This window comes from Actinoplanes solisilvae (assembly GCF_003999975.1).
GTDB lineage: Bacteria > Actinomycetota > Actinomycetes > Mycobacteriales > Micromonosporaceae > Actinoplanes > Actinoplanes solisilvae.
In genome coordinates this window covers 57,672-285,282 of record NZ_RJAC01000001.1, presented here as the reverse complement: position 1 = coordinate 285,282, position 227,611 = coordinate 57,672, and the positions used below count along the sequence as shown (strand labels likewise).

General features: G+C 70.3%; 221 protein-coding genes and 2 tRNA genes (2 of these 223 only partly in view). 150 read left to right on the top strand and 73 right to left on the bottom strand.

All coding sequences use genetic code 11. The features are described 5' to 3' along the window. From EER30_RS01365 to serA, 4 genes are all read left to right on the top strand, one after another. A protein-coding gene (locus EER30_RS01365; RefSeq protein WP_127497449.1) for an acetolactate synthase large subunit crosses the window boundary here: on the top strand, positions 1–1,638 show its 3' portion. It extends 192 nt beyond the left edge of the window; the window shows 1,638 of its 1,830 coding nt (coding positions 193–1,830); its start codon lies beyond the left edge, outside the window; its stop codon occupies positions 1,636–1,638. Positions 1,639–1,640: 2 nt separating this feature from the next. Further along, complete coding sequence (ilvN, locus tag EER30_RS01360) at positions 1,641–2,156, top strand: acetolactate synthase small subunit (RefSeq protein ID WP_127497447.1); 516 nt, start codon at positions 1,641–1,643, stop codon at positions 2,154–2,156. Positions 2,157–2,206: 50 nt separating this feature from the next. Continuing rightward, the gene (ilvC, locus tag EER30_RS01355; protein WP_127497446.1) at positions 2,207–3,220 is read left to right on the top strand and encodes a ketol-acid reductoisomerase; all 1,014 of its coding nucleotides are present in this window, start codon (positions 2,207–2,209) and stop codon (positions 3,218–3,220) included. 133 nt (positions 3,221–3,353) lie between these two features. After that, positions 3,354–5,006 carry a phosphoglycerate dehydrogenase gene (serA, locus tag EER30_RS01350; protein WP_127497444.1) on the top strand — a complete coding sequence of 551 codons (1,653 nt, stop codon included), beginning with the start codon at positions 3,354–3,356 and terminating at the stop codon, positions 5,004–5,006. Here the strand turns inward: serA and EER30_RS01345 are convergent. Next, on the bottom strand, positions 4,942–5,304 hold the full coding sequence (locus EER30_RS01345; protein WP_127497442.1) for a hypothetical protein: 363 nt from the start codon (positions 5,302–5,304) through the stop codon (positions 4,942–4,944). The two genes, serA and EER30_RS01345, sit on opposite strands and share 65 nt — an antisense overlap. Positions 5,305–5,708: 404 nt before the next feature. On the opposite strand from EER30_RS01345, the gene EER30_RS01340 reads away from it, so the two are divergent. Beyond that, on the top strand, positions 5,709–6,740 hold the full coding sequence (locus EER30_RS01340) for a 3-isopropylmalate dehydrogenase (protein ID WP_127497440.1): 1,032 nt from the start codon (positions 5,709–5,711) through the stop codon (positions 6,738–6,740). 131 nt (positions 6,741–6,871) lie between these two features. Beyond that, positions 6,872–7,969, top strand: a complete 1,098-nt coding sequence (locus EER30_RS01335; protein ID WP_127497438.1) for a branched-chain amino acid aminotransferase — start codon at positions 6,872–6,874, stop codon at positions 7,967–7,969. On the opposite strand, the gene EER30_RS01330 is transcribed toward EER30_RS01335, so the two are convergent. Next, positions 7,966–8,709, bottom strand: coding sequence for a tyrosine-protein phosphatase (locus tag EER30_RS01330; RefSeq protein WP_127497436.1), 744 nt, complete (start codon positions 8,707–8,709; stop codon positions 7,966–7,968). The two genes, EER30_RS01335 and EER30_RS01330, sit on opposite strands and share 4 nt — an antisense overlap. A gap of 339 nt (positions 8,710–9,048) precedes the next feature. On the opposite strand from EER30_RS01330, the gene cimA reads away from it, so the two are divergent. Together cimA and EER30_RS01320 are read left to right on the top strand one after the other, a co-directional pair. Then, positions 9,049–10,629, top strand: coding sequence for a citramalate synthase (cimA, locus tag EER30_RS01325; RefSeq protein WP_127497434.1), 1,581 nt, complete (start codon positions 9,049–9,051; stop codon positions 10,627–10,629). Then, entirely contained in the window at positions 10,616–10,996 is a 381-nt protein-coding gene (locus EER30_RS01320) for a RidA family protein (RefSeq protein ID WP_127497432.1), read from the top strand. The genes cimA and EER30_RS01320 overlap by 14 nt, the downstream gene beginning before the upstream one ends. Here the strand turns inward: EER30_RS01320 and thrS are convergent. The 7 genes from thrS to EER30_RS01285 form a co-directional block, all read right to left on the bottom strand. Beyond that, positions 10,974–12,155, bottom strand: coding sequence for a threonine--tRNA ligase (gene thrS, locus EER30_RS01315; RefSeq protein WP_127497430.1), 1,182 nt, complete (start codon positions 12,153–12,155; stop codon positions 10,974–10,976). The two genes, EER30_RS01320 and thrS, sit on opposite strands and share 23 nt — an antisense overlap. A 171-nt stretch (positions 12,156–12,326) precedes the next feature. Further along, positions 12,327–12,842, bottom strand: a complete 516-nt coding sequence (locus EER30_RS01310) for a GNAT family N-acetyltransferase (protein ID WP_127497429.1) — start codon at positions 12,840–12,842, stop codon at positions 12,327–12,329. Then, a complete protein-coding gene (locus EER30_RS01305; RefSeq protein ID WP_127497427.1) occupies positions 12,839–13,852 on the bottom strand; it encodes an endonuclease/exonuclease/phosphatase family protein in 1,014 nt (337 codons plus the stop codon). The genes EER30_RS01310 and EER30_RS01305 overlap by 4 nt, the downstream gene beginning before the upstream one ends. Before the next feature lie 87 nt (positions 13,853–13,939). After that, entirely contained in the window at positions 13,940–14,551 is a 612-nt protein-coding gene (locus EER30_RS01300) for a hypothetical protein (RefSeq protein ID WP_127497425.1), read from the bottom strand. A gap of 1,206 nt (positions 14,552–15,757) precedes the next feature. Continuing rightward, entirely contained in the window at positions 15,758–16,762 is a 1,005-nt protein-coding gene (locus EER30_RS01295) for an endonuclease/exonuclease/phosphatase family protein (protein WP_127497423.1), read from the bottom strand. A gap of 51 nt (positions 16,763–16,813) precedes the next feature. Further along, positions 16,814–18,160, bottom strand: a complete 1,347-nt coding sequence (locus EER30_RS01290) for a M16 family metallopeptidase (RefSeq protein ID WP_127497421.1) — start codon at positions 18,158–18,160, stop codon at positions 16,814–16,816. Next, a complete protein-coding gene (locus EER30_RS01285; protein ID WP_127497419.1) occupies positions 18,157–19,479 on the bottom strand; it encodes a M16 family metallopeptidase in 1,323 nt (440 codons plus the stop codon). The genes EER30_RS01290 and EER30_RS01285 overlap by 4 nt, the downstream gene beginning before the upstream one ends. A 131-nt stretch (positions 19,480–19,610) precedes the next feature. Here EER30_RS01285 and arfB point away from each other — a divergent pair, with 131 nt between their 5' ends. The 3 genes from arfB (at position 19,611) to EER30_RS01270 (ending at position 22,171) form a co-directional block, all read left to right on the top strand. Then, positions 19,611–20,033 carry an alternative ribosome rescue aminoacyl-tRNA hydrolase ArfB gene (gene arfB, locus EER30_RS01280; RefSeq protein ID WP_127497417.1) on the top strand — a complete coding sequence of 141 codons (423 nt, stop codon included), beginning with the start codon at positions 19,611–19,613 and terminating at the stop codon, positions 20,031–20,033. Between the two features lie 566 nt (positions 20,034–20,599). Continuing rightward, positions 20,600–21,106, top strand: a complete 507-nt coding sequence (locus EER30_RS01275) for an NUDIX domain-containing protein (protein WP_127497416.1) — start codon at positions 20,600–20,602, stop codon at positions 21,104–21,106. A gap of 213 nt (positions 21,107–21,319) precedes the next feature. Then, the gene (locus EER30_RS01270; protein WP_205650084.1) at positions 21,320–22,171 is read left to right on the top strand and encodes a C45 family autoproteolytic acyltransferase/hydrolase; all 852 of its coding nucleotides are present in this window, start codon (positions 21,320–21,322) and stop codon (positions 22,169–22,171) included. A gap of 149 nt (positions 22,172–22,320) precedes the next feature. On the opposite strand, the gene EER30_RS01265 is transcribed toward EER30_RS01270, so the two are convergent. Further along, entirely contained in the window at positions 22,321–22,734 is a 414-nt protein-coding gene (locus EER30_RS01265; protein WP_127497414.1) for a hypothetical protein, read from the bottom strand. On the opposite strand from EER30_RS01265, the gene EER30_RS01260 reads away from it, so the two are divergent. From EER30_RS01260 to EER30_RS01250, 4 genes are all read left to right on the top strand, one after another. Continuing rightward, the gene (locus EER30_RS01260; protein ID WP_240669700.1) at positions 22,709–23,068 is read left to right on the top strand and encodes an NUDIX domain-containing protein; all 360 of its coding nucleotides are present in this window, start codon (positions 22,709–22,711) and stop codon (positions 23,066–23,068) included. The genes EER30_RS01265 and EER30_RS01260 overlap by 26 nt on opposite strands. Then, positions 23,001–23,210, top strand: a complete 210-nt coding sequence (locus tag EER30_RS48350; protein ID WP_240669864.1) for an NUDIX hydrolase — start codon at positions 23,001–23,003, stop codon at positions 23,208–23,210. Before EER30_RS01260 ends, EER30_RS48350 begins: the two co-directional genes overlap by 68 nt. A 63-nt stretch (positions 23,211–23,273) precedes the next feature. Then, positions 23,274–24,029, top strand: coding sequence for an alpha/beta fold hydrolase (locus EER30_RS01255; protein ID WP_127497412.1), 756 nt, complete (start codon positions 23,274–23,276; stop codon positions 24,027–24,029). 1 nt (position 24,030) lies between these two features. Next, on the top strand, positions 24,031–24,555 hold the full coding sequence (locus tag EER30_RS01250) for a P-loop NTPase family protein (protein ID WP_127497410.1): 525 nt from the start codon (positions 24,031–24,033) through the stop codon (positions 24,553–24,555). Here the strand turns inward: EER30_RS01250 and EER30_RS01245 are convergent. Further along, a complete protein-coding gene (locus EER30_RS01245) occupies positions 24,542–25,483 on the bottom strand; it encodes a 3-methyladenine DNA glycosylase (RefSeq protein ID WP_127497408.1) in 942 nt (313 codons plus the stop codon). The two genes, EER30_RS01250 and EER30_RS01245, sit on opposite strands and share 14 nt — an antisense overlap. 191 nt (positions 25,484–25,674) lie before the next feature. Here EER30_RS01245 and EER30_RS01240 point away from each other — a divergent pair, with 191 nt between their 5' ends. The 4 genes from EER30_RS01240 to EER30_RS01225 are packed head-to-tail and all read left to right on the top strand — an operon-like array spanning position 25,675 to position 28,526. Continuing rightward, the gene (locus tag EER30_RS01240) at positions 25,675–26,601 is read left to right on the top strand and encodes an ABC transporter ATP-binding protein (RefSeq protein ID WP_127499248.1); all 927 of its coding nucleotides are present in this window, start codon (positions 25,675–25,677) and stop codon (positions 26,599–26,601) included. Then, on the top strand, positions 26,598–27,440 hold the full coding sequence (locus tag EER30_RS01235; RefSeq protein ID WP_127497406.1) for an ABC transporter permease: 843 nt from the start codon (positions 26,598–26,600) through the stop codon (positions 27,438–27,440). The genes EER30_RS01240 and EER30_RS01235 overlap by 4 nt, the downstream gene beginning before the upstream one ends. A gap of 32 nt (positions 27,441–27,472) precedes the next feature. Beyond that, a complete protein-coding gene (locus EER30_RS01230) occupies positions 27,473–27,691 on the top strand; it encodes a helix-turn-helix transcriptional regulator (RefSeq protein WP_127499246.1) in 219 nt (72 codons plus the stop codon). Between the two features lie 43 nt (positions 27,692–27,734). Continuing rightward, positions 27,735–28,526 carry a fumarylacetoacetate hydrolase family protein gene (locus EER30_RS01225; RefSeq protein ID WP_127497404.1) on the top strand — a complete coding sequence of 264 codons (792 nt, stop codon included), beginning with the start codon at positions 27,735–27,737 and terminating at the stop codon, positions 28,524–28,526. Here the strand turns inward: EER30_RS01225 and EER30_RS01220 are convergent. Next, positions 28,497–29,255 (bottom strand): TetR/AcrR family transcriptional regulator, encoded by a 759-nt coding sequence (locus EER30_RS01220; protein ID WP_127497402.1) that lies wholly within the window; start codon positions 29,253–29,255, stop codon positions 28,497–28,499. The two genes, EER30_RS01225 and EER30_RS01220, sit on opposite strands and share 30 nt — an antisense overlap. A 46-nt stretch (positions 29,256–29,301) precedes the next feature. Here EER30_RS01220 and EER30_RS01215 point away from each other — a divergent pair, with 46 nt between their 5' ends. From EER30_RS01215 to EER30_RS01205, 3 genes are all read left to right on the top strand, one after another. After that, positions 29,302–30,105, top strand: a complete 804-nt coding sequence (locus EER30_RS01215) for an SDR family oxidoreductase (RefSeq protein ID WP_127497400.1) — start codon at positions 29,302–29,304, stop codon at positions 30,103–30,105. Between the two features lie 94 nt (positions 30,106–30,199). Next, positions 30,200–30,271: transfer RNA gene (locus EER30_RS01210), tRNA-Gln, on the top strand. A gap of 98 nt (positions 30,272–30,369) precedes the next feature. Then, positions 30,370–30,442: transfer RNA gene (locus tag EER30_RS01205), tRNA-Glu, on the top strand. Positions 30,443–30,938: 496 nt separating this feature from the next. On the opposite strand, the gene EER30_RS01195 is transcribed toward EER30_RS01205, so the two are convergent. The 4 genes from EER30_RS01195 to EER30_RS01180 are packed head-to-tail and all read right to left on the bottom strand — an operon-like array spanning position 30,939 to position 35,945. After that, complete coding sequence (locus EER30_RS01195; RefSeq protein ID WP_127497398.1) at positions 30,939–31,676, bottom strand: MBL fold metallo-hydrolase; 738 nt, start codon at positions 31,674–31,676, stop codon at positions 30,939–30,941. Further along, complete coding sequence (locus EER30_RS01190; RefSeq protein WP_127497396.1) at positions 31,673–32,461, bottom strand: alpha/beta hydrolase; 789 nt, start codon at positions 32,459–32,461, stop codon at positions 31,673–31,675. Before EER30_RS01190 ends, EER30_RS01195 begins: the two co-directional genes overlap by 4 nt. A gap of 52 nt (positions 32,462–32,513) precedes the next feature. Beyond that, positions 32,514–35,204 (bottom strand): AAA family ATPase, encoded by a 2,691-nt coding sequence (locus tag EER30_RS01185; RefSeq protein ID WP_240669699.1) that lies wholly within the window; start codon positions 35,202–35,204, stop codon positions 32,514–32,516. Between the two features lie 54 nt (positions 35,205–35,258). Further along, the gene (locus tag EER30_RS01180) at positions 35,259–35,945 is read right to left on the bottom strand and encodes an IclR family transcriptional regulator (RefSeq protein WP_127497394.1); all 687 of its coding nucleotides are present in this window, start codon (positions 35,943–35,945) and stop codon (positions 35,259–35,261) included. Positions 35,946–35,994: 49 nt separating this feature from the next. Between EER30_RS01180 and leuC the strand changes: the two genes are divergently transcribed. The 4 genes from leuC to EER30_RS01160 all read left to right on the top strand — a co-directional run bounded on the left by leuC (position 35,995) and on the right by EER30_RS01160 (position 39,675). Next, complete coding sequence (leuC, locus tag EER30_RS01175; RefSeq protein ID WP_127497392.1) at positions 35,995–37,434, top strand: 3-isopropylmalate dehydratase large subunit; 1,440 nt, start codon at positions 35,995–35,997, stop codon at positions 37,432–37,434. A gap of 18 nt (positions 37,435–37,452) precedes the next feature. Next, entirely contained in the window at positions 37,453–38,040 is a 588-nt protein-coding gene (gene leuD, locus EER30_RS01170) for a 3-isopropylmalate dehydratase small subunit (RefSeq protein ID WP_127497390.1), read from the top strand. A 234-nt stretch (positions 38,041–38,274) separates the two neighbouring features. After that, entirely contained in the window at positions 38,275–39,132 is an 858-nt protein-coding gene (locus tag EER30_RS01165) for an HU family DNA-binding protein (protein WP_127497388.1), read from the top strand. Between the two features lie 105 nt (positions 39,133–39,237). Next, positions 39,238–39,675: a hypothetical protein gene (locus tag EER30_RS01160; RefSeq protein ID WP_127497386.1), complete on the top strand. Its 438-nt coding sequence runs from the start codon at positions 39,238–39,240 to the stop codon at positions 39,673–39,675. Here the strand turns inward: EER30_RS01160 and EER30_RS01155 are convergent. The 4 genes from EER30_RS01155 to cofC are packed head-to-tail and all read right to left on the bottom strand — an operon-like array spanning position 39,632 to position 43,679. Then, entirely contained in the window at positions 39,632–40,504 is an 873-nt protein-coding gene (locus EER30_RS01155) for an NUDIX hydrolase (protein ID WP_127497385.1), read from the bottom strand. The genes EER30_RS01160 and EER30_RS01155 overlap by 44 nt on opposite strands. After that, the gene (locus tag EER30_RS01150) at positions 40,501–42,762 is read right to left on the bottom strand and encodes an RNA degradosome polyphosphate kinase (RefSeq protein WP_127497383.1); all 2,262 of its coding nucleotides are present in this window, start codon (positions 42,760–42,762) and stop codon (positions 40,501–40,503) included. The genes EER30_RS01155 and EER30_RS01150 overlap by 4 nt, the downstream gene beginning before the upstream one ends. Before the next feature lie 54 nt (positions 42,763–42,816). Continuing rightward, on the bottom strand, positions 42,817–43,014 hold the full coding sequence (locus EER30_RS01145; protein ID WP_127497381.1) for a cold-shock protein: 198 nt from the start codon (positions 43,012–43,014) through the stop codon (positions 42,817–42,819). Positions 43,015–43,031: 17 nt separating this feature from the next. Beyond that, a complete protein-coding gene (gene cofC / locus EER30_RS01140; protein WP_127497379.1) occupies positions 43,032–43,679 on the bottom strand; it encodes a 2-phospho-L-lactate guanylyltransferase in 648 nt (215 codons plus the stop codon). Between the two features lie 176 nt (positions 43,680–43,855). Here cofC and EER30_RS01135 point away from each other — a divergent pair, with 176 nt between their 5' ends. The 3 genes from EER30_RS01135 to EER30_RS01125 are packed head-to-tail and all read left to right on the top strand — an operon-like array spanning position 43,856 to position 46,682. Further along, a complete protein-coding gene (locus tag EER30_RS01135) occupies positions 43,856–44,584 on the top strand; it encodes a lysophospholipid acyltransferase family protein (RefSeq protein ID WP_127497377.1) in 729 nt (242 codons plus the stop codon). Continuing rightward, positions 44,581–45,576 (top strand): NAD(P)H-dependent glycerol-3-phosphate dehydrogenase, encoded by a 996-nt coding sequence (locus tag EER30_RS01130; protein ID WP_127497375.1) that lies wholly within the window; start codon positions 44,581–44,583, stop codon positions 45,574–45,576. The genes EER30_RS01135 and EER30_RS01130 overlap by 4 nt, the downstream gene beginning before the upstream one ends. Then, positions 45,573–46,682 (top strand): cystathionine gamma-lyase, encoded by a 1,110-nt coding sequence (locus EER30_RS01125; RefSeq protein ID WP_127497373.1) that lies wholly within the window; start codon positions 45,573–45,575, stop codon positions 46,680–46,682. The genes EER30_RS01130 and EER30_RS01125 overlap by 4 nt, the downstream gene beginning before the upstream one ends. A gap of 112 nt (positions 46,683–46,794) precedes the next feature. Here the strand turns inward: EER30_RS01125 and EER30_RS01120 are convergent, their stop codons facing one another. The 7 genes from EER30_RS01120 to EER30_RS01090 all read right to left on the bottom strand — a co-directional run bounded on the left by EER30_RS01120 (position 46,795) and on the right by EER30_RS01090 (position 50,302). After that, a complete protein-coding gene (locus tag EER30_RS01120; RefSeq protein ID WP_127497372.1) occupies positions 46,795–47,079 on the bottom strand; it encodes a hypothetical protein in 285 nt (94 codons plus the stop codon). 29 nt (positions 47,080–47,108) lie between these two features. Further along, positions 47,109–47,315: a ribbon-helix-helix domain-containing protein gene (locus EER30_RS01115; RefSeq protein ID WP_127497370.1), complete on the bottom strand. Its 207-nt coding sequence runs from the start codon at positions 47,313–47,315 to the stop codon at positions 47,109–47,111. A 111-nt stretch (positions 47,316–47,426) separates the two neighbouring features. Then, the gene (locus EER30_RS01110; RefSeq protein WP_127497368.1) at positions 47,427–48,107 is read right to left on the bottom strand and encodes a hypothetical protein; all 681 of its coding nucleotides are present in this window, start codon (positions 48,105–48,107) and stop codon (positions 47,427–47,429) included. Continuing rightward, a complete protein-coding gene (locus EER30_RS01105; RefSeq protein WP_127497366.1) occupies positions 48,104–48,979 on the bottom strand; it encodes an ABC transporter ATP-binding protein in 876 nt (291 codons plus the stop codon). Before EER30_RS01105 ends, EER30_RS01110 begins: the two co-directional genes overlap by 4 nt. Further along, positions 48,979–49,329, bottom strand: a complete 351-nt coding sequence (locus EER30_RS01100; protein WP_127497364.1) for a GntR family transcriptional regulator — start codon at positions 49,327–49,329, stop codon at positions 48,979–48,981. Before EER30_RS01100 ends, EER30_RS01105 begins: the two co-directional genes overlap by 1 nt. Before the next feature lie 91 nt (positions 49,330–49,420). Beyond that, positions 49,421–49,777, bottom strand: coding sequence for a hypothetical protein (locus EER30_RS01095; RefSeq protein ID WP_240669698.1), 357 nt, complete (start codon positions 49,775–49,777; stop codon positions 49,421–49,423). 21 nt (positions 49,778–49,798) lie between these two features. Continuing rightward, on the bottom strand, positions 49,799–50,302 hold the full coding sequence (locus EER30_RS01090; protein ID WP_127497362.1) for a protein-tyrosine phosphatase family protein: 504 nt from the start codon (positions 50,300–50,302) through the stop codon (positions 49,799–49,801). Positions 50,303–50,385: 83 nt separating this feature from the next. On the opposite strand from EER30_RS01090, the gene EER30_RS01085 reads away from it, so the two are divergent. Next, positions 50,386–51,480 (top strand): D-alanine--D-alanine ligase family protein, encoded by a 1,095-nt coding sequence (locus EER30_RS01085; protein WP_127497360.1) that lies wholly within the window; start codon positions 50,386–50,388, stop codon positions 51,478–51,480. A 6-nt stretch (positions 51,481–51,486) separates the two neighbouring features. Here the strand turns inward: EER30_RS01085 and EER30_RS01080 are convergent, their stop codons facing one another. Together EER30_RS01080 and EER30_RS01075 are read right to left on the bottom strand one after the other, a co-directional pair. Further along, positions 51,487–52,122, bottom strand: a complete 636-nt coding sequence (locus EER30_RS01080; protein WP_127497358.1) for a DUF3515 family protein — start codon at positions 52,120–52,122, stop codon at positions 51,487–51,489. Position 52,123: 1 nt separating this feature from the next. Continuing rightward, a complete protein-coding gene (locus EER30_RS01075; RefSeq protein WP_127497356.1) occupies positions 52,124–52,357 on the bottom strand; it encodes an Lrp/AsnC ligand binding domain-containing protein in 234 nt (77 codons plus the stop codon). Between the two features lie 98 nt (positions 52,358–52,455). Between EER30_RS01075 and EER30_RS01070 the strand changes: the two genes are divergently transcribed. Continuing rightward, positions 52,456–53,394 carry a thiamine-phosphate kinase gene (locus tag EER30_RS01070; protein WP_127497354.1) on the top strand — a complete coding sequence of 313 codons (939 nt, stop codon included), beginning with the start codon at positions 52,456–52,458 and terminating at the stop codon, positions 53,392–53,394. A 13-nt stretch (positions 53,395–53,407) separates the two neighbouring features. Beyond that, positions 53,408–53,866, top strand: coding sequence for a GNAT family N-acetyltransferase (locus EER30_RS01065; protein ID WP_127497352.1), 459 nt, complete (start codon positions 53,408–53,410; stop codon positions 53,864–53,866). A 55-nt stretch (positions 53,867–53,921) separates the two neighbouring features. Here EER30_RS01065 and rpmB read toward each other — a convergent pair whose 3' ends face one another. Further along, positions 53,922–54,113: a 50S ribosomal protein L28 gene (rpmB, locus tag EER30_RS01060; protein WP_026207002.1), complete on the bottom strand. Its 192-nt coding sequence runs from the start codon at positions 54,111–54,113 to the stop codon at positions 53,922–53,924. Between the two features lie 179 nt (positions 54,114–54,292). Here rpmB and EER30_RS01055 point away from each other — a divergent pair, with 179 nt between their 5' ends. Genes EER30_RS01055 through EER30_RS01045 form a run of 3 tightly spaced genes read left to right on the top strand, consistent with a single transcriptional unit; the run spans position 54,293 to position 58,451 of the window. Beyond that, on the top strand, positions 54,293–55,906 hold the full coding sequence (locus tag EER30_RS01055; RefSeq protein ID WP_127497350.1) for a DAK2 domain-containing protein: 1,614 nt from the start codon (positions 54,293–54,295) through the stop codon (positions 55,904–55,906). Further along, the gene (gene recG, locus EER30_RS01050; protein ID WP_127497348.1) at positions 55,903–58,098 is read left to right on the top strand and encodes an ATP-dependent DNA helicase RecG; all 2,196 of its coding nucleotides are present in this window, start codon (positions 55,903–55,905) and stop codon (positions 58,096–58,098) included. Before EER30_RS01055 ends, recG begins: the two co-directional genes overlap by 4 nt. Next, the gene (locus EER30_RS01045) at positions 58,095–58,451 is read left to right on the top strand and encodes a DUF952 domain-containing protein (protein ID WP_127497346.1); all 357 of its coding nucleotides are present in this window, start codon (positions 58,095–58,097) and stop codon (positions 58,449–58,451) included. The genes recG and EER30_RS01045 overlap by 4 nt, the downstream gene beginning before the upstream one ends. A 70-nt stretch (positions 58,452–58,521) precedes the next feature. Here the strand turns inward: EER30_RS01045 and EER30_RS01040 are convergent, their stop codons facing one another. Beyond that, the gene (locus tag EER30_RS01040; protein WP_127497344.1) at positions 58,522–59,685 is read right to left on the bottom strand and encodes a cell wall anchor protein; all 1,164 of its coding nucleotides are present in this window, start codon (positions 59,683–59,685) and stop codon (positions 58,522–58,524) included. 347 nt (positions 59,686–60,032) lie between these two features. On the opposite strand from EER30_RS01040, the gene rsmD reads away from it, so the two are divergent. From rsmD to mutM, 9 genes are all read left to right on the top strand, one after another. Next, a complete protein-coding gene (gene rsmD, locus EER30_RS01035; protein WP_127497343.1) occupies positions 60,033–60,596 on the top strand; it encodes a 16S rRNA (guanine(966)-N(2))-methyltransferase RsmD in 564 nt (187 codons plus the stop codon). Beyond that, positions 60,593–61,072, top strand: coding sequence for a pantetheine-phosphate adenylyltransferase (coaD, locus tag EER30_RS01030; protein ID WP_127497342.1), 480 nt, complete (start codon positions 60,593–60,595; stop codon positions 61,070–61,072). Before rsmD ends, coaD begins: the two co-directional genes overlap by 4 nt. Positions 61,073–61,218: 146 nt before the next feature. Continuing rightward, on the top strand, positions 61,219–61,716 hold the full coding sequence (locus EER30_RS01025; protein WP_127497341.1) for an ATP synthase subunit B family protein: 498 nt from the start codon (positions 61,219–61,221) through the stop codon (positions 61,714–61,716). 89 nt (positions 61,717–61,805) lie between these two features. Then, positions 61,806–62,402 carry a YceD family protein gene (locus tag EER30_RS01020; protein WP_127497339.1) on the top strand — a complete coding sequence of 199 codons (597 nt, stop codon included), beginning with the start codon at positions 61,806–61,808 and terminating at the stop codon, positions 62,400–62,402. 51 nt (positions 62,403–62,453) lie between these two features. After that, positions 62,454–62,627: a 50S ribosomal protein L32 gene (gene rpmF / locus EER30_RS01015; RefSeq protein WP_097318372.1), complete on the top strand. Its 174-nt coding sequence runs from the start codon at positions 62,454–62,456 to the stop codon at positions 62,625–62,627. A 59-nt stretch (positions 62,628–62,686) separates the two neighbouring features. After that, a complete protein-coding gene (locus EER30_RS01010) occupies positions 62,687–63,649 on the top strand; it encodes a phosphate acyltransferase PlsX (protein WP_240669833.1) in 963 nt (320 codons plus the stop codon). Continuing rightward, positions 63,646–64,425 (top strand): ribonuclease III, encoded by a 780-nt coding sequence (gene rnc, locus EER30_RS01005; protein WP_127497335.1) that lies wholly within the window; start codon positions 63,646–63,648, stop codon positions 64,423–64,425. The genes EER30_RS01010 and rnc overlap by 4 nt, the downstream gene beginning before the upstream one ends. Continuing rightward, positions 64,422–65,582, top strand: coding sequence for a hypothetical protein (locus EER30_RS01000; protein ID WP_127497333.1), 1,161 nt, complete (start codon positions 64,422–64,424; stop codon positions 65,580–65,582). The genes rnc and EER30_RS01000 overlap by 4 nt, the downstream gene beginning before the upstream one ends. 9 nt (positions 65,583–65,591) lie before the next feature. After that, positions 65,592–66,446 (top strand): bifunctional DNA-formamidopyrimidine glycosylase/DNA-(apurinic or apyrimidinic site) lyase, encoded by an 855-nt coding sequence (mutM, locus tag EER30_RS00995; protein ID WP_127497331.1) that lies wholly within the window; start codon positions 65,592–65,594, stop codon positions 66,444–66,446. Here the strand turns inward: mutM and EER30_RS00990 are convergent. The 3 genes from EER30_RS00990 to EER30_RS00980 all read right to left on the bottom strand — a co-directional run bounded on the left by EER30_RS00990 (position 66,400) and on the right by EER30_RS00980 (position 69,883). Further along, positions 66,400–66,969: a spherulation-specific family 4 protein gene (locus tag EER30_RS00990; protein ID WP_127497329.1), complete on the bottom strand. Its 570-nt coding sequence runs from the start codon at positions 66,967–66,969 to the stop codon at positions 66,400–66,402. The two genes, mutM and EER30_RS00990, sit on opposite strands and share 47 nt — an antisense overlap. Continuing rightward, positions 66,966–68,249 carry a hypothetical protein gene (locus EER30_RS00985; protein WP_127497327.1) on the bottom strand — a complete coding sequence of 428 codons (1,284 nt, stop codon included), beginning with the start codon at positions 68,247–68,249 and terminating at the stop codon, positions 66,966–66,968. Before EER30_RS00985 ends, EER30_RS00990 begins: the two co-directional genes overlap by 4 nt. Positions 68,250–68,398: 149 nt before the next feature. Further along, positions 68,399–69,883, bottom strand: a complete 1,485-nt coding sequence (locus EER30_RS00980) for a DUF3492 domain-containing protein (protein WP_127497325.1) — start codon at positions 69,881–69,883, stop codon at positions 68,399–68,401. Positions 69,884–70,598: 715 nt separating this feature from the next. Here EER30_RS00980 and EER30_RS00975 point away from each other — a divergent pair. From EER30_RS00975 to EER30_RS00965, 3 genes are all read left to right on the top strand, one after another. Then, the gene (locus EER30_RS00975) at positions 70,599–70,793 is read left to right on the top strand and encodes a hypothetical protein (RefSeq protein WP_127497323.1); all 195 of its coding nucleotides are present in this window, start codon (positions 70,599–70,601) and stop codon (positions 70,791–70,793) included. A gap of 258 nt (positions 70,794–71,051) precedes the next feature. Beyond that, complete coding sequence (smc, locus tag EER30_RS00970; RefSeq protein ID WP_127497321.1) at positions 71,052–74,630, top strand: chromosome segregation protein SMC; 3,579 nt, start codon at positions 71,052–71,054, stop codon at positions 74,628–74,630. Between the two features lie 4 nt (positions 74,631–74,634). Further along, complete coding sequence (locus EER30_RS00965; RefSeq protein WP_127497319.1) at positions 74,635–75,252, top strand: HAD family hydrolase; 618 nt, start codon at positions 74,635–74,637, stop codon at positions 75,250–75,252. Positions 75,253–75,261: 9 nt separating this feature from the next. On the opposite strand, the gene EER30_RS00960 is transcribed toward EER30_RS00965, so the two are convergent. Beyond that, positions 75,262–76,164 (bottom strand): Fic family protein, encoded by a 903-nt coding sequence (locus tag EER30_RS00960; RefSeq protein WP_240669697.1) that lies wholly within the window; start codon positions 76,162–76,164, stop codon positions 75,262–75,264. A 223-nt stretch (positions 76,165–76,387) separates the two neighbouring features. Continuing rightward, complete coding sequence (locus EER30_RS00955) at positions 76,388–78,058, bottom strand: alkaline phosphatase D family protein (protein WP_240669696.1); 1,671 nt, start codon at positions 78,056–78,058, stop codon at positions 76,388–76,390. Between the two features lie 139 nt (positions 78,059–78,197). Between EER30_RS00955 and ftsY the strand changes: the two genes are divergently transcribed. From ftsY to EER30_RS00920, 7 genes are all read left to right on the top strand, one after another. Continuing rightward, complete coding sequence (gene ftsY / locus EER30_RS00950; RefSeq protein WP_127497315.1) at positions 78,198–79,400, top strand: signal recognition particle-docking protein FtsY; 1,203 nt, start codon at positions 78,198–78,200, stop codon at positions 79,398–79,400. Positions 79,401–79,448: 48 nt separating this feature from the next. Then, positions 79,449–80,240, top strand: coding sequence for an aminoglycoside phosphotransferase family protein (locus tag EER30_RS00945; protein ID WP_127497313.1), 792 nt, complete (start codon positions 79,449–79,451; stop codon positions 80,238–80,240). A 249-nt stretch (positions 80,241–80,489) separates the two neighbouring features. After that, on the top strand, positions 80,490–81,860 hold the full coding sequence (locus EER30_RS00940) for an ammonium transporter (protein WP_127497311.1): 1,371 nt from the start codon (positions 80,490–80,492) through the stop codon (positions 81,858–81,860). A 35-nt stretch (positions 81,861–81,895) separates the two neighbouring features. After that, on the top strand, positions 81,896–82,234 hold the full coding sequence (locus tag EER30_RS00935; RefSeq protein WP_205650117.1) for a P-II family nitrogen regulator: 339 nt from the start codon (positions 81,896–81,898) through the stop codon (positions 82,232–82,234). After that, positions 82,234–84,501, top strand: coding sequence for a [protein-PII] uridylyltransferase (locus EER30_RS00930; RefSeq protein ID WP_127497309.1), 2,268 nt, complete (start codon positions 82,234–82,236; stop codon positions 84,499–84,501). Before EER30_RS00935 ends, EER30_RS00930 begins: the two co-directional genes overlap by 1 nt. 43 nt (positions 84,502–84,544) lie before the next feature. Continuing rightward, the gene (locus EER30_RS00925) at positions 84,545–87,034 is read left to right on the top strand and encodes a glycosyltransferase family A protein (protein WP_127497307.1); all 2,490 of its coding nucleotides are present in this window, start codon (positions 84,545–84,547) and stop codon (positions 87,032–87,034) included. After that, positions 86,998–88,005, top strand: coding sequence for a class I SAM-dependent methyltransferase (locus EER30_RS00920; protein WP_240669695.1), 1,008 nt, complete (start codon positions 86,998–87,000; stop codon positions 88,003–88,005). The genes EER30_RS00925 and EER30_RS00920 overlap by 37 nt, the downstream gene beginning before the upstream one ends. Before the next feature lie 124 nt (positions 88,006–88,129). Here EER30_RS00920 and EER30_RS00915 read toward each other — a convergent pair whose 3' ends face one another. Then, a complete protein-coding gene (locus EER30_RS00915; protein WP_127497305.1) occupies positions 88,130–90,310 on the bottom strand; it encodes a glycosyltransferase family 2 protein in 2,181 nt (726 codons plus the stop codon). A gap of 135 nt (positions 90,311–90,445) precedes the next feature. Between EER30_RS00915 and EER30_RS00910 the strand changes: the two genes are divergently transcribed. The 4 genes from EER30_RS00910 to EER30_RS00895 are packed head-to-tail and all read left to right on the top strand — an operon-like array spanning position 90,446 to position 96,108. Next, positions 90,446–92,425, top strand: coding sequence for a glycosyltransferase (locus EER30_RS00910; RefSeq protein ID WP_127497303.1), 1,980 nt, complete (start codon positions 90,446–90,448; stop codon positions 92,423–92,425). Then, positions 92,415–93,017: a hypothetical protein gene (locus EER30_RS00905; protein WP_127497301.1), complete on the top strand. Its 603-nt coding sequence runs from the start codon at positions 92,415–92,417 to the stop codon at positions 93,015–93,017. The genes EER30_RS00910 and EER30_RS00905 overlap by 11 nt, the downstream gene beginning before the upstream one ends. Then, positions 93,014–95,290 carry a hypothetical protein gene (locus tag EER30_RS00900; RefSeq protein WP_127497299.1) on the top strand — a complete coding sequence of 759 codons (2,277 nt, stop codon included), beginning with the start codon at positions 93,014–93,016 and terminating at the stop codon, positions 95,288–95,290. The genes EER30_RS00905 and EER30_RS00900 overlap by 4 nt, the downstream gene beginning before the upstream one ends. Continuing rightward, positions 95,290–96,108, top strand: a complete 819-nt coding sequence (locus tag EER30_RS00895) for a class I SAM-dependent methyltransferase (protein WP_240669694.1) — start codon at positions 95,290–95,292, stop codon at positions 96,106–96,108. The genes EER30_RS00900 and EER30_RS00895 overlap by 1 nt, the downstream gene beginning before the upstream one ends. Here the strand turns inward: EER30_RS00895 and EER30_RS00890 are convergent. Then, positions 96,102–96,587 (bottom strand): CAP domain-containing protein, encoded by a 486-nt coding sequence (locus EER30_RS00890; RefSeq protein ID WP_127497297.1) that lies wholly within the window; start codon positions 96,585–96,587, stop codon positions 96,102–96,104. The genes EER30_RS00895 and EER30_RS00890 overlap by 7 nt on opposite strands. A 235-nt stretch (positions 96,588–96,822) precedes the next feature. Here EER30_RS00890 and EER30_RS00880 point away from each other — a divergent pair, with 235 nt between their 5' ends. From EER30_RS00880 to EER30_RS00850, 7 genes are read left to right on the top strand one after another with little or no spacing between them, the layout of a single operon-like run. Continuing rightward, positions 96,823–98,406 carry a hypothetical protein gene (locus EER30_RS00880; RefSeq protein ID WP_164842198.1) on the top strand — a complete coding sequence of 528 codons (1,584 nt, stop codon included), beginning with the start codon at positions 96,823–96,825 and terminating at the stop codon, positions 98,404–98,406. A 1-nt stretch (position 98,407) separates the two neighbouring features. Beyond that, entirely contained in the window at positions 98,408–98,974 is a 567-nt protein-coding gene (locus tag EER30_RS00875) for a hypothetical protein (RefSeq protein ID WP_127497293.1), read from the top strand. A 30-nt stretch (positions 98,975–99,004) separates the two neighbouring features. Next, a complete protein-coding gene (locus EER30_RS00870; protein WP_127497291.1) occupies positions 99,005–99,979 on the top strand; it encodes a glycosyltransferase family 2 protein in 975 nt (324 codons plus the stop codon). Between the two features lie 32 nt (positions 99,980–100,011). Then, positions 100,012–100,932 (top strand): helix-turn-helix domain-containing protein, encoded by a 921-nt coding sequence (locus EER30_RS00865; RefSeq protein ID WP_127497289.1) that lies wholly within the window; start codon positions 100,012–100,014, stop codon positions 100,930–100,932. A gap of 4 nt (positions 100,933–100,936) precedes the next feature. After that, positions 100,937–102,802, top strand: a complete 1,866-nt coding sequence (locus EER30_RS00860) for a maleylacetate reductase and hydroxyquinol 1,2-dioxygenase domain-containing protein (protein ID WP_164842197.1) — start codon at positions 100,937–100,939, stop codon at positions 102,800–102,802. Continuing rightward, complete coding sequence (locus tag EER30_RS00855; protein WP_240669693.1) at positions 102,799–104,529, top strand: FAD-dependent oxidoreductase; 1,731 nt, start codon at positions 102,799–102,801, stop codon at positions 104,527–104,529. Before EER30_RS00860 ends, EER30_RS00855 begins: the two co-directional genes overlap by 4 nt. Then, a complete protein-coding gene (locus EER30_RS00850) occupies positions 104,529–104,930 on the top strand; it encodes a VOC family protein (protein WP_127497283.1) in 402 nt (133 codons plus the stop codon). The genes EER30_RS00855 and EER30_RS00850 overlap by 1 nt, the downstream gene beginning before the upstream one ends. Before the next feature lie 43 nt (positions 104,931–104,973). Here EER30_RS00850 and EER30_RS00845 read toward each other — a convergent pair whose 3' ends face one another. Together EER30_RS00845 and EER30_RS00840 are read right to left on the bottom strand one after the other, a co-directional pair. After that, positions 104,974–106,236, bottom strand: a complete 1,263-nt coding sequence (locus EER30_RS00845) for a nucleotide sugar dehydrogenase (RefSeq protein WP_127497281.1) — start codon at positions 106,234–106,236, stop codon at positions 104,974–104,976. Beyond that, complete coding sequence (locus EER30_RS00840; RefSeq protein WP_127497279.1) at positions 106,233–107,933, bottom strand: stealth family protein; 1,701 nt, start codon at positions 107,931–107,933, stop codon at positions 106,233–106,235. The genes EER30_RS00845 and EER30_RS00840 overlap by 4 nt, the downstream gene beginning before the upstream one ends. 185 nt (positions 107,934–108,118) lie before the next feature. Between EER30_RS00840 and EER30_RS00835 the strand changes: the two genes are divergently transcribed. From EER30_RS00835 to EER30_RS00815, 5 genes are all read left to right on the top strand, one after another. Further along, positions 108,119–108,349 (top strand): hypothetical protein, encoded by a 231-nt coding sequence (locus EER30_RS00835; protein WP_127497277.1) that lies wholly within the window; start codon positions 108,119–108,121, stop codon positions 108,347–108,349. A gap of 63 nt (positions 108,350–108,412) precedes the next feature. Further along, positions 108,413–109,972, top strand: coding sequence for a signal recognition particle protein (gene ffh / locus EER30_RS00830; RefSeq protein WP_127497275.1), 1,560 nt, complete (start codon positions 108,413–108,415; stop codon positions 109,970–109,972). 64 nt (positions 109,973–110,036) lie between these two features. Further along, on the top strand, positions 110,037–110,633 hold the full coding sequence (locus EER30_RS00825; protein ID WP_127497273.1) for a Uma2 family endonuclease: 597 nt from the start codon (positions 110,037–110,039) through the stop codon (positions 110,631–110,633). 210 nt (positions 110,634–110,843) lie between these two features. Continuing rightward, a complete protein-coding gene (locus EER30_RS00820) occupies positions 110,844–111,449 on the top strand; it encodes a Uma2 family endonuclease (RefSeq protein ID WP_127497271.1) in 606 nt (201 codons plus the stop codon). Positions 111,450–111,475: 26 nt separating this feature from the next. Continuing rightward, the gene (locus EER30_RS00815) at positions 111,476–112,555 is read left to right on the top strand and encodes an amidohydrolase family protein (protein ID WP_127497270.1); all 1,080 of its coding nucleotides are present in this window, start codon (positions 111,476–111,478) and stop codon (positions 112,553–112,555) included. Positions 112,556–112,580: 25 nt separating this feature from the next. Here EER30_RS00815 and EER30_RS00810 read toward each other — a convergent pair whose 3' ends face one another. Next, the gene (locus tag EER30_RS00810) at positions 112,581–113,978 is read right to left on the bottom strand and encodes an outer membrane protein assembly factor BamB family protein (protein ID WP_127497268.1); all 1,398 of its coding nucleotides are present in this window, start codon (positions 113,976–113,978) and stop codon (positions 112,581–112,583) included. Beyond that, the gene (locus EER30_RS00805) at positions 113,968–114,483 is read right to left on the bottom strand and encodes a SigE family RNA polymerase sigma factor (protein ID WP_127497266.1); all 516 of its coding nucleotides are present in this window, start codon (positions 114,481–114,483) and stop codon (positions 113,968–113,970) included. Before EER30_RS00805 ends, EER30_RS00810 begins: the two co-directional genes overlap by 11 nt. Positions 114,484–114,560: 77 nt before the next feature. Here EER30_RS00805 and proS point away from each other — a divergent pair, with 77 nt between their 5' ends. Then, a complete protein-coding gene (proS, locus tag EER30_RS00800; RefSeq protein WP_127497264.1) occupies positions 114,561–115,967 on the top strand; it encodes a proline--tRNA ligase in 1,407 nt (468 codons plus the stop codon). Further along, on the top strand, positions 115,967–116,620 hold the full coding sequence (locus EER30_RS00795) for a ribonuclease FAU-1 family protein (RefSeq protein WP_127497262.1): 654 nt from the start codon (positions 115,967–115,969) through the stop codon (positions 116,618–116,620). Before proS ends, EER30_RS00795 begins: the two co-directional genes overlap by 1 nt. A gap of 9 nt (positions 116,621–116,629) precedes the next feature. Here EER30_RS00795 and EER30_RS00790 read toward each other — a convergent pair whose 3' ends face one another. Next, positions 116,630–117,241, bottom strand: coding sequence for a Uma2 family endonuclease (locus EER30_RS00790; RefSeq protein ID WP_127497260.1), 612 nt, complete (start codon positions 117,239–117,241; stop codon positions 116,630–116,632). Between the two features lie 314 nt (positions 117,242–117,555). Here EER30_RS00790 and rpsP point away from each other — a divergent pair, with 314 nt between their 5' ends. From rpsP to EER30_RS00735, 11 genes are all read left to right on the top strand, one after another. Continuing rightward, on the top strand, positions 117,556–118,065 hold the full coding sequence (rpsP, locus tag EER30_RS00785) for a 30S ribosomal protein S16 (RefSeq protein ID WP_127497258.1): 510 nt from the start codon (positions 117,556–117,558) through the stop codon (positions 118,063–118,065). Beyond that, the gene (locus tag EER30_RS00780; protein ID WP_127497256.1) at positions 118,043–118,300 is read left to right on the top strand and encodes an RNA-binding protein; all 258 of its coding nucleotides are present in this window, start codon (positions 118,043–118,045) and stop codon (positions 118,298–118,300) included. Before rpsP ends, EER30_RS00780 begins: the two co-directional genes overlap by 23 nt. Then, positions 118,300–118,866 carry a ribosome maturation factor RimM gene (gene rimM / locus EER30_RS00775; protein WP_127497254.1) on the top strand — a complete coding sequence of 189 codons (567 nt, stop codon included), beginning with the start codon at positions 118,300–118,302 and terminating at the stop codon, positions 118,864–118,866. The genes EER30_RS00780 and rimM overlap by 1 nt, the downstream gene beginning before the upstream one ends. Beyond that, a complete protein-coding gene (gene trmD / locus EER30_RS00770) occupies positions 118,867–119,625 on the top strand; it encodes a tRNA (guanosine(37)-N1)-methyltransferase TrmD (protein ID WP_127497253.1) in 759 nt (252 codons plus the stop codon). It begins immediately after the preceding gene. Between the two features lie 117 nt (positions 119,626–119,742). Continuing rightward, positions 119,743–120,099, top strand: coding sequence for a 50S ribosomal protein L19 (rplS, locus tag EER30_RS00765; RefSeq protein ID WP_127497251.1), 357 nt, complete (start codon positions 119,743–119,745; stop codon positions 120,097–120,099). 160 nt (positions 120,100–120,259) lie between these two features. Then, entirely contained in the window at positions 120,260–121,156 is an 897-nt protein-coding gene (gene lepB / locus EER30_RS00760; protein ID WP_127497249.1) for a signal peptidase I, read from the top strand. Then, on the top strand, positions 121,153–121,794 hold the full coding sequence (lepB, locus tag EER30_RS00755; RefSeq protein ID WP_127497247.1) for a signal peptidase I: 642 nt from the start codon (positions 121,153–121,155) through the stop codon (positions 121,792–121,794). The genes lepB (EER30_RS00760) and lepB (EER30_RS00755) overlap by 4 nt, the downstream gene beginning before the upstream one ends. Positions 121,795–121,838: 44 nt before the next feature. Continuing rightward, positions 121,839–122,285 (top strand): NUDIX hydrolase, encoded by a 447-nt coding sequence (locus EER30_RS00750; protein ID WP_127497245.1) that lies wholly within the window; start codon positions 121,839–121,841, stop codon positions 122,283–122,285. Further along, the gene (locus EER30_RS00745) at positions 122,285–123,136 is read left to right on the top strand and encodes a ribonuclease HII (RefSeq protein WP_127497243.1); all 852 of its coding nucleotides are present in this window, start codon (positions 122,285–122,287) and stop codon (positions 123,134–123,136) included. Before EER30_RS00750 ends, EER30_RS00745 begins: the two co-directional genes overlap by 1 nt. Further along, complete coding sequence (locus EER30_RS00740; RefSeq protein ID WP_127497241.1) at positions 123,133–123,456, top strand: DUF2469 domain-containing protein; 324 nt, start codon at positions 123,133–123,135, stop codon at positions 123,454–123,456. Before EER30_RS00745 ends, EER30_RS00740 begins: the two co-directional genes overlap by 4 nt. Positions 123,457–123,515: 59 nt before the next feature. Continuing rightward, the gene (locus tag EER30_RS00735) at positions 123,516–123,950 is read left to right on the top strand and encodes a murein hydrolase activator EnvC family protein (protein ID WP_127497239.1); all 435 of its coding nucleotides are present in this window, start codon (positions 123,516–123,518) and stop codon (positions 123,948–123,950) included. Between the two features lie 8 nt (positions 123,951–123,958). On the opposite strand, the gene EER30_RS00730 is transcribed toward EER30_RS00735, so the two are convergent. Continuing rightward, complete coding sequence (locus EER30_RS00730; RefSeq protein ID WP_127497238.1) at positions 123,959–125,149, bottom strand: aminotransferase class V-fold PLP-dependent enzyme; 1,191 nt, start codon at positions 125,147–125,149, stop codon at positions 123,959–123,961. Between the two features lie 17 nt (positions 125,150–125,166). Beyond that, positions 125,167–126,120 carry a tyrosine recombinase XerC gene (locus EER30_RS00725; RefSeq protein ID WP_240669692.1) on the bottom strand — a complete coding sequence of 318 codons (954 nt, stop codon included), beginning with the start codon at positions 126,118–126,120 and terminating at the stop codon, positions 125,167–125,169. A gap of 54 nt (positions 126,121–126,174) precedes the next feature. Between EER30_RS00725 and EER30_RS47845 the strand changes: the two genes are divergently transcribed. Next, a complete protein-coding gene (locus EER30_RS47845; RefSeq protein WP_205650082.1) occupies positions 126,175–126,672 on the top strand; it encodes a DUF6636 domain-containing protein in 498 nt (165 codons plus the stop codon). 132 nt (positions 126,673–126,804) lie between these two features. Further along, on the top strand, positions 126,805–127,266 hold the full coding sequence (locus EER30_RS00715) for a pyridoxamine 5'-phosphate oxidase family protein (protein WP_127497236.1): 462 nt from the start codon (positions 126,805–126,807) through the stop codon (positions 127,264–127,266). A 192-nt stretch (positions 127,267–127,458) separates the two neighbouring features. On the opposite strand, the gene EER30_RS00710 is transcribed toward EER30_RS00715, so the two are convergent. Together EER30_RS00710 and EER30_RS47840 are read right to left on the bottom strand one after the other, a co-directional pair. Further along, positions 127,459–127,863 carry a winged helix-turn-helix domain-containing protein gene (locus tag EER30_RS00710; RefSeq protein ID WP_127497235.1) on the bottom strand — a complete coding sequence of 135 codons (405 nt, stop codon included), beginning with the start codon at positions 127,861–127,863 and terminating at the stop codon, positions 127,459–127,461. A 345-nt stretch (positions 127,864–128,208) separates the two neighbouring features. Next, on the bottom strand, positions 128,209–128,643 hold the full coding sequence (locus EER30_RS47840; protein ID WP_205650081.1) for a hypothetical protein: 435 nt from the start codon (positions 128,641–128,643) through the stop codon (positions 128,209–128,211). A gap of 1,113 nt (positions 128,644–129,756) precedes the next feature. On the opposite strand from EER30_RS47840, the gene EER30_RS00700 reads away from it, so the two are divergent. Then, positions 129,757–129,942 (top strand): DNA-binding protein, encoded by a 186-nt coding sequence (locus tag EER30_RS00700; protein ID WP_127499229.1) that lies wholly within the window; start codon positions 129,757–129,759, stop codon positions 129,940–129,942. An 83-nt stretch (positions 129,943–130,025) separates the two neighbouring features. On the opposite strand, the gene EER30_RS00695 is transcribed toward EER30_RS00700, so the two are convergent. Genes EER30_RS00695 through EER30_RS00685 form a run of 3 tightly spaced genes read right to left on the bottom strand, consistent with a single transcriptional unit; the run spans position 130,026 to position 133,069 of the window. Then, on the bottom strand, positions 130,026–131,189 hold the full coding sequence (locus EER30_RS00695) for a DNA-processing protein DprA (RefSeq protein ID WP_127497233.1): 1,164 nt from the start codon (positions 131,187–131,189) through the stop codon (positions 130,026–130,028). Next, positions 131,179–132,705, bottom strand: a complete 1,527-nt coding sequence (locus tag EER30_RS00690; protein ID WP_127497231.1) for a YifB family Mg chelatase-like AAA ATPase — start codon at positions 132,703–132,705, stop codon at positions 131,179–131,181. The genes EER30_RS00695 and EER30_RS00690 overlap by 11 nt, the downstream gene beginning before the upstream one ends. A gap of 4 nt (positions 132,706–132,709) precedes the next feature. Beyond that, positions 132,710–133,069 carry a YraN family protein gene (locus EER30_RS00685; protein WP_127497229.1) on the bottom strand — a complete coding sequence of 120 codons (360 nt, stop codon included), beginning with the start codon at positions 133,067–133,069 and terminating at the stop codon, positions 132,710–132,712. A 156-nt stretch (positions 133,070–133,225) separates the two neighbouring features. Here EER30_RS00685 and EER30_RS00680 point away from each other — a divergent pair, with 156 nt between their 5' ends. From EER30_RS00680 to EER30_RS00645, 8 genes are all read left to right on the top strand, one after another. After that, entirely contained in the window at positions 133,226–133,870 is a 645-nt protein-coding gene (locus EER30_RS00680; protein ID WP_127497227.1) for a hypothetical protein, read from the top strand. A gap of 225 nt (positions 133,871–134,095) precedes the next feature. Continuing rightward, the gene (gene rpsB, locus EER30_RS00675) at positions 134,096–135,022 is read left to right on the top strand and encodes a 30S ribosomal protein S2 (protein WP_127497225.1); all 927 of its coding nucleotides are present in this window, start codon (positions 134,096–134,098) and stop codon (positions 135,020–135,022) included. Positions 135,023–135,057: 35 nt separating this feature from the next. Beyond that, positions 135,058–135,885, top strand: a complete 828-nt coding sequence (gene tsf, locus EER30_RS00670; RefSeq protein WP_127497223.1) for a translation elongation factor Ts — start codon at positions 135,058–135,060, stop codon at positions 135,883–135,885. Positions 135,886–135,987: 102 nt separating this feature from the next. After that, positions 135,988–136,749: a UMP kinase gene (gene pyrH / locus EER30_RS00665; RefSeq protein ID WP_127497221.1), complete on the top strand. Its 762-nt coding sequence runs from the start codon at positions 135,988–135,990 to the stop codon at positions 136,747–136,749. 61 nt (positions 136,750–136,810) lie between these two features. Next, positions 136,811–137,368, top strand: a complete 558-nt coding sequence (frr, locus tag EER30_RS00660; protein WP_127497219.1) for a ribosome recycling factor — start codon at positions 136,811–136,813, stop codon at positions 137,366–137,368. Next, positions 137,368–138,372 (top strand): phosphatidate cytidylyltransferase, encoded by a 1,005-nt coding sequence (locus tag EER30_RS00655; protein ID WP_127497217.1) that lies wholly within the window; start codon positions 137,368–137,370, stop codon positions 138,370–138,372. Before frr ends, EER30_RS00655 begins: the two co-directional genes overlap by 1 nt. A 40-nt stretch (positions 138,373–138,412) precedes the next feature. After that, a complete protein-coding gene (gene rlmN, locus EER30_RS00650; RefSeq protein WP_127497215.1) occupies positions 138,413–139,591 on the top strand; it encodes a dual-specificity RNA methyltransferase RlmN in 1,179 nt (392 codons plus the stop codon). Between the two features lie 37 nt (positions 139,592–139,628). Beyond that, positions 139,629–140,783, top strand: coding sequence for a DivIVA domain-containing protein (locus tag EER30_RS00645; protein ID WP_127497213.1), 1,155 nt, complete (start codon positions 139,629–139,631; stop codon positions 140,781–140,783). Positions 140,784–140,840: 57 nt separating this feature from the next. Here EER30_RS00645 and EER30_RS00640 read toward each other — a convergent pair whose 3' ends face one another. Then, the gene (locus EER30_RS00640) at positions 140,841–141,074 is read right to left on the bottom strand and encodes a DUF2631 domain-containing protein (RefSeq protein WP_127497211.1); all 234 of its coding nucleotides are present in this window, start codon (positions 141,072–141,074) and stop codon (positions 140,841–140,843) included. 128 nt (positions 141,075–141,202) lie between these two features. Between EER30_RS00640 and EER30_RS00635 the strand changes: the two genes are divergently transcribed. Beyond that, on the top strand, positions 141,203–142,762 hold the full coding sequence (locus tag EER30_RS00635; protein ID WP_127497209.1) for a Rieske 2Fe-2S domain-containing protein: 1,560 nt from the start codon (positions 141,203–141,205) through the stop codon (positions 142,760–142,762). Positions 142,763–143,102: 340 nt separating this feature from the next. On the opposite strand, the gene EER30_RS00630 is transcribed toward EER30_RS00635, so the two are convergent. Then, complete coding sequence (locus EER30_RS00630; RefSeq protein WP_127497207.1) at positions 143,103–144,707, bottom strand: phytoene desaturase family protein; 1,605 nt, start codon at positions 144,705–144,707, stop codon at positions 143,103–143,105. A gap of 65 nt (positions 144,708–144,772) precedes the next feature. Next, on the bottom strand, positions 144,773–145,594 hold the full coding sequence (locus EER30_RS00625; protein WP_127497205.1) for a YhjD/YihY/BrkB family envelope integrity protein: 822 nt from the start codon (positions 145,592–145,594) through the stop codon (positions 144,773–144,775). A 66-nt stretch (positions 145,595–145,660) separates the two neighbouring features. Between EER30_RS00625 and dxr the strand changes: the two genes are divergently transcribed. The 3 genes from dxr to ispG are packed head-to-tail and all read left to right on the top strand — an operon-like array spanning position 145,661 to position 149,315. After that, a complete protein-coding gene (gene dxr / locus EER30_RS00620) occupies positions 145,661–146,869 on the top strand; it encodes a 1-deoxy-D-xylulose-5-phosphate reductoisomerase (RefSeq protein ID WP_127497203.1) in 1,209 nt (402 codons plus the stop codon). Next, positions 146,869–148,134: a M50 family metallopeptidase gene (locus tag EER30_RS00615; RefSeq protein ID WP_127497202.1), complete on the top strand. Its 1,266-nt coding sequence runs from the start codon at positions 146,869–146,871 to the stop codon at positions 148,132–148,134. The genes dxr and EER30_RS00615 overlap by 1 nt, the downstream gene beginning before the upstream one ends. Before the next feature lie 8 nt (positions 148,135–148,142). After that, the gene (ispG, locus tag EER30_RS00610) at positions 148,143–149,315 is read left to right on the top strand and encodes a flavodoxin-dependent (E)-4-hydroxy-3-methylbut-2-enyl-diphosphate synthase (protein ID WP_127497200.1); all 1,173 of its coding nucleotides are present in this window, start codon (positions 148,143–148,145) and stop codon (positions 149,313–149,315) included. A gap of 49 nt (positions 149,316–149,364) precedes the next feature. Here the strand turns inward: ispG and EER30_RS00605 are convergent, their stop codons facing one another. Then, complete coding sequence (locus tag EER30_RS00605; protein WP_127497198.1) at positions 149,365–150,204, bottom strand: GNAT family N-acetyltransferase; 840 nt, start codon at positions 150,202–150,204, stop codon at positions 149,365–149,367. Positions 150,205–150,329: 125 nt separating this feature from the next. Here EER30_RS00605 and EER30_RS00600 point away from each other — a divergent pair, with 125 nt between their 5' ends. Next, complete coding sequence (locus EER30_RS00600) at positions 150,330–150,923, top strand: PadR family transcriptional regulator (RefSeq protein ID WP_127497197.1); 594 nt, start codon at positions 150,330–150,332, stop codon at positions 150,921–150,923. 57 nt (positions 150,924–150,980) lie between these two features. On the opposite strand, the gene EER30_RS00595 is transcribed toward EER30_RS00600, so the two are convergent. Both EER30_RS00595 and EER30_RS00590 read right to left on the bottom strand, forming a co-directional pair. Further along, complete coding sequence (locus tag EER30_RS00595; protein WP_127497195.1) at positions 150,981–151,619, bottom strand: CG0192-related protein; 639 nt, start codon at positions 151,617–151,619, stop codon at positions 150,981–150,983. A 177-nt stretch (positions 151,620–151,796) separates the two neighbouring features. Beyond that, positions 151,797–152,759, bottom strand: a complete 963-nt coding sequence (locus tag EER30_RS00590; RefSeq protein WP_127499227.1) for an LLM class F420-dependent oxidoreductase — start codon at positions 152,757–152,759, stop codon at positions 151,797–151,799. Positions 152,760–152,891: 132 nt separating this feature from the next. Between EER30_RS00590 and EER30_RS00585 the strand changes: the two genes are divergently transcribed. From EER30_RS00585 to EER30_RS00575, 3 genes are read left to right on the top strand one after another with little or no spacing between them, the layout of a single operon-like run. Next, positions 152,892–153,503, top strand: a complete 612-nt coding sequence (locus EER30_RS00585) for an ABC transporter ATP-binding protein (protein ID WP_127497193.1) — start codon at positions 152,892–152,894, stop codon at positions 153,501–153,503. Further along, the gene (locus tag EER30_RS00580; protein WP_127497191.1) at positions 153,500–155,644 is read left to right on the top strand and encodes a YhgE/Pip domain-containing protein; all 2,145 of its coding nucleotides are present in this window, start codon (positions 153,500–153,502) and stop codon (positions 155,642–155,644) included. The genes EER30_RS00585 and EER30_RS00580 overlap by 4 nt, the downstream gene beginning before the upstream one ends. Before the next feature lie 8 nt (positions 155,645–155,652). Then, entirely contained in the window at positions 155,653–156,255 is a 603-nt protein-coding gene (locus EER30_RS00575) for a TetR/AcrR family transcriptional regulator (RefSeq protein ID WP_127497189.1), read from the top strand. Between the two features lie 28 nt (positions 156,256–156,283). On the opposite strand, the gene EER30_RS00570 is transcribed toward EER30_RS00575, so the two are convergent. From EER30_RS00570 to EER30_RS00550, 5 genes are all read right to left on the bottom strand, one after another. Further along, the gene (locus EER30_RS00570; RefSeq protein ID WP_127497187.1) at positions 156,284–157,354 is read right to left on the bottom strand and encodes an ABC transporter permease; all 1,071 of its coding nucleotides are present in this window, start codon (positions 157,352–157,354) and stop codon (positions 156,284–156,286) included. After that, the gene (locus tag EER30_RS00565; protein WP_127497186.1) at positions 157,351–158,244 is read right to left on the bottom strand and encodes an ABC transporter ATP-binding protein; all 894 of its coding nucleotides are present in this window, start codon (positions 158,242–158,244) and stop codon (positions 157,351–157,353) included. Before EER30_RS00565 ends, EER30_RS00570 begins: the two co-directional genes overlap by 4 nt. A gap of 78 nt (positions 158,245–158,322) precedes the next feature. Then, a complete protein-coding gene (locus tag EER30_RS00560) occupies positions 158,323–158,982 on the bottom strand; it encodes a response regulator (protein WP_240669691.1) in 660 nt (219 codons plus the stop codon). Further along, positions 158,979–160,259 carry a sensor histidine kinase gene (locus EER30_RS00555; protein WP_127497184.1) on the bottom strand — a complete coding sequence of 427 codons (1,281 nt, stop codon included), beginning with the start codon at positions 160,257–160,259 and terminating at the stop codon, positions 158,979–158,981. The genes EER30_RS00560 and EER30_RS00555 overlap by 4 nt, the downstream gene beginning before the upstream one ends. Before the next feature lie 31 nt (positions 160,260–160,290). Further along, on the bottom strand, positions 160,291–160,662 hold the full coding sequence (locus EER30_RS00550; RefSeq protein ID WP_127497182.1) for a MerR family transcriptional regulator: 372 nt from the start codon (positions 160,660–160,662) through the stop codon (positions 160,291–160,293). Between the two features lie 705 nt (positions 160,663–161,367). Here EER30_RS00550 and EER30_RS00545 point away from each other — a divergent pair. From EER30_RS00545 to EER30_RS00515, 7 genes are all read left to right on the top strand, one after another. Then, positions 161,368–162,891, top strand: a complete 1,524-nt coding sequence (locus EER30_RS00545; RefSeq protein ID WP_127497180.1) for an amino acid permease — start codon at positions 161,368–161,370, stop codon at positions 162,889–162,891. Between the two features lie 137 nt (positions 162,892–163,028). Beyond that, a complete protein-coding gene (locus EER30_RS00540) occupies positions 163,029–164,375 on the top strand; it encodes a glutamine synthetase family protein (protein WP_127497178.1) in 1,347 nt (448 codons plus the stop codon). 195 nt (positions 164,376–164,570) lie between these two features. After that, entirely contained in the window at positions 164,571–165,932 is a 1,362-nt protein-coding gene (locus EER30_RS00535; protein ID WP_127497176.1) for an aldehyde dehydrogenase family protein, read from the top strand. A 4-nt stretch (positions 165,933–165,936) separates the two neighbouring features. After that, positions 165,937–166,701 carry a 3-oxoacyl-ACP reductase gene (locus EER30_RS00530; protein WP_127497174.1) on the top strand — a complete coding sequence of 255 codons (765 nt, stop codon included), beginning with the start codon at positions 165,937–165,939 and terminating at the stop codon, positions 166,699–166,701. Positions 166,702–166,919: 218 nt separating this feature from the next. Next, positions 166,920–167,603 carry a gamma-glutamyl-gamma-aminobutyrate hydrolase family protein gene (locus EER30_RS00525; protein ID WP_127497172.1) on the top strand — a complete coding sequence of 228 codons (684 nt, stop codon included), beginning with the start codon at positions 166,920–166,922 and terminating at the stop codon, positions 167,601–167,603. A gap of 30 nt (positions 167,604–167,633) precedes the next feature. Then, complete coding sequence (locus EER30_RS00520; RefSeq protein ID WP_127497170.1) at positions 167,634–168,383, top strand: gamma-glutamyl-gamma-aminobutyrate hydrolase family protein; 750 nt, start codon at positions 167,634–167,636, stop codon at positions 168,381–168,383. Positions 168,384–168,456: 73 nt separating this feature from the next. Beyond that, the gene (locus tag EER30_RS00515; protein WP_240669690.1) at positions 168,457–172,035 is read left to right on the top strand and encodes a SpoIIE family protein phosphatase; all 3,579 of its coding nucleotides are present in this window, start codon (positions 168,457–168,459) and stop codon (positions 172,033–172,035) included. On the opposite strand, the gene EER30_RS00510 is transcribed toward EER30_RS00515, so the two are convergent. Continuing rightward, complete coding sequence (locus EER30_RS00510) at positions 172,025–172,336, bottom strand: STAS domain-containing protein (protein WP_127497168.1); 312 nt, start codon at positions 172,334–172,336, stop codon at positions 172,025–172,027. The two genes, EER30_RS00515 and EER30_RS00510, sit on opposite strands and share 11 nt — an antisense overlap. Positions 172,337–172,445: 109 nt before the next feature. Here EER30_RS00510 and map point away from each other — a divergent pair, with 109 nt between their 5' ends. Continuing rightward, positions 172,446–173,303 carry a type I methionyl aminopeptidase gene (map, locus tag EER30_RS00505; RefSeq protein ID WP_127497166.1) on the top strand — a complete coding sequence of 286 codons (858 nt, stop codon included), beginning with the start codon at positions 172,446–172,448 and terminating at the stop codon, positions 173,301–173,303. Continuing rightward, positions 173,300–174,001 carry a VIT1/CCC1 transporter family protein gene (locus tag EER30_RS00500; protein ID WP_127497165.1) on the top strand — a complete coding sequence of 234 codons (702 nt, stop codon included), beginning with the start codon at positions 173,300–173,302 and terminating at the stop codon, positions 173,999–174,001. The genes map and EER30_RS00500 overlap by 4 nt, the downstream gene beginning before the upstream one ends. Here the strand turns inward: EER30_RS00500 and EER30_RS00495 are convergent, their stop codons facing one another. After that, entirely contained in the window at positions 174,002–174,427 is a 426-nt protein-coding gene (locus EER30_RS00495) for a ferritin-like domain-containing protein (RefSeq protein ID WP_127497163.1), read from the bottom strand. It lies immediately after the preceding gene. Next, positions 174,424–174,933 (bottom strand): hypothetical protein, encoded by a 510-nt coding sequence (locus tag EER30_RS00490; RefSeq protein WP_205650080.1) that lies wholly within the window; start codon positions 174,931–174,933, stop codon positions 174,424–174,426. Before EER30_RS00490 ends, EER30_RS00495 begins: the two co-directional genes overlap by 4 nt. A 153-nt stretch (positions 174,934–175,086) precedes the next feature. Here EER30_RS00490 and rimP point away from each other — a divergent pair, with 153 nt between their 5' ends. The 16 genes from rimP to dapB all read left to right on the top strand — a co-directional run bounded on the left by rimP (position 175,087) and on the right by dapB (position 193,501). Beyond that, a complete protein-coding gene (rimP, locus tag EER30_RS00485) occupies positions 175,087–175,707 on the top strand; it encodes a ribosome maturation factor RimP (RefSeq protein ID WP_127497161.1) in 621 nt (206 codons plus the stop codon). Continuing rightward, positions 175,704–176,732, top strand: coding sequence for a transcription termination factor NusA (nusA, locus tag EER30_RS00480; RefSeq protein ID WP_127497159.1), 1,029 nt, complete (start codon positions 175,704–175,706; stop codon positions 176,730–176,732). Before rimP ends, nusA begins: the two co-directional genes overlap by 4 nt. Beyond that, positions 176,710–177,111, top strand: coding sequence for a DUF448 domain-containing protein (locus EER30_RS00475; RefSeq protein WP_127499219.1), 402 nt, complete (start codon positions 176,710–176,712; stop codon positions 177,109–177,111). The genes nusA and EER30_RS00475 overlap by 23 nt, the downstream gene beginning before the upstream one ends. Positions 177,112–177,204: 93 nt before the next feature. Next, a complete protein-coding gene (gene infB / locus EER30_RS00470; RefSeq protein WP_127497157.1) occupies positions 177,205–180,276 on the top strand; it encodes a translation initiation factor IF-2 in 3,072 nt (1,023 codons plus the stop codon). Between the two features lie 83 nt (positions 180,277–180,359). After that, complete coding sequence (locus EER30_RS00465; RefSeq protein ID WP_127497155.1) at positions 180,360–181,382, top strand: TRM11 family SAM-dependent methyltransferase; 1,023 nt, start codon at positions 180,360–180,362, stop codon at positions 181,380–181,382. 34 nt (positions 181,383–181,416) lie between these two features. Continuing rightward, positions 181,417–181,710, top strand: a complete 294-nt coding sequence (locus tag EER30_RS00460) for a DUF503 domain-containing protein (RefSeq protein ID WP_127497153.1) — start codon at positions 181,417–181,419, stop codon at positions 181,708–181,710. Positions 181,711–181,806: 96 nt separating this feature from the next. Then, a complete protein-coding gene (gene rbfA, locus EER30_RS00455) occupies positions 181,807–182,259 on the top strand; it encodes a 30S ribosome-binding factor RbfA (RefSeq protein ID WP_127497151.1) in 453 nt (150 codons plus the stop codon). 26 nt (positions 182,260–182,285) lie between these two features. After that, positions 182,286–183,323, top strand: coding sequence for a DHH family phosphoesterase (locus tag EER30_RS00450; protein WP_127499218.1), 1,038 nt, complete (start codon positions 182,286–182,288; stop codon positions 183,321–183,323). A gap of 628 nt (positions 183,324–183,951) precedes the next feature. Further along, entirely contained in the window at positions 183,952–185,298 is a 1,347-nt protein-coding gene (locus EER30_RS00445; protein ID WP_127497149.1) for an MATE family efflux transporter, read from the top strand. Between the two features lie 17 nt (positions 185,299–185,315). Beyond that, positions 185,316–186,197, top strand: a complete 882-nt coding sequence (truB, locus tag EER30_RS00440) for a tRNA pseudouridine(55) synthase TruB (protein ID WP_127497147.1) — start codon at positions 185,316–185,318, stop codon at positions 186,195–186,197. A 338-nt stretch (positions 186,198–186,535) separates the two neighbouring features. Then, complete coding sequence (locus tag EER30_RS00435; RefSeq protein ID WP_127497146.1) at positions 186,536–187,468, top strand: bifunctional riboflavin kinase/FAD synthetase; 933 nt, start codon at positions 186,536–186,538, stop codon at positions 187,466–187,468. A gap of 116 nt (positions 187,469–187,584) precedes the next feature. Further along, the gene (gene rpsO, locus EER30_RS00430; RefSeq protein ID WP_127497144.1) at positions 187,585–187,854 is read left to right on the top strand and encodes a 30S ribosomal protein S15; all 270 of its coding nucleotides are present in this window, start codon (positions 187,585–187,587) and stop codon (positions 187,852–187,854) included. A 196-nt stretch (positions 187,855–188,050) separates the two neighbouring features. After that, positions 188,051–190,378 carry a polyribonucleotide nucleotidyltransferase gene (locus tag EER30_RS00425; RefSeq protein ID WP_127497142.1) on the top strand — a complete coding sequence of 776 codons (2,328 nt, stop codon included), beginning with the start codon at positions 188,051–188,053 and terminating at the stop codon, positions 190,376–190,378. Positions 190,379–190,474: 96 nt separating this feature from the next. Continuing rightward, positions 190,475–191,767, top strand: coding sequence for a M16 family metallopeptidase (locus EER30_RS00420; protein WP_127497141.1), 1,293 nt, complete (start codon positions 190,475–190,477; stop codon positions 191,765–191,767). Positions 191,768–191,850: 83 nt separating this feature from the next. Then, positions 191,851–192,759: a phosphatase PAP2 family protein gene (locus EER30_RS00415; protein ID WP_127499216.1), complete on the top strand. Its 909-nt coding sequence runs from the start codon at positions 191,851–191,853 to the stop codon at positions 192,757–192,759. Beyond that, positions 192,743–193,501, top strand: coding sequence for a 4-hydroxy-tetrahydrodipicolinate reductase (gene dapB, locus EER30_RS00410; RefSeq protein ID WP_127497139.1), 759 nt, complete (start codon positions 192,743–192,745; stop codon positions 193,499–193,501). The genes EER30_RS00415 and dapB overlap by 17 nt, the downstream gene beginning before the upstream one ends. Positions 193,502–193,651: 150 nt before the next feature. Here dapB and EER30_RS00405 read toward each other — a convergent pair whose 3' ends face one another. Next, entirely contained in the window at positions 193,652–195,715 is a 2,064-nt protein-coding gene (locus tag EER30_RS00405; protein ID WP_127497137.1) for a glycogen debranching N-terminal domain-containing protein, read from the bottom strand. A gap of 134 nt (positions 195,716–195,849) precedes the next feature. Here EER30_RS00405 and EER30_RS00400 point away from each other — a divergent pair, with 134 nt between their 5' ends. The 9 genes from EER30_RS00400 to EER30_RS00360 all read left to right on the top strand — a co-directional run bounded on the left by EER30_RS00400 (position 195,850) and on the right by EER30_RS00360 (position 203,613). Next, the gene (locus EER30_RS00400) at positions 195,850–196,818 is read left to right on the top strand and encodes a LacI family DNA-binding transcriptional regulator (RefSeq protein WP_240669689.1); all 969 of its coding nucleotides are present in this window, start codon (positions 195,850–195,852) and stop codon (positions 196,816–196,818) included. A 20-nt stretch (positions 196,819–196,838) separates the two neighbouring features. Beyond that, complete coding sequence (locus EER30_RS00395; protein WP_127497133.1) at positions 196,839–198,083, top strand: sugar ABC transporter substrate-binding protein; 1,245 nt, start codon at positions 196,839–196,841, stop codon at positions 198,081–198,083. A 2-nt stretch (positions 198,084–198,085) separates the two neighbouring features. Then, complete coding sequence (locus tag EER30_RS00390; RefSeq protein WP_127497131.1) at positions 198,086–199,087, top strand: carbohydrate ABC transporter permease; 1,002 nt, start codon at positions 198,086–198,088, stop codon at positions 199,085–199,087. After that, complete coding sequence (locus tag EER30_RS00385) at positions 199,088–199,921, top strand: carbohydrate ABC transporter permease (protein WP_127497129.1); 834 nt, start codon at positions 199,088–199,090, stop codon at positions 199,919–199,921. Between the two features lie 14 nt (positions 199,922–199,935). Beyond that, on the top strand, positions 199,936–200,373 hold the full coding sequence (locus tag EER30_RS00380; RefSeq protein WP_127497127.1) for a hypothetical protein: 438 nt from the start codon (positions 199,936–199,938) through the stop codon (positions 200,371–200,373). Next, on the top strand, positions 200,358–201,230 hold the full coding sequence (locus EER30_RS00375; RefSeq protein ID WP_127497125.1) for an HTTM domain-containing protein: 873 nt from the start codon (positions 200,358–200,360) through the stop codon (positions 201,228–201,230). The genes EER30_RS00380 and EER30_RS00375 overlap by 16 nt, the downstream gene beginning before the upstream one ends. Before the next feature lie 198 nt (positions 201,231–201,428). Then, positions 201,429–202,220, top strand: coding sequence for a TIGR04255 family protein (locus EER30_RS00370; RefSeq protein ID WP_127497123.1), 792 nt, complete (start codon positions 201,429–201,431; stop codon positions 202,218–202,220). Further along, positions 202,217–202,960 carry an antitoxin Xre-like helix-turn-helix domain-containing protein gene (locus EER30_RS00365; RefSeq protein WP_127497121.1) on the top strand — a complete coding sequence of 248 codons (744 nt, stop codon included), beginning with the start codon at positions 202,217–202,219 and terminating at the stop codon, positions 202,958–202,960. Before EER30_RS00370 ends, EER30_RS00365 begins: the two co-directional genes overlap by 4 nt. A 5-nt stretch (positions 202,961–202,965) precedes the next feature. Then, complete coding sequence (locus tag EER30_RS00360; RefSeq protein WP_127497120.1) at positions 202,966–203,613, top strand: Fic family protein; 648 nt, start codon at positions 202,966–202,968, stop codon at positions 203,611–203,613. Positions 203,614–203,648: 35 nt separating this feature from the next. Here EER30_RS00360 and EER30_RS00355 read toward each other — a convergent pair whose 3' ends face one another. Beyond that, positions 203,649–204,044, bottom strand: coding sequence for a thiol-disulfide oxidoreductase DCC family protein (locus EER30_RS00355; RefSeq protein WP_127497118.1), 396 nt, complete (start codon positions 204,042–204,044; stop codon positions 203,649–203,651). 4 nt (positions 204,045–204,048) lie between these two features. Then, positions 204,049–204,612: a GNAT family N-acetyltransferase gene (locus EER30_RS00350; RefSeq protein ID WP_127497116.1), complete on the bottom strand. Its 564-nt coding sequence runs from the start codon at positions 204,610–204,612 to the stop codon at positions 204,049–204,051. A 94-nt stretch (positions 204,613–204,706) separates the two neighbouring features. Here EER30_RS00350 and EER30_RS00345 point away from each other — a divergent pair, with 94 nt between their 5' ends. From EER30_RS00345 to EER30_RS00325, 5 genes are all read left to right on the top strand, one after another. After that, the gene (locus EER30_RS00345) at positions 204,707–205,921 is read left to right on the top strand and encodes a winged helix-turn-helix domain-containing protein (protein ID WP_127497115.1); all 1,215 of its coding nucleotides are present in this window, start codon (positions 204,707–204,709) and stop codon (positions 205,919–205,921) included. 75 nt (positions 205,922–205,996) lie between these two features. Next, entirely contained in the window at positions 205,997–206,551 is a 555-nt protein-coding gene (locus tag EER30_RS00340) for a DUF2752 domain-containing protein (protein ID WP_127497113.1), read from the top strand. A gap of 26 nt (positions 206,552–206,577) precedes the next feature. After that, the gene (dapA, locus tag EER30_RS00335; protein WP_127497111.1) at positions 206,578–207,471 is read left to right on the top strand and encodes a 4-hydroxy-tetrahydrodipicolinate synthase; all 894 of its coding nucleotides are present in this window, start codon (positions 206,578–206,580) and stop codon (positions 207,469–207,471) included. 21 nt (positions 207,472–207,492) lie between these two features. Next, complete coding sequence (locus EER30_RS00330) at positions 207,493–209,181, top strand: ribonuclease J (protein WP_127497109.1); 1,689 nt, start codon at positions 207,493–207,495, stop codon at positions 209,179–209,181. A 90-nt stretch (positions 209,182–209,271) separates the two neighbouring features. Continuing rightward, positions 209,272–210,792, top strand: a complete 1,521-nt coding sequence (locus tag EER30_RS00325) for a S1 family peptidase (protein ID WP_127497107.1) — start codon at positions 209,272–209,274, stop codon at positions 210,790–210,792. 83 nt (positions 210,793–210,875) lie between these two features. Here the strand turns inward: EER30_RS00325 and EER30_RS00320 are convergent, their stop codons facing one another. After that, complete coding sequence (locus EER30_RS00320; RefSeq protein ID WP_240669688.1) at positions 210,876–211,289, bottom strand: YbjN domain-containing protein; 414 nt, start codon at positions 211,287–211,289, stop codon at positions 210,876–210,878. A gap of 62 nt (positions 211,290–211,351) precedes the next feature. Here EER30_RS00320 and EER30_RS00315 point away from each other — a divergent pair, with 62 nt between their 5' ends. Beyond that, positions 211,352–213,886: a DNA translocase FtsK gene (locus EER30_RS00315; RefSeq protein WP_127497106.1), complete on the top strand. Its 2,535-nt coding sequence runs from the start codon at positions 211,352–211,354 to the stop codon at positions 213,884–213,886. A gap of 296 nt (positions 213,887–214,182) precedes the next feature. Here EER30_RS00315 and EER30_RS00310 read toward each other — a convergent pair whose 3' ends face one another. Further along, positions 214,183–215,523 carry a glycosyltransferase 87 family protein gene (locus tag EER30_RS00310; protein WP_127497104.1) on the bottom strand — a complete coding sequence of 447 codons (1,341 nt, stop codon included), beginning with the start codon at positions 215,521–215,523 and terminating at the stop codon, positions 214,183–214,185. Positions 215,524–215,605: 82 nt separating this feature from the next. Here EER30_RS00310 and rimO point away from each other — a divergent pair, with 82 nt between their 5' ends. The 6 genes from rimO (at position 215,606) to pspM (ending at position 220,724) form a co-directional block, all read left to right on the top strand. Beyond that, positions 215,606–217,066: a 30S ribosomal protein S12 methylthiotransferase RimO gene (rimO, locus tag EER30_RS00305; RefSeq protein ID WP_127497102.1), complete on the top strand. Its 1,461-nt coding sequence runs from the start codon at positions 215,606–215,608 to the stop codon at positions 217,064–217,066. 50 nt (positions 217,067–217,116) lie between these two features. Beyond that, positions 217,117–217,680: a CDP-diacylglycerol--glycerol-3-phosphate 3-phosphatidyltransferase gene (gene pgsA / locus EER30_RS00300; RefSeq protein WP_127499212.1), complete on the top strand. Its 564-nt coding sequence runs from the start codon at positions 217,117–217,119 to the stop codon at positions 217,678–217,680. Then, complete coding sequence (locus EER30_RS00295; protein ID WP_240669687.1) at positions 217,673–218,164, top strand: CinA family protein; 492 nt, start codon at positions 217,673–217,675, stop codon at positions 218,162–218,164. Before pgsA ends, EER30_RS00295 begins: the two co-directional genes overlap by 8 nt. Before the next feature lie 159 nt (positions 218,165–218,323). Then, a complete protein-coding gene (locus EER30_RS00290; protein ID WP_127497101.1) occupies positions 218,324–218,719 on the top strand; it encodes a helix-turn-helix domain-containing protein in 396 nt (131 codons plus the stop codon). Between the two features lie 312 nt (positions 218,720–219,031). Continuing rightward, positions 219,032–219,895: a PspA/IM30 family protein gene (locus EER30_RS00285; protein WP_127497099.1), complete on the top strand. Its 864-nt coding sequence runs from the start codon at positions 219,032–219,034 to the stop codon at positions 219,893–219,895. A 34-nt stretch (positions 219,896–219,929) separates the two neighbouring features. After that, positions 219,930–220,724 carry a phage shock envelope stress response protein PspM gene (gene pspM, locus EER30_RS00280; protein ID WP_127497097.1) on the top strand — a complete coding sequence of 265 codons (795 nt, stop codon included), beginning with the start codon at positions 219,930–219,932 and terminating at the stop codon, positions 220,722–220,724. Here the strand turns inward: pspM and EER30_RS00275 are convergent. Continuing rightward, a complete protein-coding gene (locus tag EER30_RS00275) occupies positions 220,666–221,475 on the bottom strand; it encodes a DNA-formamidopyrimidine glycosylase family protein (protein ID WP_127497095.1) in 810 nt (269 codons plus the stop codon). The two genes, pspM and EER30_RS00275, sit on opposite strands and share 59 nt — an antisense overlap. Positions 221,476–221,478: 3 nt before the next feature. Next, a complete protein-coding gene (locus EER30_RS00270) occupies positions 221,479–224,238 on the bottom strand; it encodes an ATP-binding protein (RefSeq protein ID WP_164842195.1) in 2,760 nt (919 codons plus the stop codon). Between the two features lie 66 nt (positions 224,239–224,304). Between EER30_RS00270 and EER30_RS00265 the strand changes: the two genes are divergently transcribed. After that, a complete protein-coding gene (locus EER30_RS00265) occupies positions 224,305–224,970 on the top strand; it encodes a hemerythrin domain-containing protein (protein WP_127497091.1) in 666 nt (221 codons plus the stop codon). Here the strand turns inward: EER30_RS00265 and EER30_RS00260 are convergent. Then, complete coding sequence (locus EER30_RS00260) at positions 224,967–225,755, bottom strand: SAM hydrolase/SAM-dependent halogenase family protein (protein ID WP_127497089.1); 789 nt, start codon at positions 225,753–225,755, stop codon at positions 224,967–224,969. The genes EER30_RS00265 and EER30_RS00260 overlap by 4 nt on opposite strands. 83 nt (positions 225,756–225,838) lie before the next feature. Here EER30_RS00260 and EER30_RS00255 point away from each other — a divergent pair, with 83 nt between their 5' ends. Beyond that, complete coding sequence (locus tag EER30_RS00255) at positions 225,839–226,762, top strand: LLM class F420-dependent oxidoreductase (protein WP_127497087.1); 924 nt, start codon at positions 225,839–225,841, stop codon at positions 226,760–226,762. 39 nt (positions 226,763–226,801) lie between these two features. Here the strand turns inward: EER30_RS00255 and EER30_RS00250 are convergent, their stop codons facing one another. Further along, on the bottom strand, positions 226,802–227,611 hold the 3' end of the coding sequence (locus EER30_RS00250) for an ATP-dependent helicase (protein ID WP_127497085.1). It continues 3,732 nt past the right edge of the window; the window shows 810 of its 4,542 coding nt (coding positions 3,733–4,542); its start codon lies off the right edge, out of view; its stop codon occupies positions 226,802–226,804.

The window sequence follows — 227,611 nt, the reverse complement described above, 5'->3', positions numbered from 1 at the left end:
GACCCGCTCTACGACTCCAAGGTCCGGCACATCCTGGTGCGCCACGAGCAGGGCGCGGGCCACGCCGCCACCGGCTACGCGCAGGCCACCGGCAAGGTCGGCGTCTGCATCGCGACCAGCGGCCCGGGCGCGACCAACCTGGTCACCCCGATCGCCGACGCCTACATGGACTCGGTCCCGATCGTCGCGATCACCGGCCAGGTGGCGCGGCCCTCGATCGGTACGGACGCCTTCCAGGAGGCCGACATCCAGGGCATCACGCTGCCGATCACGAAGCACAACTTCCTGGTGCAGTCGGCCGAGGAGGTCCCGCGCATCCTGGCCGAGGCGTTCCACCTGGCCGCCACCGGTCGTCCCGGTCCGGTCCTGGTCGACATCCCGAAGGACGTGCTGCAGGCGCAGACCACCTTCACCTGGCCGCCGGCGCTCGACCTGCCCGGTTACCGGCCCACCCTGCACCCGCACGGCAAGCAGATCCGCGAAGCGGCCCGGCTGATCGCCGCGTCCCGCCGCCCGGTCCTCTACGTCGGTGGCGGCGTGCTCAAGGCCGGCGCCACCGACGGGCTGCGCCGCCTGGCCGAGCTGACCGGCATCCCGGTGGTCACCACCCTGATGGCGCTCGGCGCGTTCCCCGATTCGCACCCGCAGCACCTGGGCATGCCCGGCATGCACGGCACCGTCCCGGCGGTCTACGCGCTGCAGAAGGCCGACCTGCTGGTCACCCTGGGCGCCCGCTTCGACGACCGGGTCACCGGCCAGCTCAACTCGTTCGCGCCGGACGCCAAGATCGTGCACGCCGACATCGACCCGGCCGAGATCGGCAAGAACCGGCACGCCGACGTCCCGATCGTCGGTGACGCGCGGCACGTGATCGACGAGCTGATCGCCGCCGTCTCCGCCGCGGCCGAGGGCGCCGGGCAGTACGAGCCGTGGTGGGCGACGCTGAACGACCTGCGCGAGCGCTACCCGCTGGGCTACGACGAGCCGACCGACGGCAGCCTGGCCCCGCAGTACGTGATCGAACGTATCGGCGAGCTGGTCGGCCCCGACGCGATCTACGTGGCCGGCGTCGGCCAGCACCAGATGTGGGCTTCGCAGTTCATCAAGTACGAGAAGCCGGGCACGTGGCTGAACTCGGGCGGCGCCGGAACCATGGGCTACGCGGTCCCGGCCGCGATGGGCGCCAAGGTCGGCAAGCCCGACACCGCGGTGTGGGCGATCGACGGCGACGGCTGCTTCCAGATGACCAATCAGGAGCTGGCCACCTGCGCGCTCGAGGGCATCCCGGTCAAGATCGCCGTCATCAACAACGGCAACCTGGGCATGGTGCGGCAGTGGCAGACCCTGTTCTACGAGGGCCGTTACTCGAACACCGAGCTGGGCACCCACAAGCACCGCATCCCCGACTTCGTGAAGCTGGCCGAGGCGCTGGGCTGCGTCGGCCTGCGCTGCGAGTCGAAGGACGACGTCGACAAGATCATCCAGCAGGCGATGGAGATCAACGACGCGCCCGTGGTCATCGACTTCACGGTCGGCAAGGACGCGATGGTCTGGCCGATGGTCGCGGCCGGCACGAGCAATGACGAGATCATGTTCGCCCGGGACGTGCGCCCGGCCTTCGAAGAGGACGACCTCTGATCATGAATAAGCACACCTTGTCCGTGCTGGTCGAGAACAAGCCGAGCGTGCTCGCGCGGGTCAGCGGCCTCTTCTCCCGGCGCGGCTTCAACATCGACTCCCTTGCGGTGGGCGAGACGGAGAACCCGGACGTCTCCCGCATCACGATCGTGGTCAACGCCGACTCCTCACCCCTGGAGCAGGTGACCAAGCAGCTCAACAAGCTGGTGAACGTCCTGAAGATCGTCGAGCTGGACCCGGGTCAGTCCGTCCAGCGCGAGCTTCTGCTGGTCAAGGTGCGTGCCGATCGTGCGCAGCGCAGCCAGGTGCTCGAGACGGTCGAGCTGTTCCGGGCGAAGGTGATCGACGTCGCACCGGACACCCTCACCATCGAGGCGACGGGCAACCCCGACAAGCTGGATGCGTTGCTGCGCGACCTCGAGCCGTACGGCATCAAGGAGATGGTCCAGTCGGGCCTCGTGGCCATCGGCCGCGGTTCTCGCTCCATCACGACAGGCCCGGCTCTCCGGGCCGCGTAAGCACGACCGGCCCGGCGCTCCGCGCCGCGTAACAAGCAGAAGAGGAAAGCATGACCGCGGAAGTTTTCTACGACGACGACGCCGACCTGTCGATCATCCAGGGCAAGAAGGTCGCCGTGATCGGCTACGGCAGCCAGGGCCACGCCCACTCGCTGTCGCTGCGTGACTCGGGCGTCCAGGTGGTCGTCGGCCTGAAGGAGGGCTCGAAGAGCCGCGCCAAGGCCGAGGAGCAGGGCCTCGAGGTCAAGACGCCGGCCGAGGCGTCCGCCTGGGCCGACGTGATCATGGTGCTGGCGCCGGACACCGCGCAGCGCAAGATCTACACCGAGTCGATCGCCCCGAACCTGACGGCCGGCAAGGCGCTGTTCTTCGGCCACGGCCTGAACATCCGGTTCGAGCTGATCAAGCCGCCGGCCGACGTGACCGTCGCGATGGTCGCCCCGAAGGGCCCGGGCCACCTGGTCCGCCGTCAGTACGTCGACGGCAAGGGCGTGCCGTGTCTGGTCGCCGTCGAGCAGGACCCGACCGGCGAGGGCCTCGCGCTCGCGCTCTCCTACGCGAAGGCGATCGGTGGCACCCGTGCGGGCGTCATCAAGACCACCTTCAAGGAGGAGACCGAGACCGACCTCTTCGGCGAGCAGGCGGTGCTCTGCGGCGGCACGGCGGCGCTGGTGCAGACCGGTTTCGAGGTGCTGACCGAGGCCGGCTACGCGCCCGAGATCGCCTACTTCGAGTGCCTGCACGAGCTCAAGCTGATCGTCGACCTCATGTACGAGGGCGGCATCTCCCGCATGCGCTACAGCGTGTCGGACACGGCCGAGTTCGGTGACTACACCCGCGGTCCGCGCGTGATCGACGGCCGGGTCAAGGAGGAGATGAAGAAGATCCTCTCCGAGATCCAGTCGGGCCAGTTCACCCGCGAGCTGATCGAGGACGACGAGAACGGCGGCCCGCTGCTGGCCAAGTACCGCGAGCAGGGCGCTCAGCACCCGATCGAGGTCACCGGCAAGAAGCTGCGCGACATGATGAGCTGGGTCGACCGTCCGATCACCGAGACGGCCTGATTTTTCCGGCGCCCCGCTTCCGCTGTTCACGGCGTGGAGCGGGGCGCCGCTGTGATTGCGGTCACGTGACTCTGGGCGACCGGGCGCTTACGATCCCATCGATCGATCCCTCGCGATCCCCGGAGGCTGCCGCGTGACGTCCGTCGTTCTGATCGCCGAGGAGCTAGCGCCCTCCGCCATCGACGTTCTTGCCTACGACTACCACGTACGCCACGTCGACGGCACCGATCGGGCGGCCCTGCTGGCCCAGGTCGCCGAGGCCGACGCGCTCATCGTGCGCAGCGCCACGAGGGTCGACGCCGAGGTGCTCGAGGCCGGCACGAGCCTGCGGGTGGTGGCCCGGGCCGGGGTCGGTCTCGACAACGTCGACGTGGCCGCCGCGACCGCGCGGGGCGTCCTGGTGGTCAACGCGCCGACCAGCAACATCGTTTCGGCCGCCGAGCAGGCGATCGCGCTGCTGCTCGCGGTCGCCCGCCACACGGCGACGGCCACCGCCTCGCTCAAGGACGGGCGATGGGAGCGGTCGCGCTTCGTCGGTGTCGAGGTGCAGGGCAAGACCGTCGGGGTGGTCGGGCTCGGCCGCATCGGGGTGCTCTTCGCCCAGCGCATGGCCGCTTTCGGCACGAGACTCATCGCGTACGACCCGTACGTGCAGCCCGCCCGAGCCGCGCAACTGGGCGTACGCCTGGTCGGCCTGGACGAGTTGCTGCGCGAGAGCGATTTCATCTCGGTGCATCTGCCCCGCACGCCCGAGACCACCGGCCTGATCGGCGAGAAGGAGCTGGCTGTGGTCAAGCCGGGCGTACGCATCGTGAACGCGGCCCGCGGCGGTCTGATCGACGAGGCGGCCCTGGCCGTGGCGTTGCGCGAGGGCCGGGTGGCCGGCGCGGGCCTCGACGTCTTCGCCACCGAACCCACCACCGAGTCGCCGCTGTTCGGGCTCGACTCCGTGGTCGTCACACCGCACCTGGGCGCGTCGACGGCCGAGGCGCAGGACAAGGCCGGTCTTTCCGTGGCCCGCAGCGTCAAGCTGGCCCTCGACGGCGAGTTCGTGCCCGACGCCGTGAACGTGCAGGCCGGCGGCGTGGTCGACGAGGACGTACGCCCCCTGCTGGCGCTGGCCGAGAAGCTGGGCAAGGTCTTCACCGCGGTGGCCGGTCAGGTGGCCGCGAGCGTGGCCGTCGAGGTGCGTGGCGAGATCGTCACGCACGACGTGGGCGTGCTGCGGCTGGCGGCCACCAAGGGGCTGTTCACGGCGGTGGTCGACGAGCGGGTGACCTATGTGAACGCTCCTCAGCTCGCCGCCGACCGCGGGGTCGAGGTCGAGCTCGTGATCAGCGACGAACCGGCCGACCACAACCTGGTCACCGTGCGCGGCGCGCTGCCCGACGGCCGGTCGGTGAGCGTCGCCGGCACGCTGACCGTGCACGGCGCCCGCGAGACGGCCAAGCTGACCGGGGTCGACGACTTCGACCTCGACCTCAACGCGGACGGCGTGCTGCTGTTCTTCCGCTACAGCGACCGGCCCGGCGTGGTCGGCACGATCGGCACCCTGCTGGGCGAGGCCGGGCTCAACATCGCCGCCATGCAGGTGGCCCGGCGCGAGGCCGGCGGCGAGGCGCTGATGACGCTGACCGTCGACTCGTCGGTCGACGCCGAACTGCTCTCCACGGTGGCCGGCGAGATCGGTGCCGAGCGCGGCAGCGCCGTCGACCTGCGACTCAACGGCTCCGCACCGGCGGCGGGTAGACCGTCCCGTCCTGCAGGTCCAGCAGGTCGAGGTTGAGCTCGCCGGCCAGCCGCTCGATCGTCTCGAGCACCTGATCGGGGCAGTTCTCGTCGAGCCGCATCTGTATGTGGTCGGCCGCGGCGTGCAGCGGCGCGTGGGCCCACGGCGAGCCGGGCGCCGAGGCACGCGGGCCGCGGTCGGGATAGTCACTGGTCAGGGCGTCATAAAAGGCGACGACGCGCGGATCGGCCGGGCGCTGCGGGTGCTCACCGCGCGCGCACCGCGCGTTGGCGGCCCGCACGGCGTCCGGCAGGTCCGACTTGTCCATCGCCCACACCACGAGGTCGAAACTCACCGGCGCATGGTGCCATCACCGGACGCGGCATGCGGCATCTGTGCCGCCGACACGCGGAACGCCGGATTTCCGGGCCGTGGCGGGCAGACACGCGGTGCGGTGTCTTGCGCGTCATAAGTCCGCATCGCTAGCGTTGTCCGTGCCGCCCGTCGTGGGTGGGCCCGTCTTCGGGTGACGGCGCCCTCTCGCTGACGCGCGCACTCTGGCGGGACCGAGCCACGCGTACTCGTCGCATCAGCCCCCGTTGCCGTTTGCCGCGGCACGGGGGCTGTTCGCGTCCGGACCTCTTTCCCGCTCTTACTCATCGGTAGCCCTCCTTAACGCTCACTTGGTGGGACCGTCGTACCGAAGATCGGGAACTAGGCGCTAGCCTGGGCCGCGAGGGTTCGACTTGAGGAGTAGACGTGAGCGTGGCGCGGATTGCGGTGGTGGCCGGCGACGGCATCGGCCCTGAGGTGACCGAGCAGGCTCGCAAGGTCATTGAGGCCGTTCTCCCCGGCACCGAGTTCGACGACTACGACCTGGGCGCCCGCTTCTACAACCGCACCGGCGAGGTGCTGCCCCAGGCCATCGAGGACGAACTGGCCGCCCACGACGCCATCCTGCTCGGCGCCATCGGCGACCCCAGCGTCCCGCCGGGCGTCCTTGAGCGCGGCCTGCTGCTCAAGCTCCGCTTCGACTTCGACCAGTACGTGAATCTGCGCCCCTCCAAGCTCTGGCCCGGCACGATCAGCCCGCTCGCCGGTCTCAAGCCCGGCGAGATCGACATGGTCGTCGTCCGCGAGGGCACCGAGGGTCTCTACGTCGGCGCCGGCGGCGTCCTGCACCGCGACACCCCCGCCGAGATCGCGACGGAAGAGAGCCTGAACACGCGTTACGGCGTCGAGCGGGTCGTGCGCGACGCGTTCGCCCGCGCCCAGCGCCGCGAGCGCCGCCATCTGACCCTGGTCCACAAGACCAACGTGCTCACCAAGGCCGGCAGCCTGTGGGCGCGCACGTTCGAGGCCGTCGCGGCCGAGTTCCCCGAGGTCACCACGGAATACCAGCATGTCGACGCGGCCAGCATGTTCCTGGTCAGCAACCCGCAGCGCTACGACGTGATCGTGACCGACAACCTCTTCGGTGACATCCTCACCGACATCGCCGCGGCCGTGACCGGCGGCATCGGCATGGCGGCCAGCGGCTCCGTCAACCCGGAGCGCAAGTTCCCGTCGACGTTCGAGCCGGTGCACGGCTCCGCGCCCGACATCGCGGGCCAGGGCATCGCCGACCCGGCGGCCACCATCCTCTCCGCTTCGCTGCTGCTCGAGCACCTGGGCCACCACGACGAGGCCCGTCGAGTATCCGAGGCGGTCGCAGCCGAGGTCGCGTCCCGCACCGTGGGCGCGCCGCTGCGTACCGCCGAAGTCGGCGACCGCGTGGCCGCCGCCCTCTGAGCCTCGCTCAGGCAGCGGTCGCTCCTCTCCCCGCGGTCATTGTTTTAACGACCGTTCGGGGTAGATTCTTGAAGCACTACGGGTGCTTCCGCATGCCTAAATCTTCGCGTCAGAAAGCAGGTCCACTTGTCATGAGCGGTGGTGACAACCTCGAGTTCGAGATCCGTCCGAACCCGGCACCCGTGGGCGACGCCGAGCGCGCAGCCCTGCTCCACAACCCCGGCTTCGGCCGCATCTTCACCGACCACATGGTCACGATCCGTTACGCCGACGGCAAAGGCTGGTATGAGCCTCGCGTCGAGGCGCGGGCCCCGATCCCGATGGATCCGGCGTCCGCGGTGCTCCACTACGCGCAAGAGATCTTCGAGGGCCTGAAGGCCTACACGCTGCCCGACGGCGGCGTGGCGATGTTCCGGCCCGACGCGAACGCGATCCGTTTCGCCCAGTCGGCCCAGCGCATGGCGATGCCGCAGCTCAGCGTCGAGACGTTCATCGAGTCCCTGCACCAGATCATCAAGATCGACCGCAGCTGGCTCCCCACCGGCGAAGACAGCAGCCTCTACCTGCGCCCCTTCGCGTACGCCAGTGAGGTCTTCCTCGGTGTGCGCCCGTCGATGGAATATCTCTACCTGGTCATCGCCTCACCCGTCGGCCCCTATTTCTCGGGCGGCGTGAAGCCGGTCTCCGTGTGGGTGACCCCCGACTACACGCGGGCCGCTCCCGGCGGCACCGGCGCGGCCAAGTGCGGCGGCAACTACGCGGCCGGTCTGTCGGCCCAGGCCGAGGCCATCGAGAACGGCTGCGACCAGGTCGTCTACCTCGACGCGCTCGAGCGTAAGTACATCGACGAGCTGGGCGGCATGAACGTCTTCTTCGTCCTCGATGACGGCACGCTGGTGACCCCACCGCTGACCGGCACGATCCTGCCCGGCATCACCCGCGACTCCATCATCAAGCTCGCGACGCGTGACGGCCGCCGGGTCGAGGAACGCCCGGTGAGCCTGGAAGAGTGGCACAAGGGCTCGGTCTCGGGCCGCATTCGCGAGGCCTTCGCCTGTGGCACCGCCGCGGTGGTCACCCCGATCGGCAAGGTGAAGAGCGCCGACGACGAATTCACCATCGCCGACGGCGGCTCGGGTGAGATCACCATGGCCCTGCACAAGCAGCTCGCCGACATCCAGCGTGGCCGCGCCGAAGACCCGTTCGGCTGGGTCCACCGGGTTCTCTAGTTCTCCAGCAGGTGGCGGCGCATCGAGGCGATCTCGGCCTCGGTGACACCCAGGTCGCGGACGAAGTTCTCGACCGAGCCGTGCAGGCGGCGCAGGTCGGCGAGGAACATGAGCATCGCCTCGGGCGGTGAGTCGAACATGTGCTCGTTGCCCTGCACCGCCTCGGGGTTGTGCTCGAGCAGATAGGCGGTGAGCCGCTGCATGGCCGAGGTGGTCAGTCCGTAATCTTCGGCGATGTCGGAATCGGAGACCCCGAGCAGCGACAACGTCAGCGCGCAGACCGTGCCGGTGCGGTCCTTGCCGGCCATGCAGTGCACGATCACCGGGGCGGTCACCGGGTCGGCGATCAGCCGCAGCGAGTCGCGCAGGCCCTCGTGCCCGTCCTCGGCGAAGTTCAGATAGCGGTCGGCCAGCCAGCGGTCGTGCCGCACGCCTTGGGGGTGCTCGACCTCCTCCCAGTCGACGTGCTTGATGACCAGGTTGTAGTAGTCGACGCCGTAGTGCTCGGCCACCCGGCCGTACCGCTGCACCTCGGAGAGCCGCCGCAGGTCGATCACCGTCTTGACGCCCAGCGCCGCGAACTCGACGGCGTCGTCCTCGCCGAGGCGGCCCAGCGCGTCCGAGCGGAACAGCCGCCGCCACCGAACCGTGCGCCCGTCGAGGCCGCGATAGCCGCCGACGTCGCGGAAGTTGTAGGTCGCCGAGAAGCCGAGATTCCGGGGAAATTGTTCGACAGCCACGATGCCCAACGTAACCCCAACGGTCGATTTCCGCTGTGACCCAGTGAGGGTTATTCAGGGCGGTGGAGACCCGCCGGTCATGTGCGGCATGTGGTGGGTCAAGGTGGGCCATGAATAACCCTCAACCTTGCGCAAAGGGCACCCGGACGGGGGATGCCGTCTCAACCAGTGGTTTTCCTGTCCCAGACAACCGTATGCGTGGCACACTTCGGGACGTGACCCGCAGTGTGCTGATTATTCGCACCTAGCGCGCCGGCTGACTCTTCGCCGACGCGCAGACCTCCCGCATCCGCGGGAGGTCTTTTTGTTGGTCTACGACTTTCTGAAGGGGATCGCGTCATGGAGTACCAGGTCTTCGACACCACGTTGCGCGACGGCGGGCAGCGGGAGGGGATCAGCTACTCGGTCGCCGACAAGCTGGCGGTCGCGAAGCTGCTCGACGAGTTCGGCGTCGGCTTCATCGAGGGCGGCTGGCCCGGCGCGATGCCCAAGGACACCGAGTTCTTCGCCCGCGCCCGCACCGAGCTGCAGCTCAAGAACGCGCTGCTGGTGGCCTTCGGCGCGACCCGCAAGGCCGGTGTCGACGTGGCCGAGGACCCGCAGGTCAAGGCGCTGCTCGACGCCGAGACGCCGGTCGTCTGCGTGGTCGCCAAGAGCGACATCCGGCACGTCGAGCGGGCGCTGCGCACGACCGGGGACGAGAACCTCGCGATGGTCCGCGACACCGTACGGCACCTGGTCGCCAACGGTCGGCGGGCCTTCGTCGACTGCGAACACTTCTTCGACGGCTTCCGCTACGACCCGGCGTACACGGCCTCGGTCGTGAAAACCGCGATCGAGGCCGGCGCCGAGCGGGTCGTCATGTGTGACACCAACGGCGGCATGCTCCCCTCGATGATCACTAAGGCGATCACCGAGGTCGTCGAGCGCACCGGCGTCACCCCCGACCTGCTCGGCATCCACTGCCAGAACGACACCTCGTGCGCGGTGGCCAACACCGTCGCCGCGGTCGAGGCCGGCGTCAAGCACTTCCAGTGCACCGCGAACGGCTACGGCGAGCGGCCCGGCAACGCCGACCTGTTCGCCACGGTCAGCAACATCCAGCTCAAGCTCCAGCGGCAGGTCCTACCGGACGGCTGCCTGGAACAGGCGACGCGGGTCTCGACCGCGCTCGCCGAGATCGCCAATATCGCCCCCGACACCCACCAGGCCTACGTCGGGGCCGCTGCCTTCGCTCACAAGGCGGGGTTGCACGCGAGTGCGATCAAGGTGGATCCGCTGCTCTACAACCACGTCGACCCGTCGGTGGTGGGCAACGACATGCGGATCCTGGTGACCGAGATGGCCGGCCGGGCCAGTATCGAGCTCAAGAGCCGCGAGCTCGGGATCGACCTGGCCGGCCATCCGGACACGCTCACCACCGTCACCCGTCGGGTCAAAGACCTGGAGGCGGGCGGCTGGTCGTTCGAGGCGGCCGACGCGTCGTTCGAACTGCTGGTGCGCGACGAGCTGAGCGACGGCGGTCTCGCCCGCCCGTTCAGCCTGGAGAGTTACCGAGTGCAGGTGGAACACCGCGAGGACGGCTCGGTGGTTTCCGAGGCCACAGTCAAAGTTCGTGTACGGGGTGAGCGCGTGATCGCCACCGCCGAGGGCAACGGCCCGGTCAACGCGCTCGACGAGGCCCTGCGCGCCGCGCTGACCCAGTACTACCCACACCTCAAGAACTTCGAGCTGACCGACTTCAAGGTACGCATCCTCGAAGGCAGCCACGGCACCAACGCGATCACCCGGGTGCTGCTCGAGACCGGCGACGGCGAACGCGACTGGACCACGGTCGGCGTGCACGAGAACATCGTCGAGGCCAGTTGGGTCGCCCTGGTCGACGCTCTTACCTATGGGCTCGACCATGAGAATCGATAGCGGTTCTCCCTTCGAGGAGCAGATCGGGTACGCCCGAGCCGTGGTCGACGGTGACCGCGTCTACGTCTCGGGCACGACGGGCTTCGACTACCTCACGATGGAGATCGCCGAGGGCGTGGTCGAGCAGGCCGAGCAGGCGCTGCGCAACATCGAGGCCGCCCTGTACCTGGCCGGCTCCAGCCTCGCCGACGTCGTGCGGGTCCGCTACCTGCTGCCCGACCGTTCCGACTTCGAGCCGTGCTGGCCGGTGTTACGCCGGGCCTTCGGCGAGGTCCGCCCGGCCGCCACCATGATGGTGTGCGGCCTGGCCGACCCCAGGATGCGCATCGAGATCGAGGTCGACGCTAGGGTCTCGCCTCCGAGCTGATCAGTTCGACGGCCTGGGCGACGGGCATCGCGGGCCATTGCCTGCCGTCACGGTGGCGCAGGGCGACCAGGCCGTCGGGCGCCTCGCGTCGGCCGATCACCCCGACGTACGGGATCTTGCGCTCGGCGGCCGACCTGATGCGGGCGCCCAGCGAACCCTCCCGGACGGCCGACGCCCTCAACCCGGCGCCGACCGCCGCTCGCACAAGCGCGTTCGCGGCCTCGTCCTGCCCGTCGGCCAGCGGCAGGACGGCGAGCTGCGACGGGGCGTACCAGAGCGGGAAAGCACCCTCGTGCACCTCGATCAGGTGCGCGAACAGCCGCTCCATCGACCCGGCGAGGCTTCGGTGCACCATCACCGGGCGCGATCGGCCGCCGGACGCGTCGGCGTATTCGAGCTCGAACGCGGCCGGCTGGTGGCGATCGATCTGAATGGTGGCGATGGACCACTCGCGTCCGGCCGCGTCGGCGACCTGCACGTCGATCTTCGGCCCGTAGAAGGCGGCCTCTCCGCGCGCCTCCACGAAGTCGATGCCACTCAGGGCTTCGCGCAGCAGCCTTTCGGAGGACGCCCAGCTCTCCTCGTCACCGCCGTACTTCTTGCCCTCGCCGCGCAGCGAGAGCTGGAACGACGACACTTTCAGGCCCAGCGCGTGATGGGCCTCGCGCATCAGCCTCAGCGCTTCGGCCACCTCGGCGGCGGCCTGCGACTCGGCGCAGAACACGTGGGCGTCGTTCAGCTGAATTTGACGTACGCGGGAAAGCCCGCCGATCACGCCGGAGCGCTCGGCCCGGAACATCGGCCCGAGTTCGGCGATGCGCAGAGGCAGGTCGCGGTAGGAGTGGGCGCGTGACTTGAAGATCAGCGCGTGGTGCGGGCACAGACTGGGGCGAAGCACGAGCTCGTCGCCGCCCATAGGCATGGCGGGAAACATGTCGTCGGCGAAATTGCGCCAGTGTCCCGACTTCTCGAAGAGCTGGCGTTTGCCGAGCGACGGCGAATAGACGTGCTGATATCCGTTGCGGCGCTCGAGATCATGCAGATACGACTCGACCGCGTGCCGGGCGGCGGCACCGGCGGGCAGCCAGAACGGCAGGCCGGCGCCGATCAGCGGGTCGGAGTCGAAAAGGTCGAGTTCGCGACCGAGTTTGTTGTGCATCTCGTTTCTCCCTGAAGAAAGGGCGAGATGTCCGGGCCGCGGGCATCTCGCCCGGGGCCGTTGTGTGCTTGGGTCAGGTCAGCACGCATCAACGCCGGGACGTTCCGGCGTCGTCGTCTGCTGCCTGCTCATGCGCCGATGCTGACACCTCGGTGGTCGCGGCGCACGCGATTAATCGTCGGCCAGCCGCTGGAACAGCACGTGGTCGCGCCACGCCCCGGCTATGCGCAGGTAGCGCGGCGCCAACCCGTACCGCTGGAAGCCGTTCTTCTCCAGGACCCGTTGCGAGGCCTTGTTGTCGACCAGGGTGCCGGCCTCGACGCGGTGCAGGCCCTCGTCGAAGGCGAGTTTGACGATCTGGTCGACCGCCGTGGTGGCGACGCCCCGGCCGTTCACCGATTGGTCCACCCAGTAGCCCAGACTGCCCGACTGGAACGGCCCCCGGACGATGTTGGTGATCGTGATCCGCCCGGCGAGGCGGCCGTCCACGATGATCGCGTGGGGGAGCGCGGTACCCGCCTCGTGCTGCCGCAGCAGGTCGGCGAGCACCTGCCGCTGCCCGTCCTCGGTGTAATAGCCGGCTGAGCGGTACGGATCGGACGAGCGCATGAACTCGCGATTCTCGCTCAGCGCCGCGGCCATCTCAGCGGCGTCGTCGACGGTCAGCAGCCGCGTGGTCGCCGTCATCGCGCGGCCGGCACGGTGAGAGCGGCGATGATCGCCCGGTGGTCGCTGCGGGGGATTCCGTGCACGCTGACCTCCCGTACGCCGAGGCGCTCGTCCACCAGCACATGATCGATCGTGACGGGCGGGATCTTGTCCCCGTCGTACGGCCCCCAGGTTCCGGTCAGCCCCTTGCCGGTCACGTCGGCCGCGTCCCGGTAGCCGGTCGAGATCACCTGACGCATCGGCGTGTGATCGAGGGTCGAGTTGAAGTCACCCAGCAGCACCCGCGGCGGCCCGCTCCTGTCCGCGCGCGGCTGGGCCAGCACATCTTCGCGCCACTGCCCCATGACCGCCCGCCCCCACGGCGCCAGCGGATGCGCCGACTCGACGAGCACCGGCCCCGCCCCGGGCACGGCGACGGTGGCGTACGCCTGACGGAAGCTCCCGCCGTTCTTCTTCGCACCCACGCCGGTCAGCGGATAACGCGAGTAGACCGCCGACCCGGACGCCCCCGGCTCATCCGCCAGGGACGAATGGGGCAGCAGCTCACCCAGCCCCGCCGCGGCCAGCGCGTCCTTGCCCTCGCTGGTGAACTCCTGCAGGGCCAGCACGGCAACATCGTGCTCCTTCACCAGCCGAACGATCGTCGCCGCGTCAGCCCCGCCGAACAGCAGATTCGACGTCATCACGGTCAGCTTCACGCCGTCGGCCGGCCCCTTGTCGCCGTTCGGGATCGCCCGCGGAAGCACGGCCGCGGCCAGCAGCAACGCGATCACGAGAGCCACCGCGCCGACACTCCACCGGCGGGCGGCCAGCGCGACGATCGCCGGAACCCACGCGGCGGCCGCGACATAGGGCGTGAACGCCACCAACTGCACGCCCAGGCTGCGTTCCCACCCACCGAGGCGAATCACCGCCCAACCCAGGAACGGCAGCACGAACACCCAGAGCAGAACGGTCACAGCGGCCTTCCGTCGTCGTCGAGGCGGAGCGGCGGCACGCCCGGCTTTCGGCGCACTGATGATCGTCATGGCGCGAGGCTAACCACCGGCCGCCAGTCCCCACCGATGCTCCTGCGCCGTCGCCCGCTCTCGCCGCTTCCGACCGCCGACACGCCGTCAGACGCTGCTGAGCTGCTCCTTCCGCTGCCTTTCGCCGGCGAACGGCAACAGCGCGGCCAGCAGGGCGAGCGCGCCGACCCCTTCCAGGAGGCGCACACCGTCGACACCGCGCCCGACCATCGACAGCACGACGGCCAGGACGACCAGTGCCGGGCTCCACGGGCTAACCCGGTGCTGGACGGCGAGGACGGTCAGCAGCGCGAACAGACCGGTGTAGAGCAGGACGGGGGCCAGCACGAACAGCGCGAGCTCCAGGCCGGGGATCTCGAAGGCGTCACGCGTACGGGCGCTCATCTCTGCTTTGTCGGCCGCGCCGAAACTGGCCCACAGATCCACGACCATCTGCCCGATCATCAGAACAGCGCCGGTGAGCGCGGTTCCCGCCGCCCCCGCCGCAATCCGCCGCCCGGCACCCGCTCCGGTGACCTCCCGCCACAGCAACAGCACCACGAGAGCGAACAACCCGAACCCGACGATCCAGACGACGTGGGCCGACTTCCAGCCGATGCCGGGCCCCTTGCTGCCGCCGAGCCGCATGATGATCCAGCCGGCCAGCCAGACCAGAGGTGCAAGTACGAAAACAGCCCGCGCGTACACATGTCGATGCATGCGTCGAGCCTGCCCCGGTGGCCTCCTGAGAAGCCATCAGGAAGTCCCCTTAAGACACTCGCGCGACGAAGGACCCGGCCCTTTCTCTTGGTCGTGTCTCGCATCAGTGGCGCCCGGCGACTCCCTCGGGGACGTGCCCAACTATGTGATGATTACCACTGGCTCAAGTCCTGCGGTGATTTAGCTCTTCGTGTTCGTGGCGTTGCGAGGAATGCCGAAGCACGCCGTGGTTCCTGGGTCGATCGCGCCGCATTTCCGCCGAGATTATTTGATCGCTCTAGGATACTGAGAAAGAGTGATTGGTTGTGGTGTCCAGTGGTGATCTTGCCGAATACGATAAGGACATGCCGCGCGTTCAGGAATATCTTGAGAAATTCGAACGTGCCGTCGCAAATGTGCGTCGAACCCACGGTGGTCGCCCCCCGAGGGGCATGACGATCTGTCGCGCTGGATGGCGGAGGGCTTAACCACGTTTCACACTTCGTAGCGGAGTGGACCAGTCACCCGAACTTTCCTCGGCCGGAGCCGGCGCCCTACTACCAGGACTGCCTGGAGCGGCTGCGGGACCTCGCGGACTGGTTCTTCCACGGCTGGCACGCCTACCGGGAACCGCGCGAATGGCGTGATCCTTGAGATCAGGCCGAAGGCTTGTGGTGAGCCTGGGCGAGAATCTGGCCGTGGTCTTGGTCCAGCGGAACGGCTGGCAGCGTTCGTTGTAGCCGTCAATGACCGCGCGGATCGCGCCGATCAGGTCGGTGAGCTGGTGAAGCCGCCCCGGCGGATGGCTTGTCGGCTGATGATCCAGAAGAAGATCTCGACCACGTTCATCCAGGACGCGCTGTTCGGAGTGTTTGGATCCAAGCCGTCGATTGTTATACCGAGGTGAAGATGGTTCTGCTGCAAGGTGATGAATGGGAAGGGTTGCGCAATCTGTCTTGGGAGGTCCCAGACGCTGACTGATCCCGCCGCCAGTAGTCAGGACGGGGTCGGATTGGTCTGTGGAGGTCAGTTGGTGAAATTCCCTGCCTTCAAGGTAGTAGGAATGGCGGCGGCAATGGGAGCGGCGGAGTTCTACTATTACAATCTCACGTACGATCAGCTTCGTCCCTGGGTGGAGGAGTGATATGGCAATAGCGGCCTGGTGATCGTGGGTGATCGGGTTGATCCAGCTGGGCGAGAGCACGTGAGCTAGTGCCAGGTTGGCGTCTATGCGGGCAGGATGAGCGACGCGATCATGGCTCGGTGGTCGCTTCCGCTTACGGGGTGCACTGCGACATCTCGCACGCCGATGCGCTTGTCCACCAGAACGTGGTCGAGCGTGATGGGTGGGATCGGCTTGCCGGCGTAGGGGCCCCACGTGCCCAGATAGCCCTTGCCCGTCGCGGCGCCCGCGTCTCGGTAGCCGTGGGAGATCACGTCTCGCAGGGCCGCATGGTCGAGAGTGGAGTTGAAGTCGCCGAGGATCAGTTTCGGGATGCCGTCGCGATCGGCTCGGGGCAGCGACGCGAGATCTTCCCGCCACGCGTCCTCGGCGGCCAGGGCGTAGGGCGCCAGCGGGTGCGCCGATTCGACGAAGACCGGGCCCGCACCGGGTGCCTGGATCGTCGCGTACGCCTGGAGGTTGCCCTCTTGCAGCCCGCCGCCGTCGCCACGCCGTGAACCTTGACCGGACATCGGATAACGCGAGTAGAGCCCTGACCCCGTCGTGCCGCCCTCGTCGGCCAACGCGTGATGCGGCAGCAGCGAGTCGAGTCCAGCCGCGCTCAGACCCGCCGCCGCCCGCGGGGTGAATTCCTGCACCGCCAGCACCGCGACGTCATGTTCACGGACGAGCCGCACCACATCCGCCGGCGAGGCCACCCCGATGAACATGTTGACCGTCATGACCGTGATCGGAACGCCGGAAGACGGCCCTCGATCCCAGAACGGCAGCGCGCGAGGCACCACCGCCACGGCCAGCAGCGCAACCGCGAGCCCCGCGATCACCGCGACAAGCCACCGCCGGGCCACCACAGCGAAGATCAACGGCACCAAGGACCACAGAGCCGCGTACGGGGTGAAGGCGATCGCCTGCACGAGCGGCCCCCGCTCCCAGCCCAGCAGCCGGACGACCGCCCACAGCAGGCCCGGCAGGGCCAGGAGCAGGAGAAGCGCAGTGCGCCCCACCCGCCGGCCCGGCCGGACCGTCGACGGCGTCCCGGTGATCGTCATGAGCGCAAAGTTAGCGGGCACTCACGGTCGATCACCTGAAAGCGGCGTGACTCACACCTGGGCGTCGACCACCTCGCCGATGTTCGCGGCGACCAGTTCGTCCCGGATGATCGCCGCGTCACCCTCGACCACCAGGGTCAGGCCGTGCGGTCGCAGGTGAGTCGCCGCGGCGGCGGACACGTCGGCGAGCGTCGTGTTCAGGTATTCGCTGCGCAGCGTCGGGTAGTAGTCGTCGGGCAGGCCGTGAACGACCAGCGTGCTCAGCGCCCCGACGATCGAGCCCGGCGTCTGCATCTCGACCGAGAGCTGCCCGGCCCGCCACGAACGGGCGACCGCCAGCTCGTCCTCGGTCACACCGAACTGCTGCGTACGGTCGATCTCGCCGAGCGTGTCGATGATCGCGGGCACCGTCACGGCGGTCTGCACCCCGGCGGCCACCTCGAAACGACCGAAGCGACGGCTCATCGCGTACGAGCCCCGGATGCCGTACGTGTAGCCCTTGACCTCGCGGATCAGGTGGTTGAGCCGCGACGTGAACGCGCCGCCCAGCACCGTCGCCGAGAGCGTCATGGCCACGTAGTCGGGCGTGGCCCGTTCGGGAGCGCGGTGCCCGAGGCGCAGCGTCGACTGCACCGAACCCGGCCGGTCGACCAGGATGATCCGTCGCTGGTCGCGCACGGGCACGCCCAGCGGTGCCTCGGCCGCGAGCGGCTCCCCGCCCGTACCGGCGAAAGCGGCCTCACCGAGCGCCTTCAGATCGATCGTGTCGAGATCGCCGGCCACCAGCAGCACGCCCGGACGGCGCAGCCACGCCCGGTGGAACGCGATCACGTCGTCGACGGTCACCTCGGCCACCGACGCCGGGTCGCCGTGCATCGGACGGCCGAACCGTTCGCCCGCCCCGAACAGATCGGCGCGCAGGGCAGCGTCGGCGCGCGGACCGGGCTGGGCCCAGTCCATGCGCAACGCGGTCACTTCGTCGTCGCGCACCCGGTTGACGTCGGCCGGGTCGAGCCGCGGCGTGCGTACCGCCTCGGCGGCCAGCCGCACCGCGCCGAGCAACTGCGGAACCGGAGCCGAGACCCCGACCCGGAACGTGTCCCAGTCGAGGCCCGGCGACAGCTCGGCGCCGAGGCTTTCCAGAGCGATGGCGTACGCCGCGGAGTCGCGCTCGGCCGTGCCCTCCTCCAGCGATTTGGCCAGGACGGTCGCCGTGCCCTCGCGTCCGCTGGTCTCGCGGGCCGCGCCGGCGTCGAGCAGCAGCAGAGCACTGGCGAGCGCCTGCCCCGGCAGATGCGCGCCGATCACCGTACCGCCCGAAACGGTCACCCGCTGCAGGTCAGGGAACGTGTATGGCCGGGCGTCACCCGGGTCGGGGCGAGTGGCGATGAGCGTCATGCGGATTCCCCGTTCGACTCGGGCAGATAGGTCAGCGTCACCCGGGACTCGGGCTTCAGGGCGTACGCGGCGGCCTCGGTCACGTCGTCGGCGGTGACCGCGAGCCACTGCGGTAGGCGGTACGCGGCGGCGCTCGGATCGCCGAACTGGGTCGTGTAACGGCTCAACGTGTCGGCCCGGCCGCCCACGGTGGACACCTGCCGCCACCACCCGGTGGTCAGCAGTGCCTTGGCCCGCGACAACTCCTCCTCGGTCACCGGCTCGGTCACCAGGCTGGCCACGACCTCGGACAGGCCCTCCTCCAGCGTCTCGACCGAGACCCCGTCCTTGGCCGTCGCCGTGATGATCAGCGGGGCCGGGGCGTGGGCCAGATCGACGCCGTACGACCCGATGTAGTCGGGCTGCGCGATGCGGGCGCCGTCGGCCAGCCGCTGATAGAGCCGGCTGCCCCGCCCGCTGCCCAGCACCGTGGCGAGCACGGTGATCGCGTCGTACCCGGCCGTGCCGAACTGGTGGGTGCGGTGCGACAGATAGATACGCGGCGCCGGGACGTCCGCGGTGACCGTCTCGCGGACCGGCGTGGTGGCCGGCCCACTCAGGTGGGCGCTGGGCGCCGGCGGGAGCGACGAGATCGGCTCGAGCAGGCCGAAGTACTTCTCGGCGAGCGCGAACACCTCGGTCGGCGACGCGTCCCCGGCGACGGTCAGAACGGCGTTGTTGGGCGCGTAATACTGCTGGTGGAACGCCTTGAACGTGTCGAGGCTGGCCGCGTTCAGGTCTTCCATCGAGCCGATCGTGGCGTGATGGTAAGGGTGGCCGACCGGGTAGAGCAGGGCCAGCAGCCGCAGCCAGGCATCGCCGTAGGGCACGTTGTCGTAGCGCTGGCGACGCTCGTTCTTGACGACCTCGCGCTGGTTGTCGAGCGTCTCCTGGGTGAGCGCCGGCACCAGACCACCCATGCGGTCAGCCTCGAGCCAGAGCGCCAGCTCGAGATGTTCGGCCGGCATCGTCTCGAAATAGTTGGTGCGGTCGGGGTTCGTGGTGGCGTTGAGCGAGCCACCGTTGCCCTGCACGAGGCGCATGTGCTCGGTCTTGGCGACGTGCGCCGACCCTTCGAACATCAGGTGCTCGAACAGATGGGCGAATCCGGTCTGACCCGCGGGTTCGTGCCGCGAGCCGACGTCGTACCAGAGGTTGACGCAGACCACCGGGGCGGTCCTGTCCTCGCTGACCACGACCCGCAGGCCGTTGTCGAGGCGCGTGGTTTGGATGGGCCACGGATAGCCGGTCTCGACGGCCGGCGCGCTTGGTGACGTCACCCGTTCATAGTGCCTTGCCCGCGTGCCATGCTGGGCGACGTGGTGGACGACGTACGGGCCAACAAGCGCCTGATCATGCCCGCGTGGCGGTTATCACGCTCCAGCGTCCCCGCTCTTGCGTGGGGGACCGCATGGCCGACGTACTGATCCGGCCCGGCCTGGCGATCCCCGAGGCCGAGCTGAGCTGGCGCTTCTCCCGTTCCAGCGGGCCGGGTGGGCAGGGTGTGAACACGACCGACTCCCGGGTCGAGCTGTCGTGGAACCTGCTCGCTTCGAATCTGCTGTCGCCCGCACTGAAAGAACGGGCGGTCGAGCGGCTCGGCAACCGGCTGGTCGACGGCGTCTTGACCATCACCGCGTCCGAGCATCGCTCACAACTGCGCAACCGCGAGGCCGCCGAGGCCCGCCTCGCCATGCGGGTCGGCGAGGCCATCGCCCCTCCGCCCCGCCAGCGCCGCGCGACGAAGCCCACCCGAGGCTCGGTCGAACGCCGCATCGGCGAGAAGAAACGCCGAGCACAGATCAAACGCAACCGCCGCGGAGACACGGACTGACCGTCTCGTCAGGCACGCAAAACCCCGCTCCGAAGCCCTCTTTCAGTTCCGCCACACGTTGGCATGGTTCATCGCCCGCCGCCTCCCGCGTTTCATGCGCCGCGACGACCCTGCCATCTACCCCGGCCGCTATGTCACCTGCGTCCACAAACATGCCACCGCCCTGTGTCGACAGCACCGGAACACCAGCGGCAAAGCCATCCCTACGCCCTCGGACTGCCGACCTCTGTCCTGCCGCCGACAACATCGACGCCTGGATCACCGAGATCGCCGAACTCGATCGTCGGTCGTCCAGTCGGACGTCGTCATCGCCGAGGCCGCCGCTTCCGCCAGACGCCCCAGCGTCCTGACGCTCGCCTTCCGCCTTGGCCTCAGCAACACCACCCTGCGCCGGCACTTTCCCGACACCGCCCGGGACATCAGCACGCGGCGGCACCATAGGGCGAACCAGGACGGCGAACCGTCGACCACGAACTACGCGCCGAACTGGAAGCGGCCACCAAGGTCACCCACATCACTACCGCGACGCGACGAACCGCTCACCACGAACGACCCGGAGGACAACCATGACCGCAGACCCCGCCGACACAGACCAGGCCGTCGCCGACTACACAGCCAGCCTGCCCGCCAAGCGCATGGCCGCAGCCGTCCTGTTCTTCGACGACACCGACCGGATCCTGCTCGTCGAACCCGCCTACACCAAAACCTATTGGGAACTGCCCGGCGGCAGCGCCGAAGCCGACGAGTCGCCCCGCGCCGCCGCCGTCCGCGAGATCCAGGAAGAACTCGGGCTGACCGTCGAGCCCGGTCGGCTACTCGCCATCGACTGGGTGCCACCCCGCCCCGGCCGCACCGAAGGCCTCATGATCGTGTTCGACGGTGGCCAGCTGTCACCCGAGCAGGTCGCGGCCATTCAGCTGCCACCCGAAGAACTGCGCAGCTGGGCCTGGTCAACATCACACGAGCAGGAACAACGACTCTCACCGTTGCTCGCACGCCGAGCCGCCGCCAGTTGCCGGGCGCGAGCCGAGGGACCGACCGCCTATCTCGAAAATGGCTACGCGGTGTCCTGAACTCTTGATCGCGCCTTGCGATCGTGGGGTGAGATGGAATGCGCCGTATTCGTGGATGAGGACAGCGCACTTAGCTAGGTCTTCCTCACCTCGTCCGATTCTTACAGGGGAGTGGCAGGCGTGCGGCAACAGCACAAGACCTTCCGGGCGATCGAGGTCGGCGACGGCGGCGACGGTCGGTGGGCCGCCCACGCCCGGGGCCTGTGGCAGTAGATGCAGGGCCTGCTGACCGAGGAGGGCCGGACTCCGGAGGGCGTGGATCGTGTTCGGGCGCTGTTCCGTGCGCACATGCCAGAACTGGTCCCGGTTCTGGACCGCCTGGCCGGTCAACTCGACCGGCCCGAGGCGGAAGTCTTCCTCACCCACGCGGCACTGCGGCCGTTCTCCCCGGCCTGCACCCAGATCGGCCAGAACGGCACTCTGCTGCGCAACTATGACCTACGGCCCGATCAGTGCGAAGGGACCATCGTCTCCTCCTGCTTCCTGCGCCCCGTGATCGGGATGCAGGACATGTTGTGGGGCTTGCTGGACGGGATGAACGACGCCGGTCTCGCGGTCTCGCTCACCTGGGGTGGGCGTTCCGCCTACGGACGCGGCTTCGCCATTCTCATTCTCGTGCGCTACCTGCTGGAGACGTGCGACACCGTCGATGAGGCGGTCGACAGGCTGCGGTCCCTGCCGGTCGCCGTCCCCCAGAACCTCACCCTTGTCGATCCCAAGAAAGCGATGACGGTGTTCGTGGGGCCGGATATGTCGCCGATGGTGGCACCGGACGCCTGCGCCGCCAATCACCAGCACCTTCCGGTGACTGACGAGCAGGAGCGGGCCTTGCGGACGCACGAGCGGCTGCGAGCCATCCGCGCAGCGGGCGCGGACGTGGCGGCAATGCTCAAGCCGCCGCTGTATCGATCCGTCGACGAGCAGGGGTCGAGAACGCTCTACACCGCCCACTACCGGCCCGTCGAGGGCCGTGTGACGTACTACTGGCCCGGTGAGTCCTGGCAACAGTCCTTCGGTGACTTCGCACCCGGAACCCGCACCGTGACCTTGGGCCGGGCCACCTGAGAGGCTTTCCGGACTCCTGCTCACCCCTGCATGAAGATCTTGCAAGAACGTGATTTCACCCGCCGTCGACAGGCCCTCGCATTCAGATCGGTTGAGACTCACGATCGCAGCATGCCAGCGCGCCGTCCAAGTCATCCTCGCACTCGCCGTCATGGTCCACTGAACCGCCGCCGAAACCATCGGGGCAGCGCGCCCCGCTTTACGAACATTCCGACATCGCTGGCAGCCGTTGCTGCGTATCCCCGTATTTCGAACCCACCCAGCACCGTCCTATCGCGCAGGGTCTGACGCAACCGACCGATCGCCTCGGCATCGACAAACCCGTGCAAGCGGGCGTGGTGACCCAACGACTGCAGGGCGTTCGCACGAGTCTGCGGGTTCCGCGACACCATCGCACGCTTGACCCTCGGCAGGACGACGTCCGGATCCTCATGGTTCAGCACCAGTGCGAGCAGAGCGATCCCCGCGTATTGGTCGTCCCGATCAAGCACTTCATCGACAATCTCCGGCCGCTCAACCACATCGACCCAGCTACCAATGGACCAGGGAGGATCTGTCGACATCCCCGGATCTTGGCACTCCCGCGCGTCGAACTGCCACAGGTTTGGCAGCAGCGGTCGAGGTCAGTGGTCAACCTCAAACCCCGGCCACAACGAGCCGACCTACAAGGACTACTGGGAAGTCCCGGGCGGTTCGGTGGAGGCCGACGAGTCGCCGTACGCCACGGTTGTTCGTGAGCTCAAGGAGGAGCTAGGGATAGCGGTGCAGCCCGGTCGGCTGCTCGTGACCGACTGGGTGCCGCCGCGGCCGGGGTCGGACCGAGGGTTTGATGATGGTGTTCGACGGCGGGGTTCTCACTTCGGAGCAGGCGGCGCAGATTCGGGTGCCGGCGGATGAGCTTCGCGGTTGGGCCTGGTGCACCGCACAGGAGGCCGCCGACCGACTGCCGGAGTTGCTGGCCCGCCGGATCACCGCGGCGGTCGGGGCTCGGGCCGAGGGCAGCGTGGCCTATCTGGAGGACGGGTTCTTCGTCGCCTGATGCTTCGGACGCCGCGATGGGAAAGGGCTCGACGGTCAGGACTCCCGATGTGACCATGCGCGGATGGGTGCACTCGTCCGCATCAACCCCGCTCTGCTGGCCGGCGGCACCGGACCGCTGGTGGTGATTCTGCACGGGCTGGCCGGCAGCGCCGCCGAGATGGCGCCGCTGGCATCCGCGCTCGTCGAAGGCGGTTATCGGGTCGTTGTGCCTGATCAGCGCGGCCAGGGCCACAACACCCGCCGGCCCGCCGACGTGTCGCGTGAGGCCTATGTGGCCGATGTGCTCGAGCTCCTCGACGAGCCCGCCTGGCTCGTGGGTCAATCGATGGGCGCGCACACCGCGATGCTGACCGCGGCCGAAACCGGCGTACGGGGTCTCGTGATGATCGAAGGAGGAGTGGGCGGCTCGACCGACGACTATCCCGAGCGGTTGCGCGCCTTTTTCGCCTCCTGGGCGGTTCCCTTCGCCGACGTCGAGGCCGCTCGTTCCTTCCTCGGTGACCGCCCAATCGCCGACGCCTGGATCGCCGATCTGGAAGAGCGTGACGACGGCCTCTGGCCCCGTTTCGACCCCGACGTGTTGAAGGCCGCGATCACCGGGGTCGCCGCCCGAGCCCGCTGGGACGTGTGGCGCGGCCTGACCGTCCCCACGCTGCTGATCCTCGGTGAGCACGGCTCGGTCCCGTCCGCCGAGGTTGCCCGGATGAACGCCGAGCACAGCGTGGTCGTCCCCGGCGCCGGGCATGACGTGCACCTCGACGCGCCGGCCGAGACCGCGCGTCTTGTGCTCGGCTTCCTCGCGGCGCAGAGTCGCTGACATGCGCCGCGTTCTTGTCGTCGGGGGTCCGGGCAGCGGCAAGACGACGTACGCCCGGAAGCTCGCCGCCGACCTCGGTGTGCTCCACCAGGAGCTCGACCGGATCGCCTACGAGCCGCCGCCCGACGCCCCGGATGCTCCGTTCTGGCAGTGGGAACGGGTTGCCGACCATCGGCGACGGGAGCGGGCCGAGTGGCTGGCCGAAACCGACGGCTGGGTGGCCGACGGCCTTTACGCCGGTTGGACAACCCCGCTGCGCGACGCCGCCGATCGGATCGTCTGGCTGGACGTGCCCGCAGCTGTCACCGTCTGGCGGGTGCTGCGCCGGGCGGTCGCCGACCGCAGCGGCGACTGGGACGTGCGTTCGGCGTTGCGGATGGCCCGCGCCGCCCGTTCCTTCCGGGTGCGCCCGCTCGGCACACCCGAGGCGCTGCGCGAGCATGACGGTGCGAACGGCCGGCGCACACTGGAGGAGTTCCTGCGCCCGGCCGCCGCGAAGGTGACGCGGGTCGTCAGCGGCGGTTGAACGGGGCGACGGCCTCGCGGTTGCGGGCCGCGTGTTCGGGGCCGAGCAGTTCTTCGCAGACGCGGATCAGCCGGGCCCGCAGACCGGCCGCTCGGCGGGCGAACTCGCGCTGACGGGCCACGTACTCGGCTTTGCCCTCGGCTGTTTCGATTTTGACCGGGGGGTGGCCGTAGGAGCTGAGGTCGTAGGGGCTGGCCTGCATGTCGAGCAGGCGGATGTCGATGGCCAGCGCGAAGCAGTCGAGGGCCAGCGCGCCCGGAACCGCGGCGCCCAGCTTGGTGGCCCACTTGTGCACGTCCATCGCGGCGTGCAGGCAGCCGGGCTGGTCGAGGTCGACCTGGGTCGCGCGGGTGGGCTGGAGCCGGTTGAGCCCGACCGCCTCGGGGCTGAAGAAGCGGAACGCGTCGAAGTGGGTGCAGCGGATCGGGTGTTGCTCGACGACCCGGTCGGTCTCGGCCTGGCCGAGGCGCAGCGGCAGCTGGTGGCGGTGCTCGGGGTCGCGGTAGACCATCGCCCACTCGTGCAGGCCGAAGCAGCCGGAGAAGACCGGGCGGGACGCGGTGGCCGTGAGCAGACCGTGGATGTAGCGCACGCTCTCGCCGCGGGCGTGCAGGAACGCGTCCTGGTCGAGCGCGACCACGCCGTCGGGGTAGGTCATGTAGAACTTCCAGCTCGACTGCTCGGCCAGCCCGTCGGGCGCGGGCGCGAGACCGGCGCCGACCCCGGGGTGCCAGCGCCGCAGCACGGCGGGCCGGGTGCTGTAGTAGTCGTAGAGGAAATCCTCTATGGCGTGTTTCTCGCCGGTGGCGCGACGGGCGCGGTGCCCCGCGGTCATCTCGTCGGCCCGTTCGGCGTGCGCTCGGGCAAGGGGAATCCAGGTGACCGAGGGCAGCGTCGTGGTGAGCACCCTCACCTGCTTGATCCCCATGGCCTCAGCGTATCCAGCCGAGGCGATCAACACGATCACCGTGAGGTGCGAATGAGGTCCGCGTCGCGTTCCGGACCGGCAAATGCGTCCAATTCGGTCAATCGGCACCGACTACTGAAGGATGACGAACACCTACTTAAGTATGTAGTACACCTACTACATCATCCGATAGCTTGTCGCCTATGGAAGGAATGGCGTTGACGGGGGTGCTCGAAGGCGGCACGGTCGTGCCGACCGACGAGCGAGTCATTGATGTCCGCGACCTGCGGATGCGGTACGGGACGAAGGATGTCCTGACCGGTGTGAGCTTCGCCGCGCGCCGGGGCGAGGTGCTGGCCCTGCTGGGCCCCAACGGCGCGGGCAAGACGACCACGATCGAGATCCTCGAGGGTTTCCGCATGCGGTCCTCGGGCGAGGTGAGCGTGCTCGGGGTCGACCCGGCGTCGGCCGGCGAGGCCTGGCGGGCCCGGGTCGGGGTGGTGCTGCAGTCGTGGCGCGACCACGGCAAGTGGCAGGTCCGTGAGCTGCTCGGTCATCTCGGCGCCTACTACCGGCGCTACGCCGGTCCCGGCCGGGATCGTCCCTGGCCGGTCGACGACCTGCTCGACGTGGTCGGTCTGACCGCCGCGGCCCGTACGAGGGTGACCCGCCTCTCGGGCGGCCAGCGTCGCCGCCTCGACGTGGCGATCGGCATCGTCGGCCGTCCCGACCTGCTCTTTCTCGACGAGCCCACGGTCGGGTTCGACCCCGAGGCCCGGCGCGAGTTCCATGACCTGGTCCACCGGCTGACCGATGTGGACGACACCACGATCCTGCTCACCACCCACGACCTCGACGAGGCCGAGAAACTCGCCGACCGCATCCTCATCCTGGCCAACGGCACGATCATCGCCGACGGCTCGGCCGACGAACTGTCGCGGCGGGTGGCCGGCGAGAGCGAGATCCGCTGGACACGGGAGGGGCAGCGGTTCGTGCACTCCGCCGAGAACCCGACGCCCTTCCTCCGCGAGCTCCTCGTTCAGTACGGCGACGCGGTCACCGATCTCGAGGTGCGGCGCAACAGCCTGGAAGACACCTACATGCGACTGGTCCACGACTTCGAAGGCGGCCGGAAATGATCGAGACGCTGAAGGTCGGCATCGCCCGGGGGCTGATCGAGTTCCGTCACACCCTGACCAACGGCCAAGACCTGTGGGGCTACTTCTTCCCGTCATTCGGGCTGCTCATCACGCTTTTCTTCATGGACGACGCCCGGGTGCCGGGCACGAACTTCTCCCTCGGCGCGAGCACCCTGCCCAGCTCGATCGGCATGCTGGTGGCCTTCGGGGGCCTGATCACCATCGCTCAATATCTGATCGTCGACCGTGAGGACGGCACGCTGCTGCGGGCGAAGGCCACGCCGAACGGCATGAACGGCTACCTGATCGGGAAGGTGGTCGCCGTCGGTGGCATGACGCTCGCCTCGGTGCTGGTCGTGCTCGTGCCGGGCGTGTTCCTGGTCGACGGGCTGCAGGTCGATCTCGGCGGCGTCATGACCCTGATCTGGCTGCTGCCGCTCGCGGTGGTGGCGACCGTGCCGATCGGCGCGGCGATCGGCTCGTTCTTCGACAACCCGCGCAGCTTCGGCCTGGTCATGCTGCCGTTGTTCGGGCTCGTCGCGATCTCCGGCATCTTCTACCCGATCGCCGCGATGCCGGGCTGGCTGCAGGGGATCGCACAGATATTTCCGATCTACTGGCTCGGGCTCGGCATGCGATCGGCGTTCCTGCCCGACGCGTTCGCGGCGGTCGAGCTGGGCGACTCCTGGCGCCATCTCGAGACGCTCGGCGTGCTCGCGGTCTGGGCGGTGGCCGGCCTGGCGCTGGCTCCGGTGCTGCTCCGCCGCATGGCGCGGCGCGAATCCGGCTCGGCGGTGGCGGCGCGGCGTGAGCGGGCGATGAACAGTATGGTCCGCTAGTGAGCAGTGAGGTCACCTTCAACCGCATCGCGATGCTGCGCGCGGAGCGCGGCATCACGCGGCGGCAACTCGCCGACGCCCTGGGCGTGCACTACCAGACGGTGGGCTACCTGGAGCGCGGCGAGTTCAGCCCCAGCCTGCACCTCGCCCTGCGGCTCAGCCGCTATTTCGAGGTCCCGGTCGAAGTGATCTTCTCGCTCGATCCTTTCCCCCGATTGGGAGCGACGGCGGTCGGCGAACGCCCGGCGTAGATTTTCAGGTGAGAGCCGCCTGCCGTACAAAGGGGATTAAGCCGTGCGATTCGCCCGTTTTGTTCATGCCGGAGGGGTTTCCTTCGGCGTCGTCGAGGGTGACGCGTCGGGCCTGACCGTCGCCGAGATCAGCTCGCTGCCGTTCGAAGAGGTCCGGTTCACCGGTCAGCGGTGGGCCCTGGCCGACGTACGCCTGCTCGCCCCGATCTTCTCCAGCAAGGTCATCGGGGTCGGCCGCAACTACGCCGACCACGCCGCCGAATTCGGCAACGAGGTGCCCAAGGAACCGCTGATCTTCATCAAGCCGTCCACCTCGGTGATCGGCCCGAACGACGCGATCCGGCTGCCCCCGCAGTCCCAGCGCGTCGAGGAGGAGGGCGAACTCGCCGTGGTGATCGGGGCCACCGGCGCCCGCCGCCTCGACCGCGCCGGTGCCGAGAAGGCGATCTTCGGCTACACCATCGGCAATGACGTCACCGCCCGCGACCTGCAGCGCAGCGACCCGCAATGGACGCGCGCCAAGGGCTTCGACTCGTTCTGCCCGATCGGCCCGTGGATCGTCACCGGCCTCGACGTCAGCGACATCGAGATCCGTGCCGAGGTCGGCCGCAACCCCGAGGCCCTGGAAACCGTGCAGCTCGGCCGCACGAAAGACATGGTCTTCGACGTGCCGACCCTGGTGTCGTACGTGTCGCACGTCATGACGCTGCTGCCCGGCGACATCATCCTGACCGGCACCCCGGCCGGGGTCAGCCAGATCACCACCGGCGACACCGTCTCGATCAGCATCCAGGGCATCGGCGAGCTACGAAACCCGGTCGTCTCGCTCGACTGACGCCGACCTCTCGATTCCTTCCAAGAGCAGGCCCAGGCCGTACGCAAATGCGTCCTGGGCCTGCTCGTCGGCGCCCCTGTCGAAGGCCCCGGCGTTCCAGATCGCGGTCATCGTCGGGTGCGCCTCGACGTCGAACCAGTCCTCCCACAGCTCGCCACGCTGCTGCCACCACTCGTCAGTGCTCAGACCGGTCGTACGCCGTAGGAGCGCGGCCTCGGCCTCGTGGTGGGCGGCCCCGGTGACCCAGGACGCGATCGCCGTCGCCGGCCGGTTGAGCCGGTCGACGGGCAGGCCCAGGGTCGCGACGGCGGCGAGCATGAACTCCTGCTCGGCGAGCATGCCCGGCCCGACCGGCGGACGCACCCGCGAGACCTCGGCCAGCCAGGGATGGGCCCGGTACATCGCGAACGTGCGGTCGGCGTAGAGCGTCACCCGCTCGCGGAAGTCGCCGTCGCTCTGCAAAGCGCGGGCCCACAGCACCTCGTCGACCATCAGATCGACCAGCTCGGGGCGGGACGGCACGTACGTGTAGAGGCTCATCGTGGCCACCGACAGCTCGGCGGCGACGCGGGCCATCGAGGCGGCCTCCAGGCCTTCGGCGTCGGCCAGGCGGATCGCCGTGGCCACCACCACGTCGACGCTGAGCCGGGGTGGGCGGCCGACCGCCTTGCGGGCCGGGACCGAGCGCCGCCAGAGCAGCGGCAAAATCCGTGGGCTGAATTCCGGCATGATTCCGTATACCCTACGGGAAGTAGTTTCCTTAGGGGGTACGGTAATGAAGATCCTGGTCACCGGGGCGACCGGCAACGTGGGTCGCCTGGTTGTGGACGAGCTCCTGGCTATCGGCACATCCGATGTGCGGGCGCTGACCGTCGACCCGGCGAAGGCTGCTCTGCCGGTCGGCGTCGAAGTGGTGCAAGGCTTCGTCGGGCGGCCCTCGACGTTGGCGCCGGCCCTGAAAGGGGTCGATGTGATGTACCTCGCACCGCACATCCCGACCGCCCACGAAGCCTGCCGCCTCGCCGCAGCGGCAGGAGTGGGCCGCATCGTCGACCTGGCCGGCGCGAAAGGCGACCACTGGCAGGCGATCGAAGACGCGGTCGAAGCCTGCGGAGTGCCGTACACGCACCTTGAACCCGGCGAATTCATGGACAACGCGACCATCTGGGCCGACCAGATCCGGGCCGGTGACGAGGTGCGCGACGGCCACGCCGACTCCGCCAACGCACCCATCGCCCAGGAAGACATCGCGGCCGTGGCGGCACGAGTGATCGTTTCGCGGGGGCACGAGGGCAAGTCATACGAGCTGACCGGCCCCGAAACGCTGACCAGGCGCGAAAGAGTCGAGACGATCGGCCGCGCCCTCGGACGAGAATTGCGCTACATCGAGCTCGCCCCCGACGAGGCCGTCCAGCAGTTGAGTCTCGTCATGGGGGAGTACGCCCAGTGGTACCTCGAAGGCCAAGCGATGCTCGTCGACCACCCCCAGCAAGCCATCACCACCGTCGCTGACCTGCTCGAACGGCCCGCCACGACGTACGAGGAATGGGCCCGCCACCACGCGAACCTCTTCCGATGACCCAACCCGATTTGGTCGGCCCATGGGCGTCGGGTAGAGTTTCTTCTCGGCACGGCAACGCGGCAACGGAAACGAAGCCAAAAGGCCGGGTCAATGGGGTATGGGGTAATTGGCAGCCCGACTGATTCTGGTTCAGTTAGTCTAGGTTCGAGTCCTGGTACCCCAGCGCAACCACTCCCGCAGAGGGGCGGCGCTGGACTTCTGATAGAGTTCGGCCCGTCGCAAACGCGAGAGCGGATGCAAAACAGCAGTACAGCAAGTCCTGGCCCCGTCGTCTAGCGGCCTAGGACGCCGCCCTCTCAAGGCGGTAGCGAGGGTTCGAATCCCTTCGGGGCTACATTCGGGTTGACCCCGTTCGCGGAAAGCGCGAACGGGGTCATTTCGCATTCTCACCTGGGGGCCGAGCCCCCAGACCCCCACGTTGCGTCCGTTGAGGGCTTTGTGGGGGGTTGCGGTTAGAGCACTCGGCCTGCGGCCATCGAAAGGCCGTTGGTTGAGCTTGGCGTTGTCTGCCTTCGCTGACAGGTCTGGTGTGCCCGGCGCCTTGGCGCTAACCCCAGCCGTCCGGGCCCTGGCCTCCGACCCCGGCCGTCCGACCCCGAGCCCTCCGGCCCGAGCCGTCCGACCCGAGCCGTCCGACCCGAGCCGTCCGGCCCGGGCCCTCCGGCTCCAGGTCCAGCTCCCCGGCCCTGGCTTCAGCCGGCGGCCGTGGAGCTGTGTTCCGGCTTCAGCCCTGGGCCTGGCGACGTGCTTGGGCGGCATGCGGGGGTGGGGGAGCAGCGGGGCTGGCTTGACCGGGTGCTCGCGTTCGACCCGAAGCAGGTGCTGTTCGGTCACGACAATGCGGTCTGGACCCCCGGTACTAGCCACGTCAGCCTGCCCTGAGGGAAAGCCGCTTCGATCTGGGCGCGGCCCTCGTGGAAGTGCGACCAGCCCTCGTAGTGGACGGGCACGATCTGGCGGGGTCTGATGCGCCGGCAGAGTTCGGCGGCGTCGCGGCCGGTCATCGTGAAACGGGCGGGGCCGGTCAGGCCGAACTGCACCTTGCCGAGGTGCAGGATCGCCGTGTCCACGTCGAAACGGTCGCCGACCTCCAACAACTCGGGGAAGATGACCGTGTCACCTGAGATCCACACCACGGTCTCCGAGTTGCGGGGGCGCAGCGCGAAGCCGGTCGTCGGGCCGACGATCGGGACGCTCCACGCCGGACCGTGCCGGGACGGGGTCGCGGTGACCTCGATGCCCTGGATCGTCACGGTCCGCCACGGGGCCAGGCCGGTCACGCCGAGACGCTTCCCGGCCTTCACCGTGCTCACCACGATCGGCGCTGACGGCAGCAGGGCCCGGCCGGCGTCGTCCAGGTTGTCGGCGTGCTGGTCGTGGCTGAGCAGGATGCCGTCCAGGCGGCCCAGGTCCTCGACCGCGATGGCCGGGCCGGCCGTCTTGACCGACGACGTTCCCCAGCCGAACGAGTAGCGCCGGCCAGGAGGGTCGAAGGTCGGGTCGACCAGCAGCCTTACGCCCTCGATCTCCAGCAGCGTGGTCGGCCCGCCGATGTGCGTGATCTTCATTTGGCGTTCGTCAGCGCCCAGTCGAGCACCTCGTCGGCGATCTGTTCCCAGCCCTTCTGGGCGGGCAGCAGGTGGGCGTAGCCCTCGTACTCGCGGCGTTCGGTGATGGTGTTCGACTTGTAGTGCTTGGCGTTCGACTCCTGGATGGCGGGCGGCATGATGTGGTCCTCGGACCCCGAGACGAACAGCAGCGGCGCGCGGTTGTCGTTGTGATAGTCGACCCACGTGTCCTGGTGGCCGGGCTGGAAGTTGGCCAGTACCCCGCCCCAGAGAATGCCGCCGCTGGCCGGGATCGCGTAACGCTCGTACAGGAAACGCGACTCCTCGTCGGTGAACGTGTTCGTGAAGGCGTACTTCCATTCGTCGAACGACAGCGGCACCGCCTTGTGCCGGTTGGCGGGGCTCTTGAGCACCGGGAACGTCGACTTGAGCTGCGAGAGCGGCACGACCCGTACGCCTTCGGTGGGCGCCGAGTTGAGCGCTACCGCCGCGGAGCCGTACCCGTGATCGATGAGGATCTGGGTGAACGCGCCGCCGGCCGAGTGCCCGATGATGATCGGCGGTTCGGGCAGGGCGCGGATCGCCGCCTCGTACTTCTCGATGATGGCCGGCACGGTGAGGTTCATGATCGGGGTCGGGTCGGCGTTGAGCGCCTCCACCTCGACCTCGAAGCCGGGATAGCCCGGCGCGATCACCTGATGTCCCTTGGCCTCGTAGTGGGTGATCCAGCTTTCCCAGCTGCGTGGCGTGACCCAGAATCCGTGGACGAGAACGATGGGCTTCATCCCCCGATCGTCGTGGGAGCGCACCCAGCGGCGAATCCCGTGTTGCGCGTAGTCAGTCGTGCAAACTCTCGCGCAACTCCCGTCGCGACCGCACGCCCAGCTTCCGATAGACCTTGCGCAGGTGGTAATCGACGGTGCTGGCACTCAGATAGAGGTGGGCCGCGATCTCGGCGTTGGTTCCCCCGTCCCGGGCCAGGCGGGCCACGGCGGCCTCCTGCGGGGTCAGAGCCGTTTCGTTCTCCCGTACGGGGTTCCGCACGCTCCCGCCCAGCGCGTCCAGTTCCCGCCCGGCCCGGTGGGCGAAGGCGCACGCCCGTTCCGCCTCGAAGATCTCCAGCGCCGCCCCGAGCTGCTCGCGGGCCTCGCGTCGTCGCCGTCGTCGCCGCAGCCATTCGCCGTAGAGGAGCCGGGCCCGCGCCGCGTCGCCGCGGGCCAGCGTGACGTCGAGCCGTTCGATCGCCCGCCGGAAGAGCGAATCGCCCCCGGCCAGCAGCGCGCCCGACCGGTGCAGCAACCCGATCGCCCAGTCGGTGCTGGCCGCACCGGCGGCCCGGGACAGCTCGGCGTGGGCCCTCGTCGCGGTCGCCCGGTCACCGGCCCGCAGCGCGCATTCGACGAGGTCGGGCAGCACCCGGGCATAGCGTCCCTCGGACGACAGCGGCAGCAGGCGGTCGCGCGCGCTCGCGTACCGGCCCGACGCGATGTCGTGGATGGCCAGGCTCTGCGACGTCAGCGACCGCATCGAGCCGAGCCCGAGCGCCTCGAAGGCGGACGGCATGGCCCGCAGCGATTCGTCGCCGTCCGGCCCGATGCGCCAGGCGGTCAGTTCCGGGTGCCGCCACACCGGCTCGCGCTCGGCGGTGATGCCGATCGCCCGGCGCAGGCGGCGGCCGGCGATGTCGTGGCGGTCGGCCTCGGTGAGACGGCCCAGCGAGGTGTCGCTCATCACCGCCATGAAATGCACCAGGTCGAGGGCCTGCAGTGCTCCGGTGCGGTGGGCGGCGGCCTCGGCCCGTTCGAGGATCAGGCGGCGGCTGCGATCGTCCCAGGCCAGGGTGCTGACGTAGACGGCGACCACGACGTGCCGCAGCAGGTCGGCGTCGGGCAGGGTGAGGTCGGTCATCGCGTCGACCGCCCGGCGCAGCACCGGCGCCGCCACCACCGGACCGTTCTCCGTCACCGACGCATAGGCCGCCAGCAGAGCGGCCGCGGGCCCGTCGCCGGCCGTCTTCCGGGCCGCCGCCGCGATCTCGCCCGCCGTGGTGTCCATGATGAGGTCTTCGACCGCGACCTCGTGCTCGATCGCGAAGAGGATGGCCGACTGGGCCCGGGCCGGACAGGCGTCGCCGAAGGCCTCGGCCGCGGTCAGACAGATCGCCGACGCGTGCCGGTTGGCCTGCAGCACCCCGGCGGTCGTCGCCGCGTTGGCCCGAACCAGCAGGGCCGTGCCCCGGTGCCGGTCGTCGAGCATCTCGGGCACGACGTCGTCCAGCATGCTCAGGGCGCGGAGCGGCGCCCCGGCCAGCAGGGCCGCCTCGGCCGCCCCGGTGCGGCGCCGGGCCTTGCGCCCGGGATCGGCGGTCAGCTCGGCGGCCCGGGCCAGAAAGGTGGCTCGCGCCGCGTGCCCGCCGCGTGCCCCGGCCCGATCGGCGCTGCGTTCCAGCTCGGCCGCGGTCGCCTCGTCGGGTCCGGCCGCCGCGGCCGCGAGGTGCCACGCGCGACGGTCCGCGTCCTCGGGTCGGCCGGTCGCCGCGGCCAGGGCGGCGTGCGCCGCGCGGCGCTCGACAGGTGTCGCGTCGCCGTAGACGGCCGAGCGCATCAGCGGATGCCGGAACGTCAGCGGGGGAGCGCCGGTCACGAGCCGGTCCGATTCGGCCGGTGCGGCGTCGAATACCCCCGCGCCGAGCGACGCCGCGGCCGCGACGACCTGTGCTTCGGGATCGCCGTCGCCGGCCGCGGCCACCAGCAACCAGGCACGGGTGGCGGCCGGATAGTCGCGCACCTGGGCCGAGTAGTGCGCCTCGAGCCGCCCCCCGATCGGGACGGGCGATGGCAAGGGGCTCGTGCCGCGAAGTTGCTCGCCGGTCAGCTCTCGCCCGAGATCGGTCAGGGCCAGGGGATTTCCGCCGGTGGCGTGGGCGATCTCGGCGGCCAGGCCCGGGTCGAGCGGGCCGTCGGCGACCTCGGCCAGCAGGGCGGTGGCGGCGTCGGGAGAGAGCCCGGACAGGTCGCGCAGCGGAACCCCGACCGGTGGCGAGGCGGCCGTGGAACGCCAGCCGAAGAGCAGCACGACCCCCTCGGCGTGCAGGCGCCGGGCCACGAAGGCCAGCGACCGCAACGATTCCTGGTCGAGCCACTGGGCGTCGTCGACGACATAGACGCCGGGCACGGCGGCGATCAGGGTCAGGGCGGCCAGACTGACCAGATAGAGGTCGGCCGGGGGTCCTTCGTCGAGCCCGCAGGCGACCTCGAGGGCGGCGCGCTGGCCGGGCGGCAGACGGTCGCGCTCGGGCAACAGCGGCACCAACAGCCGGTGCAGCGCGGCGAAGGGAAACGTCGCCTCGGACTCGACCCCGCCGATGCGGGCGGCGCGGGGAGCTTGCGTCATCGCGTACGTCAGCAGGGCGGTCTTGCCGACGCCGGGTTCGCCGCGCACCACCAGGGCAGAGCTGCGCCCGTGACGCGCGCCGGCCACCATCGCGTCCAGCGCGGCGCACTCCGCATCGCGCCCGAACAGCCGCACCCGCCGACCATATCGATCGGCGGGCGCGTTGAGCAGCGGCTATTCGTGCAAGTGTTAGAGGCCAGAGAGGCGCTGGCCGGCCCGGACGACGGCCATCGCGTGACGCTCGCCGGGGCGGCGGCCGAGACGCTCTATCGGACCGCTTATCGAGATGGCGGCGATCACCCGGCCCGTCCGGTCGCGGATCGGGGCCGAGACACTCGCCACACCGGGCTCGCGCTCGGCGACGCTCTGGGCCCAGCCGCGGCGGCGTACCTCGGCCAGCGTGCGGCCGGTGAACTTGCACCGGGGCAGCAGCGGCATGACCGCCTCGGGCGGCTCCCAGGCGAGCAGGATCTGGGCGGCGGAACCGGCCACCATCGGCAGCACCGAACCGACCGGAACCGTGTCGCGCAGACCGCTGGCCCGCTCGGCCGCGGCCACACAGATACGCTCGTCGGCGCGGCGCAGGTAAAGCTGTGCGCTTTCGCCGGTCGCGTCCCGCAATGCGGAAAGCAGGGGCTCGGCCGCGGTCAGCAGCACGTCGGGCGCGGCGTTGGCCAGCTCGCCCAGACGGGGGCCGGGGCGCCACCGTCCCTGGGTGTCGCGAACCAGCATCCGGTGGATCTCCAAGGCCTGGGCCAGGCGATGTGCAGTAGCCCGGGGCAGCTTCGTACGGTCGACGAGTTCGGCCAGGCTGGCGCCGTCGACACAGGCCGCCAGGATGACGACCGCCTTGTCGAGAACGCCGACACCGCTCATACTGTGTCCCACAAGCCGAAACATACCTCCCAGAATTTAGGATGTCCAGATGGTGGGAGTCACTCCGAGGACCCTGGCCGAAAAGGTCTGGGACGACCACGTCGTGCGTGCCGCCGAGGGTGAGCCTGATCTGCTCTACATCGACCTGCACCTGCTGCACGAGGTGACCAGCCCGCAGGCCTTCGACGGACTGCGCCTGGCCGGCCGCGGCGTACGCCGCACCGATCTCACGCTCGCGACCGAGGACCACAACACGCCGACCGGCTATGCCGACCCGGCGTTCAACACCCGGCGCGGCGAGCTGCTCACGATCGCCGACACCACGTCGCGCACGCAGATCGAGACCTTGCGCAAGAACTGTGCCGAGTTCGGTGTCCAGATCCGCCCGCTGGGCGACGTCAACCAGGGCATCGTCCACGTCATCGGCCCCCAGCTGGGCCTGACCCAGCCGGGCATGACGATCGTCTGTGGTGACTCGCACACCGCGACCCACGGCGCGTTCGGGGCCCTGGCCTTCGGCATCGGCACCAGCGAGGTCGAGCACGTGCTGGCCACCCAGACGCTGCCGCAGTCGAAGCCGAAGACGATGGCGGTCACCGTGGTCGGTGAGCTGCGTCCCGGTGTGAGCGCCAAAGACCTGATCCTCGCGCTCATCACCCAGACCGGCACCGGTGGCGGCAACGGCCACATCGTCGAATACCGCGGCGAGGCCATCCGCAAGCTCTCCATGGAGGGCCGGATGACCATCTGCAACATGAGCATCGAGTGGGGTGCCAAGGCCGGCATGATCGCGCCGGACGAGACCACGTTCGACTACCTGAAGGGCCGCGAGCACGCGCCCCAGGGTGAGCAGTGGGACGCCGCCGTGGCGTACTGGAAGACGCTCGTGACCGACGAGGGCGCCGAGTACGACACTGAAATCGTCGTCGACGCCGCCGCGATCAGTCCCTTCATCACCTGGGGCACCAACCCGGGCCAGGGTGCGCCGCTCGACAGCGTGGTGCCCGACCCCGAGGAGTTCATCGAGGAGACCGACCGCGGCGCCGCCCGCCGGGCTCTGGAATACATGGACCTCACACCGGGGACCCCGTTCAGGGACGTGCCGGTCGATGTGGTCTTCGTCGGCTCCTGCACCAACGGCCGGCTGGAGGACCTGCGGGCCGCGGCCGACGTGATCCGGGGCCACAAGGTGCACGAGGGCGTCCGCATGATGATCGTCCCGGGCTCCTACAAGGTGCGCGAGGCGGCCGAGGCCGAGGGGCTCGACAAGGTCTTCACCGAGGCGGGCGCCGAGTGGCGGTTCGCGGGCTGTTCCATGTGCCTGGGCATGAACCCCGACACCCTCAGCCCCGGCCAGCGCGCCGCCTCGACCTCCAACCGCAACTTCGAGGGCCGGCAGGGCAAGGGCGGGCGTACGCACCTGGTCTCGCCCCAGGTCGCCGCGGCCACCGCCGTGGTCGGCCGGCTGGCCGCCCCCGCCGATCTGTAGAGCCGGGAGAGACTCCTGATGGACAAGTTCGTGACCCACAGCGGCAAGGTCATGCCGCTGCGCCGTTCTGATGTGGACACCGATCAGATCATTCCGGCCGTCTATCTGAAGCGTGTCACACGCACCGGATTCGAGGACGGTTTGTTCAGCGCCTGGCGCGACGACCCCGGTTTCGTGCTCAACAATCAGGCCCACTCGGGCTCCACGATCCTGGTCGCCGGACCCAATTTCGGCACCGGATCGTCTCGCCAGCACGCCGTCTGGGCACTGCGCGACTGGGGCTTCAAGGTGGTCATCGCGGCCCGCTTCGGCGACATTTTCCGGGGCAACGCGCTCAAGGAAGGTCTGCTGCCGGTGCAGCTCGACCAGAAGGCTGTGGAGGCTCTCTGGGACCTCGCCGAAAGCGAGCCGGAAAAGCGGATCACGGTTGATCTCGAAGGCCGCCGGGTGGTCGCCGACGACGCTTCCTGGTCCTTCCCGATCGACGATTTCAGCCGTTGGCGGCTGATGGAGGGCCTGGACGACATCGGACTGACCCTGCGCCACGCGGACGCCATCACGGCCTTCGAGAAGAGCCGTCCGGCCTTCAAGCCGGTCGTTGCCTGAGGCTCGATTTCCAAGCCGGATCACGCCTTTCGCCCCCATCGGATCCCCGGTGGGGGCGAATTCGTTGCAACACAAGGGTTTTTTTGACACTAATGTTTGTGTCCGCTGGTCAGAGGGCATACGGTGCGCGCAGAATGGCTCGCAATGGGCCAGTGATGCTTGTTCGTGACGCGAAGACCCGCAGTTGAGGTAGGTCGGGATCAGGCATCAGTTCTCACGTTCGGGAGGAAAACCGTGAACAAGGCCGAGCTCATCGAGGCGCTCGCAGCCCGACTGGGGGACCGCAAGACGGCAACTGCCGCTCTGGACGCGGTCATCAGCGAGGTGGAGAACGCAGTCACCAAGGGCGACCGGGTTGCCATCACCGGCTTCGGCGTCTTCGAGAAGCGGGCACGCAACGCGCGGACCGCCCGTAATCCGCGGACAGGCGAGCCGGTGAAAGTGAAGAAAACGTCGGTGCCGGCGTTCAAGCCCGGCACTGCCTTCCGCGAGATGGTCGCGAGCGGAAAGGTCGCCAAGGCCGCCGCCCCGGCGAAGAAGACTGCTGCGACCAAGGCCACAACGGCCAAGGCCACGACCGCCACCAAGGCGACCGCGGCCAAGAAGACGACCGCGACGAAGGCCGCTCCGGCCAAGTCGACCGCGACCAAGGCCACCGCCACCAAGGCGACGGCCGCGAAGAAGACGACCGCGACGAAGGCCGCTCCGGCCAAGTCGACGGCCACCAAGGCCACCGTGTCGAAGGCGACTGCGGCGAAGAAGACGACCGCGACGAAGGCCACCGCGGCCAAGTCGACGGCCACGAAGGCGACGGCCACCAAGGCCACCGCCACCAAGGCGACGGCGGCCAAGAAGACGGCTACCAAGGCCGCCCCGGCCAAGTCGACGGCGGCCAAGGCCACCGCCACCAAGGCCACCGCGACCAAGGCGACGGCGGCCAAGAAGACGGCTGCGACCAAGGCTGCTCCGGCCAAGACCGCCACCAAGACGGCGGCCGCCAAGAAGACGACCGCCCGCAAGACGACCACAGCGGCCACGGCCGCGACCCCGGCGCGCGCCCGGGCCACGAGCACCGCGCGCAAGACCCGCTGACCCTGGCGGAACGCACCAGGCACGACGGAAAGGCGTCCACCCTAACGGTGGACGCCTTTCGTGTGTGCGGGTCGTGAGCGCGGCCTCAGGCCTACCGTCGCGGGCATGGAGCGCAGTGCATCTCCGCGAGGGCTGGTCGGCCGGTCGCTGATCGCCACGCTGGTGTTCGCCGCGGCCGTCGTGCCGGGGTGGACGCTCGGTGAGCTGGCCGAGCGGTGGACCGGCTCGCCCCTGCTCGACTGGCTGGTCACCTGTGGCTGGGCGGCCCTGGCCGTACGCCTGCTGGCGCCCTGGGCGTCCTACCGGCCCCGGGACGCCTGGCTGGGCCTCATCCCGCTCTACAACTGGTATCTCGTCTGTGTGCTCGGCTGGCGGGTCTCGTTGCTGCCGCTGCGCGACTGGGAGCCACGCGAGGACGAGCTGTGGCGGGCCCGCTGGCTCACCGAGGACCTGCAGGGCTATTGGCGGGCCGACGCGCGGCCCGCACCGCGTACGGCCGTCAGAGCGGGGTCGGAGCGAGCAGCCGCTCGCCGCACCAGGTGAGCAGCCAGCTGTCGCCCTTGGCGGTCTTGTAGGGCTCGGCGTCGTCCTCGTCGAGCAGGGTGGCCAGCAGGTGCGGGATTATCTTGCCCTGGCTGCAGATCGCCGGCACCCCGCCGCCGTCGCGCAGGTCGAGCAGGCGCTCGGCCGACAGTTTGGCCTTGGCGGGCGCCTCGTCGGCGTCGGCCGGCTCGGCGAAGGCGCCGTCGACCACGATGGGCGCCCCGCCCAGGGTGGCCGCGAGCGGCTCCAGGGTCTGCTTGCAGCGCAACGGCGTAGCGGCGAAGAGACGTTCCGGCCCGATCGGACCGCAGAGGGCGGCGAACCGCTCGGCCTCCTGCTCGCCCGTCGGGTCGATCGGGCGCAGCGCGTCGTTGCCGGTCCACTTCTTGCGCTCGCCGGCGTGCGCGTGCCGCACCAGCACCACCACCGAGGTGATCGGGGGCAGCGCGGCCGCGTGCTCGAGGACTGATCGCTCGTCGTCGTAGCTGACCCGTTCGGCCGCCTCGGCGAACGACAGCCACTCGACGCGGTCGACCTCGTCGGTGTCGTTCACCGGGCCGCCCTCGCCGGCCGCCTCCATCAGCCAGTAGTCGACGGTCTTGAGCCGGCCGTCGGGCAGCGGGTAGGAGATGGAGGGCAGAGCCAGCCGTACGCGGCCCGGCCAGCCCGTCTCCTCCAGCACCTCGCGGGCGGCGCCCACGATCGGGTGCTCGTCGTGGTGGAGGTGGCCCTTGGGCAGCGTCCAGTCGTCGTAGCGCGGGCGGTGCACGAGACAGACCTTGCCGTCGCGCACGAGCACGCCGCCGGCCGCGCGCACCGGGCCGGTCACTTGGCCGCCTTGCTGGCGACCCGGCGCAGCAGCGCCTCCTGCAGGTGGACGTGCGGGTCGGTGAGGTTGGCCGGGTGGCGGTGCCAGGTGCCGTCGCCGGCGAGGTCGAAGCCCTCGGTGCCGTCGCTCATCGACAGCTCGAGCACGTAGCGCAGCTCCTCGCGGCCGGCGGGCAGGGTGACCCGCACCAGCGCCTCGACGCGGCGGTCGAGGTTGCGGTGCATCAGGTCGGCCGAGCCGATCCAGTATTCGGCGTCGTCGCCGACCCCGAACCGGAACACCCGCGAGTGCTCCAGGAAGCGGCCGACGATCGACCGGACCCGGATGTTGTCCGACAGGCCGGGCACGCCGGGCCGCAGCGCGCACATCCCGCGGATGACGAGGTCGACCTTCACACCGTCGCGCGAGGCGCGGTAGAGGGCGTCGATCGTCTCCTCGTCGACCAGCGAGTTCACCTTGAACTGCACGAGCGCCTCGCCGCCCTCGCGGGCGATGCGGGCCTGCTCCTCGATGCGCTCGATCAGGCCGGACCGCACGCCGTGGGGCGCGACGAGCAGCCGGCGGTAGGACCGCTGGCGGCTGTAGCCGGTGAGGACGTTGAACAGGTCAGTGACGTCGGCGCCGACCTCGGGATCGGCGGTGAGCATGCCGAAGTCCTCGTAGAGCCGGGCGGTCTTGGGGTGGTAGTTGCCGGTGCCGATGTGGCAGTAGCGGCGGATCTGGTTGCCCTCCTGCCGCACCACCAGCGAGGTCTTGCAGTGCGTCTTGAGACCCACCAGGCCGTAGACGACGTGGCAGCCGGCCCGCTCGAGCGTGCGCGCCCAGGCGATGTTGGCGACCTCGTCGAAGCGCGCCTTCACCTCGACCAGCACCACCACCTGCTTGCCGGCGGCGGCCGCGTCGACCAGGGCGTCGACGATCGGGGAGTCGCCCGAGGTGCGGTAGAGCGTCTGCTTGATGGCCAGCACGTTGGGGTCGGCCGCGGCCTGCTCGATGAAGCGTTGCACGCTCGTCGAGAACGAGTGGTAGGGGTGGTGAACGAGGATGTCGCCGTCACGGAGACGGTTGAAGACGCTGCGGGGCACCTCCCCGTCCGCCAGCTGCGGATGGGTCGACGGTACGAAAGGGCGGTCCTTGAGGTCATCTCGGTCGACCTCGCCGAACACCTGCCACAGCGCCGACATATCGAGCAGGCCCGGCACCCGCTGCACATCGGAGTCGACCACGTCGAGCTCGCGGACGAGCAGGTCGAGCACGTGATCGCTGATCGAGGCGGCCACCTCGAGGCGCACCGGTGGACCGAAGCGGCGCTGCGCCAGCTCGCGCTCGAGGGCCTGCAGCAGGTCTTCGTCGCGGTCCTCGTCGACCTCGAGCTCGGCGTTGCGGGTGACCCGGAACAGGTGCCATTCCTGCAGCTGCATGCCCGGGAAGAGCTGGTCGAGGTAGGCCGCGATGAGTTCCTCGACGGGCAGGAAACGTGCGGCCCGGCTGTCGTTCTGCACGGTCACGAACCGGGGCACGTTGTTGGGGACCTTGATGCGGGCGAACAACTCGCTGCCGCTGTCATCCGGCTCCCGCAGCACGACCGCGAGGTTCAAGGAGCGGTTCGAGATGTACGGGAAGGGGTGCGCGGGGTCGACGGCCAGCGGGGTCAGCACGGGGAAGACCTGCTCGCGGAAGTAGGTGCGCAGCCGCTCGCGCTCGGGAGCGTCCAGATCGGCCCAGCGGACGATCTCGATGCCCTCGGCCGACAGCTTGGGGCGAACCTCGTCGGCGAAGCAGCCGGAGTGACGGGTCACCAGGTCGGCCGTGCGCTGCGAGATCATCTCGAGCTGGTTGCGCAGCGAGGACCGGTCGCCACCACGCATGGGCAGGCCCGCGCTCAGCCGTCTCTTCAACCCGGCCACCCGCACCATGTAGAACTCGTCCAGGTTGCTGGCGAAGATGGCCAGGAACTTGGCTCGTTCCAGCAGGGCGGTCTCCGGGTCCTCCGCCAGCGTCAGGACGCGCGCGTTGAAGTCGAGCCAGGACAGCTCGCGGTTGAGGAACCGGTCCTCGGGCAGCTCAGGCTCCAGCGGTTCGGAAAGGTCTGGGGTCTCGATGCTGGCTGTCACCACTTGCTCCGTCGTAGTCGGATCGTCCGGTGCGGCCTGCAGGATCTCGCTCGCGGGCACCGGTTCGGCCTCGGTCCTGCGGGGCACAAAGCGGCCGTTCGGTCCACGCCGACGGGTCTCCGGGGTCCGGGGCGAGATCTGCATCGCACCATCATTGCCGCTTTCCACGGAACGTGAAACGAACAAACATCCAACGTTTCAGTCGACCCCGGGCATTCTCACCTGACGGACGCTGCCGTCGGGCCCGGCGTCGACGTCGACCCGCTGGCCGAGCCGGAGTTTCCGCAGCCCCGAGCCGTCGAAGGCGGGAGCGTCGAAGGCCAGCTCAGTGCCGTCGTCGAGCAGCAGAGTGCCGCTGCGGGAGGATTGGTCGAAGGTCGCGATCGTGCCCTGCATGGCCACGACGCTACCGGTCAGGCGGCCGAGACGCAGGCCACCTTGAGTCCCAGATCACGCAGCAGGGCGCAGGTGTGCGCGCCGGCGCCCAGGCCAAGCACCGTCGCCAGGTCGGCCGGGGTGTCGACATCTTGCCGCAGGCCGGGCCAGTCGCCCTCGAGCGGGCGGGCGCCGGAGGCCGCGTGCGCCGCCGCCGAGCCCAGGCCGAACCGCGGGTCGAGGGGCTCGCCGGGGGCGACGGCGAGCAGCACCGTGCCGCTGCCGGCCGCATCGGCCACGAACGCGCGGCCCGGGCGGGCGGCGGCCAGCGCCGCGTCGAGCTGCTCGGGCCGCAGCGCGGGCAGGTCGCCGGCGAGCACCGCGCGGTAGCGGGCCGGGCCGGCCACCACGTCGGCGCCGTGGCGCATCGCGTCGTTCAGCCCCGCGTCGGGCAGGTCGGGCACCACCCGGGCACCCAGGGCCGTGACCGCCCCCGCGGCCACCGGGTCATCGGTCACGACCAGCAACTCGGCCACCGCCGAGGAGGCCAGCACCGCGGTGACGGTGTCGCGCACCATCGCCAGCGCGAGATCACGGTGATGGGCGGCCGGAACCGCGCCCCGCAGCCGGCTCTTCGCGGCACCCAGCCGCTTGACCGGCATCACCGCCACCCAGTCCCGCTCCATCCGACTGAGCCTAATAGGCCTGTCCCGGCCTCCCCCGTGTGCGGCTGTCATCGTCCGGCGCGACCGGGTTGTAAGGACCCCTACCTGGTACCGCAGGCTTCGAGCAGGCATGATTTCGTCGCAGGTAAGACGATCGGGCGGCGGGGACACGCCGCCCAGCAGGGCAGGAGGAAGCCGTGGCTCAGCGCAGGCTCGGGTTCTGGCGACGCTTCGCGGCGGTGCTGGTGATCCCCGTGCTGAAGGTCTGGACCAGGCGGACCTGGCTCAGCACGGAGAACATTCCGGCTTCCGGTGGTGTGATCATCGTCGCCAACCACGTCTCGCACTTCGATCCGCTCGTCGTGGCCCACTACATCTACGGCCTCGGCCGCTGGCCCCGCTTCCTGGGCAAGGCCAGCCTGTGGAAGGTGCCGGTGCTCGGCGGTTTTCTGCGCAAGGTCCAGCAGATCCCGGTCGAACGCGGCAGTGTCGAGGCGGTGAAGTCCCTCGACGTGCTGATCGAAGCCCTCCAGCAGGGCGGCGTCGTGGTGATCTACCCGGAGGGCACCACCACCAAGCAGCCCGACCTGTGGCCCATGCGCGGCAAGACCGGCGCGGCCCGGCTGGCCCTGGTCACCGGCGCCCCGGTGATCCCGGTGGCCAACTGGGGAGCCGAGCGGATCTTCGACCCGCGCACCGGCAAGCTCAGCCTCCGGCGTACGCCGGTGACGGTCACCTCCGGCAAGCCGGTCGACCTGAGCCGCTGGGCAGGCGCGGCCCCGTCGCGGGCGATCCTCGACCAGATGACCGAGGCGATCATGCGGGACATCAGCGGGCTCGTCGGCGAGCTGCGCGGCGAGCAGCCGCCCGCCGTCCTCTACGACCGCCCGCGCAAGCAGGTCACCAACACCGAGGACGTCAAATGAGCCGCGCCGCGGTGATCGGGTCCGGCGCCTGGGGCACGGCCTTCGCCAAGATGCTGGCCGAAGGCGGCGCCGACGTCACGATGTGGGCCCGGCGCGAGTCGGTGGTCACCTCGATCCGCGACCACCACCTCAACGAGGGCGCGCTGCCCGGTCTCAAGCTGCCCGACCGCATCACCGCCACCGGCGACGTCGCCGAGGCCGTGGCGGGCGCCGAGATCGTGGCGATCGCCGTGCCGTCCCAGACGTTGCGCGGCAACCTCGCCGAGTGGGCCGGCGCGTTCGAGCCCGGCTCGACGGTCGTCTCGCTGATGAAGGGCATCGAGCTCGGCACGACCAAGCGGATGAGCCAGGTCATCGTCGAGACCGCGCACGTCGACGCCGACCGCGTGGTGGTCGTCTCGGGCCCCAACCTGGCCCCCGAGATCGCCGGGGAGCAACCGGCCGCGACGGTGGTGGCCGGCACCGATCACGACCGCTGCCGGGCCGTGCAGCACGCGATCGCGCTGCCCTACATGCGGCCCTACACCAGCGAGGACGTCATCGGTTGCGAGCTGGGCGGCGCGGTCAAGAACGTGATCGCCCTGGCCTACGGCATGGCCGCGGCGATGGGGCTGGGCGACAACACCAAGGCGTCGCTGATCACGCGCGGCCTGGCCGAGACGGCCCGCCTGGGTGTCGCGCTGGGCGCCGACCCGCTCACCTTCGCCGGCCTGGCCGGGCTCGGCGATCTGGTCGCCACGTGCTCCTCGCCACTGTCGCGCAACCGCACGTTCGGCGAACAGCTCGGCCTGGGTAAGACGCTCGAACAGGCGCAGGCCGCGGCCCGGCAGACGGCCGAGGGCGTGAAGAGCTGCCTGGCGATCCGCGATCTGGCCCGCGCCCACGGGGTCGAGATGCCGATCACCGAGCAGGTGGAGCGGGTGTGCCACGAGGGTGTGGACCCGCGCGTGGCGGTGAAGTTGCTGATGGGTCGGGAGATGAAGCCGGAATGAGCGAGAGTTACTCCGACGGGACCCGCGTCGTGCACGCGGGCCTGCCCGAGGCGGAGGCGGGCGATCCGTTCCTGCCCGGTCCGGTCTTCGCCGCGCCCTATCACCTCGACCCGGCCGACGGGCAGGTCGGCGACTACGGCTACGGCCGCCCCGACAACCCGACCCGCCGCCGCCTCGAATCGGCGATCGGCGAGCTCGAGGGCGGCAGCACCCTGACCTTCGCGAGCGGCCAGGCGGCGATCACCGCCCTGCTGTTCTCGGTGCTGCGTACGGGCGACACGGTGATGCTGCCCTCCGACGGCTATTACACGGTCCGCAGCTTCGCCGAGAGCACCCTGCGCGACCTGGGTGTGACGACGGTTCTGGCGCCGACCGCCGGTCCGTACCCCGACTTCACCGGCGTACGTCTCGTGCTGCTCGAGACGCCCGCCAACCCCGGCCTGGACGTCTGCGACATCGCCGAGGTGGCCGCGGCCGCCCACGCGGCCGGCGCGCTGGTCGCGGTGGACAACACGACGGCCACTCCGCTCGGCCAGAACCCGCTGGCTCTCGGCGCCGACCTGGTCGTCGCCTCCGGAACGAAGGCGCTGACCGGCCACAGCGACGTCCTGCTGGGCTACGTCTCGACCAACGACGACGACCTACACGCGAAGATCGAGACCTGGCGCAAGCACACCGGCGCGATCCCCGGAGCCTTCGACGCGTGGCTGGCCCACCGCTCGATCGCCACCCTCGACCTGCGCCTGGCCCGCCAGAGCCAGAACGCGGCCGCCGTGGCCGCCCTGCTGGCCGGCCGCTCCGACGTGACCGGCGTCCGCTGGCCGGGCCTGAACTCCGACCCGTCCTACCCGGTGGCCTCGCGCCAGATGCGCCGCATCCCCGGCGTGGTCTCCTTCGACCTGGGCGACGCCCAGCGCGTGGCCCGCTTCCTCACGGCCGCCTCGCTGGTCTTCGCCGCCACGTCCTTCGGCGGAGTTCACACCACAGCCGACCGCCGCGCCCAGTGGGGCGACGACACGCCCCCCGGCTTCGTCCGCCTCTCCTGCGGCATCGAAGACACCGTGGACCTCCTGGCCGACCTGACAGCCTCCCTCGACGAGGCCTGAACGGACGCGGATCGACCGACGGAGGAGTGTGGGCCGGTCAATCCCAGATCGCTTTCATAGCGTGTTTCATTTCCGGGCCGGCGCGGGCCGAATCCGGTTATGAAACACACGCCTAGAGGCCGAGGAAGCGGCGAAGGCCGTGATCGATTTTCGCGGCGAGTGTGGCAGATATTCGACCGTGCCGATGCCCGAATGCCGCCGGGTCGGCGAACCGGATGCGAGAGAGGTCGATGGTGCCACCACCGGCCAGGTCAGCTGGCAGCGGCAGCAGGATTCCCGGAACGTCGCCGTCGGCCCTGTCGTGGATCAGGACTATTACGGGATAGGTCTGGCTGTAGGCGGTCGCGCTTACCACCAGCACTCGGATGCGCCGGCTGCCGAGGGCGTAGTCGTACACGTCGCCTCGGGCGGGCCCACTGGCTAGCGCTACCACTCGGCGTTGAACTCGGCGTAGGCGGCGGCGTCTTCGCCGGACAACGAGGCGTGCCAGGCGACAGCCGCGGCGACAGCCCGGCGGTCCAGATATTCGCGGATCGCCTCGGCCACGACGGCGGACCGGTTGCCGCCTCCGACCGCCGTGTTGAGTTCGGAGCCGAGGTCGTCTTCAAGGGTGATCGAGATGCTGACCGTCACGTCGCTGACACTATCACCGGTATTGCTGGCGCTATTAGTGCCAGCAATACCGACGCTGCTGTCCATCAGGCAGCCGCCCGTTCGTAGGGCGATCGACGGAGTCTCCATTGATCAACCAGCCGTGCGGCGGATTGCGACGTCGCGCATGATCCGGTGGATGGCCAGGCAACCCGCGAGTGTGGCACCGAGCGAGACCGTCAGGGCCAGGGTGAACGAGTAGCGGCTGAACAGGGCACCGAACTCGTCGAGGTTCAGCAGCCAGCCGGTGAGCAGCAACGGCGCCGCGCCGGGCAGGATCAGCAGAACTCCCAGCCAGGGCCGGAAACGGTAGAAGACCGCCGTGAGCAGCACGCCCGACGTCACGTAGGCGGCCGTGGCCGGCACCAGGTGGGCGAACTCGCCGGCCGCCTCGCCGAACCGGAAGGCTGGGTAGCCGGACGCCCGCAGGTCGAGCAGGCCCAGCGTGATGCTCTCGGCGGCGTGCCCGATCACCACCGCGGCCGGGAAGACGAACGTCATCGCCACCCCGACGAGGGCGAGCCCGCGCAGGAACTCGTGCCGCGTCACGCCGTTGGCCACGAAGACCTTGAAATACATGCTGACCAGCAGCACGCCGGCCACCAGCGGCCAGTATTTCGCGGCCGCCGAGGCGATGAGGAGCCAGAAGCTGAACTTCATCGGCCCGACCGAGCTGATGGCGACGACCGCGATCACCTCGACGGCCAGGATGATCGCGACGAACCAGAGGACGATCGGCCGGAAGATTCGCAACAGGGTCGTGGTGACGGTCATCGCGACGCCTCCAGCGGCTGCGAGGTGAGGTGGACGAAGAGGTCCTGAATGCCGAGCGGGCCGAACGTGAGCCCGGCGCTCTCGCCGCGGGCGATCTCGTCGGGGCCGAACCGGCCGTCGAGCGTGACCGCGCGCGTGGCTCCGAGGGTCTGCTCGCCGAGCACCGGGTGGCCGGCGGCGAAGGCGGCGACGGCCTCGACCGGCCCGGTCACCGTGACACCCCGGCCGCGTAGGGCGTCGGTCTCGTCCTGCAGCAGGATGCGGCCGCGGTCCATGATGATCACGCGCTCGAACAGCTCGGCCACCTCGCCGATCAGGTGGGTGGAGAGCACGATCGTGCGCGGGTGGGCCAGATAGTCGGCGAGAAGCTCGCGATAGAACAGGGTGCGCGCGACGGCGTCCATGCCGAGGTAGCTCTCGTCGAGAATCGTCAGCCGGGTGCGTGAGGCCAGCCCGAGGATCACCCCGAGCATCGAGCGCTGGCCGCGGGAGAGCGCCGACACGCGTTTGCGGGCGTCGAGCTCGAAGACCTCGACGAGCTTGGCCGCATAGGCGGCGTCCCAGGTCGGGCGCAGGCGGGCCGCGATGTCGAGGATGGCGCTCACGCGGTCGGAGTCGTTGAGGTCGAGGGTGTCGCGGATGAAGCTCGTCTGCCGCATGACGCGCGGGTTCTCGAAGGCCGGCTCGCCGTCGACCAGGACGGTGCCGGAGGCGGGGCGCCGGTAGGACGCGAGGGCGCTGAGCAGACTGGTCTTGCCGGAGCCGTTGCGGCCCAGCAGGCCGTAGATCTTGTTGTCGGGCAGGCTGAGATCCACCGAGTCGACCGCGACCGTGGCGCCGTATCGCACGGTCACACCCCGCATCTCGATCATCAACGGCTCCTCAGATAGTGCGTGATCTCGTCGACGCTGATGCCGACCCGTTTCGCCTCGTCGAGCATCGGCTCGACCACCTCGGCGAAGAACCGCTCGCGCCGGGCCGACCGCAGCTTCTCGCGCGCGTCGGGGCTGACGAACATGCCGATGCCTCGCCTCTTGTAGAGCACGCCCTCGTCGACCAGCTGGGCGAAGCCCTTGGCGGCGGTGGCGGGGTTGATCCGGTAGAAGGCCGCGTATTGGTTGGTCGACATGACCTGCTCGTCCTCCTTGAGGGAGCCGCCGAGGATGTCGTTCTTGATCCCGTCGGCGATCTGCAGATAGATCGGGCTCCGGTCGTTGAACACCGCGAGCCTCCCTAGTGCAGTGGTTCATTACTCATGTAACGAACCATAGAGCTGGTGAAGATCGAAGACAAGGCCTTCAGAAAGGCGGAAGTCAGGCCGCGAACGTCTGGGGGAGGGCGCCCGAGTCCCAGAGGTGGTCCAGGTGCTCCAGGAAGCCGACCAGGCTGCGTTCGAGCTCGCGTCGCTCCGCAGCCGGCAGGGAAGCCAGCGGGTCGCTGAAGACCAGCCCGTCAGGGTGCTTCGCGCGGGTGCCGACGAACTTGCGGCACGATGAGCACCAGACATAGCTGACCAGGGTGGGCCGACGGGCGTTCGAGGGCGCGGTGACGTACGCCCGAAGGCTCTTGCGGCCGCACGCGGGGCACTCGCGCTCGCCGGGGGAGGCGAAGAAGCTCTCCCCCTGGGTCATCGCCGCGACCTGATCACCGGAGAAGCTGTCCCAACTCACCGGGGCAACCTATCGCGAAGATCAGGCGGTGTCGGCCAGCCGGGAGGGGTGCGTGGCCGCGAAGTCGTAGAGCCAGTCCTGCGTGATCGGCATCTCGGTGCCGCCGGTCACCCGGCTCAGCGCCTCGCCGGGGGCGATGCCGAGCAGCACCAGCGTCGTGCAGGCCAGCAGCGTCGACCGTCCTATCCCGCCGAAGCACTGGGTCACCACGAACCGTCCCGATCGCACCTGACCGGCCAGCCGGCTCGCCAGCGCCACCACCTGGACGGCCTCGTCGCGCGGCACCCCGCCCTCGGGCACCGGGAACGAGACGAACTCGAGCCCGTACGCCGCGGCCGCCGAAGCTGTGTCGCCGAAGCCCAGCCGATGCTGCTCGGTCGCGGTCAGCGCCGAGACGACGACGTTGACCCCGGCCCGGGCCAGCGCGCCGAGATGTTCGGTCGGCCAGGCGTCGGCGCGCGGGTGCGCGATGGTCGCCAGTTGTCCGGGCCCCGGCCCGGCGATCACGTGCAGTGCTGCTCTCATGACTGTCGTTCCCCTGTCCCGGCAGTGGCTAACGCAGAGTAGGGTTCCCCCCGGCAAGCCCGCTAGCGAGAGGCCCAAAGAAAGTGACGACCCCTCGGAAAACCCGCGTCGCGATCGTCTTCGGAGGTCGCAGCACCGAGCACGCGATCTCGTGCGTGAGCGCCGGAGCCATCCTGCGGGCGCTCGACCCGGATCAGTACGAGGTTCTTCCCGTCGGCATCACCCGCGAGGGCCGCTGGGTCCTCGCCGGCGTCGACCCCTCGACGCTGGAGATCAGCGACCGGAAGCTCCCCGAGATCACCGCGGCCAGCGGCAACGCCGTCGTGCTGGCGGCCGACCCCACGGCGACCGACCTGATCGTGCGTGAGCCCGTCGACGGCGTCTCCTCGCTGGCCGGGGTCGACGTGGTCTTCCCGGTGCTCCACGGGGCGTACGGCGAGGACGGCACCATCCAGGGCCTGCTCGAGATGGCCGGCCTGCCCTACGTGGGCGCCAACGTCTTCGCGTCGGCCGCCGCGATGGACAAGGAATTCACCAAGAAGCTCGCCATCGCCGAGGGCATCCCCGTCGGGCCGTACGCGGTGCTGCGCGCCGGCGCCGAGCTCAGCGAGGCCGACAAGGACCGTCTCGGTCTCCCCGTCTTCGTCAAGCCCGCGCGGGCCGGCTCGTCGCACGGCATCACCAAGGTCACCGACTGGGCCGACCTCGACGACGCCGTCGCCACCGCCCGCCAGATCGACCCCAAGGTGCTGGTCGAGGCCGCGATCGTGGGCCGCGAGATCGAGTGCGGCGTCCTCGAGGGCGAGGCCGGCGGCGCGCCCGAGGCCTCACTGCTGGCCGAGATCCATGTCGGCGACAGCGACTGGTACGACTTCGAGACGAAGTACATCGACGGTGGCCGCTACGACGTGCCGGCCGGCCTGCCCGCCGAGGTGACCCGCCAGGTGCAGGAACTCGCCCGGCGCACCTTCACCGCGCTCGACTGCGCCGGCCTGGCCCGGGTCGACTTCTTCGTCACCGCCGACCACCAGGTCTACCTCAACGAGATCAACACGATGCCGGGCATGACGCCGACCTCGATGTTCCCGCTGATGTGGGCGGCCACCGGCCTCGAATACCCCAAGGTGGTCGACCGCCTGATCCGCACGGCCCTGCGCCGCGGATCAGGCCTGCACTAAGGGCTTCTAGCCCTTGCAGCCGCTCGGTACGCCCGTGGTCGTCGACTTCACGGTCTTGACCACGGGCAGCGAGAACTCGTTGGCCCACTGCCCGGTCTGCTGATAGCTGCCGGGCACGCTCACCTTCACGGCGACCTCGCGGTCCATCGTGGTGAACTCGTCGGTGGCCGGCCCGTCCTTGGCCCACCAGCAGACGCCGTCCATTCTCAGCATGGTGGCGTCGAGCGGCACGCAGCCCGGCTTCCCGCCGTCGACGCGCTCGCACATGACCGGCTGGGTCACACCACACGCGACGGTGATCGGCGGCTCACCCCACGCGGCGTTCTGCTCGGCCCCGGCGCTGACCTTGCGACCCGGCAGGTTTCGCAGGGTGGTCGGGAGCTGCGAGGTGACCGCGAGGCAGACCTGGGTGTCGCGCTCGTCCAATTTCGGAGCGGTCATCTGCACCGGTGTTGCCGGCACGGTGACCGGTGCGGAGGCCGCCGGCGCGGCGTCTTTGTCGGAGTTGTCTGGCACGACCTGCCAAAAGACCACGAGACCCACGATCAAAGCGACCGGGACGGCGATCAGCGTGGCCCACAGCGCCGCACCGCGCGTCGCCGAATCTGCCTTCTTCGCCGGTGGTTTCTCGAGGTCGACCATGTCAGAGGTTTACCACGGAGCAGGTGAGGGTTCGCATGATGCCCGGAACGTACTGGACTTTGCTCACAATGAGGCCGCCGAGGTCGTCGACCGTGTGCGCCTCGGCCAGAACGACCACGTCGTAGGGTCCCGTTACGGCGTCGACCCGCACGACACCAGGAATTTTGCCGATCGCGGCGGCCACGTCATGGGCCTTTCCGACCTCGGTCTGGATCAGGATGTATGCCTGGACCACGCTCCGACTCCATTCCGCGTCCGCCGTAAACCAGAACGTGAAACTACCGTAAGGATCCGCTCGACAGCGGGCCGCATCAGGAACGAAAGGCCACACTAGTGAGCATCGCCGAGGCCGGGGAGTTCGGGCTCATCGCCCGGGTGGTCGCCCGGCTCGAAAAAGGTCCCATGACCCTGCTGGGTCCGGGCGACGACGCCGCGCTCGTCGCCGCGCCCGACGGACGGGTCGTGGCCTCCACCGATGTCCTGGTCGAGGGCCGTCATTTCCGTCGCGACTGGTCGTCCGGCACCGACGTCGGGCACCGCGCGGCCGCCGCCAACCTGGCCGACATAGCGGCCATGGGCGCCACCCCGACCGCGCTGCTGGTGGGTCTTTGCGCACCCACCGATCTCGACGTCGCCTGGGCCGAGGAACTGGCCGACGGGCTCTCGGCCGAGGCCGCCCTGGTCGGCGCGAGCGTGGTGGGTGGCGACACGTCGTCCGGCCCGACCCTGATGGTCGCGGTGACCGCCCTGGGCGACCTCGGCGGGCAGCAGCCGGTGCTGCGCAGCGGCGCCCAGCCCGGCGACGTGATCGCATTGGCCGGGCGGGTCGGGTACGCCGCCGCGGGCTACACCGTGCTGTCGCGCGGCTTCCGCACGCCCAAGGCGCTCGTGGAGGCGTACCGGCGCCCGGTTGTTCCCTATGACGCCGGTCCCGCCGCCGCGCGGGCCGGGGCGACCTCGATGATCGACGTCTCCGACGGCCTGCTGCAGGATCTCGGTCACATCGCGAGGGCCAGCGTGGTCGGCGTCGACGTGCGGACCGAGGCCTTCGAGGTCACCGGTCAGATGCTCGACGCCGCGACGGCCCTGGGCGTCGACCCGCTGCAGTGGATCCTGGGTGGTGGCGACGATCACGCCCTGGCCGCGACGTTCCCGCCCGGCACGCCGATTCCCGCAGGCTGGCGCGAGATCGGCCAGATCCACGAGGGCACCGGTGTGACCGTCGACCGCAAACCGTGGAGCGGAGCGCTGGGATGGGACCACTTCCGCTGATTACGCTGCAGAAGTGCCAGAACTAAAGATCCGCCTGGCGGACTACCAGGAGCCGGCCGTGCGGGCGCTGCTCGTCGACGTGATCGCCGAGCTCTCCGAACGCTACGGCGGCTCCGGCGACGACACCCCGATCGCCGCCGACGACTTCACCCCGCCGAACGGCGCCTTCCTCGTGGCCGACGACGGCGAGCGTCTGGTGGCCTGTGCCGCCTGGCGCCGCCACGGCGACGACGCCGAACTGAAGCGCATGTTCACCGCGAAAGAGAGTCGAGGTCGGGGCCTGGGCCGCAACATGCTCACCGCGATCGAGGAATCGGCCCGCGCCGCCGGCTGCCACCGCCTGATCCTCGAGACCGGCGACCGGCAGCCCGAGGCCATCGCCCTCTACGAGAAGGCCGGCTACCGGCGCATCGAAGACTTCGGCCACTACAAGGGGCAGGAAGGCGTTCTTTCCTACGCCAAGACCCTGTAACTACGCAGCTAGCCCCTCGGCCGTGGGGCCGAGGGGCTAGCTGGAAAGCCTGAGATCAGGCGCGGACGACCTTGCCGGCCTTGATGCACGAGGTGCAGACCTTGAGCTTCTTGGTCGTGCCACCACCGGCGGGGGTGCGCACCGACTGGATGTTCGGGTTCCAACGGCGGTTGGTCCGCCGGTGCGAGTGGGAAACGTTGTGGCCGAAGCCCGGTCCCTTGCCACAGACGTCGCACACGCTAGCCACGGGTAACTCCTAGTCGAAACGAAAAACCGAAGACGCCCAGCGCACATGGAAGGCGCAGGCAACCCGGCAAGGCTACCCGATGCCCGCCCCTAACAGCCAATCGCCCCCGGGAACGCCCTTCAGCTGGGGCTCGGGCGCGCTCGCGAGAAGTTGTCAGCCGTCGTTAGTACGATTTTCGCGTGCTCGAGACGCTGGACGCCGCAGCAGTCCGCCGCTGGTGCGGCGGCGGTCTCCAGGCGCTCCGGGTCCACCAGCGCGAGATCGACGAGCTGAACGTCTATCCCGTCCCCGACGGCGACACCGGCACCAACCTCGTGCTCACCCTCACCTCGGCCCAAGAGGCGCTCGACGTCGCCGAGCCGACGCCCTCGGGCCCGGCCGGCACCCTGCGGCGCATGGCCCGGGGCGCGCTCCTCGGCGCCCGCGGTAACTCGGGCGTGATCGTGTCCCAGATCCTGCGGGGCATGGCCGACAGCCTGGCCGCCTGCGTCGCGGTGCGCGGCGCCGATCTGGCCCGGGCGCTGCGCTCGGCGTCCGAGGCCGCCTACGCCGCCGTGGCCCGCCCGGTCGAGGGCACTGTTCTCACCGTCGTCGCCGCGGCCGCCGATGCCGCCGCCCGCCTGAAATCCGACGACGTCGTCGCCGTGGCCCGCGCCGCCGCCCGGGCCGCCACCGAGGCCCTGGCCCGCACCCCGCAGCAGCTGCCCGCCCTGGCCCGCGCCGGCGTGGTCGACGCGGGTGGCCGCGGCCTGGTCGTCCTGCTCGACGCCCTGGTCGTGGCCCTGACCCCGGGCAGCGGCTCCACCGAGCCCGTCCCCGCGGTTCCCGCCCCCGCGACAGCAGCCCCAGCCGAGGGCGGCTACGGCTATGAGGTGCAATATCTGCTCGACGCCGAGGCGGCCGCGGTCGATCGTCTGCGAGCCGAGCTCGACGCCCTCGGCGATTCGCTCGTCGTGGTCGGCAGCGGCGACGACGGTCTCGCCACCTGGAACGTGCACGTCCACGTCGCCGCGCCCAACATCGGCCCAGCGATCGAGGCCGGTGTCGTGGCCGGTCGCCCTCACCGCGTCACGGTCACCCCGCTCGACGCCCACACCCACGTCTCCACCGAAACGCCCGATCCGGCCTCGACCGATCAGGAAGACAGACGCGGCGCCGTCGTTGTCGCCGCCGGGGAAGGGCTCACCTCCCTGTTCGAGGCCGAGGGGGCGACCGTGGTCGGCCGCAACCCGTCCACCCGCGAGATGATCGAGGCCGTCCGGGCGTCCGGGGCCCGCTGCGTCGTGCTGCTGCCGAACGACGCCAACACCCAGGCCGTCGCCGTGTCGGCGGCCCGCGAGGCCGAGACCGAGGGTTTCCGCGTCAGCGTCGTGCCCACCCGATCCCCGGTGCAGGCGCTCGCGGCTCTCGCCGTACGGGACGGTCGTCGCCTCTTCGCCGACGACGTCATCGCGATGGCCGAGGCGGCCGGCGCCTGCCGCTACGGCGAGGTCTGCACCGCCCAGCGCGACTCCCTCACCGTCGCCGGTCCCTGCCGGGCCGGTGACCTGCTCGGGCTCGTCGACGGCGAGGTCCACGTGATCGGCGCCGACCTGGCCGAGGTCAGCACCCTGCTGCTCGACCGCATGCTCGGCGGCGGCGGCGAACTGGCCACGCTCGTGCTCGGCGCCGACGCCCCGGCCGAGCTCGAAGCGGCGTTGCGCGGGCACGTCGCCCGTGTCTGGCCCTTCGTCGAGCTGCACAGTTATGCGGGCGGTCAGCCCCGTTACCACCTGCTGGTTGGAGTGGAATGAGCGAGACCGTGACCACGACCGACACACCTCTGACCCAGGTGCTCAAACCTGCCGAGGCCAAGTCGCTCGCCACCCACCTCGACCTGCACACCGCGGGCGACCTGATCTACCACTTCCCGCGCCGCTACGACGAGCGCGGCGAACAGGTCGACCTGCACGGCCTGCAGATCGGCGAGCAGGTGACCGTGCTCGCGCAGGTGCAGTCGGTCAGCGTCAAGCCGATGCGCCAGCGCAAGGGCAACATGCTCGAGATCACCATCGGCGACGGCTCCGGCGCGACCCTCACCTGCACCTTCTTCAACCAGGCATGGCGCGAGCGCGACCTCAAACGCGGCCGCTGGGGCCTGTTCGCCGGCAAGGTCACCGACTTCCGCGGCAAGCGCCAGCTCAACAGCCCGGCCTACCAGTTGCTCAAGGCCGACGCCACCCAGGACGAAGCGGCCGAAGAGATCGAGGAGTTCGCCGGCGCGCTCATCCCCGTCTACCCCGCCGCTCAGGCCGTGCCCACGTGGGTGATCGCCCGCTGCGTCCGCACCCTGCTCGAGACGTTCCAGCCGCCCAAAGACCCGCTCCCGGCCACCGTGCGGGCCAACCGCAACCTGGTCGGCATCGGCACCGCCCTGCGCGAGGTCCACCGCCCCAGTTCCAAAGAGGCCCTGTACGCGGCCCGCAAACGCCTCAAGTGGGACGAGGCCTTCGCCGTCCAGCTGACCCTCGTGCAACGCCGTGCCCGCGCGGCCGCCGCTCCCGGCCGGGCCCGCCCGCGCGTCGAGGGCGGCATCCTCGCCAAGTTCGACGCGAGCCTGCCCTACGAGCTGACCGAGGGCCAGGCCGCCGTGGGTGAGGAGATCGCCGCCGACCTGGCCGAGCCCCACCCGATGCACCGCCTGCTGCAGGGCGAGGTCGGCTCGGGCAAGACGCTGGTCTCCGTCCGCGCGATGCTCCAGGTCGTCGACGCCGGGGGCCAGGCCGCCCTGCTCGCGCCGACCGAGGTGCTCGCCGTCCAGCACTACCGTGGCATCAGCGCCCAGCTCGGCGCGCTCGGCCGGGCCGGCGAGATCGACGGCGACCCGGCCGGCACCCAGCTCGCCCTGGTCACCGGTTCGCTCGGCGCGGCCGCCCGCCGGGCCGCTCTGGCCAAGGTCGCCGACGGCACGGCGGGCATCGTCATCGGCACGCACGCCCTGCTCTACGAGGGCGTCGACTTCCACGATCTAGGCCTGGTGGTCGTCGACGAGCAGCACCGCTTCGGCGTCGAGCAGCGTGACGCCCTGCGCGCCAAGGCGGCCACCCCACCCCACGTCCTCGTCATGACGGCCACCCCCATCCCGCGTACGGTCGCCATGACCGTCTACGGCGACCTCGAAACGTCCACGCTCTCCCAGCTCCCGCGCGGCCGTTCGCCGATCGCGTCGCACGTCGTGCCCCCCGAGAAACCCGCCTTCCTCGACCGGGCCTGGCGACGCCTGCGTGAAGAGGTGCAGGCCGGCCACCAGGCGTACGTGGTCTGCCCCCGCATCGGCGACGGCGGCAGCGACGAGGAGGAGGAGCCCCCGGGCGACAACGAACCCGCCCGGCGCCCGCCCCTGGCCGTCACCGAGGTCGCGCCGATCCTGGAAGAGGGCCCGCTGCACGGCCTGCGCATCGCCGTGCTGCACGGCAAGCTGCCGGCCGACGAGAAAGACGCGATCATGCGGAAGTTCGCGGCCGGCGACCTCGACGTGCTCGTGGCGACCACGGTGATCGAGGTCGGCGTCGACGTCCCGAACGCCACCGTGATGGTCATCATGGACGCCGACCGGTTCGGCGTCTCCCAGCTCCACCAGTTGCGCGGCCGGGTCGGCCGAGGCTCCGCGCCCGGCATCTGCCTGCTGGTCACCGAGTCGGTCGAGGGCACCGCGGCCCGCGAACGCCTGGCCGCCGTGGCGTCCACGACGGACGGTTTCAAGCTCAGCGAGATCGACCTGGAACAGCGCCGCGAGGGCGACGTGCTCGGCGCCTCCCAGTCGGGCAGGCACTCGCATCTGCGCCTGCTGTCCCTGCTGCACGATGCCAAGCTGATCACCGAGGCCCGAGCCGAGGCCTCCGAACTGGTCGGCGACGACCCGAGCCTGAAGAAATATCCCGCACTCGCCGCCTCGGTGGCCGCCCTGGTCGACGAGGAACGAGCCGAATACCTGGAGAAGGGATGATCCTGCACATCGTTCCGCGCGCCGCGTGGGAGGCCGCTCAGGCGGCCGGCGTCTACGAGGGCGACACCCTGGCCACCCAGGGCTTCATCCACATGTCCACCGAGCATCAGGTCCACCGCCCGGCGACCGCCCTGTTCCGCGGCCGCGACGACCTGCTGCTCCTGGTGATCGACGAGTCACGCCTGCCGACCCCGCTCGTCTGGGAACAGGGCGTCCCACCCGATCCTGAGGGCCGCCCCTTCCCCCACCTGTACGCCCCGCTGCCGCTCGACGCGGTGGAGAAGGTCGTGGACTATCGCCCGCAGCCCGACGGCTCGTTCGCGCCGCCACAGTTCCAGCCGCCACAGTTCTAGCCGCCACAGTTCCAGCGCACGAAAAAGGCGCGCCGACCGAAGTCGGCGCGCCCTCATCTTGGGCTTGCTATCAGGCGGTGAACTTCACCTTGCGGCGACGCGCCATGAAGAAGAGCACGCCACCCGCGATCAGCAGGAGGGCAGCGCCACCCGCGATGCTGCCGGCGACGGGGCCGGTGACGGGCAGGCCGCCACCCTCACCCGGGGCCGGAGCAGCCTCGGTCGGGCTGGCGGTCGCGGACGGGGACGGGGACGCGGTGCCGTCGCAGTCCTCGGGCTTCTCCTCGTCCCACTTGACGGTGATGGGCTCGTCGCCGCCGGTCGCGGTGACCTCGAGGCCCTTCTCACCCTTGAAGGTCGCGGTGGCCTTCTCGCCCGGCTTGACGGTCAGCGACTGAGCCTCGCCCTTGTTCGGGGTGAACTTGGCCTCGACGGTCTTGGTGCCCTTGGTGTTGTCGATCGTGAAGCTCAGGTCCTCACAGGTGGCCGCGAAGTAGGCGTCCGGCTCGACCTCGGTCGGCGGGGTGCACTCTTCGGGCTTCTCCCACTTGCCCACGAGGAGCGGCGTCTCGCTCTTGCCCTCGGTGACAACGATCTTGCCGGCGTCCTTACCCGGGACGGTGACCGTCTTCGAGTCCTCGCCCTTCTTGACGACGACGGACTCGGTGAAGCCGTTGTCGCCCTTGACGGTGAACTTGGCGTCGGCCGTGGCCTCGGCGCCGTTCGACAGGGTGACGGTCACGCCCTCGCAGTTGGAGGCGAGCTGCGCGGTCGGCTTCGGGGCGTCGGGGGCGCACTTGCCCTCGAAGACGACCTCGCCGGTGATCGGCTTGGTCTCCTTGTGGCCGTTGTTCCAGGCGGCCTTGACAGCCAGCGTGGCCTTGGGCTCAGAGGCCTTGACCTTCTGGATGCCCTTGACGGTTTCCTTGACCGAGTAGGGGAACTGGCCCCGCTCGCTGGTGGCCAGCTTGAACTCGTCCGTGGCCGGCTCGAGCGCGCTCGGTCCGGCGGTGACCTCACGGAGGCCCCAGCTGTTGACGCCCGGCGGGACGACGGTGTTGACCGACCACGTCACGACCCAGTCGCCGCTGGCCGTGTCACAAACCGCGGTGCCCTTCAGTTCGCTGTGGTGCGCGCTGGCCGGGGACGCCAGAAATGCGACACCCCCCAGTCCGAGGATCGCACCGGCTACCACCGCGGTGGTACGCCGAAGCTTCGACTTCAGCAGGTTCACGCCTACTCCTGTGATTGGAGATCAGGGGGGTCAAGCGCAAGGAAGCGGCGGGCTGTCAACCAGGGACGAAATGGCGACTGCCGGCGACGACGCCTCCCCACGTCATCGAGCAAGCTCGAAATGCAGCTTGCAACGAGCAGTGACCATAGCGACTTACGCGAATCTGGGAAATCCCTCAGGGACGCTTAAAACTGCTGTTGCCGAGTCGTGATCTTCGATCGACGGTACGGTACCGTCCCGTTGCTCAGAGTGGCCGTTTCGGCGATAACCTGACCACTCAGCGCGGTCATTCGGGAAGCCGTCAAGTAGCTTCGACAGGTGTTCACTCATGAACTTTTCGAGGGCTGATGACGAGGATCATTGCTGGTACCCACGGCGGCCGGCGGCTGTCGGCCCCGCCCGGCGTGCTGACCAGGCCCACATCGGACAGAGTCCGTGAAGCGTTCTTCAGTGCGCTCGAGTCGATGATCGATCTGTCCGGGGTGCGGTTCGCGGATCTTTACGCGGGTTCGGGGGCGGTCGGGCTCGAGGCGCTTTCGCGCGGCGCCGATTTCACCCTTCTGGTCGAGGCGGATGCGCGCGCCGGCCGGGTGATTCGCGACAACATCGTGGCGCTGCGGGTCGGTAACGCGGCGCGACTGGTGACCGGCAAGGTCGCCCAGGTCGTCGAAGGGCCTCCCGAAGGTGGCGCCTATGACGTCGTTTTCGCCGACCCGCCGTACGCGGTGACCGACGCGGAACTCATTGACGTGCAACAATCGATGATCGATTTTGGCTGGCTGGCCCCCGACGCTGTGGTGATCCTCGAGCGGGCCACTCGGGGCGGCGCGGTGACCTGGGTGGACGGCATCACCGCGGATCGAAGCCGGCGCTACGGGGAGACCACACTTTGGTACGGTCGCCGATCATGAGACGAGCGGTCTGTCCCGGGTCCTTCGATCCGGTCACCAACGGCCACCTCGACATCGTCGGCCGGGCCAGCCGGCTGTTCGACGAGGTGATCATCGGCGTGCTGATCAATCAGTCGAAGACGGGCCTTTTCACGATCGAGGAACGCATCGAGATGTTGGGCGAGGCGACTGCCTCGTACGACAATGTCCGGGTCGCCTCGTTCCACGGTCTGCTCGTCGATTTCTGCCGGTCGCAGGGCGCGGCTGTGGTGATCAAGGGTCTGCGCGCGGTCAGCGACTTCGACTACGAGTTGCAGATGGCGCAGATGAACATCGGGTTGTCCGGGGTCGAGACGCTCTTCATGCCGACGAATCCGCTCTACTCTTTCCTCTCGTCGAGCCTCGTGAAGGACGTCGTCAAGTGGGGTGGCGACGCCTCGGCGTACGTGCCTGATTTCGTCGGGGAGCGGCTGGTCACCCGCCTCAAGCAGAACTGAGGCGGAACGCACCCTGTCGGCGCGCCAAAAGCGGCTCGGGCGGTGACGCAGTAACGTGATCGCACCACGCTGCGTGGGGCAAGATGGCTCTGCCTTCAGTCCTGATAGGGGCGGCGGGCGGGGCGGTTGGATGGGAGTGAGCACTCGTGGATCCGCTCGACCGCATCGACGAGATCATCGACCTCGTTCAGGAAGCGCGCTCCGTGCCCATGTCGCGGACGAACTTCATGTACGACCGGACCGAGATGATCGAGCGCCTGGAGGACGTGCGCGCCGAGCTGCCGTCCGAGCTGCGCAAGGCCGGCGCCGTGCTCGAGGAGCGTGACCGGATCATCGAGGCCGGCCGCCGCGAGGCCGATCGGATCATCAGCGAGGGTGAGACCGAGCATGCCCGTCTCGTCTCGGTGAACGAGATCACGGTCTCGGCCGAGCACGAGGGCGCGCGCATCATCGCCGAGGCCCGCACCGAGGCCCAGCGCCTGCGGGAAGAGGTCGACGACTACGTCGACACCGCCCTGGCCAACTTCGAGCAGTTCCTCACCCGGGCGCTCTCGTCGATAGAGCGTGGCCGCGACAAGATGCACGCGCTGCGCGAGATCGGGACCTTCCAGGGGGAAGACGCGGAGCGCCCTCTACCGTTCTAGTGAGTTCGGGGAACACCACCCGGATTCGACGGTACGGCGGCAGCTCAGGTAACCTTTCCTGTCGGCCTACCCACGGCTGAGGATAAACGATGCCCAAGTCACCACACTCACACCTGGACCCCAGGCAGCCGCTCGTCGTCGACACGACGAAACTTCCACGGCAGCCTGGTGCGACGCGTGCCCTGAAAAGGGTGATCCCGGCACCGGTCGACCTCGGTCTGGAGCTGATCTCGGTCCCCGAGGGGTCGGACGTCGAGCTCGATCTGACGCTCACGTCGGTCTCCGAGGGGGTCTATGTCAGCGGTAGTGTCCGCGCCACGCTCACCGGCGAGTGCGGTCGCTGCCTCAACGAGATCAACGAGTCCTTCGACGTCAAGATCGCGGAGCTGTTCGCCTACGAGGACAGCACCACGGAGGAGACGACCGACGAGGACGAGGTCGGTCGCATGCAGGGTGACCTGCTCGACCTGGAGCCGGCTGTGCGGGACGCGGTGGTTTTGACGCTGCCGACCAACCCGCTCTGCCGTCCGGACTGCCCAGGGCTGTGTCCCGAGTGCGGGGTGCACTTCGACGACCTTCCGGCTGACCACAGCCACGAGGAGATCGATGCCCGCTGGGCCGCTTTGCGCAACCTAGCTGAGCCGTCCAAGGCGGCTCCGCCGCAAGACCAAGATTCTGAGGAGTGAGCCGTCCCAGACGGCTTCGCCGCAGCAGCAAGATTCTGAGGAGTAGGTACCGTGGCCGTCCCCAAGCGCAAGATGTCGCGCAGCAACACCCGGTCCCGCCGGGCGAACTGGAAGGCGACCGCGGTGCAGACCGTGGCGTGCCCCCAGTGCAAGTCGCCGCACCTGCCGCACACCGCGTGCGGGGTCTGCGGCACCTACAACGGCCGCCAGGTCCTCGAGGTCTGAGCGTCTCTTAAGTGACGCGCCCTATTGCCGGGCGGGTCGCTCCTGAGCATCGGCGACCGATCGGTGCCACGGCTTCCGGACAGTTCACTGTCGGGGAGCCGGGCACCGCGCGGATCGCCGTCGACCTCCTCGGCGGGGACCATGCTCCCGCCGTCGTGGTTGACGGCGCTCTGCGCGCCTGCCAGGCCGACCCGGCCCTTCACCTGTTGCTCGTCGGCCCGCTCGAAGCGGCCGATGAGGTTCGTGGTGCCCTCGCACCGGGCGACCGCGCCCGGATCAGCACGCTGCCCATAGCTCCTGGCGATCCGGTCGAGAGCTGGGTCGAGTCCGGGGTACGTTCCGCGGTGCTCGCCGTCGCCCAGGGCGGCGCCGACGCTGTTCTCTCCGCCGGCAATACCGGCGCCACGGTCACCTCGGCCGCCCTCGGCCTGGGCCGTCGCCCGGGCGTACGCCGTCCGCCCCTCGCCGCCGTGCTGCCCACCCTTTCCGGGCGGCTGGTGCTGCTCGACGTGGGCTCCTCGGTCGACCCCGACGAAGAGACGATGGCCATGCACGCCCGGCTCGGGGCCGCGTACGCCTCGGTCGTGCATGGGGTTCCGCGCCCGCGCGTCGGCCTGCTGACCATCGGCATCGAACGCGGCAAGGGCGATCGCCTGCGCCGCGCCCTCCCACCCCTGCTCGCCGGCCTCGACCTGCCCGGCGGCGGGCGCTACGTCGGCCTGGTCGAGGGCAACGATGTGGTCACCGGCGCCATCGCCGACGTCGTCGTGACCGACGGATTCACCGGAAATGTGCTGCTCAAGGGGCTCGAGACGGCGTACGCCGAGATCGGGCCCCCGAACGAGCGGCGGGTTCCCCGCGCGGCGCTGCTCCTCGGGGTCGAAGGGACCGTGGTCGTCTGCCACGGTGCCGCCTCGGGCCCGGATCTCGCCGCCGGGATCGCCTTCGCCGCCCAGCTCCACCGCCGAGCCGCGGTCGCGGCGATGGCCGAGATGATCGAAACACAACGAGGTGCCTCATGAGTGACAAGCGTCGCCGACCGCCGACCCTGCCGCTGGAGGAGGCCTTCGGGGTCCCGCTCGAGCCGGGCCTGCTCGAGCGCGCGCTGACCCACCGCTCGTACGCGTACGAGAACGGTGGGCTGCCGACGAATGAGCGCCTCGAGTTCCTCGGTGACTCGGTGCTCGGCGTCGTGATCACCTCGGCGCTCTTCCACAACCACCCCGACCTGCCCGAGGGCCAGCTCGCGAAGCTGCGCGCCAGCGTGGTCAACATGCACGCGCTGGCCGACGTGGCCCGCGGTCTGGGCCCGGAGGGGCTGGGCCGGCACCTGCTGCTCGGCAAGGGCGAGGAGACGACCGGCGGGCGCGACAAGGCGAGCATTCTGGCCGACACGCTCGAGGCGCTGCTCGGCGCGATCTATCTCGAGCACGGCCTGGACGTCGCGGGCGAGGTCATCCACCGGCTGTTCGACCCGCTGATGGCCGAGTCGGCCGGCCGCGGCGCCGCGCTCGACTGGAAGACCAGCCTGCAGGAGCTCACCGCGGCGCTCGGCCTCGGCGTGCCCGACTACGTGATCGAGGACTCCGGTCCCGACCACGCCAAGACGTTCACCGCCTGGGTGGTGGTGGCCGGCGAGCGTTACGGCGGCTCCGAGGGGCGCAGCAAGAAGCAGGCCGAGCAGCGGGCCGCCGCGGCCGCCTGGCGCATCCTGACCGAGCGCACCAGCGAGCCCGACGGGAGCCTGCTGGACAAGCCCGACGACAAGCCCGACGACGAGCTCGAAGACAGCGAGTGAGCCTGGCGGTGGCGGTCGAGAAACCCCGGTTGTGGGACCTCGCCGGGGGCCGGCGCGGCGTGGGGATCGCCGTCGGGATCTTCGCGCTCACCCGGGTCGCCCAGCTCGTCATCCTGGCCTGGCTGGACAACGCCTCCCAGAACCCGGTCGGGATCCGCGAGCGGCTGCTGGTCTGGGACGCCGGCTGGTTCTACCGGGTCGCCGTCGACGGTTATCCACACGGTTACACGTACGACGCCTCGGGTGCTCTGCAGGGCAACGAGCTGGCCTTCTTCCCGGTCTACCCGCTGCTCATCCGGTTCGTGGCCACGCTCGGCATCGAGGCGCACACGGCGTCGCTCGTGGTGGCCTGGCTCGCCTCGATCGGCGCCGCGGTCGCCCTGCACCTGCTGGGCACCTCGCTGTACGGCAAGCGGGCCGGCTGGGCCCTGGTCGCGATCCTCTGCACCGCGCCGGTCTCGATCGTCTTCTCGATGGGCTACTCGGAGTCGATCTTCGTCGCGCTGGTCGCCGGCATGCTGGTCGCCGCGCACCGGCGGGTCTGGTGGGCGGCCGGCCTGCTCGGGCTGCTCACCGCGCTGAGCCGCCCGACCGGTGCCGCCGCCGCGGTCGCCCTGGCCGTCGCCGCCGTGCTGGCCGTCCGCGAGTCGCGCGAGAAGGCCTGGCAGCCGCTGGGCGCCGCCGCACTCGCCCTGGCCGGCGCGCCGCTGTTCCTGGCCTGGGTCGGCTGGCGGGTCGGTGACCCGGTCGCGTGGTTCCGCATCCAGGCCGCGGGCTGGGGCACGTCGTTCGACTTCGGGGCGAGCACGGTCAAGTTCCTGAACACGACGCTGAGCGGCGGCGACGGCTGGGTCCCGGTCAGTGTCGCGTTCATCCTGCTCGCTGCCCTGGCCGCCGCCGGGGTCGCGCTCGCCCAGCGTCCGTGGCCCCCGATCGCCGTCTACGGGGTGATCGCCATGGTGCTCGTCTACGGCCAGGCCGGGTTCTACCACTCCAAGCCCCGGCTGCTCCTGCCCGTACTGTTGACGCTGCTTCCGGCCGTCGCCGCCGCCGCCCGTGCTCGCCCCCGGGTCGCTGTGGTATCAATCGCGGCCTGGGCGGCGTTCGGTCTCTGGTACGGCGCCTATCTCGTCGCCGTGTGGCCCTACACGCTTTAGGAGTTCGCAGTGCCTGAGCTGCCCGAGGTCGAGACCGTGCGGATGGGGCTGGCCAAATGGGTGGCCGGCCGCACGATCAAGTCGGTCGAGGTGCACCACCCGCGCGCGATCCGCCGGCACATCACCGGCGACGCGCACTTCATCGCCCTGCTGACCGGCCGCACCGTCCTCGACGTGTCCCGCCGCGGCAAATACCTGTGGTTCCCGCTCGACTCCGGTGACGCGATCATCGGTCACCTCGGCATGAGCGGCCAATTGCTCATGCAGCCGGGCGACGCCGAGGACGAGAAGCACCTGCGCATCCGGTTCACGTTCACCGACGGGGGCCCCGAGCTGCGCTTCGTCGACCAGCGCACGTTCGGCGGGCTCTCCGTCTCGGAGGGGGGCGCCGAGCTGCCCGACGAGATCGCGCACATCGCCCGCGACCCGATGGACCAGCTTTTCGACGACGATGCCTTCGTCGCCCGGCTGCGCGGCAAGCACACCGAGATCAAGCGCGCGCTGCTCGATCAGACCCTCATCTCCGGCGTCGGCAACATCTACGCCGACGAGGCTCTGTGGCGGGCCCAGCTTCACGGCGCCCGGCTTACAGATCAACTGACCGGGCCCGCCGTACGCCGTCTGCTCGCCCACGTTCGTGATGTGCTCGGTGAGGCGATCGTCGCGGGCGGCACGAGCTTCGACGAGCTCTACGTCGACGTGAACGGCGAGAGCGGCTACTTCGACCGGTCGCTCAACGCCTATGGCCGCGAGGGTCAGCCGTGCCACCGGTGCGGTACGCCGATGCGCCGCGAGCAGTTCATGAACCGGTCGTCGTTCAGTTGTCCGCGCTGCCAGCCCCGCCCGCGAACGATTCGGCACTGACGAGCGGGCCGGCGTCGGTGGCCAGCCCGAAACCCGCTCCACGCCGGCCCATCAGTCGCCGCGCGGCCGTGAGCAGCTCGGCGGGCACCCGGTGCACGAGGTGGCCGTCGCCCGGCCGTGATCCGTCGCCGTCCCAGCTCTGGTAGGCCGACCACGGCCCCTCGAAGGTGCAGATGCGTACGCCCAGATCGCGGTAGAGCGGGTGGGTCGGCACGCCCGGATTGAGCACCACCCGGTGCAGGCCGCGGCGGGCGGCCAGGCGCACGGTCAGCGCGACCGGGCCCACCCCGCCGGAACCGGCCGGCGCCCGGTCGAGGAAGAGGCCCTCGGCACCGTCGGCCCGCCAGGCGTCGACGTCGGCCAGCACGTCGGCCAGCGAACGGGTGCCCCAGTCGAGGTCGATCTTGCCCAGGGACTGGTGCAGGGACCGCCGTTCGCCCGGCAGCTCACGGACGATCCAGGTGTCGCCGTCGAGAGGCAGTTCCGGCGACGGGTGGGCGTACGGGGGGAACAGGGTTTTCATGATGTTCTCCGCGGGTCGTCATCGGACGTCGGCTGGGCGGTCAGGGCCACGACGAGCAGGCCGGCCAGGTGGGTGGCGGCGAGCACGGCGACGGCGTCGGGCAGGGGGCCGGAGGAGGGCAGGGGAAGGAACGGCAGGGCCACAATGACCAGGGGAGGCGCGGCGGCCAGGGTCGCGGCGATCCCCGTACGGGTTCGGGCCGCGAGCAGATAGGTGATGGCGAAGACGCCACCGAGCAGGGTGCCGCCGGCCAGGCCCAGCACACTGGCCTGAGTGCCGGCCAGCGCGGGAAGGCCCGCGGGCAGACGGTATGCGGCGAGGGCCAGCGCGACGCCCACGGCGAACGGTGGCAGCAGCCCGGCCAGCGTGATCAGCGTGACGCCGCGGACGTGCTTGCGCAGCTCCTCGCCGGTCTCGGCCTCGTCCAGCCCGGCGTCGACCTGGCCGGTGTGCCAACCGATGAGCGCCTCGAGGACCGGCACGGCCAGCAGCAACGGCAGCCAGAACGGGGCGGTCGAGCCGGACGGGCCGGCCTGCCAGACCAGCCCGACGCAGACCGCCTGGGACGCGCCGATGATCAGGTAGCCACCGCCGCGTCGCAGCTCGGCGGGGGTCAGCCGCTGTGCGCTGCGGGCACGGGTTCCGGGTAGGACGGCCGGCTGGAACGCGCGGATCAGGGCGACCACGATGGCGGCGGGGAGCAGGGTGCCGATCGGGACCGCGCCGGCTGTTTCGGTGATCAGGCGGCCCAGGCGGCCGGCGCTGCTCACGCTGCCGCCTAGCAGGTCGGCCAGGGTCAGGGCGGCGAGGAGCCAGCACGGCAGGCTCCATAGGACGACGGCGGCCTCGGCCCGGGTCACCAACGCGGCGGTGACGGTGGCCAGGGTGCCCAGACCGCCGAGGCCGATCACCAGGGCCAGGCCGCGCTGCGAGCCGACCACAGTGGAGGGCGCCACCCAGACCAGCGCGCACCAGAGCCCGGCGACGGCGGCGAAACCGCTGCCCACCAGGCGAGCGGCGGCGGCCGGGCCCTCGCGGCGGGCGACCGCGACGCCGGTGCAGGTCAGAGCCTGGGCGGCCGACCAGCCGAGCAGCAGCGTGACCAGCGGGACGGGCCAGGCGACCTGGGCCAGCGGACCGGCGGCGGCGACCGCGACGCTGAGCGGGCCCAGATAGAGGGCGCAGCGCAGCAGGGCGGCGTTGAGGAAAGCGCGGCGGGCGGGGGCTCGATGGGAACGAGGCGGGGCCTTTGCTGACAATTCGGGCGCAAGCTCGGGCATCCGAGGTTCCTGCTCCGGCACGGGTAGGTCTGTTTCCGGAACCGTCTTCGGTGGACGGATCGTCTCCGGTGGCAGTGAATGCCGAGGCACGGCGGGCGCGCGTCGATGCGTACGCCGGGAAGTTGCTCTTGATCGTGCGGGCGTGATCGTCATGCGGAGTGCCTCTCACTGACCAGCCAGCGCAGGGTGGCCGGAGGTTCGGAGCGTGGGGCCGGCACGGCGAGGGCCAGCTCATACGCGGTCGGCGGGGGTGGCGCCACGAGATCGGTGTAGAGAGCGCCGTAGACGCGGACCACCCGGTCGTTGGTGAAATGGGTCAGCGCGCGACGGCGGGCCGCGTCGCCCAGCACCCGGCGACGGGTCGGCGACCGCAGCAGGCCGACGACGGCGATCGCGAGCTCGGCCGGGTCGCCCGGCTGCACCAGCACGCCCGCGTCGCCCAGCGTCTCGGCGGCCGGTCCCACATCGACCCCGACCACGGCCCGGCCCGACATCATCGCCTCGACCAGCCGATAGGGCGGGTCGGCGGGTCCCGGCACGTGCGCCACGACGTGCCCCGCCGTGTAACGGTCGCGCCGGTCGGCGGGCAGCGGGTGCAGGCGTACGGCCCGGCCCAGCCCCGTACGTTCGATCTGCTCGGCGCAGTGGTCCTCGTGCGTGGCGGTGACCCCGACCAGGTGCAGCACGGTGCCCGGGATCGCCGCGACGACGTGCTGGAACGCAGCGAGCAGCGGGGACAGGCCGCTGTCGGGGCCGCCGCTGCCCGCCCAGACCACGGCGGGGCCGGACTCGAGCTCGGCCGCGACCGGATACTCCGACGGGTCGACCCCGGCCGGCACCTGCACGAGCTTGGCCGCCTGCGCGCCGTGCCGCAGCGCCCAGCTGTGGTGATAGGCGCTGAGCGGCGCGATCAACCCCGCCTCGGCGTACCCGGTGCGGGCGACCGAGCCGCGCAGCCGGCGCAGCACGGTCCGTACGGCCGGTGACAGCCGTTCCTCGTGCGGCTTGTGCCGGGCGACCGGTGCGCGGGCCTCGGTGAGCAGCAGTGGGACGCCCGTGCGCCAGCGGCCGGCCAAGGCGGTGAGCAGCGGGGTCGTGCCGCCGACGCAGTGCACGAGGCCGGCGTCGGGCAGGTGGACGGTGATCGCGCCGAGGGCGTGGCGCAGCAGGGCGGCGGCGGTGCGGGCGTCGCGCACGCTGAGCCGCGGAACATCGTGACCCGTACGCCACGATTCGAGCAGGGCGTCGGCGAGGGGCAGGGCGGGCAGCAGGGACGGGTTGTCGGCGACCCGCCTCAGTCCGCCGGCGAACACCTCGTCGGGATGGTCGCCGATCAGGCCCTGGCAGAGCAGCGTGGCGGCGGCCCTCGCCAGGTCGCCGTCGGTGCCGCGGCGACGTTCGTGACGGGTTCCACCGCGGCTCATGGCGACGGCGCGGGCCGAGCCGACGTTGAGCGGGAGCGGGTAGGCGGGGGCGGGCGGCGGTTCCCGGTCGGTCACGGTGAGCAGCTCGAAGCGGAAGCGGCGCAGGCCCTGGACGAGGGTTCGGCACCATCCGCTCAGGGCGTCCCGCCGGTACGGGTACCCGCCGCCGGTGAGCAGGCAGATGCGCTCGTGCGGCGGGGTCGGATTCACGATGGAGGCAACGAAACACTTCGCCGAACGCGGGGCGGCCTGTCAGCTAGACGACACAATTAAGCGATTTTTATCCTATTTGTCGCCTGCTTTGAGATGAAAAGTCCGTTTGTCTGTGATCCATTGTGCCGGTGGGTGACTCCGTGCGGGACGGGTCATCGGCGGGCTTGCGCCGCGGGCAGTCGGAGCGGTTTGGCCCACCCGCGGGCGACGCGGTCACGAATCAGGTGTGGTCCGCGTCAAGTTACGTGGGCGGTGTGATCGACGAGATTGTGGGAAATCGGGTCGCGCCGGAAGAATGAGGCGAGTCAAGATCGAGGCCTGGCCCGGGATCGGGCATGCCAACTTTGGCGCCTTATTTGATCTTCAAGAGTGGAGGCGTGATCACAATTACCCGGGGTCGCGGGCCTGTTTGGCCTGCTGACGACCCTTCGGGTGGGATGATTCACTGCTCACCGGCGACGGGACGCCTCCGCAGCGCTTGACGGATTCTGGCTTGCGGCGGACTATGGAGGAGTCGCCAGTCGCGCCCACTCATGCCCGGTTCCAGTTGGACGTGAGAAATCTGCACCTTGAGAATCCTTTCCTAGGGTGCATGATTCTGTGCCCAAGCGTGCCCTTGAGCTCAGACCTGCGGTGCATGCTGGGCGCGCGTTGGTCGGCCTCTCCGGCAACGCTTTCCACAAGAAGAAGCAGTGCTTCTCAAGGAGTCACCATGGCGAAGGCCCTCTTTGGCCACGTAGGTGCGGCGCCCGATCGGCGCCTGCTCGACGAGGTCACCCGTCTGCGTTCCAGGGTGCAGGCCCTGGAGTTCGAGGTCACCCGGCTTCGTGCCGAAAATGATCGTCTCGCGGCGGCCGCCGCGGAGGCAGACGATTTCGCGCGGCTGACCGAGCCCGCTCTGACCTGAGCTCCATCGGCTGTCATGGCCTCGTCACCACACGTGCCGGGCGGCCCCTGAATCAGGCTCGAATCCCCTCGCACCAAAGACGCACCCCGAAAACGCGCGCCGCCACGAGAGTGGAGGCGCGCATCTTTTTGTCCCCGGGGAAGCACTGGCGGGTCATTTTGTCCAGTTTCTGCGGGACGCGGAGCGGCGGTAACGTTCGCCGACTCGCGCCGGGGGTAGTCTGCGCCGAAGCAGAAGACGACCGACCCTCGGAGATCCGTGCACCTCAAGAGCCTGACGGTCAAGGGCTTCAAGTCCTTCGCCTCCGCTACGACGCTGCGGCTGGAGCCGGGCATCACCTGTGTGGTGGGCCCCAACGGCTCCGGCAAGTCCAACGTCGTCGATGCCATCGCCTGGGTCCTCGGCGAGCAGGGCGCCAAGGCGCTGCGCGGCGGCAAGATGGAGGACGTCATCTTCGCCGGCACGTCGGGCCGCGCGCCGCTGGGCCGCGCCGAGGTGACGCTCACGATCGACAACAACGACGGCGCGCTGCCGATCGAGTACACCGAGGTGTCGATCACCCGGCGCATGTTCCGCGACGGCGCCAGCGAATACGAGATCAACGGCAACGCCTGCCGGCTGCTCGACATCCAGGAACTGCTGAGCGACTCCGGCATCGGCCGCGAGATGCACATCATCGTGGGCCAGGGTCGGCTCGACGCGATGCTGCACGCGAAGCCGGAAGATCGCCGGGCCTTCATCGAGGAGGCCGCGGGCGTACTGAAGCATCGCAAGCGGAAAGAAAAGGCGATCCGCAAGCTGGACGCGATGCAGTTGAACCTCAACCGGCTCACCGACCTCACGGCCGAGTTGCGCCGCCAGCTCAAGCCGCTCGGCAAGCAGGCCGAGGTGGCCCGCCGCGCGGCCGGCATCCAGTCCGACCTGCGTGACGCCCGGCTGCGGCTGCTCGCCGACGACCTTCACACCCTGCGTACGACCCTCGACCGCGAGATCGCCGACGAGTCGGCCATGCGCGAGCGCCGCGGCCAGGTCGAGGACGAGAACCGGGAAGTGCAGCGCCACCTGGCCGACCTCGAGCTCGCCCACGCCGAGGACGCGCCTCTGCTGCAGGCCGCCCAGGACACCTGGTACAAGCTTTCCGCCCTGCAGGAGCGTTTCCGTTCGACCGAGCAGCTCGCCACCGAGCGCCTGCGTCACCTGGCCGCCACGCCCGACGAGGAGCGTCCGGGTCGCGACCCCGACCAGCTCGTCGCCGAGGCCGATCGGGTGCGCGAGCAGGAGGAGGAGCTGCGCGAGGCCCTCACCGACGACCAGATGCGCCTGGCCGAGGCGATCGAGCACCGCCAGGAGCTGGAGCGCGAGCTGGCCGCGGCTGAGGGCGCGCTGCGCTCGGCGGCCAAGGCGATCGCCGACCGGCGTGAGGGCCTGGCCAAGCTCACCGGCAACGTGAACGCGGCCCGCGCCCGCACCGAGGGCGCCACCGACGAGATCGAGCGTCTGGCCGCCGCGCACACCGACGCGATGATGCGCGCCGAGACAGCGCAGGGCGAGGTCGACGCCGTCGCGGCCGAGTCGTCCGAGGCCGACCGGGACAACGTCGAGCTGGACGAGCGGCACGCCGAGGCGGTCGCCGAGCACGACCGGGCGTCGGCGATCGTCCGGGAGTTCTCCGACGCCGAGCGCGCCGCCGAGAAAGACGCGGCGAGCTGGAAGGCCCGCGAGGAGGCGCTCGCACTCGGACTGAAGCGCAAGGACGGCGCCGGGGCACTGCTGGCCAAGGCGGGCGAGGTTCCGGGTCTGCTGGGCAGCCTGGCCTCGATGCTGACCGTCCAGCCCGGACACGAGGCTGCCCTGGCCGCCGCGCTGGGCTCGCTGGCCGACGCCGTCGCGCTCTCCGGCGTGGACGAGGCCGTCGAGGCCATGCGGACGCTCAAGATCGCCGACGCCGGGCGGGCCGCGCTGGTCGTGGCGTCCCCGGCCGGGCCGGGCATGCAGGGGCCGCTCGACGCCCTGCGGCCCTCGCTGCCCGAGGGGGACGTGTGGGCGCCCGACGTGATCGGCTGCCCCGACAACCTGCGCCCCGCCCTGAACCGGGCGCTGCGTGACGTCGTACTCGTGCCTGACCACGCCGCTGCTGTGGCGCTGGTCGCCGCCAACGCCGAGCTGCGGGCGGTCACGCCCGACGGCGACGTGCTGGGGGCGTACGCGGCCGCCGGCGGCTCGGGCAAGGCGACGAGCTATCTCGAGGTGCAGGCCGCGGTCGACGAGGCGAAGGCCCGCCGCGCCGAGGCCGAGTCGTCGATCGGCGAGCTCAAGGAGCAGCTGGCCGCCGCACGTGCCGAGGTCGCGCAGCACAAGGAGGCCGTGAACGTCGCGGCCGCGGCCAAGCGGGCCGCCGAGGGCGAACGCAACGCCGCCGCGCGCCGGCTCGCCGAGCTGGGCGCGGCCGCCCGCTCCGCCAAGGCCGAGACCGAGCGGCTGGGCGCCGCGCGGCAGAAGGCCGAGTCCGCCCGCGAGGCCGACCTCATGCGGGTCGCCGAGCTCGAGGAGCGGCTGCGGCTGGCCGAGGCGACCCCGATCGACGAGGAACCGTCGACCGACGAACGTGACCGGCTGGCCGCGCTGGTGCCGCAGTCCCGGCAGAACGAGATGGAGGTCCGGCTCGCGGTGCGCACCGCCGAGGAACGGGTCTCCTCGATCGCCGGACGCGCCGACTCGCTGATGCGCCAGGCCAACGCCGAACGGCAGGCCCGCGAGCGCGCCGCCGCCCGGCGGGCCGCACGGGCCCGGGGCGCCGAGATCGCCAAGGCGGTCGCGCTGGGCGCCGGCGCCGCGCTGGCCCGGGTGCAGGTCTCGCTGATCGCGGCCATCGAGGTGCGTGACGAACTGGCCCAGGCCCGCACGCTGCGCGAGGCCGAGCTGCAAGAGGTTCGCGCCGGGGCGAAGCGCCTGGTCAGCGAGCTGGAACGGCTAACCAGCGAGGTCCACCGCGACGAGGTCGCCCGTGCCGAGCAGCGCATGCGTATTGAGCAGCTCGAAGCCAAGGCGGCCGAGGACTTCTCGCTCGACGTCGACACCCTGATCATCGAGTACGGCCCCGAGCAGCCGGTCCCGCCGACGCAGGCCGAGGTGGCCCTGGCCGAGAAGGACGGCAAGCCCGTTCCCGAGCCGGCCCCGTTCCACCGGCCGACCCAGGAGAAGCGGGCCAACAAGGCCGAGCGCGACCTGGCCCTGCTCGGCAAGGTCAACCCGCTCGCGCTGGAGGAGTTCGCGGCCCTCGAGGAGCGCTTCAAGTTCCTCTCCGACCAGCTCGAAGACCTGAAGGCCACGCGCAAGGACCTGCTGACCGTGGTCAAGGATGTGGACGAGCGCATCCTCGAGGTGTTCCAGTCCGCCTTCGACGACACGGCCCGCGAGTTCCAGCAGGTCTTCCAGGTGCTGTTCCCGGGCGGCGAGGGCCGGCTGGTGCTCACCGACCCGGAGGACATGCTGACCACCGGCGTCGAGGTCGAGGCCCGCCCGCCGGGCAAGAAGATCAAGCGGCTGTCGCTGCTCTCCGGCGGCGAGCGCTCGCTGACCGCGGTCGCGATGCTCTGCGCGATCTTTCGTGCCCGCCCGTCGCCCTTCTACATCATGGACGAGGTCGAGGCCGCCCTCGACGACGTCAACCTCGGCCGGTTGATTACGCTCTTCGAACAGCTGCGGGAGAAGAGTCAGCTGCTGATCATCACGCACCAGAAGCGCACGATGGAGGTCGCCGACGCCCTGTACGGCGTCACGATGCGGGCCGGTGTGACCCAGGTGATCAGTCAGCGGTTGAAGCACGAAGAGGAGTAACCCCATGTCGCGCGAGCGCGCCCAGGCCCTTTTGATCGACCTGGACGGTGTGCTGCGCCGCTGGGACCCGGCCCCGATGATCGCCGTCGAGGTCGGCCACGGCCTCAAACCGGCCGCCCTGCTCGAGACGGCCATGTCGTGGGACATCTACCGCCCCGCGATGGCCGGCGAGATCACCGACGCCGAGTGGATGGAGCTCGTCGCGTCCCGCCTGCCGATCGACCCCGACGAGGCGCGCGCCGCAGTCGCCGAATGGCAGTCGTACCGGGGCGAGCCCGACCCCGAGGTGCTGGCGTTCATCCGCGAGGTCCGCGCGGCCGGCCGCAAGGTAGGCCTGGCCACGAACGCCACCGACCGCCTCCGCGGCGACCTCGACACACTGGGCCTGACCGACGAGGTCGACGTGATCATCAGCTCGTGGGAGATCAAGACCCACAAGCCGGCCCCCGAGTTCTTCACCAAGGCCTGCCAGCTCCTCGGCGTCCTCCCGAAGTTCACCCTCTTCATCGACGACGACGACCGCGCCGTCCGCGGAGCCCGCGCCGCCGGCCTCTCCGCCTACCGCTGGACCGGCCCTCAGCACCTCCCCTACCTGCGCAAGGCCCTCGACCTCCCAGAGTGACCCCGCCCATTACACGCGCTTGTGTCGCGAACGCACGTAGTCAGCTACCCACTTCTTACTGCTTCGCCAGGTGCCGTCGTTTTCCTTGACCGCGCGAAGTCGTCCGCGGTGCGCTGCCACTCGGAGAGCGTTCTCACTCAGTTCCCGTGTTGCGAGGGCTGGAAGAGGCAGCAACTTCACCGGCCCCGCCACCGCTGGCATAACGAAGCGGTAGAGGTTGGACGTCACGCTGCGCGCGATCAGCTCGCCGAGCGGTCCTGGGTCGCCCGCGTCGGCCTTTCTGAGTGAGTTGAGGTATCTATCCCGGTCGCGTTTATAGATGATCGCTGGTGGGTAGCCAAGGCGGCCGAGCACGAGATTCAGGACGAGTCGTCCGGTACGACCGTTGCCGTCGATGAAGGGGTGCACACACTCGAACTGGTTGTGGACCAGAGCTACATGCTCAGGCCACGGCGTCGATGACGATGCCTCGCCGATGGCGTTCGCGGCACGGGTCCAGTCGAGCATGAGGGCGTCGATCTCGGTCCAGGGCGGGGGCTTCATCCCGCCTGGGAACGTGGCGATCTCATGTTGACGGAAGCTCCCAGGACCCTCGGAATCGCGAGCATGGGGATGTGGTGCCACCGTCCATACCGGGGTCATGGCGAGATGATGGATGTGCCGTACTTCTTGTATGGACACCAGTTCGTTGTCCTGCCATTGGCCGGGGTGCAGCGCCTGGCCATAGACCCAGCGAGCCGCGTCGCCGTAGCCCTTGACCTCCATGTAGTCGCGGAGGGGCTTTGCGCCCACGGCGCGTCCTTCCTCCAGGAGCTTTTCGACCTCTTGCAGGATCAAGGTGTTCCCCTCGATGGCGGTGCTGTTGTGGGCCTCCTGGTGCCAGATGTCGGCCCAGATGTCCTCCGCCTCCATCGGAGAAGGCAGTCCGCCCAGCCGGGTCCGCAACTCGGTGACTGCCTCGTCGAGGCGTTGGTATATGGCCGCTCGGGTGGGTCGACCACGTCCTGACACAGGTGCACATCCAAAGTTGTTCGGTAGAAGAAAAATAAATGTACCGAACAACTTGAGAGAAAGTTGTTCGGCAGGAGGTAATTAACTCTTACGAACAACCTTGAGTCCGGATCGCGGAGATTATCTATCTTGGGTAGGGAACCTCGGCAACCGAGAAGAGGTTGCCGTCCTTGTCGGTGCCGTCGACTCGGGCGGTGGCGTCTCGGCCCGTGAGGACCAGGGTGCTGATGGCGTTGCCGAAGTAGGGGCCGGCCAGGCGCTTCCATGACCAGGCGGGGCGGTGGACGCCGGCCGAGCGGGCCACACCCCGTACGCCGTGGGCGGCCGCTCGTGACCAGCTGAAACGCATCAGGGGGCGCATGAAGGCCGGCACCTGGTTGTGGACCGGTGAGCAGGTCAGCTGCATGACCGGCGTGGCCACGTCGGTGCCGAAGTCGACCTCGGCCACATATGAGTGGTGGACGTCGCCCGACAGGACGCTGATCGAGGCGGGGGACGCATAGGCCCCGCCCGCGCCGACCCGGTGGCCGGGGGCGCCGTCGCCGCCCTCGCCCAAGCGGCGGAAAAGCTCGCCCAAGGCGTTGAACGAGCGCCCGAACGCTGCCCAGTGTTCCAGGTCGACCGCGCGGCGCAGCTTCTCGGCCGTGGCGGCCACCCAGGGGCGGTTCGACGCGGCTGTCTTCTCGTTCCACGCCTCGAGGTAGTGGATCGCGGGCGGCATCAGCCACGGCAGGGACGAGCCGACGACCAGGTGATCGTACGAGCCGTGGGCCTGGTCGACGAACCAGTTCCACTCGGCGGGGGGCAGCATCTCGCGGCGGTCGGGCGTCAACACGCGGCTGCACCGGTTGTCGAGCATGACGACGCGGGTGCGGCCGATGTCGAGGCTGTAGCTCCACTGGTAGACCTGCTGGGCGTTGTCGACCGTGCGGCCGAACTCGTGCAGCAGGTCGGTGGCGTCGTCGACCTGGGTGACCTTCTGGAAGAGCGGGTCGACGGCCAGTTCGTCGGGGCCCATGTTGCCCAGGTGCTGATAGACCCAGTAGGACGCGAGGCCGCCGGTGATGCGTTCCTCCCACCACGACTGCTGGTTCATGTCGCGGCGCCAGGCCTCGCTGGTGTTCCAGTCGTCGATCAGCTCGTGGTCATCGAAGATCATGACGGTCGGGACGGAGGCGAACAGCCAGCGCACCTCGGGGTCGCGCCACGATTCCAGATAGAGCTTGGTGTATTCGTCGAACGTCACGACCTGGTCGTTCGGCCCGTCGTGACCGGCCGCGCGGCGACGGCGCAGGAACCGGCGCACCTTGGCCGAGGTCTTGTCGGCATAGACCTGGTCGCCGAGCAGCACGATCAGGTCGGGGCGCAACGACGGGTCCTGCGGGTCGGTCATCAGCTTTCGGGCGTACGCATCCAGCGCGTCGGGCGGCAGCCGCCGGGCGGTCGCACTCGGGGTCGCCTCGCGACAGGAGCCGAAGATCAGCCGTACGGGAGTCCCGGCGTCGTCGGCGGGCCGGGTGCGGATCGTCGGCGGGGGATAGGACGACTCGGTGCTCGGCCAGACCTGACGGTCGTCGACCAGGACCCGGTAGGTGCTCGAGGTGCCGAGGCGCAGACCCTCGACGACCACCAGGGCGTAATGATGCCCGTACGCCGTGAAGGTGGGCGCCGAGCCGGAGCCCCCGCCGTCGGCCTCGACCCGCACGTGGGCCGGCTCGGAGGTCTCGACCCACACGGTGGCGCGGTCACCGACCACCCGTCGCAGCAGGGGGCCGATGAGCAGGTGAGCGGTCACCGGGGGAACGCCGGGGTGTGGCGCATGGGAGAGCCTCCACGCTTTGTCGCAGGGGAGACCATCCTCCGTCACATGTGCTGTGAGCCGCCACTCGTCGGCCGACCACACGTCCGGCCGGGACATCTGTCAGGATTTCCGCATGGAATACGTGGTCGCCGCAGTAATCCTGCTCGTCGTCCTGGTCGCCGGAGTGGTCGGCCTGGTGGTGCCGCGCATGCGCCGTCGCCAGCTGCCGCCGATGGGCTCGGGCGGGGGCACGACGACCCTGGAGCGCCCGCCGGCCGCGGAACCCGAGGCCGAGCCCGAGGCTGAACCCGAGGCTGCGGCGCCGCCTCTGATCGTGCCCGACCGCGACCTGCCGCCGCTGGTCGAGACGCCCGTCGACAAGACCGAGGTGCAGGTCGACCGGCCCGAGCCGACGGCCGGCCGCCTGGTGCGGCTGCGGGCCCGCCTGTCGCGTTCGCAGAGCGTCTTCGGCCGCGGCCTGCTCAGCGTGCTCTCCCGCGACCACCTCGACGAGGACGCCTGGGAGGAGATCGAGGACAGCCTGATCGGGGCCGACGTCGGCGTCGAGGCGACCCAGGTCATCGTCGAGCGGCTGCGCGAGCGGGTGCGCGTGCTCGGCACCCGCACCGTCTCCGAGGTGCGCGAACAGCTCACCGAAGAGCTCGTCTCGGCCCTCGAGCCGGGCCTCGACCGCACCCTGAAGACCACCCCGCACGACGGCCGGCCCGCCGTGATGCTGGTGGTCGGCGTGAACGGGGCCGGCAAGACCACGACCTGCGGCAAGATCGGCCGGGTGCTGGTCGCCGACGGGCGTTCGGTGCTCTTCGGCGCGGCCGACACGTTCCGCGCCGCGGCGGCCGACCAGATCGCCACCTGGGGTGAGCGGGTCGGCGCCGAGACCGTGCGCGGCCCCGAGGGCGGCGACCCGGCCAGCGTCGCGTTCGACGCGGTCAAGCGTGGCATCGAGACTCAGGTCGACACCGTGGTGATCGACACCGCCGGGCGGCTGCAGAACAAGGTCGGCCTGATGGACGAGCTGGGCAAGGTCAAGCGGGTCGTGGAGAAGCACGGTCCGGTCGACGAGACGCTGCTGATCCTCGACGCGACAACCGGACAGAACGGTCTGGAACAGGCACGCGTGTTCACCGAAGTGGTGGATGTGACCGGTGTCGTGCTGACCAAGCTCGACGGCACCGCCAAGGGCGGAATCGTCATCGCCGTCCAGCGCAAGCTGGGTATTCCGGTCAAGCTGGTGGGGCTGGGCGAGGGCCCCGACGACCTGGCCCCCTTCGAGCCGGCCGCCTTCGTCGAAGCGCTGCTTGGCAGCCCCGCGTAACCTCGAAGCAACGTACGAGCAAGAAGCCAGGCTGAAGGGAGGGTGTTGATGACGCAGGAGCGGGAGATCCCGCTGCACGGCGGCAACGTCAGCACCGTCTCCAAGGTCGGCGACACCGTGCGGCGCAACGCCGGGCCGTGGACGCCGGCCGTGCACGGCCTGCTCAACCACCTCGAGCGGGTCGGCTTCACCGGCTCGCCGCACGCGCTGGGCATGGACGACAAGGGCCGCGAGGTCCTGTCATATCTCGACGGCGAGTGCGGCGAATACCCGCTGGCCCCTCACTGGGTCACCGAGGAAGCGCTGGTCACCGTGGCCACCATGCTGCGGATGTTCCACGACGCTCAATACGGGTTCGTGCCGCCGCCCGGCGCGGTGTGGCGCTCGTTCGGCCCGCCCCCGCCCGACACCGAGGTGATCTGTCACCACGATGCCGCGCCCCACAACGTGGTCTGGCGGCCCGACGGCACCCTCTCGCTGATCGACTTCGACCTGGCCTCCCCGGGCGCGCGCATCTACGACGTGGCCTATGCCGCCTGGACCTGGGTGCCCCTGTTCAGCGACCGGGACTCGTACACCCTGGGCTGGAAGCGGCCGAACCGCCCGCGCCGGTTGCGGCTGTTCGCCGACGCGTACGGCCTGATCCCGCGCGACCGGCACCGTCTGGTGCGCACGATCCGAAAGAGGATCGTCGATCACGTCGAGGGCATCCGGCGCATGGCCGCGGCCGGCGACCCGGCGTTCGTACGGATTGTTCACAAGGGTCATCTGCGCCGTCCGATGCGCGATCTGCGGCTGCTCGATTACGAGCGTCACACCCTCGAATACGCTCTTCGTTGATCGAGCGTTGACAATCCGGTTGCACCCGGATGACCGATTTTCCGCGGTGATTGTCGCAGTTCACGAGGTTTTGTCGAACCGGCTGTGAGAGTTTCTTCACACGTACGAAACAGTCCGTCACGCGCTGGAAATCGAGCGTAGACCGTGCGTGAAACCTCGGACCGGAAGGGTCTCGTCACGAAACCGGCCGATGGGCAGTGCTGCTCGGGGGTCGTTTGAGAGGACACCTTCATTCCGAGAGGAGGCAGCGTGGAGATCGACACCGGCAATACCGCCTGGTTGCTCCTGTCGTCTGCGCTCGTTTTGCTCATGACCCCGGGTCTGGCGCTGTTCTACGGTGGCCTCAACCGGTCCAAGGGCGTTCTGAACATGATGATGATGAGCTTCTCGAGTATCGGGCTCATCTCCCTGCTGTGGGCGCTCTACGGCTTCTCGCTCGCGTTCAGCGCGAACGGCTCCGAGGGCGTCAACAAGATCATCGGTAACTGGGGCTACGCCGGCACCAGCACCAGCTGGGTCACCGCCATGTGGGGCGAGACCGGCATCCCGACGTACGTGTTCATGGCCTTCCAGATGATGTTCGCCATCATCACGGTCGCCCTGATCAGCGGCGCGATCTCCGACCGCCTCAAGTTCGGCGGCTGGGTCCTCTTCGCCGTCGGCTGGTTCACCATCGTCTACGTCCCGGTCGCCCACTGGGTCTGGGGCGGCGGCTGGATCGGCGCCAACCTCAAGGCGCTCGACTTCGCCGGTGGCACCGCGGTCCACATCAACGCCGGCGCGGCGGCTCTGGCCCTCGTGCTGGTGCTCGGCAAGCGCATCGGCTGGCCGCGCGAGAACATGCGCCCACACAACGTGCCGTTCGTCGCCCTCGGCGCCGGCCTGCTGTGGTTCGGCTGGTTCGGTTTCAACGCCGGTTCGGAGCTGACCGTCGACAGCACCACCGCGGTCGCCTTCGTCAACACCCAGCTCGCCACCGCGGCGGCCGTCGTCGGCTGGTGCGTCGTGGAGTGGCTGCGTGACGGCAAGCCGACCCTGGTCGGCGCGTCCTCCGGCGCCATCGCCGGCCTGGTCGCCATCACCCCCGCCTGTGGCTTCGTCGCCCCGCTGCCCGCGGCGCTGCTCGGCATCATCGCCGGTGTGGTCTGCGCCCTGGCCGTGGGCCTGAAGTACAAGCTGGGCTACGACGACTCGCTCGACGTCGTCGGTGTCCACTTCGTCGGCGGCTGGATCGGCTCGCTGTTCATCGGCTTCTTCGCCACCACCCAGGTCAACGGCGCCATCACCGACGTGCTCGGCGCGTCCGAGGGCCTGTTCTACGGCGGCGGCGCGACCCAGCTCGGGCGTCAGTTCGTCGGTAGCCTCGCGGTCACGGTCTACTCGTTCGTCATCGCCGCTGTCCTCGCCCTGATCCTCAAGGCCGTCAAGCTCGGCCGGGTCAGCGAGGAGGCCGAGGTGGGCGGCATCGACATCGCCGACCACGGCGAGACCGCGTACGACCTCACCCCGTCGGGCGGCTCGGGCAGCAGCTCGGGCAGCGCGTTCGCGATGGCCGGCCTGAACAAGCAGGGCATCGACGCTGACGGCAAGGCTGACGTCAGCCAGAAGGTCGCCGGTTAGATATCCCCATGACTGCACCCATGGAAGGACTGAGCATGAAGCTGGTGACCGCGGTCATCAAGCCGTACCAGCTCGACGCGGTGAAGGAGGCTCTGCACGCCCTCGGCGTGACCGGCCTGACCGTGAGCGAGGTACAGGGGTACGGGCGGCAGAAGGGGCACACCGAGGTGTACCGGGGAGCCGAGTACACGGTGGAGTTCCTGCCCAAGATCAAGGTCGAGGTGGTGACCGACGAGATCGACGTCGAGAAGATCGTCGACGCCGTCGTCACGGCCGCCCGCACCGGCAAGATCGGTGACGGCAAGGTCTGGGTCACGTCGGTCGACGACGTCATCCGGGTCCGCACCGGCGAGCGCGGTCTCGACGCCCTCTGATGGCAACCACGTCCAGTGAGCCGCCGGCCCCGCCCCAGGTGCCGGTCGGCGGTTCGCTGGACAAGCTCCGCGAACACCTCGGCGCCGCCGCCCGCGAGAATCGGGCCGCGGCGCTCGACGCGTGGCTGCGGCAGTTGTTCCCCGCCCACCTGCCCGGCGTCAGCCTGGTCGCGGTGGGCGGGCTGGGCCGGCGCGACTGCGCCCCCTACAGCGATCTCGACCTCGTACTGCTGCACAACGGCGCGGCCGGCATCGACCGGATCGCCGCCTCCCTCTGGTATCCGATCTGGGACGCCCGGCTCGGCCTCGACCACTCCGTGCGCACGCTGCCGGAGGCGCTGTCGGTCGCGCACGACGACGTCAAGGTCTCCCTCGGTCTGCTCGACGCCCGCCACGTGGCCGGCGACGCGACCCTGAGCGGCGAACTCGTCGCGGCGGCCGGTGATCAGTGGCGGCGCACCGCGGTGCGCCTGCTGCCCCAGCTCAAGGAGCTCACGGCCACCCGCTGGGCGAGCCACGGCGAGCTCGCGTTCCTGCTCGAGGGCGATCTCAAGGAGGCCGCGGGCGGGCTGCGTGACGTGACCCTGCTGCGCGCGATCGGGCGCGCGGGGGTGGCCGACACGATGCGCCCGGCTGTTCGTGCGGCGAGCCTGCGGCTGCTCGACACCCGCGACGCGCTGCACCTGGCCGTGGGACGCCGGGTCGACCGGCTCGTGGCCCAGGAACGCAAGGCCGTGGCCGAGCTGCTCGACCTCGACGACGGGGACGCTTTGCTGCGGCGGGTCGCGGGCGATGCCCGTACGGTCGCTCATGCTCTTGACGACGCGTGGCGGGCTGCCGACCGGTTGCGCAGCGGACGCCGGCGCGGGGTGCCCGGTGGCGCGCCGACCCGCCGGCCGGTCGCGCGGGACGTGGTCGAGCAGGACGGCGAACTGGTTCTCGCCCGCACCGCCATCGGCCCGGTGCCCGACCCCAGTCTCTCGCTGCGCGTCGCCGCCGCGGCGGCCACCGTACGCCTGCCGATCGCCCGCGCCACCAGCGAATGGCTGGCCTCGTTCTGCCCGCCGCTGCCCGCGCCCTGGCCACCGGCCGCCCGGGCCGCGCTGATCTCGCTGCTCGGCTCGGGGCCCGGCCTGCTGCCGACCTGGGAGGCGTGCGACCGCTACGGGCTGATCGACGCGTGGCTGCCCGAGTGGGCCCGGCTGCGCAGCCTGCCCCAGCACCACCCGATCCACCGGTTCACGCTCGACCGCCATCTCGTGCAGGCCGCGTACGAGGCCACCGCCTACACCCGCGAGGTCGAACGGCCCGACCTGCTGCTGCTCGGCGCCTTCCTGCACGACGTCGGCAAGGGCCTGCCCGGCGACCACAGCATCGTCGGCGCCCCGATCGCCGCCGCCATCGCCGCCCGGATCGGCCTGCCGCCCGCCGACGTGGCCACGATCGAGAAGATGGTGCGGCTGCACCTGCTGCTGCCCGACGTGGCCACCCGCCGCGATTTGAGCGACCCGGTCACCATCTCGAGCGTGGCCGAGACGGTCGGCGACAGCACCACCCTCGACCTGCTGCACGCGCTGGCCCGGGCCGACTCGCACGCCACCGGCCCGGCCGCCTGGTCGGACTGGAAGGGCCGGCTCATGGCCGAGCTGGTCGGCCGGGTGCACACCGCGCTCGACACCGGCGAGCTGCCGGCGCCGCCCGCGCCCGACCCCGAGCTGTTGCAGGGCGACCTGCCCGCCGTCCACCTCGACGGCGACCGGCTCGCGGTGGCCGCGGCTGACCGCCGGGGGCTTCTCGCCGCCGTCGCCGCCTGCCTGGCCATGCACCGGCTCGACGTCGTCGGGGCGAACGCGAGCACGGTCGACGGCCGGGCCATCGTCGAGTTCTTCACCCAGCCGCGCTACGGCACCCCGTACGACCCGTTCGCCCTCGCCGCCGACCTGCGCCGTGTCGCCGCCGGGGACATCTCGGTGACCCAGCGGGTGCGGGCGCGGGCGATGAGCGCGCGCGGCGGGACGGCGAAACCGCGTGTGGTCTGGCAGCGCGGCGAGGCGACCGGCGCCGCCGTGCTGGAGCTGCGCGCGGCCGACTCGCCGGGCCTGCTCTATCGGGTGGCGACCGCGCTCGACGAGGCCGGCGCCGAGGTGCGCGCGGCCCGCATCTCCACCCTGGGCGGTGACGTGGTCGACGCGTTCTACCTGGTCGGGCCGTGGGCCGACGCGGACGCCCGGATGCTGGTCACCGCCGCGGTGCTCGCCGCCGTCTGAAGATCGTCGTCACTGCGGCCGCCCGGGGCACGTTAGCCGGGGCATGCAGGCCCTGCTCGACGATCACATCACCGCGGCTGGTTCCCGGTTCCGGCTCGCGATGACCGCCACCGCCTCCCGCAACCGCTCGCTCGACGCCCGCGTACTGCTGGCCCGGGCCGCGCTCGGTGAGCACGGCACCCTCGACCGGCTGCTCGAGGCGGCCCGGGCCGGGGACCGCCGGTGGTTGCGCCGGCTGCGTCGCGGGATCGATCCCGGCCTGGTCGCCGCGCTGGCCCACAGCCTCGCGCTGCAGGAGTTGCTGCCGACCGATCGCGACGACGCGCTCGCGCTCTTCGAGCTGACCCGCCGGGTGTGCGGGGCTCGCGCCCTGTCGCCGGCCAATCAGGCGCTGCACGCGCAGCTCGCGCTCGCCTACGAGAGCCCGGAACGGGCCCGCAAGCTGATGCGCCGCTACCTGCGGATCGGGGAGGCGGCCCGCGCCGGACTGCGGGCCGACCTGCTCAATCCGTTCGTGGCGACCCAGCCGTACGGGCCCTGGCTCGAGGCTTTTCAGCGGCTGATGCCGGGCCCGCAGGTGACCGAGGGCGACGGCGTGCCTTTCGACCGGCTGACGGCCGCCGAGGCCGAGCGCGTGGACGGACCGCATCGGGTCTCGGTGGTGGTGACCGCCTTCCGGCCCGATCGAGGGCTGATCACCGCGGTGCGCTCGATCCTGGCCCAGAGCTGGGCGAACACCGAAGTGATCATTGTGGATGACGCCTCGCCGCCGGAGTTCGACGCGATTCTGGCCGAGGCGGTCGCGCTGGGCGACCGGATCCGGCTCGTCAAGCTGCCGGTCAACGCCGGGACCTACGCGGCCCGCAACGCCGGTCTCGACGCGGCCGGCGGCGAGTTCGCGACCTTCCAGGATTCCGATGACTGGTCCCACCCGCTGCGGATCGAGCGGCAGGTGCGGCCGCTGATCGAGGACCGGCGGCTGGTCGCCACGACCTCGGACGGGCTGGCCGTCACCGATCAGCTGATGTGCACCCGGCCGGGGGTGCGCGGCGATCGGTTCAACCCGTCGTCGCTGATGCTGCGCCGCGGGCCGGTGCTGCGGACCGTGGGCTACTTCGATCGGCTGCGCAAGGCGGCCGACTCCGAGTACATCGGACGGATCCAGGCCGCGTTCGGGGCCGGGCGGGTGCTGCACGTCTCCGGGTCGCCGCTCGCGCTGATCCGGTTGTCGGCGGGGTCGCTGTCGCGGGCCGAGATCCGGGCGCACTGGATGCACCCGGCGCGGACCGCCTACATGTCGGCCTATCAGCGGCAGCATCAGCGGATCGCGGGACGGCGGGCGAGCGCCTACCGGCCGGCGGACGGGGCGGACCGGCCCTTCCCGGCGCCCGACCACCTGCTCGGCGTCGCGCGCGGGAGGGCGTACGACGTCGTGATGGTGGCCGACTGGCGGTTCCTGGAGAGTGCGCAGCGGGGTGCGCTGGACGAACTGAAGGCGCTGGCCGGGGCCGGGTTGCGGGTGGCGGTGCTGCATCTCGACTCGTATCGGGCGATCCAGATGCGGCGGGTGCCGTTCGCGGGGCTGGTGCAGGACCTGGTCAACGACGGTGTGATCGACCGGATCGCGATGGAGGACCGGGTCGAGGCGGCGCTGGTGGTGGTGCGTCAAGCGGCGGTTCTTCAATTCACCGGAGGACAGACCAGCGGCGTACGGGCTACGCGCGCGATCGTCGTCGCCGACCGCGCGCCGGTGCGGGCCGACGGCAGCGACCGCCGCTACGAGCCGCCGACGTGCACCGAAGCCGTACGGCGGCTCTTCGGCGCCGACCCGCTGTGGGTCGCGCCGGACGAGGGAGTGCGGTCCTGTCTGCGTACGGCCGGGAACCTGGACCCGGAAGATCTGCCGGTCGCCCTCGCCCCCGCCGGCTGGGTCGCCGACCGCACGGGCGCCTCGGCCGTCGTCGGCACCGACCTCTGCGACGCGGCGAACTGGCCGCCCGACGCGGCCGACATCCTCGCGGTCTGCCGGCGGCTGCCCGAGTCCGACGTGCGGGTGCGGCTGCCCGACCGGCCGGTCGGCGCGTTCGAGGTGGAGGTCGAGGCGTCGTGGCTCGCCTATCAGGCCGCCGACCTCGAACCGCGCCCGTTCCTGCACCAGCTCGACTTCTATCTGCACTTCCCGCCCGTGCAGGCGGCCGAGTGGTCGTCGCGGCCCGCGCTGGAGGCCGCGGCGGCGGGCTGTGTCGTGCTGACACCCCCGCGCTTCCGCCCGTACTACGGCGACGCGGCGGTCTATTGCACCCGCAGCGAGGCCGGGCCGCTGATCGCGCGCTATCGGGCCGATCCCACGCTCTACGCCGCGCAGAGCAACCGGGCCCGCCAGGCGGTCGCCGCCGCCTGCGACCCGGCCCGGTTCGTCGACCGGATCGCCACGTTGTTGCCGGCATTGCTGACGATCGGCGTAACGGACAGGGTCGCGTCGGAGTTGACCTCGGTGTGCGGCGGACCAACGACATCATCAGGGCCAGGCTGATCAGGTTCGCCCGGCGTTTGCGCCGGCTGTCGCGCCGGCAGGTCGCCGGCGTCGTGATGGCGGTGCTGGTGGCCGCGGGGGTCGCGGTCTCCTCGATCGTCGGCGCGCTGCTGCTGATCGCCGTGTCGGCCGGGGTGATCCACCTGTCGCGCCGCATCGGCGGGGTGCAGCGCTCGACCCAGGAGGCCGTACGCGACCTGCGCGGCACGATCGACCAGTTGCAGCGCCGGGTGATCGCCGCGGTGGAGAAGGAACGGCTCGCCGCGGGCGACCGCCACCAGGAGCTCGTCGAGACCGTGACCCGGGCCGAGCGCCTCACCGGCCGCGGCGCCGAGCTGCTGCTGCGCGACCAGGCCCGCGAGATCGAGGCGATGTTCCAGCTCTTCCGCACGGTCGTGCCACGCGCGCCGATGCCGTCCGGCGCCCCGACCGACCTTCTCGGCCTCGTGCACGTCGCGCGCGAACGCCGGCCGGCGCTGACGGTCGCGCTGGGCAGCGGGCCGTCGACGGTGTGGCTCGGCTACGCGATCGAGCGTGGCGGTGGTCGGCTGGTCGCGCTCGACCACGACGCCGACCGCGCCGTCCTGTTCCGGACGCTGCTCGCCGAGCACGGCCTGACCGCGGTCGAGGTACGCCACGTCGGGCTGGCCGAGCTGGCGGTCGACGGACGGACGGTCGACTGGTACGACGTGGACGCCCTCGAAGACCTCAAGGACATAGACCTGCTGCTCGTCGACGGCTCGATCGCGCCCGACGGCCCGGATCCGCTGGCCCCCGCGCTGCACGTGCTCGGCCGTCGGCTGGCCCCCGGAGCGGCCGTGGTGGTCGACGACGAGCCCACGCGGGTCGCGCCCCGGCAGGGCGGCGGGTTCGGGCTCACCGCCCGGCGGCGCCTGCCCGGCCGCTGGACCGTCCTGACCCACCCTCAGGGAGAAATACTGCTACCCCACCGTGGGGGAACGGCGGGGTAGCAGTACGCGGGAGGGGGCCCGCGTGCGGGATCGGCGGGGGCCGTCCCGAGTCTCTGTTCGTCTTGTACCCCCAGTAATCGGTCGCGAGCGGGCCGGGTTGACGATCCGCCCGGGTGCCGATCGGTCACCCTTGGGTAGCCAATCGGGCGACGCGCTCGGCGTAGAGCTCGTGGGCGTGGTGACGGCGCACGAAGTCGGCCCCGCGAGCGCCCTGGTCGCGCAGCGCCCGGCGGTCGGCGTGCAGGCGGCCGACCGTGTCGGGCACCTCGTCGGGCGCGCAGTAGATCGCGGCCTCGCCGAACGCGGACGCGTAGCGGTAGGGCAGCACGGCGACGCAGCCCGCGGCGAGAGCGGTCAGCACGTCCGGTGCCGGGTCGGCCGGCTCGTCGTCGGGCGGCAGGTGCAGGTAGAAGTCGATCTGGCCGAGGAACGAGCGCAGGCTGACGTCGCCGGGACCGTAGACGAGCCAGCTGCGGGGCGGCCCGAACCGGCCGAACGCGCCGTCCGCGGTGCCGCCCGCGTCGAGCAGGCGCACGTCCACCCGGGCCGAGTCGGGCAGCTCGTCGCGCAGGCGGCGCCACTCGATGCGCCCGCCCCGGCATCGGCGGCCGACCACCGGCCGGTCGGCGCGCGGGCCGCGCCGGTCGAGCCGCCACTGGGCCGCGTCGAGGGTGCTGGGCAGGTCGAGCTTCGCCACCGCGACGTCGGCCGCCCGGTCGAGCAGTCGCCGGCCGTCGGCGCCGGCCGGAGCCCACAGCGGCTGGTGGCCGAACAACCGGCGGGCCGCAGCCGCGGCGGCCGGGACGACGGTCGCATCCTCGATGATCACTCGCTGGGCGCGGACGCCGCTGGGCAGGTCGGGCGCGTGTTCGAGCACGCGCGCCGATCGGGCCACCACCAGCCGTGCCCGCACGTCGTCGGTGAGCTCGACCTGGGTCAGCTCGCCGCGGTTGATCAGTTCCTGCACGGCCGGGTCGAGGTCGCGCGGGCCGTCGTGCAGATTGGCCAGCTCGTCCAGGTGCAGCAGGGCGGCTCGCTGACGGCGGGCGGTCAGGGCGCGGAGCCGGCCGATCCCGGCGGTCGCGTAACCGCCCGCCGTCGTCCAGTCGCCGGCGAGCACGACGTCGTACGCCTTGGCCCCGGTCTCTCCCCGCAGGCGACGGGGCGCCGTGAACTTCTTTCTCGCGTGGGCGTGCTCGTGCCGGAACGCGGAGCGGTAGGAGCGGTGCGCGGGGTCGATCCAGCCGGGCGGGTCGTCGACGGCACGCATCAGCGTCAGGGGCGGGCCGTCGAGGTGATGGACGGCCCGCCCCATTGCTTGAGCACGCTCGACGTACTCGATGTCGGCACCCGCGCGGATCGGGTCGAAATGGCCGACCCGGTTCAGGGCGGCCGTCCGCCGGAACAGGAGCGAGGAGAGGTCGCGGTCCACCGCCGGGACGCCCGGGCGGGTCACCACGAGGCGGGGCGTGACGTGCAGGCCGGTTGAGATCGTGGCGAAGAGCGCGTCGTCGGCGAGCAGGGGAGCGACCTGGCGTTCCAGGCGCAGCGGGTGCGACCATCCCCCGGCGTCCGGGAAGGTCACGAAGTCACCGGTCGCGGCGTCCAGCCCGGCGTTGCGGGCCACGTACGGCCCGCCGCGGGTGACCATGCGCACCAGGCGAACCCGAGGGTCGAGGGCGACTGCCGCGCGCAGCAGCGGGTCGAACTCGGCTGACGAGGCGTCGTCGACGATCAGGATCTCGTGGTTGGTCCAGCTCTGCCCCACGAGCGAGCGCACCGAGGTGAGCAGGGCCTGGTCGGGCTGCCAGGTGGTGACGACCGAGGTGACCCGGCGGGGGTGGCCGAGGCGCTGCACGGGTCCGGTGGTGAGCCGGTCGAACGGGACGCCGGGACCGTCGGGGACCTTCAACGAGGGCGCGGGGATCAGCGCGGCGAGATCCCAGCCGAGGCCGTCGCCACCCGCGTACGGGTTGGCCAGGTCGACGGTGAGCGCGGTCCGCACCGGTTCCGGCGCCCCGGCGAGCAGCGCCTCAGCGCGGGCGCGATCACCGGCGGCGTACGCCAATTGGCACAGCAGGCCCTGGTGTTCCGCGGTCATCTCGCCCCGTTGGTGCAGGCCGTCGAGAATGGCCAGCGCGTCGGCCTGGTCGTCGGCCCGCAGGTTCTGCAGCGCGATCACCCGGGCCAGCTCGCCGGCCACCCACGGGTCGGCCGCCTCTCGGGCCAGGGGTTCGCGCGCGGCGACCGACCGGGCTTGCAGGGCCGCGACGGCCAGCGGGTGGTGCGGTGCGGAATCGCGCATGGTCGCCTCTTTCTTCTTGCCACCTCCGGAGATCAACGACCTCCGCCCCTGGAGATCACGACCGCCGTCCCCGGAGATCAACGACCAAAGTGAATTGTCCGTATCGCCCGGTCGGGGGAGATCGTTGACCAAGCCGTGTACGACGTCGCCATCCTGTCCGACCTGCGGTATCCGGGCGGCAACTCGGCGAGCATCGTCGCCGAGGTCCGCGCCCAGGCGGCCGCCGGACTGACCACCGTGCTCATCCACGTGCCGTCGCCGCACCTGCGGCACGCCCGCCCGTTCCAGAGCCGCATCGTGGCCTGCCTGCGCGACGGCCTGGCCGACCTGGCCCACGACGACGGCGCCGAGATCGCCGCGAAGGTGCTGCTGATCCGCCAGCCGCGCATCTTCACCCGGGAGCCGGCCGTGCCGCCGCGGGTTCGAGCCGGGCACACGATCGTCGTGGCCGACGAACCGCCCGAGGACGACGTTCTGATCGAGCGCTACTTCGGCCCCGACGTGGTGTGGGCGCCGACCAGCGGCCGCGTGCGCGAGAACGTGTTGCGAGCGGCCCCGCGCGCGGTGCTGCCCGACACCGACTGGCACGAGATCATCGACGTCGCGGAGTGGCAGGTCGTGCGGCAGACACCCGGGACGGTGCCGGTGATCGGGCGGCACGGGCGGCCCGACCCGGTGAAGTGGCCGCGTGATCCGGTCGAGCTGTTGCAGGCCTACCCCGACTCCGCTGACGTGCGGGTGCGCATCCTCGGCGGCGGTGAGATCGGCGTCCAGCGGCTCGGGCGGCAACCGGCGTCGTGGGAGATCGTCGAATTCGGCGCCGAGACGCCCCGCGAGTTCCTCGGGACCCTCGACTTCTTCGTCTACTTCCACGACCCGGCGTGGACGGACGCCTTCGGGCGCACGATCCTCGAAGCGATGGCGAGCGGCGTGCCGGTGATCGCCGGGCCGCACTTCCGTTCGGTCTTCGCCGAGGCCGCGATCTACACGCACCCGGCCGGCGTCCGTGATCTCGTCCTGCGATGGCACAAGGACCGGCCCGCGTACGAGGCCCAGGTCGCGCGCGCCCGCCACTACGTGACCGAGCAGTTCGGCAGCGCCTCCCACATCGCCCGCCTCGCGTCGCTGGGCGTGCTCATCCGTGGCGTCGCGCCCCCGCAGCGAACCGCCGTACGGTGCGCTCGCCCGGCCCGCCGGGTGCTGCTCGTCGGCGACGACATCGCCCGCTTCCGCGCCCTCGCGCGCCACCTGCCCGCCGATCTCGAGCCGGTCGTCGTCGCCGGTTCGGCCGGGCTCGCCGACGCGCACGCCGCGGGCCTGCTCACCGAACACCTCCCGTCCGCCGCCGACCTGGGCATCTCCGACGACCGCTGGACCGGCTTCGTGCGCGACCGGCTGCGCCACCTCATCGGGCTCTACTCCCCGCGGGCAGTGCTGGTCGGTGGGGTGCCGCACGACGGGATCACGGCTGCGATCGTCGCCGGCCCCGGACCGCGCTGGCTCTGGCTGCGCCCGGCGATGTGGCGTCGCGGCACCGGCGGCGAATGGGCGGCCCGCGGCGCGCACTTCGCCGGGATCCTCGAACCGGGCGAGTTCGCCGCCCCCGGCGACGAGGGCTGGACCACGACCGCGCGGGCCGGGGTGAGCACGGTCGACCCGATCACCGAGCTGCCCACGAAACGTCCCCGCCGCGGCTCGGGCGGGAACACCCTGCTGTGCCGGGGCGTCGAGGCCAGCCTGCCCGGCTTCACCGTGGTCGAGGCCGGGCCGGACGAGCTGGGCGGGGTCACGCTGGCCGTGTCCCGGGCCGACTACGCGAGCTTCCACGAGTTGCTCGGCGCCCGGGTGCCGACCGTCTTCGTGCCCGACCCGGCCGGCGTCGACGACGAGCTGACCAGGGCGCGCTTCGCGGCGGCGGCCGGCGTGGCCGTCTGCGCGACCGACGACGACGAGGCCGCGGCGGCGCTGGAGCGGCTGGCCGACCCGGCCGCCCGGGAGGCGCTCAGCCGTCGCTGCGCCGAGCTGCCGTTCGGCAACGGCGCCGCCGACGCCGCGGCCTGGCTGGCCGGGCACTGCCACCGGCGGACCGAAGTGGAGACCAACGGTGTTCGATGAACCGGACGCGGCCGACCTCGCCCTCGCCCGCTGGGAGGTGGCCACGCTGATCGGGCGGCTGCGCTGCGTCGAGGACGAGCGGGACGCGGCCGTACGGGATCGTGACCGCAACCGGGACCTGCTGCTGGCCCTGCGCCGCAGCCGCCCCTACCGGCTCGGCCGCGCGCTGGCCGGCCTGAAGCGCAGCCGGCCGCCGGCGGTCCCTTCTCCGCGCGCGGTGCCGTCTGTTCCCGCGTGCGTCTACGTGGCGATCGGGCTCTCCCGGCCCGGGGCCCAGGCGCTGATCCGAGCGCTGCGGCAGCGCGTCCTCGTCGACGCCGACCACCGGCCCGTCGTCGTGACCGACCAGCCGGCCCTGCGCGGGCTGCGGGTGCCCGGCGTCGTGCTCGAATACCTGCCCGACCCGGCGACCTGGTCGAGGCACGACCCCGGTACGCGCTGGGAGTCGCTGCTGGCCGACCGGGTCGCCCAGCTCTGCCGCGATCACGGCGCCGACCGTACGGTCGTGATAGACCCACGGGACCCGCCGACGCTCGCCCGCCTGCTCGGCAGCGTCACTGAACTCTCACCGGGTTCGTTCTCCCCGACATGAGCGCCTCCACGATCGAAGCTCCCGTCGCCGCCCCGCGCGTGGGTCTGCGCTTCGTCGTGGAAGGGCCGCCGGTGGGGGCGCTCTGGCGGCGGGCGCTGCTGCGCGCTGTGCTGGTGCCGCTGCCCGTGCTCGCGCCGCTGATCGCCCTCGCCCCGACCCGCGACCACCGGTTCAACCTCTACTGGCACGGCGGGCTGTTCCGCGACGACCCGCTACGGATCGGCTCGCACACGGTTGATTCGCTGCCCGGCTATCTGCGGCTGGGCAACTTCCGCCTGCTCGGGCGCATGCTGGAGAAGGCGCTCGACACGCTGGCCTATGCGCTGAGCGAGGTTCTCGGCCTGCCGGTGAACGTCGGCCTCCGGCTGATCTCGTTCCTCGCGGCGATGCTGCTGTGCGTGACCGCCGTGCTGGCCGCCGAGAGCATCGTGGCCCGCGGCCGCCTCTTCCGGCGCGCGCCGTCCACAATGGCCGCCGTCGCGCCCTTCGCGGTGGCCGCCGGGTTCGTGGCCGCGGGTGGGTCGAGCCCCGTGGTGCTGTTCGGCGGGCTCTACCTCACGTCGGCGGCCCTGGTGCTGGGCGTGACGGCGGGAATGTGCCGCTTCTCGTTCGACGGCCGGTTCCGGCTCTGGTGGGCGCCGTTGTTGCTGCTAGGGGGTGCGGCGCTGGCGGCCTTCAACGAGATCGCCTACCTGGCCCTGCCTCTGGCGACCGTCGCCGTGCTGGCCCGCGGCTGGTTGGTCTGCTCGGCGCGGCCGCTGCGACTGCTGATCGCGGCGCCCACGAGGGCTCTCGGGTTGCTCTGGCTCGGTTTCCTGCCGGTCTTCCTGGCCGTGCGCGTGGTCATCCAGCGCTACTGCGCGGCGGGCGACTGCTATCGAGGCTCCGACGTGCACTTCGGTCCCTCATCGTTAGAGGCCTTCCCCGTACGGGCCATCGCCTGGCTCCCTCCCCTGATGTGGCGCGCGGCGGTGGCCGGGGGAAGCTCGCGCCCGTGGCTCGGCGGGCTGGTGCTGGTCGGCGCGCTGGTCGTGCTCGGCCTGCTGGCCTACTTCGCGATCCGCGACCTGCCGCGCCTGTCGCAGGTGAGCCGCCGCTGCGCCCTCGCCGTGGCGTTGACGGCCGCCACGCTGATTCTGTTGGGGGCCGCGATGAGCGCCCTCAACGCCGACGTGCAGCAGCTGGTCGCCACGGGCCGCTGGGGCCACGGCTGGCGAGACTCGGCCGTGACGACGACGGCGGGCGCTTTGCTGCTGGTCGCCTTGGTCCACTTCATACGTCGCCGCCACCCGCACGTCGCTGGTCCGGGCATCGCCGACCCGCGCATCGCCGACCCGCACGTCGCTGGTCCGGGCATCGCCGACCCGCACGTCGCTGGTCCGGGCATCGCCGCCCGCCCGGAAGCCGCCCGCCCGGAAGCCGCCCGCCCGGAAGCCGCCCGCCCGGAAGCCGCCCGCCCGGAAGCCGCCCGCCCGGAAGCCGCCCGCCCGGAAGCCGCCCGCCCGGAAGCCGCCACCCAGTCGCAGTCCGCCGGTCACCCGTATGTTCCCGGCCAATCGCACGGACCAAGCGCACAACAGCTTTCCGACAGCTCGGCCCCCTACACCTCCCAGCCGACCCACCCACCCGGGGTGGCGGGGAGAGCTTATCCGCCGCGGGGCCGGCGATTTGAGTTATCCACAGGGGCGGTAGCGGTCGCGGTGGTGCTGTTGACTGGAGTGGCGACGGTGTCCGCGGCGGCCAACAAGCGGCTTCGCGACACGACGATGGCGACCCAGGCGGCGCGCCTCGCCGACCGCGTCGCCGTCGAGATGGCCGACTTCGACCCCGGTCCGGCGGGCGCCGTGCGGCGATGCGCGCTGCGGGCCGAGTTTCTCGCGCTGCACGCCGACTCGCCGTTCTCGATCCGGCGCTTCGACGAGTCGCTCGAAACGGCCTCCCGACAGCGGGCGGGGGTGGCTTTCTGCCCCGACGGGCCGGGCGCGGCAAACGGCTCCGGGGGCAGCGGCGGCTCTGGCGTGCGAAGTGCGCCCGAGTCGAGCGGCGGACCCGGCGTCAGCCGCGAGTCCGGGGTGAGCGGGAAGCCGGGGCGGAGCGGCGAGCCAGCCAAGAACGGTCAGCCGGCCGTGGGCGGCGAGCCGGCCAAGAGCGGTCAGCCTGCCGCGGGCGGTCAGCCTGCCGCGGGCGGTCAGCCGGCCGGACGAGGTGAGCTCGATCTGCGCGGTGAGCCGGGATTGCGCGATGGGGCCGCCATGCGAAGCGGAGGCAACTGATGGGCCGCCTGCGCAGACTGACCCGTCGTCAGGCGATTCTTGCCGCCGGGGCCTGTGCGCTCTGTGCGGCGGTTGCGGCCGCCGCGCTCACCGGTAACGTCGGGCTCGCACTCACCCTGCTGGCCGTGTTCTTCACGATTCTCTTCGGCGGGTTGCTGCTCGTCGCCCGCCGGCTGGCCGCGTTGCAACGTACGCAACGCCGCCACCAGGACGACGTCCGCACCGTGCTTGACCAGACCCAGCGCCGCCTGCTCGGTGCTCTCGAAGAGTTGCTGCTGCACTCCGGCGACCGGCATCGCGAGATGTCTGATGCTCTCGCCGCGCAGACCGGCGACGTCGAGGCCCTGATCCAGCTTTACCGCGCCGTCGAGCCGCGCGCTCCGATGCCGTCGACCGGCAGCAAGACAGAGCTGCTCGACGTTCTGCACCTGATCCGCACCCGGAAGCCGAGCCTGGTCGTCGAGCTCGGCGGCGGAGCGTCGACGGTCTGGACGGCGTACGCCCTGGAAGCCTCTGGCGGGAAACTGGTCTCGCTGAACCGTGACGCCGAGCGGACCCGCGAACGGCTGGAGGCGCACGGTCTCACCGAGGTCGTCGACCTGCGTGCCGCCGTGGACGACGTCACCGGCATCGACCTTCTCGTGGTCTACGGCGAACCCGAGCTGGCGTTGACGTTGGTGAAGGGCCGCCTGGCCGCCGGCGCGCTGGTGGTCGTCGGCGAGGCTCACCGCCGGACGCTGGAAACGGCCGAGGGCCTCACCCGTGAAGGTGAGGCCCGATATCGGCGCGTGGTGCGTCAGTTGAGCCGGTCTCAGTAACCGAACTCCTGGGTCTGGTAGGCGGTGCCCTTGGCCGAGTAGACCACGCCGACGCCGATCGTCTTCGCCTTGCAGTTGAGGATGTTGGCGCGGTGACCCGGGCTCTTCATCCAGGCCTTGACGACCTCGACGCCGGTGCCGAAACCGAACGCGATGTTCTCGCCGAGCGGGCGGGCGTAACCGGCCGCCTTGACGCGCTTGTCGAACGTCGAGTTGCCGGCGCCGGTGTGGCTGAACTTGCCGGTCTTGGCCATCCAGGCGCTGTGGCCGACGGCGGCGCGGCCGAGGGCCGGGCTGACGACGAGCTTGCCGCAGCCGTGCAGGGCGCGCTGCTGGTTGGTCAGGGCGACGATGTCGCTGGACATCTTGGCCGGGCTCACGGCGGCGGCCTGTGCGGACGAGGCGAACGCGACCACGACGAGCAGGGTGGCGGGGATCATCGCGATCAGGGCCAGACGCTTGGTGATCGAAGAACGCATCGAGTGCCTTTCGTTTGGTGTCGCGGTGGCTGCTACCGCCGCGTTCAGGGTTCTATTCGGCGCCGGGACAGTGACGATGACCCATGTTCGGGTGCTATGGAGATGCCCTTCGGTTGCCGGACGGTTGGCTAGCCGACCCCGGTTTCGGTGTAGTTGCCGTCACGGTGCGAGGCAGTGATCGTTGACCTTGAAAAGGGCCTGGAGCGCCTTCAAAAGGGGCAGAGGGGGTTCCGCCGTGCCGACGACCGTTCATGACGTGGCGATCCTGTGCGACTTCCGTTTCGCGGGCGCAGAAGCGGGGGCACAAGCGGGCGCCGGAATGGCCGCCGGACTGGCCGCCGAAGCGGGCGCCGGAGTGGCCGCCGAGGTGCGAGCCCAGGCCGAGGCGGCCCTGTCGACCGTGCTGATCCACGTGCCCGACGACGAGCGGCCTCTTCCCTTCGCCCCGCTGATCCGCGACTGCCTACGCGACGGCGCGGCCACGCTGGCCCGAGAAGACAAGCCGGTTTCCGTACGCCTATTGGTTGTGCGCGGCACGCGCCGGCTGACCCGGGGCCTGCCCGAGCTGCGCGCCGATCGCACAGTTGTGGTCGCCGACGAGCCGCCCGTCGAGGCCTTCCGCGACGCGGAGTGGGCGCCGCTCGACACCCGGGTGCGGGCCGCGATGCCGATCGCCTGTCGCCTCACCCCGCACGACTGGCATGAGATCGAGGACGTGTCCGGCCGCTGGCGTGATCTGCCCGCCGAGGACCTGCGCGCGCTCGAACGCCGCCGCGGCCATCAGTCCCACCTCAGGCGTCTCGCGAGCTTCGGCGTACGCCCGAGAATCAGTGCCCCCGCGGGGAAGCCGCGGACGGAGCAGAAGGCCACCCGCCGCGTACTGATGGTCGGCGACGACGACGCGGCGCTCCGCCTGACCGCCATCGCCCGGCGGCTCCCCGGTGACCTGGCCCCGATCCTCGCCACGGAAGGCCAGATCAGCGAGGACGGCTTCCTCACCGAGCACTTCCCGTCCCGAGCGGCGTTCGACTTCCCGTACGAGCGTTGGACCCGCCTCGTTCGTGACCGGCTTGCGCACCTGATCGACCTGCACCGGCCCGAGATCGTGGCGGTCGACGGCGTGCCGCACGAGGGCGTCGTCGAGGCGGTCCGCGAGCACACCGGGGTCGTGTGGGTCTGGATCCGCCGGCCGATGTGGCAGCGCGGCGCGGGCCAGGAGTACATCACCGAGGGCAAGGTCTTCGACCACGTGCTCGAACCGGGCGAGTTCGCCGCCCTGGCCGACGACGGCGCGACCGTGGACGACCGGGCCACCGCCCACCGGGTCGAGCCGATCACGATGCTCGACGCCGGTGACCTGCTCGACGCCGCGGCCGCCCGCGCCGAACTGGGCCTGAACGACGAACTCCCGGCGGCGCTGCTGAGGTTCGACGCCCCGGCGATCGAAGAGCGTCTCAAGGGGCACGGCTTCCAGGTCGTCCGCACGGACCGGCCGGGCCGCTGCCTGCGAGCGTTCGACCTCGTGGTGAGCACCGCGAGCTACGACGCCGCGCACGAGCAGATCCGCTTCGGGATTCCGACCGTCTTCGTGCCCGACCCGACCACGCCGCTCGACGACCAGGTCGGCCGGGCTCGCTACGCCGAAGCGGCCGGGGTCGCGTTGAGCGCGGCCGACGAGGACCTCGACAAGGTGCTGGACGCCGCCGCCCGGACCGAGGTGCGGGCCGCTCTGCGCCGCCGGTGCGAGGAGCTGACGTTCGCGAACGGCGCGAGGGCCGCCGCGACGTGGTTGAGCGGCCGCGTACGGAACGGGGGCTGACATGGTGACCGAACCGCTGGACGCGATGCAGCGCGCTCGCTGGGAGCTCTCCGCGATGGCCGGCCGGCTGCGTTCGCTGGAGGCCAAGCTCGTCGACGAGCGACGGCGCTCCGACGAGCTGCGCAAGGAACGCGACCGTGAGCGGCGCCGCGCGAATCGGCTGCGGGCCGTGCGGGCGGTGTTGCGGCGGTTGCGGCCGGCCCACCACCCGGTCATCCCGGTGCAGACGGCCCCGAGCGGGCGTCCGGTTCACCTGTACGTGGTGATCGGGCTCGAGTTCGAGATGGTTCGCGAGTTCGTGCTGACGCTGCGGCAGCGCCTGCTGGTCGACCCCGACCACCGGCCCGTGGTGATGACCGACTGCTCGAACGTCGCCGAGCTGCGCGACCCGGACGTGCTGCTGGAATACCTGCCCGACCGCGCGACCTGGGAGCGGCACCGCCCCGACCGGTCGTGGGAGGACGTGCTCTCGGAGCGGCTGTCGCGGCTCTATCGCGACCACGGCAGCGTCCGCACGGTCTTCGTCGATCGCGCTCACCCGCCGACGCTGGCCGAGCTGCTGCGGTAACTTTCGGCCGAGCGTGGTCGTTGGGCGAGCGTGACCCCCTCGACCCCATTGATCTCCGTGGTCGCGCCGATCTTCAACGAGGGCGGCGGCGTGGATCGCTTCGTGGCCCGGCTCGGCGAGGTGCTGACCGGGGCGGGTCTCGCCTACGAGCTCGTGCTGGTCGACGACGGCTCGACCGACGACTCGTGGGACCGGGTCAGCCGGCTGGCGCTGCTCGACGCGCGGGTGCGTGGCGTTCAGCTCTCCCGCAACTTCGGCAAGGAGGCGGCCGTGCTGGCCGGGCTCGAGCACGCCGCGGGCGATGCCGTGGTCGTGATCGACTCCGATCTGCAGCATCCGCCGGCCGCGATCCCCGAGATGGTGCGGCGCTGGCGTGAGGGCGCCCACGTGGTCGAGGCGATCAAATGCAGCCGTACGGGTCAGGGCCTGATCGGCCGGGTCGGCGGCCGCCTGTTCAACCGGGCCTTCACCGGCCTCACCCGCGTCGATCTGGTCGACGCGACCGACTTCCGGCTGCTCAGCCGCCCGGCTCTGCAGGCGCTGCTGCGCATGCCCGAGCACTCGTCGTTCTTCCGCGGCACCAGCAGCTGGATCGGTTTCCGTCGCAGCACGGTCGAGGTCGAGATCGATCAGCGCGAGGGCGGCCGCACCCGCTGGACGTTGCGTTCCCTGTTCCGGCTGGCCGTGAACGGCATCACGTCGTTCAGCTCGGCCCCGCTTCACCTGGTCACGCTGGTCGGGCTGGCCTTCGCCGCGTTCGCCGTGCTGCTGGGCGCGCAGACCCTGATCCGCTGGATCGACGGCGGCTCGGTCGAGGGCTTCCCCACGGTCATCCTGCTGTTGCTGGTCATGGGTACCTTCGTGCTGCTCGGCCTGGGCGTGATCGGCGAATACCTGGCCCGCATCCACGAGGAGGTGCGTGGCCGCCCTCGCTACCTGGTGCAGGAGCGGTCGGGCCCGCTCGAGACGGCCGTTCCTGAACAGTGGGTGCGCGCCGACCCTTGATTTGTTCGCGCTTCTTCAGCTATGACGGGGCGATGGCGGCGGAGCTGACGGTCGGCGACACCAATGGCATCCTCCAGCAGCCGTGGGTGCGCCCCGAGCGTACGAGCCACGGCCTGGGCTGGGAGCAGCTCTACGTGTCGACCCAGCGGGAACAGCCGTACCAGGCATCGTTTGCCGGCGCACGCAGCCATCTGGTCATCCTGCATCTCGACGGCCCCGTCACGGTGCGGCGCGGGCATCTCGGCCTGGCCCGCTCGCGCGTCATCCCGGCCGGCGGGCTGTTCGTGCACCCGGCCGGCAAAGATCTCTCCGTCGAGCTGGGCGGACTGCTCGGCACGGTGCACGCGTATCTGACCGACGACATGCTGCGCGAGGCGAACGACGGCGACCCGGTCGAGCTGGCCGAAGAGCTGGGCAGTCTCGACCCGCTGCTGGAGCAACTGTTGCTCACGCTCGACGGCGTCCTGCGCCACTGGGAGCCGTCCGCCCGCACCTATGTGGACCAGCTCGGGCGTACGCTGGCCGCGCAGCTCACTCGGCATCACAGCGTGTGCGCGGCCGCGTCGACCCCCGTTCCGGCGCGCTCCGGTCTGACCGACCGGCAGCTTTCCTCCGTACAGGATCTGATCGAGGCCCGGCTGGCCTATCCGCTGCCCCTGCGGGATCTCGCCGCCGTCACCGGGCTGAGCGTGAGCCAGTTCGCCCGGCAGTTCCGCGTGCGTACCGGCCTCGCCCCGCACCAATTCGTCATCGGGCGCCGGGTCGAGGCCGCCGTCCTGCTGCTGCGCCGCACGTCGATCCCGATCGTCGAGATCGCCCAGCGCTGCGGTTTCTCCCACCAGGAACACCTGACCCGGGTGCTACGCGCCCGGCTCGATACGACCCCGGCGGCGATGCGCGCTTCGTACAGTGCGTTCGTGCAGGATGAGGACGTCCCGACGAGCGGAGACTGAGCGCGTGAAGTCTTTCGAACACACCACGCACGCGTCCCGGGTGATCTTCGGCGCTGGGACGCTGAGCCGCCTGCGTGACGAGGTCGAACGGCTCGGCGGGTCGCGGGTGCTGCTGCTGGGCGGGCGGGCCGACCGCGCCGCCGAGGTCCTGGGGGCGCTGGCCGTCGCGCGCTTCGCCGAGGTCGCGATGCACACCCCGGTCGAGGTCACCGAACGTGTGCTGGAACTCGTCCGCGAACACGGCGTCGACTGCCTCGTGTCGGTCGGCGGCGGGTCGAGCACGAACCTGGGCAAGGCGCTGGTGGCGCGCACCGGCCTGCCTCACCTCGCGGTCCCGACGACGTACGCGGGCTCGGAAATGACCCCGGTGCTGGGTGAGACGGCCGAGGGCGCCAAGACGACGCGGCGCGACCCGGCCCTGCAACCCAGGACCGTTTTGTACGACGTCGAGCTGACTGTCGGGTTGCCGGTCGGCGTTTCGGTCGTCAGCGGTTTCAACGCGATGGCGCACGCGGTCGAGGCGCTCTACTCGCCGCAGGCCGACCCGGCGGTGGACGCGTACGCGGTCGACGCGATCACGCGTTTCGCCCGAGCCCTGCCCCTCATCGCCGAGCGGCCCGACGACCTCGACGCCCGCGCGGACGCCCTCACCGGCGCCTGGCTCGCCGGCATCTGCCTGGGCTCGGTCGAGATGGGCCTGCACCACAAGCTCTGCCACGTGCTCGGCGGCTCGTTCGGCCTGCCGCACGCCGAGACGCACACCGTCGTGCTGCCGCACGTGATGGCCTTCAACGCGGTCGCCGCCCCGGAAGCGATGCGCAAGATCGCCGCGGCGCTCGGTGCGCCCGACGCCCCCGCCGCGGTCTTCGACCTGGCCGCCCGCCTGGGCGCACCGACCTCCCTCGCGGCGCTCGGCGACTTCTCGCTGTCCGAGGCGGCCGCGCTGGCCACCGCGAAGCCCTACCCGAACCCACGCCCGGTCACCGCGGACGACGTTCTTCCCCTGCTCGGCGAGGCCTGGCGCGGCGACCGCCCGGCCGGACGGCCCGACCTGCGCCGGCTCGCCGACCAGGTGGTGGCCACCCTCGGCCCGGCGCCGAACGCGCGGGTCGCCGAGCTGGTCGGTGATCTCGTACGGCGTCTGCACGGCTTCGTGGTCGACAACGACCTGACCGAGGACGAGTGGAAGGCCGGCATCGACTTCCTCACCCGCACCGGGCAGATCACCACACCCGTACGGCAAGAGTTCGTGCTGCTCAGCGACGTGCTCGGCGTCTCCAGCGCGGTCGACGTGCTGACCAATTCGCGCTCGCCCGAGACTACGCCGTCGGCCGTGCTCGGTCCGTTCTACGTCGAGGGCCCGCCCTCGGTCCCCTCCGGCAGCGACCTCGCGGCCGGGCTGCCCGGGGTGCCGCTGCGCGCGGATGTCAGGATCGTCGACCTCGACGGGCAGCCGGTCGCGGACGCGGTGGTCGACGTGTGGCAGTCCAATCAGGACGGCTTCTACGACGTGCAACTTCCCGACCTCGAAGGGCCGGTGCTGCGGGCGCGGCTGCGCAGCGACGACGACGGCCGGCTCTGGTTCCACACGATCCTGCCGTCGGCCTACCCCATTCCCGACGACGGGCCCGTCGGGCAGTTGCTGCGGGCGACCGGGCGGCATCCGTACCGGGCTCCGCATCTGCACTTCATGATCAGCGCGCCGGGGTATCGGCGGCTCATCACGCAGCTCTTCGTGGCGGGCGGGGACTACCTCGACTCCGACGCGGTCTTCGGCGTCAAGGACGAGCTGATCGTCGACTTCCCCGGGGACTCCCACCGCACGCTTGATTTTACCTTCCGTATCGCACCGGACAGGACGACATCGTGACTGACATCGAGACCGACGTTCTGATCGTCGGGAGTGGCCCGGCCGGTGGGGCCGCCGCGTTGCTGCTGAGCACGTACGGAGTACCGAACATCGTCGTCACGAAATACGGGCGGCTCTCCGACACCCCGCGGGCCCACATCACCAATCAGCGGACGATGGAGGTGCTGCGCGACGCGGGCATCGAGGACCAGGTGATCGCCCAGGCCACCCCGCAACACCTGATGGGCGACACCGTCTTCTGCTCGAGCCTGGCCGGCGAGGAGCTGGGGCGGCTGCACACCTGGTACACCCACCCGTCACGGCAGGCCGACCACGACCTCGCATCGCCGTCGAGCATCTGCGACATGCCGCAACACCTGATGGAGCCGGTGCTGGCCTCCAACGCGATCGCGCGGGGGACGTCGTTCCGCTACCAGACCGAATACCTGTCACTCACGCAGGACGCCGCTGGGGTGACGGCGACCGTACGCGACCGGTTGCGCGGCGACACCTATGAGATCCGCGCGAAATACCTGATCGGCGCGGACGGTGGGCGCAGCAAGGTCGCCGCCGACATCGGGTTGCCGCTGGTCGGCCAGATGGGCGTCGCGGGCAGCATCAACATCGTCTTCGAGGCCGACCTGACCGCGTTGACCGCGCACCGGCCGAGCACCCTCTACTGGGTGCTGCAGACCGGCTCCGACGTGGGCGGCATCGGCATGGGCCTGGTCCGCTGCGTACGACCGTGGCACGAGTGGCTGATCGTCTGGGGCTACGACATCGACGGCCCGCCGCCCGACCTGACCGAGGACTACGCCCGCCGCATCGCGCACCACCTCATCGGCGACGACACGGTCCCGGTCACGATCAAGTCGTCCTCGGCGTGGACCGTGAACCACCTCTACGCCGAGAACTACCAGAACGGCCGCGTATTCTGCGCCGGCGACGCCGTGCACCGGCACCCGCCGTCGAACGGGCTCGGCTCCAACACCTCGATCCAGGACGCGTACAACCTGGCCTGGAAACTCAAGCTCGTGCTGGACGGCACGGCCTCCCCGGCGCTGCTCGACACCTATTCGGCCGAGCGGGCGCCGATCGGCCGGCAGATCGTCGACCGGGCCAACCGCAGCATCGGCGAGACCACCCGCATCTTCGACGCGCTGGGCCTGCTCTCCACCGGCGACCCCGACCAGTTGCGCCAGAACATGGCCGCCCGCAAGCTGGCCACGCCCGAGGCCGAGAAGCAACGCCGTGAGCTGCGCGAGGCCATCGAGTTCAAGAACTACGAGTTCAACACGCACGGGGTCGAGCTCAACCAGCGGTACGCCTCGTCGGCGATCGTTCCCGACGGTACGCCGATGCCGGTGAACTCCCGCGACGACGAGCTCTACCACCACGCCACCACGTGGCCGGGCGCCAAACTCCCGCACGCGTGGGTCGGCCGCGCCCGTACCCGGATATCCACGTTGGACCTGGGCGGGCAGGGCCGCTTCACGCTGCTGACCGGTGTCGGGGGCGAGGCCTGGGCCGAGGCGGCCTCCTCACTGGGACTTCCGGTTGTCGCGGTCACCATCGGGCCGGGCGCCGACTACGAAGACCTGTACGGCGACTGGGCGCGGCTGCGCGAGGTTTCCGACGCGGGCTGTGTGGTGACCCGCCCCGACAACTACGTCTGCTTCCGCAGCCCGACGCTCCCGGGCGACCCGATCGGGGCCCTCCGTTCGGCGTTCCAGCGGATACTGGGCTGATGGCCTTCCACGTCGACCTGACCTTCGACACCCGCGACGCCGAGGCGCTGGCGCCCTTCTGGAAACTGGCGCTCGGCTACGAGGACGAACCGCCGCCCGCCCCCTTCACCACGCGCGACGAGTGGGCGGCGTCGTTCGGCGAGGACCCCGACGACTCCGGCGGCGGCGCGTGGCTGCACGACCCGTCCGGCGTCGGCCCGCGCCTGTCCCTGCTCGACGTCCCCGAACCCAAGACCGCCAAGAACCGCCTCCACATGGACATCCGAGTCGGCAGCTGGCCCAACGTCGTCGCCCGCGCCTCCGAGCTGACCGCGGCCGGCGGCACGATCCAGGCAGTCTTCGACAACCACCACATCGTCATGACCGACCCCGAGGGCAACGAGTTCTGCCTCGCGATCTGAACGTCGTGGTGCGGCAGCAGGCGGCCGGACCGCCTGAAGCTCTTCAAAGACGATGAGCCTTAGGCCCGCTCGTAGCCCCCCGGGTGTCAAAGAAGCGTTTCGCCACAACAGCCAAGTGATCGGCGTCATAGGCACGGTGGTTCTGCACCAGGATCACCAGGTCGGCCGAAGCCGCAGCGCCCTCCAGGTCGTCGGTCCGCGCCACTTCGAGCTCACCGACAGTCCACCGTGGTACGTACGGATCGTGGTAGAGCACCGTCGCCCCCAAGCCGCACAAATTCCGGGCCAGCGGCGTGGCCGGCGATTCGCGCTGATCGGCGATGTCGGGCTTGTAGGTGACGCCCAGCAGCAGGATCGTCGAGCCGTGGATCGCCTGCCCGTCGGCGTTCAGCAGATTCTGGGCGCGCCGGGCCACGTAGCCGGGCATCGTCGCGTTGATCTCCTGGGCCAGTTCGACGAAGCGGAACGGGTAGCCGAGCCGGCTGCGTACATTGTGCGAAAGGTAGTTCGGGTCGATCGGGATGCAATGGCCGCCCACGCCCGGCCCCGGGTGGAACGCCTGAAAACCGAACGGCTTCGTCGACGCGGCCCGGATCACGTCCCACAGGTCGATGCCCAGCTCGTGACAGAACCGGGCCATCTCGTTGACCAGCGCGATGTTCACATGCCGATAGGTGTTCTCCAGCAGCTTCGCGGTTTCCGCCTCGCGCGTTCCCCGCGTACGCACCACCGTGTCGACGAATCTTCGGTAGAACGCCGCCGCCCTCTCGGTGCAGGCGGGCGTGTATCCCCCGACCACCTTGGGCGTGTTGCGCGCCCCGAACTCCGCATTGCCGGGGTCGATGCGTTCGGGCGAGAAGGCCAGATGGAAGTCGACGCCCGCGGTCAGCCCCGACAATTTCTCGAGCAACGGCCGCACCACTTCGTCGGTAGTGCCGGGATAGGTGGTCGATTCGAGCACGACGAGCATTCCCGTACGCAGCTGACGGCCGATCGCGGCGGTCGCGGCGGTGACGGCGCGCAGGTCGGGCCCGTCGCCCTCGGCCAGCGGGGTCGGCACGCAGATGACGGCGGCGCGGGCCGTCCCGATCAGGGCTTCGTCGGTGGTGGGCCGGAAGCCGCCCGCGAGCATCTCGGTGATGTCGGCGTCGGTCAGGTCGTCGACGTGCGAGCGGCCCTCGGCGAGGGCGGCCACGACGACGGGGCGGACGTCCAGGCCCAGCACGGACAGTCCCGCCCGTGCGGCCTGCTGGGCGAGCGGCAGGCCGACGTAGCCGAGGCCGAGGATCACGACGTCGGCGGTCACAGGCCGACCTTGGAGAGCGCTGCTGAGGGCGTACGCATGGCCGGGGTCCTGGGTCTTGACAGCTCCCAGCGGGAGGGGAAGGGCAGGTAGGCGGGGAGGAACTCGGCCAGCATCGCGGACTGCTCGGTCATCGCCTCGGCGTCGGAGTCGGTGTCGTTGAGGCAGAAGGTGTCGTAGTCGCGGTGGTGCAGCAGGCGGGCGAGACGGAACGGCGTGATCGGGTCGGCGACATCCGTGTAGAGGTAACGGATCTGGCCCGGAGCGGCCCGGCCGGTCAGGTAGGCGTAGTACTGCTGCAGCGACGAGAGCAGGGCGATGTCCTCGGGGTGCCGGAACTGGTGGCCGGCGGTCTGCTCCACCCGGTCGGCGAAGCGCAGGTCAAGCTCGGCGAGCACGCTGCGCCGGCACGGATGCGGGGTGTGCTTCATCTTCTGGGTCAGCACCCGGCCGAACGCGCCCTGGATGACGTCACGGTTGTTCTTGCCGGCCGCGTCGGCGGGGGTGTCGCCGGGACCACGCGCCGCCGAGCCGACCAGCGCTCCGGAGGGGAAGAAGCGGGTCAGGCCGCCGGGGGTGAAGAACAGCTCGGGCGCCACCGGCCGGCCCAGGAAGACGTCGTCGTTGAGGTAGAGGAAGTGCTCGGCGAGGCCGGGTACGCGATGCAGGCGCGACTCGATGGCCTGCGAGTTGAAGGTGGGCAGCCGGCCGGTGTCGCCGAAGATCACGCGGTGGCTGACCACGGTCAGGTCGCCGCGGGAGGTGTCCAGCCAGGCCGGCGTCTGGCCGTCGGTGACCAGGAAGACGTGGCGGATCCAGGGGGCGAAGGCCTGCAGCGAGCGCAGCGAGTAGCGCAGCTCGTCGCGGGAGGTGTAGCGGGAGGCGTTGGCGGTCTGCTCGTTGGCGGCGGCGACCCAGCCGTTGTCGCGCAGGGCCTGGTTCTTGCGGCGGCGCCAGGCCGGGTCGGAGCTGTCGACCCAGGTGTAGACGGCGTCGATCGGGAACGCGACCCGGTCGGGGCTCACCATGGTGAACACCTCGCGGGTGCGGTAGCGGCGGGTGGCGTTCTGGAAGGGTCCGAACACGGCTTCGGCGACCGTGATCTCGGGTTCGTCGGCCGCGATCACGTCGGCCACCGGGTTGGGGCGAGGGCCTACCAGGGTCGTGTTCCGGGTGCGCCAGAACTCGATCTCGCAGGCGTAGTCGGGGCCGAGCACGAGGCGGCCGGCGGGGTCGGCGACGGGCCAGCTCACCCGCAGCACCCGTCCGTCGTTCAGCGTCTCGATGTGGGCGTCGGCTGTGATCGCGGCGCGGGCCCGGTCGCGGTCGGCCTCGTCGACGGCCACGCCGGTGCAGGTCAGCGCGGTCACGGGGATGCGGAACCACGGGATGCCGGCCGCGGTCAGGGCGTCGACGACGCGGTCGAGGTTGTCCCGGCGTACGCCCGCGGGGTCGGCCTGGACGGAACGCCGGGCCGTGAGTCGCCCGGCCGGCGTGCGGACCCGCAGAGCCGGCGCGTCCGTGATCGGCTTGAGGCGCCGGCGGGGCTCGAGCGGCACCCATTGCCGGGCCGTCCGCAGGCGTCGATCCGGGGGCAGACGGGGGAGGAGGCGGCGCTGCACGTGGTAGAGCAAGCGTCGCCGCACGGGCCAGGGGGCCAGGCTCAGAATCCGCACGCCGTAGTCCTTCCGTTCGGTCACGACCCTCAACTGGCGGCGTGGCAGGAAGTTGCGCGGGGAGCGGCGTGGCGTACCCCTTTCGTATCGAAACGGTGGTATGGGGCATTTCGGACACCCTTAGGGGTGGCATCGGGGTTACGGCCGATGCGGAGTCTTGCCTGTCTGAGTCATGGTGGAGGTCGAAGCATCGACTCGGGGAGGCCGAGATGGGTAAGGCCGTGGCATTTCTGGTGGCACTGCTAGCCGGAGTGATCGTTGTCGGCTGGGTGGTCAGCTCGCTGATCGGGCCCGTGCTGTTTTACCTGATCGTGGGCGCCCTGGCGGTTGGCGGCGGGTATTACCTTTACGCCAAGGCCAAGAAGTCGATCGCCCCCGGCACCCGCACTCAGCGGCGCATCGAGGCCGCCCAGAAGACGTACCGGATGCGCAACCGGTAAGGCGCGACGCGGGCGGCTAGGCTTGCGGTCACCGAAGACACTCGACCAACGGGAAGTCGCACCGTGTTTGACACTTTGAGTGACCGCCTCTCCGGCATCTTCACCAAGCTCCGGGGCAAGGGCAAGCTCACCGACGCCGACATCGACGCCACCGCGCGCGAGATCCGTCTCGCGCTGCTCGAGGCTGACGTCGCGCTGCCCGTGGTCAAGGCCTTCATCTTCAACGTCAAGGAGCGGGCCCGCGGGGCCGAGGTCTCCCAGGCGCTCAACCCGGCCCAGCAGATCATCAAGATCGTCCACGAGGAGCTCATCAACATCCTCGGTGGCGAGGGCCGGCGGCTTCAGTTCGCCAAGCAGCCGCCGACGGTGATCATGCTCGCCGGTCTCCAGGGCTCCGGTAAGACGACCCTGGCCGGCAAGCTGTCGAAGTGGCTCAAGGGCCAGGGTCACCAGCCGCTGCTCGTCGCAGCCGACCTGCAGCGTCCCAACGCGGTCAACCAGCTCCAGGTGCTCGGCCAGCGCGCCGGCATCGACGTCTACGCCCCCGAGCCCGGCAACGGCGTGGGCGACCCGGTGCAGGTCGCGAAAGACTCGATCGACTTCGCGAAGCGCACGGCGAAAGACATCGTCATCGTCGACACCGCCGGCCGCCTCGGCATCGATGCCGAGATGATGCAGCAGGCCCGCGACATCCGCGACGCCGTCGACCCCGACGAGGTCATCTTCGTCATCGACGCCATGGTCGGTCAGGACGCGGTGCAGACCGCCGAAGCGTTCCGCGACGGCGTCGGCATCACCGGCGTGGTCCTGTCGAAACTCGACGGCGACGCCCGCGGTGGTGCGGCCCTCTCCGTCCGGCACGTGACCGGCGAACCCATTCTCTTCGCGTCGACCGGTGAGAAGCTCGAAGACTTCGACCTCTTCCACCCCGACCGCATGGCCAGCCGCATCCTTGGCATGGGCGACGTGCTGACCCTCATCGAGCAGGCCGAGCAGGCCTTCGACGAGGACCAGAAAGAGAAGATGACCGGCAAGCTCCTCGCCGGCGAGAGCTTCACCCTCGAAGACTTCCTCGACCAGCTCATCGCCGTGCGGCGAATGGGCCCGATCGCCAACATCCTCGGCATGATGCCCGGCATGGGCCAGATGAAGGACCAGCTGGCCGAGCTCGACGACAGCCACTTCGACCGGGTCACGGCGATCATCCGCTCGATGACGCCGGCCGAGCGCACCAACCCCAAGATCCTCAACGGCTCCCGCCGCGCCCGCATCGCCAACGGCTCCGGCGTGACCGTCATGGACGTCAACCAGCTGCTCAACCGCTTCGCCGACGCGCAGAAGATGATGAAGCAGATGAGCGGCATGATGGGCCTGCCCGGCGGCCGTCGCAAGGCGACCAAGAGCCCGAAGAACAAGCGCAAGGGCACGAAGGGCGGCAACAACCGCCCGCGTACGGGTGGCGGCGGCGGGCTTCCCGCGGGTTTCCCGGGCGGCATGCCGCAGCTTCCCCCGGGCCTCGACCCCAACGCGCTGGGCGGGGCGGGCGGCGCCGGCGGTTTCAAGCTCCCCAACCTCGACTTCAACAAGCTGATGAAGCCCCCGAAGGACGACGACAAGCCCTGAAAACGCAGCTTGCGGGCTAGGCGCCAGTAAAGTAGCCTCGTGACATCCCCCTGAGGAGGTCACGATGGCTGCTGGCCTGCAACGGTCGAGTGAGCTCGACGATAAGGACGACTGGACGGTCGATGATCTGGCGAGCCTTTCGGAAGACCTCCGCTACGAATTGATCGATGGTCGGCTGATCGTGCTGCACTGGACCGTCTTTCACCAGAACCTGTGCCAGGTTCTGGCGGGGATGCTCTGGCCCGGTTGTCCGCCCAGCCACATGCCGGTCCCGCAAGTCTCGATCGAGGTCGATCCGCGCAACGAGCCTCGACCGGACGTGGTCGTGATGCGAAAGGCCTACGCCTTTCGCGCCTCCGTGCCGGTCGACGGCGCGCTGCTCGTCGTCGACGTCGTGTCGGCGAGCAGTCACTTCCGCGACCTGTACGCGAAGTGGAAGCTCTATGCCGCCCATGATGTCGGCACCTACCTGGTCGTCGATCCGACCTTCGAGGGTGGCGTCATGCTGACCGAGTGCCGGCTCGGCGAGAACGGCCATTACGACGAGGTCATCAGCACAAACAAGACATTCACCACGGACTTTCCCTATCCGATCACGATCGATGTCCCCGCGCTGACGGCCCTCCGCGACGATTTTCGCAGAGCCGAGGGCGACCCGTGACTGCTGTCGAGCGATTGGTTCTTGAACTCGTTTGCGGGAGATTGCGCGCCGCTCACGACGTCGATTGATGTGCGCTGGACGGGGATCCGTCCGCTGATGCTAGGTAGGCTGCGTCCAGGTCGGTGCGAATGCCGGCATGGTCAAAGTTGGCATAGAGCAACTGGTCGGGTGCCTAGTATGGTTGAGCACGATCCCATCGAGGAGGAATCGATGACCGCTGTTCTCCCTCTGGTCGACTCCCGCATGCTCGAGCGGCATGATCTGACCGTCGACGACCTGGCTGACCTTCCCGAGGATCTTCGCTACGAGTTGATCGACGGAAGGCTCGTCTTGACCCCCCATGCCCTTCCCCTCCATCAGGTCATCCAACTTCGAACGGCCTACGCGATCGAGGCCAACTGCCCGGAGGACGACTTTGTCGTCAACGGTGATCAGGCGATCTTGATGAGCTTGCGCAGCGAGCTGAAGCCTGACGTCGTTTTAGTTCGCATGGAAGGGTCTCTCCGGTCTCCGGTCTTGCCGGCTGATGTGCCGTTGGTCGTCGAGATCATTTCGCGGTCGTCCAGAGCTGACGATCGTGACCGCAAGATGAAGGACTATGCGTTGGTTGGTATCCCTCATTACTGGATCATCGACCCGTTGGCCGAGCGTGTGACCTTTACGCAATACCTACTCGGCGCCGATGGTAACTATCACCAGCAGGTGCACACGGATGAGCGGATCACCATCCACTCGCCGTGGGAGATCACGCTGGACCCGCCTTCCTGGACGCGCAAGCGTGCTCGCATGAACGAGGTTGGCCGCCGCGATAGGTGAAAGGGCGATCGGGTAGGACTGTCCTCATGGCTCTGCATGTGCGTGGGACGGTGCTTCCCGACGGTGATGTCAAAGATCTCTGGCTGGTCGGGGATCGGGTCACGTTCGAGCCGGTCAAAGACGCTGTGACCATCAGCGACGGCGGGTTTGTGCTGCCGGGGCTGGTCGATGCGCACTGTCACCCGGGGATCGCGGCCGGGGCCAAGCCGATCACCAGCCTTGATCAGGCGCGCGAGCTGGCCCTCGTCGACCGGGACGCCGGCGTGCTGGCGATCCGCGACGCCGGGTCGCCGTTTCCCTATCCGGAGCTGGACGACGAGCCCGGGATTCCCCGGCTGGCCCGCGCGGGTAGGCACGTCGCGGCCCCCCGGCGCTACCTGCGTGACATCGGCGTCGAGGTCGACGGGGTCGACGAGGTGCGGGCCGCCGTCCACGAGCAGGCCAAGGCCGGCAATGGCTGGGTGAAGCTGGTCGGTGACTGGCTCGACCGCGGCGTCGGTGACCTGGCGCCCTCGTGGAGCCCCGAGACGATGGCCGCGGCGGTCGAGGCTGCCCACTCCGCCGGGGTCCGCGCGGCCGTCCACACGTTCTCCGAGGAGGGCGTCGCGGTCATGGTGCGGGCCGGGATCGACTCGGTCGAGCACGGCACGGGCCTCTCCCTCGACCTGATCGACGAGATGGCCCGGCGGGGCACCGCGTTCGTCCCCACGATGATCAACATCCGGACCTTCCCGGGCATCGCCGAGCGGGCCCGGGGCAAATTCGCCGGGTACGCCGACCACATGGTCTCGCTGGCCGAGCGGTTCCCGTCGGTGGTGCGGGCCGCGTGGGAGGCCGGCGTGCCGATCTATGTGGGCACCGACGCGGGCGGCGGCATCCAGCACGGCCTGGCCGCCGAGGAGATGCTGATCCTGCACGAGGCCGGCCTGCCCGCCGAGGACATCCTGGCTGCCGCCTCGTGGCGGGCGCGCGACTGGCTCGGCTTCCCGGGCCTGGTCGAGGGTGGCCTGGCCGACCTGGTCGTCTACGAGGCCGACCCGCGCGCGGACCTGAGGGTGGTCCGCGCGCCGAGCCGCATCGTGCTGAAGGGCCGGGTCATCCGCTGACGCGCCGCGGCGGCCCCGGCCGTCCTCAGCCGGGCAGGTTGTAGATGTTCAGGCTGGTCGTGGTCGGGCAGGCCAGCCGGTCGACGGTGTGGGCGCAGGCCTCGACCCGCTGGGGCACGTTGCCGAGCCGGGTGACCCTCTGGTCCTGGATGCCCACCGTCGAGACTTCGCCGGCCCCCGTGCCCGGCATGACCAGCAGGCGCCGGTCGTCGAGCCAGTCGACGTAGGTGGCGGGATTCTGGAACAGGACTTTGCCGTCGTTGTCGAGCAGCACCGTGGTGTCGCCGCCGCCGACGATCATCGTGTCGCCGCCGGAGGAGACCGACGACGAGTCGGCCGGCACCTCCGTCGTCCAGGCCTTGGCGCCGTTCCTGACGTCGTAGGCCGAGACCGCGGCCCCGCCCGTCCGCTGGTCGACCACGCAGACCCGGCCCGGCCCGCAGACGTCCAGGATGCCGAAGGTGTTCCCGGCCTTCTTGCTCACCAGGACGCGGGAGTCGCCCGAGCTCAGATCGGTGGCGACCACACGGTAGCCGGCCGGGGCGCCGTCGTCGGCCGGCCCGCCGTCGAAGAGCCAGTTGTCGTACGTGATGAGGGCCGACAACTGGGTGGGCGGCTGCGCCGGAGTGATCGTCCGCAGCACGTTGCCGTTCCGGACGTCGCGCACCTGCACCTTGCCCGAGCGGGTGACCGACAGGACGCGGTCGTCGGTGAAGGCCTCGCGGGACCTTTCGGTTCCGGCCGTGCGCACCCCGATCAGGTGCATCGGGGCGTCGCCACCCGGGTCGACCGACCAGAGCTTGCCGCCGGTCCTCCAGTCGTACGCCGCGATCTTGCCGGTCTCAGCCTCGCGGTGCAGAAGAGCGTTCTCGTAGGGGACGAGGTTGTCGGAGTCGCCCATGGGGAAAGTCCAGGCGTCCTTGCTGCGGGCGGCCGGGTCGAGGACGTGCACGTTGTTGTCGATGACGACCAGCAGGCCCTGCTCGACCGCCACCAGGCCGGCGAACTCGCCCTGCGCGGCCGGCCCGCCGAGCCCGTCGACCTTCCACAGCACCTGAGCCGTGTGCGGGTCGACGGCGACCACGTCGATCTTGTTACCGGCCGGTGCGGCGGCGAAGACGCGGTCGCCCGAGGCCACCACGAACGCCGAGGTCACCGTGTTGCCGAACTCGATCGGCGAGCCGACCATGGGCAGCGCGGACGGCGACGCCGCGGGGTTGACCGGGTTCGGGTCGGTGTGCCGCAGCGGGCGGGCCAGCACGGCCGCCCCGGCGAGGACGACGCAGCAGGCGGCCGCCGCGGCGATCAGGCTGTTCCGGTTGCGCCGGCGGCCACGGCGGCGGGCCTCGGCGGCCGGGGCGAGCGGGATGGCGTCGGCCTGCCGGGCCACGGAGCCGTAGAAATCGTCGAGGTCAGCGGGCATCGTCGGCTCCGTTCGAGACGAAAGAGGGGGCTTCGCCGTCGAGGGCGGCGGCGAGCCCGGCCCGGCCGCGGGCCAGCCACGACTTGACCGTGCCCGAGGACGAACCGGTCTCGTGGGCGATCTCGGCGACCGAGCGGTCGAGCAGGTAGTGCAGGGCCAGCGCCCGGCGGTGGACCATCGGCAGCGTCCGCATAGCGCGGATCAGCAGCACCGAGTCCTCCGACGGCGGGGCGGCGGGTGGCGGCGGCGGTTCGGCGGCGGCCCGGGCCCGGCGTACGCCCAACCGCCGCCACCGGTCGGCCGAGAGCCGGTTGACCACCAGCCGCAGCCAGGCTTCCCGGTCGTCGTAGTCGGCCAGCCGCCGCCGGCGCTGCCACGCGCGCGCGTACGCCTCCTGCACGAGGTCCTGAGCGTCGCCCGGGTCGCCCGTGAGGCCGTACGCATATCTGGCCAATCGCCGGGACGTGTCCCGGTAGAACGCGTCGAATTCCGCTTCGTCGGTCATCCCCACCGCCCTTCCACCTAGGACACGGGATGCCCACCCGCCAGGTTGCGTCCCGGACGCGACTAGGATGTCGCCTCATGGCTCGTGTGCTCACTCCCCGCGCGGAGGACTTCCCCCGCTGGTACCAGGATTTGGTCGCCAAGGCCCAGCTGGCCGACAACGGCCCTGTTCGCGGCACGATGGTGATCCGGCCGACCGGGTACGCCATCTGGGAGCGCATGCAGGCCGACATGGATGCGCGGATCAAGGAAGCCGGCGTGCAGAACGCCTACTTCCCGCTGTTCATCCCCGAGAGCTACCTGCGTCGCGAGGCCGACCACGTCGACGGCTTCTCGCCCGAGCTGGCCGTCGTCACCCACGCGGGTGGCAAGGAACTGGCCGAGCCGCTGGTCGTACGCCCGACCAGTGAGACCGTGATCGGCGAGTTCATGGCGAAGTGGGTGGATTCGTACAGGGATCTACCTCTGCTCCTGAACCAGTGGGCCAACGTCGTGCGCTGGGAGCTGCGCCCGCGCACGTTCCTGCGCACCACCGAGTTCCTCTGGCAGGAGGGACACGACGCGCACGCCACCGAGGCCGACGCCCGCGCCTTCGCCCGCAACATCCACCACAACGTCTACCAGGCGTTCATGGAGGAGATCCTGGCCGTCCCGGTCGTGCCGGGCCGCAAGACGAAGGCCGAGCGCTTCGCCGGCGCCACCAACACCATGACCGTCGAGGCCATGATGGGTGACACCAAGGCGCTGCAGATGGGCACCTCGCACGAGCTCGGGCAGAACTTCGCCAAGGCGTTCGACATCACCTTCACGTCGGCCGCCGGAACGGTCGAGCACGCCTGGACCACCTCGTGGGGCACGTCCACCCGCATGATGGGCGGGCTGATCATGGTGCACGGCGACGACAACGGCCTGCGCCTCCCGCCGCGCCTGGCGCCGATCCAGGTGCAGATCATGGTGGTCAAGGCGGGCGAGGGTGTCGTCGAGGCGGCGGCCAAGCTGCGCGACGAGCTCAAGACCGCCGGCGTACGGGTGAAGCTCGACGACCGGGCCGACATCCCGTTCGGCCGCCGCGCGGTCGACGCCGAACTGCAGGGCATCCCGATCCGCATCGAGGTCGGCCCCCGTGACCTGGCCAACGGCAGCGTCACGATCGCCCGCCGCATCGACGGTTCCAAGACCCCCACCCCGCTCGCCGACGTGCTCGGCGCGGTCACCAGCGCCCTCAAGGCCGACCAGCAGCGCATGTACGACGACGCGCTGGCGTTCCGCGAGGCGAACACGGTCGACGTCAAGACGCTGGGCGAGGCGATCGAGGCGGCGCAGACCGGATGGGCCCGGGTGCCGTGGTCGGCGGTCGGCGAGGCCGGCGAGAAGGAGGCCAACGGCAAGGCCGTCACGGTCCGCTGCCTGACCCGCGGCGACGGCTCGATGCCCGACTCCGACGAGGAAGCCGACCTGATCGCCTACCTGGCCCGTTCCTACTGATGCCGTTCGAGCCCGGCCGGCTCGTCCTGCACCGGGACACCCACCGCGGCCGGATCGCGTTCGTGCACCCCACCCGGGTGGTCTCCGACGATGACCGTGGGCTGCTGCTCTGGCTGGCCCGCGGTTCGGTGACCGCGACCGAGCGCACTGTCGACGGGCGCACGCCCCGCGACATGACGTTCGCCGAGTGGGGCGCGTCGACGATCGTGCCCCGGCCGACGAGCTGGCTGGGCCCCGGCGTGCTGCGGTTCTTCCCGCCCGGCGCCAACCACTCGGTCTGGTTCTTCCGCCACGACGACGGCTCGTTCAAGAACTACTACGTCAACCTCGAGGAGTCGGCCGTCCGCTGGGACGACGGCGACGTGGCCGGCATCGACGTCATCGATCAAGACCTCGACATCGTCGCCTTCCCCGACCTCACCTGGGAGTGGAAGGACGAGGACGAGTTCGCCGAGCGTCTCGCCCTGCCCGAGTTCTACTGGGTCCACGACGAGGCCGCCGTCTGGGCCGAGGGCTTCCGCGTGATCAAGCTGATCGAGGCCGGCGAGTTCCCCTTCGACGGCACCTGGACCGATTTCCAGCCCGACCCGTCGTGGACGGCGCCGACCGAGCTTCCGCCCGGCTGGGACCGCCCGGTCGTCACCCGCACCTGACAGCCGGCCCTACCCGACCGGCGCCGCGCCTGTTCCGGCGGACCTCATCCGGTCTCGCTTGCGCGTCCAGGCCGGGAGATCCAGCGTGATCTCCCAGGGCTCGTGGACGGTGGCACGGCGGTCGGTGTGCAGCACTTCGGCGTAGAAACCCTCGACGTGGAGCGAGAACTGGGTGAAGGTGACCCGGTCGGCCAGCGGGTCGATCAGCCAGTAGAACGGGATGCCCGCCTCCGCGTAGCGATCGAGCTTGTACTTGCGGTCGATGCTCTGCGACGACTTCGAGATGACCTCGACGACGAGCAGAACGTCAGCCGCGGGAACCGGCGACGTGTCGGGCGCGGCCTCGGACAGGATCACCGCATCGGGCACCAGCTCGACCCGCGGGGCGATGAGAATCGCCTGCTCGATGTTGAGGACGAACTCCTCGGGGCAGCGCTGATCGATGGCGAAGCCGACATTCTTGCTGATCATTTGATGCGAGGGCCGGGCGTGGGGGGTCAAGACGAGCCTTCCGTCGATCAACTCGTAGCGAAGATCCTCGGGAAGGCCGGTCAGGTCGTCGACGGTCAAGTCGTGCCGCTCGAGCAGGTGAGGGTCGACGTGAGGGAGAACAGCGGTCATCGAATCCTCCTCGATGGGATCGCGCTCAACCATACTAGGCACCCGACCAGTTGCTCAATGTCTACGTCGATCGGGTCGGCCACCGTGCCGACCTGGTCGCAGCTTACGACCTGTCCTTGATCTTGGTTGAGGCATTTCGCGGGCCGATTGGGAGTCACCCGCCGTCATCTGGCAGAATGGTTCCTTGGTGTACGGCTCGCTTGAGGCGCCCTCTAACCCCTCTGCGTTGCCAGTCCATGAGCTAGCGACCTTCCATGTCCCCACGTGGGGTGTCGCCGGGTCAATTACGCAGTCATTCAGGAGCGAAGAGAACCGTGGCCGTTAAGATCCGGCTCCTGCGGATGGGCAAGATCCGCAACCCGCAGTACCGCATCGTCGTCGCCGACTCGCGCACCAAGCGCGACGGCCGCGCCATCGAGTACGTCGGCATCTACCAGCCGAAGGAACACCCCTCGATCATCCAGGTGAAGTCCGAGCGCGTGCAGTACTGGCTCTCGGTCGGCGCGCAGCCGAGCGAGGCCGTGCAGCGTCTCCTGGAGAAGACCGGCGACTGGCAGCAGTTCAAGGGCCTGCCGGCCCCGCCGCCGCTGCTCGTCGCGGAGCCCAAGGTCAGCCGCACCGAGGTGTACGAGGCCGAGGCCAAGTCCGCCGCCGGTGTCGCCGACGCTCCGGCCAAGACCGCCAAGAAGGCCCCGGCCAAGACCGCCGAGCCCAAGGCTGAGGCCAAGGCTGAGTCGAAGCCGGCCGAGGCCGCCGAGCCGAACCGTGAGGCTGTCGCCGAGACCGCAGAGGACCCGGCCGGTGCCGGCGCCGACGCGAGCTGACGGGGCGCTCCGGCCGGCGCTGGAGCACCTCGTCAAGGGCATCGTCGAGAACCCGGACGACGTCCGGGTCCGGCTGGTCGACTCGCGCCGCGGCAAGCGGCTCGAGGTTCGCGTGCACCCGGAGGACCTGGGAACGGTCATCGGGCGCGGCGGACGCACGGCCAAGGCCCTGCGGCAGGTCATCGGGTCGATCGGTGGGCGCGGCATCCGCGTAGACATCGTCGACGCGTACTGATGCTCCTAACAGTCGGCCAGATCGGTAAACCGCACGGCATCCGGGGCGAGGTCTCGGTGGTCGTGCGGACCGACGAACCGGAAGAACGTTTCGTCCCCGGGTCGGTGTTCGTGACGGAGGTCCCCCGGGACCGCCGCGTGAGCACCGGCCCGTCGGCCGTCGCCGGTACCGCCCGCTACGAGGTGCCCAAGCAGCTCGTGCTCGAGTCGATCCGCTGGCACCAGGGCCGGGGCATCGCGGTCTTCGAGAACATCTACGACCGCAACGTCGCCGAGGAGCTGCGCGGCGTCTTCCTGCAGGTGGACAGCTCCGAGCTGACCCCGCCGGACGACCCGGACGAGTTCCACGACCACCAGCTGGTCGGCCTGCGTGTCGAGTCGGCCGACGGCACCGTGCACGGCACCGTGCAGCGCATCGACCACGCCCCGTCGTCCGACCTGATCGTGTTGAAGAAGGCGGCCGGGGGCACGGCGCTGATCCCCTTCGTGAGCGCGATGGTCCCGACGGTCGACGTCGCCGGCGGCAAGATCGTGGTGGATCTGCCCGAGGGTCTGCTGGACCTGTAGATGCGCGTCGACATCATCTCGATCTTCCCGGACTACTTCGCCCCGCTCGACCTGTCGCTGATCGGCAAGGCGCGGGGGACCGGCGTTCTCGACCTGGCCGTGCACGACCTTCGCACCTGGACCAGCGACGTGCATCGCACGGTCGACGACACCCCGTACGGCGGTGGGCCCGGCATGGTCATGCGGCCCGAGCCCTGGGGGCAGGCACTCGACGCGGTCGGGCCGGGGACGCTGATCGTGCCGTCGCCTGTCGGCAAGCCGTTCACGCAGGCCGACGCGCAGGCGCTGGCCTCGCTCGACCATCTGATCTTCGCGTGCGGTCGCTACGAGGGCATCGATCAGCGGGTGATCGACGACGCGGCCTCCCGCATGCCGGTGCTCGAGGTGTCGCTCGGCGACTACGTGCTCTTCGGGGGCGAGGTCGCGGTCATCGTGATCATGGAGGCGGTGACGCGGTTGCTGCCGGGGGTGCTCGGCAACGCCGACTCGCTGACCGAGGAATCGCACGCGGCGGGGCTGCTGGAAGCGCCCGTTTACACGAAACCGGCGTCGTGGCGGGACCGGCCCGTCCCGGACGTGCTGCGCTCCGGCGATCACGGGCGGATCGCCCGCTGGCGGCGGGAGCAGAGCCTGTTGCGTACGGCCTCGCGCCGGCCCGACATGATGGCCGCCTATCCGGCCGAGCATCTGAATAAAACGGACAGGAAGGCCCTCGACGAGGGCGGATTTCAGATCACGCCTCCCCCTGTGGCAAAGTAGGGAGGTTGCCGACTTCACCCGCGCCGCGGGCGAAGTCGAGGATCCCTCGAGTTGCCGGGGGATCAGAATCACCCGCGCACCGAACACCCGGTGCGCCTTGAGAACGAGGATGCAGCGATGAACACGCTGGACGCTCTCGACGCCCAGTCGCAGCGCACCGACATTCCCGACTTCCGCGCCGGTGACACCGTCAAGGTGTACGCCCGCGTCGTCGAAGGTAACCGCTCCCGCGTCCAGATCTTCCAGGGCGTTGTGATCGGCCGCCAGGGCGCCGGTCTCCGCGAGACCTTCAAGGTTCGGAAGATCAGCTTCGGCGTCGGTGTCGAGCGGACCTACCCGATCAACAGCCCGGCGATCGACCGCATCGAGGTGGTGACCCGCGGTGATGTCCGCCGCGCCAAGCTCTACTACCTGCGTGAGCTCCGTGGCAAGAAGGCCAAGATCAAGGAGCTTCGCGAGAAGCAGACCGTCTGATCTCTCATCGATCCCTCAGCATGCCGGCACTACCCTTTGCCGTGTGCTGGAGGGGATCAGGGTGAACCCTTTCAGCACTACCGCCCGTAAATCCCCGCGAGGGGAAATATTCGGGCGGTAGTGCTGTATCCGGGGTGGTTCGGCCGGGCGGTGGCGGGAGATGCGAGAAGTGGAACCGATGGAGGGCTACGGCCCGGCCTCTCGGCGACGACGTGGGTTGGTCCGGCGCAAGGAGATGCCGCTCTGGCAGGAGCTCCCGCTGCTGCTGGTGGTCGCCTTCTGTCTCGCCGTGCTGATCCGCACGTTCCTGGTGCAGGCGTTCTACATCCCCAGTGGGTCGATGGAGAACACGCTGCTCGTCAAGGACAGGGTGCTGGTCAACAAGGTCATCTACGACATGCGCGATCCGGTGCGCGGCGAGGTCGTGGTGTTCCGGGGCGACGAGAACTGGACGCCCGAGGTGACCGAGGCGGTCAGCAACTCGTTCGCGGCCAAGCTGGGGCGCACGATCGGTGACCTCGTCGGGGTCAGTCGGCCGGGGGAGCGCGACTTCATCAAACGGGTGATCGGCCTGCCCGGCGACAAGGTCGCCTGTTGCGACGCCAAGGGGCGCATCACCGTCAACGGCGTGGGCATCGACGAGCCGTACATCGCCGAGGGTTTCAACTCCGACCTCAGCCAGCCACCCAATCCGAACCAGTGCACGAGCCGGCGCTTCACGGAAGTGGTTGTTCCGCAGGGTGAGATGTTCGTCATGGGCGACCATCGCGAGGTCTCGCAGGACGCGCGTTGTCAGGGCCCGGTGCCGATCAGTAACGTTATCGGACGGGCATTCGTCATCGTCTGGCCGAGCAACCGTTTTACCAGCCTCTCCGTGCCCGACGTCTGGAAGACGTACGCCGCCGAACACCCGACGGCCGCCGCCGAGAGCCTGATTCCCGTGCGCAAGGAGGATCCGGTGACCGGAACCGCAGCTCTCCCCTTTCTGCTAAGTGCGGCGTTATCCGCGCGTTCCGGACTGAAGTTCGGGACACGGCGACGTAGGCTCCCCTCGTGATTGACGAGCAGACCGAGAAGCGCCGCGGCTCATTCTGGCGCGAGCTTCCGATCCTCCTGGGTGTGGCGGTCCTGGTCGCCGTGCTGGTGCGAGCTTTCGTGCTGCAGACCTTCTACATTCCGTCCCCGTCGATGGAGCACACGCTCAACGTGCTCGACCGGGTGCTCGTCAACAAGCTGGTCTACGACTTCCGCGACCCCAAGCGCGGCGAGATCATCGTCTTCGAGGCGCCGACCGAGTGGCAGTCCGGCGCCGAGGGCGAAGACTTCATCAAGCGCATCATCGGCGTCCCGGGCGACCACATCTCGTACGATCCGACGGTCAAGAAACTGTCGATCAACGGTGTGCTGCTCAACGAGCCCTACATCTACCGCAACGCCGACGGTGTGCAGGACGACCCGGCCGACGCGAAGTTCGACATCGTCGTGCCGCCGAACCGGCTGTGGGTGATGGGCGACCACCGCTCCGCCTCGGGCGACTCCCTCGAGCACTACCAGGACAGCGAAGAGAACATCCAGGAGGCGACGATCCCCGAGGACTCCGTCGTCGGCCGGGCGTTCACCGTGTTCTGGCCGGTCAACCGGGCCACCTGGCTCACCGTGCCCGACGGCTTCGACTCGATTCCCGACCCGAAGTAACACCCGGTCGAAAGATCAACGATTAGCGCAATAGGCTTGGTCACGTGACCGTTGTCGAGCGCCGTGCCGCGCGCGTGTTGCTGGTCGACCCGGCCGGGCGCGCCCTGCTGCTCTACGGCGGCGATCCGGCCCGGCCCGACACGTTCTGGTGGTTCACCCCCGGCGGCGGGCTGGACGCCGGCGAGACGCCTGCCGAGGCCGCCGCCCGCGAGCTCTTCGAAGAGGTCGGCCTGCGGGTTTCGCCGTCCGAGCTCGGCGAGCCGGTCTGGAACCACGTCACGTCCTTCACCTTCGACCACACCGACTACAGCCAGGCGCAAGATTTCTTCGTCTTGCGCGTGCCCGGCTGGCAGGTCGACTTCTCCGGCATGGACGCCGAGGAACAGGCGACCATCACCGATCACCGCTGGTGGTCGGCCGACGAGATCGAGGCCAGCTCCGAGGCGATCTACCCGGTCGAGCTCCCCGCCCTGTTGCGGCGGCTGCCCTGATGCTCGCCCCACCCCGCACAGTCATTCACCGCGAGGGCGGTCTCTACGCGATGGAGCGTGCCCTGCAGCGCCGAGGCTTCCGTACGGTGGCCGGCGCCGACGAGGCCGGTCGGGGCGCCTGCGCCGGGCCGCTCGTGGCCGCCGCGGCGGTGCTGCCCGAGGGCAAGCGCGGCGAGATCGACGAGCTGGCCGATTCCAAGCTCCTGACCCCGGCCGCCCGCGAGCGCGTCTACGAACAGGTCGTGGCCCGCGCGCTGGCCTGGTCGGTCGTGATCGTCCCGGCGACCGAGGTCGACGCGCGCGGCCTGCACGTCTGCAACCTGGCGGCCATGCGCCGGGCGCTGGCCTCGCTGACCACCCCGCCTGAGTACGTGTTGACCGACGGTTTCCCGGTCGACGGGCTCGGCGTGCCCGGCCTCGCCGTCTGGAAGGGCGACCGGGTCGCCGCCTGCGTGGCCGCGGCCAGCGTGCTCGCCAAGGTCACCCGAGACCGCATCATGGTCGAGCTCGACGGGCAGTTCCCCGACTACGGATTCGCCGTGCACAAGGGCTACATCACCGACGAGCACAGCGCCGCGTTGAAGGAGCACGGGCCCTGCGCCGAGCACAGGTTCTCGTACGTGAACGTCGCCGCCGTCTCCGGGCGCGGGAACCGGCCGCCACGGGCGCGCCGACCAGCGGCGCGCGACTTGTCGCGGGCGGCCCAGCCAGTACTGTTTGATGCATCCGTTGCCGATCCGGCGGTGCTGGTCGCGGCCGCTGAGAGTACCGTCGGCGTGGCGTCGGGCGACCAGCCTCAGCCGTCGCCGTCGGTGGGGGAAGATGAGGCCATGGAGGGCGAAAAGCGATGAGCGCAGAGGATCTCGAGAAGTACGAGACCGAGATGGAGCTGCAGCTCTACCGGGAGTACCGCGACATCGTCCGCCAGTTTTCCTACGTGGTGGAGACGGAACGGCGGTTCTACCTGGCGAACCAGGTCGACCTGCACGTGCGCAACTCCGACGGCGAGGTGTATTTCGAGGTCGAGATGCACGACGCCTGGGTCTGGGACATGTACAGGCCGGCGCGCTTCGTGAAGAACGTACGGGTGATGACCTTCAAGGACGTCAACGTCGAGGAACTGGAGAAGCCTGACATCTCCCTGCCCGACGAGCCCGGCTTCGGCAGCTGACCCTCCGGGGTTATCCACAGGGCCGTTTTCGGGGGTCCTGATGCGGCAGGTTGGTCGGCATGCTTCGACTGCTGATCCTCCTCGCTGTCGCCGCCTTCGGGTGGCCGGTCACGCCGCCCTCGGTCGTGCGACCCTTCGATCCACCGCCTCAGCCGTGGCTCGCGGGGCATCGAGGGGTCGACCTCGCGGCGCCACCGTCGTCGGTGGTGCGCGCGGCGGGGCCGGGCGTGGTGGTCTTCGTGGGGCGGGTCGCCGGGCGAGGGGTGGTCAGCGTCGCCCATGCCGGCGGGCTGCGCACCACCTATGAGCCGGTGACCGCCTCGGTCTCGCGGGGTTCGGTCGTGGCCCGGGGTGATCCGCTCGGGCTGCTCGAGCCGGGGCATCCGGGCTGCGCGGCCTCGGCCTGCCTGCACTGGGGGCTGCGCCGGGGCTCGACCTATCTCGATCCGCTCACGTTGCTCGGCCTGGGGCGGGCTCGGCTTCTGCCCCTCTAGGGGCTGGTTCAGCCCCGTCGATAGCTGTGCAGCAGGGCGGGCAGGCGTTCGGCGAAGCGGTCGTATTCGTCGGGGCGGTTGTAGACCTGCGCGCTCAGGCGCAGCAGGCCGCGGCCGCCCCAGGCGTTCACGGCGGTCTCCACAGCGAGCTTGTCGGCGATGAGCTGGCGCAGCGCCTGGGCTTCGGGCGTCGTCGTGGCCAGGCCGGCCGGCAGCGGCACGACGCGCATCGCCAGCTCGGGGTCGGCCGGCTGGGGCAGCTCGCCCCGCGGCACGTTCAGGGCGTCACCCAGCACCCGCTGGCCATAGGCGGCGAGCGCGGCGTTGTGGGCGCGCACGTCGGCCCAGCCCAGGGTGCGCAGCGTGAAGATGCCGGTCGGCGCGGCGAGCCAGGGCGTGTAGTCGAGCGTGCCCTGATATTCGACCGAGTGGGGATAGCCCTGCTCCTGCTCCCACGAGACCACCAGCGGCTCGATCTTGCGGCGCCACTCGGGAGCGACCGAGAGCAGCGCCGTGCCGCGCGGAGCGAAGGCCCACTTGTGCAGGTTGCCGACCCAGAAATCGGCCCGGATCGAGGCCACGTCGACGGGCAGCATGCCGGGCACGTGCGCCGCGTCGACCAGAACCGGGATCTCGTGCTCGTGGGCGGCCGCGACGATCTCTCGTACGGGGAAGGTCATCGCGGTCGCCGAGGCGATCTGGTCGATGACGAGCAGCTTGGTGCGCCCCGGACGCAGCGCCGCGCGCACCCGGCTGACCAGCTCGGCGTCCGTGGCGGGCATCGGCAGCGCGACGGTCCGCACGGTCGCACCGGCCCGGCGGCAACGGCGGCGGGCGGCGAGCGCCACCGAGCCGTAGCTGTGATCGCTGAGCAGCACCTCGTCGGCCGGTTCCAGCTTCACCGACTGCAGCACCAGCGAGGCGGCCGTCGTCGTGTTCGCCACCAGGGCGCTGCCCTCGGGATCGGCACCGAGGAACGCGGCGACGTGACGTCGGGTATGGATGATGCGGTCGCTCAGCCCCTGGGCGAAGAAGCGCAGCGGGTTCGACTCGATCTCGTCGCGCAGACGCTGCTGGGCGCGCTGCACCCCGATCGGCACCGCACCGAACGATCCATGGTTCAGATAGGACACGCCGGGATCGAGCGAGAAGAGGAGGCGGGCGCCGGGGAGGGCCGCGGGCGGTTGTTCGGCGCTCACATTCCGATCGTACGGGGTCACGCGCGTGGATGCGCTTGTTTGAAGGCCGCCCGCAGGCGCTCGGTGGACACGTGGGTGTAGATCTGCGTGCTCGACAGCGAGGCGTGTCCGAGCAGGTCCTGCACCGCGCGCAGGTCGGCGCCGCCGTCGAGCAAGTGGGTGGCGGCCGAGTGGCGCAGGTCGTGCGGGCTGGTGTGGGGCAGCCCGGCGGCGCGGGCGGCGGCCTCGACGACGCGGCGTACGACGGTCTGCTGCAGGCGGCCGCCCTTGACGCCGAGGAAGAGGGCGTCGCCGCTGCTTCCGTTAGCGAGCTGCGGCCGACCGTGACGCAGCCAGTCGTCGAGGGCCCGCTGAGCGGGAAGGCCGTAGGGGACCGCGCGTTCCTTGGCCCCCTTGCCGAAGACGCGGACGACGCGGCGGGACTCGTCGAGATCGGCGCGGTCGAGGCCGCAGAGCTCGCTGACCCGCACGCCGGTGGCGTAAAGGAGTTCGAGGACGGCCCGGTCGCGCTTGCCCTCGATCTCCTCCTGCGGGTGGTGGCCCTCGATCAAGCCGGCGGCCTGATCGGCGCGGAGCACGGTGGGCAGGGTTCGATGCGCCTTCGGGCTGGACAGTTGCGCGCCCGGGTCCGACACCGTGCGACCAGTGCGCATCGCCCACGCGGTGAAGGCCCGGGCGGCCGCGGCCCGTCGAGCCTGCGACGTGCGGGCAGCGCCCTGCCGCATCCGCGCGGCCAGCCAGCCCCGCAGCAGCACGATGTCGATCTCGGCGAGATCGGTGATGCCGGCGTCGGCGGCGAAGTCGAGCAGCGAGACGACGTCGCCGAGGTAGGCCCGCACGGTCTGCGCCGAACGGTTGTCGACCCGGGCGAGGTGGTGACCGAAGTCGTCCACGGCCTGGCGCAGCTGCGGCGGCAGTCGTTCGTGAAGTTCCCGCGTCCCCATCGTGTCGACGGTCTTCGCTTCGAGCATGATCGTCAAGCGGCCACGCGCGTCTTGCGGAACCTTCCTAGAATGCCGCTCACCATGGCACCGATCCGAGGCTTGCTGGCCCTGGCCCTGCTGGGCGTGCTGACCGCCTGCACCCAGACCGACGCCCCCACCCCGACGCCGTCCACCGCATCGCCCTCGGCCAAGTCCGGGTTCGGCGGTCCGGCCCCGGCGCCCGGGCCGGCGAGGAAGGTCGACGAGGCGACGTTCCGTACGCCGTCGCAGAACATCGCGTGCGCACTGACCAAGTCGGCCGTGCGATGCGACATCGGCCGCAAGACCTGGGAGCCGCCCGCGAAGCCGGCCGACTGCGAGCTCGACTGGGGCAACGGCCTCGCGATCAACGGGGGCGAGGCGGCCGTCGTCTGCGCGGGCGACACCGTGCTGGGCGCGGCGGATTCAACCCTGGAGTACGGCGAGGCCCTGCGCTCGGGAACCGTCCGCTGCGACAGCGAGAACAACGGCATGACGTGCAAGGACGAGAAGACCGGCCACGGCTTCACCCTCGCGTCGTCGCGCTACACCCTCTTCTGAGCCCTCATCTGAACTCTTTTCCGACCCGCCGGCTACGTCGACCGGTCCGGCTTTCGTCCGCTTTTACTGCAGGCGAATCGCGGGTGTTCGCACCGCCGGTTTCTGTCGTACCCGCGCCCTAAGGTCGACGACATGGCCAGCTGGCACGAGATCGAGAAGGACGCACCCGCCTTCGCCGAGCGGGTGAAGGCGCTGTTCGAGGCGGGCACCAACAAGACGATCGCCACCCTCCGGCGCGACGGCTCCCCGCGCATCAGCGCGAACGAGGCCGCCTTCCAGGAGGGTGAGTTGACCTTCGGCATGATGGCCGGCTCGGTGAAGCTGCGCGACGTCCGCCGCGACCCGAGAATCGCCATGCACGCCCCGACTCTCGAGCCGCCCACCGACAACCCCGAGTCCGGCCCCGGCGACGCGAAGCTGTCCGGCATCGCCGTAGAGATAGCGCCCCCACCCGACTGGCCCCACGGCGACTCCGGCCTCTTCCGGATCGACATTCACGAGGTGACACTGACCTATGTGGGCATCCCCGTCGACCACCTGGTCATCGAATCCTGGCACACCGGCCGGGGCCACACCCGCCGCACCCGCGAATAGCCGCCCGTCCGGCGACCGGTTGTCACGGCGCCCGGGTCGGAACCGGGTGCTGCGGTGGCCGGGTTCGGCACGTCTGTTGCGGTGGATGATCAGACTCGGCTCCGGCGGTCGCCGGAGTGGACCCAGCGGCATTTACGGGCGGGTGAGCTGGACGCGGCCTCGCTACGGGCGGGTGAGCTGGACGCGGCCTCGCTACGGGCGGGTGAGCTGGACGCGGTCGGCCGGGTGGACGGTCTCGGTGCCGTCAGCGGCGGTTACCACGAGTACGGGGACGCCCTCGCCGAGGCGATACTTGCGGCGCTCGGCGTCGGTGGGCATTCGGGCGCTGGCACGGTCGCCGCGGGCCAGCGGGATGAGCTCGGTCGGCTCGGGCACGCGGACGAAGGTGCCCCGAGGCCGGTCAACGGTCACGAGCCCTTCGGTGCGCAGCTGCCCGATCGCCTGCCGCACGGTCGTGCGGCTGATCCCATATTCCTGCGCGAGCCGCAGCTCGCTGGGCAGCGGCTCGCCTGGCCCGAGCTGCCCCGACTCGATCTGGTTGCGCAGCAGGTCGGCCAGTTGACGGAAGACCGCCCGGTCCGCCGAAGGATCGATCATGCGGTCCAGTCTACGTGACCACGATGCTCCGTCATATTGTACGTACGAAGCCATGTAGGTATGATAAGACTCGCCGCACTGAGAAGGCTAAGACTTGATCGGGCGGCTGGACGGGCGGCGGCCGAAGCCGCACAACGAGAGTGCGAAAGCACCCGCGGGAGGGCCCAGAGCCGTCGCCCGTTCTTCCGCTCCACCCGACCACGGTCGCCAGTGGAGCACCGCCGCCGGGTGGCCAGTTCGCCCCCGGCAGCCAGTTCTCCCGGCCGAGAAGCCGACCCGGGTAACTAACTCCCGAGCCCGGCCCTCGAAGCGCCAGCTCGTGGCAATCAGGCACACAACGCATCGTCAGGCGGCTGCCGCCGTAGGCGGATCCTTTGCCAGCCTGTCGAAGTCGTAGATCGAGGTGGCGTCGGCATTGGCGCCGGACTTCCGTGTCCAGGCGAGGAAGCGTTCGAAGAGATCGGCCGGCGCCAGATGGCCGATGGAGACCAGATCGTTGAGCGCGTCGTACATCTGAGCGGTCAGATAGATGCACAGCACCGAAGGAAAGCGCTGGAATTCGCGGAGAAGTTTGGCCCGCGCGACCGTGCAGGGCCAGGGATCTCCGCAGATCAGGCAGTCCCAGCTCGGCCGCGCGTTGAGGTGGTCAGGCGGCCTGAGTGTCTCCGGCTTGCCGGGTCGGTCGGCTCGGCCGGGTCGGCCGGCTCGGGCACGCTGGCGACGGCGTTTCGGTGGTCCGCCGGCTTCGGGTGGATCTTGGGGCTGTTCGGTCTCGGTCATGGTGGCTCCCCCAGGAGATGCCCGCAGGCCCGGGCGGTTGAACTGCCGGTCCGGCAGGGAAACGGATCCCTGCCGGCTGTGCACGCCTCGATGTGTCGCCGGACCCGTGAGGTCCGACCCGCGTCGGCCTTCGGCGAACCGATTCAGGCCGACGTCCGCGTTTGTCTCCAGGGTCGGGATGCCTCTCGTCCGGCACCGGACAGCCCCGACCGTGGTTCTTTCGCGACAGAGCCGCCTTCGGGATTCGACGCTGTCGCTCGCCGACGGCTGCGACGGCGCCGCCAGCCGCCGCCGCAGCCCGCTGTGGGCTAGCCAGAGCCCGGCCGGCGTGTGCGTCGCCAGGGCCAGCCTGGTCCGCGGTTCCCAGGGCTTGCCGGTCGGCGGGTCCGCCGCCATGAGGTTGCGTTCGAACCAGATGCCCGCTGATCACGAGACCGCTGCCGATCCCGGCCACCCGGGTTTGAGGGCCTGAGGCGTTGTCGGCGCTTGGGTCGCAGCCGCCTCAGCCTTGTGTTCGGCTCTCGAATGTCGAACCGGCTCGGCCGCCGTCGGTGGCGGTGGGATGACGGCGGCCGCCCCCGATCGTGCGGACGGACCTGGTGAAGTGCGGCCCTGGCGAGGGCGTCACCGGAATGTCGTGCCGAAGTTGGGGGCTGCTGCCCGGCGGTCTCTGGGGTCTCCGCACGGGAGAGTGGGAACCGCCGGGCAGACAGCGTGGCAGGAAGGTGGGATCGCTCCCTGCTTTGCCCGGTCTCATGAGGATGTCGTCGTAGCTGTACCTCCTTTCCGTCTCGATGGCAGGCGAGGGCGGGGAAAGGTCTGCCGTGGCCCCGGAGGGGAGCCGAGGAAGAGCCCGGGGAGGGAACGGGAGCGGTGTCGCGGGGACGAGCACGTCGACGCAGGGGGTCGCGAGGCCACAACTGCAGCGGCGCCAGAACGACCGCCACAGGCGTCTATGGGCCGGTCCGACCGGAACCAGCGGGGTAGTCTGGCGCCACCTAGTCATGAGCGTAGTATAGATGACTCGCGACTACCTGTCTCCTATCAACTTGATGATTGACTAATAGTCTCACGCCTACGGTCGATCATGTGGCAGCGAAACCGATCCGGCTCATGGGGGCACACGAGATCCGCATCCGTCTGGGTGGGGTCAGCCGGCAACGTGCGTACCAGATCACCAGCCGCGCCGACTTTCCCAAGCCGGTTGCCGACCTTGCTCAAGGCAAGGTGTGGGCGGCCGACGACGTCGAGGCGTGGATGAAGGTGCACCGCCGGGACCTGGACGACTCCGAGGACTGACGGACCGGGCGCCCACGAGAGTGGGCGCCCGGACATTGGGGCGGCTGGAGAGACGCCCTCCATCGTGCTGCGCGAAATCACGGTCATGGCCGCACCAGGGCCACACCGGACTCGCGACGCTCGATGAGACCGGCGAGTTCCAGCAGGGACAGCCGTCTCAGCACCGTGCGCAATTCCAGGCCCGACTTGGCGGCCAGCTCCTCGGAGGTGACCGTCCCGCGGCGGGGCACCGTCTCGAGCACGATCGCCGACTCCTCGTCGAGATCGTCGCGCCGGTGCGCCGGGCCGCGCGGGGGATCGGTCAGGTAGTCGCCGATCCGCCCCACGGCCTCGAGCACGTGCGGGAGCCCGGTCACCAGCGTCGTGTCGGGCCGTTCCCGCAGCAGCTCGTGGCAGCCCACCGACATGGCCGACGTGACCGGGCCGGGCACGATCATCGCGGGCCGGCGCAGCGCCAGCACCCGTCCCATCGTCTGGGTCGCGCCGCTGCGGGCCGCCGCCTCGACCAGCACCGTGCCGGCCGTGGCGGCCGCGATGACCCGGTTGCGGATCAGGAAGCGGTGTCTGAGCGGCTCGGTTCCCGGCGGCCATTCGCTGATCAGCAGACCCGATTCGACGATCTGCTCGAACATCGCGGCGTTCCCGGCCGGGTAGGGGCGGTCGACCCCGCAGGCCAGGATCGCCACCGTGCGCCCGCCGGCCGCCATCGCCGCCCGGTGCGCCGCCGCGTCGATGCCGAACGCGCCGCCCGAGACCACCGTCCAGTCGTGCTCGGCCAAACCGAAAGCGATCTCGTTCGTGACGTGGATGCCGTAGGCGGAGGCCGCCCGGGCCCCCACGACCGCTACCGACCTCTCCAGCGCCTCGCCCAGCGGCCACGAACCCCGCACCCAGAAGCACAGCGGTGGCCGCACATCCTGGTTGATCCGGCCCGGGGCGCCGAGCGTCAGCGTCGCCAGCGAGGCCACCCGCGTCGGCCACTCGTCGTCGGCGGGCACCACGATGCGCGCCCCGAGCCGTTCCGCGCGTTTCAGCGTCAGTTCGGCCACCCGCCGGGGATCGAGATCGGCCGCCTTGGCCAGCACGGCCGTGCGCAGCCTTGGGTCGGCCACGTCGCCCTCGAGGAGCCGGTGCAGTGTCGTGAGCGCCCCGTCCTGCTCGACGAGCGACCACACCGCACGGTTGCCGGGCTCGACCAGCCAGGTGAGTGCGACCCGGGCTGCGCGGTCGTCGTCGTCAGCGGGCATGACTTTCCCCCATTCGCAGCTGGATGGCCTCGCTCACCTCGGCCCGGCCGGGGCGGTCACGGCCGTCCAGGTCGGCGATCGTCCACGCGAGCCGCAGCACGCGGTCGAAGCCGCGCGCCGACAGCAGCCCTTTGTCGAGCGACTGGCGCAGGAGCGCGGTGTCGGTCGTGGGCAGCCGCCACGGCGCGCGGCGAAGGACGGGGCCGGGCACGTCGGCGTTGACCCGCCAGCCCTCCGTTTTCCAGCGCCGGGCCGCGGCCACCCTCGCCGTGGCCACGCGCGTGGCGACCTCGGCCGACGAGGTGGCCGGGCCGGCGGGGGTGGTGAGCTGGGCGGCGGTCAGGGGCGCGAGGGTGAGCCGGATGTCGATGCGGTCGAGCAACGGGCCGGACAACCGGGCCAGATAGCGCCGGCGCACCGGCCCGGGGCAGGTGCAGTGCTGGTCGCCGGCGGGGCTCGCACACGGACAGGGGTTGGCCGCCAGCACGAGCTGGACCCGGGCGGGATATTCGGTCGTGCCCCGGGCCCGGGCCAGTACGACCCGTCCGGTCTCGAGCGGCTGCCGCAGCGCCTGCAGCGTCGCGGTCGCGATCTCGGCGGCCTCGTCGAGGAACAGCACCCCTCGGTGGGCGAGGGAGAGGGCGCCGGGCCGGGCCAGCCCGCTGCCCCCGCCGACGAGAGCCGCCGCCGAGGCCGTGTGGTGCGGAGCCTGGAACGGCGGGCGGCGGACCAGGCTGCCGTCGGGTGGGAGCACCCCGGCGATCGACTGGAGGGCCGTCACCTCTAGGGCCGCCGCGTCGTCGAGTTCGGGCAGGATCGTGGGCAGGCGCTCGGCCAGCATGGTCTTGCCGGCGCCGGGCGCGCCGAAGAGGGCCATGTGGTGCCCGCCCGCGGCGGCGACCTCGAGGCCGTAGCGGCCCAGTTCCTGCCCGGCCACGTCGGCGAGGTCGGGCCCGGCGGGTCGGGGCAGTTCCTCGGGCGGCGGGGGTTCGAGCAGGGGCTCGGCGCGGCGGACGAAGCCGACCAGCCGGCGCAGGCTGTCGACGGCCCGCACGGTCACGCCGGGCACGACGGTGGCCTCCCGCGCGTTGCCGAGGGGCACGATCACCTCGCGCAGCCCGGCCGCGGCCGCCGCGGCGACCATCGGAAGCACCCCGCGCACCGGACGCACCGCGCCGTCCAGGCCGAGTTCGCCCAGCACGACCACGCCGTCGAGCGCGGCCCCGGGAAGTTCGCCCGCGCCGGCGAGCGTCGCCGCGGCGATAGCGAGGTCGAAGGCGCTTCCGTGCTTGGGCAGCGCGGCCGGCAGCAGGTTGACCGTGATGCGGCGGTTGGGCCAGGTCTGGCCGGAGTTGACCACGGCGGCCCGCACCCGGTCACGGGCCTCGTGCAGGGCGGTGTCGGGCAGGCCGGTCAGCACGACGGCGGGCAGCCCGGGGGAGAGGTCGGCCTCGACCTCGATGACGTGCCCGGTCATGCCGAGCAGGCCGACGCAGAGAACTCGTGCGTAGCTCATCGGGTCAGAACGCCGATCGGATGTGGGTGACCTGACCCGCGCCCCGCGACGGCATGAGCACCTCGACCACGTCGAAGCGGATCTCGCGGGGGCGTACCTCGGTCTCGGCCAGCCATCGGAGTGCGAGTTGCCGCAGTTTGCGCACCTTCTGATGGGTGACCGCGGCCGCCGGCGGACCGAACAACCCGCTCCGCCGGGTCTTCACCTCGCAGAAGACGATGTCGTCGCCGTCGCGCAGCACGAGGTCGACCTCGCCGTCGGCGCAACGCCAGTTCCGGTCGAGGACCACGAGTCCTTGCTGCTGCAGGTGCTGGGCCGCGACGTGTTCGCCGTACGCCCCCACCGCTCGCCTTTGCGTCGTCATGGCGCCCAAACTGGCCCGGCCGAGCCCGCCGCGCATCCGGCCGGGTTCCTGATCTGTGGACGCAGTGCGATTGTGGAAATCCGAAGGGTCACCGTTCAGGTGTGTTAGAGACCCGCCGGTGGCGCCCGAGCCCGTGGTCACTTAAGTTGCGACATCGTGGAAGGACGCCGCTACGCCGCCGATGACTCCGAGCCCAGCTGGTACTCCGAGCCGGGCCGTTACTCCCGATCGACCGAGCCCGAAGGCGCCAACCCCTACGACTCGGGCATCCACGAGCGTCCGAGCGGCGCGTTCCGCCTCCCCGAGCAGAGGCCGTCATATCCGGAGGCGTCGACCGGAAGCCACGCCCGCTCGGTGGCCGAGCCGGAGGTGCGTGTTCCCGTCCGCGGCCCGGAGTACCCGACGATCCGGCCCACCGGCGACGTCGTGGCAGCCGAGCCCGCCCGCCCGGCGCCGGTCGCCGAGCCCACCGCACTGGTCCCGCCGGTCTCCGCTCAGCCCAAGGAACGGGTCTATCAGACGCGTCGTCCGATAAGTTCCATCGTGGTGGCCGTCGTCATGGTCGTCCTGATGATCCCCGTTGTCCGGTTGCTGGTCGACGCGACGTTCACCGGTGACCCCACCGCCCGCGCGATCGTGCCCGCGGTTCTGCTCACACTCGGCTTCGCGCTCTGCGGAATCGGGCTGTTCGCGGTGGCCCGGGGTGGCCCGATCGCCCGCGAGGCCTGGCTGCGCCCGCCGGTGGCGTACCTCCCGGCGGGTTTGATTCTGCTCCTCGCGGCGGGGCTGGCGGTGGCCTGAAACCCGCGAGGAGGAGCCGGGCGAAGCTTGGCGTATGCTGGTTGACGGCGACCGCCTCGTGCGGTCGACCTCGCGTGCCCTCTGTCAGGTCTCTTTTTTGATGACCTGCGGCGACGGCCCTCCCTGGTCTCGATCATCTCGGGTCCGACTGTGGCCGCCGACCGGGCACCAGGACGCTCGCCGCCGGCGAGCGTGACAACCAGGGACAACAGGGAGTAACCCACCATGGCCGTCGTGACCATGCGCCAGCTGCTGGAGAGCGGTGTCCACTTCGGGCACCAGACCCGGCGCTGGAACCCGAAGATGAAGCGCTTCATCTTCACCGAGCGTAACGGCATCTACATCATCGACCTGCGCCAGACGCTCGACTACATCGAGAAGGCGTACGCGTACGTGCGGGACACCGTCGCCGAGGGTGGCCACATCCTCTTCGTCGGCACCAAGAAGCAGGCGCAGGAGGCCATCGCCGAGCAGGCGACGCGGGTCGGCCAGCCGTACGTGAACCACCGCTGGCTGGGCGGCATGCTCACCAACTTCCAGACCGTTTACAAGCGGCTGCAGCGCATGAAGGAGCTCGAGGCTCTGGGTGACCTGAGCGGCACCGCCGCCGGGTACACCAAGAAGGAGACCCTCCAGCTCTTCCGCGAGAAGACCAAGCTCACGAAGACCCTCGGTGGTCTGCGGGACATGACCAAGACGCCGTCGGCGATCTGGGTCGTGGACACCAAGAAGGAGCACATCGCGGTTGACGAGGCCCGCAAGCTGGGCATCCCGGTCATCGCGGTGCTGGACACCAACTGTGACCCGGACGAGGTCGACTTCCCGATCCCGGGCAACGACGACGCGATCCGCTCCGCCGAGCTGCTGACCAAGGTCATCGCGGCCGCCGTCGCCGACGGTCTGATCGCCCGCTCCGGCCGTGGCCGTGGTGGCGCCGACGAGAAGCCCGAGCCGGGCACCGTCGCCGCCGGCGAGCCGCTGCCCGAGTGGGAGCGCGACCTCTACGAGGGCGCCGAGAAGAAGGCCGCCGACGCGCCCGCCGCTGAGGCTCCGGCTGCCGAGGCCCCCGCCGCCGAGGCCCCCGCCGCCGAGGCCCCCGCGGCCGAGGCTGCCGAGCCCGTGCCGGCCGCCGCGGCCCCCGCCGCCGAGTAAGTCAGCCAATCCCGAACTGACATCGAGAGAGAGTCATGGCTAACTACACCGCCGCGGATGTCAAGAAGCTCCGCGACCTGACCGGTGCCGGCATGATGGACTGCAAGAAGGCGCTGGACGAGGCGGACGGCGACTTCGAGAAGGCCGTTGAGTTCCTGCGCATCAAGGGCGCCAAGGACGTCGGCAAGCGTGCCGGCCGCACGGCGGCCAACGGCATCGTGAGCCACTCCGGCAACGCGCTGCTCGAGCTCAACTGCGAGACCGACTTCGTCGCCAAGACCCCCGACTTCGTCGAGCTGGGTCAGAAGCTGGTCGAGCTCGGTGTGCAGACGAAGGCCACCGACGCCGCCGCGCTGCTCGAGGCCAGCCTCGACGGCAAGTCGGTCGCCGACACGATCCAGGAGTACTCGGCCAAGATCGGCGAGAAGATCGTCCTGAACCGTTTCGTGATCGTCGACGGCACCGTCGCGGTCTACCTGCACCGCAAGGCGCAGGACCTGCCGCCGCAGGTCGGTGTCCTCGTGCAGTTCGAGGGCAAGACCGACGAGGCCGGCGAGGACGACGCCCGGAGCATCGGCATGCAGATCGCCGCCATGCGCCCGCGCTACCTCACCCGTGACGAGGTTCCGACCGACGTCGTCGACTCGGAGCGTCGCATCGCCGAGGAGACGGCCAAGGAGGAGGGCAAGCCCGAGAAGGCTCTGCCCAAGATCGTGGAGGGCCGGGTGAACTCCTTCTTCAAGGACTTCGTCCTGCTCGAGCAGTCTTCGGTCCTCGACAACAAGAAGACCGTGAAGCAGATCGCGGACGAGGCCGGCGTGAACATCACCCGGTTCGTCCGGTTCGAGGTCGGCCAGGAGTAAGCGGGCCGCCGTTGGAGGCAAGGGAGGCCGGGTACGCGATTCTGCGTCCGGCCTCCTTCTCCCATAAGGTCTCTGCTGAGCATTGAAGGGAAGGCGGGTCTCATGACGATGGTGACCGAGCAGGCAGTTCCGGTTGACGATCCGACCCCGCCGTCCGCACGGCCCCGGCGGGTCGTGCTGAAGCTTTCCGGCGAGGTGTTCGGCGGCGGTGCCGTCGGCGTCGACCCCGACATCGTGCAGGGCATCGCCCGGCAGATCGCCACGGTCATCCGCCGCGGCATTCAGGTCGCGATCGTGGTGGGCGGTGGCAACTTCTTCCGCGGCGCCGAGCTGCAGAAGCGCGGCATGGACCGCAACCGGGCCGACTACATGGGCATGCTCGGCACGGTCATGAACGGCCTGGCCCTCCAGGACTTCCTGGAGAAGGAGGGCATCGAGACCCGCGTGCAGACGGCCATCACCATGGCCCAGGTCGCCGAGCCCTACATTCCGCTGCGCGCCATCCGGCACCTCGAGAAGGGCCGCGCGGTCATCTTCGGGGCCGGCGCCGGCATGCCGTACTTCTCCACCGACACGGTCACCGCCCAGCGCGCGCTCGAGATCCACGCGGACGTCGTGCTGATGAGCAAGAACGGGGTCGACGGCGTCTACACCGCCGACCCGCGCATCGACCCCGCCGCGCGCAAGCTCGACTCTCTCACCTTCCAGGATGTGATCCAGAAGGGGCTGCGAGTGGCCGACCAGGCTGCGTTCAGCCTCTGCGAGGAGAACAACCTCCCGATGCTGGTCTTCGGCGCCGAGGGTGACGACACCATCATTCGTGCCGTCAGCGGCGAGAAAATCGGCACTCTGATCACGGCTTGAGCCCCCAGAGCCTGATTCCGTCCCCGCACCACCGAAGAAAGCAAGGAGGCGAGAAGAGCCGGTGATCGACGAGACACTCTTCGAGGCCGAAGAGAAGATGGAGAGCGCGGTCGAGCACGCCAAGGAGGAGTTCGCCGCGATCCGCACGGGGCGGGCCACTCCGGCGATGTTCTCCAAGATCATGGTGGATTACTACGGCGCGCCCACGCCGGTGACGCAGATGGCCTCGGTCGGCGTCCCGGAGCCGCGCATGGTGATCGTGAAGCCCTACGACGCGTCGCAACTCGGCCCGATCGAGCGAGCGATCCGCGACTCCGACCTGGGCGTCAACCCGAACAACGAGGGCACCCAGCTGCGCATCCACCTGCCGCAGATGACCGAGGAACGCCGTCGCGAAATGATCAAGGTCGCGCGTGGCAAGGCGGAGGAGGGCCGGGTGGCCATCCGTAACGTCCGCCGCAAGGCCAAGGAGCAGATCGACCGGCTGGTCAAGGACGGCGAGACGGGCGAGGATGATGGCCGCCGCGCCGAGAAAGAGCTCGACGACGTGACCCACCGTTACGTCTCCGTCGTGGACGAGCTCGTCAAGCACAAGGAAGCCGAGCTGCTCGAAGTCTGATGTCCTACCTCGATCCGCGTGCCGGGCAGAACTCCGGCGACGACACGAGCGTGCCGGCGCCGTACGCCTATGGCCGGCCCGGCGACGGGAACCAGCCGGCCTGGCACGCGGGCGAGGACGTTCCGACGGGACAACTCCCCATCACCGAACAGCCGAGGAAGGGCAAGCGGCGGGCGAAAGGCCCCGGGCGGGCCGGACGCAACCTGCCCGCCGCCATCGGCGTCGGTGTGGGGCTGGTCCTGATCGTTCTGGTCTCCCTGGTCGTCTGGCCGGAGGCGTTCCTCGGCGTCATCGCCGTGGCCTCGGCGGTCGGCGTCTACGAGATGGTCCGCGCCCTGCGCGCGGCCGGCGCCGACGCTCCGCTGATCCCGTTGGTCGCGGGCTCCCTGCTGATGACCGGGCTGGCCTGGCACGGTGGCCCCGACGCGCTGCTGCTCGGTTTGCTGGTGACGATCGCCGCATCGGTGATCTGGCGCATAGCCGACGGCGCCGCCGCGTTCCGCCGTGACCTCATGGCCAGCGTTCTGATCTCGATCTACGTTCCGTTCCTGCTCGGCTTCGGTGTGCTGCTCCAGCAGCCCGACGCCGGGGAGGACGGTCGCTGGCGGGTCCTCTGCACGCTGCTCGCCGTCGTGCTTTCCGACACAGGCGGGTACGCCGTCGGCGTCTTCTTCGGCAAGCACAAGATGGCGCCGTCGATCAGCCCCGGCAAGACCTGGGAAGGCTTCGCCGGCTCGGTCGTCTCGGCCGCGATCGGCAGTTCGCTGCTGCTCTACTTCCTGCTGGACGTGCCCTTCTACTGGGGCCTGGTGTTCGGCGCGATCCTGTCGATGGTGGCGGTCGCCGGCGACCTGGCCGAGTCGATGCTCAAGCGCGACCTCGGCATCAAGGACATGAGCCACCTGCTGCCCGGTCACGGCGGTCTGATGGACCGGCTCGACTCGATCCTGTTCGCCGTACCCACGGCATACCTCCTTTTTGCCCTGATCGGTGCGAACACGTGAACGGCGCGCACTCGAACGGGCGTGGGAGACTGGTTCTGCCATGACGATTCTTCCGGTCATCCCGACCAGCCCCGACCAGCCCGACGCGGTCGCCATCCGGCGCCGTCCGTCGATGCCCCCTCGCCATCTGGCCGACCTCGACCTCGCCGCCCGCAAGGCCGCGGTGACCGCGCTCGGCGAGCCCGCGTTCCGTGCGAAGCAGCTCTCGACCCACTACTTCGGCCGGCTCGTGCGCGACATCGACGAGATGACCGACCTGCCCGCGGCCACCCGCGCCCGGCTCACCGGCGACCTGCTGCCCACGCTGCTGACCCCGGTCCGCGAGCTGGCCTGCGACGACGGTGCCACCCGCAAGGCGCTGTGGAAGCTGCACGACGGCGCGCTGGTCGAAAGTGTCCTGATGGGCTACCCCGACCGGGTGACGGCCTGCGTGTCCAGCCAGGCCGGCTGCGGCATGGCCTGCCCGTTCTGCGCCACCGGTCAGCAGGGCCTGACGCGTAACCTCTCCGTCGCCGAGATCGTCGACCAGGTGGTCTATCTGGCCGGGGTCGCCGCGTCCGGCGCGGTCACCGGTTCACCGCCGCGGCTGTCCCGGGTCGTCTTCATGGGCATGGGCGAGCCGCTGGCCAACTACCCCCGCGTGATCGAGGCTGTGCGCCGCCTCACCACCCCGGCGCCCGAGGGCCTGGGTCTTTCGCAACGGCACATAACCGTCTCGACCGTGGGTCTCGTGCCCGCCATGCGCCGGTTGACCGCCGAAGACCTCAATGTGACCCTTGCGTTGTCCCTGCACGCCCCCGATGATGATCTGCGCGATGAGCTTGTGCCCGTCAACCAGCGTTGGAAGGTGGCCGAGGTGCTCGATGCCGCGTTCGATTACGCGGCCCGGACCGGACGCCGGATCTCGATCGAATACGCCCTGATCAGGGACGTCAACGATCAGCCCTGGCGCGCCGACCTGCTCGGCAAGCTTCTGCGCAACAAGCTGGCGCATGTGAATCTCATCCCGCTGAACCCGACCCCGGGCAGCAAGTGGGATGCGAGCCCGAAACCGGTCGAGCGCGAGTTCGTCCGCCGGTTGCGTGAAACCGGTGTGTCGACGACGGTCCGCGACACCCGGGGCCGGGAGATCGACGGCGCGTGCGGCCAGCTGGCCGCGGGCGAGCTCACGGAGGCGAGCGCTGGGGGCGCCGCCGCCGACGCGGAGGTGGCACAGTGACTGGGCGCAGGTCCCAGCGAGCGGAGTGGGAGACGTTGTGACGAGTCAGGGGCAGCGTTTCCGGCGGCGCGCGCTGCGCCGCGGTTACAAGGTCGACGAGGTCGACTCCTTCCTCGACCGGGTCGAGGCCACCCTGGCCGGTGAGCAGGCGGGCCCGCCCGTCGGCGCACAGGAAGTGCACGACGTCGTCTTCCGCGTGCGCTTCGGCGGCTACGACGAGTGGCAGGTCGACCTTCACCTCGACCGCGTCGAGCGACAGCTCGCCGAACTGGAGGACAGGGGCGGCCGTGGCGCGCCCCCGCCCGACCCGATGCGTGACTCGCTGCGTGGCGGTCTCTCCACCGGCAGCATCAGCGGTGGCGGCCCGAAGCAGGGCCTGGGCGCGGCCATGGGTGGCGGTGGCATGGGCGGCGGTCAGGGCATGGGCGGCCGCATGGCTCCGCCCACCGAGCGCCTGCAGGCCCCGCCGATCCGCGACGACCGGTTCCCGCAGCAGCAGCCGCAGCCGCAACGCGGTCAGATGCCGCCCGACCCGTACGGGCGTTATGACGAGCCCACCGGCTACGGCCAGCCGCCGGTTCCGCAATTGCCGCAGCGGCCGGCTCCGCCGCCCCCGCCGGCCTACGACCGCGACCCGCGCGGCTACGACCAGGGCGGTTACGACAACACGGGTGGCTTCGACAACACGGGCGGCTTCGACAACACGGGCGGCTTCGAGCAGCCGCCGGGTGGGTTCGACGGCTTCGAGGCCGGCCGGCACGGCAAGAACGACATGACGGCCGAAATCCGCATGCCGCGCGAGCAGCAGGACCCGCGTGGCGGCTACGGCGGCCCGCCCATGGGTGGCCCGCCGATGGGCAACGCCCCGATGAGCGGCCCTCCCGGCGGCTACGGCGGCCAGCAGCCTCAGCTTCCCCCGCCGATGGGTGAGCCGGGCGGCGAGCTCTACCGGGTCGACCAGCTGCGGCGCACGTTCCAGCCGCGGCGCTTCGGCAGCGGTTACGACCCCGACCAGGTCGATCGCCTCTTCGAGGGCATCCTGCAGGCGATGACGGGCCGCGGCCCGATGCCGGTGCCCGAGAACGACCTCGACATGTTGCAGTTCGGCCTGGTGCCGGGCGGCTACTTCGAGGCCGAGGTCGACGCCGCGCTGCGCGAGGTCAAAGACATCCTGCTCCGCGGACCGCGCTGACGATGGACACGGAAAAGGCCCGCGGCGACGCGGGCCTTTTCCGTAAGACGAACCGAGTTACTGGTCGTTCGGCTTGAGCCCGTTGCGCCGCAGCACGGCGTCGATGACCAGGGCGCCGACGATGGCCAGCGCGAAGAGAATGAGGTAGATGTTCTCGGTGTTGCCCTCGTGGTTGCCCCAGAAGAACATCAGCATGACGACGGCCGCGATGATGGCCGCCTTTCGGGCCCGCTTCCGGTCACCAGGCTTGAGCTGGTCGGGAGCGTAGACCGGGTCCTGGTCGGCAGCCACGTCTAGATCCTTCCTCGAAGGTCGATCACATCCGGTTCCAGTCTCGCACGACGCCTCCGCGCGCGGCGCACCAACCCGGACCCGGTACCTTCGATGCGGTCGGGTTCTTGGATCGAGGGAGTAGAACGGTGCGGATCACAGGCACTGGGCACGCGAGCATGCGGATCGACACCGCCGCCGGCAGCATTCTGTGCGACCCATGGGTCAATCCCGCCTATTTCGCCTCATGGTTTCCGTTCCCCGACAATTCCCTGCTCGACTGGGAGACGCTGGGCGACGTCGACTACCTCTACGTGTCGCACCTGCACCGCGACCACTTCGACGCCGAGCACCTCAAGCGCTTCATCAACAAGAAGGCGACGGTTCTCCTCCCGGAGTACCCGACCAGCCAACTCGAGGACGAGCTGCGCGATCTCGGCTTCACCAGTTTCTTCAAGACCAGGTCGGACGAGGTGCACGAGCTCGACGGCGGCCTGAAGGTCATGATCCAGGCGCTGATCAGCCCGACCGACGGCCCCATCGGCGACTCGTCGCTCTGGGTCGAGCACGACGGCATTCGCGTGCTCAACCAGAACGACGCCCGCCCCACCGACCTCACCCGCTTCAACGAGCTGGGCCACGTGCACGCCCACATGCTGCAGTTCTCCGGCGCCATCTGGTACCCGATGGTCTACGAGCTGCCCGACGCCGCCAAGACCGCGTTCGGCAAGCAGAAGCGTGACCGCCAGTTCGACCGCACCTGGCGCTACATCGACGACCTCAAGGCCGACCACGTCTTCCCGATCGCCGGCCCGCCGTGCTTCCTCGACGACAGCCTCTGGCAGTTCAACGACATCTTCGGCGACGAGGGCAACATCTTCCCCGACCAGTCGGTCTTCATGGAGGAGTACGCGAAGGTCGGCGGCACCAACGGCATCGTCCTGCTCCCGGGCAGCGTGACGGAGCTCACCGAGAAGTCCGCCGACACGACCCACCCGACCGACGTCGACGAGTTCTTCGCCAACAAGCAGGCCCACCTCGAAGAGATGCGCGTGCGCAAGGCCCCGGTCATCGAGGCCGAGAAGGCGTCGTGGCGCCACCCCGAGATCGACGTGCTCGGCGAGCTCAAGAAGCGCATCGAGCCCCTGCTCGAAGAGTCGATCTACATGGCGCAGGGCGTCGGCGGCCCGGTCCGCTTCGACCTCACCGACAGCTTCGGCCCCGACGGCGAGGTCCTCGAGTCCATCGTGGTCGATTTTCCGGGCAAGCAGGTGCGCGCCTACGACAACGAGAAGGTGCGCTACCGCTTCAAGACCGGCCGTGCCTTGATCGAGCACCTCATCCACATCGATGAGGGCGACTGGGTTAACTCGCTGTTCCTGAGTTGCCGCTTCTCCGCCGCCCGCATCGGTCAGTACAACGAATTCGTCTACGCGTTCTTCAAGTGTCTCTCCGAGGAGCGCCTGCAGTACGCCGAGGGCTGGTACGACGAGCACGAGAAGGCCGTCGAGGCCGAAGACACGGTCCTGGGCGACTGGACCGTCCAGCGTCGCTGCCCCCACCTCAAGGCCGACCTGAGCCGCTTCGGCATCGTCGACGGCAACGTCCTGACCTGCCAGCTGCACGGCTGGAAGTTCGACCTCCCCAGTGGACGGTGCCTCACCAGCGTGGGCCACAAGATTCGCGCCGAGAAGACTCCTTCCGAGTAAGCCGAAGCAAGAGTCAAAGGCAGATGTCGTAGCGGGGTGGTGGGTTACCGACCGTCGCTCCCGCCGAGGGCCCGGGCGGGCCGAGCAGGGCGCTGGCGCGCCCAGAACGCTCACCCCATCCGGGCGACCTGCGTGAGTGGTTGCGCCCGAATCGCCGCCCACCGTGCGCTGCGGACAAACATTGGGCGCCGGGACGGCTGCGCAGTGGCGCGCAAGGCGCGTTGCGGCCTTGAGCGGCACTCAGGTCGCGAGGAGCGCCGAGAGCGGTCGTCAATGCGGTTGTCGGGCGGTCACGACGCGTACGTCAGCGGTTGAAGTCTTGAGGTTTTCAGCGGCCGGCTCAGCGCAGGTCTTTGAGGATGCGGTTGGCGGCGTTGTGGCCGGCGGCGCCGATGACGCTGCCGGCCGGGTGGGCGCCCGCTGAGCCCGCGTAGAGGCCGTCGAGGCCCGTGTAATAGGGCATGCGCTCGTTGAAGGCGACCGTGTTGTCGACGTGGTGGATGTGGCCGCCGGTGATGCCGAAGTGCTGCTCGATGCCGGGTGGGGTCAGCGGCATCATGTCGACGATCAGGTCGCGGGTGCCGGGCGCGTAGCGTTCGCAGATGTCCAGCAGGCGGTCGACGTAGGCGGGCAGTTCCCGCTCCCACGTGGAGCCCGCGGGGCTGAACGGGACCGACTGCACGAACAGCGCCGACGAGTGGTGGCCTTCAGCGTCCTGCAGAGTGGGGTCGACCGTGGTGTGCAGGTACCACTCGATGGTGGGCTCGTCGGGCAGACGGCCGGCCTGCACGTCGGCCCACATGGCGCGCAGCGCGGCCATCGGCGAGTCGGAGTTGCCGCCGGCCAGGCCCGCCGAGCCGGGGAGCAGGTGGATCGTCGAGCCGAACGGGGAAGCCGTGCCGGGCGGAAGACAACTGAAGTCGGGCAGGCCGCGCAGGGCCAGGTTGAGCTTCAAGGTGGTGCCGGTGCGCTTGACGGCGGCCATGCGGGTCGTCAGCTCGGCGGGGAGCGAGCCGTCGGGCACCAGGTCGATGAGGCGGTAGGGGTCGCAGGAGCCGAGGACGACGCGGGCGCGGATCTCGCGGCCGTCGGCCAGCACGACGCCACCGGCCGCGCCACCGTCGACCGTGACGGCCGAAACGGGAGTGCCGGTGAAGATCTGGGCGCCGGCGGCTCGGGCCGCGTCGGCGAAGACGCGGGTGACGCTGCCCATGCCGCCCTCGGCGATCATCCAGGTGCCGTCGGAGCCGGGAAGGCGGCACATGTTGTGCACGAGGAAATTGTGACCGGTGCCGGGGTCGTCGGGGCCCGCGTTGAGGCCGGAGAGGCCGTCGGTCACCGCGTACATGCTGACCAGCAGCTCGCTCTTGAAGCCGAAGCGGGCCAGATAGTCGGCGACGGAGCCGCGCACCAGGTCGACGAAGGTGCTCTGGAGCTGGGGGCGGATGTAGCGGTCGGCGGTCTGCTCGACGCTGCCGGGCTCTTCCAGCCAGGCGGGGGCCAGGTCGGCCCGCAGCGCGGCGATCTCGACGGCGAGCTGCTCGTCGGCGGCGACGTCGCGCGGCGAGAAGAAGCGCTCGAGCTGCGCGCGGGTGGCGGCGTGGTCGCGACCGAACAGCAGGTAGGGCGAGCCGGCCGGGCCGGGGGTCGGCAGGAAGTAGTGCGGGTCGCGGCGCAGCACGGGGATGTCGACGTCGAGGGTGCGCAGCAGCTCGGGCGGCATGAGACCGAGCAGGTAGGAACCGGTCGAATGACCGAGGCCGGGCGCCTTGGCGAACGGGTGCTCGGTGCGGGCGGCGCCGCCGATCACCTCGGAGGCCTCGAGGACGACGACGCTGAGGCCGGCGCGGGCGAGCAGGATCGCGGAGACGAGGCCGTTGTGGCCGGCGCCGATGATCACTACGTCGGACCGGGTGGGGATTCCGGTGGCGGAATGAGTGGTCATGACGACCGAGGGTAGCGCGCCTCGGTGAGAAGGTTCCTCGACTGTTCGGACGTGAAAAAATCAGCTCATGTTTCACGTCGGGTCTGGAAGGCGCTCGCGCTGCGGGTCGCGGCGTATCCGGCCAGCACGATGATGTGGAACAGATAGAGCCAGAGGCCGATCGCGACCATGCCGCCGATCTCGTCGAAGCCGCCGAACGGCGCGCCCAGGTTGATCGGGAGCGAGCAGAACAGCACGAAGCCGTGCAGGAAACCGGACAGGTTGGCCGCCGTGAACGACCCGACGAGGATCGTCGACAGCCAGCGAGGCCGGCCCGGCGCCACGTAACGGTAGACCCAGATGACGACCGGGGTGAGCACGATCCACGCGGCCAGGAACGAGAGCACCACGCCGAGGACGGAGTACCAGCCGCCGCGGATCCACAGGCCGCTCGTCGACGGCAGCGCCAGGAACATGGCCAGCAGCAGCGCGGGGGCGGCGGCCAGCAGCGGCAGCCAGAGAATGCGGCCACGCCAGCCGACCAGCGACTCGCCGCCGGGCGCGCGCAGCGAGACGAAGGCGCGTCGCAGACCCTCGCCGTAGAGCGTGGCCGGGAGCAGGCTGGCCAGCGCGAAGAGCGGGGTCAGCTGCAAGCCGGCCTCGATGAGCGCGGCCAAGGCCTGCGGCGCGCCGACGGCGTCGGGCAGCGCCGCGATCGTGTGGCCGGTCAGACGCCGTACGCGGTCGGCCCCGACGATCCATCCGGTGATCCAGACAGCGAGCAGCGCGATCGGCACCACGGCGATCCCGGCGTAGAAGGTGACCGCGGCGGCGTGCAAGGCCAGATCGCGCCCGCGCAGCGGCTGAAAGGGTGCCGCCAGCGCCGTGCGCGCCCGTTCCACCGTCATGACCACACCAATCGCATACCCAGTTATCCACAACCCGATTCGGGCAATGGGCTCGCGTCCGGAAAGATGTGCGGCATGCGCGATCTCGTACTGCTCGGCTCGACCGGGTCCATCGGCACGCAGGCGATCGACATCGTGCGCCGCAACCCCGACCGCTTCCGCGTGGTCGCGATCGGCGCGGGTGGTGGCAACGTCGAGCTGCTCGCCTCGCAGGCGCTCGAGCTGGCGGTCGAGGTGGTCGGCGTGGCCCGCGCCTCGGTCGTGCAAGACCTGCAGCTCGCCTTCTACGCCGAGGCGCAGCGCCGAGGCTGGGCCACCGGCGACTTCAAACTGCCCAAGATCGTGGCCGGCCCCGACGCGATGACCGAGCTCGCCCGGCACCCGTGCGACGTCGTGCTCAACGGCGTGGTCGGCAGCCTCGGGCTCGCACCGACCCTGGCCGCGCTCGAGGAGGGCCGGGTTCTCGCCCTGGCCAACAAGGAATCCCTGGTGGCCGGCGGGCCGTTGGTGCGCCGCATAGCCAAGCAGGGCCAGATCGTGCCGGTCGACTCCGAGCACTCCGCGCTCGCCCAGTGCCTGCGCGGCGGCACGGCGGCCGAGGTGCGCCGGCTGATCCTGACGGCCAGTGGGGGAGCGTTCCGCGACCGCCGGCGCGACGAGCTGACGAATGTCACCCCGGAAGAGGCGCTCAAGCACCCGACGTGGGACATGGGTCCGGTCGTGACCATCAATTCGGCCACGATGGTGAACAAGGCGCTCGAGGTGATCGAGGCGCACGAGTTGTTCGCTGTGCCCTATGACGACATCGAGGTGATGGTGCACCCCCAGTCGGTGCTGCACTCGATGGTGGAATTCGCCGACGGCTCGACCCTCGCCCAGGCGAGCCCGCCCGACATGCGCCTGCCGATCGCGCTCGCGCTGGCCTGGCCCGAGCGGGTGCCGGGCGCGGCCGCGGGGGTCGACTGGCGCGAGGCCCACAACTGGGAGCTGCGCCCCCTCGACGAAGACGCCTTCCCCGCCGTGCGGCTGGCCAAGCAGGCCGGACGCGAGGGCCGGTGCCGTCCGGCCATCTACAACGCCGCGAACGAGGAGTGTGTGGCCGCGTTCGTGGCCGGTCGGCTACCGTTTCTGGGCATCGTCGACACGTTGGAGCGAGTGCTCGCGGCGGCTCCGGACTTTACCGAACCGGGTACCGTCGAGGAGGTGCTCGCCGCCGAGTCCTGGGCGCGCGCCCAGGCACAGCAGGTGATCGCAACCGCGGCAAGAGGAGCTTGATGTCGTACTGGCTGGGATTCGCCGCGTTCGCGCTGGCCATCCTGATTTCGGTGAGCCTGCACGAGCTCGGCCACATGATCACGGCCAAGCGTTTCGGCATGAAGGTCACCCGCTATTTCGTCGGCTTCGGCCCGACCGTCTTCTCGTTCCGCCGCGGCGAGACCGAATACGGTCTGAAGGCCATTCCGCTCGGCGGCTTCTGCAAGATCGTCGGCATGACGCCGCAGGACGACGACGTCGCCCCCGAGGACCAGCCGCGTGCCATGTGGCGGTTCCCGGTGTGGAAGCGCACGGTCGTCATGTCGGCCGGGTCGATCACCCACTTCATGCTGGCCGCCGCGGCCGCCTGGATCACCGCGTTCACGATCGGCCTGCCCAACACCGACTATCCGCAGAACAACGCCGAGACGGCCACGCAGGCGCCGGTCATCCAGATCAGCGAGTGCACGTGGGTGAACCTTCCGACCGAGACGCAGGACTGCGTTCCCGGTCAGAACGGCGCGGTCGCCGGTCCGGCCTTCGCGGCCGGCCTGCGCGACGGCGACCTGATCACCAAGGTGGGCGACACCCCGATCACGACCTACGGGCAGCTCACCGAGGTCATCCGCAGCCTGAAGCCGGGCGAGACCCCGTTCCAGTACCAGCGGGACGGCGTGGCCGCCACGGCCGAGGTCAAGCTCATCGCCGCGCAGCGTGCGTCGCTGACCGACGAGGACGGCCCGACCACCACGGTCGCCGTGGCCGGCCTCGGCTGGGACCCGCACAGCATCCCGAGCCAGATCAAGTACAACGCCGCCTCGGCGGTCCCGGCGACCGCCGACTTCGGGTGGTTCCTGTTCAAGAACACATTCGAGGCGCTCAAGCGCATCCCCGACAAGATCCCGGCCCTGTGGCACTCGATCACCGGCAGCGAGCGCGACCCCGACACCCCGATCAGCGTGATCGGTGCGAGCCGGCTCGGCGGCGAGGCGATCCAGCACGGTGTGCCCGAGTTGTTCCTCAACGTGTTCATCTCGCTGAACGTGTTCATCGGCATCTTCAACCTGCTGCCGCTGCTGCCACTTGACGGCGGTCACATCGCTATCGCCTGGTACGAGCGAGTGCGATCATGGCTTTATGCGCGCCGCGGCAAGCCCGACCCGGGCCGCGTCGATTACTACAAACTGATGCCTGTCACCTACGCAGTCATCCTGATCGGTGGTGTGTTCACACTGCTGACCGCCACCGCCGACATCGTCAACCCGATCACGATCTTCAACAGGTGAGGCGAAAAGTGACCGCTGTCAGTCTCGGTATGCCGGCCGTGCCCCCGCCGCCGCTGGCGCCTCGCCGGCAGTCCCGGCAGATCATGGTGGGGAGTGTGCCGGTCGGTGGCGGAGCGCCGGTCAGCGTCCAGTCGATGACCACGACGCTCACCGCCGACGTCAACGCCACGCTGCAGCAGATCGCCGAGCTGACCGCGTCCGGCTGCCAGATCGTGCGGGTCGCCGTCCCCTCGCAGGACGACGTCGAGGCCCTTCCCGCGATCGCCAAGAAGTCGCAGATCCCGGTGATCGCCGACATTCACTTCCAGCCGAAGTACGTGTTCGCGGCGATCGACGCGGGCTGCGCGGCGGTCCGGGTCAACCCGGGCAACATCCGCCAGTTCGACGACAAGGTCAAAGAGATCGCCAAGGCGGCCTCGGGCGCGGGCGTGCCGATCCGCATCGGCGTCAACGCGGGCTCGCTCGACAAGCGGCTGCTGCAGAAGCACGGCAAGGCCACCGCCGAGGCGCTGGTCGAGTCGGCGCTGTGGGAGTGCTCGCTGTTCGAGGAGCACGGCTTCCGCGACATCAAGATCTCGGTGAAGCACAACGACCCGGTCGTCATGATCCGGGCCTATCGGCAGCTCGCCGAGCAGTGCGACTACCCGCTGCACCTCGGCGTGACCGAGGCCGGGCCCGCCTTCCAGGGCACGATCAAGAGCTCGGTCGCGTTCGGCGCGCTGCTCGCCGAGGGCATCGGCGACACGATCCGGGTGTCGCTGTCGGCCCCGCCGGTCGAGGAGATCAAGGTCGGTAACCAGATCCTCGAGTCGCTGGGCCTGCGCGAGCGTGGCCTCGAGATCGTCTCCTGCCCGAGCTGCGGCCGGGCCCAGGTCGACGTCTACACGCTGGCCGAGCAGGTGACGGCGGCGCTCGAGGGCTTCCCGGTGCCGCTGCGCGTGGCCGTCATGGGCTGCGTCGTGAACGGCCCGGGCGAGGCGCGCGAGGCCGACCTGGGTGTCGCGTCCGGTAACGGCAAGGGCCAGATCTTCGTCAAGGGCCAGGTCATCAAGACGGTCCCCGAGTCGATCATCGTCGAGACGCTGGTCGAAGAGGCCCTGCGCCTGGCCGACGAGATGGGCGCCGAGCTCCCCGACGAGCTGCGCGAGCTGCTTCCCGGCCCGCAGGTCACGGTCCACTGACCTGCCACGTCACGCTGAAACCCCGTCCTGTGTGGCGGGGTTTCGTCGTTCAGAACAGGACCGTGGCGAAGCTGCCAGCCGAGACGAAGCCGCACCGAGCGTAAACACGGCGTGCTGGCGCGTTGTAGTCGTTCACGTAGAGGCTCACCGTGGGTGACACACGTCGCAATGCATCGCGTACCACGGCGGCCATCGCCGGGGCAGCCAGCCCGCGGCCGCGGAACTCCGGGTCGACCCAGACGCCCTGCACCTGGGTGGTGCGGCGGGTGACGATGGCCAGCTCGGCCTTGAAGATCACCCGGTCGCCGACGAACCGCGCGTAGGCCCGCTTGCCCTTGACCAGCTCGGCGATGCGCCGGCGGTAGCCGCGGCCACCGTCGTCGAGCAGAGGCGAGACGCCGACCTCTTCGGTGTACATCGCGACGGCGGCCGGGAAGAGCGCGTCGACCTCGCTTGGCCGCACCAGTCGCACGTCGGGGTCGGCGGCGATCAGCGGGTCGCGCTCGGCGACCAGGAGTGGCTGGTGGGGCCGCACGTCACGGGCCCGCCCCCACTGCCCGCCGAGCCTGTCCCACAGGTCGAGCACGGCGTCGGAGCGGCCGATGATCGAGGAGCAGATGCGGGGCTCGGAGCCGAGCAGCTCGGCGAACGCCGCCGTGGCCGCCGGCGTGGAGCAGACCGGCACGAGATGGGCGCCCGACCAGATCAGGGACTCGACGCGCCGGCCCGGCCCGTAACCGAAGATGCGGCCGTCGGAGCGCCACCAGCTCAGGCCGTGCGACGCCACCCGCTCGGCGATCTGGGCGCCGGCATAGGGGTCACGGTCGAGGATCTTCTCGACCTGCGCGCGCTCGGACTCACCGAGCTGGCGAATCGGCACCGTCAGCACAGCTATCACATTGCCAGATGCGGGACGGTCCACACCCGTCGCAACCCCCTCAGCGCGAAGAATCACTTGCCCTTGAGCTATTGCCGATATATCGTCTACGTATCGACAACAGATCGGAGATAGTCATGAGGAACATCCATCACGGCCCGCACGGCTTCCGTGCCCGGGGCTTCACCTTCCCGCCGGGCTTCCCCTTCGGCGACTTCGGCGGCGCTGCCGGTGCCGGTGGCCCGGGCGGCACATGGGGCCCAGGCGGTCGCGGAGGGCGCCGGGGCGGCCGCGGCTCGCGGCCCAACGTCCGCCACGCCGTTCTGGCGCTGCTTCTCGAGCGGCCTATGCACGGCTACGAGATGATTCAGGAGCTCGACGCCCGCACCAACGGCATCTGGCGTCCCAGCCCCGGCTCGGTCTACCCGACACTGCAGCTGCTCGAGGACGAGGGCCTCATCGAGGCCGAGGCGGCCGGCGGCCGTAAGAGCTACCGCCTGACCGCCGACGGGCGTCCCGAGGCTGAGACGGCCGCGCAGAACCCGCCGTGGTCCCACATCGGCGACGACACGATGTCCCAGGTGCAAGACTTCCGCGACGCGGCGGTGGGCATCATGGGCGCGCTCAAGCAGGTGGGCTTCAACGGCACTCCCGAGCAGCGCCAGCGGGCCCTGGAGATCCTGAACGAGACGAAGCGCAAGCTCTACGCGATCCTCGCCGACGGCGAGTGAGCGACCGCGAAAAAGACGCACCCCAACCGATCGGTTGGGGTGCGCCTTTTTCGTGTGTCAGCGAGGATTGGCGAAAGCCAGCGGGATCGAGGCGGGCTGACCGGGCCAGGTTCCGAACAGGACCGCGCCGGGGGCCGAGACGGCGTGGTTCAGCAGGCGCGGGACCGTGAGGGTGAGCTTGTCGGTCTCGATCAGGGTCGGGTCGCCCGGGGTGGTGCCGTGGACGGCGGTGACCGCACGGGCCTCGGCGAAGTCGGCCGAGATGTTGCTCGTCATGATCGACATGCTCGGCGGGCGCGGCTCAAGGTGGCCGTCGTTGTCGATGAACTCCTGGGCCTGGCCGCTGCCGGTGAGCACGGCCTGGGCGAGGGCCTCGGCATAGACGAGATCGCCGGTGGCGTCGTAGACCCAGCGGGTGCCCAGGGCCGAGTGCTCCAGCGTGCCGATGAGCCAGTCGTCGCCGCCCTCGAGCGGTGCGCCGCGATAGGTCAGCGGGACCTGGTAGGTCGCGCCGTCGCCCACGGTCACCAGGATCGTCTCGATGCCGACCGCGCCCTCGGGGTCGTCGAATCGATAGGACGCCACGCGTTCGACGGTGGCGCCGGGGGCACCTCGATACCACGAGCGGCCGGGGAGCCACGTCGCCAGCAGCTCAACCTTTGTGGGGGTCAACGTCGCCCGGTGGATCAATGCCATGTGCGGCATCGTAGGCCGCCTGAATGTTTCCGGGGGAGCGGCTGATCAGTCAGGTCGCCCGGGTCCTCGGCCGCCGCCGCTCGCACTCGGTACCGAACCGGGTGAGCCGGGCTTTCGGTGCGAGTGCGAAACGGGGCGAGCCGGACGCGGCAATGGGAGAAATCGGGCGGGCGGCGGTCATCGGCCCAAGGCGGACAGCAGTTCCAGGATCGCGGGTACGTCACCCGAGTCCAATGTGTGCGTCGGAAGCAGAGCCATGGCCGGCACGGTGATGCCCGCGGCCACGTACGCCTCGACCTTGGCGCGGCAGTCGGCGGGGGAGCCGTGCACGATCAGGTCGTCGACGACCTCGTCGGGGATCGCGGCCAGCGCGCCCTTGCGGTCGCCGGACGACCACGCCCGCCACATCGGGGTCAGCACCTCGCCCCGGCCGAGCCAGCGATGGAAGTCGGCGTAGGCGGGCACGGTCAGGTAGGCCGCGATCATGCGACGGCCGATGCGCCGGGCATGGTCGGCGTCGTCGGTCGGGCAGACGAAAATGCGAGCGACCACGTCGAAGTCCGGTTTGTCGGTCTTGACCTCGGCGAGGGCCGTCGGCACGTCGGCCGCGGCGAGCCAGTTGAGGATCACCCCGTCGGCCTCGGCGGCGGCCAGGCGCAGCATGCCGGGGCGCAGGGCGGCCAGCAGCACCTGCGGGGGCACCGCGGGCGGGCGTTCGAGGCGGAAGCGCCGTACGGAGAAAGTCTCGAAAGCGCCGTCGACCAGCTCGCCGGCCAGGGCCGCGCGCAGGAACCGCAGCATGTCGCGGCTGCGCTGGTAGGGCTCGGTGAACTCGACCGCGTTCCAGTCGCCGACCACCACGGGTGACGAGGCGCCGATGCCGAGCTGGAACCGGCCGGGAGCGGCGTCGGCCAGGGCGGCCGCGGTCATCGCCAGCAGGCCGGGACCGCGGGTGAAGACCGGGGCGATCGCGGTGCCGAGCCGCAGGCGCCGGGACCAGGCGGCGGCGAGCGTCAGCGGGGTGAAGGCGTCGGAGCCGGCGACCTCGGAGGTCCACAGGTCGGTGAAGCCGGCGTCGGCCAGGGCCGCGTACACATCGGCGTGATCGGAGAGCGGGATTCCGCCCAGCGGAACGGTCATGCCCCAGCGCATCGACATGAACAGATCCTGCCCCGTGATCGGCAGTGACGTCCACCACCACCGGCTTGGTGTGGCGAGATCGAAGGAGTAAGTTTTTGTACTGACCAGTCAGTTCAAGTTCTCGGGGGAGTCATGACGGTGCTAATCGCACGCGGGGCCGGTGTCCGCCGCCGCCGTGGCCGCGACTCCTGGCTCTTCCGCGATCTCGACGTCGAGGTCGAGGCCGGCGATCTCGTCGCCGTGGTCGGCCCGCCCGGCAGCGGCCGCACCACGGCGCTTCTCGCGCTGGCCCGCAAGTTCCGGCTCGCGGCGGGCACTGTCGAGCTCGACGGCCGGGCGTCGCTGGGTTATGTGCCCGACGTGTCAGCCCCAGAATCTGTCTTCACCGTCACCGAACACGTCCGCGAGCGCCTCGCCATGCAGGGCCGCCCACGCTCCGAGGCGGCCGGCGTCGACCTGCACGACCTCGACCCGAACAAGCAGGGTCAAGACCTCACTCCGTACGAGAAACAGGTCCTCGGCCTGACGCTGGCCGAGCTCGCGTTCCCGGCCGTGATCGCCCTCGACGGCTACGACGACGGGCTCGACACCAGCGAGCGCGTGGCCCTGTGGCGGCTCATCACCGAGCTGACCGCTCGCGGCACCGCCGTGCTGATCACCGCCCGCGAGATTGACCCGGCCCACGTCACCACCGTGATCCGCCTCGCCGGCGAGGCCAGTGCGGCCAGCGAGGCTCAGCGATGAGATACCTGTCGGCCCTTTCGCTGGCCGGGTTCGAGCTGCGGCGGTTTCTGCGCGGCAATCTCACCCGGGCCGCGATCGCCGCGGTCGCCGTGATCCCGCTGCTCTACGGCGCGCTCTACCTCTACGCCTTCTGGGACCCCTACGGCCGGCTCAACCACATTCCCGCCGCCCTGGTCGTCGAAGATCGCGCCACCACCGCGAGCGACGGCACCAGACTGCACGCGGGTCAAGACCTCGCCGACGAGCTGATCGAACGAGAGGTCTTCGACTGGCACGTGACCGACGAGGCCGGCGCCGAGAAGGGGCTGACCGACGGCCGCTACCAGCTCCTGCTGCGCATCCCGGCCGACTTCTCGGCCGATCTCGTGACCGGCCCCGACGCCGGTGTCACCCCGCAGGCGGCCCGGCTCACCGCCGTCAGCGACGACGCCACCAACTACCTGACCGGCGTCTTCGCCCGCACCGCCTTCGCCGAGGTGCGGGCGGCCGCCGCGTCGAGCGCGAGCGCCGGCTACTTCGACAAGATGCTGATCGGCTTCACCGACCTCAAGCAGCAGACCGAACAGGCCGCCGACGGTGCCGGCCGACTGCGCGACGGCGCGGGCCGAGCCGAGTCGGGCGCCGGACGGCTCGCCGGCGGCCTCGACGACGCCGAGACCGGATCCGCCCGCCTGGGCCGCGGACTGAGCGAGGCCGGTCGCGGGGCGGGTGACCTGGCCGACGGCCTGACCCAGCTCGACGCGGGCGCTCGCCAGCTCGCCACCGGCACCCAGCAGGCGGCCGACGGTGGACGCCGCCTCGCGAAGGCCGTCGACGCGGCCGCCGACAAGGCCGAGCCGCTGCTGCGCGACAACGCCCGCACCATCGCGAACGCCGCCACCCTGGTGAGCCGGGGCGCCGACACGCTGGCCGCCAACATCGGCGCCATCGACACCGCCGCCGAGCAGGCCGTGCGCAACGCCCGCCAGCTCCAGTCCTATCTGAACGGCCTGCCCGCCGGCACCGAGGGCCTGGCCGAGGCGAAGGCGCTCGCCGCCCGGCTCGTCACCGCGGCCGAGCAGGTGCGCGACACCGTGCGCGCGGCCGACCTCGACGACCTGCGCGCCGAGCTGCGCCGGGTCGCGGCCACGGCCCGGCAGGTCGCCGCCGACGCGCCGCACCTCGCCGACGACGTGCAGGCCGCCCGCGCCCGGGTCGACCAGCTCTCGTCCGGGCTGGACCGGCTGGCCACCGGCGCGGCGCAACTGCGCAGCGGCACGGCCGACGCCAAGCAGGGCGCCCTCGACCTGCGGGGTGGCCTCTTCCGCCTGTCGTCCGGCGCACGGGAGCTCACCGGCGGCCTCGGCACGCTGGCCGGGGGCGGTCACCAGCTCGTCAACGGGCTGGGCGACCTGCAGGGCGGCGCCGAGCAACTCGCCTCGGGGCTGACCGACGGCGCCGGCAAGATCCCCGGGTATGGCGACGATCCCAGTCACCGCGCCGACGTGCTTGCCGACCCCGTGTCGCTCGATCGCAGCGTGCGAAACCCGGCCGCCACCTACGGCGTCGGCTTCGCGCCCTACTTCCTGGCCCTCGCTCTCTGGGTCGGGGCGATGATCACGTTCTTCGTGCTGCGCCCGCTCAACCGCCGCTACCTGGTGTCGGAGGCGCCCAGCACCCGGGTGGCCCTGGCCGGGCTGCTGCCGGCCGTCGCGATCGGGCTGGTCCAGGCCACGCTGCTCTACCTCGTCGTACACTTCGCGCTGGGGCTGGGCCCGGTGCATCCCGTGACCACCTACGGTCTGCTCCTGCTGACCGCGGCCACCTTCGCCGCGATCATGCAGATGCTCGGTGCGGCGCTCGGGCCCCCGGGACGAGTCCTCGCCCTGGCGCTGCTGATGCTGCAGCTCACGTCGTCGGGCGGCACCTATCCGGTGCAGACCTCGCCCGGGTTCTTCCAGGCGATCCACCCGCTGCTACCGATGACCTACGTGGTGCAGGCCGCGCGGCACGCGATCGACGGCGGACCGTGGGGCACCGTCGTGCAGGGGGCGGCGCTCCTGGTGGCGTACGGTGTGGGGGCTTTTGTCATAACTGTTGCGGCGGCCCACCGGAGCCGTCGCCTGACCCCGGGGGATCTGCACCCCGAGCTGGTGCTGTGAGGAGCGTGATGGACGGGCGAACCCGGCGGCGGAACGACACTCGGCAGCGCCTGTTCGAGGCGGCCGTCGAGCTCATCGGCGAGCAGGGCTACTCGGCCACGACGGTCGACGTGATCGCGTTGCGGGCCGGGGTTGCCAAGGGCACGGTCTACTACAACTTCAAGTCCAAGACCGACCTGTTCGAAGAGTTGCTGCGCCACGGCATCGGGCTGCTCACCGACGAGTTCCGCGAGGCCGTTGAAGGGCTGCCGCCGCGCGAGGCCGTGGCCGCGCTGGTCCACAGCCAGCTCGACTACATCCGCCGCTATCGCGCCTTCGCCCAGCTCCTGCTCTCGGAGATGTGGCGCACCAACCGCGAGTGGCAGCAGACCCTGGTGTTGTTGCGCGAGCAGGCGATCGGCGTGATCGCCGAGACCGTCCAGGCCGGCGTCGAATCCGGTGATCTTCCGGCCGACCTGGACGTGCGCGTGGCTTCCTCGGCCCTGTTCGGCGTCGGCCTGGTGGTGGCCGTCGACTGGCTGGTCTTCATGCCCGAGCGCCCGATCGAAGACGTCGAGGCGTCACTGCTGGCGATCGTGCGCCGGGTCGGCGAGGCCACCCCGCAGTCGTAGCGCGCCGGCGCCGCCGGGTTGACGGAGGCTATCCGGCGGTCGTAGTGCGCGAGCGCCAGGCCGTCGCCCACGAGGTCTTGCCGTTGGTGCGCAGCAGCGAACCCTCGTAGACCCGGGCGCCCGCGGCCAGCAGCCCGACGGCGGTGACCGCCATGATCAGCAAGGCGACGAACGGTTCCCAGGCCGCGGCGTTGCCCTGGAAGATCCGCGTCGGCATCGCGATCGGCGCCGAGAACGGGACGTAGGACAGGATCGTCATCGCCAGCGGGTTCTCGGCCAGGAAAATGACCGCGAAGAACGGCAGCATGACGGCCATCTGCACCGGCTGGGAGACGCCGTTGAGATCCTCGGGCCGCGACGCCAGCGCCCCCACGCCCGCCCACAGCGCGGCCAGCATCAGGAAGCCGATCAGGAAGAACGCGACGAACCAGCCGATTGTGGGTTCCAGCAGGCTCAGCACCCCACTGTCGAGCCCGGCCAGCCGCGCGCCGACCAGGGTGACAATGGCGATCAACGCCACCTGCGTGAAGGCCAGCAGGCCCAGCGCGGCGACCTTGCCGGCCAGCAACGCCCGGGTCGGCACGCTGGCGACCAGGATCTCGACGATGCGGGTCTGCTTCTCCTCGGTGACGCTCTGCGAGATCTGCAGTCCGAACAGGAACGACGTCATGAAGAAGACGAACGCCAGCGCGAACGGCACGATGTAGGCCAGGAACGGGTCGACGGTGCCCGGGTCGAGAAGGCGTACGGGCGGAGCCGTGCTCAACGCGGAGACGACCTCGCCGGGCCGGTCGTCCAGGGCGATGACCTCGGGGCCGGCCAGCACCGCGGCGTCGACGTCGCCGTCACGCACGAGCTTCTCGGCTGCGGCGTCGTCGGCCACCACCCGTACGTCGAAATCGCCCTGTTGCAGGATCGCGGCGGTGGCCCGGTCGGCGACCGCGACCGACGACGGGCCGCCCGCGAAGATGGCCGGCAGAACCGTGACGCCGATCGCGAAGAGCAGGAAGAACGCGGTGCTGAAGAGGAACGTCTTGTCGCGCAGCCGCACCTTGATCTCGCGGGCGGCCACCACTTTGGCGGCGGCGTAGGTGCTCATCGGACGACCTCTCGGAAGATCTCGGACAGGGACGGGACGACCGGGCCGAACGACCGCACCGGGCCTCGCTCGAGCGCGGCGTGCAGGACTTTCTGGTCGTCGAACCCGGCTTCCAGGTCGAACACGGCGTGCGGGCCGTCGAGGTCGAGCAGGGTGACCCCGGGATGGTCGCGCAACCAGCCGGCGTCGGCGTCGACCCGTAGCTGATAGCGCGGCACGGCATGCTGGGCGCTCAGCGACGCCCGGTCCCCGGCGGCCCGGATCTCCCCGTCCGCAATGATCACGAGGTCGTCGCACAGACGCTCGACCAGTTCGAGCTGGTGGCTGGAGAAGAGCACCGGCACCCCCGCCGCGGTGCGGTCGCGCAGCACGTCGACCATCACCTCGACGGCGAGCGGGTCGAGACCCGAGAACGGCTCGTCGAGCACCAGCACCTCGGGTTCGTGCACCAGCGCGGCGGCGACCTGGGCGCGCTGCTGGTTGCCGAGCGAGAGCTTCTCGAGTTTCTCGCCGGCTCGCTCACCGAGCCCGAGCCGTTCGAGCAGCCTGGTCGTGCGGCGCTCGGCGTCGGCGCTGCTCAGGCCGTGCAGCCGGCCCAGATAGACGACCTGGTCGTGCACGGTCATGGTCGGGTAGAGGCCACGTTCCTCGGGCATGTAGCCGAAGCGTTGCCGGATCGCGCGGGTCAGCGGCCGGCCGTCGAGCGTCACCTCGCCGGTGTCGGCGGCCAGCACCCCGAGGATGATCCGCATCGTGGTGGTCTTGCCGGCGCCGTTCGCGCCGACGAACCCGGTCAGCCGGCCGCCGGTGACGGGGAACGAGATGTTTCGCAGAACGGCCCGGTCGCCGAAGCTGCGGCTGACGGAATCGACGTTCAGCACGGTGGTCATATTGATGAGGCTAGGCATTCCGGCCCGGGAATGCGTCCGGCTCAAGCATGATCCACCCGGTCCTCCGCGAGGAGGATGTCACCCGCCGGGGCGCACGACCCCGAGCTCGTACGCCAGCACGACCGCCTGCGTCCGGTCGCGTGCCCCGAGCTTGGTCAGCACGCGGCTCACATGGGTCTTGACCGTGGTCTCGCCCAGGTGCAGGGCGGCCGCGATCTCGGCGTTGGTGGCGCCGCCGGCCAGCGCGACCAGCACTTCGTGCTCGCGCGGGGTGAGCTCGCCCAGCCGGGCGGCGGGCGGGCCGGAGCGGGCGGTGCCGGGCCGGGCGAAGGCCGCGATGACGCGCCGGGTGATCTCGGGGGCCAGCAGCGCGTCGCCGCGCGCGACGACCCGTACGGCCTCGACCAGCGACTCCGGCGAGCTGTTCTTGAGCAGGAATCCGCTGGCCCCGGCCTCGAGCGCCGCGAACAGGTAGTCGTCCCGGTCGAACGTGGTCAGGATCAGCACTGACGGACCGCCCCCGGCGGCGACGATCCGGCGGGTCGCCTCGAGCCCGTTCATCCGGGGCATCTCGACGTCCATCAGCACCACGTCGGGGGAGTGCCGCGCGGTCGCCTCGACGGCCTGCGCGCCGTCCTCGGCCTCCCCGACGACCTCGATGTCGTCCTCCAGCCCGAGGATCACGCGGAAGCCGGTGCGGACCAGCCGGTGGTCGTCCGCGAGGAGGACCCGGATCACGGGGCGACCTTCTCGCGGGGCGCCGCCGATCCGAGGGGCAACCTCGCTCGTACGCGGAAACCGCCGGCCGACCGGTTGCCGGTCTCGATCGTCCCGCCGAGCAGGGCGACCCGTTCCCGCATGCCGACCAGCCCCATGCCGTCGTCGGCCGCGCGGCTCGTGGACGCTCCGTGGCCGTCGTCGGCCACGTCGATCTCCAGTTCGTGGTTGAGATAGCGCAGTCGCACGTCGACAGTGGACGCCCCGGCGTGCTTCAGCGCGTTGGTCACGGCCTCCTGTACGACCCGGTACGCCGTCTGGGACGTTGACGCGGGCAGCGGAACGGCCGTACCGAAGACAGCGAACTCGCTGGTCAGCCCGGCCTCGTGGACCCGATCGAGCAGCTCGTCCAGCCGCTCGATGCCCGGGTTGGGCGCGGCGGCCGGCTCGTCGGCGGTGCGCAGCGCCCCGAGCATGCGCTGGAGCTCGTCGACCGCCGTCCGGGCGCTCTCCTCGACCGACGTGAGCGAGTCGCGGGCCGTTCCGCCGTCGCGGTCCATCGCGCGCCGGGCCGCCGCGGCCTGGATGCCCATGACCGAGACGTGGTGGGCGACGACGTCGTGCAGTTCGCGGGCGATCCGCAGGCGCTCGGTGACCACGGCCCGTTCCTCGGACGCGGCCCGGGCCTGGCGGAGCTGTTCGGCCTGCTCGACCAGAACAGCCTCGCGCCGGGCCGACAGCCACGCGGTCTCGCCGAAGAAGTAGGAGAAACCGAAGATCACGACGTTCATCAGAACCTGGCTGATCAGCGCGGACAGCAGCGGGGGCAGTTCACCGGTGCCGTCCGCGAACGCGTCCGGGGGGATCGTGTCGACGGCGATCAGCCACGCGATGGCGAGCCAGCCGAACATGATGCCGATGATCACCACGCGCAGCCATCGTGCCCGCACCCGGTCGGGACCCCAAGCGCCGGCCGTGTAGATCGCGGCGAAGATGGCGCCCGAGGAGAACTGGACCTCCTGCGTCTCACGGATCTGACCCGCGATGAACACGACGGCGATGACGATCAGGACGAGCTCGGGATGGCTGCGACGCCAGATCAGCGGGACGGTGATCGCGAACGCGAAGGCCAGGTGCTCGGCCGCGCTGCGCTCGACACCCCAGACGAACAGGCCGACACTGCGGCTGAGCATCACGTAGAACAGGGCGGCCGCGACCACGACGAGGCCGGTGATCAGGTCGATGCGGCGCTGGCGAGGGGTCGGCCCGGGGCGTTGCCAGTCGTCGAGGCTGCGCATGCCCCTCAGGCTGTCACAGACGCGCCCGGTGTCAGGGGGCCCGGTAGTACTGGGTCTTCGCGATGTCCGGGCGGGTCTGGGTGGGAATGTCGGCGTCGTCGTCGGGGGTGAGGGTGCCGCCCAGCTCGGCGATGCGCCGGTGGGCCGCGGCGAGCCTGTCCTCGAGGGTGACGATGCGGCAGGCCGCGGTGAGCAGGATGCCCTCGTCGAGGAGCTGGCGCACGCGCAGGGCGAGCTGGAGCTGATGCCGGGAGTAGCGGCGGTGGCCGCCGTGCGAGCGCTCGGGCTTGATCAGGCCCGCGGCGCCGAGGCTGCGGAGGAAGGCGGGGGTCACGCCGATCATCTCGGCGGCGCGGCCCATCGTGTACGCCGGGAAGTCGGCGTCGTCGAAGGTCGTGCTCATCGTGCCCTTCCGGGGGGATTGCGGGGTTATGTCCGGGGTGGCCGGAACACAATCCAAGGCCCCGGCGGGTAACCGGGGCCTTGGCTTTTCAATTCTGGTGCCGGCCGTCGCCGGCGCGTTCGGTAGTCCGCCTGCGTGCCGCTAGCAGACCACCTGAGTGATGGGCATCGGCTGCGATCACCTCTTGTCGGGTCGGGGACGTCGTGATTGCGCGTTGCTGCGGTATCTCGTCCTCCTTAGCCAACTCAGGGTCTGTGCCAGTTGCATGTCGGCTGTGCGTGGCCGACACCAGAAACTGTATGCCGATCAGGACGGGATTTCTAGTACCGACGCTGTAGATTTTTAGGACATTTCGTCTCATCGATGGGGGTTGTCACTGGTGACAGGGGTGTCTATGGGGCGGCGGCGCGGAGCGGGCGCAAGGCGCGGCGATGCCGCGTGAGAGAGAGGTGACCGCGCCCCGCGCCGCCGCGGGTCGGGGCGCCTGAGGCGGCCCCGGGTGTTCGCGAAGCCTGCCGAGGGCTCGCGCGCTATGAGAGCGTCAGTGTGGCTTTCCGATGCTCTGTCATGGCTCTGAGTGTGCGGTCCGGGACGGTTCGCGGCAACGGAATTAACGCTGGTCATTGACGCGCGTAACACAGCGGCGAGATCATCCAGGCACGCGGTGACCCCGGTCACAGCATCCCCTCGGTAAGGGAGCTGCACATGAGTGTCAACCCCGCACCCAGTACCGACGAAGAACGCCTGGCCCAACTCGGCTACCAGCAGGAACTGCATCGCCGACTGTCCGGCTTCTCGAACTTCGCGGTCTCCTTCTCGATCATCTCCATCCTGGCCGGCGCGATCACGTCCTACGGCATCGCGATGACCGCCGGCGGCCCGATCGCCATCACCCTGGGCTGGCTCTTCGTCGGCATCATGGTGACCTTCGTGGCCCTCGCGATGGCCGAGGTCTGCTCGGCCTATCCCACGGCCGGAGCGCTCTATTGGTGGGCGGCCGCGCTGGCCAAGCGCAACAAGGCCGCCTGGGCCTGGTTCGTCGGCTGGTTCAACTTCCTCGGCGAGGTCGCCGTCACCGCCGCCATCGACTTCGGCGCGGCGATCACCACGTCGGCGTTCCTCAGCCTGACCTTCGACATGGAGGTCACCAAGGGCCGTACGTTCCTGATCTTCCTCGCGATCATCATCGTGCACGGCCTGCTCAACACGTTCGGCGTCAACCTCGTACGGCTGCTCTCGGACGTCAGCGCCTGGTGGCACCTGGTCGGTGTGGCCGTGATCGTGGTGATTTTGGCCGTGGTGCCGGACAACCACAAGCCGATCTCCGAGGTCTTCTTCGAGGTGCAGAACGCCACCGGCTTCACTTTCGCCGGGGCGGGCGTCTACGCGGTTCTCATCGGTCTGCTGATGGCGCAATACACCTACACCGGGTACGACGCCTCGGCTCACGTGGCCGAGGAGACGCACGACGCCGCCCGGGCCGCCCCGCGCGGCATCGTCATGTCGGTGGTGGTCTCCGTGGTCGCCGGCTTCGTGCTGCTCTTCGCGATCACCTGGTCCATCCAGGACTACGAGGCCGAGCGTACGACCGCCCTGGGCCTGCCGCCCGCACAGATCTTCATCGACGCGGCCGGTCACAACCTGGGCACGTTCCTGCTGTTCATCTGCATGGTCGCGCAGTGGTTCTGCGGCATGGCCTCGGTGACCGCGAACTCGCGGATGTCGTACGCCTTCGCCCGCGACGGCGCGCTGCCCTTCTCGCGGCTGTGGAAACAGGTGAACCCGCGTACGGGAACCCCGACGAACTCGATCTGGCTCTGTGTGGCGCTGTCCAGCCTGCTGGTGCTGCCGTCGCTGTGGAACAACACGGCCTACCTGGCGGCCACCTCGGTCGCCGTGATCGGCCTCTACATCGCGTACGTCATGCCGGTCTTCCTGCGGCGTATGAACCCCGGCTTCGAGCGGGGGCCGTGGCACCTCGGCAAATGGAGCGCGCCGGTGGGCTGGATCGCGATCGTCTGGGTCGGGATCATCTGCGTGCTCTTCATCCTGCCGACGGCGAGCCCGATCACGGCGACGAACTTCAACTACACGATCCTCGCCGTGGCGGCCGTGCTGGCCTTCGCCACGATCTGGTGGTTCGCGAGCGCCCGGAGGTGGTTCACCGGGCCGCGGCAGAACGTGATCGACAAGGCCGCCCACGGGGAACAGACGATGCCGACTGAATGAGGGTTGTTCAGGGCCGACCTCAAGTTGCAGTTAGCTGCGGCTAGGCAACTTGGTCTCCACCGCCCTGAACAACCCTCATCAATCAACCCCGGGGCCGGGCGTTTCTTGGCGCCCGGCCCCATTTCGAAAGGGCCCGGATGGATCTCGAAGAACTGGACGTCGCCGTCGACAACGGCAGCATCGACACCGTGCTGCTGGCGCTGACCGACATGCAGGGCAGGTTGCAGGGCAAGCGTCTGCACGGCCGCTACTTCGTGGACGAGGTGGTCAGCGGGGGCAGCGAGGGCTGCAACTATCTGCTCGCGGTGGACGTCGACATGAACACCGTGGACGGCTACGAGATGTCCTCCTGGGCCAGCGGCTACGGCGATTTCGTGATGAAGCCCGACTTCACGACGTTGCGCCGGGTGCCGTGGCAGGAGGGTACGGCGCTGGTGCTGGCCGACCTCGAGACGACCGACGGAGTGCCCGTCTACGCGTCGCCGCGACAGATCCTGCAGAAGCAGCTCGACCGGCTCGCCTCGCACGGGCTCACGGCGTACGCGGGGACCGAACTTGAATTCGTGCTGTATCGCGACAGTTACGAGCAAGCGTTCGACAAGGCGTATCGCGATCTGACGCCGGCCAATCAGTACAACGTGGATTACTCGATGCTCGGGACGGCCCGGGTGGAGCCGTTTCTGCGCCGCATCCGCAACGAGATGTACGGCGCGGGGCTGCTGCCGGAGAGCGCCAAGGGTGAATGCAACTACGGGCAGCACGAGATCGCGTTCCGTTATGCCGACGCGCTGACCTGCGCGGACAACCACGTGATCTACAAGAACGGGGCCAAGGAGATCGCGGCGCAGGAGGGCATGGCGCTGACCTTCATGGCCAAGCCGAACGCGCGCGAGGGGAACTCGTGCCACATTCACTTCTCGCTGCGCGGTTCCGACGGCAAGTCGGCGATGCTGGGCGACGGGCCGGCCCATCTGAGCGTCACGGGGCAGCAAGTGCTGGCCGGGCTGCTGGCCACGATGCGCGAATTCAGCCTGCTCTTCGCGCCCAACATCAACTCGTACAAGCGGTATCAGCCGGGGTCGTTCGCGCCGACCGCTCTGCGCTGGGGAGTGGACAACCGGACCTGTGCGCTGCGCATCGCCGGGCACGGGCAGGGAATGCGGGTGGAGAACCGGGTGCCGGGCGGGGACGTGAATCCCTATCTGGCCATCGCGGCGTTGGTGGCCGGGGCGCTGCACGGCATCGAGAACGAATTGTCGCTGGAGAACGAATTCACCGGCAACGCGTACGAGGACTCGGACGCGGATCGGGTGCCGACAACGCTGCGGGAGGCGCAGCAACTGTGGCTGGGCAGCTCAGTCGGGCAGGCGGCTTTCGGGGCGGACGTGGTCGGCCACTACGCCAACATGGCGCAGGTGGAGCTGGCCGCTTTCGACGCCGCCGTCACCGACTGGGAGCTGCGCCGCGGCTTCGAACGCATGTGACCCGTCGTCCGCCGATCTTGCCAGCGCGGGCCTCGGCCCGCTGATCTTGCCCCGGTACGCCTCCGCCTCCCCCTCCCGCCCAGGGACGTGGGCTGAACCTACCCCCCGGGGCGGGAGGCGAGCCGGGTTGTCCACAGAAGCGCGTTGTCCACAGGAGCGGAGTCGCGCCATCCATCCGTGTGTAAGGATCCAGCCGTGACCACAACTGACGTCATCAATCCGGCCACCGGGGCGGTGTTCACCAGCGTTCCGTCGCTCGATCTGGCCGCCACCGACGCCGCGATCGAGCGGGCGCAGCAGGCCTTCCCCGCGTGGCGGGCGATCGCCCCCGGCGACCGGGCCCGGCTCCTGCGCCGGTTCGCCGCCGTGGTCGACCAGCACCTCGACGAGCTCGCCGAGCTCGAGGTGCGCAACGCCGGCCACACCATCGGCAACGCCCGGTGGGAGGCGGGCAACGTCCGCGACGTCCTCGACTACTACGCGGGCGCCCCCGAGCGGCTCAGCGGCCGCCAGATCCCGGTCGCCGGCGGCCTCGACGTGACGTTCCACGAGCCGCTCGGCGTCGTCGGCATCATCGTGCCGTGGAACTTCCCGATGCCGATCGCCGGCTGGGGTTTCGCTCCCGCGCTGGCGGCCGGCAACACGGTCGTGCTCAAGCCGGCCGAGTTCACCCCGCTGACCGCGATCCGGCTCGGTGAGCTGGCCCTCGAGGCCGGGCTGCCCGAGCACGTGTTCCAGATCGTCCCCGGCAAGGGCTCGGTCGTCGGGCAGCGGTTCGTCACCCACCCGGCCGTGCGCAAGGTCTGCTTCACCGGCTCGACCGAGGTCGGCAAGTCGATCATGGCGGGCGCGGCCGACCAGGTGAAGCGCGTGACCCTCGAGCTGGGCGGCAAGAGCGCCAACATCGTCTTCGCCGACGCCGACCTCGAGAAGGCGGCCTCCTCGGCTCCGGCGAGCGTCTTCGACAACGCCGGGCAGGACTGCTGCGCCCGTTCGCGCCTGCTGGTGCAGGAGTCGGTCTACGACAAGTTCCTGTCGATGCTCGAACCCGCGGTGAAGGCGTTCCAGGTGTCCGACCCGTCGCTGCCGACCGCCGAGATGGGGCCGCTGATCTCCGCGGGTCACCGGGCGACCGTCGCGTCATATGTCGAGGGGTCCGATGTCGCCTTCGCCGGTCAGGCCCCGAGCGGCGACGGCTGGTGGTTCCCGCCGACGGTGCTGCTCGCCCACTCGACCGGCGACCGGCACTGGCGTGAGGAGGTCTTCGGGCCCGTCCTGTCGGTGCTGCCGTTCAAGGACGAGGAAGATGCTGTCCGGCTGGCCAACGACACCGAGTACGGGCTGTCCGGCTCACTGTGGACCCGTGACCTCGGCCGGGCCCTGCGAGTGTCGCGGGCGGTCGAGACCGGCGCGCTCAGCGTCAACAGCCACTCGTCGGTGCGTTACTGGACCCCGTTCGGCGGCATGAAGCAGTCGGGGCTGGGCCGCGAGCTCGGCCCTGACGCGCTGCTCAGCTTCACCGACGTCAAGAACGTTTTCCTGGCCATGGGAGATTGATTAAGTGGATCGTTTGCAGGATCGCGTCGCTGTCATCACCGGCGCGGGCAGCGGAATCGGGCTGGCGACAGCCCGCCGGTTCGCGGCCGAGGGAGCCAAGGTCGTCGCGGTCGACATCTCGGAGGAGGCCGGCCTGGCCGTCGCCGACGAGACGGGCGGAGAGTTCGTCGCCTGCGACGTGAGCGACGAGGAGCAGGTGCGGGCCCTGTTCGACGGTGTCGCCGAGCGGTACGGCCGGGTCGACATCGCCTTCAACAACGCCGGCATCTCGCCGCCGGACGACGACTCGATCCTGGTCACCGGCCTCGACGCGTGGGAGCGGGTGCTCAAGGTCAACACGACCTCGGTGTTCTTCTGCTGCAAGTACGCGATCCCGCACATGCAGCGGCAGGGCAAGGGCTCGATCATCAACACCGCGTCGTTCGTGGCGTTGCTGGGCGCGGCGACCTCGCAGATCGCCTACACCGCGAGCAAGGGCGGTGTGCTGGCGATGACCCGCGAGCTCGGGGTGCAGTTCGCCCGCGAGGGAATCCGGATCAACGCGCTGTGCCCCGGGCCGGTCGCTACGCCGTTGCTGATGGATCTTTTCGCCAAAGACCCCGAGCGGGCCGCGCGGCGCCTCGTCCATGTGCCGATGGGCCGGTTCGCCGAGCCCGCGGAGATCGCGGCCGCGGTCGCCTTCCTGGCCAGCGACGACGCCTCGTTCATGACCGCCTCGCAGTTCGTCGTTGACGGCGGCATCACAGGAGCTTATGTGACGCCTTTGTGACGTACGTTCGCCACGTGAACGTTTAGGTTCCTGTTACGCCGGGCAGCCCCTATGAACACCTTCCTCGGAGGGTGCAGGGGTCGAATCCCCGCCGGCGCAGGTCGATCCCTGTGTAGGTGGGACAGACGGGCCCAGGGCGCCGCGCTGTCACCCTCGTGACGGCGCGGCGCACCTAATCGGGTGGTTGAACCGAAACAAGATCTGGTTACGGTAAGGCGATGCGACGTCCGATCATCGGCATCACAACCTATGTGGATCAGGCCACCTGGGGCGTCTGGCGCGACCTTCCCACCACCTTCGTGCCGCACGACTACACCGAGGCCGTCACCCAGGCGGGTGGTCGCCCGGTGCTGATCCCGCCGCACGAGGACACCGACATCCTGACCGTGCTCGACGGATTGGTGCTGGCCGGCGGCCCTGACGTCAGCCCCGAGCTCTACGGCGCCGACCCCGAACCGCTGACCGTGACGCGACCCGGCCGCGACCGGGCGGAAATGCTGCTCGTCCGCCGGGCGTTGGACCTCGACGTCCCCGTTCTCGGCGTCTGCCGCGGCATGCAGCTCATGGTCGTCGCCTCCGGTGGCTCCCTGCACCAGCACCTGCCCGACGTGCTGGGCCACGAGAAGCACCGCCCCGCGCCCGCCGTCTACGGCGAGCACGACGCGTCGTTCGTCCCCGGTAGTCGCATCGCGGCCCTGATGGGTGACGATCTCGCCATCCGGTGCTTCCACCACCAGGGTGTCGCCGATGCCGGAAAACTCACAGTCACCGGACGCGCCGAGGACGGTCTCGCCGAGGCGGTCGAGGATGCCAGCCGTCGGTTCGCCCTGGGTGTGCAGTGGCACCCCGAGGTCATCCGCGACGAGCGGCTCTTCGGAGCGCTGGTCGCGGCGGCACGATAGAGGAAGAACCAAAGAGGAGGAAAGCACCGAATGCGCAGGCCCCTGATCGGCATGACCGCGTACGCCCAGCAGGTGCAGTACGGCAGCAACGACCTCGTGGCGGGCATGCTCCCCATGACGTATGTGCGAGCCGTGCACGCTGTGGGTGGCCGGGCCGTGCTGATCACCCCGGACGACCCTGGCACCGACGTGATCGACTCGCTCGACGGGATCGTCTTCAGCGGTGGCGGTGACATCGACCCGGCGTACTGGGGGGCCGAGCGGCACCCGGCGACCGAGGTCGACAAGGAGCGCGACGAGTCCGAGATCATGCTGATGCGGGCCGCGCTCGAGGCCGACCTGCCGCTGCTGGGCGTCTGCCGCGGCCTGCAGGTGATGGCCGTCGTCGGCGGCGGCACGCTGCACCAGCACCTGCCCGACATCATCGGTCACGACCGGCACCGGGCTGCCTCGGGCACCGACCCGCTGGCCGCCGACGCCTCCGCCTACGGGCGGCACGACGTGATCACCGAGCCGGGTTCGATCGCGCACCGGCTGATCGGCGCGCACTCCACCGTGAATTCGTTCCACCACCAGGCGGTCGACGACCCGGGCTCGTTCACGGCGACCGGCTGGTGCCCCGACGACCGGGTCATCGAGATCATCGAAGACCCGGCTCATGCGTACGCCGTGGGGGTGCAGTGGCACCCGGAGCGCACCGCTGATCTGCGCTTCTTCGCCGCGCTGGTCGAGGCGGCGGCCAAGCGCTCGGGGCTCAAGCCGCAGGCGTTCGCGGCTTAGTCGCTCGGCGAGCCCCGCGCCCTATCCGGTGTTACCGTGCTCAACCGTACGGTGGTCGAGTTGGGGAGGGCCGATGAGCGCGAGCGCCCTTCCGAGCCGGCTCCGCGCGGCGTTCGAGCGGGGCGGCGAGATGGGCCGCCGCATGATCGAGTTCGACTGGTCGGCCAGCCCGCTGGGTCCGCCCGCCGGCTGGCCGCCCGAGCTCTGCACCGCGGTGACGACCATGCTCGCCTCCCGCGCCCAGATCATTATTTTCTGGGGCCCGCAGTACTGCTCGTTTTACAACGACGCCTACATCCCAGCGATGGGCGGCAAGCACCCGCACTTCCTGGGCCGGCCGGGCAGCGAGCTGTGGGCCGAGGCCTGGTCGGTCCTCAAGATCCTGTTTGACGGGGTGCGGTCCGACGGCGAGGCGTTCTGGGCGACCGACCACCCGTTCATGCTCGAACGGCACGGTTTCCTCGAGGAGACCTACTTCGACATCTCGTACGACCCGATCCGCACCGAGGCGGGCACGGTCGACGGCATTTTTTGCATCGTCTCGGACACGACCGGCCGGGTTCTCGGCGAGCGCCGGGTGCGCACGCTCAGCGCGCTCGGATCCCGGCTGGCCGACTCGCCCGATCAGGCCGCGCTGGCGGCCGAGGTGTCCGCCGTCTTCGCCGAGAACGCGGCCGACGTGCCGTACGCCCGCCTGGTTCTCGACGAGGCCGACGACGGGAGCACACCCGAGGCGGTGCACCCGCTGGTACGGCAGGTGATCCGGATGGGGCAGGCCGCGTCGGCGAGCTTCCCCACGATCATCGCCGAGGCGCCGGGGGTGGCCGATCAGGCGGTCGTGCTGCCGGTCACCGTGGGAACCGCGCGGGTCGGCGCGCTCGTGGTGGGCCTGAGCCGCTATCTGGCGCCCGGCGGAGGCTATCGCGACTTCCTTGAGCTGGCGGCCGCGCAGATCTCGCGGGCCGTGGGCAACCTGAGAGCGTACGAGCAGGAGCGTGCCCGCGCCGTCGAGCTGGCCGCCCTGGACCGGGCCAAGACCAACTTCTTCTCGAACGTCAGCCACGAGTTCCGTACGCCGCTGACGTTGATTCTGGGTCCGCTCGAAGACCTGCTGGACGACCCGGAGCTGCCCGACGGCGAACGGGAGCGGCTGCTGCCGATGCGGCGTAACGGCCTGCGCCTGCTCAAGCTGGTCAACACGGTTCTCGACTTCTCGCGGCTCGAGTCGGGCCGGCTTCGCGCCGCCTACCAGCCCACCGATTTGGCCGACTACACGGCCCGGCTGGCCAGCACGTTCCGGTCGGCCGCCGAGCGGGCCGGGCTCGAGCTGCTGGTCGACTCGTCGCCGCTGCCCGCGCCCGTGCTCGTCGACCGCGAGATGTGGGAGAAGATCGTTCTCAACCTGCTCTCGAACGCGGTGAAGTACACCCCGAACGGGCGCATCAAGGTACGGGTGCGGCCCACCGACCGGGGCGCCGAGCTGACCGTGCGCGACACCGGGGTCGGCATCCCGGCCGACCAGCTCCCGCTGCTGTTCGACCGCTTCCACCGGGTCACCGGGGTCTGGTCGCGCAGCCACGAGGGCACCGGCATCGGCCTGGCTCTGGTGCGTGAGCTGGCCGAACTGCACGGAGGGTCGGCCGGCGTCGAGAGCGAGCCCGGCCAGGGCAGCGTCTTCACGGTCACGATCCCGTTCGGCACGGCTCACCTGCCGGCTGACCGGATCACCGCCAGTGGGGGCAATGTCGTCGGTGAGATCGACGCCCGGCCGTACGTCGAGGAGGCCGAGCACTGGTGGACCGGCGACGAGACGCCGCTGCCCGTGCCGGAGCCGACGGGGGCGGACCGCCCGCGCGGCCGGATCCTGGTCGTCGACGACAACGCTGACCTGCGCGACCACCTCAGGCGGCTGCTGCGGCCGCTGTGGGACGTCACCACGGCGGTGGACGGCCGGGCGGCGCTCGAGCTGGCCGGGCGACAGGAGTTCGACCTGGTGCTGACCGACGTGATGATGCCCCGGCTGGACGGCTTCGGGCTGATCGCCGCGCTGCGCGCCGACGAGCGCACCCGCGAGATCCCGATCGTCGTGCTGTCGGCCCGCGCCGGTGAGGAGGCGTCCAGCGAGGGGCTCGCCGCGGGCGCCGACGACTACCTGGTCAAACCGTTCTCGGCCCGCGACCTGACCGCGCGGGTGCGCGCCAACCTCGACCTCGGTCAGGCCCGCCGCCAGATCATCAGCCGGCTGCGCGGGCTGGTCGACACGGCCGCCGCGGTGAACACCGTGCGCACCACCTCCGAGGTGCTCGACGTCGCCGCCCAGCACGTGCGCGACATGGCCGCGGCCGGCCGGGTGGTGATCACCGTGCCCGGCGCCCGGGCCGAGGTCGACGGGGGTGCCGACCCGCGGATCCGGCCCGACGTGGTGCTGCCGCTGCCCGACACGTCCGGCGCGACCGTCGGCGAGCTTCGGGTCTGGTCGTCGCCGCAGAGCACCCTCGAACCGGCGCTGCTGGCCCAGCTCGCCCGGCTCATCGGCCTGCGGCTCGAGAACGCCCGCCTCTACGAGGCCGAGCACCGCATCGCGACCACGTTGCAGCACAGCCTGCTGCCGCGGTCGCTGCCCCGGGTGCCGGGGGCCATCGTGGCCAGCCGCTACCTGCCGGGCAGCAGCGAGGCCGAGGTCGGCGGCGACTGGTACGACGTCATCGCCGCCCCCGACGACCAGCTCTTCCTGGTCATCGGGGACGTGGTCGGCAAGGGCGTACAGGCGGCGGCCGGCATGGGCCAGCTCCGCAACGCGCTGCGGGCGTACATCCTGGAGGGCTTCGACTGCGGCGAGGCGCTGACCCGGCTCAACCGGCTGGTCGACAACCTGGGTCAGCGGCAGTTCGCGACGGTCGTGTGCGTGCGCTTCGACCCGCGGCGGCGCCGGGTGCACTTCTCGTCGGCCGGTCACCCGCCGCCGGTGCTGGTGGCGCCGGGCGAGGTCGGCTCGTTCCTTTACACCTCCGCGCTCGGGCCGCCGATCGGCGCGCTCGGCGACGTCGGCTATCCGACGCTCGAGGCCGACCTGCCCGCGAACTCGCGGCTGCTGCTCTACACCGACGGCCTGGTCGAGGACCGGGAGGCCGGCATCGACGCCGGGCTGGCCGAGCTGACCGTCGACGCCGCGCAGCCGGCCGAGCACGTGGAGGACCTGCTCGACACCCTGCTGGCCAAGGCGGCCAAGCGCTCGCGGCGCGACGACATCGCCCTGCTGGCCCTGGAGGCGACCGAGCCGCTGCAGTTCGTGCTGCGGTTGCCGGCCGAGCCGACCGGGCTCAGCGTGCTGCGACGCCGGCTCGAGGAGTTCCTGAGCGGCCACGAGGTGCCCGAGGCCGACATCTTCGACGTGATCGTGGCCGTCTCGGAGGCGGCGGCGAACGCCATCGAGCATCCGGTCGAGCCGGCCGAGGAGACGGTGACCGTCGAGGCGGCGCTGGCCGACGACGCGGTCGTGGTCACGGTGCGCGACACCGGCACCTGGCGTCCCAGCACCTCCGGCGGGTTCCGGGGTCGCGGGCTGGCGTTGATCGGCGCGCTCACCGACCTGGCCGTGGAGCGTTCCGAATCGGGGACCGCGGTGACGTTGAGGCGTCCGCTCAGTCGCTGAGCCAGGGCTGCGTCGACAGGCCCGATATCTCGAGCACGCGGCGCACCTGGGACGAGGGGAGCACGGTCAGATGGGCGCCGTAGTGCTCGGCCAGCTGGAGCAGCGCGTGGATCGCGGCCGAGTCGAAGAAGGTGACCGCTCGCAGGTCGAGGGTGGCTGATCGGGCGATGTCCTTGGTGCCGGCCTGGACCATGGCGTCGGCCGTGGACATGTCGACCTCGCCGGTGACCGTCACGACGACACGGTCCTGATCCACGGCCACCGTGGCCGTGAAGTTCTGGTCCGCCCGCTCTTGATCCACGCTGACACGATTTCATAGGGGCCGGAGGGCGGCAAGAACCGCCGACGCGGCTCACGCCTGCGTCCGCCGCCACAGTCCCGGCCCGTACGCGCGGTTATAGGCTTGCCCCATGACCGTGCGCGCGCCACTGGTGCCGGGAAAGCAGACGCCCTGGCGGGCTGTCCCGGCGCAGATCGTCCGTCCTGAGTATGTCGGCAAGAAGCGCCCGAAAGAGTGGCGCGGATCGCACGTGCAGACCGCCGAGACCATCGAGAAGATGCGGATCGCCGGTCGGCTGGCAGCACAGGCCACCCAGCTCGCCGGCGAGAACTGCAAGCCGGGTGTCACCACCGACGAGATCGACCGGGTGGTGCACGAGTTCCTCTGCGACCACGGGGCCTACCCGTCGACGCTGGGCTACAAGGGCTTCCCCAAGTCGTGCTGCACGTCGCTCAACGAGGTCATCTGCCACGGCATCCCCGACTCGACCGTGCTCGAGGACGGCGACATCATCAACGTCGACGTCACGGCCTACCTCAACGGCGTGCACGGCGACACCGACGCGACCTTCCTGGTCGGCGAGGTCGACGAGGAGGGGCGACTGCTCGTCGAACGCACCCACGAGGCGATGATGCGCGGCATCAAGGCCGTCGCGCCGGGCCGGTCGATCAACGTCGTCGGGCGGGTCATCGAGTCGTACGCGCGCCGTTTCGGCTACGGCGTGGTGCGTGACTTCACCGGGCACGGCATCGGCGAGACGTTCCACTCGGGGCTCTATATCCCGCACTACGACAACCCGCGCCTCGACACGGTGATGGAGACGGGCATGACCTTCACCATCGAGCCGATGATCACCCTCGGCACCTACGAGTACGACATCTGGGGCGACGGCTGGACCGTGGTCACCAAAGACCGTAGGTGGACCGCCCAGTTCGAGCACACGCTCGTGGTCACCGACGACGGCTATGAGATCCTGACCCTGCCGTGACCGAGGTCCGCGAGCACCATCACGCCGACGTCTCCGGCGGGTGGTTGCGGGCCGCGACCTTCGGCGCGATGGACGGCCTGGTCACCAACATCGCGCTGATCGCCGGGGTGGGCGGCGGCGGGGTCGACCGGCACACCCTGATGCTCACCGGCGTGGCCGGGCTGGTCGCCGGGGCGATTTCGATGGGCCTGGGTGAATACACGAGCGTGCGCACCCAGAACGAGCAGATCGGCGCCGAGCTGGCCAAGGAGCTGCGCGAGCTGACCGTCAACCCCGAGGGTGAGGCCGAGGAGCAGGTACGCCGCTGGGTCGATCGCGGGCTGCCCGAAGACCTGGCCCGGCAGGTCTCCGACGTGCTCAAACGACACCCCGAACAGGCCCTGCGCATCCACGCGCAGGAGGAGCTGGGCGTGGTGCCCGACGAACTGCCCAGCCCGTGGACGGCGGCCGGCTCGTCGTTCGTGTGCTTCGCGCTCGGCGCGCTGTTCCCGCTGATCACGATCCTGCTCGGCTTCGACAGCCTGGCCCTCGCGCTGGGCGTGGGCGGGCTCGGCCTGTTCATCGCCGGGGCCGTGGTGGGCCGGTTCACCGCGCGTCCCTGGTGGCTGGGCGGTCTGCGTCAGCTCGTCCTCGGGGCGCTGGCGGCCGCGGCGACGTACGGCATCGGTGTTCTCATCGGCGTGGGCCTGAGTGGTTGATCATCCGGCGCGGCCCGGGAAGGGCAGCGTTGCCGGGCTCACCTCGGCCAGACGGCGCCAGCGCGTAGCCCGTACGGCCGCCTCGGTCATCGCGGCCAGAGCCGTCCCGCGGTCGTTGCCGGTGGTCACCGGAAGCACCGGGCGCCACGCCTGGGCCACGCCGTCCTCGATCTGGATCGCCAGCTTGAGGGCGCTTTCCCGGTCGGTCACCGCGAAGGGCAGCTCGTAGCCGGCGGGGGAGGCGGCCGCGCTGGCCTTGAGCGTGTCGAGGCGCCCGACGAGATAGTCGCGACGGCCGCGGTGGGCCTGCTCGGCCGCCCGCGCCTCGGCGATGTCGCCCTTGCCCGACAGGTGAACACCGATGATCCCGTACGCGTAGATGGCCGCTTCCTCGGCGGCCAGAGCGGCTCCCGTCTGCGGGTTCATCGCAGTGCCTCCGCGTGGGTGGCCCGGCTCGCGGCGATCGAGCCGACCAGGGCCGCGCGCTCGGCCGGCGCCGCCTTGCACGCCGCGACCGCCGTCTTCTGCGCCGCCTGCTCGGCCGCGCGCAACGTCGCGACTGTCTCCGCACCGGCTGCGGCACTCGCTGAGACAGCTCCGGCACTTGCTGCGGACGATCCGCTGGTTGAGGGCAGCGTCGCGCCGATCAGCCGGGCCAGCTCGGCGGCGTGCGCGCGGTGGTCGTCGGCCAGGGGAGTGAGCCGGGTGGCCAGACCGGGCTCGGTCACCACCGCCCGGTCGTAGGCCGCGGCCAGTGCCAAAGCCTCGTCGAGCAGGGGCTGCAGCGCGTCGGGCGCCTCGGGCAGCTCGGGATCGTCGTCGAAGAACCCGCAGCCCGCGAGGCTGGCGACGCTCAACCCGGCCGCGCCCGCGAGCACCCTTCGGCGGCTGTGTCCGGTCACACTCATCAGCACCGCGCCAGTCAACACCATGGGGTCCGCGCCATGACCTGCGGATGGCGCGGATTCGGTGCGGCGCCGAACCGGCTCCGGACGGGGCGCGTTACGCTCTGTCTCAGCCGCGGGGCTAACCGGCCCGGCGGCATATAGTCGTTTGTCTGAATATCGACGAAAGGGCGAGTCCCGATGACGCAGCGTGGTCGTGCTGGCGCTCGGCCCGGTCAGGGCCCCGGAGCGCGCCGACGTCGCGAGGACGCCGAACCGCGTGTCCCCGCCGCCCCGCGCGTCGACCTGACCGCCGCCCGTGCCCGGGTGCGCGCGGTGATCGAGCCCGTCGTCACGGCGGCGGGCTACGACCTCGAGGACGTGAGCATCACCCGGGCCGGCCGCCGGCACGTCGTGCGGGTGATGGTCGACACCGACGGTGGCATCAGCCTCGACGACGTGGCGATCGTCTCCCGCGAGATCTCGACCGCGCTCGACGAGGCCGAGGAGTCCGGCGGCGAGGTGCTCGCCGGCGAATACCAGCTCGAGGTCGGGTCGCCCGGCGTCGACCGTCCGCTGACCCTGCCCCGCCACTGGCGGCGCAACCGCGGCCGGCTGGTCGCGGTCAACGGGCTCACCGGTCGCGTCGTCGAGGCCGGTGACGAGGGCATCACGCTCGACGTCGACGGCGTTCCCCACGCGCTGCGCTTCGACGAGCTCGGCCCCGGCAAGGTGCAGATCGAGTTCAAGAAGCTGGACGAAGCCGATTTCGGCGACGAAGACGACGATGACGACGAGGACGAAGGGGAGGGCGAGGAATGAACATCGACCTCGCGGCGCTGCGCGCCCTGGAGCGCGAGCGGGAGATCCCGTTCGACACGATTCTGGCGGCCATCGAGACGGCCCTGCTGACGGCCTACCGGCACACCGAGGGCGCGCAGTCGCACGCCCGGGTCGAGATCGACCGCAAGACCGGCGTCGCGTCGGTGCTGGCGCAGGAACTCGACCCCGACGGCACGGTGGTGCGCGAGTGGGACGACACCCCGCACGACTTCGGCCGCATCGCCGCCATGACCGCCAAGCAGGTCATCCTGCAGCGGCTGCGCGAGGCCACCGACGAGCAGCACTTCGGTGAGTACGCGGGCCGCGACGGCGATCTCGTCACCGGCATCGTGCAGGCCGACGCCGCGCGGGCCGAGAAGGGCATCGTCCTGGTCGACCTCGGCAAGATCGAGGCCGTCCTGCCGCAGTCCGAGCAGGTGCCCGGCGAGGCGCCCTACCAGCACGGCTCCCGCCTGCGGGCGATCGTGGTGCACGTGGCCAAGGGCTTCCGCGGCCCCCAGGTCACCCTCTCGCGGTCGCACCCGGCGCTGGTCAAGAAGCTGTTCGCCCTCGAGGTGCCCGAGATCGCCGACGGCACCGTCGAGATCGCGGCGATCGCCCGTGAGGCAGGTCACCGCACCAAGATCGCCGTGCACTCGACCGTGCAGGGCGTCAACGCCAAGGGCGCCTGCATCGGCCCGATGGGCCAGCGCGTGCGGGCCGTGATGAGCGAGCTGCACGGCGAGAAGATCGACATCATCGACTGGTCGGAAGACCCGGCTCAGTTCGTCGGAAACGCGCTCTCACCGGCCAAGGCGCTGCGGGTCGAGGTGGTCGACGCGGCCACCCGCACGGCCCGCGTGACCGTGCCCGACTTCCAGCTCTCGCTGGCGATCGGCCGCGAGGGGCAGAACGCCCGCCTCGCCGCCCGCCTCACCGGCTGGCGCATCGACATCCGGCCCGACAACGAGCCGGCCGACCGTTCGGCACCCTCGGATCGTGATGCGGCCGAGGCTGGAAGCTGACCGGCTGAGCGCTCCGGACGCGAGCGGGGTAGACTTTCGGGTGGTCGGCCCGACGCGCATGTGTGTTGGCTGTCGCAAGCGTGCGCTGGCTTCCGTATTGATTCGGTTCGTCGCGGCAGGTTCCGGGGATGATCTCCGGCTCCAGCCCGATCCGGGCCGCCGACTGCCGGGTCGGGGAGCACATCTGCATCCTGATCCGGCTTGCTTCGCGCTGGCGGAGCGGCGCCGCGCCTTCGGGCGTGCGCTGCGACTCACCGGTGTCGCTGACACCGAGCCGCTGGCCGAGCATCTCCGCGAGGTCGCTAAGCCGAGCGGACAGACCGATGACGTGACCATCGAGGCCACGTCACGACCTAGCAGGGTAGGACGACCTAGATGAGCACACGATGAAGTCCCTGAAATGACCAGGCTTCTAGTGCACGAGTGAGGTCGCTGCGGGTACTGCTCGCACGACCTCGAAGTGAGGAGTGCAGTGCCAGGCAAGGCCCGCGTACACGAGCTCGCAAAGGAGCTCGGGGTCGACAGCAAGACCGTTCTCGCCAAGCTCAAAGAGATGGGCGAGTTCGTCAAATCCGCATCCAGCACGGTCGAGGCCCCGGTGGCCCGGCGGCTGCGTGGTGCCCTCGAGGCAGGTTCCGCTCCGGCGGCCCCCGCCGCGTCGGCTCCTAGCGCACCCGCGCCCGCCGCCGCCCGCCCGGCTCCGTCCAACGCGCGGCCGCAGCCGCCGCGCCGTCCCGCCGCCCCGGCCGCGGGTGCGCCCTCCAGCGCCCCCACGTCCCCGGCAGCGCCGGCGCCCGGCCCGTTCGTGCGTCCCAAGCCGCCGGTCGTCCCCGGCCGTCCGGGCCCCGTGCCCGGTCCGGTCGCCAAACCGGCGAGCGCCCACGACATCGAGGTCGCCGCGGCCGAGGCTCGCGCCTCGGCGCTCAAGGCTGAGCAGGAGGCCGCGGTCAAGGCCGCACAGGCCGCCCGCACCCGCGACGCTGAGCGTCGCGCTCAGCAGCCGCCGGCCGACGGTGGCACCCGTCCGCGCACCCCGGGCCCCGGCTCGGTCCCGCCGCGTCCGGGTTCCCCGGCCGCCCGGCCCGCCACTCCCGGCGCGCCCGGTGGTCCGCGTCCCGGCCCGGCCGGTGGCGCTCCGCGTCCGCCGGCGCGTGGACCCGGTAACAACCCGTTCGGTGTGTCCGGTGGTGGGGCCGCTCGGCCCTCGCCCGCCGCGATGCCCCGGCCCAACCAGCCCGGCATGCCGCCGCGGCCGAGCCCGGCGTCGATGCCGCCGCGGCCCAGCCCCGCGTCCATGCCGGCGCAGCGCCCGGCCGGTCCCGGTCGTGGCGGTCCCGGCGGTGGCGCCGGTCGTCCCGGTGGTCCCGGCGGCGGTCGTGGCGGCCCCGGCGGCGGCGCCGGTGGCGGTTTCCGTCCCGGTGGCGGTGGCGGCGCTGGTGGCGGTGGCTACCGCGGCGGTGCCGGCGGCGGTGGCGGTGCCGGTGGCGGCGGCTACCGAGGTGGTCCCGGCGGTGGCGGCGGCGGTGCCGGTGGCGGTTTCCGTCCCGGTGGCGGTGCCCCGGCCGGTGGTGCCCCGGGTCGTCCCGGTGGTGGCGGTCGTGGTCGTGGCGGCGGTGCCGCGGGTGCCTTCGGGCGTCCGGGTGGCCGGCCGACCCGTGGCCGCAAGTCGAAGAAGCAGCGGCGTCAGGAGTTCGACAACCTGTCGGCGCCGCAGATGAGCTCCGGCGCTCCGCGGGGTCAGGGTCAAGAGATCCGGCTCTCCCGTGGCGCGTCGCTCTCCGACTTCGCCGACAAGATCAACGCGAACCCCGGCTCGCTGGTCCAGGAGATGTTCAACCTGGGCGAGATGGTGACGGCGACGCAGTCGTGCTCCGACGACACGTTGCTGCTGCTCGGCGAGCACCTGGGCTTCACGGTGAGCATCGTCAGCCCCGAGGACGAGGACCGTGAGCTGCTCGCGCAGTTCAACATCGACCTCGACGCCGCGGTGGACGAGTCCCGTCTGGTCACCCGTCCTCCGGTCGTGACCGTCATGGGTCACGTCGACCACGGTAAGACGAAGCTGCTCGACGCGATCCGCAAGACCAACGTGGTGGCCGGCGAGGCGGGTGGCATCACCCAGCACATCGGCGCCTACCAGGTGCACTACGAGCACAACGGCGAGGACCGGGCGATCACCTTCCTCGACACCCCGGGTCACGAGGCGTTCACCGCCATGCGTGCCCGTGGTGCCCAGGTGACCGACATCGTCATCCTGGTCGTGGCGGCCGACGACGGCGTCATGCCGCAGACGGTCGAGGCGTTGAACCACGCCAAGGCGGCCGAGGTGCCGATCGTGGTCGCGGTCAACAAGGTCGACAAGCCCGACGCCAACCCGGACAAGGTGCGTCAGCAGCTGACCGACTACGGCCTGCTCGCTGAGGAGTACGGCGGCGACACGATGTTCGTCAACGTCGCGGCCAAGCCCGGCATCGGCATCGACGAGCTGCTCGAGGCGGTCCTCCTGACCGCCGACGCGTCGCTGGAGCTCACCGCTCCGATCGACGGGCCGGCTCAGGGTGCGGTCGTCGAGTCGCACCTCGACAAGGGCCGTGGCGCGGTCTCCACCGTGCTGGTGCAGAAGGGCACGCTGCGTGCCGGCGACTCGATCGTGGCGGGTGGCGCGCACGGCCGCGTCCGCGCCATGCTCGACGAGAACGGCAACGCGGTGTCCGAGGCCTTCCCGGCCCGTCCGGTCCTGGTGCTCGGTCTGACCTCGGTGCCCGGCGCGGGTGACACGTTCCTCGCCGGCGAGGACGACCGCACCGTTCGGCAGATCGCCGAGCAGCGGCAGGCTCGCCGTCGTGCGGCCAGCTTCGCCAACTCGCGCAGCAAGGCCACGCTCGAGACGCTCATGGAGCAGCTCAAGGAGGGCGAGAAGACCTCGCTCACCCTGGTCATCAAGGGCGACTCGTCCGGTTCGGTCGAGGCACTCGAGGACGCGCTGTTCAAGCTCGAGATTCCGGACGAGATCCAGCTCAAGGTCATCCACCGCGGCGTCGGTGCGATCACCGAGAGCGACGTGAACCTGGCGAGCGCCTCCTCCGAGGCGACCGCCACGATCATCGGCTTCAACGTCCGGGCCTCGAACAAGGTCAAGGAGATGGCCGACCGGGCGAACGTGGAGATCCGCTACTACAGCGTGATCTACCAGGCCATCGAGGAGATCGAGGCCGCGCTCAAGGGTCTGCTCAAGCCGGAGTACGAAGAGGTCGAGCAGGGTACGGCGGAGATCCGCGAGGTCTTCCGCTCGTCCAAGATCGGTCTCATCGCCGGCTGCATGGTCCGCACCGGTCTGCTGCGCCGCAACGCCAAGGCCCGCATCCTGCGGGACGGCGTCGTGGTGGCCGAGAACGTCACGATCAGCTCGCTGCGCCGCTTCAAGGACGACGCCACCGAGGTCCGCGAGGGCTTCGAGTGCGGTGTCACGATGAGCGGTTTCGGCACCCCGCAGGTCGGCGACGTGATCGAGACCTTCGAGATGCGTGAGAAGCCGCGCGCCTGATGACGCGGTAGGAACGGCCCCGGTGCTTCCGAGCATCGGGGCCGTTTCGCTTTCCGGACCGCTCTCCCTGCAAAATGGCACCCATGTCCCGGTACGCCCTGCTGCTCGCCCCGTCCGCCAATCGTGTCTACGCCGACCAGGCCGCCCGTCTCGCCCAGTCCGAGCTGGCCGCCTTCCTCGGCTACCTCTCGGCCGCCCCCGACAGCGAGGTCGTCTCGCTCGGCGGTGTCGAATACCTCGCCTTCGACGGTGACCTGAGCGAGCGGGACATCGCCTATGTGTCGAACCTGTCCTCGGCGTACGCCCTCTTCGAGCGGGTCGACGACGAGTTGCTCCGCCCGCTCACGCTCAGGCCGCTGGCCCGCTACGACAGCGACCTGATCACGATCCCGAAGTACGCCGGCAAGACCAACGAGCAGTTCACCAAGCTCGTGCTCAACCTCGCGCTGCTCGCCTCGGCGTCGGCCGGCCGCATGCTCGACGGGCACCTCACCGTGCTCGACCCGCTGTGTGGCCGGGGCACGACCCTGAACCAGGCGCTGATGTACGGCTACGACGGCGTCGGCATCGAGCTCGACGGCAAGGACGTCGAGGCGTACAAGCTGTTCCTGCAGACCTGGCTCAAGCGCAAGCGCCTCAAACACACCGCCGAGCTCGTTCCCGTACGCCGCCAGGGCAAGCGGGCCGCGCGTCGCCTGGAGGTCACGATGGCGGCCAGCAAGGACGACCACAAGGCCGGCGCGGTGCAGAAGATCGTCGTGCTGCAGGCCGACACCACCCAGCTCGAAGGGCTGCTGAAGGGCGGGGTCGCCGACGTGCTGGTGGCCGACCTGCCGTACGGGGTCGCGCACGGCTCCTACGACGACGAGGGCGGCATCTCACGGCGACCGCTCGACCTGCTGGAGCGGGCGGTGCCGCAGTGGCTGCCGCTGCTGCGGGCCGGCGGGGCGCTCGGGCTGTCGTGGAACACCAAGGTCGCGCGGCGCGAGCTGGCCGAGGACATCCTGATCGCCAACGGCCTCGAACTGGTGCCGCAGGGTCCGCTCGACCACCGGGTCGACCAGGGCATCGAGCGGGACGTGTTGATCGCGCGGAAAACCAACTGAGAGTTGTCACACCCCCGCTGTAATCTTCCGGCTGATGTATACCGAGACCGCAGTGTTCGACCTGCTGCTGCCCGGCGACTCGCGCTCGCTGAAGCAGAAGCGTTCCTACGTCCGTCCCATCCTCGCGATGCTGAAGAAGTTCGAGGTCAGCGCGGCTGAGGTGGGCTTTCACGACCTGCACGGGCGGGCCCAGATCGGGGTCGCGGTGGTCGCCGCCGAGCCCGAGCAGGCCCGCGCCGTCGTCACCACGTGTGAGAACCAGGTGGCCGGCCGGCCCGAGGTCGAGCTGCTGTCGGTGAAACGCCGGCTCTACGGTGACGACGACTGACGGCGACGTTCGGCTTCAACAGCACGTGGGTAGGCTTCAGCAGTTGGGCGCGGGCGGTTTTTCGAACCCGCGGGATCACAGTCGGAGGTGGGCGATATGTCGGACCCGGCCAAGACGCGTCGGCATGCGGAACGCGTCAAGGAACTGGTGGCATCGCTGGTACGTGAGATCAAGGATCCCCGGCTCGGCATGGTGACGATCACCGACGCGCGGATCACCGGTGACCTGCGCGAGGCGACGGTCTACTACACGGTGCTCGGCGACACGACCGAGCAGGCCGGCACCAAGGCCGCGCTCGAGAGCGCCAAGGGCATGCTGCGCACCCGCGTCGGGCACGCGCTGGGCCTGCGGCACTCGCCGAGCCTGGCGTTCGTGCAGGACAACGTGCTCGACCACGCCAAGGAGATCGACGACCTCCTCACCGAGGCGCGCCAGCGTGATCAAGAGGTGCAGCGTCTCGCCGCGGGCAAGCAGTACGCGGGCGACGCCGACCCCTACAAGAGCGAGGAAGACGAAGAGCCGGTCGGCGCCCGCGAGGACCAGGGGTGACATCGGCTTCCGTGGTGCGGCCCGGCATCGACCCGGGCCGCACCCCTGTCACCGGCTCCGCGGCTGCTGTCGACGAGGCCGCCTGGGCGTCGGCCGTGGCGGCGGTCCGCGGTGTCCCGCTCGACGCCGAGGTCCAGCTGATCTGCCACGTCAACCCCGACGGGGACGCGCTCGGCAGCATGCTCGGGTTCGCCCTCGGGCTGCGCCGGCTCGGCTTCACCCGGCTGCGGGCCACCTTCCCGGGCGAGTTCGACGTGCCCGAGCCCTACCGCGCGCTCCCCGGCTCCGACCTGCTCGTGCCCGAGCAAGAGGCGTACAGGTCGGCGCCCTTGATCTTGATCTTCGACGTGGCCGCGGAATCGCGCCTGGGCGCTCTGGCGAGCCTGCTCGGCGGCGTCTCCCGCGTGGTCGTGCTCGACCACCACGCCTCGAACACCGACTTCGGCGACGTCAACCTGGTCGACCCCGGTGCCGCGGCGACCTCGGTGGTGGCCGACGAACTGCTGACCCGGCTCGGCGTGCCGCTCGACGCCGAGATCGCCGAATGCCTCTACGTGGCTCTCACGACCGACACGGGCTCGTTCAAGTTCGTGCGCACGCCCGCGGTGCACACCCTGGCGGCCCGGCTGATCGCCACCGGCATCAGCGCCGCCGACATCGCCCGCCGCACGTTCGACACGCGTCCCTTCGGCGCGATGAAGCTGACCGGCGAGGTGCTGGGCCGCGCCGTGCTCGACCGATCGGCGGCCGGCGGCCACGGCCTGGCCTGGACCTACGCCACCACGGCCGACCTCGAACGGCACAACCAGCGGCCCTACGTGCTCGACGCCCTGATCGACCCGATCCGCGGCGTGGCCGAGGCTGACGTGGCGGTCGTCATCAAAGAGCTGACCCCGGGCGAGTGGGCGGTGTCCCTGCGGTCGAAGGGCGCCGTCGACGTCAGCGCGGTCGCCGTGGCCCTGGGCGGGGGCGGGCATCGGCTCGCGGCCGGGTTCACCGCCCACGGCGAGCCCGAAGACGTGATCATGCGGATCCGTCCCCTCCTGGACGCTCACCTGGCCTGAGGCCTCTCTCCTCAGGGCGCGCGACTCTGTCGCGCGCCCTTTTGCTGTGCCCGCCCGTGCCGGCTGTGCGCTTCCGCGCCGGCTGTGCGCTTCCGTGCGGGCTGTGCGCTTCCGTGCACGCTGTGCGCTTCCGTGCACGCTGTGCGCTTTAGTGCGTCGGCTGCGCCATGACTTTCGCCACGCTGGCCCCACCGGCCGCTGTCGGGTCTCGGCCGGGTGTCCCGGTTGGTGGGAAGCGCGCTCCACAGCGCGGAACTGAACGATAGTTTGGTACCTGAACGGTGATTTGGTTTTGCGCGGCCGTGACCACCGCCCTCCGCGAGACCTCGAGCCACCCGGGTCCACCCATCCGGGTCGCGTCACTCGTCGCCAGGTGCCCGGCGATCCCGGGCCGGCCCACGTGACGTCCGCTCGACCGATCCCAGAGGCGTGTGTCGCCGCACCACGCCCGCACCCACCGTGGAAGGACCACGATCATGGCTGCCAAGCCCAAGCCCAAGCCCACCGACGAAGCCCGCGAGCAGGCGCGCCGCGCCCTGCAGACCTCGATGGACACGCGTCAGTAGGGTCACAGTAAGCCCTCATCCGTATTGCACTCCTTACGACTGGGCGGGCATCATGACTTACCATGAGCCCGCCTGCCCAGTCGCACGCCGTCCGTGACCCGGCCGCGGCATCACGCCCCGCCTCGGCCAGGCGGATCGCGCAGCTGGCCCTGCCCGCGCTCGTGGTGCTCGCCGCCGAGCCGCTCTACGTGCTCGTCGACACCGCGGTCGTCGGCCATCTCGGCTCCGTGCAGCTCGCCGCCGTCGCCGTCAGCGGAACGGTCATGTCGGTGGCCGCGTGGCTCGGCACGCTCATGGCCTACGGCACGACCGGACGGGCCGCCCGGCGCTTCGGCGCGGGCGATCGCGCCGCCGCTGTCGCCGAGGGGGTCCAGGCCTCCTGGCTCGCGCTGGCGGTGGGCGTACTCCTGGCTGTTCTTGCTCAACCGCTCGCCGGGCCGCTGGCGCACGCCCTCGCGGGCGACCCCGCCACGGCCGAGGCCGCCGCCCACTGGTTGCGAGTCGCGGCCCTCGGCGCTCCCGGCCTGCTGCTCGCCGCGGCCGGCAACGGCTGGATGCGCGGCGTGCAGGACACCCGGCGTCCCCTGTTCTATGTACTCGGCGCCAACGTGCTCTCGGCGATCCTGTGCCCGGTGCTCGTCTACCCGGTCGGCTGGGGTCTGGTCGGCTCGGCCATCGCCAACGTCGTCGCGCAGACCGTTTCGGGTGGCTTCTTCCTCTACGCGCTGGTCCGCGAGACCCGGCAGCTTCGGCCCAGCCCGCAGATCATCGTCCAGCAGCTTCGCCTCGGCCGTGACCTGCTGATCCGGGGCGCGGCGTTCCAGGCCTGCTTCCTCTCCGCCACCGCCGTCGCGAGCCGGTTCGGGGTCGAGTCGGTCGGCGCTCACCAGATCGCGCTCCAGCTCTGGTTCTTCAGCGCGCTCGCCCTCGACGCTGTCGCGATCGCCGCCCAGTCGCTGGTCGGAGCGGCTCTCGGCGCGGGTAGCGAAGCCGACGCCCGTACGGTCGCCAAGAAAGTGACGGTCGCGGGGGGCCTGGCCGGTGTCGTGTTCGCCGTGCTCGCGGCGGCCGGCAGCGGCGTCATCCCCGGTTGGTTCACGCCCGACGCCGGGGTGCACGACCAGGCCTCGCTCATCTGGCCCTGGTTCATCGGGCTGATGCCGTTCGCCGGGGTCGTCTACGCACTCGACGGCGTGCTGATCGGGGCCGGCGACGTGCGCTTCCTGCGCAACATCACGCTGGCTGCGGCCCTGCTCGGCTTCCTGCCCGCCATCTGGATCGCCTACTTCTTCGATCTCGGGCTGGGCGGCATCTGGGCCGGGCTCGCCCTGCTGATCCTGATCCGTTTCGCCACCACGGTGTGGCGCTGGCGATCCGATCGCTGGGTGGTCGTCGGCGTCACGCGCTGAACTCCTAAGGTGATGCGGTGAGCGCGGACGGACTGATCGTGGTGGACAAACCGGCGGGGATGACCTCGCACGACGTGGTGGCCCGCATCCGGCGGCTGGCCAAGACCCGCCGCGTCGGTCACGGCGGCACGCTCGACCCGATGGCGACCGGCGTGCTGATCATCGGCGTCAACCGGGCGACGCGCCTGCTGACATACGTGATCGGCTCCGAGAAGAGCTACGCGGCGACGATCCGGCTCGGTCAGTCGACGATCACCGACGACGCCGAGGGCGAGGTGACCGCGACCGTGAGCGTCGACGGCGTCACCGACGAGGCCATCCGGGCCGGGCTCGACGTTCAGCGTGGCGAGATCGACCAGGTGCCGAGCGCCGTCAGCGCCATCAAGATCAACGGTGAGCGGGCCTACAAGCGCGTCCGCGAGGGCGAGACGGTCGAGATCCCCGCCCGCCGCGTCACGATCTCGCGCCTCGACGTGCTCGACATCCGCCGCACCGCCGACGGTCTCGACATCGACATCGACGTCACCTGCTCGTCAGGAACGTACATCCGCGCGATCGCCCGCGACCTCGGCACGCGACTCGGCGTCGGCGGCCACCTGACGGCCCTGCGGCGCACCGCGGTCGGCGGACTGACCCTGGCCGAGGCCCGCACTCTCGAACAGCTCGAGGAGATCGCCCCCGACGTGGTGAGCCTCCCCATGGCCGAGGCCGCCCGGCAGGCCTTCCCCCAGCGCGAGGCCACCCCCGACGAGGCCCGCACACTCAGTCACGGCGGTCCGCTCACCCCCGTCGGCATCGAGGGCCCGTACGCCGTCTTCGCCCCGACCGGCGAACTGCTGGCCATCGTCTCGGAACGCGAGGGCCGCGCCCGCGCCGAGATCGTGCTGGCCCCCGCCTGAGAACTTCTGACGTACGCGTACTGACCAGTACTCGGCAAGCAGTCTCGCTGATCACTGGTCACCCTCCGTGCACCCGTTCCGGGCTGTCCTGCAACTCACCCCGGGCCGTGCGCCGCACGCCCCGCCGGCTTCCCGCCCACCCAGGCGAGCGCGGGGCGTGGCGGCGAGCGTACGCCGGGCGCGGGCGGGTTTCCGGAGTTGTCCACAGGCTGTGGTGATGTGCGTTTCGGTCCGGTGGGCGCGGTAAAGGCGCGACCGGGGCCGCCGATACGCTGAGGCCGAGAGCTGGGGCGCCGAGAGGCGTGCAGCCAGGGGCGTACAGCGCCGGGAGGCGAGAAATGCAGCGGTGGCGGGGATTCGAATCGGTGCCGGGCGGTTGGGGCCGGTCGGTCGTCACGATCGGGGTCTTCGACGGGGTGCACCGCGGGCACCAGGCGATCATCGGGCACGCCGTGAAGCGCGCCCGTGACCTGGGGCTCCAGTCGGTCGTCGTCACGTTCGACCCGCACCCGGCCGAGGTCGTGCGGCCCGGGTCGCATCCGGCGGTGCTGACCGAGCCGGTGCGCAAGGCCGAGCTGATCGAGAAGCTGGGGGTCGACGCGCTCTGCGTGGTGCCCTTCACGCCGGCGTTCTCGCAGCTCAGCCCCGAGGCGTTCGTGCACGACGTGCTGGTCGAGGCGTTGCACGCGGCCGTGGTCGTGGTGGGCGACAACTTCCGCTTCGGGCACCGGGCCGCAGGCGACGTCGCGCTGCTCGAGCGCCTGGGGGTCTCGTTCGGCTTCACCGTGGAGGACGCACCGCTGGTCTCCGAGGACGGGCTGGTCTTCTCCTCGACGTACATCCGCAGTTGTGTCGACGCCGGGGACGTGCGTGCCGCCGCCGCCGCTCTGGGCCGGCCGCATCGCCTCAACGGCGTGGTCGTCCGCGGCGACCAACGGGGGCGTGAGCTGGGGTTCCCGACCGCCAACCTGATGGTGCACCGTTATGCCGCGGTGCCGGCCGACGGTGTCTATGCCGCGTGGATGATCCGGGGCGGCGAGCACGCCGCGCGCCTGCCCGCGAGCGTGTCGATCGGCACGAACCCCACGTTCTCGGGCCGGGAACGCCGGGTCGAGGCCTATGTGCTCGACTTCACCGGCGACCTCTACGGCGAGCGGGTCAGCCTCGACTTCGTGGGTCACCTGCGTGAGCAGCGCACCTATGACGCGATCGAGCCGCTGGTCGCGCAGATCCGCGAGGACGTCGAACAGACCCGCGCGCTGCTTCGTTGACGCCCTGATAGGGTTGTGACGACGTTGGGCTATCCAACGACCGGTCCCGCCTGCCTGCCCGACGCCGCGGGCCGCGGGGAAACCGCTTTCACCGGCAACACAGAATCACGGAGATTATGGCGCTCGACCAAGAGGTCAAGAACAAGATCATCGACGAGTACAAGGCGAAGGACGGCGACACCGGTTCGCCCGAGGTTCAGGTCGCGATGCTCACCAAGCGGATCGCCGATCTGACCGAGCACCTCAAGACCCACAAGCATGACCACCACAGCCGTCGTGGTCTGCTGCTGCTGGTCGGCCGTCGCCGCCGCTTGCTCAACTACGTGCAGAAGAAGGACATCGCGCGCTACCGGACGCTGATCGAGCGTCTCGGCCTGCGCCGCTGACTTGACGAGGGAGCGGCCGCGAGGTCGCTCCCTCACTTGTTCCACCCACGGACCCGCGCGGTAAGCAGGCAAGCCACCGGTCCTCGGTAGTGGTTCCCAGGACGGTCGTCCTGGGCACTTCGATCGAAGACCGGCAGCCTCAAACCAAACCGCGCTGCAGACCGCCGGGTCCTCGACGAAGGAGTACCGCACCACCATGACAGAGCAGAACACCGCTCTCGGCACCGAATCTCGCACCGCCGTCATCGACAACGGTTCGTTCGGCACCCGCGAGATCACCTTCTCCACCGGCCGCCTCGCCAAGCAGGCCGCCGGCTCGGTCATCGTCCAGCTGGGCGACACCGTCGTTCTCTCCGCGACCACGGCGAGCAAGCAGCCGAAGGAGCACTTCGACTTCTTCCCGCTGACCGTCGACGTCGAGGAGCGCATGTACGCCGCGGGTCGCATCCCCGGCTCGTTCTTCCGCCGTGAGGGCCGCCCCAGCGAGGACGCGATCCTCACCTGCCGCCTGATCGACCGGCCGCTGCGCCCGTCGTTCACCAAGGGCCTGCGCAACGAGGTCCAGGTCGTCGAGACCGTCCTCGCGCTCGACCCGGCCCACCCGTACGACGTGGTCGCCATGAACGGCGCCTCGCTGTCGACCAAGCTGTCCGGCCTGCCGTTCAGCGGCCCGATCGGCTCGACCCGCGTCGCGCACATCGACGGCCAGTGGGTCGCCTTCCCCACCCTCGACGAGCTCGAGCGGGCCACCTTCGACATGGTGGTCGCCGGTCGCGTCGTGGGTGACGGCGACGTCGCGATCATGATGGTCGAGGCCGAGGCCACGCCCAACGCGATCAAGCTGATCGCCGGTGGCGCCACCGCCCCGACCGAGGAGGTCGTGGCGAGCGGACTCGAGGCCGCCAAGCCCGCCATCCGCGAGCTGTGCCGCGCGCAGAGCGAGCTGGCCGAGGTCGCCTCGAAGCCGGCCGTCGAGTTCCCGGTCTTCCTCGAGTACCAGGAAGACGTCTTCGCCGCCGTTTCCGAGGCCGTTCGCGAGGAGACCGCCGAGGCCCTCAAGATCGCGGCCAAGCAGGAGCGCGAAGAGGCTCTCGACCTGGTCAAGGCCAAGGCACACGAGCTGCTCGACGAGCGTTTCGAGGGTCGCGAGAAGGAGATCAGCGCCGCGTTCCGGTCGCTGACCAAGTCCGAGGTGCGTCAGCGCGTCCTGCGCGAGCAGGTCCGCATCGACGGCCGCGGCCCGCGCGACATCCGCCCGCTGACCGCGCAGGTCGGGGTGCTGCCCCGGGTGCACGGCTCGGCGCTGTTCGAGCGGGGCGAGACCCAGATCCTGGGCGTCACCACGCTGAACATGCTGCGCATGGAGCAGTCGCTCGACACGCTGGCGCCCGAGAAGTCCAAGCGCTACATGCACAACTACAACTTCCCGCCGTACTCGACCGGTGAGACCGGCCGGGTGGGTTCGCCGAAGCGCCGCGAGATCGGCCACGGCGCGCTGGCCGAGCGGGCCCTGGTGCCCGTGCTGCCGTCGCGCGAGGAGTTCCCGTACGCGATCCGGCAGGTCTCGGAGGCGCTGGGCTCGAACGGCTCGACGTCGATGGGCTCGGTCTGCGCCTCGACGCTGTCGCTGCTGAGCGCCGGTGTGCCGCTGAAGGCGCCGGTCGCCGGCATCGCGATGGGCCTGATCTCGGACGAGGTCGACGGCAAGACGCAGTACGTCGCCCTGACCGACATCCTGGGCGCCGAGGACGCGTTCGGTGACATGGACTTCAAGGTCGCCGGCACCAGCGAGTTCGTCACCGCCCTGCAGCTCGACACCAAGCTCGACGGCATCCCGTCCGACGTGCTGGCCGGTGCCCTGCAGCAGGCGCACGACGCCCGCACCACGATCCTCGAGGTCATGGAAGCGGCGATCAACGCTCCGGCCGAGATGTCGGAGTACGCCCCGCGGGTCACCTCGGTCAAGATCCCGGTCGACAAGATCGGCATGGTCATCGGCCCGAAGGGTCAGACGATCAACGCGATCCAGGACGAGACCGGCGCCGACATCTCCATCGAGGACGACGGCACGATCTACGTCGGCGCGACCAACGGCCCGTCGGCCGAGGCCGCGGTCGAGCGGATCAACGCGATCGCCAACCCGACGCTGCCCAAGGTCGGCGACAAGTTCCTCGGCACCGTGGTGAAGACGGCCGCGTTCGGCGCCTTCATCTCGCTGCTGCCCGGCCGCGACGGCCTGCTGCACATCTCCAAGGTGGGCGACGGCAAGCGGGTCGACAAGGTCGAGGACTTCCTCAACGTCGGCGACAAGGTCGAGGTGTCCATCGCGGACATCGACGCCCGCGGCAAGATCTACCTCGACAAGGTCCGCCCCGAGGGCGAGGAGGCCCCGGCCGCCCCGGCCGATGCCGAGGGTGGACGTCCGCCGCGTGAGCCGCGCGAGCGTGGCGAGGGTGGCGGCGAGCCCCGCCGTCGTCGCCAGCGTTCCAGTGGCGACCGCCCCAGCGGCGAGCGCCGCGAGTAACAAGCAGTGACAACGAGTTCGTCGCGCGGGCCGGCTGCAAAGCCGGCCCGCGCTGTTACCCCCCGTCCAACCACCCCACCACCGCCCTTAAAACGGATGAAAACCACTTCTCTCTCCGACGGTGCGAAGCGTACGGTTCTCCCGAGCGGCCTGCGCATCGTCACCGAGTCGATCCCGACGACCCGCAGCGCCGCCCTCGGCGTCTGGGTCGGCATCGGCTCGCGCGACGAGTCGCCGGGCATGTCCGGCGCCTCGCACTTCCTCGAGCACCTGCTCTTCAAGGGCACCCACAAACGCACCGCGCTGCAGATCTCCTCGGAGATCGAGGCCGTGGGCGGCGAGACCAACGCCTTCACCACGAAGGAATACACCTGCTACTACGCGCGGGTGCTCGACGCCGACCTGCCGCTCGCGGTCGACGTGCTCTGTGACGCGGTGGCCGACTCGATCATCGAGCCGGCCGACGTCGAGGTCGAGCGTGGCGTGATCCTCGAAGAGATCGCCATGCACGAGGACGAGCCCGGCGACGAGGTGCACGACGTCTTCACCGAGGCGATCTTCGGCAACCACCCGCTGGGCCGGCTGATCTCGGGGACCGAGGAATCGATCACCCCGATGACCCGCAGCCAGATCCACGGGTTCTACCGGCGTCGCTACAAGGCGCCCAACATCGTCATCGCCGCCGCGGGCAACCTCGACCACGCCACGGTCGTCCGGCTCGTCCGCAAAGCCCTTTCCGGTACGGTCCTCGACTCCGAACCGGCCGCACCGGCCGCTCCCCGTCCGGCTTTGAAGCGCGTACCCACGCAGAAGCCGCACACGGTGGTGCGCAACCGGGACACCGAGCAGGGCCACCTGGTTCTCGGCGGGATCGGCATCGGCCGCCTCGACGAGCGCCGTTTCGCCCTGGGCGTGCTCAACAACGTGCTCGGCGGGGGCATGTCGAGCCGGCTTTTCCAGGAGATCCGCGAGAAGCGGGGACTGGCCTACTCGGTCTACTCGTACGCCAGCCAGTACGCGGACGCCGGCCTGTTCGGCGTCTACGCGGGCAGCGCGCCCGGCAAGGCGGACGAGGTCCTCGACCTCATCCGCTCCGAGCTCGAGCGGGTTGCGGCCAAGGGCGTCAGCGCCGAAGAGATCGCCCGTGGCAAGGGCATGGCCAAGGGCGCGTACGTGCTGGGCCTTGAGGACACCGGCTCGCGGATGAGCCGCCTGGCCAAGTCCGAGCTGCTCTATGGCGATCTCATGTCGGTCGACGAGTTGCTGCGCCGGGTCGACGAGGTCACCCCCGACGAGGTCAACGAGGTCGCGGCCGAGATGTTCGCGCAGCCGATGTCACTGGCCGTGGTCGGACCCTTCGACGAGTCGGCGTTCGGGACGCACAGCTAACCTTGGACCCCGTGACGACGCTGGAGACCCCGCCGCCCCCCACCACCATCACACCCGATCAGCGGAAACGCCGGATCGTGGGCATGGTGGTGTGGGCGGCGGCCTTCGCGGTCTTCGTGGGGCTGGTCGGCGTGCCCACCAGCGATCCGCTCACCGCCTTCGGCTGGCTCTGGCTGGCCACGATCGCCTGGCGCAACTACCTGCCGTGGCGCGAGCACCTGCTCTTCCTGCGCGACTGGCTCCCGGTCGTACTGCTGCTGGTTCTCTACAACGTGTCCCGCGGCGCGGCCGACAAGCTCTTCGCACCCCACGTCCACTTCATGATCGACGCGGATGTCGACATGTTCGGCTGGCTCACCGACGGCAAGATCCCCACCGTCTGGCTTCAGGAGCACCTGTACGACGCCAAGCACGTCCCCTGGTGGGAGGTGGTGACGACCGTCGTCTACATCTCGCACTTCCTCACCGTGCCGACCGTCGCCGTGGTGCTCTGGATGCGCAGCCGCAAGCTGTCCTACCGGTTCATCCGCCGCTGGATCACGCTGAGCGTGGCCGGCCTGATCACCTACTTCCTCTACCCCGCGGCGCCGCCCTGGTGGGCCTCGAAGTTCGGCTACCTGCCCGATCACGTCGAACGGTTCTCGTCGCGCGGCCTCGACGTGCTCGGGCTGCACGGCGCCGGCAACACCCTGAACGCGCTGCAGGCCGACCAGTCGAATCCGGTCGCGGCCATGCCGTCCCTGCACACCGCGTACGCCATGATGGCCGTGGCCTTCTTCCTGCCGATGGTGGCCAAGAAGTGGTGGCCGCTGCTGCTGGCCTACCCCCTCGCGATGACGTTCACGCTCGTCTACACGGGCGAGCACTACGTCATCGACGTACTCGTGGGGTGGGCCTATGTCGGGGCCGTCTTCCTGGCCGTGGGCTGGGCGGAGCGCTGGTGGGAACGCCGCAAGGGTGCGATAAATTACTCGGGTGACTCAGCAGCCTGATTCGATCCGCGTCGGCGTTCTCGGAGCCCGGGGCCGCATGGGCCTCGAGGTGTGCAAGGCGGTCGACGCCGCCGGTGACCTCGAACTGGTCGCCATGATCGATCAGGGGGACGAGCTCTTCAAGTTCTCCGACGCGGGCGCCCAGGTCTTCGTCGACTTCACCACCCCCGACGTGGTGATGGAAAACCTCGAGTGGGCGATCGGCCAGGGCATCAACATGGTCGTCGGCACCACCGGCTTCACGTCGGAGCGGCTCGACCGGGTTCGTTCGTGGGTCGCCGCCAAACCGGGCGTCGGCGTGCTGATCGCGCCCAACTTCGGGCTCGGCGCGGTGCTGATGATGCAGTTCGCGACCCGCGCCGCGAAATACTTCGAGTCGGTCGAGGTCATCGAGCAGCACCACCCGCGCAAGCTCGACGCCCCCAGCGGCACGGCCACCCACACGGCCAAGCTGATCGCGCAGGCCCGGGCCGACGCCGGTCTCGGCCCGATGCCCGACGCGACCAAGGAAGAGGTCGACGGCGCCCGCGGTGCCGACATCGACGGCGTACGGGTCCACTCGATCCGCGCCTCAGGCCTGGTGGCCCACCAGGAGGTGCTGTTCGGCTCGCTCGGCGAGACCCTGACGATCCGTCACGACTCCCTCGACCGCGTCTCCTTCATGCCGGGCGTCCTGCTCGGCGTCCGCAAGATCTTCCAGCGCCCGGGCCTGACGGTCGGCCTGGACAGCTTCTTGGACTGAGCTGAGCTTGCTGGTCGTCGCTCCGCTCCTCTGGGATTTCGCCCCTTGAGGCCGATGACTTGGGAGCGGTTTTGGCGACGCCGCAAAGAGCACGGCGCCACCAAAACCGCTCCCAAGTCATCGACGGGCGAAATCCGACTCTGGTCGCGGTCAAACCATGGACAGGCCCTCCGGTAATGCCACCAGTCGTCCGTTCGTGAAGTCGACCGCGTGGCCGGCGATTCGGAGTCCGATGACCTCGGGGGCGTCCGGCAGGGGCCGCAGGCGGACGACGCCGTTGGGAACGTCGGGGTCGAGGCCGAGCCACGATTGGAGCACCAGCACCGAGGCGGCGGCCGACCACGCCTGCGGGTGGCAGGAGGCGGGGTAGGGCATCGGGCGGGTGATGTCGGCTCGGGCGTCGCCGGCGTAGAGCTCGGGGAGACGGAAGCCGAAGGCCTCACCGGCGCTCAGCAGGCCGTCGATCAGGCGGGCGGCCTCGACCGGGAAGCCGGCCTTGGCCAAGCCGGCGGCGACGATTGCCGTGTCGTGGGCCCAGACCGAGCCGCAGTGGTACGACAGGGGCGCGAAGCCGGCGTCGGCGGCCGACATCGTGCGCAGGCCGAAGGCGCCGGACATGTCGTCGGAGCCGAGCGCGGCGGCGACCCGGGCCTCCTCCTCGGCGTTCAGCAGGCCGGTGCCCAGCAGGTGGCCGATGTTGCTGGTCAGCGCGTCGACCGGGCGCTTGTCGCGGTCGAGGGCCATCGCCGGGTAGCCGTCGACCCAGAAGGCGCCGCGGAACCGGGCCGCGAGGGCATCGGCGTACGCCCGCCAGAGGGAACCGTCGGGACGGCCGAACGCGTCGAGCAGGGCGGCGCCGTCGAGAGCGGCCCGGTAGGCGTACGCCTGCACCTCGGCCAGGGCGATCGGTGCGTCGGCCAGGCGTCCGTCGTGGAAGCGGATCGCGTCGTGCGAGTCCTTCCAGCCCTGGTTGGCCAGGCCTCGGCCGGTCGGGTCGAGGTATTCGAGGAATCCGTCGCCGTCCGGGTCGGCGTGGTCGGCGAGCCAGCCCAGCGCGGCCTCGAGCGCGGGCATCAGGTCGGCGATCTCGGCCGGGTCGTGGCCCCAGCGCCAGGCGTCGTGCAGCAGGCTGACCCAGAGCAGGGTGGCGTCGATCGTGCCGTAGTAGACCGCGGGCAGCCGTCCCTCGACCGTCACGTCGGCCCGGCGCAGCTCGTGCATGATCTTGCCGGGGGCCTCGCCGGTCTCAAGGTCGATCTTCGAGCCCTGGCGGCGGGCCAGCGCGCGCAGGGTGCCGAGGGCAAGGTCCGTGCCGAGCGGCAGCATCATGCGGGCGGCCCAGAGGCTGTCGCGGCCGAAGAGCGTGAGATACCAGGGCACGCCGGCGCCGAGGAAAGTGTCGCCGCCGTCGATCGCGGTGGTCAGGCGCAGCGAGGCGAGGTCGTCGAGGGACTGGTCGAGCAGGCGGGTCAGCCGCTTGTCGGAACCCTGGACGGCCGGCCGCGCGAACTCACCGCGCAGCCCCGGCAGCATGACGGCGCCCGTGTCCTCCACGGTCAACGACCAGCGCAACACGACCCGGCTGTGCGGAGCGATCGTCACCGACCGTTCGAGATCGCCCTCGATCCGCACGTTGACGTCACTCCGGGGCCCGCCGTGGTCACCCTTACCGCCTCGGGCACCGCCGTCTCCGCCCGCCGTTCGAACCGTGCCCGCCGCTCCAACGGTGCCCGCCGTTCGAACCGTGCCTGCCGCTCCAACCGTGTCTGCGGCTACAACCGTGCTGCCCCCCGTGACCTGCCCGATATTTCCAGACTTAACGGCTTCGATCGGCGCCAAGTCGCTCGCGGTTGAGATCGTTACGGTCGTGGTGATCGGGGCGTCGGCCGTCGAGACGATCGTGATCTCCTCGTCGACCGCGCCCGGGCGAACCCGGCGTACTCGATCGATGCGAACGGTGGGGTCAGGGCCCGGGTTGCCGAGCCAGCGGGCCAGGCTCACGAAGCGCGTGACGCCGGGACCGCCCTGGGCGTGGCCGATCGGTTCGGCCTCGCGGCCGTCGAGGAGCAGCACGGCCAGCGACAAAACGCGGCAGTCGGCGTGGAAGACGCCCTGCACCCCCTCGGCCCTGATCTGACCGTCGGGCCCGGAGAGCGCCGACGTGGGCGCGGCGAGGGTGGGCACCAGATCGTGCAGAAGAGGCTGAAGGGGCACGCGAAACTCCCGGGTTGACAGCGGGCCGGGGCGCAGGCAAAGTGCGAAACAACCCCGTAACTTGATCGATCCAATCCTGCCCTATCAGAATTTGATCGTTCAAGACCTAGGAAGGGTTCGATGTGGTGGAAAAGGTGACGATCGCGACGGTGGCCCGCCGCGCCGGCGTCTCCCGGCAGACCGTGTCCAATGTGATCAACACGCCGGACGTGGTGCGCGAGGAGACGCGGGAGCGGGTGCGCGAGGCCATCACGGCGCTCGGCTACCGGGTCAACCAGGCTGCCCGTCAGATGCGTACGGGCCGGTCGCGGTTGATCGCCGTGCGCATCGAGCCCGCCCGCGACGGCATCAACGGCTCGGTGCTCGACCGTTTCCTGCACGGCCTCACCGACGCCGCGGGGCTCGCCGGCTATCGGGTGATGCTCTACACCGCGGCCGACGACGCCGACGAGATCGCCACCTACGACGAACTGCTCTCGGCGTACGACCTGGACGCGTTCGTGCTGACCAGCACCCACCACGGCGACCCTCGTACGTCCTGGCTGGCCGCTCGTGACGTGCCCTTCGTGACTTTCGGCCGGCCGTGGGGCGCGCCCGAGACCCACTCCTGGGTCGACGTCGACAACGCGGCGGGGACGGCCGCCGCCACCGAACACCTGCTCGCGCTCGGCCACCGCCGCGTCGGGTTCCTCGGCTGGCCTTCGGGTTCCGGAGTCGGCGACGCCCGCCGCGAAGGATGGCACCGCGCGCTCGGATCGTGGGGGCCCTCGGCCGAGGCGACCGACGGCGTCGACTCCGGGGCGTCCGCCGCCCGCGCGATGCTCCAGCGCGAAGAGGCGCCGACCGCGATCGTCTGTGCCAGCGACTCCCTCGCCCTCGGCGCACTGCAGGCCGCCCGCGAACTGGGGCGCGACGTCGCGATCGTCGGCTTCGACGACACCGCGGTCGCCCAGGCCATCGGCCTCACCAGCGTCAGTCAACCCCTCGCGGAGGCGGCCACCCGCTGCGTCGACCTCCTCGCCGAACTCCTCGACGGCCGCGCGCCGTCCACCCCGACCACGGTTCTGCTTCCCCCATCCCTGGTCGTCCGCAAGACGGCCTGACATCCCCTCTGGAGACCCCCATGAACGGACTTCGCGGCGCGGCGCTGGCCGCCGTGCTCGCCGGGTCGCTCGTCGCGGCGAGCGCGTGCGGCAGCGGCTTCGACGACAACGGCTCGACCACCACCCAGCAGAGCGCCGGCCCGGCCGACCTCAAGATCCTGATCGCCTCGTCGGGCCCGGCCGAGACCAAGGCGGTGCAGGACGCGGCCGCACAATGGGCGACGACCAGCGGCAGCAAGGCGACCGTCACCCCGGCGCAGGACATCGTGCAGCAACTCGGTCAGGCGCTGGCCGGGAGCACCCCGCCGGACGTGTTCTACGTCGACGCGGCCCGGTTCGCCGATTATGCGAGTGTGGGCGCCCTGGAGCCGTACGCCCAGAGCATGCCGGGGGTGGAAGCGTTCCTGCCGAATCTGAAGCAGAGCTTCACCTATCAGGACAAGCTGTACTGCGTACCGAAGGACACCTCGACCCTCGCCCTGCAGATCAACACGGATCTGTGGCAGAAGGCCGGACTGACCGACGCCGACATCCCCACGAGCTGGGAGCAGCTGCGCTCGGCGGCCCAGAAGATCAAGGCCAAGGGCATCACGCCGCTCGCGATCGGCGACACCCGCGACCGCGTCGGCGCCTTCCTCGTGCAGGCCGGCGGCTACTGGGTCAGCCCCGACGGCAAGCAGGCCACGGCCGACAGCCCGCAGAACGTCGAAGCCCTCACCTATGTGCAGGGGCTGCTCAAGGACGGTCTGGCCAAGTATCCGAAGGCGATGGACGCGGGCTGGGCCGGTGAGGCGTTCGGCAAGGGCAAGGCCGCGATGGCGATCGAGGGCAACTGGATCAAGGGTGCGCTCGAGGCCGACTTCCCGAACATCAAGTACACCGTGAAAGAGCTGCCGGCCGGTCCCAAGGGCAAGGGCACGCTGAGCTTCACGCAGTGCTGGGGGATCGCCGCCAAGAGCCAGTTCAAGCAGCAGGCGGTCGCCTTCGTGCAGTCCATGACCAGCGCCGACCAGCAGCTCGCGTTCAGCAAGGCGTTCGGCGTGATGCCGTCGCGGCAGGACGCTCAGGCGACCTACCAGCAGCAGAACCCGGACGACGCGGCCTTCGTCGCCGGCGCGCAATATGCCCAGGGTCCGGTCAACGCGCCCAAGATGGACAGTGTGCTGGCCGACCTTGACACGGGCCTGCAGGGTCTGCAGACCGCCGACCCCAAGGCGGTCCTGCAGCGCTTCGACAAGAACGCCAAGTCGGCGCTGGGCGGCTGACCATGCCCCGTGGCATCCGGGGCCGTGGCATCCGGGGTAACGAGCGGGCCGCCGGTTGGCTCTTCGTTGCCCCGGCCGTGATGATCCTCGGCCTCTTCATGCTGCTGCCGATCCTGATGGCGCTCTTCGTCAGCTTCACCCGCTGGAACGGGCAGGGCAGCCCGTTCACCGGGAGTGTGCCGTTCGCCGGGGTCGACAACTACACGAGGTTGTTCACCGACGACGGGCTGACCCGCCATGACTTCATGACCAGCATCCGGAACAACGCGTACTACGTGTTCATGGTCGTGCCGATCCAGACCGTGCTCGCGCTCGGGCTCGCACTGGTCGTGAACAAACGCAGAGGCTTCTTCCGTACGGCGTTCTACTTCCCGTCCGTGACGAGCTCGGTTGCGATCAGTGTCGTCTTCCTGTTCCTGTTCGCCAACGGCGGCGCGATCAACGCGATCCTGGCCGTCTTCGGCGTTCGCGGTCCACAGTGGTTCTCGGATCCGCGCGGGCTCGTTCACCTGATCGTCGGCGACCCGCCCGCGTTCCTGGTCGAGCACAGCGTGTTCGGTCTGACCTGGTGGGACTGGCTGTCGGGCCCGAGCGTGGCGATGTGCGCGATCATCACGCTCGTCGTCTGGACCACCTCGGGCACGTTCATGGTGATGTTCCTGGCCGCGTTGCAGAACGTCCCGGTGCAGCTCGAGGAGGCCGGCCGCATCGACGGCGCGACCCGGTGGCAGTTACTGCGGCACGTGATCCTGCCCCAGTTGCGGCCAACGACGTTCCTGGTCGTGACGCTGGGGCTGATCGGCACGTGGCAGGTCTTCGACCAGATCTACGTGATGAGTCAGGGCAACCCGGCCAAGACCACGCTGACCCCCGCGTTCCTGTCCTACCGCACCGCGTTCCGCGACTTCGACTACGGCGCGGGCGCGGCGATCTCGTTCGTGCTGTTCCTCATCATCGTGCTGCTCACCCTGCTGCAGCGCCGGCTCACCCGGGAGCGTGACTAGATGATCCGTACGCTGGCCTCCCGGTTCCTCGGCTACGCGATCCTGATCTTCTTCGCGCTGGTGTTCCTCTACCCCTTCGTCATCCAGATCGCGAACTCGTTCAAGACCGAGGCGAACGCGGCCGCCAACCCACTCTCGCCGATCCCGTCACCGTTCACGGACGACTCGCTGACCCGCATCTTCGAGGGCACCGGCTTCCCGACCTGGCTCGGGAACTCCGTACTGGTCACCGTCGTCGTGACCGTCGGGCGGGTGCTGTTCGGATCAATGGCCGGGTACGCCCTGTCGCGTCTTCAGTTCCGCGGCCGCAAGGCGCTGTTCGCCGGCCTGATCGCGGCGATGGCCGTCCCCCCGGTCGTCCTGCTGATCCCGAAGTTCCTGGTGCTCAACCAGCTCGGCCTCTACAACAGCTACGCCGGCCTGATCGTCCCGCTGCTGGCCGACGCGACCGGCGTGTTCGTCATGAAGCAGTTCTTCGACTCGGTGCCGGTCAGTGTCGAGGAGGCCGCGCGCATCGACGGGGCCGGAGTCCTCCGTACGTTCTGGTCGGTCGTGCTGCCGATGGCCAAGCCGGCCCTGATCACGCTGACCATCCTCATGTTCACCGGATCGTGGAACGAGTTCCCGCACACCCTCGTCGCCGTTCAGGACCCGTCGTTGTTCACGCTGCCCCGCGGCCTGGCCGACCTGGTCAGCGGCTCGCTCGGGTCCGGCACGCAATACCCGCTGAAACTCGGCGCGGCCCTGCTCGCCACCATCCCCGTTGCGATCATCTTCGTCGTCTTCCAGCGCTACTTCGTCCGTGACGCGTCCGCGGGAGCTGACAAGGGCTAGTAGGTTGTGTCGCTGTGAACCAGCTATCCGCGCGCGGACGCCAGGTCAGGGTGCTCGCCACCGTGATCGTGGGCGCCTTGCTGCTCGCCGGCACCCTGTGGGGAACCGACGACGACTTCCCGTTCGGGCCGTTCCGCATGTACTCGACGGCGCCCGACCCGAACGGCGACGCGCGCGACACCCGGGTGGAAGGCGTCGACACGGCCGGGCGCACGGTGGCGATCACCGAGGGCAACAGCGGCATCCGCCGGGCCGAGATCGAGGGCCAACAGCAGGCGTACGTCGAAGACCCCGCTCGCCTGGGCCGGGTCGCCGCCGCGTACGCCGAACACACGCCGGGCGCGCCACCGTTGCGCTCGGTGCGGATCGTCGTGCGCTGGCACAACATCGAGAACGCCCGCCCGACCGGCCAGTCGTACGACGAGATCGTCGCGGAATGGACCCGCTCATGAAGTGGCTCTTCGCCCCGGTCCCGCTGGGCCGTCTCGCCGCCTTCCGTACGGTGGTCTACGTCTTCGTCGTCCTCGACCTGGTGATCTTCACGCCGTGGGTGCGCTCGCACGCCAACACCCCCGGAGATCTCTACGAGCCGCTGCTGATCGGGCGCGTGCTGCATCTGCCGACTCCGAACCACCTGCTGGTGTGGGCGGTGTTCTGGGCCCTGATCGTTCTTTCCGCGGCAGCCGCCTTCGGCCGGGCACCCCGCATCCTCGGCTGGGCCGTCTTCGCGCTGTACTTCGAGTGGATGGTCATCGCGATGAGCTACGGCAAGGTCGACCACGACCGGGTCGGCCTGCTCGTGGCCCTGGCCGTCCTGCCCACGATCGGCCGCGCCCGCTTCGGCGACAAGACCCTCTCGGACTCGGCCGGCTGGGCGCTGCGGGTCACCCAGATCGCCGTCGTCTGCACCTACTTCCTGGCCGCGTGGGCGAAACTGCGCTTCGGCGGCCTCGACTGGGTGCAGAGCGCCGTGCTGGCCCAGGCCATCATCCGGCGGGGCACCTGGCTGGCCGACGAGATCGCCGTGATCCCCGGCCTGCTGATCGTCGCCCAGGTCGGCATCATGCTCTTCGAGATGTTCAGCCCCCTGATCTTCGCCGTGCCGCAGAGGTGGCGCTGGGTCGGCATCGTTTTCTTCTACTCGTTCCACCTGGTGACGTTCTCGATGATCACGATCTCGTTCGCCCCGCACCTGGTCGCGATGACAAGCTTCCTGCCCCTGGAACGAGTGCGCCCGATCGAGTGGGCGCGCCGCCGGCTGGCGGGCTCCCGAAAGGACGCGGTGCCCCAGCCGGAGCCGACCACCTGAGCCCTCGTGGGCGTCGTGTTCGCCTGTGGATAACTCGACCGGCTCTTCACCCGGTCGGCGTATGTTCGGCGAGTCCGGGGCGGTACTCACCGCTCGTTAGGGGCCGAACGACTGGATCCGACGATTAACCGGCTTGCGGCAGGAGCGTGCGATGGATGATGGTGTTGTAGCTTCAGTTCAAGTTCAAGAAGAGGGACCATGCCGCTTCCCGCGCCCGATCGGACACCTCTCGTGGCTCCGCCGTTGCTGGTGACTCTGTGCCAGGTGCGGTATGAGACACGCCAGGATCTTGACTCAGCATCCGCAGCCAAGACGTTGCTCAAGCACTTGAAACCGCTCGGCCTGGACGCTATGACCCAGGTCCGGCAACACCACGTCGTGCTGATCGCAGCTCCGGCCACGGAGCCCCTTAAGCAGGAGGCGCCCCCGCAGCCGGCCGGCTGGCAGTTTACGAGTGACACGGGCACCACGACGGTCAACGTCCTGACCGATCAAATGACGTTGGAAACAAGGGTCTACCCGGGCTGGGAGGCTTTCTTGTCGCTATGGGGGCACTGCGTGCGCGCGTTGGCCGAAGCCGCGAACCCGGCGCTTTCTACCCGTTTCGGACTGCGCTACGTCAACCGGATCAAGTCCAGGCAGGCACGTGAAGCCCGGGACTTCGGACGGGCCGACCTCGTAGACCCTGCTTTCTCCGGACCGATCGAGAACTCGCCCCTTTCCTCATACGTCACGGCGACGGAGGGCCGTGCGACTCTCAGGTTCGAGGATGGAACTGAATCCTTGGTGCAGCACGGCGTCGTCTCAGAAGGAACAGCGCCCGCTTTCGTCCTGGACATCGACTGTTTTCAGTCGGGGGCGAGAGAGTTCGACCAGGAGTCCTTACTGGCCGCCGCGAGTGTGCTGAACGAACGCGCCCTGCAAATTTTTCAAACCGTAGTTCGGCCAGCGCTGCAAGAGGAGATGAAGCAGGGGGGAGAAGTGCCGTGACCGTCGAAGACCTGATCACATCGGCACCTTACGAACTGCAGGGTGTGGACCTCCTAGGAGATCGACGTCGACATCTCATCGGCGTCCGGGCGCAGACGGCCTCCCCTCTCAACGGGTTCGTCGACAATGCGAACCGCATGATCAACGCCGACGATGCCACCGCGCCGCGGCGGCCGTCTCGATCCGGTGTGGTCGAGGTGTTCGTAGCTGAGGCTGATGATGCTGCGACGCTGGACGTGCAAGAGGTCGAACACAACCCCGAGCCCGGGGCGTCGGCCGCGGCCGTCCTCCTGAAGGCGACAACGCAGCTGTCTACGTGGCTCAATCTGAATCAGAAACAGATAGCCGCATTGGTGGGCATCAGTCCCAGCACCGTGATGGCCTGGCGACGGGCACCCGCCACACATCCCCGGCATTCCAACGTTCCGCGCCTGCTTCGCCTCTGGGCCGCCGTGTCCAGCGCCCGAGAGGAGCTCGGCGAGATCGCGACCCTTCAACTGATCTACGGGTCCCGGGAGCACCTGACCCGTAACGCGGCCACGTTGAACGCGGACGAGCTGACGGAGAAGCTGCTTGCCGCCGCGGAGGCCGCCAGCCTGGAGGCATTCGAGGACACCAGCGATTACGACCCGGACGGTGCTGTGCGGCCGTCCACCGGGCAGTTGGCCGACGACGAGGAAATGCTGAGCCGGAGCCTCGCTGAGAACCTCATGGATTCAGGTGAGTCGGCGACCGAGTGAACCGCATGAGACCGCCCGACTGGCACGAGCACCCGGACGACATCCCGACCATCGCCAACAACGTCGCGCTGCTGGACGCCAAGATTTCCGGTGCCAAGGGGGCGCGAGAACCTTTCTCGCTGGAGCTCGTCAGGTCCTGGCACGCTGAGATCCACCGCGATTGCCGACATGTTCCTTCGCCAGCCTATGTCGGCAACTTCCGGGGATCTGAACATCCGCATCTGGCGACCTGCAACGTTGTGTTCGGGCCTTTCCTCGGCACTCCACCGGATCGAGTCGGTGAAGCGTTGAGAGGCTTCTCATTGAGCCTGACCCAGCGATTGGCTCGTCTGGACGCATCGATGCCGACGTCGGCCGACGCGACGCCATCCCGCCTGAACCCGGCCTTGGAGTGCACGGCACAGCACTACGCCCTCTGGCTCAGGATCCATCCGTTCGTGGATGGCAACGGACGTACCGCACGCGTTCTCGCGAACTGGATTCTCACTCGCTATTGGCAGCCGCTCATCTTTCCGGGGCGCCCGCCCGTGGATCGCGCAAACCTGATCGCTGCGTCCGCCGCCGCGGTGGACCCGAGCACCGACGACTCGAGCGCCCTCACCCGCTTCATGCGTCGGCGGTTGGTGGAAGCGCGCCGCGCTGCTGGATCTTAGAGTCAGCGTGACGAACGGCCCGACCGCCGCACGTCTCAGGAGTTCTTGCCGTAGAGGAGGTCGCGCTGGGCCTGGGGGAGCGAGCAGGCCGCCGTGCCACCCGGAAGCAGGTGGCGGTGGTCGGCGATCCAGCGGTAGGCCGGCCACGCCGCCAGCCGCACCGGGCCCAGTTGCAGGGCGCCGCCCGCGAGGTGCCAGAAGCGGCCGGCGTCGCGGAGCAGCAGGGCGATCGCGTCGGGGCCGGAGGCGCGGGAGGTGCCGACCCACTGCACCGCTTCCTCGCATTCGTCGACCGTGAGGCCGAGCGCGTCGAGGTCGGCGAACTGCCACGGAATCACCCGGGCGTGGGTCGGGATGCGCTTCTCGATGAACTCGGCGCACGACGTGCAGAACGAGCAGTCGCCGTCGTAGACGAAGGTCGGCGTGGTCACGGGTCTATTCTCCGCCGACCGCGACGTGGAGCCGCAGCTGGGGGACGAGCATGTCGTCGACGTCGAGTGCCCGGCCCGCCCCGTCCGGTTCCCAGCCCGCCGACGTGAGGAACTTCTGCGTTGCCTTGTCCTGCTCGTAGGCCCAGGCGACCGCGTATTCGAAGCCGTCGTCGCGCCAGTGGGTGACCGCGGCCGACAGTAGGCGGCTGCCGTGCCCGCGCCGGCCCCAGCGGGGCTCGACCAGCAGGTCGGTGACCGCCGCGACGGTTGCGGGCAGGGCCGGTTCCTCAGGGGCCAGCGCCTGTTCGTCGGCCGGGCCGAACGCGGCGAAGCCGACCGTGCTCGACGCTGCCTCGCTTTGTTCGACCGCGACCAGTACGCGGTGACGCGGACTCGGCGGCGATGTGATCGCCTCGGTCCAGCCGCGGGCCAGGTAGGCCTCGTCGAGGTTGGCCAGCACGTGCGGCGGGAACATGCGGCGGTACGCCGTGCGCCACGTGGCGAGCTGGATGCGGGCGATCTCCGCGGCGTCGTCGGGACGCGCGGGACGGACGAAGCCGAGAGCCATGCGCGCGAGCCTACAGATCGGTCGCGCAGCGCAACTCGGGCACTTCGACCGTCGCTTCGGATTTTGTCGTACCCCTGCTCTAGCGTTTCGGGCGATGGACAGTCTCTCGATCGCGCAGGCGCGCCGCGTCACCCTGGCGGCGCAGGGCTTCACCGACCCCAAACCCGGCGGGGCGACCGACCTGCGCCACCTCCGGCGGGTGCTGCGCCGTGTCCACCTGATCCAGATGGATTCGGTGAACGTGCTCCAGCGCGCCCACTTCATGCCGCTCTACAGCCGTCTCGGCCCCTATCCGGTCGGCCTGCTCGAGCGGGCGGCTTACCGCAAGCCGCGTGACCTGTTCGAGTTCTGGGGTCACGAGGCGTCGCTGATCACCACCGATCTGCAGCCGCTGTTCCGCTGGCGCATGGCCCGCGCCGCCGAGATGGCCTGGGGCGGCATGCGCCGGGTCGCCGAGGAACAGCCTGAGCTGGTTGCCCGCGTGCTGGCCGTGGTTCGCGACCGCGGGCCGATCACCGCCGCCGAGGTCGAGCACGACGAGCCGAAACGCACCGACCACTGGGGGTGGAACTGGTCGTCGGTCAAGCAGGCGCTCGAGTGGCTGTTCTACACCGGTCAGGTGACCGCGTCCGAGCGCACCACGTCGTTCGCCCGGCGCTACGACCTGCCCGAGCGTGTGCTGCCCGAGGCCGTGCTGCGCACCCCGACCCCCGCCCCCGAAGACGCGTTCCGTGCTCTGGTCGAGCTGTCCGCGCGGGCCCTGGGTGTGGCCGCCGAGCCCGAACTGCGCGACTACTTCCGTCTCCCGGTCGACGGCTTCAAGCGCGCGGTCGCCGAGCTGGTCGACGACCAGGTGCTGCGTCCCGTGCGGGTGCCCGGGTGGAAGCAGCCGACCTACCTCCATCACGAGGCCAAGGTGCCCCGCCGGGTTCACGCGGCCACGCTGGTCAGCCCGTTCGACCCGCTCATCTGGGAGCGTGGGCGCACCGAGCGGCTGTTCGGCATGAACTACCGCATCGAGATCTATGTGCCCGCTGCTCAGCGGCTTTACGGCTATTACGTCCTGCCGTTCCTGTTCGGCGACCGGCTGGCCGCCCGCGTCGATCTCAAGGCCGACCGTAAGACCGGCCGGCTGCTGGTCCCGGCGGCCTGGCTCGAGCCGCACGCCGACCCTGACGAGACCGCTGCGGCCCTGGCCGGCGAGCTGCACCGGCTGGCCGGTTGGCTCGGGCTTTCCGAGGTGGCGCCGCCCGAGCGTGGTGACCTCGCCGGGCCGCTGAAGATGATCTTGGAGAAAGGCGTGGAGTAGAAGGTGGGCCGAGAAGCGGGAGTCGGGATCTTTGGTGGTCTTGATGAAGAGCGAGGCCGGTGTACCGTGACGGCCATGACCGCCGCGCCCTCCCGCCCCTGGCTGGACGATGAGCCGGTGCAGGGCCCGCCGGTGCCCCCCGAGTGGCTGGCCTACTACACGACGCAGCAATATCAGCCCCGCCCCGACCGGGTCACCCGGTTCGTCCAGCGCGTCTGGACGAGGTCGCCGATCTGGGTCGCCCCGCTCGCGCTGCTGGTCTGCATGGGCGGCGCGGTCGGCTACACGCTGGCCACCCATCCGGCCGAGGCCGGTGCCGGCGACGCCCCCACCTGCCTGCTGAAATACACCACGGGCTTCGTCTGCCCGGGCTGCGGCGGCACCCGTGCCGCGTGGTATCTGCTGCACGGCGACCTCCCCGCCGCCGCCCGTCACCACGCGATCTTCACCTTCGCCGTGCCGTTCCTTCTTTATCTGTACGTGGCCTGGGCCGCGAAGCGTCTCTTCAAGTGGAACCTGCCCCAGCTCAGCGTCAGCCCGGCCGTCTTGATCACTTTTGTCGCTGTGTGGGCGGTCTGGAGTGTCGTGCGCAACCTGCCCTGGGCCCCGTTCACCGCGCTCTACGTCTGAGCGGGCCGTCCGATAGGTTGTGGGGTATGACGCACGACCCGCGACCCTTCGGACGGCTGTTGACCGCCATGGTCACCCCGTTCACCCCGGACGGCTCTCTCGACGTCGACGGCGCGGCGAAACTGGCCACCTACCTGGTCGACGAGCAGCGTAACGACGCGCTCGTCGTCAGCGGCACCACCGGCGAGTCGCCGACCACCACCGACGCCGAGAAAGAGGTTCTGCTCCGCGCCGTGGTCGACGCCGTCGGTGACCGGGCCAGGGTGGTCGCGGGGGTGGGCACCAACAACACCGCCCACACGATCGAGCTGGCCCACAGCGCGGAAAAGGCCGGAGCCCACGGCCTGCTGGTCGTGACGCCCTATTACAACAAGCCGCCGCAGGAGGGTGTGGCCAGGCATTTCCTCACCGTCGCCGACGCCGTCGGCCTGCCGGTGATGGTCTACGACATCCCGCACCGCGCCGGCACGGCGATCGCCACCGAGACGATGCTGCGCATCGCCGAGCACGATCGCATCGTCGCGGTGAAGGACGCGAAGGGTGACTTCACCGCCAGCTCCGAGGTGCTCAGCCGCACCGGCCTGGCCTACTACTCCGGCGACGACGCGGCGACCCTGCCGTTGCTGTCGATCGGCGGGGTGGGCCTGGTCGGCACCTCCACCCACTTCACCGGTGTGCTGGCCAAAGACATGATCGAGGCGTTCGAGCGCGGCGACACCGCGACCGCGCTGGCCCTGCACCGCCGGGCGTTGCCGCTGTTCACCGGCATCTTCCGGGTCCCGGGGACCATGCTGGTCAAGGCGGGCCTGAACGCCCAGGGCCGCCCGGCGGGCCCGGTCCGCTCACCGCTGGTCGACGCGACCGGCGCCGAGCTCGACCAGTTGCGCCAGGACGCCGCCGCGGCCGGCATCGGCCTGTAGACGAAAGACAGTAAAACGCATATGAGTCAAGCTCACGCGGAGCTGGATCCGCCGCCGCCGCTGCCGGAGGGCGCCCTGCGCGTCATCCCGATGGGCGGACTCGGCGCGATCGGCCGCAACATGACGGTCCTCGAGTTCGACGGGAAGCTGCTGGTCATCGACTGCGGCGTGCTCTTCCCCGACGTCGAACAACCGGGCGTCGACCTGATCCTGCCCGACTTCTCCTCGATCCTCGACCGCCTCGACGACATCCAGGCGATCGTGCTGACGCACGGCCACGAAGACCACATCGGTGCCGTGCCCTACCTGCTGGCCAACAAGGCCGACATCCCGCTGGTCGGCTCGGAGTTCACGCTCGCTCTGGTCGAGGCCAAGCTGGCCGAGCGCCGCCTGGACCCGTACACGTTGACGGTTCGTGAGGGGCAGACCGAGCAGCTCGGGCCGTTCGGCTGCGAGTTCTTCGCGGTCAACCACTCGATTCCCGACGCGCTGGCCGTGGCCGTGCGCACCCCGGCCGGCCTGATCCTGCACACCGGCGACTTCAAGATGGACCAGGTGCCGCTCGACGGCCGCATCACCGACCTGGCCGGGTTCGCCCGGCTCGGTGCCGAGGGCGTCGACCTGCTGCTCAGCGACTCGACCAACGCCGAGGTGCCGGGCTTCGTGACGCCCGAGCGCGACATCGGCCCGGTGCTCAGCTCGATCTTCGGCAAGGCGCGCGGCCGCATCATCGTGGCCAGCTTCGCCTCCCACGTGCACCGCGTGCAGCAGGTCATGGACGCCGCCTGGGAGTACGAGCGCAAGGTCGCCCTGATCGGCCGCTCGATGGTGCGCAACATGGGCATCGCCCGTGACCTGGGCCTGCTCAACATCCCCGACGGCCTGCTGGTCAGCCTCGACGAGGCGACCAAGATGCCGGGCGACGAGATCGTCTTCATGTCGACCGGGTCGCAGGGCGAGCCGATGAGCGCGCTCGGCCGCATGGCCAACGGCGACCACCGGCACATCACGATCGAGTCGGGCGACACGGTCGTGCTGGCCAGTTCGCTGGTCCCGGGCAACGAGACCTCGGTCTACCGGGTGATCAACCGGCTGTCCCGGGCCGGCGCCACGGTGGTGCACAAAGAGACGGCCAAGGTGCACGTCTCCGGCCACGCGCCCGCCGGTGAGCTGCTCTATCTGCTCAACGTGGTGCGCCCCAGCAACCTCATGCCGGTGCACGGCGAATGGCGTCACCTGCGCGCGCACGCCCAGCTCGGCATCGAGTCGGGGGTCGCCCCCGACCGGGTCGTGCTCTGTGAGGACGGCGACGTCGTCGACCTGGTCGAGGGTCACGCGCGGCACGTCGGCCGGGTGCAGAACCGCTACGTCTACGTCGACGGCCTCGCGGTCGGCGACGTCAGCGAGTCGCTGCTCACCGAGCGGCGCATACTCGGCGACGGCGGTTTCATCTCGGCCACCGTGGTGATCGACTCGGTGACCGGCAAGGTGGTCGGCGAGCCGATCATCTCGGCCAAGGGCTTCTCGGAAGACCCCGACGCGTTCAACCCGGTGATCTCGTTGCTCACCGCGGCCCTGCACCGCTCGGCCGAGGACGGCATCACCGACACCCACCAGTTGGGCCAGGTCGTACGCCGTACGGTGGGCCGCTGGGTCAACGACGCCTATCGCCGGCGGCCGATGATCGTGCCAACCGTCGTAGAAGTCTGAGCCCTTTTTCAACCTTTTACCGCTGCTGCCCGTAACCCCTGTCACGACGGTGCCGCCCCCACGGCACCCGTGGCGAGGGGAGTACCTCAGATGCAGCGCAGACGGATCGCCGTGGCGGCGGCGGTCGTGGTCGCGGCCGGGGCAGCGGTGGCTTTCACCCTGCCCTCCATGGCCGGGACCACGCCGTCGAGCAAGACCGCCGCACCCCGGTCGGGTGACGGTTCGGCGCAGATCCTTGCGGCGATGCAACGCGACCTGGGCCTCGACGGCGATCAGGCCACGGCCCGGCTGAAGCGGTCGAAGTGGGCCAGCGGGGTCAGCGCCAAGCTGTCGGCGCAGACCGGCTCCGACTTCGGTGGCGCCTGGCTCGCCACCGACGGGACCACGCTCAAGATCGCGGTGACCGACCGCTCGGCTGAGAAGGCGGTTCGCGCCGCCGGGGCCGAGCCGGTGCTGGTCGAGCGCAGCGAGCAGACCCTGGTGACGGCCAAGGAGAAGCTTGATTCCGTACGCTCCGAGGCCGCGGGCCTGACCGGGTGGTATGTCGACGTCGCCACCAACAAGCTCGTCGTGGTCGCCAAGCCCGGCAAGGCGGCCGCCGCGAAGAAGCTGGCCCGCACGGCCGGCGTCCCGGGGGCCGCGGTCAAGGTCGTCACCAGCGACGCCTCGCCGAAGCCGCTGTTCGACGTGCGCGGCGCCGACCCCTACTTCATCCAGGTTCCCGGCGGCACGGCCCGCTGCTCGATCGGCTTCTCGGTCGAGGGCGGCTTCGTGACGGCGGGCCACTGCGGCGCGGTCGGTGACGAGACGCTCGGCTTCAACCAGCAGGCCCAGGGCGTCGTACGGGCGTCGACCTTCCCCGGTGACGCCGACATGGGCTTCGTCGAGGTCAACGGCGACTGGACCCCGCGCCCGGTCGTCAACGACTTCAACGACAACGAGCTGCCCGTGGCGGGCGCGACCGAGGCTCCGGTGGGTGCGGCGGTCTGCCGCTCGGGCTCCACAACCGGCACCCGCTGCGGCACGATCCTCGCCAAGAACCAGACGGTGGTCTACCCCGAGGGTGCGGTCACCGGCCTCACCCGTACGAACGTCTGTGCCGAAGGCGGCGACTCGGGCGGCCCGTGGCTCAGCGGCGACCAGGCGCAGGGCCTCACCTCGGGCGGCTCCGGCGACTGCACGGTCGGCGGCGAGACGTTCTTCCAGCCGGTCAACGAGATCCTCGCGGCCGAGAACCTGACCCTGGTGACCACCGGTGAGGCCGCCCCGCCGCCGCCCGTCGAGGAGGGCGCCGAAGCCGCTGCCTGCGCCGACCAGGCCGTGCAGCGCAACGCCGAGATCGCCCGCGCCCGCACCGCTCACGCCCAGCCCGACGGCGGCGCCTTCCGGTCGAACGCGGGCCGGCAGACCGCCTGCCTGAGCGCCCCCGACGGAGCCGACTTCGACCTGCTCCTGCAGCGGCGCGGCGCCAACGGATTCCGTACGGTCGCCCGGGCGACCGGCGAGGGCGACAAGGAGCTGACGTTCAACGGCCGCTCCGGCATCTACCGGTACGTCGTCGTGGCTACCTCCGGCAGCGGCGCGTACACCCTGGGGTTCACCACCCCGTGATGCGCGCCACCACCGACCCTGCCTAGGTGGTGACAGCGCACCATGATGCCGGGGAGCCGAGAAGGCTTCCCGGCATCAGTGCGTCACGAGGACTGACGCAGCTCGGCGACCTCGTTGGCCAGCTGGACGCTGGTGGCGATCGCGGCGATCAGCACCTGGTCGAGCTGCTCGGGGGTCACCCCCTTCTCCCAGTCGGCGATCACCTCGCCGACCACCAGCACCGTCCCGTCGTCGTTGACGTGCACGTACGCCTTGGGGAAGAGCTGGTCGTGGTTCCAGGAGTTGCAGAACTCGTAGAGCCGGGGCACGTCGTCCATGCCGAACACATGCTGGATCATCGCGCGCACCTGGAGCACCTCCTGCTGCTCCCCGATGCGGAAGAAATAGACCAGGTTGCCCTGGAAATTCCCCCCGATGTCGCCGTCGGCGTCCTCGAAGTACTTGAACTCGCGCCCGTCGAGCGCTTCCTTGATCATTTCCTTGGTGAAGGCCTGCACCTGACGATCCTAAGTCGGTGTGGCTCCCGGATTCATGAGCGTCAGGACGTTACGGTGTGACCATGGCGGGCCGCACCTCTCCGGCGAGCCGGGGCCGCGCCGCGTCGAGTTCGCGCGGCGCCGCGACGAACCGTGCCCGCCAACCGGCCCGTCAGCCCGCTCGCCAACCGGCCAAGCAGCCCGCCCGCAAGAGGCCGGCCGCCCGCACCCGTTCGGCGGCTCGCGCCCGGCCCAGCCTGGGCGCCGCCGTCGCCACCGGTGTCGGCCGTGGCCTGGGCGCGATGTGGATGGGCCTGGCCCACAGCGTCGGCTGGGCCGCCCGCGGCGTCGGCCGTCAGGCCGCCACGGCCAAAGAGATCGATCCCGAGCACCGTCGCGACGGCGCCGGCCTGCTGCTGCTGGGCCTGTCCATCCTGGTCGGGGTCGCGGTCTGGGCCGGCAGCGCGGGCCCGGTCGGCAAGTGGCTGGCCGACTCGACCCACCTGTTCCTCGGCGGTCTCGCCGTGCTGCTCCCGCTGCTGCTGCTCTACGGCGCGGTGCGGCTCATGCGTAAACCCGCCGACCCCGAGCACCGCGGCCGCACCCTGGTCGGCTGGACGGCCCTGGTCATCTCGACCGCCGCCCTGCTGCACATCTCGTACGACCCGGTCGACGACCTCGCCATGACCAAGGCCGGCGGCCTGCTCGGGTACGCCTTCGGGGCCCTGCTCGAACGGGCGGTCACCGCCTGGGTCGCGGTGCCGCTGCTCGTACTGCTCTTCGTCTTCGGCCTGCTGGTGATCACCGCCACTCCGATCAACAAGATCCCCGAGCGGGTGCTGCTGCTGGCCGACGTGCTCATGGGCCGCTCCACCGAACGCGCCCCGCTGCCCACCCCCGAGCTGCCCGACGACGAAGACGGCGACGAGGAACCGTCCACCAAGAAACGCCGGCCGGCCCGTCGCCGGCAGGGCTCACTGGCCGACATCGGACTGGCCGACGAAGAACCGCCCGCAGTCGAGGACGACTTCGTGATGCACGACACGGTCGCCGTGCCCAAGGTGCCGGCCACCCGCAAGAAACCCGCGCCACCCGAACACTCCGAACCGCTGCCCACCCGGGCCGAACAGCTCGAAATCAGCTCCGTGCCCGGCGACTACCGCCTGCCGCCGCCCTCGCTGCTCGGCCAAGGCACGCCGCCCAAGGCCCGCAGCCGGGCCAACGACGAGATCATGGCGGCCCTCAGCGGCGTGTTCGACCAGTTCAACGTCGACGCCGAAGTCACCGGCTTCACCCGCGGACCGACCGTCACCCGCTACGAGGTCGAGATCGGACCGGGCACCAAGGTCGAGCGCATCACACAGCTCTCCCGCAACATCGCGTACGCGGTGAAGTCGCCCGACGTGCGCATCCTCAGCCCGATTCCCGGCAAGAGCGCCGTCGGCGTCGAGATCCCGAACACCGACCCCGAGAACGTCTCACTCGGCGACGTGCTGCGCTCGCGGGCGTCGACCGCCGACCACCACCCGATGCTGGTCGCGCTGGGCAAAGACATCGAGGGCGGCTTCGTCGTGGCCAACCTGGCCAAGATGCCGCACATCCTGATCGCGGGCGCGACCGGCGCCGGCAAGAGCTCGTGCCTCAACTCGCTGCTGGTGTCGTTGCTCACCCGCGCCACCCCCGACGAGGTACGGCTCCTGCTGGTCGACCCCAAACGGGTCGAGATGACCGCGTACGAGGGCATCCCCCACCTCGTCTCGCCGATTATCACGAACCCCAAGAAAGCGGCCGACGCCCTCGAATGGGTCGTGCGCGAAATGGACATGCGCTACGACGACCTGGCGGCCAACGGCGTACGGCACATCGACGACTTCAACCGCAAGGTGCGCAGCGGCGAAATCACCGCGCCGCCCGGCAGCGAACGTGTCATGAAGCCGTACCCCTATCTGCTGGTCATCATCGACGAGCTGGCCGACCTGATGATGGTCGCGCCCCGTGACGTTGAAGATTCGGTCGTACGCATCACCCAGCTGGCGCGGGCCGCGGGCATCCACCTGGTGCTGGCCACACAGCGGCCGTCGGTTGATGTGGTCACCGGTCTGATCAAGGCGAACGTGCCGTCCCGTCTCGCGTTCGCAACCTCGTCACTGGCGGACAGCCGGGTCATCCTCGACCAGCCCGGAGCCGAAAAGCTGCTGGGACGCGGCGACGGGCTGTTCCTGCCGATGGGGGCCTCGAAACCGGTGCGTATTCAAGGCGCCTGGGTCGAGGAGTCCGAGATCGCGGCGGTCGTCAAATTCTGCAAGGACCAGCGCGAACCCGAATTCCGTGCGGACGTGACCGAGGCGCCGGCCAGCAAGAAGAAGCAGATCGATGAAGAGGTCGGCGACGATCTTGAGCTGTTGATTCAGGCCATCGAACTGGTGGTGACCAGCCAGTTCGGGTCTACATCGATGCTTCAGCGGAAGCTGCGGGTCGGGTTCGCCAAAGCCGGCCGTCTGATGGATCTCATGGAGACCCGGGGGATTGTGGGGCCGTCGGAGGGGTCGAAGGCCCGCGACGTGCTGGTCAAGCCGGACGAGCTGGAAGAGTCGCTGGCGTCGCTCAAGCTGGATTGAGTCGGTGGGTGGGCTTAGGGTTCTCGCCTGGCTGTTGTGGTGGGCTTAGGGCTTTCGCCTGGCTGTTGTGGTGGGCTTAGGGCTTTCGCCTGGCTGTGGGTGGGCTTGGGGGTCTCGCCTGGCTGTGGCTGGGCCTGGTGGTTCTCGCCTGGCTGTGGCTGGGCCTGGTGGGCAACGCTGCTGAGCTTGCTGGTCGTCGCTCCGCTCCTCCGGGATTTCGCCCCTTGAGGCCGATGAGTTGGGAGCGGTTTTGGCGGCGCCGTGCTCTTTGCGGCGTCGCCAAAACCGCTCCCAACTCATCGACGGGCGAAATCCGACTTTGGTCGCGGTTCAGCCAGGTTGGTGTTAGCGCCGGGAGTTGGGTGAAGGGCCGTGAGCGCCGCTGAATCTGACTTTGGTCGCGCTTCAACCAAGTCTGCGTACTGCTTGACGACGACGGTGGGGGACGGTGGCAGCGCGGCTGGGGTGTTGGGGATTGTGGTTTGTGCTTTTTGGTTGGCTAAGGCTTCGCGTAGTAGGTGGTAGGCGGCCGCGGCCAGGGCTATGAGCATCAGGGTGGCGGGGATGGTCATGGGGAGTCTTGGGGGGTTCGGGCGGGCCAGGTAAGGCTGGTAGGCGAGCAGGGAGGACGCCTGGACCAGTAAGGGGACGAACCACAGGCGGGGGACGAAGACGGCTAATACGAGCGTCATTACGTCGGCCAGGAAGAAGTAGCGCTCGTGCATGCCTGGTAGGAGGAACGGGACCATGATCGAGAAGAGGGCGGCGACGGTGACCACGCGCTCCTGGGTCAGGTCAACGGCGCGGGCTATCAGGACGTAGATCACGCCTAGCACCATCGCGGCGGTGATCAGGTAGCCGAGAGTTCTCAGGGTGTCGTCGCGGGGGCTGCTGGGCAGCAGGGCGAAGACGTTGGGGGCTCGCAGGCTCAGCGCGGGCACGTGGATGCCCTGGCGGTCCATGCTGTAGATCGTGAGCAGCTCGATCGGGTTGCGGCCGGCTATGACGGCGGGCACGTCCAGCAGCAGGAACGCGGCGGGGGCGGCGAGGAGCGTACGCCAGGGAATCTTGCCGGCCAGGACCAGCAGCAGCAGGAGCGGGAAGAGGAACACGCCCTGTGGCTTGATCGCCAGCGAGACGCCGAACAGGGCCACACCCACCCAGGGTTTGCCGCGCAGCAGGTAGTAGACGCCGCCCAGGGCTGGGGCCGCCCACATCGCGTCCATCTGGCCCCAGAACGAGGCGTTGATCACCACGGTCGGCAGCAGCACCATGACCAGCGCGGCGGCGGCCGGGATGCGGCTGCCGGGCCAGCGCAGGCCGGCGAGGCGATACGTGAAGAACGCCAGCAGCACGTCGAAGATGACGAAGATCGCCTTGATCTTGAGGATGAGCGGGCCGGGCAGATAGATCGTGAAGGCGAGCAGGTAGAGGAACGGCGCGTTGTAGTTGCCGATCTCGGAACCGATCCCGCGCCACCCGCCGGCCTCGCGGAGCTGGCGATGCCAGTGGAAGAAGATGCTCATGTCGCCGGTCTTCTCACGCCATCCGGCCCATCGGATGAGGATGGCGATCACGACCAAACCCGCGATGAGCAGGGCTTCGGCGTGCGGCGGGGGCTTTCGGGAAGTCTGCATGGCGCCCAGGGATACGGGCGGCGACCCCCGATCGGATCAGTGCGCGGGTGAGTGAGAGGTGGAACCCCGCTAACCTTGTCGAGTGTCGGTAACTCCTGCCTCCCGCCGTGTCGCCCTGCTCACCCTCGGATGTGCCCGTAACGAGGTCGACTCGGAAGAGCTGGCCGCCCGCCTCGACGCGGGTGGGTGGGAGGTGAGCACCGATGCCTCCGGCGCCGACGTCGTGCTGGTCAACACCTGCGGCTTCGTCGAAAAGGCGAAGCAGGACTCGATCGAGACCCTCCTCGCCGCGGCGGACACCGGGGCCAAGGTCGTCGCCGCCGGCTGCATGGCCGAGCGGTACGGGCGCGAGCTCGCCGACAGCCTCCCCGAGGCGCAGGCGGTGCTCGGCTTCGACGACTACGCCGACATCGCGTCCCGGCTCGACGGCGTCCTGGCCGGCGAGCGCTTCGACGCCCACACCCCGCGTGACCGCCGCGAGCTGCTGCCGATCACCCCCGTGCAGCGCCAGTCGGCCAAGGTCGTCATCCCCGGCCACGCCACCGTCGACGAGCACACCCCGGCCCACCTGCGCACGGTGCTGCGCCGCCGGCTCGACAACGGCCCGGTCGCGAGCCTCAAGCTGGCCAGTGGCTGCGACCGCAAGTGCGCGTTCTGTGCCATCCCCGCCTTCCGCGGGGCCTTCGTCTCACGCGACCCGCAAGAGCTGCTGGCCGAGGCCGAGTGGCTGGCCAAGTCCGGCGTCCGCGAGCTCGTGCTGGTCAGCGAGAACAGCACGTCGTACGGGAAAGACCTGGGCGACCCGCGTCTGCTCGAGAAGCTGCTGCCCCAGCTCGCCGCGGTCGACGGCATCGTGCGGGTGCGCGCCAGCTACCTGCAGCCCGCCGAGACCCGTCCGGGCCTGGTCGAGACGATCGCGAACACCCCCGGCGTCGCGCCCTACTTCGACCTGTCCTTCCAGCACTCGAGCGAGCCGGTGCTGCGCCGCATGCGCCGGTTCGGCTCCACCGACAAGTTCCTCGACCTGCTCGCCTCGGCCCGCGCGCTGGCCCCCGCGGCCGGCGCGCGCAGCAACTTCATCGTCGGCTTCCCCGGCGAGACCCGGGGCGACGTCGACGAGCTGGTGCGCTTCCTCTCCGAGGCCCGGCTCGACGCGATCGGTGTCTTCGACTACAGCGACGAGGACGGCACCGAAGCGGCCGGCCTCGACAAGAAGGTCAAGGAAGACACGATCAAGCGCCGGTACGACCGGATCGTCACTCTCGCCGACGAGCTCTGCAACCAGCGGGCCGAGGAAAGGCTGGGCTCGATCGTCGAGGTGCTGGTCGACACGGTCGACAGCGGCGAGATCGAGGGCCGCGCCGAGCACCAGGCGCCCGAGGTCGACGGCTCGACCACGCTCGTCGCCGGCACGGAAGGCGTCGACCTGGCCGCGCTGCGCCCGGGTGACTTCGTGCGGGCCCGGGTCACCGCGACCGAGGGAGTCGACCTGGTGGCCGTGCCGGTCGAGATGATCTCAGCGGCGCCGGTGTCCCCGCGGTGACCGACGAGCCGGTCCCGGTGGCCGCGCCCCGGACGGTTTCGCCCTACAACATGGCGAACGTCCTGACCGTGGTGCGGATCGTGCTGGTCCCGGTCTTCCTGGGCCTCGTGGTCTCGTCGGAACTGGTCGGCACCAGCTCGCGCATCGCGATCTGCCTGGTGTTCTGTGTGGCCTCGGCGACCGACTTCGTGGACGGCTGGATCGCCCGGCGCTGGTCGCTGGTCACCTCGTTCGGCAAGGTGGCCGACCCGATCGCCGACAAGGCCCTGACCGGTACGGCGCTGGTGCTGCTCTCGGTCTACGACCGGCTGCCCTGGTGGGTGACCTCGCTCATCCTGTTCCGCGAGTGGGGCATCACCGCCCTGCGGTTCTGGGTGATCCGGTACGGCATCATCCCGGCGAGCCGCGGCGGCAAGCTGAAGACCGTCCTGCAGATCGCCGCCATCGCCTGGTACCTGTGGCCGGTCCCCGAGCCGTTCGACATCGTCGGCCCGTGGCTGATGGGCGCGGCGACGGTCGTGACCGTGGTGACCGGTGTGGACTATGTGGTCGAGGCTCTGAAGCTACGCCGGGACGCGCGACGTGACCGGCGCCTAGACTCGCCTGGTGGGTAACGACCTGGTCGCCGTGGCGTCCGTGCGCCGGCTGAAGGAACGCGGTGAGACGCTCGCCACCGCCGAGTCGCTGACCGGTGGGCTGCTGGCCGCCACGCTGGTCGAGATCTCGGGAGTCAGCGCGGTCTACCGTGGCGGTCTTGTGGTCTACGCCACCGATCTGAAACACGCGCTGGCCGGTGTGCCCGAGTCGTTGCTGGCCGAGCGCGGCCCGGTCGACCCCGACGTCGCCACCGCGCTGGCCCAGGGCGCGCGGGTGCGCTGCGGCGCCGATTGGGGTGTGGCCACGACCGGCGTGGCCGGGCCCGAACCGCAGGACGGCAAGCCGGTGGGGCTGGTCTATGTGGCCGTCGCCGGCCCGCCCGGCGCCGAGGTGCGCGAGTTACGTCTCGAGGGCGACCGCGAAGCCATCCGTACCGAAAGTGTGACGAGGGCGCTACTGCTGCTCGCGGAATGTCTACGCGAACCAGCCGCTTCGGTCTGAGCTGGGAATGTCTCAGGAGTCTCGCTGGTTGCACGACTAGCCCCGCTGTCGGGCCGGTCCCGGAATTCGGCGGGGCGGTATGTCGGCATGGCCGGCAGCGGGTACGGTTGCGGGAAGCCTCCGGCGTGTGCCGGTGGCCCCGCCGCAGGAGGAGGTGCCATGGTCCTGCTACGCCGGGTTATCGGCGACGCACTGAGGGCGCGCCGGCAGGGGCAGCACCGCACGCTGCGCGAGGTGTCCACCGCCGCGAATGTCAGCCTGGGTTACCTGTCCGAGATCGAGCGCGGCCAGAAAGAAGCGTCCAGCGAGCTGTTAGCCGCGATCTGTGACGCGCTCGGCGCGCGGCTCTCCGAGCTGCTCAGCGAGGTCAGCAGCACGCTGTCGCTCGCCGAGGGCATGGAGGGTGTGTTAGTCCCGGTCGAGGCCGACTCGAGCAAGTCGCCGGCGACCAAGTCGACGAGCGACGTCGCCGTCTCGGTCCGCCGCGATTCGCCGCTGAAGGCGACGCTGCACGCCACCCGCAAGCCCCAGCGCGACGTCGTCTACGCCGCCTGAGAGTTCCGTCATATCGGCCGGGCCCGCTCCACGGAGCGGGCCCGGCCTTGTCGTCTGCGCGAGCCCGGCCTAGTCGTCTGTGGGGTTGCTGTGACTCCTAGGGGACGCTTCCCTGGGATCGACCCCGAGCAGGGAATGCGCGTAGCCTTCAACCGTGGGGGTGACCCTGAGATCCCCCCGAGGTCACGTGACGTCGGTGGCGTCGAGCTGACACGATGGCATGACCACATCAGGTGAACACGCCATCGCGACAGCTCCTCGATCTGCGTCGGTGGCGGACCGGACTGAGCGACACTGAGGGGATACCGCGAGATGGCGAACCCGTTCGTCAAGGGCTGGCGCTACTTTATGGCGCTGTTCGGCGCGAAGATCGATGAGTACGCCGACCCGAAGGTCCAGATCCAGCAGGCCATCGAGGACGCGCAGCGACAGCACCAGGCCCTCGTTCAGCAGGCCGCGGCCGTCATCGGCAACCAGCGGCAGCTCGAGATGAAGTTGTCCCGCCAGATGGGCGAGGTCGAGAAGCTGCAGGGCATGGCGCGTCAGGCGTTGGTCCTGGCCGACCGTGCCCGGGCCGGCGGCGACGAGTCCGAGGCCCAGAAATACGAGTCGACCGCGCAGACGCTCGCCACCCAGCTGGTCTCGGGCGAGCAGTCGATGGAAGACCTGAAGACGCTGCACGACCAGGCGCTCTCGGCCGCGGGTCAGGCCCGCAAGGCCGTCGAGAACAACGCGATGGTCCTGCAGCAGCGCATCGGCGAGCGGTCGCGCCTGCTCAGCCAGCTCGAGCAGGCCAAGATGCAAGAGACCGTGGCCAAGTCGCTCGAGTCGATGTCGTCGCTCGCCGCGCCCGGCAACACGCCGTCGCTCGACGAGGTCCGTGACAAGATCGAGCGCCGCTACGCCGACGCGATGGGCCGGGCCGAGCTCGCGTCCAACTCCGTCGAGGGCCGCATGCTCGAGGTGCAGAAATCCAGCCTCGACATGGCCGGCAACTCCCGGCTCGAGCAGATCCGCGCCAGCATGGCGGGCGAGAAGCTCGGTGCCGCGTCCGACAAGCCCGCGGTCGAGCAGGCGGCGTCCGCGCCGGCGTCCGACCCGGCCAGCGTCGCCCGGCTCGACGAGATCCGGGCCACCATGAACCAGAAGCGCGGCGACACGACGGCGGCCGGCTGAGCATCGCGGCCCGCAACCTCAGGGGAGGACGACGGTGGACGAGCGGACCAGATACTTCCGGCGACTCAAGCGCCTGCGCGGTTCGGCACGGCGGTGGAGCGTGCTCGGGGGCGGACTGACCGCAGCCACCGCCGTCCTCACCCCCTATGCGGGCATCGGCTGGGCCGACGCCATCTGGGCCGGCACGGCCGGCGCCTCGATCGCGCTGGCCTGGTGGCGCTTCAGTGACCACCGTGAGCTGGCTGCCACACCCGCCCCGCCACCACCGCCGCCGGCCCTGGCCGGGGGCAAGCTGGCCGCGGCGATCGAGCGCTTCCCGGCCGGCCGCACGATGATGCACGAGGTGCGCCGGCAGAAGAACCGCTACGCCCTGCGCGGCTCCCAGATCACCGAGGCGTGGGACAGGCTCGACCAAGCATCGTCGACCTTCGCCGCCCTCTCGGCCCGGCTCACCGGCCCCGGCGAAGAGGTCGTGCTCGAGGCCGCGGTCGCCCAGGAATGGCTGCGCGACCTCGGCCAGCGGGTCGCCAGCGTCGAACGGGCCCTGCCGCTCAGCCCGCCCGAGCAGCGCGCGGCCCTCGTCGAGTCCCACTCGTCGCTGGCCGCCCAGTTCACCGAGGGCGTCGACGCGTACGAACGACTGGTCGCGGCAGCCGCCAGCTTCGTCGCCGAAGACGGTCACCCCGTCGCCGACGGGCGGCACCCGGCCTTCGCCAGCCTGGTCGACGCCACCGACCGCCTGCGCGGCATCGCCGAGGGCCTGTCCGAGCTCAAACGTCCGTCGAGCTTCCAGCCGGGCGCGGCTGACACCGCGGGCACCAATAGGTGATCCGTTCGCCCTGGTCGGCTTTCTGAATCGCGGTGCCGCAGCGGCGACACGGTTGCGCGCGCCGACCGTACACATAGCTCGTCTCGCCGCGCCGCAGTGAGCCCGTCGTGGTCTGGGTCCAGCGGCCGCGGTTCGACGCCACCAGCTTCTGGGCGAGCGCGACCGTACCGGGCAGGTCGGTGACCTCGGACACGGGCGTCCACGGCCACAGCCCCCGCAGGAAGAGCGTCTCGGCCTTGTAGAGGTTGCCCACGCCGGCCAGGTTGCGTTGGTCGAGCAGCGCATCGGCGATGCTCAGCGCCGGGTTCTCGCCGATGCGCCGAGCGGCCTCGGCGGCGTCCCAGTCGGCGCCCAGCAGGTCGGGGCCGAGATGACCGAGATGCCGTTCCTCCTCGGCCGTCGGATGGAGCGCCACCTCGTGCAGGTGATAGCCGACGGCCACCGAGCGTTCGGTGCGCAGCACGACGCGGATCAGATGGGCCGGGCGGCCCGTCCAGCGTTCCTTCGGGGCGTACGCCCGCCAGGCGCCCTCCATGCGCAGGTGCGAGTGCAGGGTGAGTGGCTTGTGCCCGTCGCGGGTCAGGCGCAGCAGCAGATGCTTGCCGCGGCTGGCCGACTCGGCGACCGTCCAACCGCTCAGGTCGGTGGTGGCGAGCTGGGGCACGCGGAAGTCCGACGCGGTCAGCACGTCGCCGGTGAGCGCGCGCTCCAGCACGCGCGCGGTGTTCCAGACAGTGTCCCCCTCGGGCATGCCTCAATCGTGCCCCGGTCGAGGGCCCAGCAATCCGGGCAGGTCGGATTCGTCCAGATTGGCGGTGGCGCGCTCGGCGGCGGCGAGGTCGACGCCGGCCAGCACGATCGCCAGGCCCGCTGCCCGCGGAGGGTCGATGGCGTCGAGTTCGAGGCCCCGGCGGGCGGCCGCCCGGTGGACCGCCGCCAGAAGGGCCGCGCCGTCGTCCGGGCGGCCGTCGAGGGCGAGGGCGTAGGCGCCGGTGTGCAGGCAAGCCAGCACGTTGCCGACGTCGTCCTCGTCGGCGAAGATGGCCAGCGACTCCCGCAGCACGGCCAGCGCCTCCGTCGGCTTTCCGCCCGCCCCTCCGGGCTCGCCAAGCAGCTTTCCGCCCGGCCGTCCGGGCTCGCCGGGCAGCTTTCCGTCGGGCCGTCCGGGCTCGCCCATCAACAGGGCTCGGGAGAGCAGGAGGCCGCTCATCGCCGTGGTCCAGGCCTGGCGTACGGCCCGAGCCCGTTCCTGCGCCCCGGCCAGCACGCGCCGCCCCTCGGCGACCCGGCCCGCCCCCGCCAGCGCCGTCCCCAGCGACATCTGCGCCGACGCGCCGACATACTCCTCGCCGACCTCCTCGGCCAGCGCCGTCGCTCGGCGGGCCCACTCGACGCCCCGGCCGAATTCTTCGCGGGCCGACCAGTAGAGCGACAGGTAGTAGGCCACGTGCGCCCGCAGGATCCGCCCTTCGGTGTCGGGCTGCTCGCCGAGAACGGCCAGGCCGGTCTCGAGGTCGCCGACCGCGCCCGGGTCCCCGGCCAGGTAGCGCAGCAGCGCGGCGCTGACCCAGCCGCGCGCCCGGTCGGTGGGTGGCGCGTCCGGAGCCGCGGCCAGCGCCGCCCGCAGCAGCGGCAGCCCGTCGGCGACCATCCCGCCCCGGAACCAGAACCACTCCAGCTGGCCGGCGGTGCGCAGCGCGGCCTCGGGCCGTACGGACAGGTCGTGGGTGATGCCGGCGCGCAGGTTGGGCAGTTCCCGGTTGAGCACCCGGATCGCGTGGGCCGAGCGCTCGCCGCGCAGCAGAGGCACGTGCTGCTCGACGAGTTGCCGCACCCAGAGCGCCTGCCGGGCCTGGCTGCCGGCCGGGTCGGGGTCGTGCTTGCGGCAGTAGGCGCGGACGATCTCCAGCAGGCGGTAGCGGGCCGGGGTCACGCTCGTGTCGGCGACCACCACCGACCGGGTCACCAGCGCCGACAGGCCCTCCAGGTCGTCCTCGACCGCCGACAGCGGGAAGCCGCCCTCGAACGGCCACAGCCGCAGCAGCATCGCGCGGTCGTGCTCGCCGAGCAGGTCGACGCTCCAGGCCACGGCGGCTTCCAACGTCTCGTGCGGGGCGAGCGCGCCGCGCGGCACCGGGCCGAGCGCGGGGAACCGGTCGCGCAACATGTCCCGAAGCTCCGCGAGCCCGAGTACGCGGGCCCGCGCGGCCGCCAGTTCCAGGGCGAGCGGGATGCCGTCGAGCGCCGCCGCGAGATCCTCGAGCGTCGCGGACTCGGCCGGACCGGGTCGCCAGCCGGGCCGTACGGCCGTGATGCGGTCGGTGAGCAGGGCCACGGCGTCGGCTGCGGGCAGCGGCGCCACGGGCAGCAGCCGTTCACCGTCGACCCCGAGCGGCTCGCGACTGGTGGCCAGCACGCGCAGGGCGGGGCAGCGGGCCAGCAGATCGACGACCAGGTCGGCCACTGCGGCCACCACATGCTCGCAGTTGTCGAGCAGGAGCAGGCCCGGGGTGTCGCCCAGAGCCGTGGCGATGGTCTCGGCGGTCGCGCCCCGCATCTGCATGGCCGCGGCGACGGCGGCGGGAACGAGAGCGGGCTCGGTCACGTCGGCGAGCCGGACGAACCACGGGTTCCGGGCAGCGGCGTGCTCGACCGCGAGGCGCGTCTTGCCGGCCCCGCCCGGCCCGACCAGGGTGATCAGGCGGGCGCTGTCCGACAGTGCGGCGAGTTCCCCCTCGCGGCCGAAGAAACGCGACAGCGGGCGTACGGCGGTGGCCGGACGCGATCGCAGCAGGAGCCCCGGGTCCTGGGCCAGCAGGCGCCCCTGGAGATCCTGCAGCGCCGGGCCCGGGTCGATGCCGAGGTCGTCGGCGAGGCGGGCGCGTACCCGGCGCAGGGCGGCCAGCGCCTCGGCCTGACGGCCAGAGCGGTACAGCGCGAGAATCAGCAGCTCCCAGCGCCGCTCCCGGTAGGGCTCGGCACCCACGGCCGCCTCCAGCTCGCCGACCACGCCGGGCGCGTCACCGGCGGCGAGGCGGGCGGCCAGACGCTCCTCGACCGCGACGGTCCGCAGCTCTTCCAGCGGCGTACGGGCGTACGTCTCGGGCAGGTCTGCGAAAGCCTCACCGCGCCAGCGGGCCAGGGCCGCGTCGAAGGCCCGCAACGCCTCGCCGGGCCGCTCCTGATCCAGCAGAGCGCGACCTCGTCGTACGTCTTCGGTGAAGCGCTTCGCGTCGGTGTCGTCGACCGTCAGCCGGTAGCCGTCGCCGGCCCGGCTCAGTGCGCCCCGGCCGAACGATCGCCGCAGCCGGGACGCGTACGCCTGCAGGGAAGCGGCGGGATTGGCGGGCGCGGACGCACCCCAGACCGCCTCGGTCAGCGCCTCCTCGGACGTGGGGCGGCCCTCGGCGGCGAGCAGCACGGTCACCATCCGCCGCGGCAACGGACCGCCCAGCTCCAGCCGGACGCCGTCGGCCTCGACCTCGGTCGGCCCGAGCACGTGGGCGATCAGCACTCGCCGAGCATAGGAGTGCAAAGGCATTGCAGGCAGTCTGCAAGGTGACCTCGCCATCGTGAGGACATGACGACGACGAGTACGACCGAGCGCACCGACACCTGGGACATGATCGTGGTCCACCGGGTGTTCCGGCGCGAATTCCGCATTCTGCCCGCCCTGGTCCGGGCGGTGAAACCCGGAGACACCGTACGGGCCGGCGTGCTCGGCGAGCACCTGGCGAACGTGGCCGGCGGCCTGCACCATCATCACACCGGCGAGGACGAGATGGTCTGGCCCCTGATGCTGGAACGCGCGGCCATGCACGCCGACCTGATCAACCGCATGGAGGCGCAGCACGAGCGGCTGCACGAGCCGCTCGCGCGCATCGACGAGATCCTGCCGCGCTGGCGGGCCCGCGCACTCGCCACCGACCGTGACGAGCTCGCCGACGTGATCGCCCAGGCGTCGGTCGCCCTCGACGAGCATCTGGCCGACGAGGAGCGCGAGATCCTCCCGCTGATCGAGCGATACTTGACCCCGGACGAGTGGCGCGCGGTCGGCGAGCGGGGCCGCAAGACCATCCCCTCCGGCCGGATGGCGCTGGTCTTCCTCGGCTCGATCCTCGAAGAGGCCACGCCGTCCGAGACGAAACGCTTCCTGGCCGAACTGCCGCTGCCCGCGCGCCTGCTCTGGCGCCTGATCGGAGAGCGGACGTACGCGGCCGCGCGCGACCGCGTCCGCGTCGGTTAGCGCACGGAGACCCGTACGAGGTCGCCCGGGGTCACGGAGAGGACGACCACGGCCCGGCCGTTGTTCACGGCGATCGCGACGTGGCCGGCCGAATCTTCGAAGACGAGCAGGTCACCCTTGTCGACGTCGGCGAACGTGGCGCCGCGGCGGGCGCTGACCGTGCCGTTGACGACCAGGTCACTGCCGAGACCGCGCAGCATCTCGCCGTTCGCGGCCAGCTGCACGTTGCCGAACCGGTCGACGGTCAGCACCTCCGCCTCGAGCCAGCCGTCACCGATGGTGACGATCGGGTCGGGCAGGCGCACCAGCGTGTCAACGTCGACGGCGGGCCCGGCGTCACCGAGCGGGGCGCCGGCCGCGAGCCGGGCGGCCACCGGGGTGAAGACGTCCCGCCCGTGGAAGGTGCCCGAGACGTCGCCCTGGAACCAGTCCTTATTGGTCAGCTCGTGGGCCGACTCGATTCCCCCGAGCGCCTCGGCGGCCCAGATCAGCAGGCCGTTGTCCGGCCCCACGAGCACGCCGTTGGGGGTGCCGAGGGCGATGCCGCGCCGCGCCGTGCCGACACCCGGGTCGACCACGGCGACGTGCACGCTCGGCGGCAGGTGGGGTGCGGTCTGGGCGAGCACGGCGGCGCCGCGCGCCACGTCGGCCGGCGGCACATGATGGGTGACGTCGATGACACGAACACGGGGAGCGATGCGCGCGATAGACCCGTGACACGCCGCGACGAACCCGTCGAACGTTCCGTAGTCGGTGGTGAAACTGATCCATTCATACCCGGCCATGCGGAGCACGTTACTGCCTCGCTACACATCGTGTGTGACAGGCTCCACGAGGCGCGCCGGGCGGAATCTGGCAGGGTTGAATCATGCGTCTCGTGATCTTCACCGAGCCCCAGCAAGGGGCAAGCCACGACGACCTGCGCAGGCTCGCGCAGGCCGCCGAGGCCAGCGGCTTCGATGGTTTCTTCCGGTCCGACCACTTCCTCACCATGGGCGGCGACGGACTTCCCGGCCCGAGCGATGCGTGGCTGACCCTGGCCGCCCTCGCCGTGCAGACGTCGCGCATCCGGCTGGGCACGCTGGTCACCTCGGCCACCTTCCGGCTGCCCGGCCCGCTGGCCATCGCGGTCGCCCAGGCCGACCAGATCAGCGGCGGCCGCATCGAGCTGGGGCTGGGCGGCGGCTGGTTCGAGGCCGAGCACAAGGCGTACGGCATCCCGTTCCCCTCGCTCGGCGAACGCTTCGACCGGCTCGAGGAGCAGCTCGAGATCATCACCGGTCTGTGGGCGACGCCGGTCGGCCAGAAGTACGACTTCGACGGCAAGCACTACCAGATCAGCGACTCGCCGGCCCTGCCCAAGCCGGCCCAGCCGCGCCCGCCGGTGATCGTCGGCGGTCACGGCAAGAAGCGGACCCCGGCGCTGGCCGCCCGCTTCGCCGACGAGTTCAACGTCCCGTTCGCCAAGCTCGAAGACGTCGCGCCGACGTTCGAGCGGGTGCGCGCCGCGAGCGAGGCGATCGGCCGCAAGGAGCTTCCGGTCTTCTCGGCGGCGTCCGTCCTGTGTGTCGGCCGCGACGACGCCGAGGTGCGCCGCCGCGCGGCCGCGATCGGCCGCGAGGTCGACGAGATGCGCGAGAACGGCGGCATCGTCGGCACCCCCGACCAGGTGGTCGAGACCATCAAGTCGTACGGCAAGGTCGGCGCGACGCGTCTGTTCCTGCAGGTTCTCGACCTGAGCGACCTCGACCACGTCGAACTGGTCGCCTCCGCGGTGGCGCCGCAGCTCTGACCCTCAGCACCCGGGTGGCGCACGTCAGCGGCACCCGGGTCATCCGCGCAGTCGCAACCCCCTCGGCGTCGCCCGGAAGCCGGCCTGGGTCAGCGCGTCTCGCAGCGGGGACGCGTGCACCGACTCGCCGTCTGCGCGCTCGACCGACATCGGGCCCAGGGCGCCGGACCGCACCGAGGCCGCGAGGGCTTGGCCCGCCGCGATCAGGGCCTCGGGATCGTCCACGAAGGACAGCAGCGTACGGCCGCCGCGCTCGACGTAGAGGATGAGGTCGCCCGAGACCAGGATGACCAGCGCGCCCGCCTTGCGGCCCGCGCGGTGGCCGGCCTTCACGGTCGGTTCGCCGTCGCCGCTGTCGACGATGCGGTCGGGCCACGGCAGCGCGGCGCCGTAGGGGTTCGCCGGGTCGGTGGCCGCCAGCACGACCGCCGTAGAACCTGTGCGTTTGGCGAGTTCGGCCGGCTCGGCCAGCGCCCGCAACCGATCGACCGCGCCGGGCACCGCGAACTGCGCCGCTCCGAGCCCCTCCACGAAGTAGCCGCGGCGGGCCGCACCGCGCTCCTCCAGGGCCCCGAGCACGGGATAGACCCCGGCGAAACCGCCGACCGGTCCCTCGGCCATGACCGCGCCGCGCGTGACCACCCCGTGCCGTTCGAGCAGCAGGTCGGCGAGGGCGGCGGCGCGCCGGGTGGGGTCGAGGTCGCGTTCGGGCAGGCGCGACCAGCGACCGGCCATGCTGGGCGGTCCGCCGCGCGCGGGCATGGTCGCCCGGCCGGGGCGCCGATAGCGGGTGCGGGCCGGGGCGGCCTTGGCCCGGTGGGCGCCGCTGCCGCCGAGCAGTGCGCGCAA

Bases quoted from the DNA above. Each gene is read 5' to 3' on its own strand.
- ilvN (WP_127497447.1), top strand. From the start codon at position 1,641: ATGAATAAGCACACCTTGTCCGTGCTGGTCGAGAACAAGCCGAGCGTG.
- ilvC (WP_127497446.1), top strand. From the start codon at position 2,207: ATGACCGCGGAAGTTTTCTACGACGACGACGCCGACCTGTCGATCATC.
- EER30_RS01335 (WP_127497438.1), top strand. From the start codon at position 6,872: ATGAGCGGTGGTGACAACCTCGAGTTCGAGATCCGTCCGAACCCGGCA.
- cimA (WP_127497434.1), top strand. From the start codon at position 9,049: ATGGAGTACCAGGTCTTCGACACCACGTTGCGCGACGGCGGGCAGCGG.
- EER30_RS01320 (WP_127497432.1), top strand. From the start codon at position 10,616: ATGAGAATCGATAGCGGTTCTCCCTTCGAGGAGCAGATCGGGTACGCC.
- thrS (WP_127497430.1), bottom strand. From the start codon at position 12,155: ATGCACAACAAACTCGGTCGCGAACTCGACCTTTTCGACTCCGACCCG.
- EER30_RS01310 (WP_127497429.1), bottom strand. From the start codon at position 12,842: ATGACGGCGACCACGCGGCTGCTGACCGTCGACGACGCCGCTGAGATG.
- EER30_RS01305 (WP_127497427.1), bottom strand. From the start codon at position 13,852: ATGACGATCATCAGTGCGCCGAAAGCCGGGCGTGCCGCCGCTCCGCCT.
- EER30_RS01300 (WP_127497425.1), bottom strand. From the start codon at position 14,551: ATGCATCGACATGTGTACGCGCGGGCTGTTTTCGTACTTGCACCTCTG.
- EER30_RS01295 (WP_127497423.1), bottom strand. From the start codon at position 16,762: ATGACGATCACCGGGACGCCGTCGACGGTCCGGCCGGGCCGGCGGGTG.
- EER30_RS01290 (WP_127497421.1), bottom strand. From the start codon at position 18,160: ATGACGCTCATCGCCACTCGCCCCGACCCGGGTGACGCCCGGCCATAC.
- arfB (WP_127497417.1), top strand. From the start codon at position 19,611: ATGGCCGACGTACTGATCCGGCCCGGCCTGGCGATCCCCGAGGCCGAG.
- EER30_RS01275 (WP_127497416.1), top strand. From the start codon at position 20,600: ATGACCGCAGACCCCGCCGACACAGACCAGGCCGTCGCCGACTACACA.
- EER30_RS01270 (WP_205650084.1), top strand. From the start codon at position 21,320: ATGCAGGGCCTGCTGACCGAGGAGGGCCGGACTCCGGAGGGCGTGGAT.
- EER30_RS01260 (WP_240669700.1), top strand. From the start codon at position 22,709: ATGGACCAGGGAGGATCTGTCGACATCCCCGGATCTTGGCACTCCCGC.
- EER30_RS01265 (WP_127497414.1), bottom strand. From the start codon at position 22,734: ATGTCGACAGATCCTCCCTGGTCCATTGGTAGCTGGGTCGATGTGGTT.
- EER30_RS48350 (WP_240669864.1), top strand. From the start codon at position 23,001: ATGATGGTGTTCGACGGCGGGGTTCTCACTTCGGAGCAGGCGGCGCAG.
- EER30_RS01255 (WP_127497412.1), top strand. From the start codon at position 23,274: ATGGGTGCACTCGTCCGCATCAACCCCGCTCTGCTGGCCGGCGGCACC.
- EER30_RS01250 (WP_127497410.1), top strand. From the start codon at position 24,031: ATGCGCCGCGTTCTTGTCGTCGGGGGTCCGGGCAGCGGCAAGACGACG.
- EER30_RS01245 (WP_127497408.1), bottom strand. From the start codon at position 25,483: ATGGGGATCAAGCAGGTGAGGGTGCTCACCACGACGCTGCCCTCGGTC.
- EER30_RS01240 (WP_127499248.1), top strand. From the start codon at position 25,675: ATGGCGTTGACGGGGGTGCTCGAAGGCGGCACGGTCGTGCCGACCGAC.
- EER30_RS01235 (WP_127497406.1), top strand. From the start codon at position 26,598: ATGATCGAGACGCTGAAGGTCGGCATCGCCCGGGGGCTGATCGAGTTC.
- EER30_RS01230 (WP_127499246.1), top strand. From the start codon at position 27,473: ATGCTGCGCGCGGAGCGCGGCATCACGCGGCGGCAACTCGCCGACGCC.
- EER30_RS01220 (WP_127497402.1), bottom strand. From the start codon at position 29,255: ATGCCGGAATTCAGCCCACGGATTTTGCCGCTGCTCTGGCGGCGCTCG.
- EER30_RS01215 (WP_127497400.1), top strand. From the start codon at position 29,302: ATGAAGATCCTGGTCACCGGGGCGACCGGCAACGTGGGTCGCCTGGTT.
- EER30_RS01195 (WP_127497398.1), bottom strand. From the start codon at position 31,676: ATGAAGATCACGCACATCGGCGGGCCGACCACGCTGCTGGAGATCGAG.
- EER30_RS01190 (WP_127497396.1), bottom strand. From the start codon at position 32,461: ATGAAGCCCATCGTTCTCGTCCACGGATTCTGGGTCACGCCACGCAGC.
- EER30_RS01180 (WP_127497394.1), bottom strand. From the start codon at position 35,945: ATGAGCGGTGTCGGCGTTCTCGACAAGGCGGTCGTCATCCTGGCGGCC.
- leuC (WP_127497392.1), top strand. From the start codon at position 35,995: ATGGTGGGAGTCACTCCGAGGACCCTGGCCGAAAAGGTCTGGGACGAC.
- leuD (WP_127497390.1), top strand. From the start codon at position 37,453: ATGGACAAGTTCGTGACCCACAGCGGCAAGGTCATGCCGCTGCGCCGT.
- EER30_RS01160 (WP_127497386.1), top strand. From the start codon at position 39,238: ATGGAGCGCAGTGCATCTCCGCGAGGGCTGGTCGGCCGGTCGCTGATC.
- EER30_RS01150 (WP_127497383.1), bottom strand. From the start codon at position 42,762: ATGCAGATCTCGCCCCGGACCCCGGAGACCCGTCGGCGTGGACCGAAC.
- EER30_RS01145 (WP_127497381.1), bottom strand. From the start codon at position 43,014: ATGCAGGGCACGATCGCGACCTTCGACCAATCCTCCCGCAGCGGCACT.
- cofC (WP_127497379.1), bottom strand. From the start codon at position 43,679: ATGGAGCGGGACTGGGTGGCGGTGATGCCGGTCAAGCGGCTGGGTGCC.
- EER30_RS01130 (WP_127497375.1), top strand. From the start codon at position 44,581: ATGAGCCGCGCCGCGGTGATCGGGTCCGGCGCCTGGGGCACGGCCTTC.
- EER30_RS01125 (WP_127497373.1), top strand. From the start codon at position 45,573: ATGAGCGAGAGTTACTCCGACGGGACCCGCGTCGTGCACGCGGGCCTG.
- EER30_RS01110 (WP_127497368.1), bottom strand. From the start codon at position 48,107: ATGACCGTCACCACGACCCTGTTGCGAATCTTCCGGCCGATCGTCCTC.
- EER30_RS01105 (WP_127497366.1), bottom strand. From the start codon at position 48,979: ATGATCGAGATGCGGGGTGTGACCGTGCGATACGGCGCCACGGTCGCG.
- EER30_RS01090 (WP_127497362.1), bottom strand. From the start codon at position 50,302: ATGAGAGCAGCACTGCACGTGATCGCCGGGCCGGGGCCCGGACAACTG.
- EER30_RS01080 (WP_127497358.1), bottom strand. From the start codon at position 52,122: ATGGTCGACCTCGAGAAACCACCGGCGAAGAAGGCAGATTCGGCGACG.
- recG (WP_127497348.1), top strand. From the start codon at position 55,903: ATGAGCGAGACCGTGACCACGACCGACACACCTCTGACCCAGGTGCTC.
- EER30_RS01045 (WP_127497346.1), top strand. From the start codon at position 58,095: ATGATCCTGCACATCGTTCCGCGCGCCGCGTGGGAGGCCGCTCAGGCG.
- rsmD (WP_127497343.1), top strand. From the start codon at position 60,033: ATGACGAGGATCATTGCTGGTACCCACGGCGGCCGGCGGCTGTCGGCC.
- coaD (WP_127497342.1), top strand. From the start codon at position 60,593: ATGAGACGAGCGGTCTGTCCCGGGTCCTTCGATCCGGTCACCAACGGC.
- EER30_RS01020 (WP_127497339.1), top strand. From the start codon at position 61,806: ATGCCCAAGTCACCACACTCACACCTGGACCCCAGGCAGCCGCTCGTC.
- rnc (WP_127497335.1), top strand. From the start codon at position 63,646: ATGAGTGACAAGCGTCGCCGACCGCCGACCCTGCCGCTGGAGGAGGCC.
- EER30_RS00990 (WP_127497329.1), bottom strand. From the start codon at position 66,969: ATGAAAACCCTGTTCCCCCCGTACGCCCACCCGTCGCCGGAACTGCCT.
- EER30_RS00985 (WP_127497327.1), bottom strand. From the start codon at position 68,249: ATGCCCGAGCTTGCGCCCGAATTGTCAGCAAAGGCCCCGCCTCGTTCC.
- EER30_RS00975 (WP_127497323.1), top strand. From the start codon at position 70,599: ATGGCGAAGGCCCTCTTTGGCCACGTAGGTGCGGCGCCCGATCGGCGC.
- EER30_RS00965 (WP_127497319.1), top strand. From the start codon at position 74,635: ATGTCGCGCGAGCGCGCCCAGGCCCTTTTGATCGACCTGGACGGTGTG.
- EER30_RS00960 (WP_240669697.1), bottom strand. From the start codon at position 76,164: ATGGAGGCGGAGGACATCTGGGCCGACATCTGGCACCAGGAGGCCCAC.
- ftsY (WP_127497315.1), top strand. From the start codon at position 78,198: ATGGAATACGTGGTCGCCGCAGTAATCCTGCTCGTCGTCCTGGTCGCC.
- EER30_RS00945 (WP_127497313.1), top strand. From the start codon at position 79,449: ATGACGCAGGAGCGGGAGATCCCGCTGCACGGCGGCAACGTCAGCACC.
- EER30_RS00935 (WP_205650117.1), top strand. From the start codon at position 81,896: ATGAAGCTGGTGACCGCGGTCATCAAGCCGTACCAGCTCGACGCGGTG.
- EER30_RS00930 (WP_127497309.1), top strand. From the start codon at position 82,234: ATGGCAACCACGTCCAGTGAGCCGCCGGCCCCGCCCCAGGTGCCGGTC.
- EER30_RS00925 (WP_127497307.1), top strand. From the start codon at position 84,545: ATGCAGGCCCTGCTCGACGATCACATCACCGCGGCTGGTTCCCGGTTC.
- EER30_RS00915 (WP_127497305.1), bottom strand. From the start codon at position 90,310: ATGCGCGATTCCGCACCGCACCACCCGCTGGCCGTCGCGGCCCTGCAA.
- EER30_RS00900 (WP_127497299.1), top strand. From the start codon at position 93,014: ATGAGCGCCTCCACGATCGAAGCTCCCGTCGCCGCCCCGCGCGTGGGT.
- EER30_RS00895 (WP_240669694.1), top strand. From the start codon at position 95,290: ATGGGCCGCCTGCGCAGACTGACCCGTCGTCAGGCGATTCTTGCCGCC.
- EER30_RS00890 (WP_127497297.1), bottom strand. From the start codon at position 96,587: ATGCGTTCTTCGATCACCAAGCGTCTGGCCCTGATCGCGATGATCCCC.
- EER30_RS00875 (WP_127497293.1), top strand. From the start codon at position 98,408: ATGGTGACCGAACCGCTGGACGCGATGCAGCGCGCTCGCTGGGAGCTC.
- EER30_RS00865 (WP_127497289.1), top strand. From the start codon at position 100,012: ATGGCGGCGGAGCTGACGGTCGGCGACACCAATGGCATCCTCCAGCAG.
- EER30_RS00850 (WP_127497283.1), top strand. From the start codon at position 104,529: ATGGCCTTCCACGTCGACCTGACCTTCGACACCCGCGACGCCGAGGCG.
- EER30_RS00835 (WP_127497277.1), top strand. From the start codon at position 108,119: ATGGGTAAGGCCGTGGCATTTCTGGTGGCACTGCTAGCCGGAGTGATC.
- EER30_RS00825 (WP_127497273.1), top strand. From the start codon at position 110,037: ATGGCTGCTGGCCTGCAACGGTCGAGTGAGCTCGACGATAAGGACGAC.
- EER30_RS00820 (WP_127497271.1), top strand. From the start codon at position 110,844: ATGACCGCTGTTCTCCCTCTGGTCGACTCCCGCATGCTCGAGCGGCAT.
- EER30_RS00815 (WP_127497270.1), top strand. From the start codon at position 111,476: ATGGCTCTGCATGTGCGTGGGACGGTGCTTCCCGACGGTGATGTCAAA.
- EER30_RS00810 (WP_127497268.1), bottom strand. From the start codon at position 113,978: ATGCCCGCTGACCTCGACGATTTCTACGGCTCCGTGGCCCGGCAGGCC.
- EER30_RS00805 (WP_127497266.1), bottom strand. From the start codon at position 114,483: ATGACCGACGAAGCGGAATTCGACGCGTTCTACCGGGACACGTCCCGG.
- proS (WP_127497264.1), top strand. From the start codon at position 114,561: ATGGCTCGTGTGCTCACTCCCCGCGCGGAGGACTTCCCCCGCTGGTAC.
- EER30_RS00795 (WP_127497262.1), top strand. From the start codon at position 115,967: ATGCCGTTCGAGCCCGGCCGGCTCGTCCTGCACCGGGACACCCACCGC.
- EER30_RS00790 (WP_127497260.1), bottom strand. From the start codon at position 117,241: ATGACCGCTGTTCTCCCTCACGTCGACCCTCACCTGCTCGAGCGGCAC.
- rimM (WP_127497254.1), top strand. From the start codon at position 118,300: ATGCTCCTAACAGTCGGCCAGATCGGTAAACCGCACGGCATCCGGGGC.
- trmD (WP_127497253.1), top strand. From the start codon at position 118,867: ATGCGCGTCGACATCATCTCGATCTTCCCGGACTACTTCGCCCCGCTC.
- rplS (WP_127497251.1), top strand. From the start codon at position 119,743: ATGAACACGCTGGACGCTCTCGACGCCCAGTCGCAGCGCACCGACATT.
- lepB (WP_127497249.1), top strand. From the start codon at position 120,260: ATGCGAGAAGTGGAACCGATGGAGGGCTACGGCCCGGCCTCTCGGCGA.
- EER30_RS00745 (WP_127497243.1), top strand. From the start codon at position 122,285: ATGCTCGCCCCACCCCGCACAGTCATTCACCGCGAGGGCGGTCTCTAC.
- EER30_RS00740 (WP_127497241.1), top strand. From the start codon at position 123,133: ATGAGCGCAGAGGATCTCGAGAAGTACGAGACCGAGATGGAGCTGCAG.
- EER30_RS00735 (WP_127497239.1), top strand. From the start codon at position 123,516: ATGCTTCGACTGCTGATCCTCCTCGCTGTCGCCGCCTTCGGGTGGCCG.
- EER30_RS00725 (WP_240669692.1), bottom strand. From the start codon at position 126,120: ATGCTCGAAGCGAAGACCGTCGACACGATGGGGACGCGGGAACTTCAC.
- EER30_RS47845 (WP_205650082.1), top strand. From the start codon at position 126,175: ATGGCACCGATCCGAGGCTTGCTGGCCCTGGCCCTGCTGGGCGTGCTG.
- EER30_RS00715 (WP_127497236.1), top strand. From the start codon at position 126,805: ATGGCCAGCTGGCACGAGATCGAGAAGGACGCACCCGCCTTCGCCGAG.
- EER30_RS00710 (WP_127497235.1), bottom strand. From the start codon at position 127,863: ATGATCGATCCTTCGGCGGACCGGGCGGTCTTCCGTCAACTGGCCGAC.
- EER30_RS47840 (WP_205650081.1), bottom strand. From the start codon at position 128,643: ATGACCGAGACCGAACAGCCCCAAGATCCACCCGAAGCCGGCGGACCA.
- EER30_RS00700 (WP_127499229.1), top strand. From the start codon at position 129,757: ATGGGGGCACACGAGATCCGCATCCGTCTGGGTGGGGTCAGCCGGCAA.
- EER30_RS00695 (WP_127497233.1), bottom strand. From the start codon at position 131,189: ATGCCCGCTGACGACGACGACCGCGCAGCCCGGGTCGCACTCACCTGG.
- EER30_RS00690 (WP_127497231.1), bottom strand. From the start codon at position 132,705: ATGAGCTACGCACGAGTTCTCTGCGTCGGCCTGCTCGGCATGACCGGG.
- EER30_RS00685 (WP_127497229.1), bottom strand. From the start codon at position 133,069: ATGACGACGCAAAGGCGAGCGGTGGGGGCGTACGGCGAACACGTCGCG.
- rpsB (WP_127497225.1), top strand. From the start codon at position 134,096: ATGGCCGTCGTGACCATGCGCCAGCTGCTGGAGAGCGGTGTCCACTTC.
- tsf (WP_127497223.1), top strand. From the start codon at position 135,058: ATGGCTAACTACACCGCCGCGGATGTCAAGAAGCTCCGCGACCTGACC.
- pyrH (WP_127497221.1), top strand. From the start codon at position 135,988: ATGACGATGGTGACCGAGCAGGCAGTTCCGGTTGACGATCCGACCCCG.
- EER30_RS00655 (WP_127497217.1), top strand. From the start codon at position 137,368: ATGTCCTACCTCGATCCGCGTGCCGGGCAGAACTCCGGCGACGACACG.
- rlmN (WP_127497215.1), top strand. From the start codon at position 138,413: ATGACGATTCTTCCGGTCATCCCGACCAGCCCCGACCAGCCCGACGCG.
- EER30_RS00630 (WP_127497207.1), bottom strand. From the start codon at position 144,707: ATGACCACTCATTCCGCCACCGGAATCCCCACCCGGTCCGACGTAGTG.
- EER30_RS00625 (WP_127497205.1), bottom strand. From the start codon at position 145,594: ATGACGGTGGAACGGGCGCGCACGGCGCTGGCGGCACCCTTTCAGCCG.
- dxr (WP_127497203.1), top strand. From the start codon at position 145,661: ATGTGCGGCATGCGCGATCTCGTACTGCTCGGCTCGACCGGGTCCATC.
- EER30_RS00615 (WP_127497202.1), top strand. From the start codon at position 146,869: ATGTCGTACTGGCTGGGATTCGCCGCGTTCGCGCTGGCCATCCTGATT.
- EER30_RS00600 (WP_127497197.1), top strand. From the start codon at position 150,330: ATGAGGAACATCCATCACGGCCCGCACGGCTTCCGTGCCCGGGGCTTC.
- EER30_RS00595 (WP_127497195.1), bottom strand. From the start codon at position 151,619: ATGGCATTGATCCACCGGGCGACGTTGACCCCCACAAAGGTTGAGCTG.
- EER30_RS00590 (WP_127499227.1), bottom strand. From the start codon at position 152,759: ATGACCGTTCCGCTGGGCGGAATCCCGCTCTCCGATCACGCCGATGTG.
- EER30_RS00585 (WP_127497193.1), top strand. From the start codon at position 152,892: ATGACGGTGCTAATCGCACGCGGGGCCGGTGTCCGCCGCCGCCGTGGC.
- EER30_RS00580 (WP_127497191.1), top strand. From the start codon at position 153,500: ATGAGATACCTGTCGGCCCTTTCGCTGGCCGGGTTCGAGCTGCGGCGG.
- EER30_RS00575 (WP_127497189.1), top strand. From the start codon at position 155,653: ATGGACGGGCGAACCCGGCGGCGGAACGACACTCGGCAGCGCCTGTTC.
- EER30_RS00570 (WP_127497187.1), bottom strand. From the start codon at position 157,354: ATGAGCACCTACGCCGCCGCCAAAGTGGTGGCCGCCCGCGAGATCAAG.
- EER30_RS00565 (WP_127497186.1), bottom strand. From the start codon at position 158,244: ATGACCACCGTGCTGAACGTCGATTCCGTCAGCCGCAGCTTCGGCGAC.
- EER30_RS00555 (WP_127497184.1), bottom strand. From the start codon at position 160,259: ATGCGCAGCCTCGACGACTGGCAACGCCCCGGGCCGACCCCTCGCCAG.
- EER30_RS00550 (WP_127497182.1), bottom strand. From the start codon at position 160,662: ATGAGCACGACCTTCGACGACGCCGACTTCCCGGCGTACACGATGGGC.
- EER30_RS00545 (WP_127497180.1), top strand. From the start codon at position 161,368: ATGAGTGTCAACCCCGCACCCAGTACCGACGAAGAACGCCTGGCCCAA.
- EER30_RS00540 (WP_127497178.1), top strand. From the start codon at position 163,029: ATGGATCTCGAAGAACTGGACGTCGCCGTCGACAACGGCAGCATCGAC.
- EER30_RS00525 (WP_127497172.1), top strand. From the start codon at position 166,920: ATGCGACGTCCGATCATCGGCATCACAACCTATGTGGATCAGGCCACC.
- EER30_RS00520 (WP_127497170.1), top strand. From the start codon at position 167,634: ATGCGCAGGCCCCTGATCGGCATGACCGCGTACGCCCAGCAGGTGCAG.
- EER30_RS00515 (WP_240669690.1), top strand. From the start codon at position 168,457: ATGAGCGCGAGCGCCCTTCCGAGCCGGCTCCGCGCGGCGTTCGAGCGG.
- map (WP_127497166.1), top strand. From the start codon at position 172,446: ATGACCGTGCGCGCGCCACTGGTGCCGGGAAAGCAGACGCCCTGGCGG.
- EER30_RS00495 (WP_127497163.1), bottom strand. From the start codon at position 174,427: ATGAACCCGCAGACGGGAGCCGCTCTGGCCGCCGAGGAAGCGGCCATC.
- EER30_RS00490 (WP_205650080.1), bottom strand. From the start codon at position 174,933: ATGGTGTTGACTGGCGCGGTGCTGATGAGTGTGACCGGACACAGCCGC.
- rimP (WP_127497161.1), top strand. From the start codon at position 175,087: ATGACGCAGCGTGGTCGTGCTGGCGCTCGGCCCGGTCAGGGCCCCGGA.
- nusA (WP_127497159.1), top strand. From the start codon at position 175,704: ATGAACATCGACCTCGCGGCGCTGCGCGCCCTGGAGCGCGAGCGGGAG.
- EER30_RS00475 (WP_127499219.1), top strand. From the start codon at position 176,710: ATGCGGCCGAGGCTGGAAGCTGACCGGCTGAGCGCTCCGGACGCGAGC.
- EER30_RS00465 (WP_127497155.1), top strand. From the start codon at position 180,360: ATGTCCCGGTACGCCCTGCTGCTCGCCCCGTCCGCCAATCGTGTCTAC.
- EER30_RS00460 (WP_127497153.1), top strand. From the start codon at position 181,417: ATGTATACCGAGACCGCAGTGTTCGACCTGCTGCTGCCCGGCGACTCG.
- rbfA (WP_127497151.1), top strand. From the start codon at position 181,807: ATGTCGGACCCGGCCAAGACGCGTCGGCATGCGGAACGCGTCAAGGAA.
- EER30_RS00445 (WP_127497149.1), top strand. From the start codon at position 183,952: ATGAGCCCGCCTGCCCAGTCGCACGCCGTCCGTGACCCGGCCGCGGCA.
- EER30_RS00435 (WP_127497146.1), top strand. From the start codon at position 186,536: ATGCAGCGGTGGCGGGGATTCGAATCGGTGCCGGGCGGTTGGGGCCGG.
- rpsO (WP_127497144.1), top strand. From the start codon at position 187,585: ATGGCGCTCGACCAAGAGGTCAAGAACAAGATCATCGACGAGTACAAG.
- EER30_RS00425 (WP_127497142.1), top strand. From the start codon at position 188,051: ATGACAGAGCAGAACACCGCTCTCGGCACCGAATCTCGCACCGCCGTC.
- EER30_RS00420 (WP_127497141.1), top strand. From the start codon at position 190,475: ATGAAAACCACTTCTCTCTCCGACGGTGCGAAGCGTACGGTTCTCCCG.
- EER30_RS00415 (WP_127499216.1), top strand. From the start codon at position 191,851: ATGGTGGTGTGGGCGGCGGCCTTCGCGGTCTTCGTGGGGCTGGTCGGC.
- EER30_RS00395 (WP_127497133.1), top strand. From the start codon at position 196,839: ATGAACGGACTTCGCGGCGCGGCGCTGGCCGCCGTGCTCGCCGGGTCG.
- EER30_RS00390 (WP_127497131.1), top strand. From the start codon at position 198,086: ATGCCCCGTGGCATCCGGGGCCGTGGCATCCGGGGTAACGAGCGGGCC.
- EER30_RS00385 (WP_127497129.1), top strand. From the start codon at position 199,088: ATGATCCGTACGCTGGCCTCCCGGTTCCTCGGCTACGCGATCCTGATC.
- EER30_RS00375 (WP_127497125.1), top strand. From the start codon at position 200,358: ATGGACCCGCTCATGAAGTGGCTCTTCGCCCCGGTCCCGCTGGGCCGT.
- EER30_RS00370 (WP_127497123.1), top strand. From the start codon at position 201,429: ATGCCGCTTCCCGCGCCCGATCGGACACCTCTCGTGGCTCCGCCGTTG.
- EER30_RS00360 (WP_127497120.1), top strand. From the start codon at position 202,966: ATGAGACCGCCCGACTGGCACGAGCACCCGGACGACATCCCGACCATC.
- EER30_RS00350 (WP_127497116.1), bottom strand. From the start codon at position 204,612: ATGGCTCTCGGCTTCGTCCGTCCCGCGCGTCCCGACGACGCCGCGGAG.
- EER30_RS00345 (WP_127497115.1), top strand. From the start codon at position 204,707: ATGGACAGTCTCTCGATCGCGCAGGCGCGCCGCGTCACCCTGGCGGCG.
- EER30_RS00340 (WP_127497113.1), top strand. From the start codon at position 205,997: ATGACCGCCGCGCCCTCCCGCCCCTGGCTGGACGATGAGCCGGTGCAG.
- dapA (WP_127497111.1), top strand. From the start codon at position 206,578: ATGACGCACGACCCGCGACCCTTCGGACGGCTGTTGACCGCCATGGTC.
- EER30_RS00330 (WP_127497109.1), top strand. From the start codon at position 207,493: ATGAGTCAAGCTCACGCGGAGCTGGATCCGCCGCCGCCGCTGCCGGAG.
- EER30_RS00325 (WP_127497107.1), top strand. From the start codon at position 209,272: ATGCAGCGCAGACGGATCGCCGTGGCGGCGGCGGTCGTGGTCGCGGCC.
- EER30_RS00315 (WP_127497106.1), top strand. From the start codon at position 211,352: ATGGCGGGCCGCACCTCTCCGGCGAGCCGGGGCCGCGCCGCGTCGAGT.
- EER30_RS00310 (WP_127497104.1), bottom strand. From the start codon at position 215,523: ATGCAGACTTCCCGAAAGCCCCCGCCGCACGCCGAAGCCCTGCTCATC.
- pgsA (WP_127499212.1), top strand. From the start codon at position 217,117: ATGGCGAACGTCCTGACCGTGGTGCGGATCGTGCTGGTCCCGGTCTTC.
- EER30_RS00290 (WP_127497101.1), top strand. From the start codon at position 218,324: ATGGTCCTGCTACGCCGGGTTATCGGCGACGCACTGAGGGCGCGCCGG.
- EER30_RS00285 (WP_127497099.1), top strand. From the start codon at position 219,032: ATGGCGAACCCGTTCGTCAAGGGCTGGCGCTACTTTATGGCGCTGTTC.
- EER30_RS00275 (WP_127497095.1), bottom strand. From the start codon at position 221,475: ATGCCCGAGGGGGACACTGTCTGGAACACCGCGCGCGTGCTGGAGCGC.
- EER30_RS00265 (WP_127497091.1), top strand. From the start codon at position 224,305: ATGACGACGACGAGTACGACCGAGCGCACCGACACCTGGGACATGATC.
- EER30_RS00260 (WP_127497089.1), bottom strand. From the start codon at position 225,755: ATGGCCGGGTATGAATGGATCAGTTTCACCACCGACTACGGAACGTTC.
- EER30_RS00255 (WP_127497087.1), top strand. From the start codon at position 225,839: ATGCGTCTCGTGATCTTCACCGAGCCCCAGCAAGGGGCAAGCCACGAC.